The 230,686-nt window shown below is 37.2% G+C and carries 219 protein-coding genes, 3 rRNA genes, 1 other RNA gene, 3 riboswitches and 2 other annotated features (2 of these 228 cut by a window edge); of the genes, 151 read left to right on the plus strand and 72 right to left on the minus strand.

Going from position 1 to position 230,686, the window contains the following annotated elements; translation table 11 throughout:
- Nucleotides 1-338 carry the 3' portion of a GGDEF domain-containing protein gene (locus MKY88_RS01420; RefSeq protein ID WP_340812861.1) on the plus strand. It extends 613 nt beyond the left edge of the window, so only the last 338 of its 951 coding nucleotides appear in the window; its start codon lies beyond the left edge, outside the window; it ends in the stop codon at nt 336-338.
- A gap of 291 nt (nt 339-629) precedes the next feature.
- On the plus strand, nt 630-2,024 hold the full coding sequence (locus MKY88_RS01425; RefSeq protein WP_054612744.1) for an L-cystine transporter: 1,395 nt from the start codon (nt 630-632) through the stop codon (nt 2,022-2,024).
- Nucleotides 2,025-2,073: 49 nt separating this feature from the next.
- Here MKY88_RS01425 and MKY88_RS01430 read toward each other — a convergent pair whose 3' ends face one another.
- The 3 genes from MKY88_RS01430 to MKY88_RS01440 all read right to left on the minus strand — a co-directional run bounded on the left by MKY88_RS01430 (nt 2,074) and on the right by MKY88_RS01440 (nt 4,396).
- Nucleotides 2,074-2,388, minus strand: coding sequence for a hypothetical protein (locus tag MKY88_RS01430; RefSeq protein ID WP_069479799.1), 315 nt, complete (start codon nt 2,386-2,388; stop codon nt 2,074-2,076).
- A gap of 100 nt (nt 2,389-2,488) precedes the next feature.
- Nucleotides 2,489-3,028 carry a DUF1273 domain-containing protein gene (locus tag MKY88_RS01435; RefSeq protein WP_170844185.1) on the minus strand — a complete coding sequence of 180 codons (540 nt, stop codon included), beginning with the start codon at nt 3,026-3,028 and terminating at the stop codon, nt 2,489-2,491.
- 228 nt (nt 3,029-3,256) lie between these two features.
- The gene (locus tag MKY88_RS01440) at nt 3,257-4,396 is read right to left on the minus strand and encodes a DUF418 domain-containing protein (RefSeq protein ID WP_328205323.1); all 1,140 of its coding nucleotides are present in this window, start codon (nt 4,394-4,396) and stop codon (nt 3,257-3,259) included.
- Between the two features lie 103 nt (nt 4,397-4,499).
- On the opposite strand from MKY88_RS01440, the gene MKY88_RS01445 reads away from it, so the two are divergent.
- Together MKY88_RS01445 and MKY88_RS01450 are read left to right on the plus strand one after the other, a co-directional pair.
- The gene (locus MKY88_RS01445; RefSeq protein WP_328205321.1) at nt 4,500-5,201 is read left to right on the plus strand and encodes a response regulator transcription factor; all 702 of its coding nucleotides are present in this window, start codon (nt 4,500-4,502) and stop codon (nt 5,199-5,201) included.
- Complete coding sequence (locus MKY88_RS01450) at nt 5,198-6,841, plus strand: sensor histidine kinase (RefSeq protein ID WP_328205320.1); 1,644 nt, start codon at nt 5,198-5,200, stop codon at nt 6,839-6,841. The genes MKY88_RS01445 and MKY88_RS01450 overlap by 4 nt, the downstream gene beginning before the upstream one ends.
- A gap of 373 nt (nt 6,842-7,214) precedes the next feature.
- Here MKY88_RS01450 and MKY88_RS01455 read toward each other — a convergent pair whose 3' ends face one another.
- A complete protein-coding gene (locus MKY88_RS01455) occupies nt 7,215-8,132 on the minus strand; it encodes a TetR/AcrR family transcriptional regulator (RefSeq protein WP_069479804.1) in 918 nt (305 codons plus the stop codon).
- Nucleotides 8,133-8,289: 157 nt separating this feature from the next.
- Here MKY88_RS01455 and MKY88_RS01460 point away from each other — a divergent pair, with 157 nt between their 5' ends.
- The 8 genes from MKY88_RS01460 (at nt 8,290) to MKY88_RS01495 (ending at nt 16,952) form a co-directional block, all read left to right on the plus strand.
- Entirely contained in the window at nt 8,290-9,804 is a 1,515-nt protein-coding gene (locus MKY88_RS01460) for a DHA2 family efflux MFS transporter permease subunit (RefSeq protein WP_008179562.1), read from the plus strand.
- Between the two features lie 154 nt (nt 9,805-9,958).
- Nucleotides 9,959-10,978 carry a serine hydrolase domain-containing protein gene (locus MKY88_RS01465; protein WP_328205319.1) on the plus strand — a complete coding sequence of 340 codons (1,020 nt, stop codon included), beginning with the start codon at nt 9,959-9,961 and terminating at the stop codon, nt 10,976-10,978.
- Nucleotides 10,975-12,288: an ABC transporter substrate-binding protein gene (locus MKY88_RS01470; RefSeq protein WP_328205317.1), complete on the plus strand. Its 1,314-nt coding sequence runs from the start codon at nt 10,975-10,977 to the stop codon at nt 12,286-12,288. Before MKY88_RS01465 ends, MKY88_RS01470 begins: the two co-directional genes overlap by 4 nt.
- 28 nt (nt 12,289-12,316) lie before the next feature.
- The gene (locus tag MKY88_RS01475; RefSeq protein ID WP_328205315.1) at nt 12,317-13,261 is read left to right on the plus strand and encodes a carbohydrate ABC transporter permease; all 945 of its coding nucleotides are present in this window, start codon (nt 12,317-12,319) and stop codon (nt 13,259-13,261) included.
- Nucleotides 13,262-13,272: 11 nt separating this feature from the next.
- Entirely contained in the window at nt 13,273-14,100 is an 828-nt protein-coding gene (locus tag MKY88_RS01480) for a carbohydrate ABC transporter permease (protein WP_258269847.1), read from the plus strand.
- Nucleotides 14,087-15,100, plus strand: a complete 1,014-nt coding sequence (locus tag MKY88_RS01485; RefSeq protein ID WP_069479808.1) for an N-acetylglucosamine kinase — start codon at nt 14,087-14,089, stop codon at nt 15,098-15,100. The genes MKY88_RS01480 and MKY88_RS01485 overlap by 14 nt, the downstream gene beginning before the upstream one ends.
- A 5-nt stretch (nt 15,101-15,105) precedes the next feature.
- Complete coding sequence (gene murQ / locus MKY88_RS01490) at nt 15,106-16,011, plus strand: N-acetylmuramic acid 6-phosphate etherase (protein ID WP_340812862.1); 906 nt, start codon at nt 15,106-15,108, stop codon at nt 16,009-16,011.
- 71 nt (nt 16,012-16,082) lie between these two features.
- Nucleotides 16,083-16,952, plus strand: a complete 870-nt coding sequence (locus MKY88_RS01495) for a MurR/RpiR family transcriptional regulator (RefSeq protein WP_340812863.1) — start codon at nt 16,083-16,085, stop codon at nt 16,950-16,952.
- A gap of 294 nt (nt 16,953-17,246) precedes the next feature.
- On the opposite strand, the gene MKY88_RS01500 is transcribed toward MKY88_RS01495, so the two are convergent.
- Entirely contained in the window at nt 17,247-19,433 is a 2,187-nt protein-coding gene (locus tag MKY88_RS01500) for an MMPL family transporter (RefSeq protein ID WP_193830742.1), read from the minus strand.
- Nucleotides 19,434-19,551: 118 nt separating this feature from the next.
- On the opposite strand from MKY88_RS01500, the gene MKY88_RS01505 reads away from it, so the two are divergent.
- The 4 genes from MKY88_RS01505 (at nt 19,552) to MKY88_RS01520 (ending at nt 23,373) form a co-directional block, all read left to right on the plus strand.
- Nucleotides 19,552-20,181 carry a TetR/AcrR family transcriptional regulator gene (locus tag MKY88_RS01505; RefSeq protein ID WP_230584765.1) on the plus strand — a complete coding sequence of 210 codons (630 nt, stop codon included), beginning with the start codon at nt 19,552-19,554 and terminating at the stop codon, nt 20,179-20,181.
- Nucleotides 20,182-20,632: 451 nt separating this feature from the next.
- Entirely contained in the window at nt 20,633-21,061 is a 429-nt protein-coding gene (locus tag MKY88_RS01510; RefSeq protein ID WP_004227758.1) for a DUF1641 domain-containing protein, read from the plus strand.
- A 45-nt stretch (nt 21,062-21,106) separates the two neighbouring features.
- A complete protein-coding gene (locus MKY88_RS01515) occupies nt 21,107-22,291 on the plus strand; it encodes an NAD(P)/FAD-dependent oxidoreductase (protein ID WP_069479813.1) in 1,185 nt (394 codons plus the stop codon).
- Nucleotides 22,292-22,419: 128 nt separating this feature from the next.
- Entirely contained in the window at nt 22,420-23,373 is a 954-nt protein-coding gene (locus MKY88_RS01520; RefSeq protein WP_193830744.1) for a methyl-accepting chemotaxis protein, read from the plus strand.
- Between the two features lie 67 nt (nt 23,374-23,440).
- Here MKY88_RS01520 and MKY88_RS01525 read toward each other — a convergent pair whose 3' ends face one another.
- Nucleotides 23,441-25,102, minus strand: a complete 1,662-nt coding sequence (locus MKY88_RS01525; RefSeq protein ID WP_258269841.1) for a M20/M25/M40 family metallo-hydrolase — start codon at nt 25,100-25,102, stop codon at nt 23,441-23,443.
- Between the two features lie 238 nt (nt 25,103-25,340).
- Between MKY88_RS01525 and MKY88_RS01530 the strand changes: the two genes are divergently transcribed.
- Nucleotides 25,341-26,069 carry an IclR family transcriptional regulator gene (locus MKY88_RS01530; protein ID WP_328205306.1) on the plus strand — a complete coding sequence of 243 codons (729 nt, stop codon included), beginning with the start codon at nt 25,341-25,343 and terminating at the stop codon, nt 26,067-26,069.
- Nucleotides 26,070-26,111: 42 nt separating this feature from the next.
- On the opposite strand, the gene MKY88_RS01535 is transcribed toward MKY88_RS01530, so the two are convergent.
- Together MKY88_RS01535 and MKY88_RS01540 are read right to left on the minus strand one after the other, a co-directional pair.
- Nucleotides 26,112-27,359: an MFS transporter gene (locus MKY88_RS01535; protein WP_328205304.1), complete on the minus strand. Its 1,248-nt coding sequence runs from the start codon at nt 27,357-27,359 to the stop codon at nt 26,112-26,114.
- Nucleotides 27,360-27,423: 64 nt separating this feature from the next.
- Nucleotides 27,424-27,682: a binding site (T-box leader), on the minus strand.
- 36 nt (nt 27,683-27,718) lie between these two features.
- The gene (locus MKY88_RS01540; RefSeq protein ID WP_340812864.1) at nt 27,719-27,883 is read right to left on the minus strand and encodes a hypothetical protein; all 165 of its coding nucleotides are present in this window, start codon (nt 27,881-27,883) and stop codon (nt 27,719-27,721) included.
- Between the two features lie 64 nt (nt 27,884-27,947).
- On the opposite strand from MKY88_RS01540, the gene MKY88_RS01545 reads away from it, so the two are divergent.
- Complete coding sequence (locus tag MKY88_RS01545) at nt 27,948-28,916, plus strand: quinone oxidoreductase family protein (RefSeq protein ID WP_340812865.1); 969 nt, start codon at nt 27,948-27,950, stop codon at nt 28,914-28,916.
- Between the two features lie 47 nt (nt 28,917-28,963).
- Here MKY88_RS01545 and MKY88_RS01550 read toward each other — a convergent pair whose 3' ends face one another.
- Nucleotides 28,964-29,770 (minus strand): EcsC family protein, encoded by an 807-nt coding sequence (locus MKY88_RS01550; protein ID WP_340812866.1) that lies wholly within the window; start codon nt 29,768-29,770, stop codon nt 28,964-28,966.
- A 150-nt stretch (nt 29,771-29,920) separates the two neighbouring features.
- Complete coding sequence (pdxR, locus tag MKY88_RS01555; RefSeq protein ID WP_340812867.1) at nt 29,921-31,279, minus strand: MocR-like pyridoxine biosynthesis transcription factor PdxR; 1,359 nt, start codon at nt 31,277-31,279, stop codon at nt 29,921-29,923.
- A 96-nt stretch (nt 31,280-31,375) separates the two neighbouring features.
- On the opposite strand from pdxR, the gene MKY88_RS01560 reads away from it, so the two are divergent.
- Together MKY88_RS01560 and ldmS are read left to right on the plus strand one after the other, a co-directional pair.
- Complete coding sequence (locus MKY88_RS01560) at nt 31,376-31,960, plus strand: GNAT family N-acetyltransferase (protein WP_036122450.1); 585 nt, start codon at nt 31,376-31,378, stop codon at nt 31,958-31,960.
- A gap of 113 nt (nt 31,961-32,073) precedes the next feature.
- Complete coding sequence (gene ldmS / locus MKY88_RS01565; protein WP_193830752.1) at nt 32,074-33,225, plus strand: L-aspartate--L-methionine ligase LdmS; 1,152 nt, start codon at nt 32,074-32,076, stop codon at nt 33,223-33,225.
- A 16-nt stretch (nt 33,226-33,241) separates the two neighbouring features.
- On the opposite strand, the gene MKY88_RS01570 is transcribed toward ldmS, so the two are convergent.
- The 5 genes from MKY88_RS01570 to MKY88_RS01590 form a co-directional block, all read right to left on the minus strand.
- Nucleotides 33,242-33,949 (minus strand): ABC transporter permease, encoded by a 708-nt coding sequence (locus MKY88_RS01570; RefSeq protein WP_340812868.1) that lies wholly within the window; start codon nt 33,947-33,949, stop codon nt 33,242-33,244.
- Nucleotides 33,946-34,794, minus strand: coding sequence for an ABC transporter ATP-binding protein (locus MKY88_RS01575; protein ID WP_328205293.1), 849 nt, complete (start codon nt 34,792-34,794; stop codon nt 33,946-33,948). The genes MKY88_RS01570 and MKY88_RS01575 overlap by 4 nt, the downstream gene beginning before the upstream one ends.
- 146 nt (nt 34,795-34,940) lie before the next feature.
- On the minus strand, nt 34,941-35,897 hold the full coding sequence (locus tag MKY88_RS01580; protein ID WP_340812869.1) for a LytTR family transcriptional regulator DNA-binding domain-containing protein: 957 nt from the start codon (nt 35,895-35,897) through the stop codon (nt 34,941-34,943).
- 12 nt (nt 35,898-35,909) lie between these two features.
- Complete coding sequence (locus tag MKY88_RS01585; protein WP_193830756.1) at nt 35,910-36,524, minus strand: dienelactone hydrolase family protein; 615 nt, start codon at nt 36,522-36,524, stop codon at nt 35,910-35,912.
- Nucleotides 36,525-36,928: 404 nt separating this feature from the next.
- The gene (locus MKY88_RS01590; protein ID WP_340812870.1) at nt 36,929-37,291 is read right to left on the minus strand and encodes a hypothetical protein; all 363 of its coding nucleotides are present in this window, start codon (nt 37,289-37,291) and stop codon (nt 36,929-36,931) included.
- Nucleotides 37,292-37,982: 691 nt separating this feature from the next.
- Between MKY88_RS01590 and MKY88_RS01595 the strand changes: the two genes are divergently transcribed.
- The 4 genes from MKY88_RS01595 to MKY88_RS01610 all read left to right on the plus strand — a co-directional run bounded on the left by MKY88_RS01595 (nt 37,983) and on the right by MKY88_RS01610 (nt 42,332).
- Nucleotides 37,983-39,032, plus strand: coding sequence for an NAD(P)/FAD-dependent oxidoreductase (locus MKY88_RS01595; protein WP_193830758.1), 1,050 nt, complete (start codon nt 37,983-37,985; stop codon nt 39,030-39,032).
- A gap of 114 nt (nt 39,033-39,146) precedes the next feature.
- The gene (locus MKY88_RS01600; protein ID WP_328205289.1) at nt 39,147-39,914 is read left to right on the plus strand and encodes a helix-turn-helix domain-containing protein; all 768 of its coding nucleotides are present in this window, start codon (nt 39,147-39,149) and stop codon (nt 39,912-39,914) included.
- Between the two features lie 107 nt (nt 39,915-40,021).
- On the plus strand, nt 40,022-41,536 hold the full coding sequence (locus MKY88_RS01605) for a DEAD/DEAH box helicase (protein WP_340812871.1): 1,515 nt from the start codon (nt 40,022-40,024) through the stop codon (nt 41,534-41,536).
- A 16-nt stretch (nt 41,537-41,552) separates the two neighbouring features.
- Nucleotides 41,553-42,332 (plus strand): YqhG family protein, encoded by a 780-nt coding sequence (locus MKY88_RS01610; protein ID WP_193830761.1) that lies wholly within the window; start codon nt 41,553-41,555, stop codon nt 42,330-42,332.
- A gap of 35 nt (nt 42,333-42,367) precedes the next feature.
- Here the strand turns inward: MKY88_RS01610 and MKY88_RS01615 are convergent, their stop codons facing one another.
- Together MKY88_RS01615 and MKY88_RS01620 are read right to left on the minus strand one after the other, a co-directional pair.
- On the minus strand, nt 42,368-42,688 hold the full coding sequence (locus MKY88_RS01615; protein WP_193830762.1) for an ArsR/SmtB family transcription factor: 321 nt from the start codon (nt 42,686-42,688) through the stop codon (nt 42,368-42,370).
- Nucleotides 42,688-43,110, minus strand: coding sequence for an SRPBCC family protein (locus MKY88_RS01620; RefSeq protein ID WP_193830763.1), 423 nt, complete (start codon nt 43,108-43,110; stop codon nt 42,688-42,690). Before MKY88_RS01620 ends, MKY88_RS01615 begins: the two co-directional genes overlap by 1 nt.
- A 167-nt stretch (nt 43,111-43,277) precedes the next feature.
- On the opposite strand from MKY88_RS01620, the gene MKY88_RS01625 reads away from it, so the two are divergent.
- The 6 genes from MKY88_RS01625 to ytxJ all read left to right on the plus strand — a co-directional run bounded on the left by MKY88_RS01625 (nt 43,278) and on the right by ytxJ (nt 47,393).
- Nucleotides 43,278-43,916 (plus strand): LysE family translocator, encoded by a 639-nt coding sequence (locus tag MKY88_RS01625; RefSeq protein ID WP_193830764.1) that lies wholly within the window; start codon nt 43,278-43,280, stop codon nt 43,914-43,916.
- A gap of 223 nt (nt 43,917-44,139) precedes the next feature.
- Nucleotides 44,140-45,012: a LysR family transcriptional regulator gene (locus tag MKY88_RS01630; protein WP_328205286.1), complete on the plus strand. Its 873-nt coding sequence runs from the start codon at nt 44,140-44,142 to the stop codon at nt 45,010-45,012.
- 119 nt (nt 45,013-45,131) lie between these two features.
- Nucleotides 45,132-45,839, plus strand: a complete 708-nt coding sequence (locus MKY88_RS01635; RefSeq protein WP_328205284.1) for a CoA transferase subunit A — start codon at nt 45,132-45,134, stop codon at nt 45,837-45,839.
- Nucleotides 45,839-46,480, plus strand: coding sequence for a 3-oxoacid CoA-transferase subunit B (locus MKY88_RS01640; RefSeq protein WP_340812872.1), 642 nt, complete (start codon nt 45,839-45,841; stop codon nt 46,478-46,480). Before MKY88_RS01635 ends, MKY88_RS01640 begins: the two co-directional genes overlap by 1 nt.
- 69 nt (nt 46,481-46,549) lie before the next feature.
- A complete protein-coding gene (locus MKY88_RS01645; RefSeq protein ID WP_193830768.1) occupies nt 46,550-46,963 on the plus strand; it encodes a VOC family protein in 414 nt (137 codons plus the stop codon).
- A 100-nt stretch (nt 46,964-47,063) separates the two neighbouring features.
- Entirely contained in the window at nt 47,064-47,393 is a 330-nt protein-coding gene (gene ytxJ, locus MKY88_RS01650; RefSeq protein ID WP_193830769.1) for a bacillithiol system redox-active protein YtxJ, read from the plus strand.
- A 52-nt stretch (nt 47,394-47,445) separates the two neighbouring features.
- On the opposite strand, the gene MKY88_RS01655 is transcribed toward ytxJ, so the two are convergent.
- Together MKY88_RS01655 and ssrS are read right to left on the minus strand one after the other, a co-directional pair.
- Nucleotides 47,446-47,907 (minus strand): hypothetical protein, encoded by a 462-nt coding sequence (locus MKY88_RS01655; RefSeq protein ID WP_029986952.1) that lies wholly within the window; start codon nt 47,905-47,907, stop codon nt 47,446-47,448.
- Between the two features lie 264 nt (nt 47,908-48,171).
- A non-coding RNA gene (gene ssrS, locus MKY88_RS01660) (6S RNA) lies at nt 48,172-48,364 on the minus strand.
- Nucleotides 48,365-48,444: 80 nt separating this feature from the next.
- Between ssrS and MKY88_RS01665 the strand changes: the two genes are divergently transcribed.
- Together MKY88_RS01665 and MKY88_RS01670 are read left to right on the plus strand one after the other, a co-directional pair.
- The gene (locus MKY88_RS01665) at nt 48,445-48,585 is read left to right on the plus strand and encodes a hypothetical protein (RefSeq protein ID WP_328205278.1); all 141 of its coding nucleotides are present in this window, start codon (nt 48,445-48,447) and stop codon (nt 48,583-48,585) included.
- 26 nt (nt 48,586-48,611) lie between these two features.
- The gene (locus MKY88_RS01670; protein ID WP_193830771.1) at nt 48,612-48,950 is read left to right on the plus strand and encodes a zinc ribbon domain-containing protein YjdM; all 339 of its coding nucleotides are present in this window, start codon (nt 48,612-48,614) and stop codon (nt 48,948-48,950) included.
- 23 nt (nt 48,951-48,973) lie between these two features.
- On the opposite strand, the gene MKY88_RS01675 is transcribed toward MKY88_RS01670, so the two are convergent.
- Together MKY88_RS01675 and MKY88_RS01680 are read right to left on the minus strand one after the other, a co-directional pair.
- A complete protein-coding gene (locus MKY88_RS01675; protein ID WP_258269817.1) occupies nt 48,974-49,522 on the minus strand; it encodes a zf-HC2 domain-containing protein in 549 nt (182 codons plus the stop codon).
- Nucleotides 49,523-49,625: 103 nt separating this feature from the next.
- A complete protein-coding gene (locus MKY88_RS01680; protein ID WP_175422971.1) occupies nt 49,626-50,264 on the minus strand; it encodes a YfbR-like 5'-deoxynucleotidase in 639 nt (212 codons plus the stop codon).
- 171 nt (nt 50,265-50,435) lie between these two features.
- On the opposite strand from MKY88_RS01680, the gene MKY88_RS01685 reads away from it, so the two are divergent.
- Nucleotides 50,436-50,876: a DUF2269 family protein gene (locus MKY88_RS01685; protein ID WP_025115556.1), complete on the plus strand. Its 441-nt coding sequence runs from the start codon at nt 50,436-50,438 to the stop codon at nt 50,874-50,876.
- A 47-nt stretch (nt 50,877-50,923) separates the two neighbouring features.
- Here MKY88_RS01685 and MKY88_RS01690 read toward each other — a convergent pair whose 3' ends face one another.
- The 4 genes from MKY88_RS01690 to MKY88_RS01705 form a co-directional block, all read right to left on the minus strand.
- Nucleotides 50,924-52,765 (minus strand): FtsX-like permease family protein, encoded by a 1,842-nt coding sequence (locus MKY88_RS01690; protein WP_340812873.1) that lies wholly within the window; start codon nt 52,763-52,765, stop codon nt 50,924-50,926.
- Nucleotides 52,755-53,516 carry an ABC transporter ATP-binding protein gene (locus MKY88_RS01695; protein WP_258269814.1) on the minus strand — a complete coding sequence of 254 codons (762 nt, stop codon included), beginning with the start codon at nt 53,514-53,516 and terminating at the stop codon, nt 52,755-52,757. Before MKY88_RS01695 ends, MKY88_RS01690 begins: the two co-directional genes overlap by 11 nt.
- 103 nt (nt 53,517-53,619) lie before the next feature.
- Nucleotides 53,620-54,606 carry a sensor histidine kinase gene (locus MKY88_RS01700; RefSeq protein WP_340812874.1) on the minus strand — a complete coding sequence of 329 codons (987 nt, stop codon included), beginning with the start codon at nt 54,604-54,606 and terminating at the stop codon, nt 53,620-53,622.
- Nucleotides 54,603-55,292: a response regulator transcription factor gene (locus tag MKY88_RS01705; protein WP_340812875.1), complete on the minus strand. Its 690-nt coding sequence runs from the start codon at nt 55,290-55,292 to the stop codon at nt 54,603-54,605. Before MKY88_RS01705 ends, MKY88_RS01700 begins: the two co-directional genes overlap by 4 nt.
- A gap of 365 nt (nt 55,293-55,657) precedes the next feature.
- On the opposite strand from MKY88_RS01705, the gene MKY88_RS01710 reads away from it, so the two are divergent.
- On the plus strand, nt 55,658-56,668 hold the full coding sequence (locus MKY88_RS01710) for a GGDEF domain-containing protein (protein WP_258269811.1): 1,011 nt from the start codon (nt 55,658-55,660) through the stop codon (nt 56,666-56,668).
- A 43-nt stretch (nt 56,669-56,711) separates the two neighbouring features.
- Here the strand turns inward: MKY88_RS01710 and MKY88_RS01715 are convergent, their stop codons facing one another.
- Nucleotides 56,712-57,842 (minus strand): response regulator, encoded by a 1,131-nt coding sequence (locus MKY88_RS01715; RefSeq protein WP_258269810.1) that lies wholly within the window; start codon nt 57,840-57,842, stop codon nt 56,712-56,714.
- Nucleotides 57,843-58,321: 479 nt separating this feature from the next.
- Here MKY88_RS01715 and MKY88_RS01720 point away from each other — a divergent pair, with 479 nt between their 5' ends.
- The 8 genes from MKY88_RS01720 to nhaC all read left to right on the plus strand — a co-directional run bounded on the left by MKY88_RS01720 (nt 58,322) and on the right by nhaC (nt 67,101).
- The gene (locus MKY88_RS01720) at nt 58,322-59,077 is read left to right on the plus strand and encodes a 3D domain-containing protein (RefSeq protein ID WP_193830778.1); all 756 of its coding nucleotides are present in this window, start codon (nt 58,322-58,324) and stop codon (nt 59,075-59,077) included.
- A gap of 122 nt (nt 59,078-59,199) precedes the next feature.
- Nucleotides 59,200-59,751: a superoxide dismutase family protein gene (locus MKY88_RS01725; RefSeq protein ID WP_069479848.1), complete on the plus strand. Its 552-nt coding sequence runs from the start codon at nt 59,200-59,202 to the stop codon at nt 59,749-59,751.
- Nucleotides 59,752-60,027: 276 nt separating this feature from the next.
- Complete coding sequence (locus MKY88_RS01730) at nt 60,028-61,020, plus strand: TAXI family TRAP transporter solute-binding subunit (protein WP_258269809.1); 993 nt, start codon at nt 60,028-60,030, stop codon at nt 61,018-61,020.
- A 114-nt stretch (nt 61,021-61,134) separates the two neighbouring features.
- A complete protein-coding gene (locus MKY88_RS01735; RefSeq protein ID WP_069479850.1) occupies nt 61,135-61,653 on the plus strand; it encodes a DUF1850 domain-containing protein in 519 nt (172 codons plus the stop codon).
- A complete protein-coding gene (locus tag MKY88_RS01740; RefSeq protein ID WP_069479851.1) occupies nt 61,650-63,689 on the plus strand; it encodes a TRAP transporter permease in 2,040 nt (679 codons plus the stop codon). Before MKY88_RS01735 ends, MKY88_RS01740 begins: the two co-directional genes overlap by 4 nt.
- Before the next feature lie 239 nt (nt 63,690-63,928).
- Entirely contained in the window at nt 63,929-64,072 is a 144-nt protein-coding gene (locus MKY88_RS01745; protein ID WP_175422972.1) for a hypothetical protein, read from the plus strand.
- A gap of 190 nt (nt 64,073-64,262) precedes the next feature.
- Nucleotides 64,263-65,372, plus strand: coding sequence for an amidohydrolase (locus tag MKY88_RS01750; protein WP_340812876.1), 1,110 nt, complete (start codon nt 64,263-64,265; stop codon nt 65,370-65,372).
- A 280-nt stretch (nt 65,373-65,652) separates the two neighbouring features.
- Complete coding sequence (gene nhaC, locus MKY88_RS01755; RefSeq protein WP_340812877.1) at nt 65,653-67,101, plus strand: Na+/H+ antiporter NhaC; 1,449 nt, start codon at nt 65,653-65,655, stop codon at nt 67,099-67,101.
- Between the two features lie 56 nt (nt 67,102-67,157).
- Here the strand turns inward: nhaC and MKY88_RS01760 are convergent, their stop codons facing one another.
- Nucleotides 67,158-68,399: a hypothetical protein gene (locus tag MKY88_RS01760; RefSeq protein WP_328205243.1), complete on the minus strand. Its 1,242-nt coding sequence runs from the start codon at nt 68,397-68,399 to the stop codon at nt 67,158-67,160.
- 80 nt (nt 68,400-68,479) lie between these two features.
- Between MKY88_RS01760 and MKY88_RS01765 the strand changes: the two genes are divergently transcribed.
- Together MKY88_RS01765 and MKY88_RS01770 are read left to right on the plus strand one after the other, a co-directional pair.
- Nucleotides 68,480-69,592 (plus strand): mandelate racemase/muconate lactonizing enzyme family protein, encoded by a 1,113-nt coding sequence (locus tag MKY88_RS01765; protein WP_340812878.1) that lies wholly within the window; start codon nt 68,480-68,482, stop codon nt 69,590-69,592.
- An 11-nt stretch (nt 69,593-69,603) separates the two neighbouring features.
- Nucleotides 69,604-70,284, plus strand: a complete 681-nt coding sequence (locus MKY88_RS01770; RefSeq protein ID WP_340812879.1) for a GNAT family N-acetyltransferase — start codon at nt 69,604-69,606, stop codon at nt 70,282-70,284.
- Between the two features lie 59 nt (nt 70,285-70,343).
- Here MKY88_RS01770 and MKY88_RS01775 read toward each other — a convergent pair whose 3' ends face one another.
- Nucleotides 70,344-71,054 (minus strand): Fe-S oxidoreductase, encoded by a 711-nt coding sequence (locus MKY88_RS01775; RefSeq protein ID WP_340812880.1) that lies wholly within the window; start codon nt 71,052-71,054, stop codon nt 70,344-70,346.
- Nucleotides 71,055-71,172: 118 nt separating this feature from the next.
- On the opposite strand from MKY88_RS01775, the gene MKY88_RS01780 reads away from it, so the two are divergent.
- Complete coding sequence (locus MKY88_RS01780; RefSeq protein WP_328205233.1) at nt 71,173-71,604, plus strand: DUF4395 domain-containing protein; 432 nt, start codon at nt 71,173-71,175, stop codon at nt 71,602-71,604.
- 291 nt (nt 71,605-71,895) lie between these two features.
- Here MKY88_RS01780 and MKY88_RS01785 read toward each other — a convergent pair whose 3' ends face one another.
- The 3 genes from MKY88_RS01785 to MKY88_RS01795 all read right to left on the minus strand — a co-directional run bounded on the left by MKY88_RS01785 (nt 71,896) and on the right by MKY88_RS01795 (nt 74,919).
- Entirely contained in the window at nt 71,896-72,858 is a 963-nt protein-coding gene (locus tag MKY88_RS01785; RefSeq protein WP_069479859.1) for a DMT family transporter, read from the minus strand.
- 153 nt (nt 72,859-73,011) lie between these two features.
- The gene (pepT, locus tag MKY88_RS01790; protein ID WP_069479860.1) at nt 73,012-74,238 is read right to left on the minus strand and encodes a peptidase T; all 1,227 of its coding nucleotides are present in this window, start codon (nt 74,236-74,238) and stop codon (nt 73,012-73,014) included.
- A 12-nt stretch (nt 74,239-74,250) separates the two neighbouring features.
- On the minus strand, nt 74,251-74,919 hold the full coding sequence (locus tag MKY88_RS01795; RefSeq protein WP_340812881.1) for a lysoplasmalogenase: 669 nt from the start codon (nt 74,917-74,919) through the stop codon (nt 74,251-74,253).
- Between the two features lie 208 nt (nt 74,920-75,127).
- Here MKY88_RS01795 and MKY88_RS01800 point away from each other — a divergent pair, with 208 nt between their 5' ends.
- The gene (locus MKY88_RS01800) at nt 75,128-76,807 is read left to right on the plus strand and encodes a hypothetical protein (RefSeq protein ID WP_193830791.1); all 1,680 of its coding nucleotides are present in this window, start codon (nt 75,128-75,130) and stop codon (nt 76,805-76,807) included.
- A gap of 42 nt (nt 76,808-76,849) precedes the next feature.
- Here the strand turns inward: MKY88_RS01800 and MKY88_RS01805 are convergent, their stop codons facing one another.
- Nucleotides 76,850-77,275, minus strand: a complete 426-nt coding sequence (locus MKY88_RS01805) for a hypothetical protein (protein ID WP_069479863.1) — start codon at nt 77,273-77,275, stop codon at nt 76,850-76,852.
- Between the two features lie 210 nt (nt 77,276-77,485).
- The gene (gene chrR, locus MKY88_RS01810) at nt 77,486-78,217 is read right to left on the minus strand and encodes a class II chromate reductase ChrR (protein ID WP_193830792.1); all 732 of its coding nucleotides are present in this window, start codon (nt 78,215-78,217) and stop codon (nt 77,486-77,488) included.
- Nucleotides 78,218-78,583: 366 nt separating this feature from the next.
- Here chrR and MKY88_RS01815 point away from each other — a divergent pair, with 366 nt between their 5' ends.
- Nucleotides 78,584-80,104, plus strand: coding sequence for a succinate CoA transferase (locus MKY88_RS01815; protein WP_258269802.1), 1,521 nt, complete (start codon nt 78,584-78,586; stop codon nt 80,102-80,104).
- An 81-nt stretch (nt 80,105-80,185) separates the two neighbouring features.
- On the opposite strand, the gene MKY88_RS01820 is transcribed toward MKY88_RS01815, so the two are convergent.
- Nucleotides 80,186-81,667 carry an SLC13 family permease gene (locus MKY88_RS01820; RefSeq protein WP_340812882.1) on the minus strand — a complete coding sequence of 494 codons (1,482 nt, stop codon included), beginning with the start codon at nt 81,665-81,667 and terminating at the stop codon, nt 80,186-80,188.
- A gap of 201 nt (nt 81,668-81,868) precedes the next feature.
- Nucleotides 81,869-82,501: a glycerol-3-phosphate acyltransferase gene (locus tag MKY88_RS01825; protein ID WP_193830795.1), complete on the minus strand. Its 633-nt coding sequence runs from the start codon at nt 82,499-82,501 to the stop codon at nt 81,869-81,871.
- 155 nt (nt 82,502-82,656) lie between these two features.
- A riboswitch (SAM riboswitch) is annotated at nt 82,657-82,770 on the plus strand.
- A gap of 116 nt (nt 82,771-82,886) precedes the next feature.
- Between MKY88_RS01825 and MKY88_RS01830 the strand changes: the two genes are divergently transcribed.
- The 3 genes from MKY88_RS01830 to MKY88_RS01840 all read left to right on the plus strand — a co-directional run bounded on the left by MKY88_RS01830 (nt 82,887) and on the right by MKY88_RS01840 (nt 86,363).
- Nucleotides 82,887-84,191: an O-acetylhomoserine aminocarboxypropyltransferase/cysteine synthase family protein gene (locus MKY88_RS01830; RefSeq protein ID WP_340812883.1), complete on the plus strand. Its 1,305-nt coding sequence runs from the start codon at nt 82,887-82,889 to the stop codon at nt 84,189-84,191.
- Between the two features lie 327 nt (nt 84,192-84,518).
- A complete protein-coding gene (locus MKY88_RS01835; protein ID WP_193830796.1) occupies nt 84,519-84,905 on the plus strand; it encodes a hypothetical protein in 387 nt (128 codons plus the stop codon).
- A gap of 471 nt (nt 84,906-85,376) precedes the next feature.
- The gene (locus MKY88_RS01840; protein WP_069479870.1) at nt 85,377-86,363 is read left to right on the plus strand and encodes a homoserine dehydrogenase; all 987 of its coding nucleotides are present in this window, start codon (nt 85,377-85,379) and stop codon (nt 86,361-86,363) included.
- A 65-nt stretch (nt 86,364-86,428) separates the two neighbouring features.
- Here MKY88_RS01840 and MKY88_RS01845 read toward each other — a convergent pair whose 3' ends face one another.
- Nucleotides 86,429-86,659: a DNA-binding protein gene (locus tag MKY88_RS01845; RefSeq protein ID WP_328205211.1), complete on the minus strand. Its 231-nt coding sequence runs from the start codon at nt 86,657-86,659 to the stop codon at nt 86,429-86,431.
- 145 nt (nt 86,660-86,804) lie between these two features.
- Here MKY88_RS01845 and MKY88_RS01850 point away from each other — a divergent pair, with 145 nt between their 5' ends.
- From MKY88_RS01850 to MKY88_RS01865, 4 genes are all read left to right on the plus strand, one after another.
- Nucleotides 86,805-87,683: a DMT family transporter gene (locus tag MKY88_RS01850; RefSeq protein ID WP_328205210.1), complete on the plus strand. Its 879-nt coding sequence runs from the start codon at nt 86,805-86,807 to the stop codon at nt 87,681-87,683.
- A gap of 76 nt (nt 87,684-87,759) precedes the next feature.
- Nucleotides 87,760-88,452 carry a response regulator transcription factor gene (locus MKY88_RS01855; RefSeq protein WP_012292612.1) on the plus strand — a complete coding sequence of 231 codons (693 nt, stop codon included), beginning with the start codon at nt 87,760-87,762 and terminating at the stop codon, nt 88,450-88,452.
- The gene (locus tag MKY88_RS01860; protein WP_008176206.1) at nt 88,430-88,585 is read left to right on the plus strand and encodes a hypothetical protein; all 156 of its coding nucleotides are present in this window, start codon (nt 88,430-88,432) and stop codon (nt 88,583-88,585) included. The genes MKY88_RS01855 and MKY88_RS01860 overlap by 23 nt, the downstream gene beginning before the upstream one ends.
- Nucleotides 88,586-88,600: 15 nt before the next feature.
- Nucleotides 88,601-90,805, plus strand: coding sequence for a histidine kinase dimerization/phospho-acceptor domain-containing protein (locus MKY88_RS01865; protein WP_340812884.1), 2,205 nt, complete (start codon nt 88,601-88,603; stop codon nt 90,803-90,805).
- 40 nt (nt 90,806-90,845) lie between these two features.
- On the opposite strand, the gene MKY88_RS01870 is transcribed toward MKY88_RS01865, so the two are convergent.
- Entirely contained in the window at nt 90,846-91,994 is a 1,149-nt protein-coding gene (locus tag MKY88_RS01870; RefSeq protein ID WP_340812885.1) for an acyl-CoA dehydrogenase family protein, read from the minus strand.
- A 306-nt stretch (nt 91,995-92,300) separates the two neighbouring features.
- Here MKY88_RS01870 and MKY88_RS01875 point away from each other — a divergent pair, with 306 nt between their 5' ends.
- The 4 genes from MKY88_RS01875 to MKY88_RS01890 all read left to right on the plus strand — a co-directional run bounded on the left by MKY88_RS01875 (nt 92,301) and on the right by MKY88_RS01890 (nt 97,084).
- Complete coding sequence (locus MKY88_RS01875) at nt 92,301-93,380, plus strand: metallophosphoesterase (RefSeq protein ID WP_340812886.1); 1,080 nt, start codon at nt 92,301-92,303, stop codon at nt 93,378-93,380.
- A gap of 103 nt (nt 93,381-93,483) precedes the next feature.
- Nucleotides 93,484-94,317, plus strand: a complete 834-nt coding sequence (locus MKY88_RS01880; protein ID WP_193830802.1) for an undecaprenyl-diphosphate phosphatase — start codon at nt 93,484-93,486, stop codon at nt 94,315-94,317.
- Between the two features lie 293 nt (nt 94,318-94,610).
- Nucleotides 94,611-95,903, plus strand: a complete 1,293-nt coding sequence (locus MKY88_RS01885) for a globin-coupled sensor protein (RefSeq protein ID WP_291756136.1) — start codon at nt 94,611-94,613, stop codon at nt 95,901-95,903.
- Between the two features lie 218 nt (nt 95,904-96,121).
- A complete protein-coding gene (locus tag MKY88_RS01890) occupies nt 96,122-97,084 on the plus strand; it encodes a 2-hydroxyacid dehydrogenase (RefSeq protein WP_291756138.1) in 963 nt (320 codons plus the stop codon).
- A 502-nt stretch (nt 97,085-97,586) separates the two neighbouring features.
- Here MKY88_RS01890 and MKY88_RS01895 read toward each other — a convergent pair.
- Nucleotides 97,587-97,862 carry a hypothetical protein gene (locus MKY88_RS01895; protein ID WP_193830805.1) on the minus strand — a complete coding sequence of 92 codons (276 nt, stop codon included), beginning with the start codon at nt 97,860-97,862 and terminating at the stop codon, nt 97,587-97,589.
- Nucleotides 97,863-98,033: 171 nt separating this feature from the next.
- Here MKY88_RS01895 and MKY88_RS01900 point away from each other — a divergent pair, with 171 nt between their 5' ends.
- Nucleotides 98,034-98,264: a hypothetical protein gene (locus MKY88_RS01900; RefSeq protein ID WP_328205190.1), complete on the plus strand. Its 231-nt coding sequence runs from the start codon at nt 98,034-98,036 to the stop codon at nt 98,262-98,264.
- Nucleotides 98,265-98,798: 534 nt separating this feature from the next.
- Here the strand turns inward: MKY88_RS01900 and MKY88_RS01905 are convergent.
- Nucleotides 98,799-99,599, minus strand: a complete 801-nt coding sequence (locus MKY88_RS01905) for a TIGR00266 family protein (protein WP_012292620.1) — start codon at nt 99,597-99,599, stop codon at nt 98,799-98,801.
- Between the two features lie 413 nt (nt 99,600-100,012).
- Between MKY88_RS01905 and MKY88_RS01910 the strand changes: the two genes are divergently transcribed.
- The 4 genes from MKY88_RS01910 (at nt 100,013) to MKY88_RS01925 (ending at nt 106,123) form a co-directional block, all read left to right on the plus strand.
- Complete coding sequence (locus MKY88_RS01910) at nt 100,013-101,491, plus strand: aldehyde dehydrogenase family protein (RefSeq protein ID WP_069479879.1); 1,479 nt, start codon at nt 100,013-100,015, stop codon at nt 101,489-101,491.
- Between the two features lie 26 nt (nt 101,492-101,517).
- Nucleotides 101,518-102,690, plus strand: coding sequence for a saccharopine dehydrogenase family protein (locus tag MKY88_RS01915; protein WP_193830807.1), 1,173 nt, complete (start codon nt 101,518-101,520; stop codon nt 102,688-102,690).
- Between the two features lie 9 nt (nt 102,691-102,699).
- Nucleotides 102,700-103,893: an acyl-CoA dehydrogenase family protein gene (locus MKY88_RS01920; protein ID WP_328205185.1), complete on the plus strand. Its 1,194-nt coding sequence runs from the start codon at nt 102,700-102,702 to the stop codon at nt 103,891-103,893.
- Nucleotides 103,894-104,026: 133 nt separating this feature from the next.
- Nucleotides 104,027-106,123, plus strand: a complete 2,097-nt coding sequence (locus MKY88_RS01925; RefSeq protein WP_340812887.1) for a beta-propeller domain-containing protein — start codon at nt 104,027-104,029, stop codon at nt 106,121-106,123.
- Between the two features lie 57 nt (nt 106,124-106,180).
- Here the strand turns inward: MKY88_RS01925 and MKY88_RS01930 are convergent, their stop codons facing one another.
- Entirely contained in the window at nt 106,181-107,587 is a 1,407-nt protein-coding gene (locus tag MKY88_RS01930; RefSeq protein ID WP_328205180.1) for a polysaccharide deacetylase family protein, read from the minus strand.
- Between the two features lie 326 nt (nt 107,588-107,913).
- On the opposite strand from MKY88_RS01930, the gene MKY88_RS01935 reads away from it, so the two are divergent.
- A complete protein-coding gene (locus MKY88_RS01935) occupies nt 107,914-108,666 on the plus strand; it encodes a threonine/serine exporter family protein (RefSeq protein WP_090002438.1) in 753 nt (250 codons plus the stop codon).
- Between the two features lie 12 nt (nt 108,667-108,678).
- The gene (locus tag MKY88_RS01940; protein ID WP_036122739.1) at nt 108,679-109,155 is read left to right on the plus strand and encodes a threonine/serine exporter family protein; all 477 of its coding nucleotides are present in this window, start codon (nt 108,679-108,681) and stop codon (nt 109,153-109,155) included.
- 53 nt (nt 109,156-109,208) lie between these two features.
- On the opposite strand, the gene MKY88_RS01945 is transcribed toward MKY88_RS01940, so the two are convergent.
- Nucleotides 109,209-111,233 (minus strand): EAL domain-containing protein, encoded by a 2,025-nt coding sequence (locus MKY88_RS01945; RefSeq protein ID WP_328205176.1) that lies wholly within the window; start codon nt 111,231-111,233, stop codon nt 109,209-109,211.
- Between the two features lie 186 nt (nt 111,234-111,419).
- On the opposite strand from MKY88_RS01945, the gene MKY88_RS01950 reads away from it, so the two are divergent.
- The 4 genes from MKY88_RS01950 (at nt 111,420) to MKY88_RS01965 (ending at nt 117,167) form a co-directional block, all read left to right on the plus strand.
- Nucleotides 111,420-112,313 (plus strand): DMT family transporter, encoded by an 894-nt coding sequence (locus tag MKY88_RS01950; RefSeq protein ID WP_328205173.1) that lies wholly within the window; start codon nt 111,420-111,422, stop codon nt 112,311-112,313.
- A 66-nt stretch (nt 112,314-112,379) separates the two neighbouring features.
- Nucleotides 112,380-114,101 carry an ABC transporter ATP-binding protein gene (locus MKY88_RS01955; RefSeq protein WP_258269783.1) on the plus strand — a complete coding sequence of 574 codons (1,722 nt, stop codon included), beginning with the start codon at nt 112,380-112,382 and terminating at the stop codon, nt 114,099-114,101.
- A complete protein-coding gene (locus MKY88_RS01960) occupies nt 114,101-115,933 on the plus strand; it encodes an ABC transporter ATP-binding protein (RefSeq protein WP_328205170.1) in 1,833 nt (610 codons plus the stop codon). The genes MKY88_RS01955 and MKY88_RS01960 overlap by 1 nt, the downstream gene beginning before the upstream one ends.
- Before the next feature lie 367 nt (nt 115,934-116,300).
- Nucleotides 116,301-117,167 carry a GNAT family N-acetyltransferase gene (locus MKY88_RS01965; protein ID WP_036122751.1) on the plus strand — a complete coding sequence of 289 codons (867 nt, stop codon included), beginning with the start codon at nt 116,301-116,303 and terminating at the stop codon, nt 117,165-117,167.
- Nucleotides 117,168-117,424: 257 nt separating this feature from the next.
- On the opposite strand, the gene helD is transcribed toward MKY88_RS01965, so the two are convergent.
- Nucleotides 117,425-119,653 (minus strand): RNA polymerase recycling motor HelD, encoded by a 2,229-nt coding sequence (gene helD / locus MKY88_RS01970; RefSeq protein ID WP_328205167.1) that lies wholly within the window; start codon nt 119,651-119,653, stop codon nt 117,425-117,427.
- Between the two features lie 152 nt (nt 119,654-119,805).
- Between helD and MKY88_RS01975 the strand changes: the two genes are divergently transcribed.
- A complete protein-coding gene (locus MKY88_RS01975) occupies nt 119,806-120,522 on the plus strand; it encodes a glycerophosphodiester phosphodiesterase (RefSeq protein ID WP_340812888.1) in 717 nt (238 codons plus the stop codon).
- Nucleotides 120,523-120,607: 85 nt separating this feature from the next.
- Here MKY88_RS01975 and MKY88_RS01980 read toward each other — a convergent pair whose 3' ends face one another.
- Nucleotides 120,608-121,630, minus strand: coding sequence for a DUF2804 domain-containing protein (locus tag MKY88_RS01980; protein WP_069483229.1), 1,023 nt, complete (start codon nt 121,628-121,630; stop codon nt 120,608-120,610).
- Nucleotides 121,631-121,812: 182 nt separating this feature from the next.
- Here MKY88_RS01980 and MKY88_RS01985 point away from each other — a divergent pair, with 182 nt between their 5' ends.
- A complete protein-coding gene (locus MKY88_RS01985) occupies nt 121,813-122,307 on the plus strand; it encodes an amidase domain-containing protein (RefSeq protein WP_193830817.1) in 495 nt (164 codons plus the stop codon).
- Nucleotides 122,308-122,402: 95 nt separating this feature from the next.
- Complete coding sequence (locus MKY88_RS01990; protein ID WP_069479892.1) at nt 122,403-122,975, plus strand: nitroreductase family protein; 573 nt, start codon at nt 122,403-122,405, stop codon at nt 122,973-122,975.
- A 67-nt stretch (nt 122,976-123,042) separates the two neighbouring features.
- Here the strand turns inward: MKY88_RS01990 and MKY88_RS01995 are convergent, their stop codons facing one another.
- The 4 genes from MKY88_RS01995 to MKY88_RS02010 form a co-directional block, all read right to left on the minus strand.
- Nucleotides 123,043-124,425, minus strand: coding sequence for a dipeptidase (locus MKY88_RS01995; protein ID WP_340812889.1), 1,383 nt, complete (start codon nt 124,423-124,425; stop codon nt 123,043-123,045).
- A 282-nt stretch (nt 124,426-124,707) separates the two neighbouring features.
- Nucleotides 124,708-125,634, minus strand: a complete 927-nt coding sequence (epsC, locus tag MKY88_RS02000; protein WP_025115502.1) for a serine O-acetyltransferase EpsC — start codon at nt 125,632-125,634, stop codon at nt 124,708-124,710.
- A 292-nt stretch (nt 125,635-125,926) separates the two neighbouring features.
- Nucleotides 125,927-126,670, minus strand: a complete 744-nt coding sequence (locus MKY88_RS02005; protein ID WP_025115501.1) for an SDR family NAD(P)-dependent oxidoreductase — start codon at nt 126,668-126,670, stop codon at nt 125,927-125,929.
- 21 nt (nt 126,671-126,691) lie between these two features.
- Nucleotides 126,692-127,447 carry an SDR family NAD(P)-dependent oxidoreductase gene (locus MKY88_RS02010; RefSeq protein ID WP_340812890.1) on the minus strand — a complete coding sequence of 252 codons (756 nt, stop codon included), beginning with the start codon at nt 127,445-127,447 and terminating at the stop codon, nt 126,692-126,694.
- A gap of 193 nt (nt 127,448-127,640) precedes the next feature.
- Here MKY88_RS02010 and MKY88_RS02015 point away from each other — a divergent pair, with 193 nt between their 5' ends.
- Nucleotides 127,641-128,774, plus strand: coding sequence for a LuxR C-terminal-related transcriptional regulator (locus MKY88_RS02015; RefSeq protein WP_340812891.1), 1,134 nt, complete (start codon nt 127,641-127,643; stop codon nt 128,772-128,774).
- A gap of 318 nt (nt 128,775-129,092) precedes the next feature.
- Nucleotides 129,093-129,641 (plus strand): RNA polymerase sigma factor, encoded by a 549-nt coding sequence (locus MKY88_RS02020; RefSeq protein WP_008176154.1) that lies wholly within the window; start codon nt 129,093-129,095, stop codon nt 129,639-129,641.
- A 113-nt stretch (nt 129,642-129,754) separates the two neighbouring features.
- Here the strand turns inward: MKY88_RS02020 and MKY88_RS02025 are convergent, their stop codons facing one another.
- The 5 genes from MKY88_RS02025 to MKY88_RS02045 all read right to left on the minus strand — a co-directional run bounded on the left by MKY88_RS02025 (nt 129,755) and on the right by MKY88_RS02045 (nt 134,075).
- Nucleotides 129,755-130,201, minus strand: a complete 447-nt coding sequence (locus MKY88_RS02025; RefSeq protein WP_008176151.1) for a MarR family winged helix-turn-helix transcriptional regulator — start codon at nt 130,199-130,201, stop codon at nt 129,755-129,757.
- Between the two features lie 23 nt (nt 130,202-130,224).
- Nucleotides 130,225-130,629, minus strand: coding sequence for a transcriptional regulator Spx (gene spx, locus MKY88_RS02030; RefSeq protein WP_008176149.1), 405 nt, complete (start codon nt 130,627-130,629; stop codon nt 130,225-130,227).
- 409 nt (nt 130,630-131,038) lie between these two features.
- The gene (locus tag MKY88_RS02035) at nt 131,039-132,604 is read right to left on the minus strand and encodes an ABC-F family ATP-binding cassette domain-containing protein (RefSeq protein WP_025115498.1); all 1,566 of its coding nucleotides are present in this window, start codon (nt 132,602-132,604) and stop codon (nt 131,039-131,041) included.
- 34 nt (nt 132,605-132,638) lie between these two features.
- Nucleotides 132,639-132,824 (minus strand): SE1832 family protein, encoded by a 186-nt coding sequence (locus tag MKY88_RS02040; RefSeq protein WP_008176146.1) that lies wholly within the window; start codon nt 132,822-132,824, stop codon nt 132,639-132,641.
- A gap of 204 nt (nt 132,825-133,028) precedes the next feature.
- Entirely contained in the window at nt 133,029-134,075 is a 1,047-nt protein-coding gene (locus MKY88_RS02045) for a PseG/SpsG family protein (RefSeq protein ID WP_340812892.1), read from the minus strand.
- 221 nt (nt 134,076-134,296) lie between these two features.
- Here MKY88_RS02045 and MKY88_RS02050 point away from each other — a divergent pair, with 221 nt between their 5' ends.
- The 23 genes from MKY88_RS02050 (at nt 134,297) to MKY88_RS02160 (ending at nt 165,482) form a co-directional block, all read left to right on the plus strand.
- Nucleotides 134,297-135,142: an oxidoreductase gene (locus MKY88_RS02050; protein WP_340812893.1), complete on the plus strand. Its 846-nt coding sequence runs from the start codon at nt 134,297-134,299 to the stop codon at nt 135,140-135,142.
- Nucleotides 135,143-135,262: 120 nt separating this feature from the next.
- The gene (locus MKY88_RS02055; protein WP_069479900.1) at nt 135,263-135,817 is read left to right on the plus strand and encodes an NADPH-dependent FMN reductase; all 555 of its coding nucleotides are present in this window, start codon (nt 135,263-135,265) and stop codon (nt 135,815-135,817) included.
- Nucleotides 135,818-135,929: 112 nt separating this feature from the next.
- The gene (locus MKY88_RS02060; protein WP_340812894.1) at nt 135,930-139,712 is read left to right on the plus strand and encodes a DEAD/DEAH box helicase; all 3,783 of its coding nucleotides are present in this window, start codon (nt 135,930-135,932) and stop codon (nt 139,710-139,712) included.
- 1 nt (nt 139,713) lies between these two features.
- Complete coding sequence (locus MKY88_RS02065; protein ID WP_340812895.1) at nt 139,714-140,463, plus strand: hypothetical protein; 750 nt, start codon at nt 139,714-139,716, stop codon at nt 140,461-140,463.
- Nucleotides 140,464-140,595: 132 nt separating this feature from the next.
- Nucleotides 140,596-141,666: a glycosyltransferase family 2 protein gene (locus MKY88_RS02070; protein WP_340812896.1), complete on the plus strand. Its 1,071-nt coding sequence runs from the start codon at nt 140,596-140,598 to the stop codon at nt 141,664-141,666.
- 388 nt (nt 141,667-142,054) lie between these two features.
- Complete coding sequence (locus MKY88_RS02075) at nt 142,055-144,244, plus strand: DNA topoisomerase III (RefSeq protein WP_340812897.1); 2,190 nt, start codon at nt 142,055-142,057, stop codon at nt 144,242-144,244.
- 777 nt (nt 144,245-145,021) lie between these two features.
- A 16S ribosomal RNA gene (locus tag MKY88_RS02080) occupies nt 145,022-146,573 on the plus strand.
- Nucleotides 146,574-146,881: 308 nt separating this feature from the next.
- Nucleotides 146,882-149,809 (plus strand): 23S ribosomal RNA (locus tag MKY88_RS02085).
- Between the two features lie 188 nt (nt 149,810-149,997).
- Nucleotides 149,998-150,113 (plus strand): 5S ribosomal RNA (gene rrf / locus MKY88_RS02090).
- The 16S, 23S and 5S rRNA genes sit together here, the layout of an rRNA operon.
- 1,188 nt (nt 150,114-151,301) lie before the next feature.
- Nucleotides 151,302-151,919, plus strand: a complete 618-nt coding sequence (locus MKY88_RS02095) for a TetR/AcrR family transcriptional regulator (RefSeq protein WP_025115490.1) — start codon at nt 151,302-151,304, stop codon at nt 151,917-151,919.
- Between the two features lie 120 nt (nt 151,920-152,039).
- The gene (locus tag MKY88_RS02100) at nt 152,040-153,182 is read left to right on the plus strand and encodes an acyl-CoA dehydrogenase (RefSeq protein ID WP_328205549.1); all 1,143 of its coding nucleotides are present in this window, start codon (nt 152,040-152,042) and stop codon (nt 153,180-153,182) included.
- A gap of 147 nt (nt 153,183-153,329) precedes the next feature.
- The gene (locus MKY88_RS02105; protein ID WP_328205550.1) at nt 153,330-154,964 is read left to right on the plus strand and encodes an AMP-binding protein; all 1,635 of its coding nucleotides are present in this window, start codon (nt 153,330-153,332) and stop codon (nt 154,962-154,964) included.
- Between the two features lie 15 nt (nt 154,965-154,979).
- Nucleotides 154,980-156,338 (plus strand): acetyl-CoA carboxylase biotin carboxylase subunit, encoded by a 1,359-nt coding sequence (locus tag MKY88_RS02110; RefSeq protein ID WP_340812898.1) that lies wholly within the window; start codon nt 154,980-154,982, stop codon nt 156,336-156,338.
- Nucleotides 156,339-156,409: 71 nt separating this feature from the next.
- A complete protein-coding gene (locus tag MKY88_RS02115; RefSeq protein WP_031418413.1) occupies nt 156,410-156,622 on the plus strand; it encodes an acetyl-CoA carboxylase biotin carboxyl carrier protein subunit in 213 nt (70 codons plus the stop codon).
- Between the two features lie 14 nt (nt 156,623-156,636).
- On the plus strand, nt 156,637-157,554 hold the full coding sequence (locus MKY88_RS02120) for a hydroxymethylglutaryl-CoA lyase (protein WP_328205554.1): 918 nt from the start codon (nt 156,637-156,639) through the stop codon (nt 157,552-157,554).
- Nucleotides 157,551-158,333 carry an enoyl-CoA hydratase gene (locus MKY88_RS02125; RefSeq protein ID WP_340812899.1) on the plus strand — a complete coding sequence of 261 codons (783 nt, stop codon included), beginning with the start codon at nt 157,551-157,553 and terminating at the stop codon, nt 158,331-158,333. The genes MKY88_RS02120 and MKY88_RS02125 overlap by 4 nt, the downstream gene beginning before the upstream one ends.
- 141 nt (nt 158,334-158,474) lie before the next feature.
- Nucleotides 158,475-160,013 (plus strand): acyl-CoA carboxylase subunit beta, encoded by a 1,539-nt coding sequence (locus MKY88_RS02130; RefSeq protein ID WP_193830830.1) that lies wholly within the window; start codon nt 158,475-158,477, stop codon nt 160,011-160,013.
- Nucleotides 160,014-160,143: 130 nt separating this feature from the next.
- Nucleotides 160,144-160,710 carry a VanZ family protein gene (locus MKY88_RS02135; protein WP_232540435.1) on the plus strand — a complete coding sequence of 189 codons (567 nt, stop codon included), beginning with the start codon at nt 160,144-160,146 and terminating at the stop codon, nt 160,708-160,710.
- Between the two features lie 326 nt (nt 160,711-161,036).
- Nucleotides 161,037-161,762: a hypothetical protein gene (locus MKY88_RS02140; protein ID WP_340812900.1), complete on the plus strand. Its 726-nt coding sequence runs from the start codon at nt 161,037-161,039 to the stop codon at nt 161,760-161,762.
- A gap of 24 nt (nt 161,763-161,786) precedes the next feature.
- Nucleotides 161,787-162,278 carry a Cys-tRNA(Pro) deacylase gene (ybaK, locus tag MKY88_RS02145; protein WP_031418419.1) on the plus strand — a complete coding sequence of 164 codons (492 nt, stop codon included), beginning with the start codon at nt 161,787-161,789 and terminating at the stop codon, nt 162,276-162,278.
- 132 nt (nt 162,279-162,410) lie between these two features.
- Nucleotides 162,411-163,046, plus strand: a complete 636-nt coding sequence (locus MKY88_RS02150; protein WP_340812901.1) for a YczE/YyaS/YitT family protein — start codon at nt 162,411-162,413, stop codon at nt 163,044-163,046.
- A 101-nt stretch (nt 163,047-163,147) separates the two neighbouring features.
- Entirely contained in the window at nt 163,148-164,224 is a 1,077-nt protein-coding gene (locus tag MKY88_RS02155; protein WP_258269883.1) for a nucleotide kinase, read from the plus strand.
- Between the two features lie 58 nt (nt 164,225-164,282).
- The gene (locus tag MKY88_RS02160; RefSeq protein ID WP_012292670.1) at nt 164,283-165,482 is read left to right on the plus strand and encodes a glycine C-acetyltransferase; all 1,200 of its coding nucleotides are present in this window, start codon (nt 164,283-164,285) and stop codon (nt 165,480-165,482) included.
- 52 nt (nt 165,483-165,534) lie between these two features.
- Here MKY88_RS02160 and MKY88_RS02165 read toward each other — a convergent pair whose 3' ends face one another.
- From MKY88_RS02165 to MKY88_RS02200, 9 genes are all read right to left on the minus strand, one after another.
- A complete protein-coding gene (locus tag MKY88_RS02165; RefSeq protein WP_328205647.1) occupies nt 165,535-166,476 on the minus strand; it encodes an IS3 family transposase in 942 nt (313 codons plus the stop codon).
- Nucleotides 166,362-166,706, minus strand: a complete 345-nt coding sequence (locus tag MKY88_RS02170) for a hypothetical protein (protein ID WP_340812902.1) — start codon at nt 166,704-166,706, stop codon at nt 166,362-166,364. The genes MKY88_RS02165 and MKY88_RS02170 overlap by 115 nt, the downstream gene beginning before the upstream one ends.
- On the minus strand, nt 166,666-166,920 hold the full coding sequence (locus MKY88_RS24540; protein ID WP_445669163.1) for a transposase: 255 nt from the start codon (nt 166,918-166,920) through the stop codon (nt 166,666-166,668). Before MKY88_RS24540 ends, MKY88_RS02170 begins: the two co-directional genes overlap by 41 nt.
- 212 nt (nt 166,921-167,132) lie before the next feature.
- On the minus strand, nt 167,133-168,329 hold the full coding sequence (locus tag MKY88_RS02175) for a CaiB/BaiF CoA transferase family protein (RefSeq protein ID WP_340812903.1): 1,197 nt from the start codon (nt 168,327-168,329) through the stop codon (nt 167,133-167,135).
- Nucleotides 168,326-169,486, minus strand: a complete 1,161-nt coding sequence (locus MKY88_RS02180) for an alpha-hydroxy acid oxidase (RefSeq protein ID WP_340812904.1) — start codon at nt 169,484-169,486, stop codon at nt 168,326-168,328. The genes MKY88_RS02175 and MKY88_RS02180 overlap by 4 nt, the downstream gene beginning before the upstream one ends.
- Before the next feature lie 14 nt (nt 169,487-169,500).
- Nucleotides 169,501-170,280, minus strand: coding sequence for an enoyl-CoA hydratase/isomerase family protein (locus tag MKY88_RS02185; protein WP_328204793.1), 780 nt, complete (start codon nt 170,278-170,280; stop codon nt 169,501-169,503).
- Nucleotides 170,281-170,293: 13 nt separating this feature from the next.
- Nucleotides 170,294-170,956, minus strand: coding sequence for a methionine ABC transporter permease (locus MKY88_RS02190; RefSeq protein WP_008176095.1), 663 nt, complete (start codon nt 170,954-170,956; stop codon nt 170,294-170,296).
- On the minus strand, nt 170,949-171,974 hold the full coding sequence (locus tag MKY88_RS02195; RefSeq protein ID WP_340812905.1) for a methionine ABC transporter ATP-binding protein: 1,026 nt from the start codon (nt 171,972-171,974) through the stop codon (nt 170,949-170,951). The genes MKY88_RS02190 and MKY88_RS02195 overlap by 8 nt, the downstream gene beginning before the upstream one ends.
- Before the next feature lie 94 nt (nt 171,975-172,068).
- Nucleotides 172,069-172,899, minus strand: a complete 831-nt coding sequence (locus MKY88_RS02200) for a MetQ/NlpA family ABC transporter substrate-binding protein (protein ID WP_069479919.1) — start codon at nt 172,897-172,899, stop codon at nt 172,069-172,071.
- Nucleotides 172,900-172,987: 88 nt separating this feature from the next.
- Nucleotides 172,988-173,093: riboswitch (SAM riboswitch) on the minus strand.
- Nucleotides 173,094-173,215: 122 nt separating this feature from the next.
- On the opposite strand from MKY88_RS02200, the gene MKY88_RS02205 reads away from it, so the two are divergent.
- Entirely contained in the window at nt 173,216-173,734 is a 519-nt protein-coding gene (locus MKY88_RS02205; protein ID WP_193830837.1) for a PPC domain-containing DNA-binding protein, read from the plus strand.
- Nucleotides 173,735-173,765: 31 nt separating this feature from the next.
- Here the strand turns inward: MKY88_RS02205 and MKY88_RS02210 are convergent, their stop codons facing one another.
- Nucleotides 173,766-174,929 carry a pyridoxal phosphate-dependent aminotransferase gene (locus MKY88_RS02210; protein WP_340812906.1) on the minus strand — a complete coding sequence of 388 codons (1,164 nt, stop codon included), beginning with the start codon at nt 174,927-174,929 and terminating at the stop codon, nt 173,766-173,768.
- Nucleotides 174,930-175,025: 96 nt separating this feature from the next.
- Between MKY88_RS02210 and MKY88_RS02215 the strand changes: the two genes are divergently transcribed.
- Nucleotides 175,026-175,817, plus strand: coding sequence for a carbon-nitrogen family hydrolase (locus tag MKY88_RS02215; RefSeq protein WP_193830839.1), 792 nt, complete (start codon nt 175,026-175,028; stop codon nt 175,815-175,817).
- Between the two features lie 47 nt (nt 175,818-175,864).
- Here the strand turns inward: MKY88_RS02215 and MKY88_RS02220 are convergent, their stop codons facing one another.
- Entirely contained in the window at nt 175,865-177,433 is a 1,569-nt protein-coding gene (locus MKY88_RS02220) for a PucR family transcriptional regulator (protein WP_193830840.1), read from the minus strand.
- 234 nt (nt 177,434-177,667) lie between these two features.
- Between MKY88_RS02220 and MKY88_RS02225 the strand changes: the two genes are divergently transcribed.
- The 14 genes from MKY88_RS02225 to MKY88_RS02290 all read left to right on the plus strand — a co-directional run bounded on the left by MKY88_RS02225 (nt 177,668) and on the right by MKY88_RS02290 (nt 193,958).
- Nucleotides 177,668-179,080, plus strand: coding sequence for an amino acid permease (locus MKY88_RS02225; RefSeq protein ID WP_193830841.1), 1,413 nt, complete (start codon nt 177,668-177,670; stop codon nt 179,078-179,080).
- A gap of 23 nt (nt 179,081-179,103) precedes the next feature.
- Nucleotides 179,104-180,633 carry a CoA-acylating methylmalonate-semialdehyde dehydrogenase gene (locus MKY88_RS02230; RefSeq protein WP_193830842.1) on the plus strand — a complete coding sequence of 510 codons (1,530 nt, stop codon included), beginning with the start codon at nt 179,104-179,106 and terminating at the stop codon, nt 180,631-180,633.
- A gap of 34 nt (nt 180,634-180,667) precedes the next feature.
- Entirely contained in the window at nt 180,668-182,020 is a 1,353-nt protein-coding gene (locus tag MKY88_RS02235) for an aspartate aminotransferase family protein (protein ID WP_193830843.1), read from the plus strand.
- 463 nt (nt 182,021-182,483) lie between these two features.
- Nucleotides 182,484-184,067: a glutathione ABC transporter substrate-binding protein gene (locus tag MKY88_RS02240; protein WP_340812907.1), complete on the plus strand. Its 1,584-nt coding sequence runs from the start codon at nt 182,484-182,486 to the stop codon at nt 184,065-184,067.
- Nucleotides 184,068-184,135: 68 nt separating this feature from the next.
- Nucleotides 184,136-185,059: a nickel ABC transporter permease gene (gene nikB, locus MKY88_RS02245; protein ID WP_036145195.1), complete on the plus strand. Its 924-nt coding sequence runs from the start codon at nt 184,136-184,138 to the stop codon at nt 185,057-185,059.
- A gap of 13 nt (nt 185,060-185,072) precedes the next feature.
- The gene (locus tag MKY88_RS02250; RefSeq protein WP_069479928.1) at nt 185,073-185,969 is read left to right on the plus strand and encodes an ABC transporter permease; all 897 of its coding nucleotides are present in this window, start codon (nt 185,073-185,075) and stop codon (nt 185,967-185,969) included.
- Between the two features lie 11 nt (nt 185,970-185,980).
- On the plus strand, nt 185,981-186,973 hold the full coding sequence (locus MKY88_RS02255) for an ABC transporter ATP-binding protein (protein WP_193830845.1): 993 nt from the start codon (nt 185,981-185,983) through the stop codon (nt 186,971-186,973).
- Nucleotides 186,966-187,931, plus strand: coding sequence for an ABC transporter ATP-binding protein (locus tag MKY88_RS02260; RefSeq protein WP_193830846.1), 966 nt, complete (start codon nt 186,966-186,968; stop codon nt 187,929-187,931). Before MKY88_RS02255 ends, MKY88_RS02260 begins: the two co-directional genes overlap by 8 nt.
- A gap of 18 nt (nt 187,932-187,949) precedes the next feature.
- Nucleotides 187,950-188,828, plus strand: a complete 879-nt coding sequence (locus MKY88_RS02265) for a sugar phosphate isomerase/epimerase family protein (RefSeq protein WP_193830847.1) — start codon at nt 187,950-187,952, stop codon at nt 188,826-188,828.
- Between the two features lie 12 nt (nt 188,829-188,840).
- Nucleotides 188,841-189,899: a Gfo/Idh/MocA family protein gene (locus MKY88_RS02270; RefSeq protein ID WP_193830848.1), complete on the plus strand. Its 1,059-nt coding sequence runs from the start codon at nt 188,841-188,843 to the stop codon at nt 189,897-189,899.
- Nucleotide 189,900: 1 nt separating this feature from the next.
- On the plus strand, nt 189,901-190,782 hold the full coding sequence (locus MKY88_RS02275) for a sugar phosphate isomerase/epimerase family protein (RefSeq protein WP_340812908.1): 882 nt from the start codon (nt 189,901-189,903) through the stop codon (nt 190,780-190,782).
- Between the two features lie 14 nt (nt 190,783-190,796).
- Nucleotides 190,797-191,948, plus strand: coding sequence for an ROK family transcriptional regulator (locus MKY88_RS02280; protein ID WP_069479934.1), 1,152 nt, complete (start codon nt 190,797-190,799; stop codon nt 191,946-191,948).
- A gap of 18 nt (nt 191,949-191,966) precedes the next feature.
- Entirely contained in the window at nt 191,967-192,968 is a 1,002-nt protein-coding gene (locus MKY88_RS02285) for an asparaginase (protein WP_069479935.1), read from the plus strand.
- A 12-nt stretch (nt 192,969-192,980) separates the two neighbouring features.
- Nucleotides 192,981-193,958: an N-acetylglucosamine kinase gene (locus MKY88_RS02290; RefSeq protein WP_340812909.1), complete on the plus strand. Its 978-nt coding sequence runs from the start codon at nt 192,981-192,983 to the stop codon at nt 193,956-193,958.
- Between the two features lie 57 nt (nt 193,959-194,015).
- On the opposite strand, the gene MKY88_RS02295 is transcribed toward MKY88_RS02290, so the two are convergent.
- Entirely contained in the window at nt 194,016-195,182 is a 1,167-nt protein-coding gene (locus MKY88_RS02295) for an FtsW/RodA/SpoVE family cell cycle protein (RefSeq protein ID WP_069479937.1), read from the minus strand.
- Between the two features lie 244 nt (nt 195,183-195,426).
- Here MKY88_RS02295 and MKY88_RS02300 point away from each other — a divergent pair, with 244 nt between their 5' ends.
- A complete protein-coding gene (locus MKY88_RS02300; RefSeq protein ID WP_193830851.1) occupies nt 195,427-197,097 on the plus strand; it encodes a methyl-accepting chemotaxis protein in 1,671 nt (556 codons plus the stop codon).
- Between the two features lie 347 nt (nt 197,098-197,444).
- Nucleotides 197,445-198,398: an L-threonine 3-dehydrogenase gene (locus MKY88_RS02305; protein WP_193830852.1), complete on the plus strand. Its 954-nt coding sequence runs from the start codon at nt 197,445-197,447 to the stop codon at nt 198,396-198,398.
- Between the two features lie 201 nt (nt 198,399-198,599).
- On the opposite strand, the gene trpB is transcribed toward MKY88_RS02305, so the two are convergent.
- The 4 genes from trpB to MKY88_RS02325 all read right to left on the minus strand — a co-directional run bounded on the left by trpB (nt 198,600) and on the right by MKY88_RS02325 (nt 202,572).
- Nucleotides 198,600-199,763 (minus strand): tryptophan synthase subunit beta, encoded by a 1,164-nt coding sequence (trpB, locus tag MKY88_RS02310; protein ID WP_193830853.1) that lies wholly within the window; start codon nt 199,761-199,763, stop codon nt 198,600-198,602.
- 59 nt (nt 199,764-199,822) lie between these two features.
- Nucleotides 199,823-200,023: a binding site (T-box leader), on the minus strand.
- A gap of 66 nt (nt 200,024-200,089) precedes the next feature.
- Entirely contained in the window at nt 200,090-200,575 is a 486-nt protein-coding gene (locus MKY88_RS02315) for a QueT transporter family protein (protein WP_025115449.1), read from the minus strand.
- Between the two features lie 6 nt (nt 200,576-200,581).
- Nucleotides 200,582-200,626: riboswitch (PreQ1 riboswitch) on the minus strand.
- 64 nt (nt 200,627-200,690) lie between these two features.
- On the minus strand, nt 200,691-201,797 hold the full coding sequence (locus MKY88_RS02320) for a site-specific integrase (RefSeq protein WP_340812910.1): 1,107 nt from the start codon (nt 201,795-201,797) through the stop codon (nt 200,691-200,693).
- Nucleotides 201,798-201,876: 79 nt separating this feature from the next.
- Nucleotides 201,877-202,572, minus strand: a complete 696-nt coding sequence (locus tag MKY88_RS02325) for a LexA family transcriptional regulator (protein ID WP_340812911.1) — start codon at nt 202,570-202,572, stop codon at nt 201,877-201,879.
- 144 nt (nt 202,573-202,716) lie between these two features.
- Here MKY88_RS02325 and MKY88_RS02330 point away from each other — a divergent pair, with 144 nt between their 5' ends.
- The 14 genes from MKY88_RS02330 to MKY88_RS02395 all read left to right on the plus strand — a co-directional run bounded on the left by MKY88_RS02330 (nt 202,717) and on the right by MKY88_RS02395 (nt 209,151).
- On the plus strand, nt 202,717-202,953 hold the full coding sequence (locus MKY88_RS02330) for a helix-turn-helix transcriptional regulator (protein ID WP_340812912.1): 237 nt from the start codon (nt 202,717-202,719) through the stop codon (nt 202,951-202,953).
- Between the two features lie 90 nt (nt 202,954-203,043).
- On the plus strand, nt 203,044-203,373 hold the full coding sequence (locus MKY88_RS02335; RefSeq protein WP_340812913.1) for a DUF771 domain-containing protein: 330 nt from the start codon (nt 203,044-203,046) through the stop codon (nt 203,371-203,373).
- Nucleotides 203,374-203,397: 24 nt separating this feature from the next.
- Entirely contained in the window at nt 203,398-203,667 is a 270-nt protein-coding gene (locus MKY88_RS02340) for a hypothetical protein (RefSeq protein ID WP_340812914.1), read from the plus strand.
- Nucleotides 203,668-203,692: 25 nt separating this feature from the next.
- Entirely contained in the window at nt 203,693-204,073 is a 381-nt protein-coding gene (locus MKY88_RS02345; RefSeq protein ID WP_340812915.1) for a hypothetical protein, read from the plus strand.
- Between the two features lie 81 nt (nt 204,074-204,154).
- Nucleotides 204,155-204,310, plus strand: a complete 156-nt coding sequence (locus MKY88_RS02350) for a DUF6906 family protein (RefSeq protein WP_340812916.1) — start codon at nt 204,155-204,157, stop codon at nt 204,308-204,310.
- Nucleotides 204,311-204,544: 234 nt separating this feature from the next.
- On the plus strand, nt 204,545-205,474 hold the full coding sequence (locus MKY88_RS02355; protein ID WP_340812917.1) for a rolling circle replication-associated protein: 930 nt from the start codon (nt 204,545-204,547) through the stop codon (nt 205,472-205,474).
- Nucleotides 205,446-206,210: a ParA family protein gene (locus tag MKY88_RS02360; protein WP_340812918.1), complete on the plus strand. Its 765-nt coding sequence runs from the start codon at nt 205,446-205,448 to the stop codon at nt 206,208-206,210. Before MKY88_RS02355 ends, MKY88_RS02360 begins: the two co-directional genes overlap by 29 nt.
- 28 nt (nt 206,211-206,238) lie before the next feature.
- Nucleotides 206,239-207,216 (plus strand): ParB/RepB/Spo0J family partition protein, encoded by a 978-nt coding sequence (locus MKY88_RS02365; RefSeq protein ID WP_340812919.1) that lies wholly within the window; start codon nt 206,239-206,241, stop codon nt 207,214-207,216.
- A gap of 27 nt (nt 207,217-207,243) precedes the next feature.
- Nucleotides 207,244-207,501: a hypothetical protein gene (locus MKY88_RS02370; protein WP_340812920.1), complete on the plus strand. Its 258-nt coding sequence runs from the start codon at nt 207,244-207,246 to the stop codon at nt 207,499-207,501.
- 22 nt (nt 207,502-207,523) lie between these two features.
- Nucleotides 207,524-208,063, plus strand: a complete 540-nt coding sequence (locus tag MKY88_RS02375; RefSeq protein WP_340812921.1) for a Holliday junction resolvase RecU — start codon at nt 207,524-207,526, stop codon at nt 208,061-208,063.
- Entirely contained in the window at nt 208,063-208,281 is a 219-nt protein-coding gene (locus MKY88_RS02380; RefSeq protein WP_340812922.1) for a hypothetical protein, read from the plus strand. The genes MKY88_RS02375 and MKY88_RS02380 overlap by 1 nt, the downstream gene beginning before the upstream one ends.
- Complete coding sequence (locus MKY88_RS02385) at nt 208,278-208,595, plus strand: hypothetical protein (RefSeq protein WP_340812923.1); 318 nt, start codon at nt 208,278-208,280, stop codon at nt 208,593-208,595. The genes MKY88_RS02380 and MKY88_RS02385 overlap by 4 nt, the downstream gene beginning before the upstream one ends.
- Before the next feature lie 95 nt (nt 208,596-208,690).
- On the plus strand, nt 208,691-208,942 hold the full coding sequence (locus MKY88_RS02390) for a hypothetical protein (RefSeq protein ID WP_340812924.1): 252 nt from the start codon (nt 208,691-208,693) through the stop codon (nt 208,940-208,942).
- Entirely contained in the window at nt 208,939-209,151 is a 213-nt protein-coding gene (locus MKY88_RS02395) for a hypothetical protein (RefSeq protein WP_340812925.1), read from the plus strand. The genes MKY88_RS02390 and MKY88_RS02395 overlap by 4 nt, the downstream gene beginning before the upstream one ends.
- A 187-nt stretch (nt 209,152-209,338) precedes the next feature.
- On the opposite strand, the gene MKY88_RS02400 is transcribed toward MKY88_RS02395, so the two are convergent.
- The 4 genes from MKY88_RS02400 to MKY88_RS02415 form a co-directional block, all read right to left on the minus strand.
- Complete coding sequence (locus tag MKY88_RS02400; RefSeq protein WP_340812926.1) at nt 209,339-209,605, minus strand: hypothetical protein; 267 nt, start codon at nt 209,603-209,605, stop codon at nt 209,339-209,341.
- Nucleotides 209,606-209,674: 69 nt separating this feature from the next.
- A complete protein-coding gene (locus tag MKY88_RS02405) occupies nt 209,675-210,067 on the minus strand; it encodes a DUF1259 domain-containing protein (protein WP_340812927.1) in 393 nt (130 codons plus the stop codon).
- 16 nt (nt 210,068-210,083) lie between these two features.
- Entirely contained in the window at nt 210,084-210,335 is a 252-nt protein-coding gene (locus MKY88_RS02410) for a hypothetical protein (RefSeq protein WP_340812928.1), read from the minus strand.
- Between the two features lie 466 nt (nt 210,336-210,801).
- Nucleotides 210,802-211,347 carry a collagen-like protein gene (locus MKY88_RS02415; protein WP_340812929.1) on the minus strand — a complete coding sequence of 182 codons (546 nt, stop codon included), beginning with the start codon at nt 211,345-211,347 and terminating at the stop codon, nt 210,802-210,804.
- A gap of 147 nt (nt 211,348-211,494) precedes the next feature.
- Between MKY88_RS02415 and MKY88_RS02420 the strand changes: the two genes are divergently transcribed.
- The 22 genes from MKY88_RS02420 to MKY88_RS02525 form a co-directional block, all read left to right on the plus strand.
- Complete coding sequence (locus tag MKY88_RS02420) at nt 211,495-212,499, plus strand: DNA cytosine methyltransferase (RefSeq protein ID WP_340812930.1); 1,005 nt, start codon at nt 211,495-211,497, stop codon at nt 212,497-212,499.
- Nucleotides 212,500-212,789: 290 nt separating this feature from the next.
- A complete protein-coding gene (locus tag MKY88_RS02425) occupies nt 212,790-213,125 on the plus strand; it encodes a hypothetical protein (RefSeq protein WP_340812931.1) in 336 nt (111 codons plus the stop codon).
- 32 nt (nt 213,126-213,157) lie between these two features.
- Nucleotides 213,158-213,676 carry a hypothetical protein gene (locus MKY88_RS02430; protein ID WP_340812932.1) on the plus strand — a complete coding sequence of 173 codons (519 nt, stop codon included), beginning with the start codon at nt 213,158-213,160 and terminating at the stop codon, nt 213,674-213,676.
- Nucleotides 213,677-213,997: 321 nt separating this feature from the next.
- Nucleotides 213,998-214,861, plus strand: coding sequence for a hypothetical protein (locus tag MKY88_RS02435; protein WP_340812933.1), 864 nt, complete (start codon nt 213,998-214,000; stop codon nt 214,859-214,861).
- 99 nt (nt 214,862-214,960) lie between these two features.
- Nucleotides 214,961-215,299 carry an HNH endonuclease gene (locus MKY88_RS02440; RefSeq protein ID WP_340812934.1) on the plus strand — a complete coding sequence of 113 codons (339 nt, stop codon included), beginning with the start codon at nt 214,961-214,963 and terminating at the stop codon, nt 215,297-215,299.
- A 40-nt stretch (nt 215,300-215,339) separates the two neighbouring features.
- A complete protein-coding gene (locus MKY88_RS02445; RefSeq protein WP_340812935.1) occupies nt 215,340-215,693 on the plus strand; it encodes a P27 family phage terminase small subunit in 354 nt (117 codons plus the stop codon).
- Between the two features lie 22 nt (nt 215,694-215,715).
- Nucleotides 215,716-217,404, plus strand: coding sequence for a terminase large subunit (locus MKY88_RS02450; RefSeq protein ID WP_340814794.1), 1,689 nt, complete (start codon nt 215,716-215,718; stop codon nt 217,402-217,404).
- A 4-nt stretch (nt 217,405-217,408) separates the two neighbouring features.
- The gene (locus MKY88_RS02455) at nt 217,409-217,579 is read left to right on the plus strand and encodes a hypothetical protein (protein WP_340812936.1); all 171 of its coding nucleotides are present in this window, start codon (nt 217,409-217,411) and stop codon (nt 217,577-217,579) included.
- A complete protein-coding gene (locus MKY88_RS02460) occupies nt 217,580-218,776 on the plus strand; it encodes a phage portal protein (RefSeq protein ID WP_340812937.1) in 1,197 nt (398 codons plus the stop codon).
- The gene (locus MKY88_RS02465; RefSeq protein WP_340812938.1) at nt 218,769-219,350 is read left to right on the plus strand and encodes an HK97 family phage prohead protease; all 582 of its coding nucleotides are present in this window, start codon (nt 218,769-218,771) and stop codon (nt 219,348-219,350) included. Before MKY88_RS02460 ends, MKY88_RS02465 begins: the two co-directional genes overlap by 8 nt.
- On the plus strand, nt 219,347-220,633 hold the full coding sequence (locus tag MKY88_RS02470) for a phage major capsid protein (RefSeq protein WP_340812939.1): 1,287 nt from the start codon (nt 219,347-219,349) through the stop codon (nt 220,631-220,633). The genes MKY88_RS02465 and MKY88_RS02470 overlap by 4 nt, the downstream gene beginning before the upstream one ends.
- A gap of 20 nt (nt 220,634-220,653) precedes the next feature.
- Nucleotides 220,654-220,839, plus strand: a complete 186-nt coding sequence (locus tag MKY88_RS02475; protein WP_340812940.1) for a hypothetical protein — start codon at nt 220,654-220,656, stop codon at nt 220,837-220,839.
- Complete coding sequence (locus MKY88_RS02480; protein WP_340812941.1) at nt 220,839-221,135, plus strand: hypothetical protein; 297 nt, start codon at nt 220,839-220,841, stop codon at nt 221,133-221,135. The genes MKY88_RS02475 and MKY88_RS02480 overlap by 1 nt, the downstream gene beginning before the upstream one ends.
- Nucleotides 221,122-221,466, plus strand: a complete 345-nt coding sequence (locus MKY88_RS02485) for a hypothetical protein (RefSeq protein WP_340812942.1) — start codon at nt 221,122-221,124, stop codon at nt 221,464-221,466. The genes MKY88_RS02480 and MKY88_RS02485 overlap by 14 nt, the downstream gene beginning before the upstream one ends.
- Nucleotides 221,456-221,821 (plus strand): HK97 gp10 family phage protein, encoded by a 366-nt coding sequence (locus MKY88_RS02490; RefSeq protein ID WP_340812943.1) that lies wholly within the window; start codon nt 221,456-221,458, stop codon nt 221,819-221,821. Before MKY88_RS02485 ends, MKY88_RS02490 begins: the two co-directional genes overlap by 11 nt.
- On the plus strand, nt 221,818-222,132 hold the full coding sequence (locus MKY88_RS02495; RefSeq protein ID WP_340812944.1) for a hypothetical protein: 315 nt from the start codon (nt 221,818-221,820) through the stop codon (nt 222,130-222,132). Before MKY88_RS02490 ends, MKY88_RS02495 begins: the two co-directional genes overlap by 4 nt.
- 104 nt (nt 222,133-222,236) lie before the next feature.
- A complete protein-coding gene (locus MKY88_RS02500; RefSeq protein WP_340814795.1) occupies nt 222,237-222,842 on the plus strand; it encodes a major tail protein in 606 nt (201 codons plus the stop codon).
- A 14-nt stretch (nt 222,843-222,856) separates the two neighbouring features.
- Nucleotides 222,857-223,210 (plus strand): hypothetical protein, encoded by a 354-nt coding sequence (locus MKY88_RS02505; protein WP_340812945.1) that lies wholly within the window; start codon nt 222,857-222,859, stop codon nt 223,208-223,210.
- 271 nt (nt 223,211-223,481) lie between these two features.
- On the plus strand, nt 223,482-227,807 hold the full coding sequence (locus MKY88_RS02510) for a hypothetical protein (RefSeq protein WP_340812946.1): 4,326 nt from the start codon (nt 223,482-223,484) through the stop codon (nt 227,805-227,807).
- Between the two features lie 14 nt (nt 227,808-227,821).
- On the plus strand, nt 227,822-228,697 hold the full coding sequence (locus MKY88_RS02515; RefSeq protein ID WP_340812947.1) for a phage tail domain-containing protein: 876 nt from the start codon (nt 227,822-227,824) through the stop codon (nt 228,695-228,697).
- Nucleotides 228,698-228,699: 2 nt separating this feature from the next.
- Entirely contained in the window at nt 228,700-229,797 is a 1,098-nt protein-coding gene (locus MKY88_RS02520; RefSeq protein ID WP_340812948.1) for a siphovirus ReqiPepy6 Gp37-like family protein, read from the plus strand.
- Nucleotides 229,798-230,686, plus strand: partial view of a hypothetical protein gene (locus MKY88_RS02525; RefSeq protein ID WP_340812949.1) — the 5' portion only. 1,331 nt of this gene lie beyond the right edge of the window; 889 of the gene's 2,220 nt are visible here — the first part of the coding sequence; it begins with the start codon at nt 229,798-229,800; the stop codon falls past the right edge of the window.

A 230,686-nucleotide genomic window follows, 5' to 3' on the forward strand; every position in this document is an offset into this window, starting at 1 on the left:
ATTTTTTAGGGCACATTGGTGGCGATGACTTTGTAGCGATTTTGCCCGATTATGACGCTGCTTCGATTTGCCAAAGAATTATTGATGATTTTGATGCAAATATTTTGAGCTTTTATGAATTAGAGGATCTCGAATATGTGCAGGTAGCAAACCGAGTTGGAAAACTGGAGCCATTAACATGTACTACTTTATCCGTTGCAGTTATCACAAATGAATTTCACTATTTTGACTCCGTAGAACAATTATCTAATGCGGTGACACACGTGAAAAAACAGTGTAAAAAAATTACTGGAAGCTGTTATTTGATTAATAAACAAGAAACCTACTTCGTTCATTGAACGATGTAGGTTTTTGTTAATGTTGGTGGCTTTTTGGGTATTAATTTTGTAACCACTGGGATCATGACCAATTAAAGTGATAATGTTGTCACCAATTAAAGCAAGGGAGACTAAAATATTTTAAAGAAGTCTCTTTAAAATAATTATTTTACGTTTCGAGGGAATAATGAATGGCAGCAAATCGTTTTTATTTTATGAAATTATTAATCTTAATAAAACATACTTGAATTATAGGGATTATAGGTATATAATTCGATTACATTATTATAAAACACCTTAGGAGGCATTCCATTGTCGAATTTACAAATCATTCTTAACGTAGCAGTTCTGCTTGTGTTCGTTGGAATTTTATATGTGATGAATAAAAAACACGTGAAGTTTTCGAATCGTGTTTTTGCAGGTCTAGGTTTAGGGATTTTGCTTGGTCTTGGACTTCATTTTATCTACGGTATTGATTCTGAAGTTTTAGCTAAAACAACATCTTGGTACAATATTATAGGTACTGGGTATGTTAAATTATTACAAATGGTAGCAATGCCATTAGTATTCATATCTATTCTTATTGCCTTTACAAAAATGAAAATTGGCAAAAATTTTGGGAAAATGGCTGCTCTTATTTTAGCTATTTTAATTGGTACGACAGCTGTTTCGGCAGCGGTAGGTATTCTTTCTGCCACAGTATTTGATTTAGATGCAACACACATTTTACAAGGTGAAGCGGAGACAGCTCGTGGGCAATACCTTGAGGAAAAAACGACTGGCTTAGCAGCACCTGATTTACCAACGCAAATTGTTGAGTTATTCCCAGCTAATCCATTCCTTGATTTAACAGGAGCTCGTTCAACTTCAACAATTGCTGTCGTAATTTTCTCAGCATTCCTTGGCTTTGCTTATTTACGTGTAGCACGTAAAGATGAAGGAACAGCAGCAACTATTAAAAAAGGATTAGATGCTATTTATGCCCTTGTCATGGGTGTTGTAACAATTATTTTACGTTTAACACCATACGGGATTTTAGCTATTATGGCTCGTACTGTAGCAACATCTGATTTCGGTGCCATCTATAATTTAGGTAAGTTTGTGATTGCCTCTTATGCAGCTTTAATAATTGTATTCTTAGTACACTTATTAATCTTGACATTAAGTGGATTAAACCCAATTACGTATGTGAAAAAATCTGCGGAAACATTATTATTCGCCTTTACTTCACGTTCAAGTGCTGGTACTTTACCGATGAATATTAAAACGCAAACAGGTCGTCTTGGGGTATCTGAAGGTATCGCCAACTTCTCAGGTTCATTTGGTTTATCCATTGGTCAAAATGGCTGTGCTGGTGTATATCCTGCCATGCTAGCGATTATGATTGCACCTACAGTAGGCATTAATCCTCTTGATCCTGTGTTCATTATTACGGTTATTGCAGTAGTAGCAGTTAGCTCATTTGGTGTAGCAGGTGTTGGTGGTGGTGCAACATTTGCAGCGATCCTTGTACTATCAGCTCTTGATTTACCAGTTGCCCTTGCAGGTGTATTAATCTCAGTTGAGCCTTTAATTGATATGGGACGTACAGCTTTAAATGTAAGTGGTTCAATGACAGCTGGTGTTACAACAGCGCGTATTACGAAAGAATTGGATACAGAAATGTATAATAATAAAGAATTAGGTGCTCAAGTATCAGACCTATAAGATAGAAGAAAGAACCCCCTTTAAAGGTGAAACTTTAAAGGGGGTTGTTTTATATGATCTTTACATAAAAATCTTTACCATTGATTATTTCAGTAATCTCAATATTAAAGTTTTCTTTATAATACTCAAAAATATTGTAGGCTAAACCGGAGTGTCCATTTAAATATGTTCCTTTTTTAATCTCCTTACGAGGGTTATGAAAATCAAAATATAAGCGGGAATCCCTACTCATTGTACTTAAAATGGCTAGAAATTCTTGTTCTTCAATATGAATGCCACGCGTATAGCTACACTCTCTGCGATACGTATCATGAGTAATATTTATCGGAGAAGCTTCAAAAATTACTTCGATTTGTTTCTTCAAATGTGACAGCTCCTTTCGAATTGTGATCAAAAAGTTAGCTACAGACAACCTATTTCATAATACTAGTATATAATTGTCGGAAAATTATAGCAATTAATTTCTACCAATCTTGTTGCTGTATTTCCTCCGCTATAATTTGTAAATCATAGGCATTGATTGTCAAAAGTGAATAGTCATGAGACTCCATAAATTTTTCTGCCAGGCGTTTGATATATTTTGGAGAGCCTTCATTTTCTTCATCATAAATTAATAATAGTCCATCTGTATTTTGAATAATAAATTTATCCTTCTCAATAAATTGCCAAGGAGCTTCGTACGGTTTTTTCGTAATGCTTGTGACGAAATCTGCTCGGGCAATTATGGTTTGGTATTTTTCTTTTTTATGGTCCTGCCAATTTTTCTCTTGTTCTAAAAAGGGTGTGATAACTGCATATTTTAAATGAGGAAATTCCTTTTTTAGCGTCCATACAACTTCAGCACTCCAAGATTCTACACCTTGTTGGCCGCTAATAATAACCCATTCGAGCCCTTCATCAAGTAGAAGACGTAGACGGTTTTCCAATGCCTTTTTAATGATACTAATCCCAGGATGTTTATCATTAAAAATACCAAGTTCATGTGGCTTATAGCCTGTAATCATTATACGCGTTAACAAGAAAATGCCCCCTAAGCTGTATGGTTGTAGTAATAGTATACAGTAGGGGGCAAGGAAAACGAATGCCGATATTAACGATTAAAATGCAATAGTGTTAAAATTACTGCTACAGCCGCACAAATACCTAAAAACCACCACGAGTCTGTAAAGTCTTCTTTAGAGTCACTATTCATATGAAATAATTCCTTTCTTATATAGTAGTTTGTAGGAGTCTTACTTCACCTGACCAGTCCACGACCAATTCGTCCATACGCGTAAGACTGTTTCAAATGGGCCGCGTTTAAATTTCTTTAAATAGGCAAGGCTGAGGACACATTGTAGGCTGTAAACAACGATACCGAATAAAATACCGCCAAAGACACCTAACTTGCCATATAATCCGAGACCATAACCGTAAAAAACAGTTGTACAAATAATAGTTTGTAGTAAATAATTGGTTAAAGATAATTTTCCCACGCTCTCGAATGCAGGAGCAAGGAGTTGTACAGGGCGTGTTTGATAGATTAAAGCTGCAAGGCTGACATAGCCGAGTGCTAATAGTTGAGATCCGCCCATCAATAAGATGGAAGAAAAATTACTTTCTATAAAACTTACACTTTTACATGCGAGACCTATAGGAACTAGGAGTGCCCCTAGCTTATACCACTTTACTTCCTCGTCCATTTTCACAAAGGCTTGCTTTTTAGCGAGTGCCATACCGAAGAGGAATAGGGGAGCATAAAACATTGGCGCAAAAATTAATACAATAAAGATGAAGGAAGGGTCCTCCATTCCAGGTACTTCTGCATTTGCTCGGAAATCAAAAATTTCTAAGTAGCTTCCATTAGCATAGACATCATCTGCTTGTTCAATGTAAGTATCTAATTCCTTTTGTTCCTTTTTAGTTGCCTCCATAGAACCGTATGTTAAAGCTGTCGTAAGGACAAATAGAATACCCGCCCATATAAACAAAGTTTTAGGTTTACGATTAATAAAGGGAATTAAAAATAAAGTCATACAACCATAAGAAAAAAGAATATCGCCTTCCCATAATAAAATGGAATGTAGTAAACCAAGGGCAATTAAACCAGTTGCCCGACGTAATACTGACCAGCGGCTTTTATTTTTTTTTCTTCGAATGGATTCAATTAATTTAATAAGCGAGAAGCCGAATAAAATAGTGAAGATTGGCATAAAGGAGCCTTCAATCACAATCTTTACAAAATATAAAGCTCCATTATCTAAGGTAGAAAGATCTTTTAATTCATCTTTGCCATACATCCCAAATTGGAATATCAACAAATTCGCCATTAAGATGCCAAATAAACTAAACCCACGCATTGTATCAATGAAAGTAACACGATTAGTTGTCATTGCGTTTTATCTCCTTAATTGGTTATCTTATACATAGAATAGTTGAGAAAGCTTATGGTGAAATAATGACTACCTTAAAGTAATCTTAAAAGTAGGTGAGGATATGCAGAATGCATCCATATTAGTATTAGAGGATGAACGTGCGATTGCTGAAATGATTGATATCATTTTAAGAAAAGAAGGAATGACAAGTATTACATTATGTAACACGATAGAAGCAGCGAAATCCGAAATTTATGCTAAAACATTTGATTTTTATCTTTTAGATATTATGCTGCCAGATGGTAGTGGATTAGAAGTGGCCAATATTATTCGGGAAAAAAGCGATGCTCCTATTTTTTATTTAACAGCTAAAAGCAGTGACGCCGATAAACTTCGTGGTTTTATGAATGGTGCAGATGATTATATTACAAAACCATTTAACCCACTGGAACTTGTTGCAAGGGTGAAGGTACAGTTAGCACGTTACATGAAGAAAAAGCAAGTCACAGAAAATCATCTTTTTACATGTAGCCGTTTTACATTCGATATTGATGCAGCAGAAATCACTGTTGATGGGGTAAGGGAAATCATTAGTGGTCGTTTGTTTCATTTATTGAAATATTTATGTGATAATGCCGGGCAAGTTTTATCTAAGGAACAAATTTACGAGCGTGTATGGGGAGATTGTTTGTTTGATGATAATACAGTAATGGTACATATACGAAAACTTCGAGAAAAAATTGAAAAGAATCCTGGAAAGCCTACCTGTATTATAACGGTCAGAGGTATTGGTTATAAGCTTGTTGGGGATGTTTCTTCATGAAGCCAGCAGGGAAATTAACGCTTCGTTTTGTATCTTATTTCATCATATTTTATTTATTAATTATTTCAGGCTTTATTATGAGCTTAGTGTTTTTTGCGATCTTTATTAATGATCGTGTAGGAGACAATATTCATGTCATGAGCTCCTTCGAAATTGAGGACGATGCTGTCGTCGAAAAAGGAGAATCCATTAAAATTGCCGATTATTTAGTAAAGCGTGCTGAGGAAAATGCAGGTCAACTTTACTTATTTGATCAGTCCATGACCATTGTAGATTATACAGGGGAAAGTTGTGAATTATGTGGAATGCCTGATAGCGAAATTTTTGCATTAAAACAGCCTGGTATGCACACATGGGAACTTCCAAAGTATTATTTGTTATTTCTACCGATTTCTCCTGTTCAACCACTATTTGAGGAGGCTCTTGATAATTGGTTAGCCACAGGAGCAATTTCAGACGTGACACTACAGCGTTTAAAAGAACATAAAGCTAGTGTTGAACTTTATGATACGGAATGGAACCGGACGGACATCGTAGGAAAGCGTTACGAAGAGCTGAAGAAGCCCCAACTGGTCGAGGAGAAATATGACATTTTCGAGCATGAGGAACTTAAGCAAAGCTCAACCTTAGCGGATGGTTCCACATTTGTTGTTCGCATGCCAAATCCATCCTATAAACCATTTGAAGAGCCCTTCAATAAGGCAATGATTTTATTTGTTTCCGTTTTCTTTGGTGGGCATATTATTTTATTATTGGGTGTTATCTTTTTATCGATTAGTATTTCGCGACAATTTGTACGACCACTTGTTTATGTCATATCACGCATTGAGCGACTAACCCAATTCGATTACAGTGAAATAAGTGATAAGAAAATCCATCATAAGAAAACAGGGAAATTGAAACGGAAATTTAGATTATTTCAGCCTGTAGAGGAGTCCTTAAACCATTTATCTGAGCGACTTGATTCAAATGAAAGGCAAATTAAGCAATCGGAGCAGTTACGTGAAGAGTGGATTACAGGTTTATCGCATGATTTAAAGACGCCTTTAAGCTCTATTTATGGCTATTCCACAATGCTTGCCTCGGAGGATTATGAGTGGACAAAGGATGAGATGCGTATTTTTGCACAAACTATGCAGGAAAAGGCAACATATATGGATGCGCTTATACAAGATTTAACGTATACGTATCAGTTAAAAAATAAAGCCATACAGCTTGATAAGGTATTACTGCCGTTGACAACATGGTTAACACAATTTGCAGATGAACAGGTAAGCGTAAAGGTTTATGGTGATGTGATGCTGCAAGCAGATGAACTTTTGCTCAAGCGGATTATGGATAATTTAATAACCAATGCGAAGAAATATACACCTGTAGGCACGAAGGTAATGGTGGAAGCGCAACATACTGGTAAAGACGTGATGCTAACAATCGCTGATCATGGTCCTGGCATTCCTCAGGAAGAGCTCGATAACCTATTCGAACGCTATTATCGTGGAACTAACACTACAGATGATACAGCAGGGACAGGATTAGGACTAGCCATTACAAAACAGCTCATAGATCTCCACAATGGCACCATAAGTGTGCGTTCAGATCGTGACGGTACGGTATTTATTTTAAAATTTCAATGTCATTGAAAAGAGGTATCAAAATCCACTTTGATACCTCTCAGACTGGAGACAACTCGATGAATTTTGAGTTTGCCTACAGTCCTTTTTCAATAAACAATGAAATAAAGTAAATCCATTGTTTTCCACTATGGGCAGGGTCGAGCTGTTTCCCCAACTCCGTTCAGTCCAGGATCTCGCCTACTATCGATTTTTCATTTACCTATCCTTGAGTAGAAAATTTCTATTCTGCATAGGGACGTCCTAGTATTGAATCTATCGTTCTCTTCATCGGTAATTTACCCAATATTGAAAATGACAAAATCCACCGAGAGTGAACTTCTCGATGGATTTTGTCTACAATCTGAAAGAGGTATCAAAATTAACTTTGATACCTCTTTTATTATTGTCTATTTTTATTGCAGCGCTCAGCTGGTCGCTCAACTTTTACATAACGCCATAGACTATTAGCGATATCACGGGCTTCTGCGACATGTTCTGTTCCAACGAATGCCTTACGAAAAGGTGTAAGAAGTGATTCGATGATAAAGAGCTTTGGATTTTCGCGTTGAAGCTCTTCTAATAAGAATTCCGCATACTCCAAGCCTTCCACTGTTTCATTGTTCGTTAATCCTTTGGCAAAGCCATGTAATTGATCAATGACCATATCTTTTGTAACGGTTTTATAATTCACTACATTTTGAATAGTATTGATCATTTCAACGCTAACGATGATTTCTTTCGATTCAAGCATAGTAGGTATAATAACGCTAATATTGCGCAATGCTACACGTACAATGGCTTCTCGATTGATATATTTATTATAGTCAGCAATAAAAACTGCGCGCAATGTGAGGTTAATCATTCCAAGTGTTTGCACAGCACATTCATAGCTTATTGGGCTAATCTCTTCACCAAAGACTTGAACAAGTCGATTAGCTAACCATTCTAATTCCTGTAGGTGGTAGTTAATAATAATTTTTTTCAGTTCTTTATCTCTTGAATGGAAGATCGATTCAAAAATTTGAATTAAATTATGTTCACGATTGACGTACATGAGAACAGCGACTTGCTGTGTTAATACTTCTAAATCTGTAGGATCTTTCCCATAAATAAGTTCATGTCGACGATTACTTGCTTCCTCACGTCCTTCATCTAAAATTGCGATTAAGCATTCGTTCTTCGAAGAAAAATGATTGTAAAACGTCCCCTTTGAGATTTTAGCATCATGGATGATGTCGTTAATCGATGTATCTAGAAATCCTTTTTCAATAAAAAGTGCACGCGCAGCTGTAATAATCTGTCTTTTTCTTTTGTTCATGACCTCACCTTTTTTAAAATATTATACTCTTATTCTACAACATAAACGCTGATATATCAACGTTTATAAAAAATATAAACTTATTTGTTGAAAAAAGTAGACTACGAGTATAAAATAAGTTTTATCGAAAAACACAAGAAAGAATTGAGGGATATAAATGAATAGTGAGCAGACAATGAAGAAGCCCCCTTATGGCATGATTGCTATATTATTTGTGGGTGCTTTTGTTGCTTTTCTTAACAACACATTGTTGAATGTGGCATTACCAACAATCATGAAAGATTTTGGGATCACATATTCAAAAGTACAATGGCTCGCAACAGGTTATATGCTAGTAAGCGGTATTTTAGTTCCTGCTTCAGCATTTTTTGTGACACGCTTTAAAAATAGACATTTATTTATTGCGGCGATGTCCATCTTTACTATTGGTACAATTATGGCAGGCTTCGCTCCTAACTTTGACATGCTATTAGCAGGTCGTATGGTGCAAGCAGCCGGAGCATCTAGTATGTCACCACTGTTAATGAATGTTATGCTAACTAGCTTCCCGAAAGAGAAGCGTGGGGCAGCAATGGGGATCTTCGGTTTAGTTATGATCATGGCACCAGCAATTGGACCGACATTATCAGGTTATATTGTTGAGCACCATGATTGGCGTATGCTTTTCCAAATGATTATTCCATTTGCGATTATTAGTTTATTATTTGGTGTTTGGAAATTAAGAAACGTGATGGAGACACGTGAAGTTCACTTAGATTTCCTATCAGTACTTTTATCAACAGTTGCATTCGGCGGTATTTTATACGGTTTCAGTACAGCAGGAGATAAAGGCTGGTCAAGTCCTTGGGTATATGGCACAATTTCAATTGGCTTTATTGCCTTAATTATTTTCATCATTAAACAATTAAAAATGGATCAACCATTACTGGAATTACGTATTTATAAATACCCAATGTTTGCATTAGGGTCTGTTATCTCTGTTATTGTTTCGATGGCAATGTTCTCAGGGATGATTTTAACACCAGCTTACGTACAATCTATTCGCGGTATTGAACCTTTTGAAGCTGGCTTAATGATGCTTCCAGGAGCGCTTGTAATGGGGATTATGTCACCAATTACTGGTAAGCTTTTCGATAAGTTTGGTCCACGTATATTGGCCATTATCGGATTAACGATTACAACAATCGCTACATTCGGTTTAACAAAATTAGAAATTGATTCAAGCTATACATTTATCGTATCGATGTATACAATTCGTATGTTCGGTATGTCGATGGTAATGATGCCTATTATGACAAACGGTTTAAACCAATTACCACAAATTATGAATCCACATGGTACGGCTATTAACAACACATTACAGCAAGTATCAGGAGCAATTGGTAGTGCGATTTTAGTTACATTCATGAATAATCGTACAAAAGCCAAAGCTGAAGAATTAATTGTCGAGGCGAAAGCAAATGCGGCACAAGCAGGTGCAGCACCTACCGCAGAGCAAATGCAACAAATGCAAGATCAAATTATGCAAACTGCTTTATTAGATGGTATTACACACTCATTCTTAATTGCAGCTGGTATAACAGTGATTGCAGTCGTGCTTGCATTCTTCTTAAAACGCGTAAAGGTTGAAAGCGCAGCAGCTTCAATGGATTTGAAAAAACCAACTAAATAGTGAAGAACTCTCTATTAAGTAAGCAATTACTTGGTGGGGAGTTTTTTTATGTAAAAAAAAATTTTAAGATTGAAGTAATTTTTTATCATTTTATTTTATATGATAATACTAATTTACAGAAAATTTAGATAGTTTAAAATTGTGGGGTGTTCATTTGGTAGATGCCTATATAAATGAATTAGTGCGAAAAAAGGAAATTCCAGGTGCAGTATTGATTGTTCAACAACATCATAAAAGAATTTTGTCTCGTAGTTACGGGGCTTTTACAGCGCAGGATGGAAGCAAACAACCCATTTTGAGCCATACATTATTCGATGTAGCATCATTAACAAAAGTAGTGGCAACGCTACCAGCTACTTTACTGCTCTTGAGTCGACAACAAATGACTGTGGACGATAAAGTTCAAACATACTTACCGAATTTTAAGTATGCCAATATAACCATTCAACATTTATTACAGCACAATTCAGGTCTACCAGCAGACTTAATGCCAGTAGTGAAGAGGCATCATCAACGCGACATAATGACAGAGATATTTTCCAGTAAAGTAGTGTTTCAGCCAGGCGAGCAAGTACTCTACAGTGATCTAGGTATGATTTTATTAGGGAAAGTAATTGAAAAAGTATCAGGAAGGTTACTTAGCCAATTCGTTGAACAGGAAATACTGAAGCCTTGGGGGATGAAGCATACTCGCTTTCAATTACCGGACCATCAACAGGAACTAGCGGCATCCACAGAAATGGTGGGTGGTAAATTTGTTCAAGGAATTGTCCATGATGAAAAGTCCCTGCTGTTGGAAGGTGTGGCTGGTAGTGCTGGTCTATTTTCATGTGCGGAAGATTTAGCGAAGTATGCAGAAATATGGTTAGGTCTTACACAACAAGATGTTCTTCCATATAGGTGGCTAGAACTTGCTCATACGAAGACATTCCGGAATAGGGGACTTGGTTTTGAAGTGTGGAATGGCAACTACTCATCGTCTTGTTTTGCTAGGAGGTGGAGTAAGGGGTCATTTGGTCATACAGGCTTTACAGGCACAAGTATTTGGATGGATCCTGTTGAAAAGGCCTTTGTTATTTTCCTGACGAATGCAGTTCATTATGGAAGGAATACAAATATGAGAAGTATTCGGGAAAAGCTTCATACGTTGATCTATGAAAAATTACTTATATGAAGGGTGGATTAGTTGATATGAAACAAAAGAGTAAATGGTTATGGCTATTTCCATTATTATTCGTTGTAGCTTTAGTGGGGTGTACCTCAAAAGAGAAAACAACGGTCTCAACAACACCTGATAAAGAAGAAGGGGAGAAAACGGAAGAGATTTCTCTCACGATAGGAAGTTGGCGTACTGAAGATGTGGCAAAATATGAAAAAGTGATTGCTTTATTTAATGAACAACATCCCGAAATACACATTTCCTTTAATCCGACTAAAAATACAGAGTATAACACTGTTCTCAATACAGCACTACAGGCTGGGGAAGGCCCAGATATTTTCCACTTACGACCTTATGCGGCTGGATTAAAGCTTGCTGAAGCAGGATATGTAGAGAAAATAAATGGTTTAAACGGTTTAACTTCGTTTCCTGAAGAGGCTTTACTAGCATCACGTGATGAAGGTGGAAATCAATATGGGATACCGATCAATTTGAGCTCAACGCAATTTTTCTATAATAAAAAAATCTTCAAGGATAATAACCTCGAGATACCGACTACTTGGGAGGAGTTTATTGCATTAAATGATCAATTGCTTGAAAAGGGCATTACACCAATAGCAATGGGTACTAAGGAAGGGTGGTTATTATCATTACTGCATGGGATTGTTGGACCAGCGATTTACGAAGGGAATGATTTCTACAAAGCAGTGCTTGCTGGAGAAAAGGATTTTACAGATGCTCAGTTTATAGAATCAATACAAGTAATGAACGACTTAAAGAAGTATTTTCCTGCTAATTCAGAAGGCTTAGGAATGGATGATATACGTACTTTGTTTGCATTAGAGGACGCTGCTATGTTCCCGTTAGGTAGCTGGGAAATTCCTGTTGTATTAGAAATGAATCCTGATTTAGATTTAGGGTATTTTCCTATTCCATCTAAAGGAGGTCAAAAAACAGTGACGACTTGGGTGGATGGCTCATTTGCTATTAATGCAAATTCGAAAAATATAGAGGCTGCCAAAGTATTTTTAGAGTTTTTAACAACAAAGGAATTTGGTGAGTTGTTTGTGAAGGAGTTTTCCATGATCAGTGCCATACCTGATATTACCTCTGACGATGCCCTATTAAATGAGATTAGTAAATCCACTGCAAATGAAGCTACACCATACATGTGGGTGACTAATTTTACGGGTGGGGATCCAACAACAAAAAGTTTACTTGAAAGTGAATTACAAGGTATGTATTTAGGTCAGGTAACGCCTGAAGAGGTCGCTACAAAAGTACAAGAAAACGCTAAAACTTGGTATACGCCATTTCAAAAATAAATAATGCTCCTAAAGGAGGCTGTTCACCATGAGGGAATCTACAGCTTCACCGTTATCAAAAAGAAAATCATGGGCAAGGTGGTCTATCCACCTTTTCCCTATCCCTGCAATTATCATTTATGGGATGTTTGTGCTTTATCCAATTCTGGCGGCTTTATCCTATAGTTTTTTTGAATGGAAGGGGATGGCGCGTGGGGACTTTATTGGCTTCCAAAACTTCGTGACGCTTTTCACGGCAGAACCTTATGGCTCCATGTTTTGGAATGCCTTCAAACATAATGTTCTATATTTTATTGTGCAAATGATGGTCATGAATGGTGTAGCTTTCTTTTTAGCATTTATTATCTACCAAAAAATTAAAGGTGCTGAATTTTTCAAGGCAGCCTTTTTTCTCCCGCGAGTATTATCCGTAATTGTCGTGGGTTTTTTATGGAAGCTGATTTTAAACCCTAATTTCGGAACCTTAAATGTCCTTTTAGAGAAATTAGGTTTAGAGACGTTGCAAAAGGCTTGGCTCGGTGATCCTGGAACAGCTTTGATTGCAATTATTTTAGTCAATTGTTGGTTTGGGCTAGGATTTGGCGTTTTAATATTTTTAGCTGGGTTCCAAGGTATTCCCAATGAATTGATTGAGGCTGCGAGACTAGACGGTGCAAAGGGCTTCACCTTATTACGTACGATTTATTTGCCTTTAATGGTGCCATCGATAATGATCATGGGCATTTTAACATTTATTCAATCCTTTGAGGCATTTGAACTTGTTTACGCGATGCAAGGCTCTATGGGAGAGCCTTATTATTCTACAGATACTTTAGCAGTGTTTTTCTATCGCTTAGCATTTGGTAGTTCTACAGCTTCCGGTGCGACAGCTATTGGCTTGGGGTCTGCGCTAGCGACAGTACTGTTCCTATTTATATTAATTTGTACAACGCTATTTTTACGCTTGGCCAATAAAAAAGACGTCCAAATGTAAGGGGGAAGTATATGAAGCAAGGGGCCATTTGGGTTCGACCATTCTATTATCTTGTTGTGTTTACAGTGGCGACAATCAGCTTATATCCTATATTGTTAATGATCTTGTCCTCCTTTAAGAAAAGTGTGGATATTTATAAGGATCCATTAGGCTTGCCATCTAGCTTTAGCTTAGATACTTACCGCACATTATTGTCTAAAATTCCATTCACCACATATTTTATGAATAGCCTATTTGTCAGTATTGTATCTGTTGTACTGATTGTTGTTGTTTGTTCATTGGCATCTTTTTATATTGCACGCTTTAAATTTTCTTGGAATCATGCTTTATTCTTTATTTTCTTATTAGGCATGATGATCCCAATAAAATTAGGGATCGTCCCTCTTTTCATTTTAATGCGTGATTTAGGACTAATTAATTCTTTGTGGTCTTTAATTTTAATGAATACAGCGACAGGTATACCTTTATCTATACTCATACTAACAGGCTTTTTTAAAACGATGCCGTCTGAATTGGAGGAGGCTGCCCGTATGGATGGGGCAGGAAATCTAAGGGTCCTTTGGTATGTTGTTTTGCCATTAATGCGACCTGCACTAGGAACAGTCGTAATTATCAATTTTATCGCAGCATGGAATGATTTTTTCTTCCCGCTTATTTTTATTACCGAAAAGTTGAAACGGACAATCCCGGTCGGAATGATGTCGCTGTTTGGGGAACATTCAGCTGATTGGGGCTCACTATTTGCTGGACTGACATTAGCATCATTGCCAATGATTCTATTATTCTTTATTGCTTCAAAGCAATTTATGGAGGGGCTGACGGCAGGTGCCATTAAATAAGCAATACATTATTGGAGTCGATGGTGGGGGAACGAAAACCCGTGTGGTAATCGGCACAAAAAAAGGAAATATTCTCGCCTTTATGGATGGAGGCGGCACGAATATAAAGTCAACTCCATTCCATGAGGTAAGGCAACAAATTCAACAGTTACTAGATAGCCTAATACTAAAGATAGGTGCTACAAAAAGTGATATTTCAACGATTTTCTTATGCGTAGCAGGAGGGGATCGTCAGGAGGATATAAAACGCTGGAAGGCGTGGATAGCTCCTATGTTCCCTTCAGCTTCCTGTAAGGTTACTGTTACTGTCACTAATGATGCAGTGGCGGCACTTACTAGTGGGACGTTTACGCGGGAAGGGTTAGTAGTTATAGCGGGAACAGGCTCAATTGTTTATGCCGTTCAACAAAATTCCATTAGTCGTATGGGGGGATGGGGTTATCTATTGGGAGATGAGGGAAGTGGCTACTATATTGGACAAGAGGCATTGCGTACCATTACTCGTCAATATGATGCTTGTGGTTTATATGAGGATGCCTTTTCTAAAGCTGTTTTAGAGCGTCTAGCACTAACAAATCCTACGGAGATTATTACACTAATTTATGAGCAATCGCAGCCACGCATATGTATTTCCTCTATTGCTAGGACCGTATTACTTTTAGCTACCCAAAATAATGAGATAGCGAAGAGGATTGTTGACCGTGCAGTTACCCATTTAGTTCAACTTCTCCAAATGATGTTTAGAAAAGAACCACAGGTGAAAAAATTCCCAATTGTTACTTGTGGGGGATTATTCGAAAATCAATACTTTGCTCAATGCTTTCAAGCAAAATTGCAACAATCTACTATTGATAATCAAATCATTCAGCCTGAAGTACCACCTGCTATTGGTGCTTTTATAAATGGGCTCTTTAGTGAAGGAATTCCAATGACAAAGGCTTTACAACAAACAGTAAAGGAAACTTGGATGAGTGTAAAAAAATCGAATGGAGGGATTTGATTTCGATGGAGCGAATGACAAAACTGACGACTGAGGAGTATCATCCAGACACAACCAATTTAGATTTAATGTCCATTACTGAAATTGTAAGGCTAATGCATGAAGAGGATCAAAAAATTCCACAGGCTATTGCCAAAGTATTACCTGAAATAGAACAGACTATTATGGCTGTTGTACATGCGCTAAAAAATGGCGGTAGATTGTTTTATGTAGGGGCAGGGACAAGTGGGAGAATCGGGCTGTTAGATGCCGTTGAATGTCCACCAACATTTAGTACTTCGCCTAAGCTAGTGCAAGCCATATTAGCGGGTGGGTCGGAGGCAGTAATGATCGCCATAGAAGGGGCAGAAGATGATTTATCTTTAGGTCGGCAAGAATTGGAGAAACAATGCTTAACAAATCTAGATATAGTCATTGGTATTGCGGCAAGTGGTAGAACTCCTTTTGTCAAGGGAGCTTTAAATTATGCTCAGCAAATAGGAGCAAAAACGATTAGCTTGGTCAGCAACGCTCGTTCTACCATTAGCGAAAATGTAGATATAGCTATTGAGGTTATTACTGGTCCAGAAATTCTAACCGGTTCCACTAGACTAAAGGCTGCAACAGCCCATAAACAAATTCTCAATATGATTACGACCTCAACTATGGTCAAGCTTGGTAAAGTTTATAAAAATTTAATGGTGGATGTTCATGCTAGTAATTTTAAATTGCGAGAACGTGCCAAGCAAATTGTTTGTGAAGTGACAGGAGTATCGTATATTCAAGCTGAGCAAGTTTTAGAGCAAACCAATTATCAAGTAAAACTGGCTATTGTCATGTTATTAACAAATACAGTGTTAGAAGAAGCGACAGCATTACTCGCCCAATCCGAAGGGCATGTCCGTAGAGCAGTAGAATTACGTAAGCTTTGAAGAAAGAGGTGGATGGAACTGCTCCATTCACTTTTCCGTGAAGGCTACATACTAGAGGTGGGGATGGACGTATGGAAAAAATAAATGCGGGTTTAATTATGCTATCAGAAATGCGTGAGAAGCTGCCCCCTTCCGAAAAAAAGGTGGCGAGCTTTATTTTAGAGCATCCCACTCAGGCGATTAAAATGACCGCTGTAGAGTTGGGGGAGGCAAGTCAGACAAGTAGTGCAGCTGTTATACGACTATGCAAATCTCTGCATGTCAGCGGCGTTCAGGAATTAAAATTGCGTATTGCTGGTGATTTACAGCGTAAGAACACCGTCGACAGAGATATAGAGGCAAATGAGCCGTTACAATCAATTGTAGAGAAGGTGACCTTGCAAAGTAGTGAAATTTTGACACAAACGGCTAATTTAATAGATAAGGCTGAATTAGAACGTGCTGTATCAGCTTTAGCAAATGCTAGAAGAATTATTTTTTTTGGCGTAGGTGCTTCTGGCATTACTGCAATGGACGCAGATCAAAAGTTTTTAAGGATTAATAAGCATAGTAAAGTATTCATGGATTTACATTTAGGAGCTACAGCGGTCGTCAATGCGCAGGAGGGGGATGTGGTAATCGGGATATCCTTCTCTGGGGAAACACACGAAGTGGCCAAAATCCTTGAAATAGCGGGCCAAACTCCTGCTACTACCATAAGTTTAACGCGTTACGGTAATTCATTAGTATCGAGTTTAGCCGATATTTGTTTATATGTGTCACCGAATGTCGAAGCGACCTTTAGAAGCGGTGCCACTTCCTCTCGTCTTGCCCAGCTTCTTGTCATTGATATTTTATTTATGGGAGTAGTGACCAGTGCCTATAATCAGACAATTGATTATTTAGATGAGACACGAACAGTAATTCAAGGACTGCATAAAAAAGTTGCTAAAAGAAAATAAAGTAGAACGAAGACGAGTTCTTAGCATCGTCTTCTTTTTTGTTGCTCTGTCACAAATGGAGTGTTGGTACAGAAAAAGTCTACCCGTTATAGAAGTTCTTACGTTTCAGGGACAAAAAACTAAACATTGGAGAAAGATTACTAGGTCCAAGTAATTCAGCTACACCGACTGGTAGCCAAAGGAAAAGCAATAGGTCCAGAAAAGATTTGTAGCAGCTCTTTTCTAGTATTCATACAAAAAATAACACGGATATTAGCAAGTAGAGTTGCTAATGACCGTGTTATTTATAATAGGCTAGACTTCTTTTTTGAATAGTTTTCCTGGCCAAAAGGCGTATTTGCCTAGAACCGTTGTAATGGCTGGTACAAGCAATGGTCGAACAATGAATGTATCCAGAAGGACACCGATTGCAGTGACCACACCAAATTGAACAAGTACTTGAATTGGTAATGTTGCCAGAACAGCGAAAGTCCCTGCTAAAATGAGACCAGCGGATGTTATGACACTTCCCGTTCGGACAACCCCTTCTTCTACAGCTGTTAAATGATCGGTTGTTTTACGTTTTTTCCAAATCTCTGAAATCATAAAGATATTATAATCTTCGCCGAGCGCTACTAAGAACACGAATGCATACAATGGGATAGCTCCAGAAATGGCTTCTGCCCCCATGATATGATGTAAAATCAACCAACCTGCCCCTAATGCTCCAAAGTAAGAGATGATCACGGTTGCTAATAAATAAACAGTGGCCGTAATGGAACGTAAATAAACAAATAATAATAATGCGATTAAAGCAATCATGGTTGGCATAATAACCGTTTCATCACGCTTAGTTATTTGCTGGGTATCATACTGACTAGCAGTTTCTCCACCGATCCAAACGTGCTTATCGGCATTTTTAAGCCCACTTTGCTCCAGCATTTCGACAACTTCTGCCTTTAACTCAGGAATATGAGCCAATGATTCCTTCGCATAGGGGTTGGCATTTAAAGATAGCTCATATAACTGAATAGCGTTATTTTTTTCACCTATTTGCACATCTGCCACGCTATCAATATAAGAAATTGTTGAAAGCTGTTGCTGTAAATTAATTTCATTTCCCTCTGTATCAATCACTAATTGTACAGGTGCTAATTCTCCAGGCGAAAAATTCTCTTCTATTAAAGTGAAGCCTTCTCTTGACGGCATGTCTTTTGGGAAGGATGAAAGTAGATCAAACGTATATTGAATACGTGGAACGAATGCCGCTAATCCACCAAGTAAAATAACAGTTACAGTAATAACTATCCATGGCTTATGCGTAACGAAATGTCCGATTTTATGACTAATCTTATGTGACGGCTTATGTTGTTTCTTCCTTTTGTTAAGTGCCATCTCTTCTGTACGTGGAACAAATGGAAAGAAAGCTACACGACCAATGATAACAAGAATAGCAGGAAGGACAACGAGAGCTGCAATTCCCATTACAAGTACACCAAAGCTGAATGGCACGGCAAAGCGTTGGAATGCACCATAATGAGCCAGACTAAGGGTAGCTAGGCCAATGACCACCGTCAGGGCACTCATTAAAATAGCACCACCTGATTCTTTCACAGCGAGTTTCATTGCGACAGTTTTATCCTCAACATGAAAGAGAACTTCTCGGTATTTAGAAATCAGGAATAAACAATAATCCGTACCTGCGCCAAAAAGCAATACCGTCATAATAGAGACAGCCTGTGAATCTTTATCAATCCATCCTTGATCCGCAAAGAAGCCTAATGTTGGGCTGATCACTCCATAGGCAAGACCTACAACTAGTAAAGGAATAATAGCCAGTAATGGCGAACGATATATGATAATAAGTAGTACTAAAACAAGCAATACGGTTGCAATCAATAGCTTCACATCTGCTTGGGAGAATAAACTAACAGCATCAGTAGCGATTCCAACTGGCCCTGAATAGCGTACATGAAGCATGTCATTCGAAAGTTTCTTATCTAATTGAACTTCGTTACTCTCCATTATTTTAGTAAGTTTATCTAAACTATCTTGTAGGGCATCTGTAGCGACACCTTTTTCAAAAAACACAGGTGTAACAATGGTTGTGCCATTTTCTGAAGCGGCTGCTGATAGAGCCTGGGCTGGCATTTTATCAAATGGTGGGACCATCGTTTGATGAGCTAATGGTTTAGCTTGAAGCTCACTGTATATACTTTGTATAGCTGAATAGTCTTCAGTCGTTAGACCGCTGTCTCGATACCAAACTAATAATAATGGTGTACCTGCATCATTAGGGAATTGTTCGGCAATCATTGCTGCGGCCTGTTCAGACATTTCCGTGTCAGGTAGGTTTTTGCCTGACTCACTTTCGATGCTATTAATTTGTGGCCAAGCAAACGACAATACAATTACTAATAACACCCAAAAGGCTAGTGCTAATAAGCGCCCCTTTTTACTTGCAACCATTGAGCCCCATTGCTCAAGTGGATGTTTTTTCATGAGAAGACCTCCATTTCATGTAAGTGATTTAATTATATATACTAGAAGGTTAATTAATCAATCTAGAAATACTGATATGTTATAATATGAGTAAAAAGACTGCTTATTTATAAAGGAGGTGAACTTGTTGAAACAGTCACCGCGTGTGCTTGGAAGACCTCGCCATGATGAAAATGCGAAACCGACAAAAGATCTAGTCCTTGAGACGGCTACAAAACTTTTTATTAAAGAAGGCTACAAAAATATTTCGATGGATGATGTAGCGAAAGCTTGTAACGTAACAAAGGCGACTATCTACTACTACTACCCAACTAAAGGCGAATTGTATACATCGGCACTCATAGCTATGATGGATCGCATCAGGTTATCCATTCTACAAATTTTGGAGCAACAAAAACCATTTAAAGAACGCCTTGAACAGCTCGTTGAAGTTCATTTATCAGCAACTATTGATATTGATATGAATAATTTTATGCGGGAGGCCTCCATCAATTTATCGGAATCTCAGTTGAGACAAGTACAAGCATCCGAAAATGAAATGTATCAAACAATTGAGCGGGCTATGCAAATGGAGATGGAGAAGGGCACAATTCGAAAAGGAAATGCCAAGTTTTTTGCTCATAACTTTATGGCATTGATGACAGTAGGGTATTTTAAAGATGGCGATGGAAAAACTTTGTTAGGTTCAGTAGATGTAACGGCAAAAGAAGTAACAAATTTCTTTTGGCTGTCTGTTCAAAATAAATAAAGCTTTGAAAGGAGTTATCTCATTAGATTAGAGATAACTCCTTTCATTGTTATATTTAAAAAAGGGTTCTAAAAATGACAAGAAAGTGAATGATAATAAAAGAATTTGGTGTATTAGAAAATTTATGATAGTAAGGCAGTTAATAGTTGATAAAATCAATGAATTTTGAAAAGATTGTCGAAATTGTGATTTAGCGCATTGAAATAATGTACAAACAGTCTTATAATGAAGGTTGTAATGTCACCAAGACAGATAAGGATGGTATTATGATGCGCTTTTTGCGACTTAAAGTTAACATTGTAATAACAAGTCATACGAATCGCTATCCAGCCCTTGTGACTGGTGATTGTGTAGGATATACGCTGTAACGACTGTTAAGTTTTACCTTAATGGTCTTTTTTACATGTAAGCAATAAAAAATAGTACTAGTGATGGCAAAGGAGAGTTCAAAATGTCAGAAACGAATAACCAAACACAGGCTGAACAAGTAACTGTGAGTAAAGAGCAATTAGATGTACTAGATCAATTACTAAAACCTGAAGTTCAAGAATCACTTACAACTTTAGTTGAGCAATTACCAAAGTTAACTGAAATGATGACTTTATTAACGAAATCATACGAGTTTGCTCAAGCTGTTGCAACAGACGAAGTGCTTAAAAATGATACTGTTGGTGCAGTAACAGAAATCGCTGGACCTGTAGTAGGCTCTGCGAAAAACCTAGCAGCAACTGCAATTGAAGCGAAAGACCGAGCATCTGAAAGCCACGAAGTAATTGGTTTATTCGGTCTTGTGAAAATGTTAAAAGACCCTCAAGTTCAAAATGTATTCCGTTTTGTTAATGCTTTCTTACAAGTAAGCTCAGAACGCAAAGCTAAATAAGACTTAAGGTAAATTCAATTCGTAAGGACGGAGGATTAATTAATCATGTCAAAAGAAATCGTCATCTTAGGTGCAGGTTACGCTGGCGTTTTAACTGCATTAACTGCACGTAAGTATCTATCAGCTGATGAAGCTAAAATTACCGTAGTAAACCAATTCCCAACACACCAAATTATCACTGAACTTCACCGTTTAGCAGGTGGTACAATTGCAGAAGGTGCTGTTGCATTACCACTTAAAAAAATCTTTAAAGGTTTAGACATCGATCTACACATTGCAAAAGTAACGAAATTCAATGTAGATAATAAAAAAGTGGATTTAGATAATGGCTATACATTAACGTACGATACGCTTGTAGTATCTTTAGGAAGCCAAACTGGTTTCTTCGGTATCCCTGGATTAGAAGAAAACTCAATGGTTCTTAAATCAGTAAATGATGCCAATAAAATTAACAAACATATCGAAGATCGCATTAAAGCATATGCACAATCTAAAGATGAAGCAGATGCAACAATCGTTATCGGTGGTGGCGGTTTAACAGGTGTTGAACTTGTTGGTGAAATCGTGGACAACTTCCCGAAAATCGCTGCAAAACACGGTGTTAACTTTGCGGATCTTAAAATTAAACTTGTTGAAGCTGGTCCAAAAATCTTACCAGTACTTCCGGATACACTTATCCAACGCGCTACTGAAAGCTTAACAAAACGCGGTGTAGAATTTATTACAGGAACACCTGTAACTGGTGTTGACGGTAATGTTATTTCTCTAAAAGACCGCGAACCAATTGTTGCAAACACACTTGTATGGACAGGTGGGGTAGCACCACTTCCACTAGTAGGTGAATCAGGCCTTGCAGCTGATCGTGGTAAAGCAACAATTAATGAATTCCTACAATCTACATCACACGAAGATGTATTTGTTATTGGTGATGCATCTGTAGCATTACCAGCTGATGGTGGTCGTCCACTTTACGCGCCAACTGCGCAAGTTGCTTGGCAAATGGGTGAGCTTGCTGGTTATAACGTCTTTGCACAATATAAAAACCAAGAGATGAAATCATTCTCTGCGGTTAATTCTGGTACACTTGCAAGCCTTGGCCGTAAAGATGCTGTTGCTACAATCGGTGCAAGCAACACAGAGCTTAAAGGCCTTCCTGCAACATTAATGAAAGAAGCTTCAAATATTCGTTATTTAACACATATTAAAGCTCTATTCGGTTTAGCTTACTAAAAATTATTATCCCACTTCCATTAGGAGGTGGGATTTTTTTATGGAAAGCTTGCTTTTACGATATTTGTTTATTAATTACTTCAAAGAGAGTAAAATTAATACAAATCTAGTTACTGGAGTGATGACATGTGTTAACGATATTTCAATCAAAAAGAGAAGATATAGAGCAATTTAAGGATAAAATTGATGAGTTGAATGCAAAGCTAGATAAGAAGGATCATGAATTTCAAATTTTTCTCAATGAATTACATAAGGAATTAATTTCGACGATTGGACAGCATGATATAGTTAATCACCAACATGTCATTTTGGGTGAAATGGTTACTAATATTTTAAACGAGTTTAATCGTGTAGAAAGCAGCACCATTGAATCCAATACCATATCTGGCCATGCTCTAGAAAAAGGAAACTCTTTAATTCTTTCATCAGATGAAATGGTTTCTTTATCGATTGATAGTAAACAAGCTGTAAAAGAAGTTCAGCATGTTATTGATGAGCTTGGTGAGCAATCAAGAAAAACAACGAATAGTATGAACCATTTAAGTGAACGTTCAAAGCAAATAACAGATATCGTCAAAGTCATCAGTGAGATTTCTAATCAAACCAATTTACTGGCATTGAATGCATCGATTGAAGCAGCGAGAGCAGGGGAGCACGGCAAAGGGTTTTCAGTCGTTGCAGAAGAAGTACGAAAGCTTGCTGAAAATACAAAATCAAGTACAGAGGATATTGTGAATCTTACGAAAAAAATTGAGGATCAAATATCTGAGGCATATGATGATAATAAAAATAATATGCAACTGGTGACAGAAGGGCTTCAAAAGAGCACAGATACGTCTGAGCAAATTAACGCATTACTCCAAATCATTATGAATGTCCAAGGTGAAGTGAAGGAATTACTTCATTATATAGATAGCCAAAAAATTTCAACTGAAGATGTCATGAGTAAATTTAAAACAACGACAGCACTTTTTGATGAAACAAATAAAGTCTTAACTGACCATATTGATGAATCAGATATCGTCACAAAAAAATTACTAGAAGCAGTTGAAAAGGTGAAGGGTTTCCCTAATTCAATTTAACTATAGTTTTACTTGATACATAAAAAGGCACCGTTCTAAAAATGATTAGAATGGTGCTTTTTCGATATTAAAGATTGGAATTAAATATTTCTTTTGTAGCTTTCTGTATTAGCTTTGGTAGCACGCCGAAGGAATAAGGCTTATAAACTCTCTCAGTCCATTTGTGGCCATCTTTTCCGTATACACCCATTGTAACAGAAGGGATATTCAGCGCCTTTATTTTTTCAAATGGTAGGGGATAAAGGGTATCCCATTTTGGGAAGTTATTGAGCAACTCTTGGAGTTCCTCTTGTGTAGCATGAATAGATAAGAAGCTTCCATCCGCTAAGTAAGGAAAAAAGCGTTTCACCTGAAATACTTCTCCTGTTTCATTCGCTACCTCATGAACGACTTGTGATATGGTTTGCTTTAATAACTGATCTCTTACCACATTTCTCTTTAAATAATTATGGGGGAGGAATGGTGGTGCAAAGAATAGCACAACTCGAGGCTTATGCTCGGGATCTGCCTTTTGCAGGGCATCAACGATTGCAAACGACTGTTGGCGTAATTCCTTGCCTACATTTTTTTTCAAGACATCAGCAATTATAAGCTCGGTCTGAATACCCTTTCCGTTTAAATAAACAATAAGCTCATCATAAGTAACAACCTCTATATGCCATGATAATGAACGCTTAGGTACGTTGGAGCGTTCAATATATTTCTCATACTGAAGCTGTAAATATTGCTCTGCCTCAAGACATGCCTGTTGTGCGACAGACTTAAGTTTCTTAACAACATGATCTGGTGACTCTTCATATAAAAAATAGTTAAAATAAATTTGGCTAGTAGATGCCGTTTGAACCGTATAGGATTCTTTGGTGTCACGTTGGTATAAGCAAGTAGGTGGAAGGATGGTTTCTCCTGCAATTGCCTCCGTTAATGCTAAATTATTATGAATACGCTCCGTTATTTTAGCTGCCATATAATTAGGGTCGATACCGCTTAATGTATCTCCCACATGTACTTCCCGCCCATAAATGTGGAAAGAGGGTAGCAATTTTCCGGCAACACCCGTATAAATATAACGGTGAGGATCATCACCATATAAAGGAGTTGTAAAGTCCGTATTAATTGCCATTAAAAAATCTAGTGCTTGTTCCACTTTTAAACGGTTAAGCTCATCTAATGCATCAATAATTCCATTATGCTCTGCTTCTTCGCCACCATTTAAAATAAGTAATATATTTCCTTCTAATTCATTAAGATGATTGGTGAAATATTGAATATTGGCAATATGGACTGCAGCTCCGCTTTTCATATCTACAGCTCCACGCCCAAACATCCAGTCGCCACTTTGAGCATCCTTCTGTACATCCGTATTTCCTTCATAGGTTTTAAAGAAATCCTCAAGCTTGGTAGGAGAAAAAGCAAACTCTTTTAAATGACCATAATCCTCTATATCCACTGTATCTAAATGAGCGTGGTAGATTATTGTTTTTTTTGTTTCATTAGGACTTTTTACGAAGGCAAAAAGATTTTTCCGGCCAATGGGGTCCTGTTTTACGTTTAAAGTCCAAAGAAATGTAGGATTTTCTTGATAGTAAGGGAATTCCTTCATTTTCTCATAGATATACTCGATAATTTTTCCTTCACCTTGAGTACCATTAATACTATTAATATTTACTAATTCATTTGTAAGCTCTTCAATTTGCTGTGCGATGGGTAACTGTCTTAGTTGTGAATACATGTATATTGCTCCTTTTTTGTTCGATTAGATATCATTCAAAATAGCAACTATGTTTACTTTATTGTTTCGTTATGTGAAAATTAATCCGCATTATGGAATATAATTCATCATATAAGAAAAAACTATAAACGTCAATTTTCATTTTTATAAAATTCTGTTTCTTTTTATTAATTTATTCGGTTGCAAGTCTATATAAATGAGTAAAAATTCGTTAAAATGAATAAAAGGAGGATGAGCAATGATTCAATCCATTGAAAGAGCAATGATGATTATTCATGTACTAGCCAAGAATCCTAAACGATTCTTTTCTGTTCAAGATATATATAATGAAACAGACTTACCTAGCAGTACAATATATCGTTTATTGTATACATTAGAAAACTTTGATTTAGTAGAAAGAAATGAGGAAAAAAAGGAATTTCGTTTAGGGTATACATGGTTACAGCTCGGCATGAAAATGTACCACAATACAAACATCCGAGAAAAAGCCCATCCTTTATTAGAAGAACTTGCGATTAATGTCCGGGAAACAGCATATTTAAATATTCCAAAACTAAATAATTCTATTATTATTGATCGTGTAGATAGCCCTAAAAATGTACGTATCATTGATATGATAGGTGAAAAAATCCCCTATCCGATTGGAGCAGCGAATAAAGTATTACTTGCATTCTCAGAGAAGGAAATGCAAGCAGGCTTTCTAAAAAATATAAGTGATCTTGAAAAAATAGAGTTAATGGAACAATTAAATGTCATCAAAGATAAGGGATACTCTATTAGCTATGGAGAAAAAACAAAGGGAACAGTATCAGTGGCTGCACCCGTTTTTGATTTAAATAAAGAACCAATTGCAGCAATTAGCGCAGAGTGTTTTGAGTATGATACAGATACTGAAAAATTAGAAAGTATTGCAAAGGAAGTCACAAGAGCTGCTCACCTTCTTTCACAAGAGCTAGGTCATATGTAAATAGGTCTTTTCCACGTAAGGAAAAGACCTATTTTTGTTTACCTAATTATGAGACTCAGAAGTACTTTGATACAAAGTCGCTTTAGAAGAGCGTATCGTTAAAATAAATAAAATGATAGCTACCGTCACCATGACAAATGAGGCACTTACTATAACAAATCGTATAGAAATAGATTCAGCAGTCACTCCAAATGCAGCTGTTAAAATTATGATGAAAAGGGCTTCAAAAAAACCATAAATACTCCCTATACGTCCCATGCTTTCAGCAGGAATATTATTTTGATAAAAAGTATAGAAACCTGTATTCGCAAAAGCTGTTGCGAATGATAAGAGGAAGCAACCTAAAGCTGCCATAAAAAAGGTATAGGAAGAAGTAAACAGTAAATAACCGAAGGCCGTCGTTATAGACCCCATGCCGATTAACCAAGCAGTAGAGGTTTTTTCAACAAAGGCTGAATTGGTTAGAGAACCAATTAGTACACCGACACCTGCAATACTGACTAAAATCCCATATTCTCCCTCTGATAAAGCAAGCACTTGAGTGGCAAAAGCAGCCTCTAAAGAATCAGTCGCTGTCATCAATACAATGGTAGTACTAAACAACAAATAGACTGCCATCACATAGGCATTTTTTAAGCTAAAATGGATGACCATTTTCCAATCATGGAGCAATATTTTATAATATGTTGCATTTTCTGTACGATGAGTAAAGCCTAATTGTTCATGTATTTCAACATCCGGCATTTTTATAGTTATGCAGGCAGATAAAAATAAAGCAATAGCATTTAAGTATATAGCCATATTCGGTGTATCGAGCATAAATAGAAAGCCTGCAATAGCTGGACCTGTTAGGAAGGCCCCAGAATCAAGTAGACTACGTAATGAGTTAAAGCGTTTCCTTTGCTCTATCGGTATCAATTTAGTGATGTAAGTCATAGAGGTAGGATGATACATAGAACTAGTAGCTGTAATGAAAAAGACTAAAACATAAATCCATCCTAAGCTCGAAAAGCAAGGAAGTGCGACAATCAGTATGGACCGGCAAAGATTCAATAGGACCATCAGGTGTTTTTTATTAAAGCGGTCTATTAAACTACCAGACCAAAAATTAGTAAACAATGTGGAGAGAGCTCTGACAATATACAAGCCAGATACGGCAAGTGCGGATTCTGTCAGATTGAGTACAATAAGGTTTAAAGCAATAAAATAAATCCAATCACCGATACTAGAAATACCAATACTACTTAAAAGGATAATTGGATAGCGCCACGATTTTAAAGACTTTTTCATATAAATTCCTCCTTCAGCAAAAGTGATCTTGCAAAATAAAAAATCCCACCCCCAAGACAGTAGTCTTAGGGACGAGACGGAAGAATTTATGCTCACGTGGTGCCACCCTAGTTCACTATTATGTTGCCATAATAGCCTTTTCAGTACGACACGAATGTTTATACTGTAACTCTATAACGGGAGTTCCCGTCGCACTATCATTCCAATGGAAATCCAATGCGCTACTCTGAGACTTGTTTCAATAATTCGTTCCTGCTCGTTTTCAGCAACCGGAGCTCTCTGGGAAGAACAGCCTTATTTACTCTTCTCTTCACTGTATTTTGGATAGTGTAGCATATATATATAATTTTGGTAAAGCGTTACATTGAAATAGATGGTTCATTTTTTTGATTGTAAGCTTTTAGTCTGCTAACGCCCTTCAGTTTGAAAAATCCAGATAACATAAAGCATATGCTATTGCTGATTTGATCAAAAAAATCATAAGGTATTCCATTACAGTTCTCTTGCTTAGCTTTAATTTTCATAAAGATATCTCCATTATTTGGAAATTTAGTTTATAATTCGACTATAACAAGGAGGGAGAAAAAAATGAAGGCTATTGTAATAAATGAATTTGGTACGTCTGATGTATTAACATATACGGATTATCCAAAGCCTACAATCTCTACAGGAGAAATCCTAATACGTACAATCTATACGAGTGTGAACTATGCAGATATTAAAAACCGTACAGGTAATAAGGCTAAAGGGAATTTTCCAATGATTCTCGGGTTAGACGTTGCTGGTATTGTAGAAGAGGTTTTTAATGAAAACAGCAATTTTCAGAAGGGGGACCAGGTCATTGCATTTCCGACAAATGGTGCTTATGCAGAGTATGTCGTAGCAAAGGAACAATTGGTTTTTAAAGTCCCCTATGATGTACCACTAGAGAAGGTAGCAGCTGTGCCAACTGTATCGTTTTTATCGTACATCTTAACACATCAGATAGCACCTATTAGTCAAAATGATTTGGTATTAATTCATGCTGCATCTGGTGGGGTAGGAACAATGCTTATTCAAATGGCCAAAAAGCTAGGCGCTAAACAAATTATTGGAACTGTAAGTACTTTGGAGAAGGCATCGATAGCTTATCAGCTTGGGGCAGATCATGTTCTTACATACGATCAATTTAGTGAGCATGTACGAGGCTTTACTGGAGGCCTTGGTGTCGATATTATCTTTGATTCGATTGCGGGAGCTATAACGGAGGAAAGCTTAACTTGCTTAGCACCGTATGGCACACTTGTACAATTCGGCAATAGTGGAGGCAAGGCAGGAACTATTAAAACATCGGATTTACATAGTAGCTGTCGTAATGTAAAAGGATTTAGTCTTGGTACGACTAGGGACTTAAGACCGGAAATGTTACAACAGGTCGCTCAACATATTTTTACTTTATTGAAAGAGGATAGTTTTAAAGTGCCCATTGCTAAAATATTTTCATTAGAGGATATGCAGAAGGCTCATGAGCTGATGGAAAGTCGTCAGCATCAGGGAAAAATAGTAATTAAAATATAGAAAAAAGGGGAGAGTGACGCTCATAGGAAGAGCGCCATCTCTCTTCATCAACTGTCTAATTCATTTAGTTTTTCACAAATTCGTCTTTTTCGATATAGCATAATACCCGTTTCAGCAACATCTTGAATCATTCCTTTATTTGCATATGCGCCGAAGATCATACCAGCAATAGGTATCATCTGAAACAGTTTTTTCCAGCCCATCTGGTCCCGATACGTATAAAATACCTCCTGCCAGCCTTGTAGCTGGGAAATCATATTATCAGTAGCTTTATTAGTACTATTCATAGTGGAAAGCTCCTGTAGGATGGCTTCCTTACCGACAATATCTGCTGATGTGAATTGCAGGCATTTAACAATAAAAATACGCTCCATTTTATCGTTAGGGTCATAGCCGTGAATAATAGCAATTTCTTGCAATGTCTTCAGCGCGGTTCCTAAAATAACAGGTATATCGATAGCCAAGGTAAATATTCCGCCAAACCCAGTAGAAGCCCCTTGAACAGTTGCAAACTTTACACGCTCATTTTGCAATTTATCACTAAGAGTAATCATATCCTCTAACGGGATTTGACCAATATCTGAAATGCCCAAAATATGCTCTGTGGCAGAATGGTTACGGACTTTTTGAATCATAGCTTGTTCATTGATTAAATATTTTCCACCGGATTGTATGTAGTTCCCTAATTCATCGACTAATAATGCAATTTTATTTTGAATAAAAGTAGGCGTCATTTTATCTAACAACTTAAACGGTATTCTACCTAGTTTCTCCCAAAACCATAAATCCTTTTGACCCTTTTCCCAAACCTGAATTTCCTGCAAGTGCTGCTCTAATAGCTGACGGTTCTCCATTAATGTCTATCCCCTTATGTGTTCATTTACTTTACATACGAAAAAAAAAGTATAAGGTTTCGCCTTGCCTCGATTCATCTGTATATTTTTTGTGTCGAAAATAAAGTCATGTACAAATGGACTCGGATCATCTAATAAAATGACATGTTTTTACCAGACAGAAGCAAGGAGTGCAATACCTTCATCTATTTGCTGAAGTGTCAGTCCCCCGTAGCCTAAAATGATTAAAGTATCCTCTGTACCATGCTGATAGGAAGTAGAAGATGGATAGACAAGAATTCCGATCTTTTGAGCAAGTTGAATCGCATTTTTCTCAGAGAGTCTATTAGGTAACTTCATCACAATATGTAGCCCAGATTTTTCACCGATGATTTGAAATTCCTCCGAAAAATGAGTGGAGATAGCAGTTAGTAGAGCTTGTTGTTTTTTACGATAAACTGTTCGCATTTTCGCTAAATGCTTATCAAATTGACCTTCTGCAATAAAATCAGCTAAAACAAGTTGCTCTACTCTGGAGACAACTGATTTTTGTTCATGGTTAAAGGCATTAAACGATGCAATTAATGACTTTGGTAAAATCATATAACTGATTCGCAAAGAAGGCAGCAACGTTTTAGAAAATGTTCCAAAATAAATAACTCGCTGAAGCTGGTCCATTTTTGCTAAAGAGGGGATTGGCTGCCCTTTATAACGAAATTCTGAGTCATAGTCATCTTCAATAATGTATGCATCATTCAAATTTGCCCATTGCAACAAGGCGGCTCTTCTCTCTACGGTCATAATCATGCCTAAAGGAAATTGATGAGCTGGTGTTGTGTATAACATGTGAATTGTTTTTGAAGGAAGTGTTATACCGGCTTTATCCACAGGGATGGCCTCTGTAGACAATCCACATTGTCGTAAAGTAGTATGTACCCGTTTAAAACCTGGTTCTTCTACTCCGACCTTACTCTGGGGACCAAAAAAGAGACTAAGGGCTTGAAGTTGACTTTGTGTTCCACCATAAACAAACACTTGAGAGACATTACAAACAACGCCACGTGAACGTTGTACATAGCGCGCAATTTCAGATCGTAAAACGTCTTCTCCTGCCCAAGGACTTGTGGATAAATTATTCTTGTTTACATGTTTTTTCAGGAGCTTATGCCAAAGTGAATAGGGAAAAGCCTCGTTATCCACATGACCGTTATGAAAATCATACTGAATGTCATTGGATATAATTGTCCCTAGAGGAGTCTCATGCTGCTGTTCCTCTTGTACCCAGTCAAATTCAAAGGGAGCAATAAAATAACCCGACCGCTCTTTACTATAAACATAACCTTCTACCAGTAATTGTTCATAAGCCTCCTTTACAGTATGTACACTTACATCGAGAGTTCTCGCAAGAGCTCGCTTAGAGGGTAATTGCTCATGACCTAAAAGCCTTCTTGCTAAAATGGACTGCCTAATTTCTTCGTAAATCTGTATGTATTTGGCTGAATCTCCTGTCAATGAAATGGATAGCTCCATAAGATAACCTCCTCTGGTATGGTATGGTTTTTAATAATTGGTACTTTCTATCATATCAATTTTACCGTTAAATAATTAAAAAAGGAGTGATACATCATGGAGTTTATTGCATTGGAAAATGAAATAGTTAAACTGAAGCCTTTAGAGTTAAATGATTTATCGGGGATATTAGAGGCGGCGAGTTATCCAGAAATTTGGTCACATATGTCCACAACGATCGAAAAAATGGTGGATGTGAATAACTTTGTGGAAAATGCATTATTAATGCGGCGTAATAAAACAGAATTTCCTTTTGTTATTGTGGATAAAAAGACGGGAGAGATCATAGGGTCTACACGTTTTATGGATATAGATGATACACATCAGCGGGTTGAAATAGGAACTACATGGCTGACACCAGCCTACTGGCGTACTGCTATTAATACCAATTGTAAATACCTATTATTACAATACTGTTTCGAAACCCTTCATTTACAGCGAGTTCAAATCAAAACTGATCATGAAAATAGTCAGTCTCAGAAAGCTATTGAGCGAATAGGAGCGACAAAGGAAGGGGTATTACGGAATCATATGATTCGTAAAGATGGAACCACTCGCCATACAGTCATGTATAGTATTACGTTAGAGGAGTGGCCGCAGGTGAAAATTCACTTAAATCAATTATTAGGCGAATCTATTTAATATTTGGGTTTTAATGGATTTTTATTGACCGCTAAGACTTTTTTTTCTATTAAAAAGTGTCAAAAAATAAGGGAAAGGGTAGAGTACTTAAAAATTGAAAGAGGGTAATCTACTTGAAACCAAAATATACGCTAAGACAAATCTATGGTGAAAATGCAGTTTATACACCAAGAACGCCGTTTAGTGATAATCCATGGATGATGGACGATCCTCATAAACTGGATGCCCTAACTTCTAGAGAAGTAGCAATTGCTGATATTCCTGTATTAGTGCACCGAGCTACCCAAACTGAAAAAGCCCAAGAACTCCATCGATTAACAGGTTTACCATGGGTCGAACAGCCTTTTAGTTATGACACACAGGAGGAGTATTTAGCCCATATTCGATCTTGGTGTGAAGACGACAAAACGATTGTTTGTCAGTATATACATGACTTGGAACATATGGACCGTCAATGCTATTGGATGGATGCTGAGAAATTTAATGAATTGAATTCAAAAGCATATATTGATCATTTAATCGATAGCAAGTTTGTTCCGAGTCGCTTAAATGTTGAAACCTATAGGCTCTCCGATGCCATCAAAAATTGGCAACCGCCTGTTGTCCTTAAGCCGGGGGATGATTCCCCAACCTCTGGAGGATATGGAGTCATCATTTGCCATAATAAAGAGGAACTGACGGAAGGACTGCGGCAATTTAGAATGACCGGAACGGAGAGCATAATTATTGAGGAGCTTTTACAGACAAAGGACAATTATAGCTGTCAATTTGTCTACTCCGAGGAGCTAGGCATTCAATATTTAGGGGCCTCTCAACAAATTACCGATGACAATGGTATTTATCACGGTAATATTATAGTGGATGAAGTTCCTGAAAAGGTCATCGAGGTGGGAAGACATATTATGGAGCAAGGTGTTGCAGAAGGATTCGTTGGTGTCGCAGGATTTGATCTAATTGTCACAGAGGCGGGTGATGTTCAGGCTATTGATTTGAATTTCCGCCAAAATGGCTCCACCTCTATGCTAATGTTTCATGATACTTTAGGTAAGCCTATCAATAAATTTGCCTCCTATGTTGCACAAAGTCCACAGGAAAATGAAGTTTTCTTTCAGACCATTAAGAAGTTTGTTGAACAGAAAATTTTATTTCCGTTATCATTTTATGACGGGAATTATTTCGATGAACCTGTCCCCTCTAGATTCGTTGGAATATGGTATGCCGATCAACTTAGCGAGATTGAAAAACATGAGCAGGAACTATTATAGTAAAAAAGAATGGTCATTAATCGACCACTCTTTTTTTATAAATAACTGCAGCGAGAAACCAAGAAAGTAGAGACCATACAACTATCGTAATCATAGGAATGAAAACATCTATCATTGAATATTTACCTTCTAATGCTTCTGCTAACAGTAATAATTGTGAGCTTGGTAACCATTCTGTAATCTTTAGGATTGGATAAGTAGAAGCAAAATTTAGGGCAATTGAGCCAAAGGAGAAAATTATGATAACCGGTAAAACAATGATGGAACCTTCCATAATAGACTTAGAAAATAATCCACAAATCGTTCCAAGTGCAATATAAAATACAGTAGAAAGTATTAATGAAATCGCTAAAATAAGTAGGTTAGATGGTTTATATCCGACAATAAAAATAGACATAGCTACCACGATCATCGTTACGATAAGAACAAATAAGCTTTTACCAATTAATATATCTCCTAGTGAGGCAGGGGAGAGCATCAGGCTGCGTAATGTGTTTTTCTCCTTCTCCTCCGCAATTAAACAGCATTGTATATAAGCCGTAACCATTGAAAACGTCATATTAATAGGTAAGAGATAAGCGTTGATAGAGGATGCACCTGATTGGTTATATAAAAATGCCAAAATTATTGGCAAGAGTACCATCGAAGATACAGCATAATTACGTGAAAATTCCTTATAATCTTTCATTAATATAGCTTGAATTCTTGTCATTGAAATATTCATACTAAATCACTCCCTGTTATTTGCATAAAAATATCGCCTAATGTTGGTTCATTTGTATGGATTCGAGTAACGACGTTGGCTTGCATCCATTGATACAGCTTTTCGGCATCTTGAGCGCCGTTTTGAATAACTTCTTGTGTACCATCTGTAAGTTCAACAGTCATAGAATCGGTGCCAAATTCCTGCTTCAAGTCGCTTGGAGCACCAATTGCTCGAATTTCCCCTTTATGCAGAAAAGCAACTCGGTCACAAAGTATTTCGGCTTCGCTCATGTCATGTGTTGTTAAAAATATCGTTGTCCCCATGGCATTCAGTTTTCGTAAACCATTATATATATGTTCTGTATTTACAGGATCAAGGGCAGAAGTAGGCTCATCTAAAAATAATAATTCGGGCTTATGCATAATAGCTCTAGCCAGTGTAACCCGCTGAATCATTCCCTTTGATAGCTGACTAATCTTCTTTTTGCGATCAGCATATAAGTTCACAAAATCAAGAGCTTCTTTAACTGCAGTGACTGACAGCTCATATAACTTACTATAGAGTAATAAATTCTCTTCAATAGATAACCTAGTATACAAACCGCTATTATCTGTTAATATACCAAAACGTTTACGATTTTGACTTTGTTTCATGCCAGCTGCTGGCTGTCCAAATAAAAGAACATTTCCAGCAGTTTTTTCAGTTTGCGCAGTCAATATTTTAATAGTAGTTGTTTTTCCAGAGCCGCTCGGACCAAGGAAACCAAATATTTCTCCTTTTTGTATAGTAAAGGAAACATCTTGTAGTGCGGTTTCTTTATTAAAGGTTTTTTTTAAATTCTGTACATCAATTACTGCGTTCATGTGTAAGCCTCCTGTTTGTTGTTGATGTCTAAACTATAAACAACAAGTGAAAGGTTCACAGCAAAAATTAGATGAGAGGCGGAAAAAAGACCATCAACGAAACAATATAGAAGGTGACAAGAGTCGTTTATTTCCTGGGAAATCTACTAAATTCCGAGTATTTCCTTTAAATCTGCTAGTTTATTTTTCGACAAAGGCACAACAGTTTTATCAGTACTGTTGAGTGCAAGGCTATAGCTATTGCGTGTCCATGTAATGATTTCTCGAACCTTTTGTAGGTTAACAATGTATGAACGGTGGCTTCTGAAAAAACCGAATGGTGTCAGTTTTTGCTCTAGCTCATTCAGTGATAGTGTACATGGATAGGCTTCACCTGCAACATTAACAGAAACGATACCTTCCACACTTTCAATATAATCAATTTCTGGTGGATTGAATAAAATTATCTTTTCATTTTTCTTTGTTGGAATTTTATCAATGCGAATCGGTGAATTTTCAAGTTGGGGAGGTGTTTGCTCTAATTCTGCCTCTTTAACATCCAAGGTATGTAAGCCGGCCCCATCTAATCTATGTATAGCAGTACTTGCAATCATTAAGTCTTCTAGATTATTAGAAAGTAAAATGATGCTTTTTTGCCTTTCAGTGAGTGTTTTTAGTATTTGTTGGACATTTTGCTTAGAAAACTCATCGATATTTTGAAAGGGTTCTTCTAATACAAGAAGAGACACCTCCTGAAGATATGTACCCGATAACTTTAATCGCTGTTTTTCACTAGTAGAAAGCTTACTAATTCGAATGTTTCTTTGATCAGTTAAGCTAAATAGCTTTAATAAATCCTCAACCTCATTAGTTGGGCGTTTAAATAATTTTAAATAAAAACGTATATGCTCACGAACAGTAAGGCGTTCATAGAGTGCACTTTCGCGAAAATATGTAAATGTATGGTCTCGTTTCATAAACCATTGCGTTAAAGTATGTATTTTAGAAACATCCGTGTAGATGCCGATAATCATGCCGGGTTGTAAGGAAATAGGAAAACTCGGATAAATCACATTACCTCCCTCAATATATGGGTCAACCAAAATATCTAGATGTTGTTCCATTGTTTGTTCCTCCTAATGTTGTTCTACTCGTAAAAAGTTTAAGATGTTTGCGTGTGCTTGCAAGTAGCTAGCTGGACAAAAATTGGAATTATAAGTATCCATAAAACCGTGATGTCCTTGATATTGCTCTGTCTGAACATTGAATTTATGTCCGAGTTCCTGTTTTATTGCATTCACATCAAAGCTACTTTCATAGCTAGGTAAAATGATCAAAGTTGGACATGATGGTTGGACATCTAAGAATTGGCGTATTCGTGAGCCATAAACACAAATAACTCGATGTAAGGGGAGCGTTGATAATCTCCAGGCTAATGTGGCACCTACACTATATCCAATTAGCACTACCTCATCATACTTTTCACATGCCTCTAGTAGTTTTTTGGATAACATCTCAAGAGGTGCGTCAAAGCCGACTGTATGTAAGAAATAATCATAAGCTTGTTGTTCCTGTTTGTATGAAAAGGATTTTCCTTCTGGATAAAGCGAAACACAGCAAACGGAGGTATACTCGTCAAGGTAAGATTGGGCTTGTTCTTTGATAAATTGATTAATGCCATATATTTCATGTAAAATAAAAATTTTTCTTTTCATGACGACCCCTTTTGGCTTTTTCCAATAGTGTATCAAAAACTAACGTTTACGTATATTTTAGTAATTTATGGATTATGTTTTATGTGAGAATAATAAAAAGCTGTTCGATTAGTTTATAGAAAAGGACCACACAAATTTAGATATGTCTAATATGTGTGGTCCTTTATTTAATTTCTTATTCAACTAGCGCGCCTGATTGTTGAAGATCATTATTCAACTAAAGCCTCGTTACTTAATATCAGCATTTCATTTTATTCAGAATCAACTTAACAAATTTTAATCCATAATTTGATAATGAATTTTACGAATGAGTTTCTTTCTTTTACACATATAAAATAAAATCCATATTGAAAGATGTTACAAATAATAATGATGCAACATTGTCAATATAGATTAATTTTTAAAGTAATAAAGTACCTAAACTCTAACACAATGGTTATTTATTTGGATTTATTAGTTAAGGGTATAGTTTCTGATTGATTATCCCATTTAATTACCGCTTCAATCTTCGAATCTTCTGTAGCGTTTGTACATCCGTTCGGCAACGTGAAAGTTCCATTCTCCTCTATTGGCACATCTCCTGATGAATTACTAATGGCATACTCTACTTTTTCTGGAATAGGTTGATTTCCTATAAACTTAATATACCCACTTGTTGGTTGACAGTCAGCAGATTTCTCAACTTCATAATGTAAGGCCCAATTTTCACTTTCTCCATATAATATAAATGTCTCACCTTCACAACCAGTTAAAAGTAAGAGACTAAAGAAAATTACTATAAATTTAATTTTCTTGCTAAACATTGATAACACCCTTTCAAATACATGTTTTTATATAATTTTGTATTTCTATTATTTTCTTAACAAAAGTTAATCATATTTATCAATATTTTACAATCTATAATTTATTTAAAATAGAAAATATTTACAAAGAATGTATAATAAGAGATGAATATAATGCTATAAACATTTATAAATTTGCTGCAAAGGAGATGAAAGAATAAAGAAACGAAATGTATTTTCTATTATATGGAAAACTGAAAAATACGAAACCTTTAACTGATTCCTTTACTAGTAGATGTATATGGTCTCCAAAGCGTCGTTTGACAATCATTCATAAAAGAATGTTGTAGCATTTAGCTCTATCTCTTATTGGAGCAAATCACACCGTATAGCTAAGGAGCAGTCTGCTGCTAGGGTAGCTATTTTTTATAATTCATACATATCAAAATTCCTAATTAATGTTAGTTCGAGAGTGCATGGTCGATGGAATTACGATATAAAAGTAGTTTAAAGAATAGAAAGAATTGACAAAATAGCTTTGAAAAGGGGAAGTTTTACTTGATAATGATTATCATTATCGTATAATAGGGGAGGAAGGAAATAATAAGCATTTTTATAAGATAAAAAGTATACAGTAATGGTTGTAGTTCAGCTGATGCCGCAGCCCAATTGTTGAGATAGGAAATAAAATAAATGAAAGGTGTGTTAAGTATTGTTTGAACAAGAATTGTATGATGTAACGATCATTGGTGGAGGACCAGCAGGATTATATTCTAGCTTTTATTGTGGCTTACGTGAAATGAAGACGAAGCTAATTGAATCACAGCCGCAGCTAGGGGGAAAAATCCACGTTTACCCAGAGAAAATGATTTGGGACATTGGGGGCGTTACGCCGATTTCAGGTGGCCAACTCATTAAGCAGTTAGTAGAGCAAGCCTTAACATTTAATCCCTCTATTTATACAGATGAAAAGGTATTATCAATTGCTAAAAACGAAGAGGGCATTTTTGTTATTACAGCCGAGTCTGGGAATATTCATTATTCAAGAACGGTCATAGTTGCTATTGGTGGAGGCATCCTTAATCCTCAAAAAATAGAGATTGAGGGAGCTGAACGATTTGAGGTATCTAATTTAAATTATACTATCAAATCCTATGAAAAATTTAAAAATAAAGCGGTCATTATTTCTGGTGGCGGTAATACAGCTGTAGATTGGGCACTAGAGTTAATGGAAGTGGCGTCAAAGGTCTATTTAACGTATCGAAAAGATCAATTGTCTGCACATGAGGCTCAAATTACGGAGCTTACGAATAGTGCCATTGAATGCCATTATAATTCTGAAATTACAAAATTAATGGCAGATGATCAAGAAGGAATGATTAAAGCAATTGCTTTAACGAATCATGAAACTGGTACTGTAACGGAAATTCCTATCGATGAAGTTGTCATCAGTCATGGTTATGTACGTGATAAGGAACTATTAGATAATAGTCCATTAGCAATTGAACGTAAAAACGATTATTTCATTGCTGGTACTATAAATAGTGAATCATCTATTCCGGGACTTTATGCGGCAGGAGATATTTTGCACCATGATGGCAAAATCCATTTAATTGCAGCAGCTTTTCATGATGCATTGCATGCAGTTAATAGTGCGAAGAAGTATATTCAGCCAGATGCTTCTAATGGCGGTATTGTATCCTCCCATAATGATATTTTCAAACAACGTAATCGCAAGCTATTACAGGAAAGCTTAAAATAATCAATCTTAGGAGCACTCATGCATTTTAGGTGTTCCTTTCTTGTTGTTTTAAAACATGTTATAGGAAGGGAGCTATTCAGTATAAATACACAAGAAATTATAGAATTCTATACAATGGCACCTTTAACATTTACGTCTGTCACTACTGAACAAATTTCTTCAGAAATGGTTGCTGAAACTGACAGGTCAATGGAAAATGTAGCTAGACTAATCTTCCCAATCAATGGGATAGGTGACGTAAAAATAGAAGGCACTAATTATCGTATAAAAAAAGGACGGATCCTCCATGTTGGTCCGAATTTTCCGATTCAATTCATGGCTGCAAATGGAGCCAAATTAGAATATGTAGTGATTTACTTTCACCTTTCTGATGGAGAACAGCCTAAATTTCCACTTTTTAATAGTCATTTTCCTTTACAGGTAGTAGAGCATATGAAATTAATGAACCTAGTGCAGCAATTAATCGAAACAAATCAAAAGGGTAGTCATTTATCATTTCTTCAATCTAAAGTACTTTTTTTAAATATTTTAGAGGAAATAATTTTATTGATGAAGGTGAAAGACTATCAAAACATAGCTTCCATTTTGACGTATATACAAGAAAACTTTACAAAGAATATTACTGTGAATGATATAGCTAATGAATATAATTTGGACCGTAGAAAATTGTGCTATGTATTTGAAAAAAGAATGGGTGTCAGTCCTCTTGTTTATTTAACTGATTTACGTATACAAAAATCGAAAATGCTATTAAGGTCATCTGATTTTTCTATAAAGGAAATAGCTGATCGAGTAGGTTATACAGATTATTTTTATTTTAGTCGTGTATTTAAAAAGGTGACAGGTTTATCACCTAGTATTTTCCGCAAACAGATGAATTAACAAACACTCGATGAAAATATTACATTCATTGGGTGTTTTTTGTATAGAACGAACATAGCTTTCTCTTTTTTGGACAACCTAAGGAAAAATACTGACATGGTGGGGTGATGATCATGAAAATAGAGAGGTCGTCAGAATGGGAAGAAGGCTTTATCAATCGCGTCAATGATCTTGAACAATGGCATAGCTGGACATTATATAAGATGAATTATGATATTGTAAAAATGAAATTAATCCCTGACTTCACAGGTCTACAAGCTACAAAGTATTTACCAAATTTAAAACCTCTTGCACATCAGCTAGAAGCAGCTCAAACAGTCATTGAACGCATGAATGGAAAAGCCATTTTAGCAGATGAAGTAGGTCTTGGTAAAACAATTGAAGCGGGTTTGATTTTAAAGGAATACCTGTTAAGAGGCCTTGTGAAAAAAGCGTTAATATTGGCGCCAGCTTCTCTTATTAATCAATGGATTGAAGAGTTAAATTTAAAATTTCATATACCTGCTGTCGCTTATAAAAAAAATTGTCCAATAGAGCGCTATGACGTCATTATCATGAGTATGGATACGGCGAAGAAGAGCCCTCATAGGGAACGTATTTATGAGCAGGATTACGATATGATTATTATTGATGAGGCCCATAAATTAAAAAATAATAAAACACAAATTTATGAGTTCGTCCAAGGATTAAAGAAAAAGTTTTGCTTATTATTAACTGCCACTCCTATACAAAATGATGTTTTCGAATTATATTATTTAATTTCCTTATTAAAACCAGGACATCTGGGGAACTATGATACCTTCCAATCGGCCTTTTCAGCCAGTAAGCATCATCTAGAACATGATGATTATTTGAAGGAATTGGTCAATCAGGTGATGGTGAGAAATCGAAGAGAAGATACAGGTATTGAATGGACTAATCGTTGCGTTCAAATTGTGCCGATTACATTTACGGAAGAAGAAAGAGAAGTTTACGATCTCCTTGGCTCTCTCGAAAACAAAGGATCTTTTGCATTAATTACTTTGCAGAAGGAAATGTGTAGTAGCAAGGAAGCTACAGCATTAACATTAACAAATATGCTGAAGGAGCATGGACAATCGCAAGAAATGGAAGACATTTTAGCCAATCTAATGGCCTTAGAAGTGAATTCTAAAGCAGAAAAGACGATTGAGATTATTGAACAGGCGAAGGATAAGGTTATTATTTTTACAGAATATCGTGCAACTCAAATCTACTTACAATGGTATTTACATTCCAAAGGTATTACGAGTGTATTGTTTAACGGTAAATTTAATAAAAGTAAACGAGATTATATGAAGCATTTATTCAAAGAAAGAGCACAAGTACTCATTGCCACAGAGGCTGGTGGAGAGGGAATAAATCTTCAATTTTGTCATCATGTCATCAATTATGATTTACCATGGAATCCTATGAAGCTAGAGCAACGCATTGGTCGTGTCCACCGTTTAGGGCAGGAGCATGATGTTCACATATATAATCTTGCTATTGAAAATACCATTGAAGAAAAAATCTTAGAATTACTTCATACCAAAATCGATGTGTTTGAAAAAGTGGTAGGTGATTTAGATGCCATTTTAACAAACTTAAAAAAATCAGTATGAGGTAAGGAGGGAAACTATGTATCCGCAGCAAGTTCATGAGTATTTAAAGGGATTTTTCGCCGAAAATGAATGCCCTATTTTAGGGGAAGAGGATCATTCTTTGACTGTGCAGTTGACAGTAGATATTGATAAAAGAATTATGAATAGACCATTTTATTGGCAATATATAGAGGCTACTAATAGTGAACCAAACCCGGCTCAAGTGACCTTTATTACAGATCAGACAGCTATGGCCGGTAACTTGTTTGGTGAAGTTATTCATTATGGCTCACCACGGTTAAATCAGCTTTTTCATGCGACAGGAGAACTAGGTGCCTATGTCCAATTATTTGAAAAAGTGGATCATGCAATGGGGCAGGTTATCCTTACTCCATGGCTAGGTGTTAATTTTAAAGTTTCCTATTGCTGTGATCGGACAAAAGAAATGATGTATTCATTTGGTATTAATTTATTAACTGGTGTTATCAAGGAGGATTTTCATGAAACGATTTATGCCTCAGATTTTGACACCGAACCAGCAGAGAATGTTTTTCATGTTCAATATATAATTAAACCAGCACGTGCTCTTGAAAGATTAAATGCAGCAGTGGAATCCATTATTGAAAAGGATGATCATTCGTGGGCCATTGAAGCGCAAAAGAGATGGCAACGTGATCAACGAGTATTGGATTATTTTTATGAGGATGTAGAGGATAAACCGGAATGTTACGAAATTGAAAGAAAAGCATTAGAGGAGCAATACGAATCTAAAATTAAAATTGACATTATTAATGGAGGATTATTTTATCTCTTTTAAATGAGGAGCTGTCCCTAATAAGACAGCTCCATTTTTTAATTGTCTTCCACCAGGCTTTGTAGCTGCGCCAATTTATTGTCCCAAAATAAATGAAAGTATTGGAGCCAATCCTCAATTTCCTTTAAACGCTCACTATGCAAAGTGTATATCTTTTCGCGACCCTTTTTTTGAGCAGAGACAAGCTCTGCCTGTTCTAATATTTTCAAGTGCTTTACGACAGCTGTTCGACTAATCGCAAAATGCTCTGAAATATTAGAGATAGGTCTATTACTAGATGCAAGTAGCTTTAAAACATTTCTTCTTGTAGGATCTGCAATTGCCTGAAAAACGTCATATTTAATTGCTTCTTTGATCATTAGGCTTCTGCAATTTCTTTTAATTTATGGTGGATGATCATTGTCCAGCCGCCATCCATTTTTGTGCGAATGGCTTCAGTAGCAGCGTTAGCTTTAGGAATAATATGTGAAGCTTCCTTCCAGCCACCATGTGTTAAAGTAAATTCTGTTTGTTCTCCGACTTCTTTTAGCTCAAAAGTAACGAACCAACCATCCTCATCCCAAGAAAATCTTAGAAAATGTGGCGCATCTACACGCTCAACTTTACAGGGTGATGGACCAAACGGCGATTGAATCGTAAATTCAAGTCCCTCAATAGGTTGAAAATCATTGGGCATAAACCAAGAAGCAATTTTTTCTGCAGTTGCTACCGTATCCCACACCTTTTCTATAGGTGCATTAAGTGTAATTGTTTTAACAATATCGGGTAATTTTCCGCTCATGTGTCAATCTCCTTTATAGATAAAATGTAACCAATAGGTGTTATGAATATATAACACCTATTGGTTGTATGTCAATGTCAAAAGAAAAAAAATTAGTATCTTTCTGTAAGGAAGGACATATGCTACAATTATTTTTATAATTTTCTGACAGAAAGTAGGGGAGCAAAATGGTGAACATCTCTGTTTTCTTAGTTATGTGCATTTTACTCATAATTTTACCTGGTCCAGATACAGCTATCGCGACAAAAAATACCCTGACTGTAAGTAGAAAAGGAGGCTTGCAGACTATTTTAGGGTCTTGCGGTGGTTTATTGATTCATACGTGCGCAGCTGTCATTGGGCTTTCCGCTATCATTGTGAAATCAGCTTATGTGTTTGCTGCATTAAAGTATATTGGTGCAGTTTACTTATGTTATTTAGGTATTAAAACATTGTGGACCTTACGGACAATTCGCTCTCAATCACCCGAAGTGCAGAATGAAGCTAATATGGATCATAAGTATTCACATGAATCATGCTTTAAGCAAGGGTTCCTCACTAATGTGACGAATCCGAAGGTGGCTGTATTTTTCCTAACATTTCTTCCTCAATTTGTGGATGGAACGAGTGGAACATTCCTACCGTTTTTAATCATGGGATTAATATATACAGCTTTAACGATGTTATGGTTTGTATTGTATGTCTATCTATTAGATCGCATTAGTGCATTTATGAAAAGGCCAACTACTAAGGCAGTAATCGAAGGTTTGACGGGTGCGGTGTTAATTGGTTTCGGCATTAAATTAGCATTGGAAAAGGCCCACTAATATTCAATACACCACTATATTTAGATGTAAAAATCTAATGATAGGTGGTGTATTTTCTTGTTGAAGAGGTGTGTGAAAAATAAAGGAATATCTTCTGAATGACAGTTGTAGTTTTAGGGCACTTATTTTTTCTAGAAGGATTACCATAGATGAAGAAGAATTAATTATTATAAGAGAATTTTGCTGAGGCTTTCATCAAAAAGAAAAAATGGGGAAGATATTTATGGAATTACGAGATTTAAAAGCATTTATGTCTGTTGTCGAGCATGGAAGCTTTACGAAGGCTGCGAATGAATCATTTGTATCTCAGCCTACATTAAGTAAAAGCATAAAAAAATTAGAAGATACATTGCATGTAGAATTATTGAATAGATCTACACGCAATGTCGAGCTAACAGATGCAGGCAGTATTGTCTTTAAACAGGGGCAAAAAATCATGCGATCCGTTCAAGACCTGCACATTTTACTAGATGATTTATTAAATATAAAGACAGGCTCCATCAAGCTAGGGATTCCACCTTTAATTGGGACATTATTTTTTCCTAAAATGGCTAGGGAATTTCACCAACAATATCCTGACGTGCATTTGGAGCTTGTTGAACGAGGTGCAAAAACGGTTGGTACGTTAGTAGAAAACGGTGATGTTGATATGGGGATTGTCGTATTACCGACGGATGAAAGGAAGTTTTCGGTTCAGCCATTTGTAGAAGATCAATTTTATGTATTTATAAATGAATTACACCCATTAGCTAAGTTTAACGAAATACAATTGCAGGATTTAAAAAATGAAACCTTTATTATTTTTGCTGAGGAGTTCGCTTTACATGATTATGTGATTAAATCATGTGAAAGTGTTGGATTTTCACCAGATATAGGCTATAAAAGTTCACAGTGGGATTTGATAGTTGAACTGGTATCATCAAATTTAGGGATAACATTACTGCCATATTCTATTGCTGCTAAGCAAACAAATACTAATGTCAAAATGATTCCCTTAGCAAATTTTGACATGCCTTGGCGTTTGGGGATTATCACCAAAAAAAATACATATCAATCGTATGCCTTAAAACAGTTACTTAATACGATACGTAAGTGAGAAATATAGCGATTTATTCTATTTTGGAATAAGTGGTATTCTAATTAATTCCTTTACTTGTAAAATGTTAATAAGGTAGAATTTTTCTTAATAAACGAGCAATTTTAGGGGGTTTCGAGATGGAGGATGGGAAAGTGTGGGGTTCATTTGAAGAAGCGGTTGCTGATATTAAGGATGGAGATATGATAGCAGTAGGAGGCTTTGGTCTATGCGGTATACCAGAAAAGGCTATTGCAGCTTTAGTGCAAAAGGGCACCAAGGATTTAACAGTAGTCAGTAATAACTGCGGTGTAGATGATTGGGGCTTAGGCTTACTATTAGCGAATAAGCAAATAAAAAAAATGGTTGCCTCTTATGTCGGTGAGAATAAAATTTTTGAGCAACAATTTTTAAGTGGTGAGTTAGAGGTAGAGTTAACACCTCAAGGAACACTTGCTGAGCGCCTACGTGCAGGAGGAGCAGGGATTCCAGGGTTTTATACAGCTACTGGAGTTGGTACGCCCATTGCTGAAGGAAAAGAAGTAAAGGTTTTTGATGGGAAAGACTATATATTAGAAAATGGAATTACTGCTGATTTTGCTCTAGTTAAAGCATGGAAAGCAGATAAGCTAGGTAATTTAGTGTACAGAAAAACATCACGTAACTTTAATCCGCTAGCTGCGATGGCAGGTAAAATTACCATTGCTGAAGTTGAAGAAATTGTAGAAGTTGGCGAGTTAGACCCAGATCATATCCATACACCAGGAGTTTTCGTTCAACGTGTTTTATTGGGGGAAAATTATGAGAAACGTATTGAGCGTTTGACAGTGAAAAAGGGGGAAGCGTGATGGCTGATACAAGACAAAGAATCGTAAATAGAGCAGTAAAAGAAATTCAAAATGGCATGAATGTAAATTTAGGTATTGGCATTCCAACTTTAGTTGCCAATGCTATTCCAGCCGATTATGAAGTACTTTTACAATCAGAGAACGGATTGCTTGGCATCGGCCCCTATCCAGTTGTAGATGACGTAGATCCCGATTTAATTAATGCTGGGAAAGAAACTGTAACAGCTATGCCGGGTGCCTCATTTTTTGATAGTGCAGAATCATTTGCTATGATTCGCGGTGGTCATATTGACCTTGCTATTTTAGGCGGTATGGAAGTTTCAGAGAACGGAGATCTGGCAAATTGGATGATTCCAGGGAAAATGGTCAAAGGAATGGGGGGCGCCATGGACCTTGTAGTAGGAGCAAAAAGAGTCATCGTCGTTATGGAGCATGTTAATAAAAACGGTAAATCCAAAATTAAAAAACAATGTGAACTCCCATTAACAGGTAAAGGTGTTGTCCACCGGTTAATTACAGACTTAGCTGTATTTGATTTTACTAAAGATGGGATGCAGCTTATTGAATTAGCAGAAGGCGTTACTTTAGAGGAAGTAAAAGCAAAGACTGCGGCTTCGTTTCATGTAGCTTTAGCACAATAATTTCAGACTTAGGACTGTTTTCAACTTGGTTGTATCATCCTATACTCGTTTAAAAAGGGAGAATTTCGGATGGACCAACAATGGACAAATGAACTAGCAGTTGCACAGGTAAGAGTAGCAAGGCCAACAGATCAATTAGAAGAAATTGAACGATTTTATTGTGATGGCATAGGATTAAAGAAAATTGGTTCTTTTTCAGGGCATCGTGGCTATACAGGAATAATGATTGGTCTTCCAAATGCACACTATCATTTGGAATTTACAGAACATGTTGAAGGGAGCCCTTGTCCTGCTCCAAGTAAGGACAATCTGTTAGTGCTCTATATTCCAAATAAAGAAACCATTCATAGCATTGCTAAACGCTTATCACGAATGGGGTACCCGGAGGTAGAGCCTGAAAATCCATATTGGATGCAGAAGGGTATTACTATTGAGGACCCTGATGGCTGGCGCCTTGTATTAATGAATACAGAGGGCATTTAAAAAGAAAAAGGAATGCACGAGCTATAATGGTAGTCTCGTGTTTTTTTTGTCTGAATAAATACCCTGCATAGTATATAATTTATAAGGGGGGTATTTATATATGCAACGAATTAAAACTTTGGATAGTTGGAGAAAAGTGTTAGAACAATCTCACGAAATGCCATGTCTTGTCTTAAAATTTAGTCTGACATGTATAAGTAGCATTTCAGCTTTAAAAGAGTTCAAAGCATTAGCGACAGAATTACCTAAATATGTAGTCATTGTCCAAAAGGAACGTGATGTTTCCAACGCCATAGAATGTGATCTACAGGTAAAGCACGAATCACCGCAGTTTATAATTTTGCAGGGTGGTAAAGGAACTTGGCAAGCAACCCACTACAAAATAAAACAGTCTCTGTTAGCGGAGGGACTTAGCCTGTATATGAAATGAACAAAAAAGATACCCCTCCATACGTGTAGGGGTATCTTTTGTTTCGATAAAATTAATCCTCTAAAGCTTCACTTTCATGATAATTCGTTGCGGTTGACTCGATATCAACCTGTAAATAATTGGCCCAATCTACTTTATGATAATCCTCTTCACTAAAATAAATATTCAATACTTCGGTCATAGTTTTATCTCCATCTGGTTCAGTAAGTGGAGCATACCAAGTAACAGCAGGTGTCTTTACATCTTTCAGCTTCGACAAATCAGCAAAAATTTTAGTGGAGTCCTTCAGCATCTGACTTTTCGAACCTTCTGTCACATCCGTATCCTGTATTGATATTGTGACAACACCTTTGGATTCTTCAACCGTAAACTCATTTTTAACAATTGCTCCGACAATATCTTCAACGGAAGTGTTTTGATCTACTGCGACCTCTTTTGGATCGTCACTCTTTCCGCAAGCTGTTAGTAGCAGTGAAGCAAATACCATTACATACATTAACTTTTTCAATATCATTACCTCCCTTGTTACTCCATATATGCGCAAAATGGATGGGAATTATACAAAATATGAGAAGGTTGTATGTACTTTTTAAAACTAGGATTTAAAACGTTAGATGAACGTGGCTTTTTAAGGAATTTATTAGAAATAGGATATTTAAAATTGAAGATATAGGAGGTGAGTAGAGCAAATACGTATGGGGGATTTAGAATGCATTTTTCATAAATAAAAAAGCACCTTAACCATATTGGCTAAGGTGCTGTAAAAGTAAATGTAATATAAAAAGCCGCGTATGCCGTAGTTATTATAGAAAGTTTTAAACCACCACTCCTCAAAGTGGGTGTTCGCAGAAGTTTTCCTGCTTATCCTCATGCACCGTAGTGTGAGGCCCGTCATTCCAACTCCAATAATAAAACTCCCTTTTACAGCTTAAAGGTTAAAACTTAATATTATACGAACAATGCAGCCTTTATGGATATATTAAAGCATGATCGACAAACATGCAAGTAAGATGATTGCTTGAAATAAGTCAATGGGCAGGTGTTCCAAATTATGCAATACGTAGCGACAACTGCCTTTAGAAATGAACTGGAGCTTCATATTATTTTCACAAGTACGAACAAAAAATACGAACAACCTTTGCTTATTATGGACGACTATGTAAAGATAGGAACATATAGAGGATTTATCTAGTAAAAAAGTAAAGGGAGGAAGCAGAAATGTCAGCTTATCCAAATTGTCCAAAATGTAATTCTGAATACACATATGAGGATGGAACGAATTATGTATGTCCTGAATGTGCGCATGAGTGGAGCATGGACGCAACGGAATCAGAAACAGATGAACTTATTGTCAAAGATGCAAATGGTAATCTGTTAGCTGATGGTGATTCAGTTACGGTTATTAAGGACCTAAAGGTAAAGGGGAGTTCTTCCACTTTAAAAATAGGAACGAAGGTAAAAAGCATTCGCCTTGTAGAAGGGGATCATAATATTGACTGTAAAATTGATGGCTTTGGTGCTATGAAATTAAAGTCAGAATTTGTGAAAAAAGCATAGTACAGTGAAAAAGCGTCTAAACATTAGTTTATGTTTCGGCGCTTTTTTGTATTAGTATTTATTTTAAAAATTCTGCGTAATAAAATGGCAAAGGCCGCACCTACTAAGGCAAAAATCGTATGTAAGAGAGCGATATAGCCTGCTCCCATCAAAAGTGCCCCAAATTCTGTAAAGGAGTAGGTGGTAATATAGAGCTCATTAGTAAGGTTGTCGATAATCGCCCAAACAAATACAGGCACAGAGCTAATGATAAAAACAATCCAAATGTTTTTATAAAAAAGGTAAGACAGACAACCGAAAATAGCATACGAAATGACAAAGCCCATTTGATTGCCAAGTAACGATGAATTAATGGCAAACATGAAAGAAAGTACAATAAATATAAGATGAAAAAAAGATAACGTTTGTTTCATCGGTATGTATTCTTTTTGAATTGGTTTTGAGCTAAAGAGCTGCTGGCAGTGCGAACAACTTGCTAAATGCTGCTCTACATATATTAATGTTGGTACTTGAAGCATTTGTTTCTTATATAACGGTAATAAATCTTCTACAATTGGGCAATCTTCTGACAAAACTCTCCCTCCATTCAATCACCTTTCATTATACGATTTTTTTAGAGGAAATAAAAAAAGCCTTCCTGAACTTTTCATTCGGAAAACTTGTACATGCACCTGACTATTTGGCTGTTAGTACTTCATTTGTTAATGCTTGAATATCAATATGGGTTTTCTCCTGTACGGCGTCTTTTAATATTTCAGTGCGAAAATAATGGACAGTTGCTTCAAGTGGAATGGCTAAAAGCTTAGATAAGGCATTTTGATACATATAGACGAATTCTTTATCAGTATTGCCACGCTTTAATTCTGCAAAAGCTTCGTAAAATTGGTCCAGCTTATCTGCAAATTCAAGTAAACGTCCTTCTATCGTATTATCCTTGCCTTCTTTCATGCGTTCAAAGAAAATGGCCTGGAATTCTTCTGGGATTTCATTGCTAATAAACTTTTCCATCATCTTTTCTTCCACATGCGCTAGCATTTGCTTGAGCTCGGGACTAGCATGTTTTACTGGGGTTTTAATGTCACCAATAAAAACTTCAGCAAAGTCATGATTAATTGTTTTTTCATATAAAGACTTCCAATCAATCCTTTCGCCATTCATTTCTTCTAATGTCGCGAAGAACATCGCATATTGTGATACTTTCCAGGAATGGGCTGCCACATTATGTTCTTCAAATTTGAATCGCCCAGGGCAACGAATAATTCGTTCTAAATCATTGAGGCTTGTAAAAAATTGATGAATTCCTATAAAAATCACTCCTTTTGTTCTATAAGTGCATGTTACTATAAACAATACCCTCTTTGTGAGATTTTCAAACAATTTAACAATGATTCAATTTGTGTTTACAAAGGGTTCACAATTACCGAATAAGCAGAAGAAGGTTGAATGCTATAATGTAGGGGACTGATGAAAAGGGGAGTACACATCATGTTTTCCATTTATACGCTTCTTCTTTATATACATATTTTAAGTGCAGTTCTTTCGATTGGGCCATTGTTCGTTGTGTTAACGATTGTAAAAAAAATGCGTACAGCTTCAAATGGTGAAATGCCACCATATATAGAATCTTTTAAAGGGGCTATAGCCATTGTCAAACATTCAGGACATGTACTTGTAGTTTCAGGTATTTTACTAATGTGGCATGCCGGTTACCATTGGAGTACTTCGTGGATTGTTCTCACTTTCCTCGTGATGCTTGCATCCATTGTATTTTTAGCTAGAGCGTTTAAACCAACATTACGGACTTTTAATACACCAGCTTATAATCACCAACGATTTGTTGCTCTATTACAGCGCAAGACGTGGATGTACATTTTGCTATTGCTCATTATGTTATGGCTAATGGTGGCAAAGCCAATTGTTTGGTAACGAGTCTTTTATTATTGAAAAATCGCACCCCGAGGAGTGCGATTTTTTTAGTTCACTAAACGTTTGAAATAGCTTTTTCGTATCCATAAATAACTGATGAGGAACAGTACAAAGAAACAACAAGAACTGGCAATGGAAACTTGTAAAAATGCTGTAGAGACCATTGTACGCATAGCTAATAAAATAGTGAGTAATAGCAAAATTGCTATTGTGAAGGGTACAAATATAAGAATGGCCAATTCCTTAGCAATTACGGAGGATAATTCTTTTTTAGACAGTCCTAGCTTACGAATGCCCATATATTTTTCTTTTTCCTGTAACAATGTTGTTTGTAAATAGAAGTAAAGTATACTCATGGCTGCACTTAAGAAAATTAAACTTAACATAGAGCCAATGAAGAACATAACGCTTTTAACAAACATTTCTGTATCATATAAGTTGATTTTGGATGTAACGTAACGTTCACCAGGTAAGGATGGTATGTCTTCAGTAATGGTCTTTGCCAATTCGGTATGTGCTGTCCAATTGTCTAATTCATAAATATAGGTTTTATAAACAGGGTAGTCAATCGACTGATAAATAGAATCTGGCACAATAAAGTAAGTTTCCTGGAACCCTGTAGATAGTAGGTTCTTTTCGTTAATTTCAGCGAGTTTGAATGATTTTATATAACGGTCACTAGCATTGTTGGTTATCGGTGCTATACCATGATTCCCAGCAACGGCGATAAATTCATTTTCATTAAGGCTGTTTTCCTTTTGCTGTAGCAGGCTGTAATCAGATAATGACATATAGCCAAGGCGTAGATTCTCATCTGATTTAAATTCAATAAAATACTTGTTCGTTTTTACTGTTGCTAGCTTCGTTTCAAGATTGTCTAAATCCTCCTTTATTAAACTGTCTTCAGCTTTTGGGTCCGCAATATATTGAAAGCTATACGGATAATTTCCTTCACTATCTTTTTGAACATTGTAATAAGAGCTAAACAAAATGCTTGTACATAGAAATACGCCACTTAACAATATGGTAATTAGAAATAGCATATTTGCATGAGATTTCATTTTTGCATTTAAATTTGACGCTAGAAGCATATTTGTTTTGCGAAGGTAAGCAGGAGACTTCTCAAATATTTTCAGAAATAGACGTAAGCCTTGAGCAATGACTAAATAAATCGTACTAAGAATGCTAACGAAAAATAATAAATAATAAAGAACACTTAAAGACTCTACAATGGCATGTTCAATCTTTAGTAAACAAGCTAAAATGGCGGTCATCATAATGCTAGCAGCTAATAAAATATAATGTGGTCGAATTGATTTTTCGATAACAGTATCAGATTTTAAAAGCTGTATGGAGGCTTCTTTATTAATAAATTTAGTGACGACTTTGGAAATTACTATAAATAAGATTAAAAACAACCCTATCGTTAAACCAATTGCTTGTAGAGGTATATACATACTAAATGTTTCTGCTTTTAACACTACTTTAGCAGCCATTAAGAACAGGGGAGTCATGACAAGACCGAGAACGATTGCTGCAATAATCGCCATAATTCCAATGAATAGGTTTTCGCGGAATATTAGCTTTCGTACTTGTTTCATGGAAGCCCCTGTAATCATGAAAATGGCAAGAGTTTTGGTCTTTTTGCGTAAAAATGCCATGATCGAATAGGTGATATAAAGAAATGAAAATAAATAAACAAGCATACTGGCAAGCATTAATGAAATGCCAAGTGTTGAGTCAGGATCTAGGCTTTTTAAGCTGGGATGAAAGACGATTACAGAAAATAAAAAGAATATAATGATGGAAAACATACTGCTCAGAAAATAAGACACATATGTCCATTTATCTCGTAAAATATTTTGGATAACAATGTGGTTAAAGGTCATGTTGCCCACCACCTAGAAAAGCAAGAGTGTCCATAATTTCTTGATAAAATTGCTTACGATTGTTGCCCCGATGTATTTCATTATATAATTTGCCATCCTTGATGAATATAATACGATTGGCAAAGCTTGCTACGTAAGGATCATGTGTCACCATGAGAATGGCAGTTTGTAGTTCCTGATTGATGGAGGTGAATAAGTCCATCACATCATTGACGGCTTTTGAGTCCAGATTCCCTGTAGGCTCATCTGCTAATAACAAGCTTGGTTCATGGATAACAGCACGAGCAATAGCTACTCGTTGCTTTTGCCCACCTGAAATTTCATAAATGCGTTTCGGTAAAAGCTCCTCAATTCCAAGAAATTGCGCTACATGCTTTAAACGTTGACGCATTTTGGCGCTAGGTATGCTATCTAATGTTAGCGGCAATAAAATATTTTCCTTTACCGTTAAAGTATGAACAAGATTAAAATCCTGAAAAACAAAGCCTAATTCAGAACGTCTAAATTTTGCAAGTTCCTCATCATTTAAAACATAAGGATTTCTATTATTAATAACAATATCTCCAGCAGTGGGGCGATCAATGGTGGATACACTATTTAGAAATGTTGTTTTGCCACTTCCGGAGGGCCCCATGACCGCTACAAACTCCTGTTGCTGTAACTGGAAGTCAATGCCGTTTAATGCCTTGTAGGTAATCTCCCCGATATATTCTTTCTGCAAATTGGTCACTTGAAGAATGGTGTTTCCCAACTTGGAACAACTCCTTTAAATTGATTTGATAGCTTTAGTATAAAAAAGGAGCGATCAATAACCCATTTCGTTTGATGACGGGAATATGACAAAGTTGTCATATTCATTTTTTAAGACTGCTTGAGAAATTGATGGAAAACATAGTGTGATCATATGAGGATTGCAATGTGAAGGGATGGCCTAGTATAGTTAAAACCTTTTTCACTAAAAATAATCCTATGCCTGTTGCCTCTCCATTTGTTCGTCCTTTTTTGCCCGTATAAAACAAATCAAAGACACGAGAAATTTCGCTAGTAGGGATTGTCTCACCACGGTTATCTATGTGCAAAATGTCGTTGTCATAATAAATATGGATAGTGCTTGCTACTTCACTGTATTTGACAGCATTATTTAGTACTTGATAAAGGACAACCTTTAACCATTTACGATCGGAGTAAATCAGAGGATCTTCTGCCAGCGTTAATTTTGGGAAAACTTCTTTTGTAATAAAATAATCTTTCAAATCATTCACGACTTCTTTTACAAGCTCTTTTAAAACAATAGGCTCAATTTTTAAATCAGTTACTAAATTTGAACTACGCTCATACGTTAATAGTTGATTGAGTGTAAATGTCAGTTTATCACATTCTTTACTAATTGTTTGCCATTGCTGTAATTCATTAGAAGTTTTGATGGAAGCTGATTGAGTAAGTAATTGAATGACAGATAACGGCGTTTTCATTTGATGTGCAAAATGTGATAATACGAGATGCTTTTCCTCCGCTTGCTCCTCTAATTGTTGCTGTTGCGTTAAATGTAAATATTGCATTTGTCTTAGTTTTTCACTATAGGCTTGTTCAATTGAAGCTTGGGGCTCATACAGATGAAGGTCGTCCTTTGATAGATCATCTTTTTCTAAGTGTGTATATAGTTGTCTTCTTCGGTAATAACGGCCTACAAGCCAAAGGATAAACAGAAAGCTAACGAGAAAAATAAAATAAAAATAATGCGATGTTAAATCATCCAATGCTTGAATCATCCAGGGTAAAAGTAGGAAGCTTATACCATAAAGAATAATAATACTCATATGATCTTTAAAAAACAGCTTCATTTTCCTTCCTCCACAAGTTGATAACCTAGACCACGAATGGTTTTAATTTCAAGCTGAGAGTGGATAGCTTCGAATTTTCTACGTAGTCGACCAATGTTCACAGTTAATGTGTTTTCCTCCACAAAGGTTTCATCATCCCATATAGCACTTAATAGTTTTTGGCGAGCTACAACATTTGGGTAGGCTTCGAATAATAGTTTACTGAGTTGCATTTCTTTTAATGTTAGGAGGCTCTCATTGCTACCTGTTTGGAGACGGACTGTGTCTGGGTTTAATGTAGTATTGCCTATTGTAATGGTAGATGTATCAAAGGAAGCATACTCACCATATGTACGACGAAGTAAACCATTCACTTTTGCCATAAAGACATCTAGTGAAAATGGTTTAGTAATAAAGTCATCAGCGCCATTTTCGATACCATATACTTGATCGATATCATTGACTCTAGCTGAGACAATAATGATGGGACAAATGGAAAGCTGACGAATTTTACGTGACCAAAAATATCCATCAAAGGTTGGAAGATTAATATCCATAATGACTAAATGTGGTTGGATATCATTGAACTCTTCTATTATGTGCTGAAACTGTTGCACTGTATGGCATTCAAACTGATATTTCGATAAATGTTCGACAATCAGTGAAGCTATATTGCTATCGTCCTCTACTATGTATATCTTGTACATTTCTCTCGACTCCTTCCTTCGCTCTTTACTTTATAATGTACCCTTTTCCATAAATCTATAGAAGAATTGTACCTTGGAATATCAAAAAAGAGCTACCACAAACTTACTTAAAGCTTTTTTAGATAAATTTCCTGTTAGACCTTTAGAATTATAAAGAATACTTTAAGTGTGAATATAAAGAACTAAGTACCGTGTATGCATTCTTTGAATTCAAGCGCTTTTCTCAATGAAGTAAAAAATACCCAGCTGTTAAGTTTTCTTTAAGAAGTATGACGTATGATGGTTGAATAGATATATTAAAGTTTAAGTTAAAACATAGATAAGATTTAACGAAAAAATCATCTCAATGGGAGAAATGATCTATTGTGGGTAAATTCAAGTTAAAGTTATCATTTCTTATTGTTTGTATGACAATAATGGTTGTACTGGCGACATCTAGTGTTAGTATTTGGAGTAGCTATCAAAGTTTTAATGAAATTTTGATGGAAAATAATTATGTTATGAAAGATAAATACGTAAAGGGATCTTCGGCAATTGAAGGCGGCTATCTAGAGGACTCGGTCCATGAAGATATTACATTAGAACCATTTATGGAACAAGTTGCTGCAAATGAAAAGGCTATTCCTTTGAGCCTGTTTTTTAAAAAGGTTATTGTCCCTATCGTTTTAGTCATTGCTGTAATATTGGTGCTCGCTATATGGCTAGCATTAAAAATAGTACGCCCCCTAAATGAGCTTTCGACCATGATAGAAGTTGGCGAAAACGGGCAGGGGAACGAACATATTGCTGATTGGTATTATGAAGCAAAGTTGCTGAAAAAAAACGTACAAAATATGATGATTTGCGCAGAAAGTAAAATTATTGATTTAACGGATCAATTAAATTTAGACTCATTAACAGGTATTCCGAATCGCAGAATAATGGATCAAACTCTCCATGAATTAATTATTAATAAAGTTCCGCATGCAGTCATCTTAATTGATCTAGATGATTTTAAAAGTATAAACGATACGTATGGTCATACCGTAGGGGATGAAGTATTAAAAGCTTTCGCTCATCATATGCAGCTCAATATAGAGGAGCAAGGTATGTGCTTCAGATATGGTGGAGAAGAGTTTATGATTATTTTGCCTTCAAGGAGTATAGATGAAGCGGTAGAACTTGCAGAAAGGTTGCGGGTTAAACAGGCCTTACAGGAAACTGCGTGTGGTAGACCCGTTACAATGTCCGCCGGAATTACTGCTTTTACACCAAATGTTCAGAGCCCAAATCAATTGATAGAAATTGCAGATCATGCTCTGTATAAAGCAAAACAGTCGGGAAGAAATTGTTTATGTGTAGTACGGAATATGAGACAAATGATTATTAAATCATGAGTAAAAGCATGCTGGCTTTCTACACTAGCATGCTTTTTTGTCGTCACTCTTGTTCGGCAATGGTTTGAAAAAGAGTTGTTGTTTCCTGCATAGGCAAAACATTTAACTCAGACAATAGAGTACGTTTAAAAGAACGGTAAATTTTTATAGCCTCTGCTCGGTTCCCAATATTAGCATAGTGCTGGATTAATTGCTGGACAGCTTGATCAGAATATGGATTTAACTCTAAAGCTATAAGTAACGAACGTTCTAGATAATTGACATCCTGAACTTGTTCATAATAATGGGCTAGTTCATTCAGTAATTGAGTAAATAATTTATTCATCAAATTTGCTTTACTAGCTATCCATGGGTAGGCCATCGTAGCCATAAATTCTCCACGATAATCTTGAAGAAGTGCTTCAGCCCTTTCGATATCCAATTTTCCAGTTTGTTCTTTTTTATTCAAAATAATCTCTAAATCATTAGCGTCACTTTGAATATGGTCTAATGTTAAAATATAACATCCGTTCGTATATTCGATTACCTTTAAAAAGCCATATGCTGAAAGGGAGGAGCGAAGGTATGAGACAGTGGTATGCAGTTGAACCCTCGCTTTATTAAAATCCGTATAACTCCACAGATTATCAATAATAGTGTCACGAGGCACAGGGGTATTAAGATGTAAAAACAGTAATGCAAACAATTCTTTCGTTTTAATAGTCCGCCAATGAAGTGGTTTTCCTTCATAGGAAACAACAAATTCTCCGAAGCATTGTATTTTTAGCAATGGCTCTGAATGAGATAGTGTTGGCAATGACATTATTTTTGGCTGAAGAAGTTCTTCAATCCTATGAATAGTCGTCGCTAAGCGAGATGTTGAAACAGGCTTTAACAGGTAATCAATTGAATGTAGTTCAAAGGCTTGGACAGCATAGTCTCGATAGGCAGTAACAAAAACAATATAGATGCTCTCATTCCACGATTTTAATAATTCTGCAATGTCTAATCCATTCATACTTGGCATTTCAACATCTAGAAATGCTACTTGAAAGTCCAAAATCGGCCCCTCTATAAGGAGATCTTTTACAGATGTAAAAGTTTTAATAACCTCAATCCTATCAAATTTTTGCAAGTGTTTTTCCATACGAACAAGTGCTAAAGGCTCATCGTCCATCAATATCGCCCGAATCAAAATAAAAACACGACCTTTCATTTCAGTCTAGAGGTTATTAGATTGAGATATCTATCCTTTATATGGATGTGTTGGCCTTGCTGCTGAGGTAAATTGTTTAGTAATTGTATGCAGCAGACGTATTTAGTTTCCATGCTTGTTGCCCACGCGTATCTTCACGATTTGCAAAAGTTTTTGGATTAATTCTCAAATTTTCATGTTATCTTTTTCTTCTTTTATGGCCTTTAAATAGTAAATATCTAATATAAAAAATACTAGTCTAAACGATGGTTTTTTTCCATCTAATTGGACAATTTGCTAAAAAAATAATCGGAATTGTATAATTTTCCGTTTTTATAGTAATAATTCCTAATATCAGGCAGACAGTCCTGAGTTATTAATTTGCAAGCTTATTGTTGCTTACATACTAGATTATTTGACTCTAGCGTGCTATCAGCAGACTTGCAAAAAATAATAAAATATTGGAGGTATTACTAAACATGAAGAAGAAAGCTTTAGCTTTAGCAGTAACATTGACCGTTGGTTTGAGCCTATATGCCAGTCCTTCCTCTGCGAAAGACAATTCCGGCAATATTCTATGGGCACTCCCTCAAATTTATAATTTAACCGTTGGAGAGTTTCAACAATTGGCAGAAATGGATTCTTTTTGGTTTTATCCAGAGCAAGATTTAGTGAAGGACACATCCAATACAGAAAAAACATTGGAAGATGAATATGTCATTAAAGGCGGTGACACATTATTTTCAATCGCACGTAAAAACGATATAACAGTAGATGAATTAAAAGCATGGAATCACCTTGCTACAGATTTGATTTTTGCTGGTGAATCTTTAGCTATAAAAGCTTCCGCAGCTAAACCAAAACCTAAAACATCCGAAGCAGCTACAACAAGGGTTGCTTCAACAGCAAAAACGAAACCTGCGAGCGCTCCGTCAAGTGGATCTGGTAGAACGTTAACAATGCGTGCTACTGCCTATACAGCCTATTGTGAAGGATGCTCAGGAATTACTGCGAATGGAACGGATATTCGATCCAATCCAAACTTAAAGGTAATTGCGGTTGATCCTCGTGTCATCCCGCTTGGTTCAAAGGTATGGGTTGAAGGGTATGGTGAAGCGATTGCAGCTGACACAGGCGGAGCTATTAAGGGCAATAAAATTGATGTCTTTATACCTACCGAGGGACAAGCTCTTCAATGGGGCGTCAAAACAGTAACCGTTAAGATTTTAGACTAAATCATGAAGGGATTTCTCGTTGGAGAGGTCCCTTTTGTTCATGTAATAACCTCGGTAAAATTAATAAGAAGTGAATAAGTATTGATTAACTTGGAAACCATCAGAAATAGAGGAGGTATTTCATGAAAAAAATAAGCTTAATTAGCCTTTCTTTATTAGTTTTAGTTGGTGGTTGTAGTTTCTTTGATAAGAAAGAAGAAAAAGTACAAGTTAATGCGTCATCCCCCTTAACAGCTACTGCAAAAGTAATTGGTGCAAATAACGAAAGTTATGGGAATGCGTATTTTCAGGAAGAAGATAATGGTGTTATGATGACACTGGCATTATCAGGTCTACCACCAGGTACACATGGAATTCATATTCATGAAGTAGGGAAGTGTGAGCCCCCTAAGTTTGAATCGGCTGGTGCGCACTTTAATCCGACCAAAAAAGAGCATGGTAAGTTAAATCCAAATGGTTATCATTTAGGGGATTTACCAAATTTAGAGGTTGATGACGATGGCAATGTTGATTTGAATTTCTTAGCAGAAGGGCTAACATTACAAAAAGATCAACCAAATTCTTTGTTAGATAGTGACGGAAGTTCAATTGTTATTCATGAATCAGCAGATGACTATAAAACAGATCCAGCAGGTAATTCTGGTGCAAGAATTGCTTGTGGCGTTATTCAATAGAAGAGTAACTGTATCCAATCATCATTGGATGCAGTTTTTTTAGTTATCATAATTTATATGCACTTTTTATACGGTTTTGAATTTAGAAATTAAATGTTTTTTATAGATAAATAAAGGTTAATTAAATAATAAACTATTTTTGAAAATTAGTAGTAATCATCAACAGTTGTATAAATATAATATTCAGAATTTACTATAAACTAATTGACATAATAATACTAAATTTGATAATTTTAAGTAGAATGTCTTAAATATTATACAGAGGGGGAAAATACTATGAAAAAGAAGCAATTTAAATGGTTGCTATTTTTAAGTGCGTTTGCACTAATGATTTTAGCAGCATGTGGGTCAGATGGTGGAAGTGGCTCTAAGGATACGAACGAGAACGCTTCGGAGTCTTCTGAAAAGCCCAAATTTTTAAGCTTATTAACAGGTGGAACACAAGGTACTTACTATGCACTTGGCGGTACATTTGCTGATTTAATTACGACGGAAACAGATATTAAAACAACTGCTGAGGTGTCTCAGGCATCTGCTGCTAATATGACTGCTTTGCAAGAAGGTAAAGGAGAAATTGCATTTGTTCAAACGGATATTGCTTACTATGCTACGGAAGGAAAGTTAATGTTCGATGGAAAGAAAATTGATACAATTTCAGCTTTAGGTGCCCTTTATCCTGAAACAGTACAATTAGTTACTACTGAAGCAACAGGTATTAAGACTTATGCGGATTTAAAAGGGAAAAAAGTGTCTGTAGGGGCACCTGGTTCAGGTACTTATGCGAATGCCGAGCAATTACTGGAGATTCATGGCTTAACGATGGATGATATCAAGGCTCAAAATTTAGACTTTGGGGAGTCAACGGATGGTCTTCAATCAGGCCAAATTGATGCGGCATTTATTACTGCAGGTACGCCAACAGGTGCAGTTGAAGCGTTAAATGCTACAACGAAAGTAAATATTGTTGGTGTAGATGCAGGTAAAGCAGATGAATTAATTGCTAAATATCCATATTATGCAAAGGATACAGTAAAAGCAGGCACTTATGGAATTGCACAAGATACAGAAACAGTTTCAGTTCTTGCTATGCTAGCAGTGAAAAAGGAACTACCAGAGGATGTAGTCTATGCTATGACAAAAGCTATTTATGATAATACTGATAAAATCTCTCATGATAAAGGTAGATTTATAAAAGCTGAAACAGGTTTAGATGGAATTAGTATTGACATTCATCCAGGTGCTCAAAAATACTTTGATGAGAAAAAATAGTCAAAACTATTACTAAAATATGAAGGGGCTCGGATTGCGTAAAGCTTCGAGTCTTTTTCCTACTATACGGTGTGAGTATAGGCGAGTAGCTTTTAAGGTAGGGAGAAGGATGAAATGCAACAGGGGAAAGTTAGTATTGCAGTCGTTTTAGTAATCTTCTGCTTAATGATTGTAGTTATTCTTCCATTTCAAAAGGTATTCAGCTTTACAGAAACGCGCATGGCAAATCCAAGAGTGCACTACATACCAATTACTGAAAGTGAAAAATTTCAATTTAGATATACCCATTCCATACATAATTCAGATGTATACGAATCCTATCAATATGTAAAGGGAAATCACATTCAGATGTTAGAGATGGAATATGAGGATTTAGCAATAGGTATGCCAGGCTATGCCGAGGAGGGCCAAACATTTATAGAAAGAGACGGCAAATACGTTCTTCAATTTGATGATCATCGTGTCATTGACAATTTTACCATTTTAATTGGCGATTTGGATTTAGATCTGGTATTCAACTACGAAGATGTGGAATATGATTTAAAAAAAGATTTACAAAGGGGAAAATCCTATTTATTCGAAATAAGGAAATTATCGCTATATGAACAGTGGAAAGGAGTAAGGATGAAATGACAACACAGGAAAAGGCAAAAAAAGAAAGAGTAGAAGAATTCGAGCAAATTTCTGCTGAAGAGCAACAAGCTATACTAGAAAAATATGATATTGAATCTAACGTAAGAACTGTAACCGGAATTATGAGGCACATCATTTTCTATGGTCTGTTAGCATTCTCTTTGTTTCAACTTTATACAGCCATTTTTGGGCAATTCCCAGCACAAATCCAGCGTACCATCCATTTGGGCTTTGGCTTGACACTTATTTTTCTACTATTTCCCGCTCGTAAAAAAGCACCAAAGCACAAAATTGCATGGTTTGATTATTTATTGGCTTTGCTTTCGGTAGGGGTAGGATCGTACTGGTCTATGAACTATACTGAGCTCGTGAATCGCAATGGCTCCATAACACAAATGGATTTTATTGTAGGGCTTATTGCTGTTGTATTAGTACTTGAGGCTGCTCGTCGCGCTGTCGGGTTACCGATTACGATTATTGCAGCTTGTTTTTTAATCTATGCTTACTATGGTCCGTATTTTCCAGCATTTATGGCACATAGAGGGCAAGATTTAGAAAGTATTGTAAACCTTATGTATTTTACAACAGATGGGATATTCGGCACACCGATTAGCGTGTCAGCCACTTTTATATTTGTATTTTTACTCTTTGGAGCTTTTCTAGTAAAAACGGGGGTCGGTCAGTACTTTAATGACCTAGCCGTTTCATTGGCAGGTAAATTAATAGGTGGCCCAGCAAAAGTAGCAGTCTTTTCAAGTGCTCTACAAGGTACCATTTCGGGAAGCTCTGTAGCCAATGTCGTAACATCAGGCTCCTATACGATTCCGATGATGAAAAAACTAGGCTATCGTAAAGAATTTGCAGGTGCAGTTGAAGCGGCAGCGTCAACTGGTGGTCAGCTAATGCCACCAATTATGGGAGCAGCGGCTTTTCTAATGGTAGAGTTTATTGGTCGTGGCATTACCTATTGGGATATAGCGAAGGCGGCAGCTATTCCAGCACTTCTATACTTTACAGGTATTTGGATTATGACGCACTTTGAAGCAAAACGAGTTGGTTTAAAAGGTCTTAGAGACGATCAAATGCCTAATCGAAAGGAAGTATTTAAGAAAATCTATCTTTTATTACCTATTATTGCCATTATTGTACTAATGTTGACGGGGACACCTGTTATGCATGCAGCGTTGTACGGAATCATTATTTCGATTGCGGTTGCAATGTTTAATAAGGAGACACGCCTTAAACCGATAGACGTGATAGAGGCATTGGTGGAAGGTGCTCGCACTGCATTAGGTGTAGTGGCAGCAACAGCTTGTGCAGGGATTATTGTAGGGGTAGTTGTAAAAACAGGACTTGGTTTAAGTTTAGCCAATAGTTTAGTAGCTTTGGCTGGTGGTAGTATTATTTTGACATTGATTTTTGTGATGATTGCCTCTCTTATACTTGGTATGGGTGCACCAACTACCGCAAATTATGTGATTACATCGACGATCGCAGCTCCAGCGATTGTAGCATTATTATCGCCGAATACACCGCAGGAGTTAGTACCAGTAGTTGTATTACTATCGGCTCACTTCTTTGTGTTCTATTTTGGTATTATTGCAGACATTACACCACCTGTAGCGTTAGCCGCCTTTGCAGCATCAGGTATTTCAGGTGGCGATCCTATTAAAACAGGTGTGAATTCAGCAAAGCTTGCTATTGCGGCATTTATTATACCGTATATGATTGTCTTTTCACCGTCTTTACTAATGATTGATACGACAGTACCACAGATAATATGGGTTGTATTTACTGCTATTACAGGAATGGTTGCCATCGGTTCGGGTGTTATTGGTTATTGGTATCGTAAATTGTATTGGTTTGAAAGAATAATTGTTATAGCTGCTGGTTTATTACTTATTTATCCAGAGAAATTCTCGGATTGGGTAGGTTTAGGCATCTTTATTATCATGTTTGTGATTCAAGTATTATCACATAAAAAAGGTACTCACAATGATCATACAAATGACAAAACGAGTGTGACGGTATCGTAAATTTTTGATTTACTACAATAGTAGTCTGCTCTATTAATAGCTGGCCCAAGATTTCAGTCAGATGTTAATGGGCAGACTATTTGGAATTTAAAGGAAGAATTTGTATCTCGATTGTTCTAAAATTGAGATTAATTTTATATTTATAATGCATAATGAATATAATTTATTGCATTTCATCGAAATCCTATTGTATAATTCTTTTATCAGAAAATTCAATTAAATAAAAGAGGGGTGATACAATGGGTAAATTGTTAAATTCAAAATTTGAGACATACTTAATGGATCAAGAATTTGACCGTAAGGAAGAGGAAGAAAAAAATGAGGAATCATTAGCAATTGTGCAATATGAGGAATATCCAGAAGGATTTTTTACAAGTTTATAATGAATACTGGATGGGCTATGTTGAAAGAGATAATAACTTTTAACATAGTCCATTTTTTTGTGTCATTGCAATTTTAAGTGGCATATAAATTTATTAAGACACTTCATATTAATGGGTCTTACTGCGTATATACTTTTATAAAATAGATTCATGTATAATGAGAAACAAAAATGCGTATAGAGGTGTCGTTATGTCAAAAGCTATAACATTAGAAGAAACAATGTATCAATGGTTTGAACATTTTCACAAATACCCTGAAGTGAGCTGGAAGGAGTTCGAGACGACAAAAAAATTAGCGTCAATCTTAGACGAATTGAATGTTACTTATCGTTTGCTTGGGGATGTTCCTGGATTAATTGCAGAAATTGGAGCAGGTGAAGAAGTTGTTGCGGTACGTGCTGATATTGATGCTTTATGGCAAGAAGTGGATGGGAAATGGCAGGCGAATCATTCTTGTGGTCATGATGCTAATATGACTATGGTGCTTGGGGCATTATTACTACTTAAAGATCAACCATTGCAACATCGCGTCCGTTTTATTTTCCAGCCTGCCGAGGAATTAGGGAATGGTGCATGTGCTGCTTTTGATCGAGGAGCTGTTGAGGGGGTATCACATTTATTTGGTGTACATTTAAGACCTATTGAAGAGCTACCGCTTGGTAAAGTTTCACCAGCTATTCATCATGGTGCTGCCTATTTCCTAGATGGGACTATTCAGGGAATCGACGCTCATGGGGCGAGACCACACCAAGGGAAAAATGCTATTGATGTCATTATGGCTGTTCAACAAATGTTAAACAGTATTCATCTATCGCCTTTTGAGCCACATTCTGCAAAGTTAACAAAAATTATAGCGGATGGTGGTAGTACAAATATTATTCCAGGGAATGCTAGTTTCTCGATGGACATTCGAGCACAGCATAATCAACAACTTGAATTACTTCGTAACAAAATTGAGCATGGCTTAAAATCAATTCAGCAACAATTTGAAATTGATATGGATTGGAAGTGGCTTGATTTCACACCAGGTGCGGAGGTTTCAACAATTGCTGCAAAAATGGCGAAAGAGGCAATTGTTCAAGCATTGGGCGAGGAATATTTAGCGGATGAAATAACGACTCCAGGCAGTGATGATTTCCATTTTTATACGGTGAAGAAGCCAGAATTAAAAGCGGCAATGATTGGAATTGGGGCAAACTTAACACCAGGATTACACCATCCTAAAATGACATTTGATCGTAGCGCATTAATTAATGCTGCCAAAGTACTTGCCTGCGTATTAGAAAAAAAACCTGAATAAAAAAATATTTTTTTAGCTATATGAAAAATGCAATAATTTTTTCATATAGCTTTTTTTGCATGAACATTTCTTGAAATGTATGGATATTCAAGGGTTTGCGGAGCTTTTTATTGCTACTTGAAAGCGTTTTATTGCCCTAAAACAAAGGGATTTGCTAGAGAGGCATAATTTTTTTGCGTTGACTTTTAATTTTTTGAATATTAAGCTAAAAAACGTAAAAAATTATTTGCGTCTTTGAAAAACCGAAAAGGGATTTGGTGCAAAAAAAGGGGATGGAAAAATGAAAAAGGATATTAATGCGGGCTGGGCACTACTAACTTTTGCAGTTATGATTATTACAATGTTGATTACAGTAGTTGTTTTAGAGCAAAGTCCTCACGTACCTCTTCTTGTCGGCACAACTGTAGCAGCAATTGTTGCCAAAATGCATGGATACAAATGGTCTGAAATTGAAGAAATGATGTATAAGGGGATACGTTTGGCGTTACCTGCCATTGTCATTATTATTTTAGTAGGTTTGACAATTGGAGCATGGATTGGCGGCGGGGTTGTAGCAACGATGATTTTCTATGGCTTAAAACTAATATCTCCAGCATGGTTTTTAGTGACAATTATGTTATTGTGCTCGATCGTGTCATTAGCTATTGGTAGTTCGTGGTCAACGATGGCGACAATCGGTGTCGCAGGCATGGGTATTGGTTTAAGTATGGGTATTCCAGCGGCTATGATTGCCGGTGCGGTTATTTCAGGTTCTTACTTTGGAGATAAAATGTCACCATTATCAGATACAACGAATCTGGCAGCTGGTTTAACAGGTACAAATTTATTTGAACATATTAAGCATATGCTTTATACAACGATTCCAGCGCTAATTATTTCACTTGTTGTTTTCGGATTTTTGGGTAGAAAATTTGCAGATGTTTCGATGAAATCGGAAGAAATCTTAACAACGTTAAAAGTAATGGAAGAAAGCTTTGTTATCTCTCCTTTACTATTACTTGTACCAGTGGGTGTTATTGTTTTAGTAGCTAAGAAAGTACCAGCAATTCCAGCTTTAATTATTGGGATTGTATCAGGTTTCTTACTACAAATTTTTGTACAGGGCGGTTCGGCTGCAAGTGCTGTACAAGCATTACAAGCTGGATTTGAAATCTCGACAGGTAATAACATGGTAGATGATTTATTTAATCGTGGTGGTTTAGATTCTATGATGAATACGGTTTCAATGACCATTGTGGCAATGACTTTTGGTGGTATTTTAGAGTATTCAGGGATGTTGAAAGCTCTTATGAATGTAATTATGAAGTTTGCTAAATCTACGGGGAGTCTTATTGCTTCAACAATTGCAGCGTGTGTCACAACGAATGCAACGTGTTCAGAGCAATACATTTCAATTGTAGTCCCTTCACGTATGTTTGCAGGTGTCTATCAACAACGAGGTCTACATTCTAAAAATCTATCTCGTGCTTTAGAGGATGGGGGAACATTAACATCTGTTTTCTTCCCATGGAATACTTGTGGTGTGTTTATTTTAGCGACATTGGGTGTAGGCGCTATGGAGTATGCACCATATGCCATTCTTAATTTCATGGTACCTATTATTTCCATTATCTATGGATATATTGGATTTGCTATTGTTAAACTAACGCCAGAAGAAATGGCAGAAGCAGAGAAACGTAAAAAGGAACAAGAAATGGAAAATACTGATAATATGGTAATGGTTGATTAATCATATGAATTCTCGTAGATGCTTAGCATTTACGAGAATTCCTTTTATATAATTGGTTAATAGGTGGCGAAATTTAATTCATAAATGGTGCGAGGTCGACCCTGTTGATGTGTCATTTCTTCGCCAACGACCTTAGCATAACCTTGATCTACTAATTTTTTTATAATACGCTCAGTTGTACGTCTAGTAACCTGTAGGTATTCTGAAAGATTCTGCGATGTAAATTGTGCAGATTGCCTTTCATGACTAAAATTGATGATTTTAGAAATATTTAATGGACTTAAGCTTGTGAGTTTGGCCATTTGTAATACATAAGGATCATCTGTTTTTAAAGATAATTTACCTTCTGATTTTGGAAAGGGACCTAAAAGGTTTTTATGTTCATCTAGAATATAAATTTCAAATGGTTTCGAAAATGTTAAAGCATGCTGAGCATTTTGGGTGGCTTCTAACATGGAGTGACCATACCCGAAGGCTAGTTTAAATGGTATTTCAATTTGTTTAATAAGTTCTTCTAAAGTTTCCTTTTCAAGTGCATTTTGTAAATGGCCAGCAGTTGTATAAAGCTCAAAGGTTTGTGATGAAATTTGTTTATATGTTGAAAAGGTAGCCTTCGCAATTTGATTTAAAATAGTTGAATCAATGGAAGAATCAGTAGGGATTTCTAAAAATCCAACTACGGCCTTAAATGATTCGGATTTTGTTAAAAGTGATTTTGATTTGGTTTCTTCGAGACATTGAATAATAGAATTCGTGGCATCTATCATGCGCATTGCAGGTATTTGATGTGCTTGTAATGTATCAAAAACACTGTGGATACTTGTAATCACGAAATCTATGCTGTTGGTATTCCACAACGCAATGTGACGCTTTAGAATACTTTCTGTTGGTTCTGTAATAGAAATATGTTGAATATGTGGCTTCGGACCCCTATAGTCAATTTCTGTTAAAACATTATCTACAAATGCTGGATTCATTACATCAATTGAAATTCTATTGATCGGTATAGCATGTTTAGCTACTAGTGATAACAGAGTTGTAGAGATAGTTGTTTCATCTTGTTTAATATAATTCCAAGGTATTGGTATTTCCGGTAGGAGAGATTGAGCATGTAAAAAGGGTAATGTTCCTCCGAATAAAAGAGCATCACAAGGTTTAATTCGCTTCATTAAAGCTGGTGCCTCAGAGGGGTGGCTGTATAGATAAAATTCTAATTGAATATTGTCTATATTTTGTGCGATACTAATAATACGTTTCATAAATGCTTTAGAACAAATAATCGCTATTTTCGTAGACATGGGCATCGTTCCTTTTCTATTTTTTTAAATATTTAGCGACGTATTAGCGACGTATATAACGACAAAGGAGACTGATTATTATGAAAATCCAACAAGTAGAAATTTATGCTATACATTTACCGCTAATTGATCCATTTATCATTAGTTATGCTACATATGATACAATGCCTTCCATTATTTTAAAAGTAACAACTGATACTGGTATAGTAGGTTATGGAGAAGCGGTTCCTGATGAACATGTAACTGGTGAAACATGGGAAAGTACTTATGCTGTGCTTCAACACCATCTTGCACCTGCTGTTATCGGTGAAGATCCAATGGCCTTTGAAAAATTGCACGATAAAATGAATAAGGTTGTAAAAGATGTTCCGGCAGCAAAGGCAGCTATTGATATTGCTTGCTTTGATATTGCTGGGAAAGCATTGGGGGTTCCGGTATATCAGCTTTTAGGTGGGCGTTATCATGAAAAATTCCCTATTACACATGTGTTAAGTATTGGAACGCCCGAGGCAATGGCTGAAGAGGCTGCGAAGCGTGTAGAGATGGGGTACCGTTCATTTAAAATGAAGGTAGGTACAGAGGTAACCCGTGATGTTGCTCGTATTAAAGCAGTAAGACAGCAAGTAGGTGAAGATATCGCCATCCGAGTAGATGTCAACCAAGGGTGGGGGAATGCTGCAACTACATTACAGGGCTTACGTGCGATGAAGGATCTAAATATTGATTGGTTAGAGCAACCCGTTGATAGTGAAGATATCGATGGAATGGTAGAGATTAAGTCAAAATCTGATGTACCTCTAATGATTGATGAAGGAATTCGTGGAGTACGTGAAATGCGTGAAATCATCGCCAAGCGTGCTGCAGATAAAGTAAATATAAAATTAATGAAATGTGGAGGCATTTATCCTGCAATGAAGCTGGCAGTTATGGCAGAAATGGCAGGTATTGAATGTCAAGTTGGTTCCATGGTAGAGTCCTCTGTTGGCTCTGCGGCAGGTTTCCATGTAGCATTTTCTAAAAAAACTATGACAAGTGTTGAATTGACAGGGCCATTGAAGTTCTCAAAAGATGTGGGCAATCTTCATTATGATGTTCCTTTTATCTGTTTAAATGAACAACCGGGTCTCGGTGTTGATGTAGATGAAGCTGTTATGAAGGAATTATGTAAGTTTTCAACTGTTGTCACAGCCTAAGGAGGCGAAACATGGAAAAAATATATGAAGGTATGCTAGGGGAGACTCCATTTTTTGTTACTGAGTTAACAACTCAACATTTACAACAAATCGAGGACTTGCAGGTGGAGGTTTATGAAGCTTTAGCTGATAAAACCATCTTACAGCCATTGAGCACCGAGGAGTTCGAATATATTCTAAATGGACAAGGTATGATGATAGGCGCCTATGCAGGTGAGAAATTGATTGCCTTCCGTGCCCTATTAAATCCTCCTATTGATGAGGAACATCTTGGGTATGATTGTGGAATTCCTGAAATCGAATTTAATCGAGTTTTATATCAGGAGATTTCTAATGTTTCACCAAAGTACCGAGGCTATGGCTTACAAAAAACATTAGCGACAGTAGTGATGAGTAACATCGATGTGGAAAAATACGATTACGTGTGTTCAACAGTCAAGCCATTTAATATTCCGAGCTTAAAGGATAAGTTCTCCCAAGACCTCGTTATTAAAGGACTAAAAATTAAATATGTAGACAAACTACGTTATATATTCTTTAAGGATTTACGTCGAGAGCTCCCTTTATTGACAGAAAAACAAGTGATCAACATGGGAGATACAGCGGCGCAACAGCAGCTTTTGAAGCAAGGCTTTTTTGGTACATCTATGTATGAGGAAAATAATGATTGGTTTGTAGTATACGAAAAATAACATAAAAAGCCTTAGCTTTCACATGTATTTGTGGAAGGTAAGGCTTTTTTGTCTTGCTATTATTTCTTCATTGGACAAAATCCACAAGCCATTAATCCCGGTATATCTTTCGAAAAACAACAAGATTTACGGACAGGGACATTTACTAAATTTGTTGGACTTATACTACCCGTATATTGTGCCCACCAAGATTTATTAGAGAAGCGTGCCCATGTTTTAGGGTCCTCCAATATCTCTATATCGTCCATAGCTTGATCGGCTAAGCCGGGGTTCGACAGTAAAATATGATAATGCCATAGTAAATAGCCAAAGAAATTTTCCCATATAGTAAGAGGGGAGATTGAAGTCACTTTTCGAAGTTGTTGAACAATCACATGCCCATCGTATAGGATTTTTTCAATGACCGCCTGACGTTCATCCTCCTCAACATAGCGCCAATCATTTGGATTAACAAACATAGCGACTGTAAAGCTGTTGAATTCTTTGGCAGCATCGAAGCGTAATTCAATCGGCTTTCCATCCCACACCTCATCATAAGCGGCGAGCATATAAAGCTGCATAGCAAAAAACATTCCATATCGGCGTGCGAAGTGAGAAATCGCGGCAGTTTCCGTAGCGGCGTCCGTGATACCCATCATGAGATTTAAAAAATCAGGATGGTAAAAGTCTTTATGTATATCAGCTAAAGTAAATAACGTTCGCTTTGGTTCCGTTGTATAAATACTATAGGAGTTTAATTGTTGAACTTGATCCATCGTTAAAGCTGGCATGATGATCCCCTTTTCTTAAGAGCTTTCGTAATTCAATTATAAAGTAATCATTTTTGCTTCACAAATGGAATGTCATATAGTAAAATACATTAAACATATAAGAAAGGTGGGTTTTGTAGTGTCATTGCCTCATGCAATTCCAAGACCACTTGTACGACTTAACCAATGGACGATACTATTAAGTGTGATTGCCACATGGGTAACAGGAATCATATGGATTTTAGCCATACCATTGGTTGCAAATTTATTGGGTGTCTTCTTTAACTATAACCCCATTATTCGGTTTGGGAGGTTGTTTCTCAAAAAAGCTCCATCTACCTATATACCAGAGGATGTACAGCAACAAAAATTTAATGCGAGTATAGCTAGCTTTTGTTTAATGGGTGGCTTGTTAGGCTATCTATTAAATTGGCAGGTAGTGGGTCATATCTTTACGGCAATGGTAGCAATAGCTTCTTCCATTGCTATAGCAGGTTTCTGTGTAGGCTGTTTTTTACATTTTCAACTGAAGCAATGGCAGTACCGCCGTTCGTTAAAAAAATCTTTTTAAAAAATTATTAGATTATTGTTGACAATTTAATTGATAATGATTATCATTATCGTATAAAGATTATTCCTCCACTACAATACAGTGTAGAGAGGATGAACTTTAGCTACTTTTCTCCAGAAGTTTGCTAGTTCATGATTACGCTCCTAAAACCCCCCTCATTTTTTGGGAACGTGAAAATCTCAGACGACTCTTTCTATTATAGAATGGAGTCGTCTTTTTTTGAATCTATCTGTAGGGCAGACGTTTCAATTTTAATACACCCAAGAAAAAAACAGCCCATCAAACGGGCTGTTAGGAAGAAGGCGTTTGTTGGGCAGTACTTTTTCTCCCAAGAATCATTGTGTAATAACTGTGCAGTAGCATTCCGACAATAATGACGCCTAGACCTGCTAGGGCAATCGAGTTAGGGAATGGAATACCTAATAATATTACCTCACCAATAATGACAAAAAGAATTTCTGTTGACTGTGTAGCTTCAACCGCTGCTAGTTTGCCCTGATGGTCTCTTACACGATCTGTTGCAATGAAAAATAAAATAGTTGCAATAACACCTGAACTAATCCCAACAAGTAATGATTGGAATAACTGGCCTGTTGAAGGTAGACCGACCGTGAACAGGGCATAAATAGCCATGATAATCCATGCTGGCATTGAGGCGATTGTCATACCAAGAACACGTTGGAAGGTATCGATACGCCCTCCACAGACGTCCATCATTTTACGATTGCCGAGAGGATAAGCAAATGCAGCGACGATGACAGGCAAAATCCCCAGCATTAAACTTTTAAATGAAACCGATTGTGCCTGAGGTATTTGGATTAGTAAAATACCTACTAATATGACACAAGAGATTAGAAGAGAAATGAAGGGTATTTTTTGACGTACCTTTTTACCAGCGATAACTGTCATAAAGAGTGGAGCTAATAATACGCCAGCAACAATGGTAAATTGCCAAGTGCCAGAAACCAACCAGCCTGGGCCAAATGCAGCGGCATAGGTTAACGGTGCATAGAATAAGACAAATCCTACAAAGCTCCAAAGAAGCCAAGCTGTAGGCTGTGCTTTTATCTCATTAGATAATTGTGAAAAACCTCTGCGATAAAACACAACGATAAGTAAAAAAGGTAGCATGAAAAAATAGCGTAATGATGCGCTCCATAGCCAGCTACCACCTTGCATTTCCATGGCATGATTTAAAATAAATGTTACAGCAAAAAAAAGGGAAGCTACTATGCCTATAGCAATTTCTTTCATAATGATCACCTCAATTTGAGTTCATTACTCAAATTCTTTATGTAATTAGAATATTCAGTAATTAATGTAGAAAAAATGACGAAGAAAGGAAAAAACCTTTCTCCGTTATATTTCAAGTCCACTTAAAAAACTACTTTGGTACTAGGTAAACTATTATGCACGTTGTTCAAATAGCTGAACGATTTCAATGATGACTTGTGTTGCCTTTTCCATTGTTTCAGCAGATACATATTCAAATTTACCATGCATATTTTCGCCCCCAGCAAAAATATTTGGTGTTGGTAAGCCCATATAAGATAATTGTGAGCCGTCAGTACCACCACGTATAGGTAGGGTAATTGGTGTAATATCTAATTTTTCCATAGCCTCACGAGCGATGTCCACGATTTCTTTTACAGGTTCGATTTTTTCGCCCATATTATAGTATTGATCTTCAATAGTAATGCTTAAAGCATTCTCACCAAATTGCGCTTGAATTTTGGCTGCAGCATCTTGCATTAACTGTTTTTTCTCTTCGAATTTTTGACGATCATGGTCACGAACGATATATGATAGCTCTGCATGCTCGATAGCCCCTTTAAAGCCCATTAAATGAATGAAACCTTCATAACCTTCAGTCTTTTCAGGAACCGCCTCTCCCGGCATTTCATTTTGGAAGGCAATAGCCATTGTGATGGCGTTAACCATTTTATTTTTTGCAGATCCAGGATGGACGCTTGTTCCTTTTGTCACTACCTTTACGCCAGCAGCATTGAAGCTTTCGTATTGTAGCTCACCTAATGGTCCGCCATCCATAGTATAGGCATAGTCTGCTCCAAATGCAGCCACATCAAATTTATGTGGGCCACGTCCGATTTCCTCATCAGGTGTAAACGCTACGCGTAATTTACCATGCTTAATACTTGGGTTTTGGATAAGGTATTCCATAGCTGTTATAATTTCAGCAATACCAGCCTTATCATCTGCTCCTAACAATGTCGTGCCATCTGTCGTAATAAGTGTTTGACCAATGTAATTTTGAAGCTCAGGGAAATCAGTTGGTGACATCACTAAGTTTTCATTTAGCTGAATATCTCCACCATCATAATTATCTAAGCGCTGCGGGTTAACATTTGTTCCCGTAAAATCCGTAGTTGTGTCCACATGTGCTAAAAAGCCGATAGTTGGAATGTCTTTATCTGTATTTGCTTCTAGTGTCGCAAATAAATAGCCATTTTCATCTAATGTAATGTCTGTTAAGCCTATAGTAGCTAGTTCATCTTTCAAAACATGTAACAGATCAAATTGTTTTGGTGTAGAAGGAGTCGTTTCGCTTGTGAAGTCTGATTGTGTATCAATTTTTGCATAACGTATTAATCGCTCAATTACTTGTTCTTTCATAAGTATGGCCCCCTAATGTGTATGTGTACTTAATTGTAACACTTTACTTCGGATTTCGGAATATTGAAGAATACTTAAAGCTATGAGTAATTGGGCACTATAATAAGTCAGCATAATGACTTCATGTGAAAAAGCTAATGGCATTACAAATTTATTAATAGATAAATAGGAATCTGAAGCAATAAACAACAAAGCACCTATTGTTGCGAATTTAGAGCCAGTTTTAATTGCTGTCCATCCCATCGTTAATATGACTGCAATATAGGCGATCACTGCAATAGCTAGAATCGTTTCACCAGTTTTGAAAACCGATCCTGCTATCCAAATGGCCATTCCTGCTCCATACAGTAATAAGATTATTTTGGCCCATATTGGTACTGGTCGCTCATTTGCAGATGAGAAGGCAAAAATATAAAAGATATGGCCGATTAGAAAACTAGTTAGCCCAATTAAAAACCATTGCAATGTATAGTCACCAATCATACAAAATACTAGACCTATGATAATCAATAGTTGATATTTTTTTATATGTACTGGTTTCTGAATGGCCGCTAAAATAATCATCAACAACATCGGGATGACTTTAAAGATTAGTTGTAAGCTTTCTGGAATATGCGAAAAAAGAAAAATGTAATACAACCCAAATAAAATAATGAAAGCAATTAATAATTTTTTAAACACTATTTTCAGCTCCTTTTCTATTATGAAATTCTTTCTTTATGATAGAATTCCTTTATTTAACTATGCAGCAAACATTTTTTATCTGATAGTGAAGAGCAATCTGAACATAATGACGCCGACATGTAATTTAATATACTTTATGTATGAAACTTTTTTAGTATGTAACCGTAAATAAGAAGACAGAAAGCTTTAAGAGAGGATGAACCAAATGACTAAGCTACTAATAGCTTCTGCAGTCATTGCATTAATCGCGAGTGTGTTAGTAACACCGCTTATTACTAAGAAGCGAGAAGATGGAAAATCTAGAAAGGTGATTGGATACTTTTTTATTGGTGTCTTTGTGCTAGGTTTTTTAGCAACAGGAGTCACTTTGTATGTAACAAAAATTGACGTCAATTGGCTTGTTTTCTGGCCAGTTATTATTTTATTAACGTTAATTGGTGCAATGCTAGCAAGTGGCATTGAACGAAAAATAAAAGGTATTTTATTTTTAGCAAGCCTAGGTGTTGCAGTCTATGTTCTATCAGCACCATTATGGAACGCGAATGAGAAATTTAAGTCTTCAGAAATGAAGGAAGAAGTGGAGCTAAAGCCTTTTGATGAGACGCAGACACCTGCAAGTGTTCCACCAAAATTTGCTCGTAATAAAATGAAAAAGGCATTCGGGCAAGTACCGAATACAAGCTATTATGAATTAGGTCGTTTACAAATTCAAAAAGTAAAAGGTGAATATGTTTATATCGCTCCAGTTGAATTTTCGGGATTCTTTAAATGGATGAATGGTGATACGACACCTGGTTACTTTATTATGAGTGCTACAGATTCAGCAGATAATCCTAAATTTGTAAAAGAGGAAATGAAATATGTTCCCTCAGCCTATTTAAATACCAATTTAGAACGCCATATTCGTTTACAACATCCATTCCTTATATTCTACGGAGATGTACAACTTGAAGTAGATGATGAAGGGAAGCCTTATTACATTCGCTCATATGGTGAATTTATTTCTGGGCGTAATGGCTTTGATGTAAAAGGTATTGTCTTGGTCGATGCACTTACAGGGAAGTCAGAAGTGGTTAAGCTAGATGCTATACCTGAATTTATTGATGGTGCAGTTTCACCAGAGACTGTAAGCTTACAGAACAGTTATTTCGGTAATTATGTTCATGGTTTTTGGAACAGTATGTTTGGTAAAAAAGATGTAAAAATTCCTTCGGACGAAGGTACAGAATCGAATGTCAGTCCTATTTTTGATGAAAAAGGCGATATGTATTATTTCACCGATTTTACAAGTCCTAAAGAAGGCGTAGATTCCATGTTAGGCTATTCCTTAACGAATGCAAGAACAGGGGAAGCAACCTATTACACAGGTAATCTAGATTCAAGCTATATGGACTCACAGGGGAATTTGCAAATTATCGAAAAGAAATTTATTGAGAAAAAATGGGCTGGTGAAATGCCTGTATTATATAATTTTTATGGAGAAGCTAGCTGGCTGACAGCGGTGCTTGATTCAAATGGATTTTTACAAAACTATTTCATTGTTTCAGCAGCCAATCCTGAAATTTCTGTTTACGCTACCACTCCAAGAGAAGCACTGAAGCTATATAAAACTGCTTTAAGTCGTGGAGGAAATACGGTAGATGGTAGTTCAAATGCAGAAGAGAAACAGGCTAGCGGAAAAGTTGTCCGAGTTTACAAGGAACGACTTGGTGATTTTACGACGATTTCTTTCTTATTAAGCAATGGTGAAAATTACTTAGTAAGTGCCGAAACAGAACCTTTAGCTATTTATTTACAAGAAGGTGACGAGGTTATAATCAAATATGGTGAAACAGGGGAGCAATTCCTGCCAGTCCGTTCTTTAATTATTAAAGGCTTACAATAAAAAGTAAAAGACGATCTTGTTCGTATTTCAAGATCGTCTTTTTTATGTTCCTTCGTTTTGAATAAAGGTAAGCATTTTTTCTCTATGGTTTATAAAGAGTGTTTTGGCATGATCGTTTAATGTGAAAGTATCTTGTAAGTATCCTTTTAGCAATTTTTCCTCGTAGGCAAAAGACTGGTTGTCCTCATTTTCTAAAATATAGGATAGTAGAAGAGCATGTAATACTAACACTTCTAAATTTTGAGTATTAGTAATAAATTTTAAATTGAGGATAGAGGTATGGGCAACAAATTGATTGACATAATCTATCGCATATTTATAAACGGCTATATCTGTTTCAGGCTCAAGTCGTTTTCGTAGTTGAGTGCAAGCAGCATTTAGTTCTTCAATTTTTAAAAATAAACCTCTTACACTTCTCTTATGTTGTTGTTCTAAGGTACGAGCAAGATGTTTATTGATATAGGACATTGCTTGTATAACTCCTTTCGTAAATACGTAATCATTTATTAATATGAATGGAATTGTTTGAAAATGGAAGAGTCTTTTCGTTTAATTTATTATTGTACTTAATAGATATATCGAGACATAATGACTAGAGTTAATACAAACAGGTAACGGAATTATGAAAAAAATGGGGTTATTATCATCCGATAGTAACCCCATTTTAGAAGAAGTTATTTATTTCCAGTTAAATCCTTTAGTAGCTAAAAACTCTTTTATATGAGGACGACGTTGCTCAATTAAAAAATCAGCCATTTGCTTTGTCCAATTATCGATTTTTCTGTTAGATGATCGACTATTATAATACGCTTCCATTGTCTCATTATATGCTGGTAAAAGTTCATCATACTTTTCGGTATTGTATTCATTTTCATGTAATACAGCAGACACAGGCAATCGTGGTTTTACCTCATTACGACGAACAGGTACGCCAATTGTTAGACCGAACAACGGGAAAACGTGATCAGGTAAATTAAATAAATCACTTATTTCTGAAGGGTTATTGCGCACTCCTCCAATATAGCAAATGCCATATCCCATTGATTCTGCTGCAATAACAAAGTTTTGTGCAAATAATGATACATCAGCAACTCCAACAAGGACATTTTCGGCTGAATCGGCCACGATATCTACTCCCTCTAACTTACCTGCCATTTGTAGGCGTTTGAAATCAACGCAAAAAACAAAGGCACCACCAGAAGTTTCATACTGACGGGGATTCCCAGAGAGTAATCCTAATTTCTCCTTTTTGTCTGCATCTGTTACCCATATAACACTATAGGCTTGCACAAAATGTGACGTGGCAGCCATTTGGGCTGTTGCGATTAATTCTTCAATAATTTCTTTTGAAATCGGGTTTCCATCATAGATTCTTACTGAAGAATGGTTTCGTAATAATTCTTTAACCATTTGTTTACTCTCCTTTGTCACTTTTATATCAAGAGCATAGCACGCTTTTCAATCAAAATCGATTAAAGAGGGGTATATAATTATATTTAAATAGTTTGGAAATGTAGAAATTATCTCGGAAAGTTAAATATTTCATTTGATATAGATTAAATATTCTAAATAGTATAAAATTATATAATCGGCTGTTTATTTGGTTGTGCTACCAAAAATTAGATTATTCTTATGCGGAAGAGGAGTGGGTTTAGCTCTTTTAATTAAGGATAAAGCCTCCTGCATATTTGTTTGAAGCAGAGGTAATTTTGATGACTGAGATAATGGAACCAAATACTAGTTGAACAAAAATAAAGTGGGATGGAGGAATAAGGAATGGAAGAAAAGTTAGCGAAAAAGCTTCGTCATGAGCAATTACGGGGCAAGGTTGTAACAGCAGAAGAAGCAGCATCTTGGATTAAGGATGGCATGGTATTAGGGATGAGCGGTTTCACTCGTGCTGGGGATGTAAAAGTTGTACCTCTTGCGCTTGTAGAGAAAGCTAAAAAAGAGAGCTTCCAGGTAGATATATATACAGGAGCATCTCTTGGCCCTGAGGTAGACCAATACCTAGCGGAGGCTGGCGTTATTCGCAAGCGAGGACCTTTCCAGGCAGATGCTGGTATTCGTAATAAAATTAATAGTGGTGATATCACATTTGTGGATGCACATTTATCTCATAATGCGGAGTTAGTTCGCCAAGGCATTATAGGACCTATTGATTTTGCGATTATTGAAGCGGCTGCTATTACAGAAGATGGCTTATTAATTCCTACAACTTCAGTTGGTAACTCTCCGATTTTTGTGCAAGAGGCAGATCAAATCATCATTGAATTAAATGTAGCACAACTTGATGCATTAGAGGGTGTACATGATATTTTCGTTCCTGCACAACAAGGGAAACGTGACCCAATCCCTTTACAACATGTGTCTGATCGTCTTGGTACAATTGGTATTCCATTAGATTTAGATAAAGTAAAAGGTATCGTAGTTTCTGATATTTTAGATGCGCCATCAACGATCGTTCCTGCTGATGAGGAAACAGATATTATGGCTAATCACCTGTTAAATTTCCTGCGCGAAGAGATTAGAGTTGGCCGTTTAACAACAAGCTTGCGTCCAATTCAATCTGGGGTTGGATCAGTGGCGAACGCAGTATTACTTGGTTTTAAAGATTCTGAGTTTGAGAACCTAGAAGTATTCTCTGAAGTACTTCAAGATGCAGTATTTGAATTAATCGATGCAGGAAAAGTGAATTTTGCTTCTGCTACTTCCATTACCCTCTCTGAACAAGTAGGAAACCGTGTTTATGGAAATTTTGAAAAGTATGCGGATAAATTAGTACTGCGTCCACAAGAAATTTCTAACCAACCAGAAATTATTCGCCGACTCGGCTTGATTTCAGTGAATACGGCATTAGAAGTTGATATTTACGGAAATGTTAATTCTACACATGTTTCTGGCACTAAAATGATGAATGGTATCGGGGGATCGGGTGACTTTGCCCGCAATGCGCGCTTAGGTATTTTTGTGACTAAATCCTATGCTAAGGGTGGCAATATTTCGAGCATTGTCCCAATGGTATCGCATGTGGATCATACAGAGCATGATGTTGATGTTATTGTAACAGAGCAGGGAGTGGCTGATTTACGTGGGCTTGCTCCGAAAGAACGTGTAGGGCTAATTATTGATCATTGTGCACACCCTGATTATCGTGAGCAGCTATGGCAATACTTTAATGACGCTAATGAGGCAACTGGTGGACATCATACACCGCATGATCTTGAAAAAGCGCTGTCATGGCATGTTAATTACGCAAAAAGTGGAACAATGAAAGACCCAGCTTTATCAAAATAGAGTTTTAATAAAAAGGCCTTGAAGGACAGCTGCTCCCTCAAGGCCTTTTAGTGTATAAGTTTATCTAAAACGATTAATGCTTTATAGTAGGCCAATCCATTTCCAATAAGTTGCAGAGAACAGCAAAATTAGGAGGAAGCCGAGAATCGTTAATGGAATACCTGATTTCAGGAAATCCTTTGTTGTAAACGCTCCTGTACCGTAGGCAAGCATATTTTGCGGTGCACTAATTGGTAATAGGAAACCAAAGCTAATAACAAATTGTTGTACGATAACAAAACCAACCTGATCAACATTAGCTGTTAATGTGGAAGCTAACACGATAAACACTGGTATAAGTGCAGAGGCTAAGCTTGTTGCACTAGCGAAACCTAAATGAATAAGAATATTAAATAATGTTACGATAGCAATCGTAGCAAGAATTGGCATAGTATCTAGACCAAGTGAACCAAAAACTTTATCTGATAACCATGCTGCACCTTTTGTATTTAGTAAAATAGTTCCGAGCATAATACCAACTGCAAAGACAATGATTGTTCCCCAAGGAATATGAGGTTCAACTTCCTTCCAGGAATAAACGCCGATTTTAGGCATTAGTAGTACAGCAATGGCGGTAATTGTAACCGTTGTTGTATCAAATGGATGAAGCTTGCCTTCAGTTGCCCAGAAAAATAGTAAAACTAATGATGTAACGATCAATCGAATCTCAGGTGCTTTTAATGGTCCAAGCTCAGCCAACTGTTTCTTGATAACTTCTTTACCACCTTCAATATTGCTCGTCTCAGGCTTAATAAGCGTAATCATAATGAAAAATAAGGCTACTGACATAATAATCGAGAATGGGGCAGCATAAAGTAACCAAGCACCCCATGAAATATTCACATTAAATTGCTCTTGGATGAAATTTAAAGCAACCATATTTTGCGCTGCCGCAGTTTTAATACCGATATTCCAAATGGAGACGGCTTGTACAGAAGTAATAACGAGTAAAGCAGCAAGTCGACTATCACGTGGTAAACCGAATGCTGCGACCATCCCAAGAAGAATAGGGACTACTGCGCCAGCACGTGCAGTAGCCGAAGGAACAAAAAATGCAAGGGCAATTGAAACTAATATAGCACCGAAAACAATGGCTTTTGTTTTTGTTCCTACAAGTGAAAGAATCCAAAGAGCAAGTCGTTTATGCAAATTGGTAATTTGCATGGCTGCTGCTAGAAAAAGAGCCGCTGCTACTAGGGCCACGGCAGAATTACTAAAACCACTTAATGATAGTTTTAAGGCGCTAGCGGTACCTAGTTGTGTTGTTGGGTCATCCATGGATGGTGCAAGTCCTAGTAAAACAGTGACGAGTGCAATAATCATTGCAGAGCTAACAGGATATGAAACGGCCTCTGTTACCCACAGGATAACCGCGAAAGCTAAAATGGCTAAAGCGCGCTGCCCAGCTACAGGTAGCTCACCGTTATTAGGTAAAAAAATAATGATAATTAATAAAGCAAAAGCCAACCCAATCCATAAAGGCTTTAAATTACGCTTCATTGTTGCTTGTTTAGGTGAAGACATATTTTCTCATCCCTTCTACGTCTACATAAAAATGACAGTTATTATCCATAACATCGGTCAATATAATGTTTTCTTAAGATAAGAATTCATCCGTTTATTGTATAGAATGAAAGGAAGCGAAATATGTCTGTTTTACAGCTTTAATAGTAATTAAAGAGATAATTTGTGGTCATAAAAAATACAAATACCTCCTAAAAAATATTATTTCTTTTTCTTGAAGGCAGCAGTAACTTTAGGCTCGGTTCCATTGATTAAACGTTGAATATTTTCAATGTGCAAAATAATAGCAATACCAAAAAGTAGAATGGCAATAATGGTCGGGCCTAGCCCAGGAATCCATAAATAAGTAGCGGTACAAAAAACGAGGTAAAATTCTAATACCCCAACAATTAAATAGTTCGTTGCAAAAGATAAAATAACAAAAAGAATAAGTGCAAATAAACCAATCTTCCAATCAACCGCAAGTAAAATTCCAATGATAGAGGCAGTCCCTTTTCCACCATTGAAGCCCATATAAAAAGGGAAATTATGCCCCAAAATAACCCCTGCAGCTAACAAGTAGGTGAGGAGCCATGTTTGTTCTGCTGTTAAATGTGTTGCATCTGCTAAATAAAAATGTGCACCGACGATGGCTGCGACGCCTTTGCCAATATCGATAAGAGCTACTAAAACGCCATATTTCCAGCCGAGTGAAAGCGTAGCATTAGAGGCGCCAGCATTGCCATGACCAGCTTTTTTTAAATCAACCCCGGATAAAAATTGTGCCACCTTAGAGCCGTGAATACAGCCAATCAAATAGCCGACAACTAGAAAACAGATCACGGCTTTTACCATAAAAATACTCCTTTCAAATTTTTTTCTAAAATAGTGTATGCGTTCTTACTACGTAAAAGAGCAGACAGAAGTTTCGGAAAAAATAAAATTTAGATGTTGACAGAAAAAAACTCTATGCTTATACTTTGTAACAACGATGGAAATTGAATCTCATACTCTTATCAAGAGCGGCGGAGGGATAGGCCCTATGATGCCCGGCAACCAGTAGGTGATGAACTTACTAAGGTGCTAATTCCTACAGATTCTTACTTGGATCTGGCAGATAAGGGGAGGAAAACTTGCAACCGCAACCCTCTTCTTAGCTGAAGAGGGTTTTTGTTTTCTACAGAAAAATCCTCCTCATCTCCGGTACCATCGTAAAAAAATAACCAAATGGAGGTACACAATGACAAATTTTAAACCAGAAACATTACTGTTACATGGTGGTCAAGAGCCAGACCCTGTGACGGGTTCTAGAACAGTTCCTGTCTACCGTTCAACTGCTTTCGTTTTTAAAGACACTGCTCATGCGCAACGTCTTTTTGCTTTAGAGGAGGCGGGGAACATTTACACGCGAATTACGAATCCGACAGTGGATGTTTTTGAAAAGCGTGTGGCTTTATTAGAAGGTGGAACAGCAGCAGTAGCACTTTCATCTGGTGCAGCAGCTATTGCATTTTCTATTTTAAATCTAGCTGGAGCAGGAGATGAAATTGTAGCAGCTAGTTCTTTATATGGTGGTACGTATAATTTATTCGCTAATACATTACCAAACTATGGTATTAAAACGATTTTTGTAGATGAAACAAACCCAGAGAATTTTAAGGCTGCCATTACCGATAAAACAAAAGCTGTCTTCGCTGAAGTTTACGGTAATCCTAGCTTAAAGGTTTTAGATATTGAAGCTGTAGCTAAGATTGCACATGACAACAGCTTACCATTAATTATCGATAGTACATTTGCTTCTCCTTATGGTTCTACACCAATTGACTACGGTGCGGATGTGGTAGTTCATTCAGCAACGAAATGGATAGGTGGTCATGGGACAACTTTAGGTGGTGTTGTTGTAGACGCTGGTAGGTTTGATTGGACTAGTGGGCGATTCCCAGGCTTTACAGAGCCGGATGCTTCTTACCATGGTTTACGCTATGGAATCGATACAGCTTCTGCAGCTTTTGCTACAAAGCTGCGTGTACAGTTGTTACGTGATTTTGGACCAACATTAAGTGCAGATGCAGCTTTCAATCTATTACAAGGTTTAGAGACTCTTCATTTGCGTATCCCTAAACACAATGAAAATGCTTTAGCTGTGGCTGAATATTTACGTAACCACCCATCTGTGGAATATGTAAATTATAATGGCCTAGAAGATTTTCCAACACATGAGTTGGCGAAAAAGTATTTAAAAAATGGCTTCGGTTCAGTGCTTACATTTGGCATTAAAGGTGGACGTGAAGCAGGTCGAAAGCTTATTGATCATGTAAAGCTGTTTTCACATGTGGCAAATGTAGGGGATGCTAAGTCGCTAATTATCCATCCAGCATCTACTACACACCAACAATTATCAGCAGATGAACTAATACAAGCTGGCGTAACCGAATCGCTCATTCGCTTATCAATCGGTTTAGAGGCAGTGGAGGACATCATTGCAGATTTAGAGCAGGCTATAACTCAGGCAACATCAACAACTGAACAAACAGTAGAAGCTTAATATAGAATGACAGGCGAATGTGGTAGCGTTTACGTATTTTCTCATTCGAATAGCCTCATTTGGTATACGTCAAACGTTGCTACATTAACCAACTGCCTCATCCGGTAATTATCAGAACCTTTTTAAAAAAATACCAAGTAATTTTATATGTATTATTGACTTTAATAAAACCTTGTTATATACTTGGAATTAAGTTAAGTGTACGGAAAAACCTTGTTGAAAAGGTAAATGTTTTCATAAGTGCTCCCCCACTTTTGAATAGATAGGAGAGTAGTTACATAGCCAGTGGCTACTCTTCAAAAAACTAATGATAAAGGAGTGTTTAAAATGGGTAATCTCTATAGTGCGCAAAACATTGCATCTTATCTAATTTATGAACTAAATGAAGGTCATGTATTTGTTAACAATCAATCCATTCAACACATCCTTACATTAGTGGAACATAAATGGCAGCAAATTTTCGGTCATTCAGCGTATCAGGAACAGGTTTGCGCAAATGATAATGGCTATATGGTTAAGGAAGTTTATGAGACATATGAGAAGTATGGTGTGAGCCACATCCAGCTTCCAGCAACAGAATTTTATTTGAAATATGGTACATTTCAATTAGTAGAACGTACGTATGCAATACCAAATTTTACAGAAGAAGAAATTAGTATTGTTCAACAAGCTTTAACACAATATCGTTTTCAATTGCTTTCAAAAGCGAGCTAAATAATCCCTCATATATTTAGGCTCATTCTCTGCTGCTACAGGGAATGAGCCTTTTTTATAGTAGTTTATTTATTTAGCTGGTTTATGGGTGTCTGAACATACATATATAATAGAAGAAAGACATCATAGTTTGAGAGTAAAGAGTCAATATTTGTTCAAATCTTATGGATAAACTAAAAAAACGTATAGTAAAAGGAATGAAACCGATTTCTTTTGCACGTCTAGGGAAAACAAATGTCCTTCCTAGAAAGATTTTTCTTGTGTAAAGTATATATATGCGTTACAATTTTCTTTAAGTTAAATTTCGAATTATTTGAATTTGTATATGATCTAACATGTACTAAATATCAAAATTTATCCAAAATTAAGGGTTGGCTAAGACCTGCGGTTGGTGTCAAATGATTTGGCACAACCCCACGGAGAGTTTGGCTTGATGAAACTGCGGAATGTAAGTTGGAGGGAATAATAAGAATGGCAACTATAAAGGCAGCGATTTTAGGATTTGGAACGGTAGGTCAAGGGATCTATCATATATTAAATGAAAAGCGAGAAGATCTTAAAAATAAATTAGGTATTGAGTTGGAAGTAGCGAAGATTCTTGTAACAGATGCTAGCCGTGAACGTGTGCCAGGCACAGCACATTTGATGACTACAAGCATGGATGATGTATTGGCTGAACCAGGCATGCAAGTAATATTTGAAGCAATTGTGAATGAAGAGCCTGCATATAGCTATTTAAAGAGAGCGGTAGAGCATAAATGTCATGTTATTACTGCCAATAAAGTAATGTTTGCAAAGCGTGGATTAGAGTTACAAGAACTTGCAAAAGCAAATGGTGTTTTTGTAGGCTTCGAGGCTACAACTGCTGGAGGAGTACCTGTTATTAAAACGATGAAAAATATATTACTTGTTAATGACGTTAGCCGTATACAAGGTGTTTTAAATGGTACTTGTAATTATATTTTAACTAAAATGCGAGCAGAGGGCTGGTCATTTGATACGGCTTTAAAAGAAGCGCAAAGTTTAGGCTACGCTGAGGCAGATCCGTATAATGATGTTTCTGGTCAGGATGCCTTTAAAAAGTTAATGATTTTAAGTGCCTTAGCATTTGGAGAACAACCTGATTGGGCGGATGTAGAAGTTATTGGCATAGATAGTATTTCAGCTTCGCAGGTCCATGAGGCATGTGAAAAAGGTTTACGTTACCGTCATGTAGCTGAGGTGGAAAAACTAGCTAATGGGAAAATTGTAGCAAAGGTTGGACCACAACTGGTTGATAAAGAACATCCACTTTATCCAGTCGATGATGTGTTCAATGCAGTTGCATTAGAAACAAATTATATTGGCACTTTAACCTTAGTAGGTCCTGGTGCTGGAATGTACCCAACAGCAAGTGTGATGGTAGAAGATTATGCTGAAATTATCGGGAAAAGGGCAGGATTTGTTGTAACGATTTAATCATTATTATTTTATAAAGTTAACCCGCCATTCAACAATGTTCTATTGTTCGAATGGGGGGCTTTTTAATCCTCGTCTTTTACGTCAATATCCTCTGGTATAGGGGTAGATCTCCATATTTCAATCTCCTCTTTAATACGTTCTAATTGATTAAAATACGTATTAAATTGTCCACTATTTATGAGTATCATATTTCCATCGAAAACGGAACGGATGCGTCCCTCATAGACTAGGCGTAATATTTGTTCTTCATGCATACCTAGTTCAATTGCTGTCTCTTCAATTGTTTTGTACATACAACTCGCTCCTTTAGCTGTATTCATTATAACGTCCATTTAACCGAATGCATACTGGAGTGAAAGAAAAAGTAAAAATGATAATTGTTTGATTTTGGATAAATATGTATGATTAGTATTGAAAGGAATAAGGTTGGGGGTCTATATGTTAAATCCATTATTTGTATTGTTAGCAGCTATTTTATGGGGGATGACAGGAACTGCCCAAACATTTTTAGATAATAATGTATCTCCAATTGCAGTCGCCACTATTCGTTCTGCCATTGGTGGTGGGCTTCTCTTAGCTATTACAATTTTTTTGAGAAAAATTAATTTTCTACATTGGTCATGGAAATGGACGATTTTAGCTGCCGCTAGTATTGCCCTTTTCCAAGGTCTTTTCTTTTCATCAATACGTCTAACAGGTGTAGCAATTGGAACTGTCGCGACCATTGGAAGTGCACCGGTATTTTCAGGCATTATGGAGTGGCTTATATGGAAAAAACGGCCGTCTGCTATTTGGGGAGTAGCTACAATGATAGCGATCATGGGCTGTCTTTTATTGTTTATCAATAATGGAGAAGAAGCTGTACAAATGGGTGGCTTTGGTTTAGCGCTTTGTGCAGGGTTATCTTTTGCCCTTTATACAAATATTAGTAAGAAATTAATGGCGCAAGAAGATGCTTTACCAGCAGTTGCTATGACATTTTCGCTTTGTACTTTATTTTTACTACCGTTTTCACTGTCTACTGGTTTTGCTTGGTTAGAAAATGTGCAAAATTTATGGACGATCCTATTTATGGGAATTATGTGTACAAGCGTAGCTTATTTACTGTTCTTAAACGGTTTGCAAAAAATAAATTCATCAACAGCTGTAACTCTATCTTTAGCTGAGCCATTAACAGCCGCAATACTGGGCGTTTTTCTAGTTGGAGAACAATTAAGTGGAGTGTCCTGGCTAGGTGTAGCAATGCTATTAGGCAGCATTGTTGTGTTAACGATAGGTGGGAGACAAAGAAGGCTTCATAATAAGCTGAAACCTTAAGAAATTCTTCATTTTTTTACTAGCTGGTTTTTAAGATTTGAAAGATACACTTATATTTGAGAGCGAGGTGTCTATCATGACGAAACTAACAGTTCTTGTTACAGACGACGATCAAGATATTCGTGATGGTATTGAAATTTATTTGAAAAATGAAGGCTACAATGTTATTAAAGCAGCAGATGGCTTAGAAGCATTAGACAAGCTAGAAAATAATGAAGTACATTTAATAATCTTAGATATAATGATGCCAAATATGGATGGGATTACTGCGACATTTAAAATTAGAGCAGAGCGCAATATTCCTATTATTATGCTTAGTGCAAAGGCAGAGGATGGCGATAAAATTCATGGACTATCGGTAGGCGCAGATGATTATGTAACAAAGCCCTTCCATCCATTAGAGCTATTAGCACGAGTAAAATCACAGCTTAGACGCTATGTACAACTAGGAACGTATAGTGAAGGTGCAACAAAAGTAGAAATTGACGGACTTATTCTTGATGAAGATGCTAAAGAGATTATATTAGAAGGAGAACCAGTTCGACTAACACCAATAGAATATAAAATTACAGAATTATTAATGAAAAATGCAGGGCGTGTTTTTTCGATTCGTGAAATTTATGAACGAGTTTGGAATGAGGAAGCCTACAATGCTGAAAATATTGTAGCCGTACACATTCGAAAAATTCGTGAAAAAATTGAAGCGGACCCAAAAAACCCACGCTATCTAAAGGTGGTATGGGGCGTTGGCTATAAAATGGAAAAATAAAATAGAGAAGTATATGACTATTGCAGGATTCATTGCAGGTGTTGTTGGACTTATTTATTTTGGCGTTTATGCTTATCAAATCGTCGATTCTCGCTCCTCAGAGGTTTTACAGTTACTAGAAAGAATTTTTTAGAGGAGTGTTAGAGGTATGATAAAAAAATGGAAATCCCTACTGGTGTTAATGAGTCTCATTTGGACTATTTTCGGCATCTTTACTTTTTGGCATGTAGGTTATCAGTATATTGGTAAGTCCTATTTCGATTCAGAAAATTTCCAACATGAAATCGATAATTTTACTTCAGAACTCGGGCCGTTAGTAATAAATTTACCGAAGGCCGAAGACTTGAAAGGGAAAATAGAGATTACGCAGTCGGAAATAGAAGAGCATCGTAATTATTATGGTACATTAGGACAGCAAATCGATAATATTAAACAACAATACGAACAGCGAATTCAGGAAGCAATAGATGCCAATGCGGGAGAATTACAAATAAAGTTAGAGACTGAACGAGATAATAAAATTAAGGACATTACGTCAAATTTCGAAAACGATGAACATGTTCGAAAGAAGATTCTTGCTGGAGAAGAAGCACTTATCGATAAATATATAAAAGCAGCACAGAGTGAAGCTAAAAACTTTAAAAAGTCTTATGATTACTGGTCTTATGAGTTGACGAATACGGAAACAGGAGAAACGTACCGTGCAGGTGATGTTTCAGAAAGTAGTGCCTATAAAATAAAGTATTCTGAGCGAAATCCATTGTATGTAGGAAATATTAGTAATAATGTAAGGGATATTTTTTACCGTACAGAAACTTATGTGGATGTCGATAATCTTTATGAAACGACTGAATATACAGGTGTCTTAACCATCTCTAAAAAAGCAGTTCAATCATTAGGTGTTATGCAGGATTATAATCGTTTTCATCGTAATCAATATACCTATTTCTTTATATGGCTCACTAGTATAATAACGGCAATTTTTGCTTGGAGAGGTCGTAAAGATGTACTGCAAACTGTCAGAGGTATGAAGGAAAAAGATATTTTAAATAAGGTTAAATTCGATTTTCAAGTTGTTTTAGTGTTGATCACAGGGTTTATGTATTTTATTTCATCTCAAATTGTTTTTGAATCGATTGAATACACTTACGATTACAATTTTCAATATAATTATGTACGCTCTATACTTGATCTCGCCTTTAAATTAGGTGTGTTAATTGTTATAGGAATTGCTTTTTTTATTCAACTAATTTGGCTTTATACAAGAATAGATACAATGAAAAAGTTAGAGCAAAATGTGAAATCCAGTTATTTATGGTCACTCGGGGATTCAATTACGGATTTATTTATTAATCGCTCTATAGCGTTGCACGCACTATTCATGTTAGCGGCAGCCTTCTTTGGAGGAGGTAGCCTTGTCGCTTCTATGTTAAGAGGAGGAGCTTTCCCAGTCCTTGTTCTAGGTATGTGCATGTTCGTAGGGTTTCCAACCTTGATTGTATTCTTATCAAGAATGGGTTACTTAAACCGTATTATGAAGGATACGAAAGATATGGCCAATGGGCGACTGAATCGTGACGTGAAAGTGAAAGGGAAGTCCCCGCTCGCAAGTCATGCTGAAAATCTTAATCATTTACGAGAAGGCGTTCGAACATCCATGCATGAGCAGGCTAAAAGTGAACGTTTAAAAACAGAGCTTATTACCAATGTGAGTCATGATTTACGAACTCCGTTAACTTCAATTATTACGTATACGGATCTTTTGAAAAAATCTAATCTTACAGAGGAAGAACGTCAACAATACATTCATATTCTCGATAAAAAATCTGAACGTTTAAAAATATTGATTGAAGATCTCTTTGAAGTGTCGAAAATGGCAAGTGGTAATATTGAGCTTCAACGAAGTCGTGTAGATTTGACCCAACTTATTCAGCAGGCAGTTGGGGAGCATAAGGAAGATTTATTACAGTCACGTTTAGATTTACGAATGACGATGCCTCATGAGCCTATTTATGCCTATGTGGATGGTCAAAAATGGTGGAGACTCATTGACAATTTAATTGTTAATGTATTGAAATATGCATTAGAGGGTACCCGCGTCTATGTGACGTTAAAACGAACAGCAGATGGTGATGCTGAATTAACGGTAAAAAATGTAGCGAAGTATGAAATTAATGAAGATGCTGAGGAGCTATTTGAACGTTTTAAACGTGCAGATGCTTCACGTCATACAGAGGGATCTGGACTTGGATTAGCCATTGCCCAATCCATTGTTGATTTGCATGGTGCTCGAATGACAATTGATGTGGATGGCGATTTATTTAAAGTGACTGTTCGAATTTCAGCAGTATAAGGAGAAGATGGTGGCAGAGGATTGCCACCATCTTTTTTCATTATAAGCCTAAGTTCTTGGCGATGATTACTTTCATGACTTCATTCGTGCCTGCATAGATGGACATAACAGGAATGTCTCTGTACCTTCGTGCAATCTTATATTCCTCCATATAGCCATAGCCACCATGAAGTTGCATGCATTGCGTGGCTATCTCACGGGCACTTTCAGTTATCCAGTATTTTGCCATGGATACTTTCGTTACCACATCTTTTCCTGCAAGATGTTCTTCAATCAACGATTCCAAAAATGATTTACCAAGCTCCATTTTAGTAGCCATTTCAGCTATTTTAAATTGTGTATTTTGAAAGTCTCCAATGGACTTGCCAAACGCTTGGCGTGATTTTACATAGTCTAGTGTTAAGGCAAGCATATCCTCAGTTGCTGTTTGTGCAGCAATTGCCACAGCTAAGCGCTCTTGTTGAAGTTTTTCCATCATATAAACAAAGCCCTTACCTTCTTCACCAAGTAGGTTTTGTGTTGGCACACGGCAATCTTCAAAAAATAGCTCAGCTGTATCTTGAGCATGCATACCGACCTTTTCCAGCTTCCGCCCTTTTGTAAAGCCTGGTGTACCTTCTTCAATGACAAGTAGACTAATACCTTGGTGTTTTTTTTCAGCGGACGGATTTGTTTTCACGGCGACAACCGCTAAGTTGGTATGAATTCCGTTTGTAATAAAGGTCTTTTGGCCATTTACAATATAATGGTCTCCATCACGAATAGCTGTTGTTTGAATATTTGCTAAGTCTGAACCTGTACCTGGCTCAGTCATGGCGATCGCTGTAATATAGTCGCCTGAAATACATTTTGGCAGCCACCGTGATTTTTGTTCATGTGTACCGAAGGATTCAATATAAGGTACGACAATATCATTATGCAGACCGATCCCAATAAGACTTGAACCTATACGCTCAAGCTCTTCTTGAATAATAACACCGAAACTAAAATCAAGACCTAGTCCACCATATTGCTCTTCTACTTGAGGGCAAAGATAGCCCATATCACCAAGTCTTCGCCAAAATGTAAGCGGGATAAGATGATCTTTTTCCCATTGCGCATAATGTGGCTCGGCTTCTTCTGCTAAAAACTTACGAAAAGTTTTACGAAATAACTCATGCTCTGTTGTTTCAAATTTATAACGTGTCATTTGAATTAGCACCCCTTTTTGCTCGTAAATACGTAAATTTTCTCTATCATCTATTATGTTACTGGAATATTTGTGAAAATAATAGTAGCTTTTTATACTAAAATGACGAAATTGTCATTTATGTCCAGTGAAATGTCATGTAAAACAAAAGAATGATACGAAATAATAAGCTATGCTTACAATGTAGTGGTTAAAGCAGTTAGTCCTTATTTTCTTTAGAAGATTATTCAAGTACTTCATCCAATATGACTGTTACATATAAATGATATAATCAACTAAATATATAGGAAAGTAGAGGACGAAGTTATGCCAAAAGTAATCGGTGGTATACTTTTAATTAGTATTTATAGTGCGTTGACTTTCTATTTGGGGTGGGGAGTAAAGCAGTGGCTAGGGGCTATGGGATGGTTCCGTTACCCACTCTTATATTGGTTAGTATTGTACCTTGTCGCTTTCAGTATTGTTATAGGCAGATTACATGAGTCCTTACGATTCTTTTCAGTTATTGGTGATTACTGGATGTTTGTTTTTGAATACGGTTTATTGCTATGCTTAGCTGCACAATTGATTATTTGGCTAACACCCTTTAAAAATGTACAAATAATTGGTAGTATAGCAGTTGCTGTATTATTTATGCTAAGTATTATCGGCTCTTATTTAGCCTATTCTCCAGTCATTCGTCATTTAGAACTAACTGTTGATAAGAAGGATAGTGAACTGAAGTCATTGAGAGTTGTTATGGCATCTGATTTTCATTTAGGTGTTTTATCGCATAAAAGGCATTTACAACGTTTTGTTAACTTATCGAATGAAGCGCAGCCGGATATTGTGTTGCTAGCCGGAGATATTGTCGATGATGATCCAAAATGGTTTGTTCAAGGGGAAATGGCAGATGTCATGAAACAATTAACATCTACATATGGAACTTATGGTATATTGGGTAATCACGAATATTATGGTAAAAAGATTCCTGAGTTTATAAAAGAAATGAAAAATGCCAATGTAAATATACTACTTGATGAAACAATTGGTATAGATGATGCGTTTATATTAACAGGGCAAGAGGACAGGACGAATAATGATAGAAAGTCACTAGAAGAGTTAAAGTCTTCCGAAAGCTTACCATGGCTCGTAATGAATCATACGCCTGACGATTTGTTAACCCCTTCAAAACTAGGGGTGGATTTACATATGTCAGGTCATACGCATAAAGGTCAACTGTGGCCAAATCAGTATATTACCGCTCGAGTGTTTGAACTGGATTATGGTTATAAGTTGAAAGACCAAATGCATACACTTGTTTCATCAGGCTATGGCTTCTGGGGTCCGCCTATGAGGATCGGTAGTAGGTCAGAGCTTTGGATAGTGGATTTGAAATTTCGTTAATGGCTAGAGCTGTGGGTGACTTATAGGTGAAATAGCAGTAGTATATGAAAATGGAGTAATTTATAATAAGTGAGTATTTGATTAATAAAGGTAAGGTGACAAGGTGGAAATTATAGAGTTATTAAAAGCACTGATTTTAGGCTTTGTTGAAGGTATGACAGAATTTGCCCCGGTATCTTCAACTGGCCATATGATTATTGTTGACGATATGTGGTTAAAAACAGAGGAGTTTTTAGGTAAATATCCTGCCAACACATTTAAAATTGTTGTACAATTGGGCTCCATTTTAGCTGTTATCGTGGTGATGTGGAAGCGAATGTTAAGCCTAGTTGGCTTATACAAAATTGACGGTCAGTCTCAGTCCATGAATAGACGTTTTAACTTATTGCATGTTATTGTCGGTATGCTACCAGCAGTTGTCTTAGGGTTTGCATTTAAGGATTTTATTGACGATCATCTGTTTAAAGTAGAGCATGTTGTTTATGCACTAGTAGCAGGGGCAATCCTAATGATTGCAGCGGATAAATTAGCACCAAGAAAACCAAAAGTAGATTCTTTAGATAAGATTTCATATGGTTTAGCCTTTAAAGTTGGGCTAGTTCAATGTTTATCTTTATGGCCAGGATTTTCACGATCAGGTGCGACCATTTCTGGTGGGGTATTATTTGGTATGAGTCACCGTGTTGCAGCCGATTTTACATTCATCATGGCGGTACCTATCATGGCAGGAGCTAGTTTAGTATCTGTTTTGAAAAACTGGGATACATTATCGATGGATTATTTCGGATTCTACGCTGTCGGATTTATTAGTTCATTTATCTTTGCATTACTATCAATCAAGTTTTTCTTAGCACTTATTTCAAAAGTGAAATTAATGCCTTTCGCAATTTATCGTTTAGTTTTAGCAGCAGTTCTTTGCGTAATTATTTTCATGTAAACAAAAAGTCACTCTTCTTTCACAAGAAGCGGTGGCTTTTTTGTCTTAAATTTATTGGTTTTTCAATCCATCTTTCAATTAAAATGAATATAAATAGGTATATAGTATTGTTTTTTTAGGGTAAGTGTAATATTGTATTTAATAAATACAGACAAAATTTACCCATATATTGTTCATTTGGTAGGTTTGAGATTATAATTGATACATAAAGTATCTACTTATTTGTTGTTTTTTAATAGCATTTAGGATAATAGACTTAGTTCGGTATATGATTATAATATGAGGTGGATAAAATGTTTCAAATTGTAAGTAGATCTAAGATAAATACAATTGAAATAAGTAATGAAGCTAATATAGGCATTTTTATTAAAGATCCTGATCGTTTATTGCAATTGAATCTTGTGGAATTAAGCGTATATGATCTTCAATTAATTAATAGTTTAAAGCCATATGTGGAAAGAAACGTTGTGGGAGTTGTAGCGGCATTTTATCATGCAATTGAAAGTGTGCCAGCATTACGTGAAGTTATTCAAAGGCATAGTTCCAGTGAGCGCCTACGTCAAACATTACGCCATCATATTATTGAAATGTTCGAGGGGAGAATAGATGAAGCTTTCCTTGAAAAGCGTAGACGCGTGGCAAAAATGCATGTGAAGATCAACTTATATCCGAAATGGTATTTAGCAGCCTTTCAAATTCTAGAAAAATCTTTACGTAAGATAATTTTTGAACTTCGTTTATCTAAAGGGGAGGAAGAAAAATTTTGCGATGCAATCAGTAAAATATGTAATTTTGAACAACAAATTGTTTTAGAGGAATACGATAACTATGCAAATACATTGATTGAGGAACAACGCAATAACGTTCGAGAGCATGTAAAGGATGTAATAGGTGGGATTTCTACTGACATAGAGGCTCAATCACAAAATACATCGGATACAGTAACAGAGCTCGTTAATAGTGCCCAAAAGGTGAACGATTCATTGAAGGATAGCATTCATGAGGCAGAATCGATGCAAAAGGTTTCAAGTGAAGGCTATGCCAAGATTGTTTCTATTAATGAACAAACAGGGAAAATTCATCATAAGACATTTGAAATGGCTAATATGGTGGAGCAGCTGGACGAATCCTCTTCAAAAATCAATGCTGTGGTTGAAATGGTTAAAAGTATTTCGGGTCAAACAAACTTATTGGCATTAAACTCGGCAATTGAGGCGGCGCGTGCTGGGGAGCATGGCAAAGGTTTTGCGGTTGTTGCCAATGAAGTACGTAAGCTAGCGGATCAGACGAAAAGCTCAGTTGAGCAGATCGCTGATTTAATTCAGATGTCGAATGGTATTACAACACAAGTAGTTCAAGCTATACAGGATATACAAGAGCTCGTAAATAATAGTATTGAACGGAATGCCGAGTCCTTAAAGGCATTTGATGCAATATCTACCTCCGTGGAGGATTCCATTTCAAATTTCCAAAACGTAGGAAAGCAAATATCAGATTTAGCAAATATTATTGAGACAATTGGTGAATCCTCTGAGGAATTAGAGAGAGTTGCCAATCGTTTAAATACGACCATTAGAGAATTTTAAATGAGATGTAACTATGCATACAGCTTATGCATAGTTTTTTTATGCTTGTAAAGTGGATAAAATGATTGATTTCACGGATAAACAAAGTTTTTAGGCGGATGAAAAGGGAAATTACCGATTAATATAGAAGGTTGCAAACTAGAAACCTCTAGAAAATGCTTCCCTTAAGTGTTACGCTATAGGCGAATTAGGGAAATGAGTAGAGAGGTGTTTGGAACATGAAAAAGAAATTATTTATTACACGTAAGTTTCCTGCACATATTGTTGAGCCATTAAAAGAGTTTTATGAAGTTTCTCAGTGGGAAGAGGAGGAGATTGTCATCCCCCGCGATAAACTACTTGCATCTGTTGCTGATTGCGAAGTGTTATGGGTAACAATTGCAGATCAAGTGGATGAGGAATTACTTTCGCAAGCACCAAACCTAAAACTAGTAACAAATTTAGCAGTTGGTTTTAACAATATTGATGTGAAGGCTTTACGAAAAAGAGGTATTATGGCGACAAATACGCCTGGTGTCTTAACGAATACAACGGCTGATTTAGTATTTGGCTTACTGCTTGCAACTGCTCGTAGAATTCCAGAAAGTGAGAGATATTTACGAGAGGGGAAATGGAAAAGCTGGTACCCGATGCAGCTGGTTGGTAAAGACGTATCAGGGGCGACGATTGGAATAATAGGGATGGGCCGAATTGGTCAGGCTGTTGCTAGACGAGCAAAAGGTTTTGAAATGAAAATTTTATATAATAATCGAAGACGTCGACATGAGGCGGAAGAAATGTATGGCTTTCGGTATGTGTCATTAGAAGACCTCTTACAACAATCTGATTTTGTTGTAATTATGACACCTTACAATAGTGATACTGAGGGTCTCATTGGCGTACATGAATTAGCGTTAATGAAAGAGGATGCTGTCTTAATAAATGCTTCACGTGGTGGAATTATTGATGAGGCAGCTCTATACGATGTCTTGAAAAGTGGCAAGTTATGGGCAGCAGGGCTAGATGTCTTTGAACAGGAGCCTGTTGCTATGAATCATCCATTGTTGACACTCCCGAATGTAGTGGCACTGCCGCATATCGGTAGTGCGTCCTTAGAAACAAGAACAGCTATGCTCATGTTAAATGTGAAAGCATTGGCTGCTTATGGACAGGGCAAGGCTATTTCAAATCGAATTGATTAAAAAATGGAGCATATTGTAGATTTAAAATAAAGTTGTACCGTTTATAAAAAAGATGTATCGTTTAAAATAAAGTTCTACTGTTTTTAAAAAAGTTGCACCATTTTGTCCCTTTTTGATGTAAGAATTCTAAGTGAGTTTTAATCAAACTTTTTTATAAAAAATAACTCCTTCACAAAATTAAATCCATCCATTGTGATTAATCTTTTTTCAAAATGGATGGGTTTCTTCTATTGTAAAATCAGCATTTGTAGCACGGTTTTAATTAAACTTTATTTTAAACCAACACAAAATGGATTCTTCTTATTTACCGTAAAATACGGGTTTGTAAGGTGTTTTTAATTAAACTTTATTTCAAAGTAACAAAAAGCTTTTATAATTGCCAACAAAAAAACCGATCTATCCACCGAAAAGCTCGGAATAGTTCGGTTTTTCTATTTATTGTGTTTTGGTAATTTAGAGATTATTCGGCTTTATGAAGGAACTAATTAGTTATGTCCCAGCCTCACTTCTTTTTCTTACATTCAAATTTATATCCACCTGCTTTAGTTGCAGCTCCACCATCAGTGGTTCCTTTAGCACCTGCTTTGTCCTTTGAATCAATTTCTGGATAACCACCGTTAGCGTAACACTTATCAATTAGGGTCATTTTTTCTTTATGAGAAAAGTAAAGGGCAGAAAAGATAATACCACCAGCAACAATAATTGCACCAACTACTATTGGAACAAACCAAACGATGTTTGCGTTTATCACCGTTTTCTTTAGAGTAGTTTTCAACATTCTGAATGTTTAAATTCCAACTATCCTTGTTTTCATTGTTAGTACAAGCATTTAAGAAAAATAAACTAATAAAACACATGAGAAATAATCTTGATTTTATAGAAATTCCTTCCTTTAATACAATATTTTGGATAAAATCTAATTAATTATAGCTTAAAGGGGGAGATTTATGTGAAGAATGTTAATGGGGATTATAATTATATTCAAATTGCCATAATAATTGTTTTTACTTTGTTATTGGTATTTGCAATATTAATTGCTGTAAAAAGTTATTTTAATAACAAAGAAATAGGCTTGCTTTCTTCAGGATGTTTAAAAAAAGGTGGAGAGTACGAATTAGTAATTACTAATAAGTTAACTCAGAGTTATGAGTTTTCTTGTAATGAGAAAGAGGAACAGTAAAGATTCTAAGAGTAGCGTTAACCATTCTTTTTCATTTTTTGTCGGAGTTGTGTGAGGGGGAAATACAGGGGAAGTGACAACTATAAATGGCAAATAATTTATTGGTGAAGCAGACCATAAGAACCTTGCTAAAGGGTGAGAGCAAGATTTGTTAAATTATTGATGTTGCATTAATTTACGTGAATGATGTGCCTGTGATGTACTATGAGAAATCTCCATGTCCTAACAGTCCGTAGAAAAAGGGCAAAATCTACTCAATTAAAGATTAGCCCTTTGTTTTATTTAAATTTTTAGCGATCAAATAATAAAATAGGTCATCTTTTTTTATGCCTTGTTTAATTGAATAGTCGCATCCTGAAATAGTCAAACTTTTTTATAAAAACTAAACTAGTTAAATAAAGAACCAACTGATTTGATCAAAATTTGTTTCAAAACAGTTGGTTTTTTTCTGTATAAAATCAGCGTTTGCAACTTACTTTTAATCGAACTTTATTAAAAAGCTACACATATCACTGATAGATATGCTCCTTCTTTTTATCTATTGAATAAATCGAATAAACCACCAATACCGCCTTCACCTTTTGACTGGCCACCACCGCCTTGTGAAATGGGTGCTGCTGCAAAGACACGACTTGCTAAACGGCTGAATGGTAATGATTGTACCCAAACAGTTCCTGGTCCACGTAATGTAGCGAAGAAAATCCCTTCACCGCCAAACAATGCAGTTTTTACGCCTCCAACAAGTTCAATATCGTAATCTACATTTGAAGTCATCGCAACTAAACATCCTGTATCTACACGTAAAACTTCCCCAGGCTGTAATGTTTTTTCATGAATGGCTCCTCCTGCATGTACAAATGCCATACCATCGCCTTCAAGCTTTTGCATAATGAAGCCTTCACCACCGAAGAAGCCTACACCGATTTTTTTCTGGAATTCTACGCCCACAGAAACACCTTTAGCTGCAGCTAAGAACGCATCTTTTTGACAAATAATTTTCCCGTTTAATTGACTTAAATCCATCGGAATAATCTTACCTGGGTACGGGGAAGCGAAATAAACATGCTTCTTACCTGAGCCAACATTTGTGAATGTCGTCATGAATAAGCTTTCACCTGTTACTAAACGTTTACCAGCACCTAATAATTTGCCCATTAGACCACTTTGTGAGCCGCCTTTTGAACCATCGCCAAAAATAGTTTCCATATGGATGGAGTCATCCATCATCATTAAAGCGCCTGCTTCCGCCACAACTGTTTCTTGTGGATCAAGCTCAACTTGCACATATTGCATGTCGTCACCAAATAACTTGTAGTCAATTTCATGATTATTCATAAAGGGATTCCTCCAAAAGTAAATTTATTGATATTCTATACGATTATAAAACACTTTGGTTTCAATAAGAAATTAAATAATTTAGAAAAAAAGGGAATTAAATAGAAAATGGCGAATATAAAAAACTAGAATGTGTATTATTTATTTTCATATAACTAAGGGTGTTATGAATATACATAACCTTAAGCGATTCCTCCTTTTGGAATATTCTCTAATAGAGGGGAAGCAGTTAAGTGAAAATAAAGCCTCTGGCAATTGTCACTGATAATCATAGTATGACAGGGTATATCACATCTTGAAAATTCGGAATATTGAAGTATTTTATTCTATTAAGATTCATAGATTTTGTACCTGAGGAATACAACTGGTAACAAAAGCTGAGGCATCATAGAGTATTTCAGGGGGTGTATGGAGTGGAGATTAAAAACTATATTGGTGGTAAATGGAGCACACATTCACATTTACAAAGTATAGCAGTGACGAACCCTGCAAATGGTGAGCAACTTGCTACCATACCATTATCTACTTCTAATGAGGTAGATGAGGCTGTAGTAGCAGCCAAACAAGCACAAAAGAGCTGGGCACTTGTGCCTGCGCCAAAGCGTGCAGAATTTTTATATGCCATCGGTCAAAAAATGAAAGAAAAAAAGGAATATTTGGCGACCGTTTTAACAAAAGAGATGGGTAAGGTAATTGAAGAAGCAAGAGGAGAAGTACAAGAAGGAATTGACATGGCCTATTATATGGCAGGAGAGGGTCGTAGGTTGTTTGGCGAAACTACTCCGTCTGAATTGGCCAATAAGTTTGCAATGAGTGTAAGGGCACCAATTGGAGTCGTAGCACTTATTACGCCGTGGAACTTCCCTGTTGCAATCGCCACATGGAAATCATTCCCGGCAATTGTGGCGGGTAATACATTCATTTGGAAACCATCAAATGAGACACCTATGATGGCTTATGAAATGGGTAAAATTTTTGAAGAAGTAGGTTTACCTGATGGAGTAGCAAATATTGTGTTTGGTACAGGACCGACAGTAGGGACTGCGCTCATTGAACACCCTGATGTTAAGGTCATTTCCTTTACTGGGTCGACGACAACAGGCAGTAAAGTAGCGGAGCTTGGCGGTAAGCATTTGAAAAAGATTTCCTTGGAGATGGGTGGAAAAAATGCTGTCATTGTTATGGATGACGCAGATCTTCAACTGGCTACAGAGGGTATACTTTGGAGTGCCTTTGGTACCGCTGGTCAAAGATGTACAGCATGTAGCCGAGTAATTGTGCATAAAGATGTTAAAGAGCAATTAGAAAATCGTCTCCTAGATGAAATGCAAAAACTCACAATTGGGAATGGTCTAGACGAAGGAGTTAAAATTGGGCCGGTGATTAATAAAGCTGCATTGGAAAAAATTAATCACTATGTACAAATAGGCAAGCAGGAAGGTGCCGCGTTACTAGCTGGGGGTAGAATTTTAAATGAGCCACCATATGACAATGGGTTTTATTACGAGCCTACATTGTTTACGAACGTGAAGCCGGACATGATTATTGCCCAAGAAGAGATTTTTGGTCCTGTCGTTTCTCTAATTGAGGTAGCAAGCTTAGAGGAAGCAATTGAAGTAAATAATGGCGTGAAATTTGGCTTATCAAGCTCAATTTTCTCACAAAATGTTAATACTATTTTCCGCGCACAGCGTGAATTAGACACGGGTATTGTTTATATAAATGCCGGCACAACAGGTGCTGAAATCCATTTACCATTTGGCGGTACAAAAGGAACTGGCAATGGACATCGAGATTCAGGTGTTGCAGCCCTAGATGTATATACGGAGTGGAAGAGCATTTACGTAGACTACAGTGGTAAATTACAAAGAGCACAAATCGATACAGAGTAACAGATCAACGAAAGGGGATGTTCTTGATGAAAGTTGTTGTATTAGGTGCAGGTTTAATGGGTAAAGAGGTAGCTCGTGATTTAATAAAAAATGATAAAGTCGATCGTGTATTTTTAGGTGATATCGATGTAAAAGTGGCACAGGACTTTGTGGATACTTTAAATACAGATAGGGTTGAAGTTGTAGAGCTTCATGCAGAGCACGATGATTCGTTAATGAAGGTCATCTCAAAAGGTGATGTTGTCATCAATGCATTATTTTATTCCTTCAACGAGCGAGTTGCGAGAGCGGCCATTGAAGCGGGTGTACATTCTGTAGATTTAGGTGGCCATATAGGTGGTGTTACCGAAAATATATTAGATCTTCATGAGGAAGCAAAAGCAAAAGGGGTCACAATTATCCCTGACTTAGGTGTTGCTCCAGGTATGATCAATATTCTAGCGGGCTATGGTGCCTCAAAATTAGATGATGTTGAGTCTATTAAACTATTTGTGGGCGGCATTCCAACTGAACCAAAGCCTCCGCTTTATTATACACGTGTATTTTCATTAGATGGTGTTTTTGATCATTATACTGAGCCTTCAAAAACGATTCAAAAGGGCAAATTACAAGAAGTCCCTTCCCTTTCAGGTGTTGAGCCTATTTATTTTGATGATTTCGGTGTGCTTGAGGCATTTTATACATCTGGAGGCATTTCCACATTGTATAAAACATTCCCAAATGTCCGCACATTAGAGTATAAAACTATTCGTTATAAGGGACATGCAGAGAAGTTTAAGCTATTAGCAGATTTAGGCTTCCTTGATTCAGCGAATAAGGTAGAGGTTGATAATCAAGAGGTGCCTGTTCGTTCTGTAGTCCGTGAGGCGCTTAAAAAGAAACTGGAGTTGGGAACAAAACCAGATGCGGTTCTATTACGTGTCATTGTTGCTGGTGAAAAAGCACAACAACAAGTGACATATGAATATGAAATGGTTGTGCGTAAGGATATGACTATCAATGAAACAGCGATGGCTCGTGCTACAGCTAATACTATTTCGGTTGTAGCTCAGATGATAGGTGCGGGTGTTATTAAAGAGCACGGTGTTTTCCCGCCTGAATCAGTAGTCCCTGGCGATACGTATATTGAAGAAATGGCCAAACGTGGTGTAGTAATAAAAGAGACGTCTCATAAGTCTGCTATGATTGTGAAATGGTAGGTGCTGACCATGAATTTTGACATGTCCACTGAGCATGAAATGCTACGAAAAACGGTAAGGCAATTTGTTGATGAAGAAATTATTCCCTATATTGCAAAGTGGGATGCCGAAGGGGGCTTTGATGCTAAAATTTGGTCGAGGCTCGCGGAGCTTGGGCTAATGGGCGTTTGTGTGCCAGAGCAGTATGGTGGGAGTGGAATGGATTATAATTCCCTTGCTATTGTGTGCGAGGAGCTGGAGCGTGGAGATACAGCATTCCGAACAGCGGTATCCGTTCACGTTGGTCTGAATAGTATGACATTAATGCAATGGGGCACGGAAGACCAAAAGCAGCGCCATCTTATTCCACAGGCAAAAGGAGTACGAATCGGTGCATTTGGTCTTACTGAGCCGGGTGCTGGCTCTGATGTAGCAGCTATGTCTACTACAGCTGTCCGTGATGGGGATCATTATGTCATCAATGGACAGAAAACATGGATTTCCTTATGTGATATAGCTGATCACTTTATCGTTTTTGCCTATACAGATAAGTCCAAGAGACATCATGGTATTAGTGCATTTATTGTTGAACGTTCAATGGCAGGTTTTACATCAAAGGCTATTAAAGGGAAATACGGGATTCGTGCAGGCAATACAGGTGAGCTCTTCTTTGAAGATTTACGTGTACCAGTAGAAAACCGTCTCGGTGCAGAGGGAGAAGGATTTAAAATCGCCATGTCTGCCCTAGATAATGGACGTTTCACTGTAGCTGCGGGGGCTGTTGGTTTGATCCAAGCGTGTCTAGAGGCAAGCGTGAAATATTGTCATGAACGTGAAACCTTTGGTAAGCCTATAGGAGAGCATCAGCTTGTCGGACAAATGATTGCTAATATGGAGGCTGGTTACCAGATGAGCCGTCTATTGGTCTATCGTGTAGGTGAATTGAAAAATAAAGGTATTCGTAATACTAGAGAAACATCTTTAGCGAAATGGCAGGCGTGCGATTTTGCCAATAAGGCTGCTGATGATGCGGTACAAATTCATGGTGCATATGGCTATTCAGATGAATATCCAGTTGCGCGCTATCTGCGGAATTCGAAAGCACCTGTTATTTATGAAGGGACGCGAGAAATTCATACCATTATGCAGGCAGATTATGTATTAGGCAGACGCCAAGATAAGCCATTAGCTAATAAGCTACCGAAATGGCCGTTTGAAGAATAAACGAGGGGGAAATTATTCCCTTTCGTTTTTTTGTGTAGGGGTAACCACTCCTTAAAAAATTTCAGAATAATGTAACTTTCCGTCTTTTTCTTAGTCTAATGGATAAACAAGTATATGAAGGAGAGGTAAAATAATGAAAAGTAAATGGCTGGCATTCATGTTGATAGCTGTTATAGCGATCGTACCTGGTATTTTCACATGGGCAATGAATACAGAGGTCACTGCCAAGGCTGCTAGTGTGGGTATGGCTACCCAAAGTTGGCAGGCATCATTCTCTGTAAGCTTAAAGAAAAGTAAAATTACTGAAGACAATGTGTATGTAACGACAAAAAAAGGAGAAAAAGTACCTGCAACGATTGCATTGTTAGAAGATCAAAAAACACTAGTTGTAAAGGAACTTGTACCAGGCAGTTATCAATTACATGTAAAAAAAGAAGCCTTTGCACAGGGAGGACTTAATGTAGCTTCGCAAGTTATTCCATTTACAATTATTGAAACGTTAACAGCCGTTCAATCAGAAAAAGAATTAGAACAATATTTTAAGAATTTGTTAAAGGCTCCAAGAGGTGGAATTGGAGAAGAAGAGATGTCTCTAAGTGCGAAAAGTGAAGATAAAGCAACAGCTAATAACGAGTCTACAACTAATAATCAAGTGGAAGGTGTAGAAGAAGGCGATATTGTTGTTGTCAAAGACGGCTTTATTTTTACTGCAAAAGATCAAAGCATTACAGTTTTAAATGCTAAAGACCCTCAGCATTTAAAACTGGCTGCAAATATTAAGCTGAAAGAGTCGCAATATATTTCAAAGCTTGCGCTATATGATAATTTATTAATAGCGATTGGGGATCAATATATTGAAAAAGCAGGCACGGGAATGGTCACAGCTTCATTTTATGACATTTCTAATCCAAATAATCCAAAACATATACGCGATGTGGGGCAAGAAGGATATCTAAAGGATATTCGGATTGCAAAAGACACACTCTATTTAATTGGTAATATGTATCCGAACTATTGGGTATTACAACAAGAGCAAAAAGCAGATTTAAAACCAAAAACATATGATAGTTTGACAGGAGAAAAGTTCAAAAGCCTACCTTTAGAAAAAATTTCGATTTTGCCTAATACAATGGATGGTACCTATAGTTTAATTACAGCTATCGATTTAAAAAATGGTGCCAAAACAACGGCTAATACAAAAGGATACTTGGGCGGCAGTAGTGGACTTTATATGTCAGAGAATGCACTATATTTAACAACGCCAATTTATGAAGGTACTAACGCTATACCATTAGAGAAACGCGCTATGGATATGATATGGATGCCGAGAGCAGCTGACACGCAAATTTTCAAATGGAATATAGATGGAACAACATTGAATTTCACTGGTAGTACTGAAGTAAAGGGGACTGTATTAAATCAATATTCTATGGATGAATATAAGGGCAACTTACGAATCTTTACAACAGAAGGTAATACGTGGGATGAGAAGAGTACCTCCTATAACCATCTCTTTATTTTAGATGAACATTTAAAAGCACTAGGTACAGTGAAAGATATGGCACCTGGGGAAAAGATTTATTCTGCTCGTTTTATGGGAGATAAGGCATATGTGGTGACATTTAAGGAAGTCGATCCACTGTTTGTCATTGATGTAGCAAATCCGAAAAAACCAGCAATCCTTGGGGAGTTAAAAATTCCGGGCTTTAGTAATTACTTGCATCCATTAGATGACACACATTTAATTGGAATTGGCTATGATACAGAACAACGCTATGATTCGTATACGAAGCGTAATTTTACAGTAACGACTAATATGAAAATGTCATTATTTGATGTATCAGACTTCAAAAATCCAAAAGAACAATCCACCGTGAAAATTGGCGGAAAGGGTTCCTATTCTGAAGTTCAATACAATCCAAAAGCGCTATTCCGAAATAAGGAATACAATTACTTTGGTTTCCCAGTTGTCCAATACGAAGCGGGTAAAGGAGACAATATTGTTTATAAAGGTCAGGGTGCTCAAATTTATGAAATTACTGCAGATAAAGGAATTGCTCTAAAAGGGAATATTATGAATGCTACGAACGGTGAGCCATATGAAAATTGGGAGCAGGTCGTACAAAGGGTTGTTTATATAGAGGACGCTCTTTATACAGTAGCGCGTAATGAAGTGAAGAGCTATCAGTTAAAAGACTTTAAACCTCTAGATACATTAATCATTAAATGACAAAAAAAGTCCGATGAATTCAATTAGAATTCATTGGACTTTTCTTTATGGTAGATCTTACTTTTGACGGTAGGGCAAAATCTCAGAAACTGTTACAAATTCATAGCCTTGACCTTGTAAATAAGCAAGAACAGCATCGAGCCCATCTGCAGTAGATTGATGGATATCATGCATTAGTACTATTGCATTATTGTGTAGATTATTTTTTACATTTGGCAATAATTGCTGTGCATTGCGATGCTTCCAATCTAATGTATCAATTGTCCAAAGCACGACTGGAACAGGAATCTCAGCGTCAATCGTGTCATTAGTTGCTCCATAAGGTGGTCTGAAAACAGTGGCACCGTGATTAATAGCCTTCTCTATTTCAGAGGCTGTTGTATTATACTCTTTCATTACTTGTTCTTGCGTAAGTTTCGTTAAAACCGGGTGATTCCATGAGTGATTTCCGATTTCATGCCCACGTGCAAGTACATCTCTTGCAATATCAGGATAATATTGTACACGACTACCAAGCATAAAGAAGGTTGCTTTTGCGTGATATTTATCGAGAATGTTTAATATCTGCTCCGTCACTTTTGGGTGTGGACCATCATCAAAAGTCAGCGCAATTCGTTTTTTATTTGGATCACCAGTAGGTGGTGGTGTAATTGGTTTTACATTTTCCATAGCAATTTGAAAATCAGAGGCTAACAATGGGTTAATGAGCGAAAGTGGCAGTTTCACTATTGGGGCACCTGCTGACCCGCTAGCAATCTCATATTCATCGAAATAGAATTGTAACGAATCGTCTGCAATTGCAAAGCGAGTGAAGTTGGACCATTTTGGTTCAGTAGCTTTTAATAATTCATCCTTTAAAAGCTCATCCTTTATTTGGAGATTCTTCTGCAAATCTTTTCGCACATTTGCGGCTAACGTCGATAAATTATTCTCGTCATTTTGTAATAATGTTTGAATAGTTATTTGCTCGCCAGTTTCGTTATTAATAAAGAATGTTTTCGTTGTGACCTCATGGTTAGCTCCACCTACGTAAAGCATCTTTGTTAGCACAAATGAATAGTAATGCTCTCGGTACGGAAATGTTTCAAGACTAATATTTAATTCACCCATAACTTCTTTATCTTTTTTCATAGAGGCTAGATAGTTTTCTTTTGAATCCGTTATGTATTGTAATACGGTATCATTAAAAACTTCGTTATCTGTTTGTGGGTAATGAATGGCAAAAGGTGTACGTTTATCATTAGAAACATCTGTTACAATTCGTATCCCTGGAAACGCAGAACTTTCCGTTGATATATTACTATTAACCGATTCTGTATCGGTTTCTTTTGAAGCACTAATTTTTTGAAACTTAAATTCATCCTTTGATAGGATAATAACGAGTATAATAGTTGTTAAAGCTACAATGAGGCCAAGTAATAAAAAATCTATTATTGGGCCGCGTTTTTTTCTGCGTTCCTGCATGGTGTTGGATACGCTCCCCTCATTTTTATTTTCTATACAATCAGACGTGTCAATCATGAAAAAAGTTATACAAATCTATAAACTTTTATTGTTAATTTATAGAAATTAATGCTAGCCATTTTTCCTTCTTGAAGTAGTATATCGAACGTGGTTATACTACTGTATTAGTGGATAAAAAATCCTTACTAAAAATAGAACAACCAAAGATCAATTATGTAAAATTAAATTGAAAAAAACCCAATCTTTTGCTGAAATTTTCAGTTGTGTTTTTAATGGCAGTTCGATACTATTGGCAAGGAACATTTTGAAGGAGGCAGATAGCTGCAATGGTCTTACAAGAAGCGGATAATGAACTTACGATTGACTGTTTGTTGCTTGCAGGGCGTATTATGATTGAAAGTGGTGCAGAAACATACCGTGTGGAGGATACGATGCTGAGGATGGCACATTCTCAAAATATGCCGAATGCTCAATGTTATGCCACACCGACTGGAATCATTTTTTCGTTAGGCAAGACACAGCCAACGAGAATTTCATCAATTTCCAGCAGGGTTACAGATTTACAAAAAATAGCCTTGGTAAATTCAGTATCTCGGAGACTCACATCTCACATGATAACATTAGAAGAAGCTTATGACGAGCTAAAGTCGATACAAAAAACAAATTATTTTTTACCAACCTATTTACAAGTTATTGCGGCTGCTTTTGCAAGTGGTTGCTTCCTTATTATGTTTAAGGGTGGGTGGTCCGATTTTCCTATCGCTGTTTTAGCAGGGGGGTCAGGTTTCCTCATGCTTGTAATAACGAATCATTTAACAAAAGTTAAATTTTTCTCTGAATTTACAGCATCACTTGTTCTCGGCTTTGTTGCCTTCTTTGCAGTAAAGTATGGGTACGGGACAGAGCTAGATAAAATCATAATTAGTTCTGTTATGCCGCTCGTACCTGGAATTTTGATTACGAATGCAGTTCGTGATTTAATGGCAGGTCATTTTATGTCAGGGATGGCAAAAGGAGCAGAAGCCTTTTTAACTGCCTTTGCCATAGGGGCAGCTATTGCCGTCACCCTAGGATTTTAGGAGGCGACTAGCATGCACATAATGGACATTATCATACAATTAGTTGTTAGTTTTTTCGCTACAGCTGGAATTGCCATCATTTTTAATGTACCTAGAAAGACGCTACTTCATTGCGGGCTTGTTGGGGTAATTGGCTGGATTATTTATTATATTTTAACAGAGCAAGGAATGGATGTTGTTAAAGCCTCTTTCTTCGGTTCGTTTGTCATTGCCATCGTGGCTCATTTATATGCGCGGCGCTTTAAAATACCGATGATAATTTTTATTGTTGGTGGAATCATTCCGTTAGTGCCAGGAGGCATGGCCTATAATGCCATGAGAAATGTTGTAGAGGATGATTACTTACAAGGCTTACAATATGGTTTAAAGGCATTTCTAATAACAGGGGCTATTGTTATTGGACTGGTTTTTGCAGAAGTAATTATTCAACTCATTTTCCGTTCAGTCCGTTCAAGTAAAGTGAAATTCCAAAAGGTCTATAAAAAATGAAAATAAAAGGAGGGTGCGTGTATTCTATGATACGCAGCCTCCTTTATATCGTATTATTTTTTTACAAGCAATGCTTCGATTTCATCCGATGTTACAGGCTTACTAATATAGTAGCCTTGAATAGCATCGCAACCATAAGTAATTAACAAATCAGCCTGTTCTGCCGTTTCGACACCTTCAGCTACAACTTTAAGTTCCATAGATTTACCTAACTGTACCATACCGTTCATAAGCTTTTGGCTCTTTTCGGATTTTAACAGAGAATTCGTAAACGTTTTATCGATTTTCACTGTATCGATTGGCAAAATTTGCATATATCTAAATGAGCCATAGCCCGTACCGAAATCATCTAATATAAAGGAAATGCCTTCGTTTTCTAATTTGCGCATTTGCTGAGCAATAGATGTTGCAGCTTCTGCCTCTAACGCAAATTTTTCAGTGATTTCAATTTGTAGAAGGTTTGCTGGACAGCCTGTTTTAGCAATCATTTCTAGAATGGACTTAGCCATGTTTTTATCTCGGAACTCTCGTACAGAAGAGTTGATAGATACTTTTAAATCATGGCCAGCTTTTTTCCAAATTAACGCCTGTTCACAAGCTCTCTCTAGCATAAAGGAACCGATATTATTAATTAGTCCTGTTTCTTCCGCGATTGGAATTAATTCATCAGGTGAAACCACACCAATCACTTCATCTTCCCAACGTACAAGTGCCTCAACAGCTGTAATTTTTCCAGAATAAACATCGATTTGAGGCTGATATAAGACCTTTAAATTCTTTTGATCAAGTGCTTGTAGTAATCGCTTTTCAATTAATGCTTTACGATTTAAAGCTTTATGTGTCGCTGTTGATAGTGACACAATTTTATCTCCGCCAGCTTCACGCACAGTTGAAATAGTAGCAATAGAAGCTTTCATAAGCTGAGAAAATGTTGTTTGATCTTCAGGATATCTAGTGATACCACCACTAATAGAGATTGGTACAGCAATATTGCCACTATAAATAGGGTGCTGTTGTAAGTATGATAAAAAGCCTTGAATAAACCATTCACTTAAAGGTGTGATAACTACAAAATCATTTTCATTGATACGCGCCATCGTGCTATCTTGGAAATACATCTTAATGCGATTTGTAAATTCAATAATTAGGCTTTGATCGATTTGTTGATCGTGTAGTTCTTTTAAAGTATAAAATTTATCTATACTTAAATAAACAAATGAAAAGTGTCTGTCATCCTCAATCATATTGCTTATGACCTTTTCAAGTCGGTGGGCATTCATCAGCCCAGTTTCCGTGTCGATATAAGCTATTTTCTCAAGTTGGTGTTGGATAGTTTTTGATTTAGTAATATCCTTTTCAATTAAGAAAAATTGTTGTTCACCTGTTTCCAGATTAAAGGTTGGGATAGCCGTTAGTAATACCCAATAGGATTGTCCCGTTTTGGTGATTTTTTCAACTTCACCTTGCCATGTGTGCCCGTTGTTTAAATTACGCCAGATAATATTTGTCACTTTTTCACTACTGTCATTATCTGGGAACAACTGCCAAAATGTTTTGCCGATAACACGCTTTGGCGTCCATTGGCTTGTTTTTAGAAATTCATTATTACATTCTAAGATGAAACCATCGTGGTCAAGTGTTACAGTCATAAATGTAGCATCTAATCCTTGTTTAAGGTCTACAAATGTACTGCAGTGAGAGACGGCATTAGTCATTAATTCTGGCAGCATAAAAATCATGAGAATCAAACGTTCTCCTTGCTCTGTATAAGGTTTTGCAAGCAGTGCTGTCGACATTTCTGTTTTTAAAGAGGTGTGAATTTGAATTTTTTCTATATACGTACTTTCCTCGCTTCGTAGGATAGCTTGAAAAGTTTCTACTGGAAGCTGACGTAGTAGATTTTCGTGTATAGATGGAGTAGTATTTCCTGTAATATCATTAGTTGATAAACCAATCAGATGTTCAGCACTCTTTCCCCAGATAGTGGCTTGTCCATCTTGATTTAAGATAATTGCAGGAAAAGGAAGTGAATTTAAATAATGTTCATCAATCGTAAATGATTTATGCATATGACTCATGAGTTTTCGATCTCCTTGGGTAATCAATATATACTAATATTATAGATAATTATATGGAATTAGTCATTATGAATATATTTGTAAATATTTGATAATGAAAAGAATTAGGACTTTTCTAACGATGTTCAAGAAAAGATTTGAAGAAAAGTAACATTTTTTAGTATGTATATAGGAAGCAGGATTGGTATGCAACGTTTAAAAGGAATAATATTTATCGTCTCGGGTGCTATATTATGGGGAGCGACTGGCCCCTTGATGGAGTGGTTACTGAACCATACATCATTGACTGTTTCCTTTATGTTAACAATCCGTTTATCGGTTGCAGGTATGATACTACTTACATATTTATTGTTAACGGGAAAAAATATTTTTGGTATTTGGCAGCACAAACTATGGGGTAGACAGCTCATTGTCTTTGGTATTGTAGGTATGCTAGGTGTTCAATTTGCATTTGTAGCAGCGATTCATGAAAGTAATGCAGTGCTAGCGACCTTACTACAGTTTCTAGCGCCAATATTTGTTGTGGCATATGTCTCTCTTAGTTTAAAGAAATGGCCACCAAAATATCAAGTAATAGGAATTATTGGTACCCTTATGGGGTTATTTCTACTACTAACGAACGCTTCATTTGATAGTTTGCTTATTAGTCCAAAAGCATTGCTATGGGGTGTAGCAGTAGGTTTAACCTTTGCCTTTTACACATTATATCCTGCGAGTTTAATGAGAGAGTGGAATGTGTTGTTAGTAGTTGGCTGGGGGATGCTAATAGGTGGGCTCACATTAGGTATAGTGAGTCGAGTATGGCTGTCCAACCAATGGGTCGTTTTCAATGATTTTAAGACACTACTTTTAATGATTGCTTTAATATTTTTTGGAACAGTCGCTTTCATATTGTTTTTAAGTAGTATGAAATATATAACAGCTGTAGAGACGAGTATCCTCTCCAGCATTGAACCATTAACGGCTATGATTATTTCAGTTATTGTCTTTGGTACTTCTTTAGGATTCTGGCAATTAGTAGGGGTATTCGTTATGCTTGTGTGTGTAACATGGCTTTCAATCGCGGGTGAGAAAGCATAAATATACTATTGTGGTAGTAATTTTTAACTAGCTATAAATTTCATCTTAGGACAAGGGGGAAAGAATGTGAAAGAAATTTTTTCCTATGTAAGACCTTATAAATGGACAGCTATTTTTGCTTTATGTTTAATGTTGTTAGAGTTGTTTGTAGAGCTTGTACAGCCGCTTATTATGGCCAAAATCATTGATGACGGGGTAAGAGCTCAAAATCACGAAATGATTATGCAATGGGGTGCTGTTTTACTCGTACTTTCATTTGTTGCCTTTATGGCGGGAATCATTAATTCTTATTTTTCATCCCATACTGCTCAAAGCTTTTCTTATGATCTACGAAATGCCATGTTTGATAAAATCCAATCCTTTACACTAGCTACCTATCAAAAATTTTCTACGGCATCACTCATTACGAGATTAACTAATGATGTCACACAGGTACAAACGGTGCTGTTTATGAGTTTACGTATTATGCTTCGGGCTCCTCTTGCCGTGATAGGTAGTATAGTAATGGCTTTTATTGTGAATGCAAAATTAGCCTTATTTTTAGTCATAGGTGCACCTATCATTTTAATTTTTCTTATTTTTATGGTCGCAAAGGGCGTATCTTATTTTGGACGGGTGCAGAAAAGAGTAGACCGTTTAAATAGGGTTTTGCAGGAGAATTTACAGGCCATACGTTTAGTGAAAGCATACTTACGGGGGACATATGAGGCTTCACGCTTTGATGAAGTTGCATCTCGTTTGAAATTCGATACTGTCAAGGCTTTACGCATAATGGAATACATTATGCCAGCTCTTTTATTCATTATGAATATGAGTCTGCTCGCCGTCCTATGGTTTGGTACAAAACAAGTTGCGGCAGGGACAACACCACTTGGAGATATTGTAGCGATTGTTAACTATGCGATGCGTATGACAGGCTCGTTTTCAATGTTCGCATTTATTATTATTTTTTATGCGCGTGCAAAGGCCTCAGCTGAGCGTATGGCTGAAGTTCTTTCTATGGAAAATGAGGTTGAGGATGTTTCGTTTTCAGAGGAAATCAGCCATGGTAAACACTATGGTGAATTAACGTTTGAACATGTTAGTTTTACGTATCCAGGCGGAGAGGTGCCAGTCCTATCAGACATCAATTTCCAAGTTAAATCGGGTGAAAAATTAGCGATTATGGGGGCAACCGGTGCTGGTAAATCCACTTTGTTACAGCTTATTCCGCGTTTTTATGAAGTAACAGAAGGAAGAATATTAGTAGAAGGACAGGATGTTCAACAGTGGGACTTACAAGAATTACGTGAAGTCATTGGGTATGTCCCTCAGCAGTCCTTGTTATTTACAGGCAGTATTGCCGATAATGTGCGTTGGGGAGATACGCATGCTGAAATGGACGCTGTATTACAGGCTACAATGCAGGCTCAAATCCATGCATCTGTTGAGGATTTTCCAAATGGTTATGATACAAAGGTTGGGCAAAAAGGTGTCAACTTATCAGGAGGGCAAAAACAAAGGCTATCCATTGCGAGAGCACTCTTGAGAAAGGGACATATATTAATGCTCGATGATAGTACAAGTGCATTGGATGTTAAAACAGAACAGGCACTTTGGGAGGCACTAAGCGAAGAACATGCTACGATGCTTGTGGTCACGCAAAAAATTCGTACAGCTAAAGGTGCAGACCGTATTTTACTTATTGATGCTGGAAAAGTAGTTGCCTATGGAACCCATGAAGAGCTTTTACACTCTTCGACACTTTATAAAAGAATTGCAGTCTCTCAACAGGAGGTGGAGGAATAATGGGATTTTTCCAAAAACCTTTTGGCTATGAGCCGATTTTGACTAAAGATGATCTTCAGCAGGCTGTAAAGAAAAAGAAAGGGCCACGAGCAAGTGATTGGAAAAGTACATTGCTACGGTTATGGAAAATTGTCGATGAGCAACGAGCACTTCTTATCGTAGTCCTTTTACTAGTGATGACTAGTTCGATTTTGGCTTTAATAGGCCCATATGTAATTGGCCAAATGATTGATCACTATGTTATGCATGGAAAGCTAGTTGGCTTAGGTAAGGGGATTGTCTTATTGATCGGCATTTATTTGTTGCTAGCCGTCTCCCTGTTCCTACAAAATTATTGGATGATTGGTATTGCTCAGCAAACAATTTATAGGCTAAGAACAAATGTATTTGATCATTTTCAACGACTGCCGATTGCCTTCTTTGATCGTCGTCAGCATGGCGAATTAATGAGCCGTATGACGAATGATATAGAAGCTGTCAGCTCAACGCTGAATAGTTCCTTTATTCAGGTGTTTTCAAGTGTATTAACGCTTGGAGGAACCATTATTATTATGCTGAGCTTAAGTCCATTGCTAACCATTTTAACTATGACCATTATTCCCATTATGTTTTGGGCGATGCGTTGGATTACACGTCGAACTGCTCCTTTATTTAAGGAGCAACAAGCAGCTATTGGGGCCCTGAACGGCATGATAGAAGAAACCATATCTGGACAGCGCATTGTGAAAGCTTTTTCCCAAGAGGAACGAATGAAGGCTGAGTTTCAGGAAAAAAGCTTGCGGTTAAGAAGAACAGGATTTTGGGCACAGACATATTCTGGTTATATTCCAAAGGTCATGAACTTTTTAAATAATATGAGCTTTACTATTGTCGCGGGTATAGGGGGCATACTTGCTTTATATGGGCATGTGTCAATAGGGGTTATCGTTATATTTACAGAATATGCTCGGCAATTTACACGGCCATTAAATGATTTAGCAAACCAATTTAATACAGTGCTATCAGCTATTGCTGGTGCAGAGAGAGTATTTGCGTTACTAGACGAACAACCGGAAGTAGAATCTACCTCAGCGAAAAATCATCAACTATTGGGACATGTAGCTTTTAAGCAAGTGTATTTTAAATATGAACAAGACCAGGAATCTTACACATTAAAAAATGTTGATTTTAAAGTAGAGTCTGGGCAGACGGTAGCGCTTGTAGGAGCTACAGGAGCAGGGAAAACGACAATTCTTCAACTTATTGCAAGATTCTATGAAGTGACAAAGGGCGAAGTGTTATTTGATGGCATTAATGTTCAGGACATTGATCGTCCATCCTTGCGTTCCCAGATGGCTTTTGTATTGCAGGATCCATTTTTATTTGAGGCAACTGTTCGTGAAAATATCCGATATGGTCAATTAGATGCAAGTGATGCTGATATTGAGGAAGCAGCTAAGCGTGCTAATGCACATGATTTTATCATGAAGCTTAAGGATGGATACAATACAATTCTTGCTGCAGATGGACGAGAAATTTCACAAGGCCAAAAACAATTACTATCAATAGCACGTGCACTTATTGCGGATCCGAAAATTTTATTGTTAGATGAAGCGACAAGTAGTATCGACACAGTAACAGAAATGGCGATTCAAGAGGCACTTGATACATTAATGAAAGGCCGCACAAGCTTTGTTATTGCACACCGATTAAATACAGTGCATAATGCCGACATGGTATTAGTTATGCATAAAGGTGAGCTAGTGGAAGCTGGTCCTCAGCAAAAACTAATTGAATCGGGAGGTCTATATTCTCAAATGCTCCATTCATCCTCCCATCATTTAGAAGAATAGCAATTGACAACTATCAAAAGAGTAATTTCATTTGAAATTGCTCTTTTTTAGTCATATTAATAAATGTAATTAATTTGAATAAATAGTATAATTAATATAAATGAGTAGGGAATAGTATATAGTTTGAAAGTAACTAGATGAAAAGAGTTAATAGTGACAGTTTTATGAGTTTGTTTGGTTATTATATATCTAGAATTCATAGTAAATTTTAGTTGTTTTCGTGAACTTTTATAGTAAAAATCCTTTTATTATTGGATTATTTGAAGTAAAATTCTGATTAATAGAGGGTGATAATATATTTAGTTGCCAGCTTATTTTCATTCTTGCTACAATAGGGCAATAGTCTGATACAGGAACGGAGTAAACAATGAATATTTCAGTGATGACAGTGTCTTTCCCATTGGATGGAGAAACATTGAAGGAAGTAAAATTATTATGTGAAGAAGCGACAATTCATGATTATCGAGTATACGAAACTATTTTGAATGTGCCAATGGCTAGCTCTTTTGAATCGAAGGGCTTTATGGTATTAGCATATGAGGATGATCAAGATTTGTTAGTTGGTGTTGCAAGTGCCATTGATTTGATGGGACTCCATACGTATGAGTGGTCACTAGTGGTGACACCTGCATATCGCCAAAAGGGGATTGGGACCGCATTAGTTGAAGGTATACAAGTTGGGCTAAAAGAGCGAGGGGCAGAGGGTCAGTTAGCTGTTGTTATTGACGGTTCCCCACATGGACACACATTTATTGAAAATAAAGATTATGTTTACAGCTTCTCAGAAGCAACCTTAGAAACAAAGGCGGAACCTGTAGCATTACGAAGTGATATTACTATTCTTCCCTATAATGGCGAACAGGCTGAGCTAATTGCTATTTATAGTGAAGCATTTGGTGATTTACCAGAAGAATCAACAGAGCTCATCGCCTTTAATACGTCCACTAATGGAAGAAAGCTATGGATTGCTTATCGAGATGGAGGAGTTGTTGGCACGGTGACGACAGCTCAGGAAAATGAAATTCAGTGGGTGACAGCCCTTGCAGTCCACCCAAATTGTGAAGGACAAGGTATTGGGACGGCTTTATTGTCCTTTTCAAAGGATTATGCGAGTAAAACGGGTGCCACTTTCGTCATGTTAGATGTTGAAATAGACAATAAAAAAGCAATATCTGTCTATGAAAAGGCTGGTTTTATGAAGGCGCAACAAATTGATTATTATGTAAAACAATAGCAAAAAGGGCGAGGAGTGATATTGACTCATCGTCCTTTTTAGCATAATTGCGTACTATCTTCATATAGTACTAATAAGCCTTATGAAAGGAGTCATAATTATGCGCATGCCAGCACTGCCTAAAAAGAAGTCTCCTCCGAAGGAAGCACCTAGTTCGTGGTGGAAAGTGGTTAAGGCCTATCTATCGAAAGGAAAGTTCTATCGATTACCACCGAGAAATTGATGAGGAATAAAAAAAGTCGCCTTATAGCGACTTTTTAATTTTCTAATAAAAATACACTTTTAGAGGGACCTATTAAGTAAAGTTCATGCATTGCCCGTGTGAGTGCTACATAGAGTAGCTTTCGATCAATGGGCGTGTCGTGAAAGGGCGTATCAAACGCAGCTACTATAACGGCATCAAATTCAAGACCTTTTGCTAGATGGCTTGGAACAACGAGCAACATTTCCTGATTAATAGAATCATTTTCAGTTAGTAGCTGTGCAGGTAGTTGATGAGCTTTTAAATCTTTTTGCATCATCATTGCTTCAGCAGTTGTTTTGCATATTAAAGCAATGGATCGATGTCCATGCTGACGAATCATTTCAAAAATTTCTTTAATTTGTAAGGCGTCGAATTGATCCGCTTGAATAAAGCTTGGCTCGTTGCCATGACGAACAACTGGCTCCACTAACGGAAGTTGTTCATCCATTTGCGCTAAAATTTCATTAGCGACTTTCATAATTTCAATGGTTGTACGATAGCTTTTTTGCAAAGTTCGAAAGCTTGCTCGTGGGAATAAACTTTGGACAGGCTCCCAAGCAGTTAATGAACGATAGCTATGAATTCCTTGAGCTAAGTCACCAACCATTGTAAACATATCAGTATCCAAACCTGTTTTTAAAGCGGCAAGCTGAAATAGACTATAGTCTTGAACCTCATCGATAAAGACAACGCGCATTTTCCATTCATCAGGGATGCCTTTTAAGCGCGCCTGTAAATAATAAAGTGCAGCTAAATCTTCAAGTGCCCATTGTTCCTTGCGATGTGATTGTAAAAATTGCTGTTGTTCGAGATAATGCCATTCAGGAGCCAGTTCTGCTAACAGTTTTGCATTGGTGAGAAGTGAACGATAAAGAGTTTTAATATTGTGTTTGGTAAAGCGGCGCATATAAGCAGCTGCTGTTGATTTGGCTTCTTTTTCAATGGCAGGAATTCGCTCATCGCGTTCATCGATAAATTTTGTTACGACACGTCGCCGTTTTTCATCATCTCGAATACCATTTAATGCCTTTCCAAGTGCTTCATCATATTTTTTATGGAGTGTAGCTAAAACAGACTGCTTCTTCTGACGAACATGGCTAGCTAACACCTTTTTAATATGTGCCAGTCGTTTTTCGATTGGCATATAAGAAAATTCATATAAAAATAGCTTCTTAAGGTGAGAAGCCCGCATGATACAGTATCTTTCAATATAAACATCTTCAAATTGCTCTGCAATATCTTGCTCCAGTTTTTGAATATAGCGTTCGATAACATCACGATAATAAAGAGAGCCTTTCATTTCAGCAATCCAAGCAGATGGCTGAGAATTTCCTCCGGCCACAAGCGATTCTAATTGCTCATTTGGATTTTGAAGCTTTAATTTTAATTTAGTGGCGGATAGTACGTAATCGGTAAAAGTAGTTTGGCATATTTTATCGACGCCTAGTTCTGGTAAGACATCACCAATATAATCAATAAATAACTTATTCGGTGCTAAAATCATGAGCTGCTCAGGATTAAAATGTTCACCCATTGTGTAGAGGAAATAGGATATTCGGTGTAGGGCGATGGTGGTTTTTCCACTGCCTGCTGCTCCTTGGACAATTATTGGTTGACGAAGATGTGCGCGAATAATTTCATTCTGCTCTTTTTGGATTGTCGAGACAATTTCGGTTAGACGAACATCAGCTTTACCAGCCAATGCTTCTTGTAACAGTTCATCGTTCGTAGTTAAGTCAATATCCCGTATGTCGAGCAAATCGCCATTTTCGATTTTATATTGTCGCTTAGCAAATAGATGCCCTTTATGAATTTCTCCGCGGACATCGTACTCCATATCACCAAGACGGCCATCATAATAGACATTCGCTACTGGTGAGCGCCAATCGACAATAATTGGCTCATGTGTTTCACGATGAAATAACGAGGTTTTTCCAATGTAAAGAAGTTCTTCAGGGTCACCTGTCTTTTGAAAATGGATTCTGGCAAAATAAGGCTTCTTTTGAACGGCTTCTAGCCCTTCCTTTTGATTACGGGCCATTTCAAAGAATCGGGCATTGGTTAAGATGTTTAAATAACTCAAACTCGAATCTAAGTAATCAAGATCTGCCATCGACTTCCGAATATTTTCTTGAGCGGATTTTAAATCTCTTTGTGACTCATTTAAAATTTGCTGCATATAACTTTGGGTATACGCTAATCGCTCTACTTCAGTCTGAAAATCTGGATGTTTTACAGTCATTTTTTAGCACCTCCTAGGTACTTACAATTTCAAAGTAGATTATCATACTACTATATATAATATTTACCATCAAGTGAAAGCTTAAAAGCTGAATATGTTACTATTACGTAGAGGTTTTGAATGAATGTTACTAAAAGAGGAGGTTCATTATTTTGGATATTTTTGCACACAGAGGTGTTTCTGCAAGCTACCCGGAAAATACAATTGCTGCATTCCAAGCAGCATCTAAGCTTCCTATCACTGGAATTGAGCTAGATGTTCATTTAACAGCAGATAAAGAGGTAGTTGTTATTCATGATGAAACCATTAACCGTACCTCCAATGGTTCAGGCTATGTAAAGGATTTTACATTACAGCAATTACGTACATTTGATTTTGGCTCATGGTACTCATTGGATTATAGTGGAGAAGTGATTCCGACATTAGGGGAAGTTTTAGAACTATTTGCAGGTACAAACCATCGCATTAACATTGAGCTAAAAACAGATGTGTTTGCCTATGAAGGGATCGAGGCATTAGTTCTAAAGGAAGTAGCAGCCCAACAAATGACAGAGAGAGTTATTATCTCTTCTTTTAATCATGAATCTTTGCAAACAGTCGCACAAATCGCACCTTATATTGAAAGTGCTGCATTGTTTGCCGAAGTTTTAGTAGACTTTCCGACTTACGTTGCGCTTATTCCTGCTAAAGGTTTGCATGTTAGTTTGCCTACAGCGTATCGCAAATCAGTAAAACTAGCGCTCGCTGAAGGGGCAACTGTACGTGTTTATACAGTCAACGAGGAGCGGGATGCTCGATATTTACAGCAGCTTGGAATACAAGCAATATTTACTGATGACCCAGAGAAAATATTAAAAGCCCTTATTTAGAGCAATGTGAGGGGGTGGCGCTCGAATTCCGTGGAATGATTAATAAAGTAATGCCCACGGAACGCGGCGTCTTTTATAAGATTCGTTACCACTTTGCCTGATGCTCCTCAATGCATCCAAGCATTTGTCGAATAACTAATGTTTCACCATTGTCGAGCAAAATGGAACCGTCATAATAACCAAATAATTGATGTACTTCTGATTTTACTAGTTTTGCATTTGTATAGGCTACACGTTCAAAAAACGGAGAGAAGGTTAGTGACACTTGATGAGAGAATTTTGATTTTACTTTCCAACGTTGCATATAATCTTCGGAATCATAATCAAATAATAAATCCTCATGTATTTTTGTCATTTTGCCATCAACGAAAACAGCATTTTCGGTCATACCTGTGCCATCTGTCCATTTTCCTCCTAAATTAAGTCCAATTCTTCTTCCACGGACCCGTTGAGACGCCATTCCCCAATTCCATACTGCTTCACGCGGCCATACACCTCGACCGTAATCTAAGACAGCAAAATTTTCTTCTGCCGAGAAATTATAACGACGAGTACCAATTGTGACCACACCTGAAGTAGGGAGTGTATGATGCTTACCTGTAAATTGAAATGTTTTACGATTCCAAGGGATGACAACATTTAAGGTTTCGTCTGTAGCGGGATGCTGAATGATGAGCTTTGCACGTAAAATATCACCATCAAAATTGGGTATAGAAACGGATAGATGTGTTTCATTTTGTACATATAGTATATCAACCATCATTTCACTATTTTTAAACGATACGGACTCTAAAACCTGTGTAGGCATTTTCAGTTTGCCACCGAAGGGAATGGTAATCGTTTTTTCGAAATAGCGCTGCGTTTCATATTCCAGGAAATAGACGAAGCAGACTGCTGCATAATCTAGATGACTAATCGTAGCGGAAAATAAGATTTCATCACCGTAGACACACCAATAGTTCCATTTCTTTTTGCGCATGAGATGGCCGCTTAAATTGCTGTTGATAAGTGGTTTACGTGCAAATCCGATGGCTGCTGGATTTAAATTTCCCTTTTTATCGCATAAAAGAGTAGGCTGTAAAATTTCTTTCTCAGCATGCTGCTTCACATTTAACATCCCTTCTGGTCATAAAATAAAATCATACATTTCTTTTAATCTTATTGTAGCAAAAATGATCTTAAAAATGGAAAGGAACATACTGATTATACCTATTTTCGACAATAATATGAGTAAGGACCTAACTAATAGAAATACTTGAAGAGACATATGATGGCATGAGGAGGGGATGTATGGCAAAGATGTATAATAGGCAAGCTGCTGTACAGTATGCCAATTTATGGTGGAATAGACGCAATCCAGCTTTTCCTAACTTTGATGTAGACTGTACAAACTATATATCTCAATGTTTATTAGCTGGAGGGGCACCAATGCGAGGGGCACCAAGTAGAGATAAGGGCTGGTGGATTCAACAAGGAAATTGGAGCTTTAGCTGGTCTGTTGCACATTCTTTAAGATGGTATTTAGAGGGCTCAACGACAGGGTTGAAGGGTACACGTGTGCAAACCGCCGAAGAGTTAGAGCTGGGTGACGTTATTTTTTATGATTTTCAAGGAAATGGGAGAATCGATCACTCTGTTATTGTTACAAGTATTCAAAACGGCATTCCTTATGTAAATGCTCATACATCGGATAGTATTAATCGATCGTATTTCTATGAGGACTCCACTGCTTATACGCCGAGCATGACTTACTTTTTCTATCATATAGAGGATAGCTTTGCTTAAGATGAGGTAGTTTTAATGCATATCATTTTATGATAATGTGAAGGTAGAAGAGATAAACTTAAAAGGTTGTCTTGTGGTAGAAGGAGAATGGATATATGAGCGAACAATTTTTATCGGTTAGAGATGCAATTATTCAACGTCGTTCCATTAAAAAATTTAATGGTCAGCCTGTAGATCGTGATGATTTATTGGCCATTATCGACGATGCAGTTTGGGCACCCAACCACGGTAACCGTGAGCCTTGGCGTTTAGTAGTAGCCTGTGGTAAGGAATTAGAAAATCTACATCATTTATTACGCGACCTGACGATTCCAAAATGGCAAGAGCTTTTAAGTGAAGACTTGGCAAAGCAGATGTTGAAATTTACATTACCTGGCGGCTATGCCTTTGTTATCGTACCGGAGGATGCACGTCAAAAAGAACGTTTAGAGGATTATGGAGCAGCGAGTATCTTTATTCAGAATATGCAACTGTTAGCATGGGATAGAGGGATAGGCTCTTGCTGGAAAACACCGGGATTTTTAGATAATCCAAAGTTCCGCGAAGCCTTAAAGGTACAGCCTGGTGAACGTGTTATTGCGATGCTACAAGTCGGTTATTTTGATGAAGTGCCAAAAGGAAAAGAACGAAAAAAATCAGCTGAAATTGTGACAGTTTTTGGTGAGTAATTGCATAAAGAAGCAATGAAAATCCCCTCACTGAAGTAGGTGAGGGGGTTTGTTATGGAATAGGAAATTATTTTTGTAATTCCGAAACTTCATATAAGTAATCACTTAAAACGCGTAGACCTTTATCAAAGTTTTCTAAATGGAAATGCTCATTTGGTGCATGGAAGTTTTCACTAGATAAACCGAAGCCCATTAATACTACAGGGATTTCTAAAATTTCATCAAATGCAGCGACGATAGGGATAGATCCGCCACCACGTGTGTAGGCAGTAGGTACATTATAAACCTTTTCATAAGAACGTCCAGCTGCCTGAATGAATGGATGTTCAAATGGTGTTAAGAATGCAGGGCCTTTATCGAACTCCGAAATGTTAATTTCCACTCCAGCAGGCTTATGCTTTTCAACGTGGGCTTTTAATAGGGCTACGATTTCGTCCGGCTCTTGATTTGGAACGAGACGACATGTGATTTTAGCGCCTGCTTCAGCAGGTAATACCGTTTTGATGCCTTCTCCAGAGAAACCACCAAAGACCCCATTAACCTCTAATGTTGGACGAGCCCAAGTACGTTCTAGGTAGGTAAACCCTTGCTCACCAAATAGTTCTTTTACACCGACCTCTTGTTTAACTGACTCCTCATCAAAATCAAGCGCACGATAAGCTTCACGTTCTTCCTCTGTTAAAGGTAATACATTGTCATAGAAACCTTCCACTTGAATTGTGCCATGCTCGTCACGGAAGGATGCTAATATTTCAGCTAATGCGTGGATGGCATTTTGCACGCCTCCACCATAGAGACCCGAGTGTAAATCTCCTTTAGCTCCTCGCACATCAATTTGAATACCTGCCAATCCACGTAAGCCATAGCATACTGCAGGTTTACCAGGACCATAAAGTCCAGTATCAGAAATTAAAATTAAATCCGAAGCTAATTTTTCCTTATATTCTTCAACAAAGGAAGGTAGGTGTGGACTACCAATTTCTTCTTCACCTTCATAAATAAATTTAACGTTCACGGGTAAAGTTCCTGTTGTTGCAAATAAGGCTTCAATCATTTTTAAGTGCATAAATACTTGCCCTTTATCATCACTAGCACCACGAGCGAATAATTTATTGTCGCGAATGGTAGGAATGAACGGTTCGCTCTCCCATAAATTTAACGGATCAACAGGTTGTACATCGTAGTGACCATAAAACAATATTGTTGGTTTGCCTTCTGCATGTAACCAATCAGCATAGACAACTGGGTGACCTGCAGTTTGTGTAATTGAGATATTCTCAAGATTTAATTTTTTAAATGCATTGGCAAGCCATTGTGCAGCATGCTGGATATCTTCCTTATGCTCAGATAAAGAACTAATACTTGGAATTCGTAAAAATTCTTTTAATTCGTTTAAATGAGCCTCACGATGTTCCGCAAAATAAGCATCGATTTGCTGTAAATTTGTCATCTAGCATCCCTCTTTCTAATATATTTCGATAATAGAAATAGTATAGCATATCAAAACTAGAAAGTATTAACATGGGTTCATAAATAAATAAGCTCTAATAGGGGAAACGTCAACCATTTTTATAACAAGGCCAATGGTTGTATTTGAATGTCTTTAGTTATGTAACAGACGAATATATGTAGGGAAAATGAAAGACACTGTATAAAAAATCCTTTACAGTATCTTTCGGTAGGTGTCTATAAGTGAAGGTCAATTTTGCTATTTTATTAAAGAGTGTGAGTATTAAACATTTTTCGATTTACTACTACTGATGTTAGGTGTTGGTGGTGAGTTGTAAACACGAGAATATGGTGGGATTGAATTCATTAGCCAAATGTTACTGCCCAGCACTGAATCGTGACCAATTGTCGTTTCGCCACCTAAAATGGTTGCACCTGCATAAATAACAACATTATCTTCAATATTAGGGTGACGTTTAATCCCTTTAATTGGATTACCATTTTCATCAAGAGGGAAGCTTAATGCCCCTAACGTTACACTTTGATATATTTTAACATTATTGCCGATTATACAGGTCTCACCGATTACGACACCTGTACCGTGATCGATAAAGAAGGATTCACCAATTGTCGCTCCTGGGTGAATATCGATTCCTGTTAAACTATGTGCATACTCAGACATAATACGTGGGACAATTGGTACCCCGACTTCATATAATTCATGTGCAATACGGTGAATGTATACCGCAACAATTGATGGATAACTTAGTAAAATTTCTTCTGTAGAAAGGGCTGCAGGATCTCCGTTGTACGCTGCCTGAATATCTGTTTGCAAGGTTTTACGAATTTTTGGGAATTGTGAAATTAAATCCATCACAATACGATCTGCATCCGCTTGACAAGTACAGTTTTCAAGATTGCTGTTGTACTCCAAATTGTAAATTAAAACTTTTTCGATAATATCACGTAAATCCAATGCCGTTTCACGCAGTTTATTACTACTTACAATATTGACGCGTGTAGTATCGATCGGCGGAGCAGTATGGATACCTGGGAACAGTACTTCATGAAAATTATCTAAGATTTTATAAATTTGATTGCGCCCAACAAAGCCAATTGAATTTTCAATATCAACATACTGTCGGTTAATATCACTTAATGAACTTGTAATTTCTGGGACCTTTTCATTTAGCCAATCATTTAAACTCATTGTAAAACACCCCTCAATTTCATAATAACTGATGTAATAAAAGTACAAAGCATTGCATCCAATAGCAACTCTTTTAGCTTTAAAATATATTAATATTTATATTATCGAAAAAATACCTGCATGTGGAGTTGCAATTAAATAATCTTATATTGTTTTACCATAAAATACGACTGCTTTTAAAGCTTACTGCTTCAGGCTATGATCTAGACCGATCTGTGCGTGGAGAATTTTTAGCAAATAAAAAGAGTCTGACTTCGGAGCGATACCGAATTCAGACCCGTAAATTTTTATATTAGTGAGCAGTATAGCCACCATCAACAAGGAGTGTTGTACCATTAACAAAGCTTGCATCATCGCTTGCTAAGAATAAAACTGCTTTAGCAATTTCTTCTGGTTTACCAAGTCGGCCTTGTGGATGAAGGGAAGCTAAATATTCTTTCTTTTGAGCGTCTACTTCAGCCAACAAAGGTGTGTCGATATAGCCAGGACATACAGCATTTACGCGAATGCCTTGTTTTGCATAAGCTGTGCAAAGGTTTTGTGTTAATAGTTTTACACCACCTTTTGCAGATGAATAGGCTGTTGGATTTGGTAAGGCAACAAAACTATGGATAGAGCCAGCATTAACAATGACGCCACCTGTTCCTTGCGCAAGAAATTGTTCGATGGCATATTTATCAGAAAGAAATACACCAGATAAATTAATATCGATTGTTCTTTTCCATTTTTCAAAAGATAACTCGTGAGCGGGTGCATCGTCAGCTACACCTGCATTGGCATACATAATATCAAGTTTTCCGTATTTATTAATAGTTTCTTTTATCATGTTTTTAATATCTTCTTCGCTTGTTACATCTGTTTTTACGAAGAGCGTATCATAACCATCGTTATTTAATTGCTCAGAGATGTTTTGTCCGCGCTCTGAAAAATCGGCAATGACTACTTGTGCACCTTCTTGGGCGAAGAGGCGAACTGTTGCTTCACCGATACCACTAGCGCCACCTGTGACGATTGCTACTTTATCTTTTAATTTCATTTCTAATGACCACCTTAATATTTATTTTGCTGTTGCTCCACCATCAATAACAAATTCTGCACCTGTTGAGAAGGAAGATTCATCAGAAGCTAAGAAAAGTACGGTTTGAGCCACTTCTTTTACAGAACCTAAACGTCCTAATGGGAATAAGTTTTTTCCTAATTCATCTTTAGAGCTTCCAGTTGTTGCAGATGCATAATCGGCCATTCCTGTATCGATATAGCCGGGGTGAATAGAGTTTACGCGTACGCCATATGGGGCATATTCCATTGCTGCATCTTTTGTCATAATGCGCACGGCGCCTTTACTAGCGCCATATAATACATGTCCAGCAGCACCTGTTAAGCCTGCAATGGAAGAAGCATTAATGACAGAGCCTTTACTTTGTTTAGCCATCAGCGGCATGATATGTTTCATACCAAGGAAAACACCAGTTACATTGATGGACATTAAGCGATTCCAGTCTGAAAGTTCAATTTCGGCAAGTGGTTTAATTATATAAATACCTGCATTGTTGAAAAGAATATCGACTTTATTAAATGTATGAATCGTTTCATCTGCAACTTTTCTCCAATCGTCTTCATTGCTAACATCATGACGGACAAATAATGCTTCGCCTCCAATTGCTTGGATGTGGCTAACTGTTTCATTTCCAGATTGTTCATTTATATCAGTAATGACTATTTTTGCTCCTTCTTTCGCAAATAATAGTGCAGTTTCTTTCCCGATGCCTGTACCTCCGCCTGTAATAATGGCTACTTTATTTGCTAATCTCATTTCAAGCACGCACCTTCCATTATTTCTGGTTATATGGTTACCTTAGGATTCAAAAGTATTCGCTTTATTTTAGCGATACCTTCATCTTACTCCTTTCAATTTGAAATACTATCCTATAAGATGCTGTATAATATAGTGAGTGAGTATCCTCCATTTATAGGGGTATTTTTAGTATGAAGGAGAGGAATTTCCTATGACGCACTCATTTCAATCCATTGAAGAAATGACACTTCAAGAATTTGTGTTATTCATCAAAATTCATAGTAAACAAATTGAAGAGAATACGAATATTTACCTTAATCTAGAACCATCTATTGCTGAAGCCGATCGAGAAAGAGTGGCTATGCTACTGGATTCGTTTCTACGTTTAATGACGCATACGAATATCGAAGAGCTTAATGATGATTTTAGAAGTTTTTTTAAGACATGGCTTCAATCACAGTTATCCATTATCGATACGAGAAGCTTTCATCTATTCCAATTGATTTTAGAGAAATCGTTGATCACTTTTATGGTTCAGCAGAAAATTAGTCGAATGAATGCCATACTAATGTATGTATTATCGATTTTTACATTTTTAGTACAGCTTTACTGTGATGCCGAAGTAGATCATAAAAATAGTCGTAGAACTACCCCTGAAAATGTGGAGTTTAGGCGGCTGCAATTGTTGGATAAACTTGATAAATTGCTCATTAGTTCCTCTGGTTATCAGGATTTAGCCTATATTTTAAAGAAATGTGAAGAGTATTTTAGTTATAAAAGATGTGTATTTTATGCCTATGTGCCATGGTCCAATCAATTTTACGGGGTTATTGGTGCAGAGCTTCCAAAGGTTCAAAGCATGAAAGGGGAGTTGAGTGGTGAAAATACAGTTCTGGGCTCAAGAAAACCTATCTATTTAAAAAACCCTAAAAATTATGTGAAAGAAGAACATATACAATTATTTAATTTATCGTCGATTATATTTATCCCGATTATTCAACAGGATCAATTATTTGGCTGGCTGACATTTGATCAGCTAGGTGAAGAATTTGATTGTACAAAGGACGAATTATTGTTACTTGAAGAAGTAGGGAAGCGGTTGGGATTATTTTTATCACGTAAGGGTGAAAAGGTTGAAAAGAATACAGAACTTCACTTAACAGAAAGGGAGTCCATGATTTTGGGTCTGCTTGCAGAGGGATATGACAATAAAAAAATTGGGGGATTACTATTTCTAAGTGAGCATACAGTAAGAGATTATGTAAGTAGTTTAATGACAAAGCTCAAAGCTAAAAATCGAACACAGGTCGTTGCTTCCGCTTTTCGTTTAGGGCTATTAAGTTAGCCAATGGAAACAATTGTGTAATACATTATATGAAATACATCTGCTTACTTTACAAGTCATTGATAAAGTGGCAGATTTTTAATTTTCTGATAAAAATTATTATTTAAAATATAGTAATCAAAATAAGGGTTTAATGTTATAGAGCCGTATTTTACAGGCTGAGTAATATAGTAGTAAAACATTTTTTACGAATATTACAAGCAAAAGCGTTTAAGCTTACACGATTGTAATGAAATTGAAAGCCAATACGATAGAGTGTAATACATTATTTTGCGAGAATGTGTATAGAAGCAAGAACAAGAAGCGGAGGCATACACAATGAATGAAAAATTAGAAGGCGTATACGAGGAATACAATCGTTATATATATCACTTATGTTTAAAACTAACTCGCAATAATGTAGAGGCTGAAGATTTAATGCAAGAAGTTTGGGTAAAGGTTGTGCGCTATGAAGACAGCGTAGCTGAAGTAGAGCATATTAAGGCTTGGCTTACAACTATTACAATGAATACTTTCAGAGATCGCTATCGTAAAAAGGTTCGTCGCAGTAAATATATGATGAACCAACCTGAAACATTAGACGTACCGATATTAGATTTGGTTCCCAATAATGAAATTTCGACAGAAGAAAAGGTTGAAAAGGATATTGTCACAAAACTAGTACAAGATAAAATGGAGCAATTAGATGGCATTTATAGAAAGACTTTATGGTATTTCTACATAGACCAATATTCACTTGCAGAAATTTCTACAATTATGAAAGTTTCCATTGGTACTGTGAAATCTCGTTTATTCCGTGCAAAGGCTCGATTAAAAGAAATGCTTATGTCTGATACGGCCATTGTGGAATCTGTGCTACCAGCGTAATGAAAGCTGATTGGTCGCACATCATACGTACTTAGACGGAAGTATTCAGTCGACTAATCTAAAAAAAGATGCATTCGCATATAATTGCGATGCATCTTTTTGTTTTTAAGACATTATTCTGGCCGATTGGATTCAACATCCAATAGACATTTTGAAAAAATAGTGCGCAATGTTTGCAGTTCTTCAGCAGTGAGCATTCCAAACATATTGTTGATAATTTCACTAACTTGTTGGCGAGACTCTTTTAAGATGCTCTCTCCCTCAGAAGTAATAACGAGCTGTGACGCTCGACGATCTGTAGCGTGCTGTGTTTTTTCAATAAAGCCAGCATTGATAAGCTTCGTTGTTAAAACGGTGACGCCACCTGTCGTTACCTTTAACCGCTCAGCAATAGCAGAAGGGCGTTTCGGGCCCTCCTGCGATAAGTAGTCTAAAATTAAAATATGGGATTTTGAAAAGCCGAGCGCATTATGATTATTCCACTCGTTCGCCCACTTACGCTCAATAGATGAAACAACTTCAAACAACGAGGTAATGGCTTTTTGTTTTTCTTGATCCATAGAAGGTCAACTCCAAAACTGTTTTAACTTTCTTGTGCCAATCTTGTCATCGCATTTAATTCGTAAGCACGTACTTTGCGCGGGATAAAACGGCGGATGTCCATCTCATTGTAACCAACTTGAATACGTTTTTCATCTATTAAAATAGGGCTACGTAACATTCTTGGATGTGCTTGAATAATAGCAAATAGCTCCTGAATAGAAAGTTGGTCGATATCGATATTTAAGTTTTTAAAATCATTCGAATTTGTTGCAATAATTTCATCTGTTCCATCTTCAGTCATGCTTAAAATTTCTTTAAACTCTGCAAGTGTAAGTGGATGAGAAGTGATACGTTTTTCTTTATATTCAATATTGTGATCTTTTAACCATTTAAGTGCTTTTCTGGATGAAGAACAGCTCGCTTGTGAGTAAATTGTAACTGTCATTCTTCATTCCTCGCTTTCTTTTTTAGATTATATTTTATAAATATCTTATTAGTAAGGTAAATTGTTTATATATATATCTTACTAGTAAGCTATATATAAATCAATAGCTATTTTAAAAAATATCTATAACACCATGATTTTTTTTAGGTATATTAACATATACGAAGATCATTATAAAAAGTTTCATGTTCACAGCTTACAATGATGTAAGTTTAGGGAAATTGAATAGGGACTACATGAAGCAAGGCTTGTCCACCAGAGGAGAATGGCAAGCTGAAAAATATCAGTCCACTGATAATAGTATGTTTAAATGAAGAGAATTATACATAGAAACTAAAAATTATTTGTGGAATTTCACAAATAGAAAAAAGGGTAGTCCCAAATTATTTTTGAGACTACCCTTTTAGATTTAGCCTTGTTGTCCAGAAGTGAACCAATCTTGGACATCCCAGACCTTCGTAGCGAGACCATCATAGAAATCAGGTTCGTGACTTACGAGTACAATAGTGCCTTTAAATTCTTTCATCGCACGTTTTAATTCATTTTTTGCATCCACATCTAAATGGTTCGTTGGTTCGTCAAAAAGAAGCCAGTTTGCCTCTTCCATCATTAATTTACATAACCGAACTTTCGCTTGCTCTCCACCGGATAATGAATTCAGTGGACGTGTAATGTGATCTGTCTTTAAGCCAGCTTTCGCTAAGGCAGCACGTACTTGTGCTTGCTCCATTGAAGGGAAGGCATTCCATACATCATCAATGGGTGTGATTTTTTCCGCTTTTACTTCTTGTTCGAAGTAAGATGGGTAAAGGTAATCTCCTCGAATCACTTTGCCATTTAGAGGATTAATTTTACCAAGCATTGTTTTTAATAAAGTTGATTTACCTACACCATTCATGCCGACTAAAGCGATCTTCTCTCCTCGTTCAATAGCAAAAGTGAGTGGGGGAAGTAATGGCTTGTCTTTATCATAACCAATCACCAAATTTTCAGCCTCTACAACATAGCGACTGGATGAACGTGCTTCTTTAAAACCGAACTCAGGCTTTACAGCAGTCTCTGGGCGATCAATTCGCTCTAAACGGTCTAGCTGTTTGGCACGAGATTTGGCACGGCCAGTAGTGGAGTATCGCGCTTTATTTTTGGCAATAAAATCTTCTTGCTTCTTGATGAATTCTTGTTGTTTTTCATATGCGTCAATATGCTGACGCTTATTAATTTCAGCAAGCTCTAAGAATTTTTCGTATGTTGCTGTATAACGAGTTAGCTTTGAAAATTCAAGTTGGAAGATGACATCCACCGTCTCGTTCATAAATTCTGTATCATGCGAAATTAATAAGAAGGCATATGGATAGTTCTTTAAATAGTTTTTTAACCATGTAATATGTTCTTCATCAAGATAGTTTGTAGGCTCGTCTAATAATAGAACTTTTGGTTTTTCTAATAACAGCTTAGCTAGTAAAACCTTTGTACGTTGACCACCAGAAAGAGCAGCCACATCTCGCTCCAAGCCGATTGCATCGAGCCCAAGTCCGCGCGCAACTTCCTCAATTTTCATATCGAGTGAATAGAAGTCACCTGCATCTAACGCATCTTGAACTTCAGCCATTTGCTCTAATAGAACTTCTAATTCTTCAGGTGTAGCTTCAGCCATCTTACCTGTAATTTCATTGAGTTCCTCTTCTTTTTTATACAAGGGTAGAAAAGCGTCACGCAAAACATCGCGCATCGTTCTACCAGCTGTGAGTACTGTATGTTGATCTAAATAACCATAATGTGTACCAGGGAGCCATTCCACTTTTCCCTCATCATGAATTGTTTGACCAGTGATAATGCCCATTAAAGTTGATTTACCTACACCATTTGCTCCAACGAGTCCAATATGATCACCTTCTACTAAACGAAACGATACATCTTTAAAAAGTGTACGATCTCCGAATGAATGACCTAAATTTTCTACTGTTAAAATTGCCATATATGTTCCTCCAACTGTCTTTCAAGTTTACATTTTATAGTTCTGCAAGTTGCTTATTCAGCTCTGCAAGCTTCGATTCCATATTTGCAAGACGTTGCTCTGCCTGTGCTACTTGATCGTTGTGTCCTGTAGACTCAAGTTTTTCAATATCGCCTTGTAAATTGATATAGTCCATTTTTAATTCTTTAATTTGATATTCTAAATCATTTTTGGTTGGCATGATGGTTGCTCCTTTTTTAAGAATATTTGTATAGCGAATGCGTGTAAAAAGCGATGGGGGTTTTATTGATCCCCCACCGCTTAGTCATTAAAATCAATCGGGAACTGAAAAACTTTGAACTTACATAAGCCCCAGCTTTTATAAGATGAGATGCTAAAGTGAAAATTTCTTATATATTGTATCATAATCGTCTTTGAAGTAGCACTAAGTAGAAGCGATATTATGACGATCATAAGCAAAGTCTAAAAGTAGTTCTAAGAGTGTTTCATTATTACTAACGAGATTGAGCTGGCGTTGTTTTTTTACGGCACGTTCACTGCGTGCTTCATGTAAAAGAAACTCCATAACAGCATTTTGTATTTGTGATTGTTTCATTTTACGACCTAGCCCTAGATGAATAAAACCGTTCTGTTCTCTTGGGAAAGCATGTAATAGCTCTGCTTCTGATTGTGCAAGGGTAATGCATGGCACACCGTAAGAGGCGATTTTATAAGGCGTATAATTGGCATTACAAATAATAACATCTGCTTTTGGTAAAAGTTTGAGAAGCGCGTTTTTATCACGAAGGATAGCTGTGTTGCGACGACTTAAAACCATCATTTGCAAGTCGTCGATAGCATGGCGGTAGCTGTCGTCAATCATAACTGTAATTTGTAGTGGAATTTGGAGCTGTGTTAAGTGTCGAAGTGTACGATAGGTTAAATTATGCTCGTCCCCATCTTCAAAAGCTACAACGATATGGGGAGGATTTTCAGGTGTTTTGCTTTCAGGTCTATCGCTAAAGTTTTGATAGTCTTCGGGTAGTGCAAAAACAAAGCTCCCGCTAATATAATGAGACGGTAAATAATCTTTTACCTCGTGATAGAGTGCTAGTAGTACACAGTCACAGGCTTGACCACCTTCACCAAAATCATCAAAGTGAATAATCGTTTTGCAGAAAGGTCGTAAATCCTGTACTTGCAAAGCCTCAGAATTGCGGCCATCTCTGACAATTAAATCTGGCTGAATGGATTTAATTTGCTTAGGAAGTTCATTAAAATGATCAAATAAAACGGGGGTTAGACCCTCATTCATTAAAATTTGAACCCCGTCATTTGAAGGAGTTTTTACAAATATAAAAACTTTCTCATTCGTCAGTAGTTTAGCTAATGTTGAAACCCGTTCAAAAGGATACAGCCCTTTATCAATACAGCTTTCAATAATGAAAACAATCGTTTTTTTCGGTACTATTGCTTGCGTTTCGTTTTGCAAATGTATCCCACCCTTTCTCTGTCTCTTTAAATTATGGCGAAGAAAGAGCAAGTATGTGTAAAATTTAGGATTTGATAAATGATCTTTTTAAATAAATCTTTCAAATAGCTATCTTATAGGTACGATAAATAACTTTTAATCCTTAAAAAAGTGGTCGATATATATAGTGAGTTTATTAAGATACTTAACAAAGATGGTGATGATGAAAGGAGGGAAGAAGTATGGGTATGCGTGCTGCAATCGTGGTTGGAGCAACAGGATTGACGGGCTCCTCTCTAGTAGAGCAATTATGTGAAAATGATGAATATGTATCCGTGACAGTAATCGCGAGAAGAAAACCAACTTTTACGCATACTAAGCTAGAAGTGAAAATTCGCGATTTTGATAGGTTAGAGGAACAAGATATAGAATTTGCGCATGAACTATATTGCTGTTTAGGCACAACTATAAAAAAAGCAGGTTCTCGAAAGGTGTTCGAAAAGGTAGATTTTGAATATCCTTTAGCGATTGCTTCATTGGCGAAAAAGCGTGGGATTCCCCATTTTCTTGTCATTACTGCAATGGGTGCTAATGAGAGTTCTCCTTTTTACTATAACCGGGTTAAAGGAAGGCTAGAACATGATTTAATGGAGTTGGGCTTACAGCAGCTTTCTATTATTCGACCTTCACTCTTAGTAGGAGAACGGAATGAATTTCGTTTAGGGGAAAAGATAGGAGAAAAGGTATTAAAACTAGCCAAGCCTTTTTTAATGGGACCACTAAAGCGCTCTAGAGCCATTGAAGCCACTCAAGTAGCAAAGGCAATGATGATTATTGCGCTTCACGGTAAGCAACAACCAGTGACAATTTATCCTTCTCATGAATTAGCGATATTGGCATTTCCGGAAACGGCAGAAAAAGATGTTTCGAGGGAGACATTATTTAATTGGGATAAAATTAAAAAAGCAGATTCTCTTCATGAAGAAGACAAGGTTAATCGCGATGTAGTGATTGATCGTGAGAAATATAATATCCACGATAAGGTTGTCGATAAGGAAGTTCATTTCCGACCATATGATAAAGAGTAATTTTTCTTGCTTTCCGCCTAAAGACTGAATTTCTTGCTTTCCTCATTCCTATTCTTTCCGAGCCACTTTTCATTTGTTACAATATTATTGTAGAAGATGAATGGTGGAGGCAAAGTGAAGATGAAAATTTTACTCGTTGATGGCACAATGTTTGGTCGAAAAACTGGTGCTATTTTAGAGCAAGTGGAACAATATATTAAAGAATTAGATGCTAGTTTCGATTTAGAAATGATGCATTTTAGTGAATATAAACATCAAATTGTTGATGGCTCACCATTAAATGATGATATGAAGAAAATGATCCAACAATTTGAGGAAGCGGATGCTTATATTATTGCAACGCCAATTTTCCAAGCATCAATTCCTGGCGTTTTGAAGAATGCATTTGACTTCTTGCACCCTAAAACAATGCGCTATAAACCTGTATCTATAGTTGCAAATGGCGGGACGTATCAACACCACCTTGTAGTAGAAAATCAATTAAAACCTATTTTAGACTACTTCCGTGCTCTTGTTACACCAAACTATGTGTATACACATACATCTCATTTTGATGCAGATAATCATATTGTGGATGAGGATGTTCATAGCCGTTTACGTGAATTAGCGCGTGTATTTGTTCAATACTGTGAGATGAGCAAGAACTTGCCGAAGGAAACGATCGATCAACATTAATAGTACCCTTGCACGGTGGTAAGAAATCACTGTGCAGGGGATTTTTCTTTGTAAGTATTCTTTTAGTATGTGATAAAATAAAACTTTAGTGACACTGGAAGGAGGGCTGCTCATGCAGGACATCGCTTTACTAGAAAAACAACGCTGTTGTCTTATTTTGACTAATAAGGCAAAGGAAGCGGTAGAGGAATGCTCAGCAAACGAGCATGCCTTTTTTGCGTTACAAAGATCTTTTACGGTCTACATTGAAAAACGCAAAGCAAAAACAGTGGGTGAAATATTTTTATCTATCTATTTTAATGCTGAAGACAATGAAAAATTAAGTGATATTATTTCCGAGAAAACTGTGATTATGGACTGTGTATTAAAGCTAGAAGGGTTACTAGCGACAAATATTCGTTTTGTGCATATGCGAGGGCCGATTAATACAAATCGTCGTTTAGCAGCAGCACTGCAGTTTGTTACAAAGCCTAACAACGGAGCAGGCGTTCCAATTGAGCTTCATACGAAGATTAGACAGTTACCGATTGCGGAAGAACGGACTGAATATGTAAAAAAACGTATTGCTAGCTGGGAAGGTTATTTAAAAATACAAGAGCGCGATGCGACTATTGACGATATTCATAGTGAATTTAAGCAAAGCTATTTCAATGAAGACTTTACACGCTTAACGCTTGTATGTCCCTACATAAAGAATAAGGAATGGAAGCAATTAGAAGGCTTGAGTGTTAGTATTCAAGGTGTCCGTGGTGAAATAGGACAAGTGTTGAAGACTCATGCTGGAAAGCAAACAGTTGAAATTGATTTAAAACCTTTTACACAAGAATTGGCTCGTAAGGATCAGCTTAATCTTCGTTCAAAACAAGCGAGCTTCAGTAACTTTGCAACATTAAGTCAAATTAGAAGATTACGTAATGGCTTTACCAAGTTAGAAAAGGGTGAGGCTGTTAATCCTAATTTAGAGACGATCCTATTTGAAAAACGTCCTTCTGTACGAGCATCGAAGCTTCAAGAGGATATTGAATTTCATAATAATTTAAATGAATATCAAAGACGAGCGGTTTTAGGCGCTTTATCTGTTGAAGATTTATTTGTCATACAAGGTCCACCTGGTACAGGGAAAACAACTGTCATTTCAGAGATTTGTCAGCAAAATGTGAAAGCTGGTTTAAAAACACTTGTTGCATCTCAGTCAAATCTAGCGGTAGATAATGCATTAGGACGGCTTCTTTCTAATCAGGAAATTCGGATTTTACGCTATGGTAGAACGGAAAGTATTGAGGAAGAGGGAAAAAAATTTATTGAAGAAAATGTAGCTCAGCAGTGGCGTGAGCAAACATTGGCAGCAATTGAAGAGGCAATCTTGGTCTTTCCTGAACGTGAGCAGACGTTCAAGGACAATTTGACCAAAGCAAAAGCTGAGCTTGAAAAATTAGAGTTATGGCTGGAGGAATTGACGCAGGAAATGGCCGCTAAAGAGCAAGCGGCTATTGAAGAACCAATTTTACAGCAGGAAATTCAAGCGTTAAAAAAAGACTTAAAAGCTGCGAAAACAGAGCAACAGACATATGAATCTCAAAAAGAACATTATGAGAAGCAGCTCGCACAAATAGAGCCGATTATACAGCAACTTGAACAGACACTTGCGGACCATCCTTCCATTGAAAATCTACAGCTTACCATTCAGGAGACTTCACAAAAAGTGGAGCAATTAGAGGCAGCTGCTCAATATAAAGAATTGCTGGAGCAAAAACAGCAATTAACAGTTCAATTCCAGGATGTTCAAGAAAAATATGAAACAGAAAATAATCGTCTCATCATCATGAAGGAAGCACAAAAGTATGTCCATACATTGACTTCCTATGAGCGGATCCAACGATATTTACAGCATTATCAAATTCGTCCTTCTCATGTCCTTTCGCAGCAAATGAATCGAATACAACATCTAGAAGATGCAAAAGATTTAGAGGCGTGGTCTACCATTAATAGTCGTCTCCAAAAGGCCATTGCAAAGCTAGAGGCGTTAGTGACGGATGAGGTGAAGGAGCAAGCGCAAGCAAAAAGTAGATTACAGCCTGTGCAATCATTTTCTTTACAAAACCTTACGGGTGTTTTTGCTCAGTTAAACAAGGTATTTCAAGACGATCAAACGCCAGCCACTCATGAAATTGAAAGCTATTTACTGGGACTCTATATGCGTCGTGATTTTGTATGGCAAAAAGGGATGGCACTTAAGCATCAACAAGAGCATAAAGACGAAGAATACGAGTCATTTCGAAAAAATCTTGTTAGTTTACTGCATCAAGAGTGTGCAATTACAAGCTTTGATGTACAAAGCATACAGCGGCAATTGCAGCCATTTATACAGCATACAGAGCGATTACAACAGCTAGCAAGCAACTTCCTATTAGAAGAAGTGCCAGAGGAATCCGTTGAATATTTAAAAATTCTTACGGGACAATTACGAGAATCTCTTCAGGAAGCCAATCAGCAACTAGAACAAGTCGAAAAGGCTATAGTTCAATTAGTACCAAAACAAGCTTCACTTCAAACCGTACAAACTAGCTTGCAGGAAGTAGATCTACTGCTATTACAAATGGAAGAACGGTTAAAGGAGATAAATGTTGCGGGATTGAAAAAGGAAAAGCAACTGGCCACATACACGAAGCTATTACAGTCGACGCCAGAGCGGACAGCAGAAGAGGTAAGGGAAGCTATTCAAACTTCAAAGCAAGCTATTGAAGATTTACAACGTCAGGAAAGACAACTACCGCTTCGAAAAAAATTGCAAGAGCAATGGCGAGAAAAACTACAAAACGCTACCGAATATGATCTTGATGAAATTAGAAAATTGTATGTACGACATGCAAATGTTATTGGGACTACATGTGTAGCTTCGGCAAGTAAAGAGTTTATGGAAAATTACCCAACCTTTGATGTTGTCATTATTGATGAAGTTTCAAAGGCAACACCCCCAGAATTATTATTACCAATGCTGAAGGGGAAAAAGGTTATTTTGGTAGGGGATCATCACCAGCTACCACCCCTACTTGGTGACGATACATTGGAGGAAACATTGAAGGCGATGTTAGAAGAAAATCCGAATTTTGAAGGCGCACAGGAATTGAAAAATTTACTACGTGAATCATTATTTGAACGCTTATTCAATAATCTGCCTCAAACGCATAAACAAATGCTAGCTCTTCAATACCGCATGCATGAAAAAATTATGCAAAGTATTACGCCATTTTACGCGCAAGAAGAAAATGGCTTGCAATGTGGCTTGCCAGACTCAGATTCGGCGAGAGACCATGGCTTAGACGGGCAATTTGTAAAACGTGATGACCATTTATTATGGATCGACATTCCAACCGAAAAACCTTATTTAGAGGAGCAGGTAAAGGGTGGCACAAGCCGTTATAATGAAGGGGAATTACAAACAATTCGTCATATTTTACTAGACCTAAATGATGCAGTGAAAGCAGCAAAAGAAGCAGGGCGTATGCCGCAGGATGCCTTGAAAAGCGTTGGAGTCATTAGCTTCTACGGTGAGCAGGTGAAGAAAATAAATCGTCTTCTTCAGCAGGAGCTAAAGTTACCACATTTACAATTTAGAACAGGGACAGTTGATAAATTCCAAGGTATGGAGATGGACGTGATTCTTGTCAGTATGGTTCGTAATACACCAAAGGGAGGAGACATTGGCTTTGCAAGAGATTATCGTCGCTTAAATGTCGCTCTATCCCGTGCTCGGGAGTTACTACTACTTGTAGGAAGTGCAGACATGTTTGCGAAACGTGCAAAACATCAAGATACAAGAGATATGTATACCAATTTATTAAATACAGTAAAATCCTACGAAGGCTTGCGTAATCATGAAGGATTGGTGATTTAGAGTGTCAAAATTACAGCAACGATTAATGCGGGAACTGCAACAAAATCGCAATATTAAAATTGTCAAAACTGCAGAATGGTGTATTCCAATTCGTACAGTGGATGTAACTTACGAGCCAGTTCGGCGTTCCACGATGGATGTCTTAATGACAATGCTGCTACTGAGCATTCAAGAGGCGGATTTCGGAAATGTGGAAGAATTGAGTGAATTATTGCTTGTTGATCCGTTATTTATCGAAGACCTGATTTCTTTAATGATACGCGTAGGTCTTATGAAAAATGAGGAAGGCTTCTTTAAGCTAACAGAAAAGGGGCAGCAACAGCTTGAACAAGGTATCTTTGAAGAAGAGCTTGAGGTAGAAGCATCCACTCTTTACTTTAGTCCTTGCCATCAATCATTTCTGACTAGTGATGTAAATAATGATGAATACGATGAGTTACCAGAGCTTTATCGTTATGTAGATAAGGAAGCCGAACAACAGGAGCAATTTGATGAATCGCTGATTATAGCTGCCTTACAAGAAATGGATAAAGAAGACACAGGCAACTCACAAAGAATGATCGAAAGAGTGGTTGAAGTAGAAGCTCAACAAATTAATGATAGTCCATGCTTAGAATTTGTCCTTTACGATAAGGAGCAAGATATACTATTTATTCGGGTGTGGAATATGTTATTAAATCAATGGGATCACCATCTAGAACAACAACTTACTGATAAAGAACAATTGATGTGGCGTGAGCAATATTTATAGAACGAAAGACGAGCGTGTATAGCGTTCGTTTTTTTTACGATGTCAGCCCTAAAAGTGAGATGATATCGAAAAATTGTTTCGATAAATGGATGAACTAGCATAGTATATTACTACATGATAAGGAGGGGACAGATGGTATCGATTAGTTTATGTATGATTGTTAAAAATGCACAATGTACGATTGAAAGATGCTTAGATTCGGTTCAGCGTATAGTGGATGAGATGAATATTATTGATATAGGCTCAACTGATCGTACAAAGGATATTGTCCAAAATTATACCTCTCGCATTTTTGATTTTCCATGGTGCGATCATTTTGCAAATGCACGCAATTTTTCCTTTCAGCAGGCAACAAAAGATTATATTTTATGGCTAGATGCAGACGATATTATGACAAAGGAAAACCAACATAAATTATTGCTACTAAAGCAATCATTGTATCCAACTGTTGATACCGTCACTATGGATCATTACCTAGTACTAGATGACGATGGGGTAGTGGAGTGCAGTGAGCGAAAGTATCGTCTAGTAAAAAGAGGAAATCACTTTCAATGGCAGGGCGCTGTCCATGAATATTTAAAGGTATCTGGTCAGCACCTTCACAGTGATATAGCTGTCACACATTTACCGTTAACAAAGGATATTCATCGCAACTTATGTATCTATGAAGGTTTAATTCAAAAGGGACATACTCTTTCAGCGAGGGATTCATTTCATTATGCAAATGAATTAAAGCTGCATAAACGTTATTTAGAAGCCATAAATCAATACAATACATTTCTAGATAGCGAATTAGGCGCTACAGATGATCGCATTGAAGCATGTTTGCATATAGGGGAATGCTATCGATTGTTACAGGATGATAATCACGCTCAACAAGCTATTTTACAATCTTTTTTGTATGATCGACCAAAGCCAGAAGCATGTTGCCGAATGGGCCAATTTTTTATGGAGCAATCAAAACATAAAGAGGCTATCTATTGGTACTCCCAAGCTTTGCAACAAGCTTCCGTCGATTCAATGACTATTCAAAAACGAGCTTACTCAACATGGATACCTCATTTACAACTAAGTCTGTTATATAGGGAGTTACGGTTATTTGAAAATGCCTATCAACATAACCTAGAGGCACGAAAATGGAAACCGAATCATTTGGAAATCAAAGAAAATGAAAAATATCTACTCAGTCGCTTAAAGATATAAATCTCTATTAAGGGAATGGTACATCAATAAACAAGACATAAATAGCTTGACCAATTAACACAGATACACCAACAACAATTGTCATAAAAATCACATTACGAGGCCTAAAATTTTTTGCTTCCATTAAAAACCTCCTTTTATATATAGAATATTCAGTTAATTAAAGATATGTTTAGAGGATTTGAGTATGCATAATAAAAGAGCAAATTCACATTCGGTGTGAATTTGCTCTTTATCGTTAATCTAACTTTAAGCTCTAATAATCGTTGTATAGCATCTAAAAGAGAACTCCTGTTAATTTCCAGTTGATTTCTGTTTTGCTTAAAAGAAGTTTAAGTATAAAGCATGTGCTATATTAAACATTAGGAAGTACGAAAGGATGTTATATATGGCTAAAAGTTTAGTGTTAGCAGAAAAACCTTCAGTTGCACGTGATATAGCAAACGTGCTGAAGTGTCATAAAAAAGGAAATGGTTATATTGAAGGAGATAAATATATTGTTACATGGGCTTTAGGCCACTTAGTCACTTTAGCCGACCCAGAGAGCTATGATGAAAAATATAAAAAGTGGAACTTAGAAGATTTACCAATGCTACCAGAGCGTCTGAAATTAACAACAATTAAACAAACAAGTAAGCAATATAATGCAGTTAAATCTCAACTTACACGTAATGATGTGAATGAAATTATCATCGCAACAGATGCCGGACGTGAAGGGGAATTAGTGGCTCGTTGGATTATTGATCGTGCGAAAGTGAATAAACCAATCAAGCGTCTATGGATTTCATCTGTTACTGATAAGGCAATTAAAGATGGTTTTGCAAACTTAAAACCTGGAAAGAATTACGACAATCTCTATCAAGCTGCAGTAGCTCGTAGTGAAGCAGACTGGTATTTGGGATTGAACTCAAGTAGAGCGCTATCTACTAAATTTAATGCTCAGTTAAATACAGGGCGAGTGCAGACTCCTGTAGTAGCAATGGTTGCTGCTCGTGAAGATGAAATCAAGAACTTCAAGGCACAAACGTTTTATGGAATTGAGGCACAAACAAAAGAATTAAAATTAACATGGCAAGATGCGAATGGTAATTCACGCAGCTTTAGTAAAGAAAAAGTGGATGCTGTTGTTAATTCATTAGATAAACAAGATGCAAAAGTAATCGAGATTGAACGTAGGCCGAAAAAATCTTTCTCTCCAGGGTTATATGATTTAACAGAGCTACAGCGTGATGCAAACAAAATATTTGGATACTCAGCCAAAGAAACATTAAATATCATGCAAAAACTATATGAATCTCATAAAGTGCTTACTTATCCTCGTACTGATTCGAGATATTTATCTTCAGACATCGTTAGCACCCTTCCAGAACGATTAAAAGCATGCGGTATAGGAGAATATCGAACGCTAGCAAACAAAGTGCTTTCAAAACCCATTAAAGCAAATAAATCGTTTGTGGATGACAGCAAAGTATCTGATCACCATGCAATTATTCCTACAGAAGAATACGTGAACTTTACAAACTTTACCGATAAAGAACGTAAAATTTATGATTTAGTTGTAAAACGTTTCTTAGCTGTGCTTTTTCCAGCTTATGAATATGAACAGTTAACAGTGCAAGCTCAAATTGGCAACGAAAAATTCATTGCTCGTGGTAAAACAGTAATTTCTGCCGGATGGAAAGAAGTTTACTCAAATCGTTTTGATGATGAGGAATCAAACGAAGATGTGAAGGAACAATTATTGCCTCGTCTCGAAAAAGGCCAAGTATTAAAAGTAAATTTAATTACTCAAACATCAGGGCAAACGAAGCCTCCAGCACGTTTCACTGAGGCTACACTTTTATCGGCAATGGAAAATCCTACAAGGTATATGAACACGCAAAATAAGCAGCTTGCTGATACGTTAAAATCGACAGGTGGATTAGGAACGGTGGCAACACGAGCCGATATTATTGATAAGTTATTCAATTCATTCCTAATTGAAAAGCGTGGTAAAGATATTCATATCACTTCTAAAGGTCGTCAGTTACTTGATTTAGTTCCTAATGAGTTAAAATCTCCTGAAACAACAGCCGAATGGGAGCAAAAGTTAGAATTAATCGCTAAAGGCAAACTGAAAAAAGAAACCTTCATTAATGAAATGAAGCAACATACAAAAGAAATTGTAGCTGATATTAAAAATAGCGATAAGAGATTTAAGCATGATAATATTTCAACAAAAACTTGCCCTGAATGCGGTAAGCCAATGCTTGAAGTGAACGGGAAAAAAGGTAAAATCCTTGTTTGCCAAGATCGTGAATGTGGTCACCGTAAGAATGTGTCGCGTGTGACGAATGCACGTTGTCCTCAGTGTAAGAAAAAGCTTGAATTACGTGGCGAAGGTGATGGTCAAATATTCGTATGTAAGTGTGGCTATCGTGAGAAGTTATCTGCTTTTGAAGCTCGCCGTAAAAAAGAAGGTGGAGGTAAAGTGGATAAACGTAGTGTACAAAAGTACATGAAGCAGCAAGAGAAAGAAGCAGAGCCTTTGAATAATGCTTTTGCAGATTTATTAAAAGGTTTTAATGTAGAAAAATAAATATTAATTTTAAAGAAACCAGAACGTTCAAAAAACGTGTCTGGTTTCTTTAAATATTATTTAAGTCTGAGTTTGGGATTCCGATTCAATGATTTTAGCGATTTTAAATAAGGTATTTTTCAGTTGTAAATAAGCTAAACGTACTTCTGATATTTTCCTAGTAGTTACACTTTTATCATGCTCCTATCAAAATTTGAATTACTTCAATGGGTGGCCATTGTTTCATAGATGTGTAGCGTAACTGTGTTTTTATTGATGGGGCTGCAAATTTTCCGTAATTCCAGCGCGGCTGGAGATTCATTTAATTAATGATATATCTCATTTGCACAATACTCATACGATGTGGATGTCTTTCAGTAACAAAAGTTGCCGATTCTCTATCTTGACGACTTACAATGTATCTTTAAAACTAAATATAACAGCGGACATTAATGTACATCGCTCTTTCTCTTCACCTTTACCGCCTAACGAAACCGGAGCAGCGATTCGTAGTGTTAAATATTTGAAGGAAAGTGTTGACAGATAAAATGTTATTATGTTATAGTTTAGAACATGTCACTTCGACTACGAAAAAATATTAAAATAGTTGTTGACTATTGTGTTACATTCTGATAATATTAATTCTTGTCGCAGGACGATGAATCAAATGAACCTTGAAAACTGAACAAGCAAAACGTAATCAATAAATTTTTTAGTAACTAGCTTGCTAGTGAACAAAACAAAATTTTGGACATCAAAATTGATGCCAGCAAAACAATTTGAGCTAATCAAATTTCTTTTATGGAGAGTTTGATCCTGGCTCAGGACGAACGCTGGCGGCGTGCCTAATACATGCAAGTCGAGCGAACAGAGAAGGAGCTTGCTCCTTTGACGTTAGCGGCGGACGGGTGAGTAACACGTGGGCAACCTACCTTATAGTTTGGGATAACTCCGGGAAACCGGGGCTAATACCGAATAATCTGTTTCACCTCATGGTGAAACACTGAAAGACGGTTTCGGCTGTCGCTATAGGATGGGCCCGCGGCGCATTAGCTAGTTGGTGAGGTAACGGCTCACCAAGGCGACGATGCGTAGCCGACCTGAGAGGGTGATCGGCCACACTGGGACTGAGACACGGCCCAGACTCCTACGGGAGGCAGCAGTAGGGAATCTTCCACAATGGGCGAAAGCCTGATGGAGCAACGCCGCGTGAGTGAAGAAGGATTTCGGTTCGTAAAACTCTGTTGTAAGGGAAGAACAAGTACAGTAGTAACTGGCTGTACCTTGACGGTACCTTATTAGAAAGCCACGGCTAACTACGTGCCAGCAGCCGCGGTAATACGTAGGTGGCAAGCGTTGTCCGGAATTATTGGGCGTAAAGCGCGCGCAGGTGGTTTCTTAAGTCTGATGTGAAAGCCCACGGCTCAACCGTGGAGGGTCATTGGAAACTGGGAGACTTGAGTGCAGAAGAGGATAGTGGAATTCCAAGTGTAGCGGTGAAATGCGTAGAGATTTGGAGGAACACCAGTGGCGAAGGCGACTATCTGGTCTGTAACTGACACTGAGGCGCGAAAGCGTGGGGAGCAAACAGGATTAGATACCCTGGTAGTCCACGCCGTAAACGATGAGTGCTAAGTGTTAGGGGGTTTCCGCCCCTTAGTGCTGCAGCTAACGCATTAAGCACTCCGCCTGGGGAGTACGGTCGCAAGACTGAAACTCAAAGGAATTGACGGGGGCCCGCACAAGCGGTGGAGCATGTGGTTTAATTCGAAGCAACGCGAAGAACCTTACCAGGTCTTGACATCCCGTTGACCACTGTAGAGATATGGTTTCCCCTTCGGGGGCAACGGTGACAGGTGGTGCATGGTTGTCGTCAGCTCGTGTCGTGAGATGTTGGGTTAAGTCCCGCAACGAGCGCAACCCTTGATCTTAGTTGCCATCATTTAGTTGGGCACTCTAAGGTGACTGCCGGTGACAAACCGGAGGAAGGTGGGGATGACGTCAAATCATCATGCCCCTTATGACCTGGGCTACACACGTGCTACAATGGACGATACAAACGGTTGCCAACTCGCGAGAGGGAGCTAATCCGATAAAGTCGTTCTCAGTTCGGATTGTAGGCTGCAACTCGCCTACATGAAGCCGGAATCGCTAGTAATCGCGGATCAGCATGCCGCGGTGAATACGTTCCCGGGCCTTGTACACACCGCCCGTCACACCACGAGAGTTTGTAACACCCGAAGTCGGTGAGGTAACCTTTTGGAGCCAGCCGCCGAAGGTGGGATAGATGATTGGGGTGAAGTCGTAACAAGGTAGCCGTATCGGAAGGTGCGGCTGGATCACCTCCTTTCTAAGGATATTTTCGGAATACAAACCTTGGGTTTGTAAGATTACGTTTTGCGTTCAGTTTTGAAGGTTCATTCTTTCTGAATGAAATACTTCAAAACTTGTTCTTTGAAAACTGGATAAAACGACATTGAAATAGTAACAAACACATTTATTTTTTTAAGTTTTTTTATAGGCTTAATAACATTAAAAGGTTTCAAGACACGAGCAGTTCTAGGAAGCAATCGAGTAAATGAAGGAGCGTACTTCAGTACGTGACTGAATGAACGAGTGAAGCTGACAACGAAATGTGATGTGTATTGAAAGCTGATAGGTTAAGTTATTAAGGGCGCACGGCGAATGCCTTGGCACTAGGAGCCGAAGAAGGACGGCACTAACACCGATATGCTTCGGGGAGCTGTAAGTGAGCTTTGATCCGGAGATTTCCGAATGGGGGAACCCACTACGTTTAATCGCGTAGTATCTTGACGTGAATACATAGCGTCTTGAAGGCAGACCCAGGGAACTGAAACATCTAAGTACCTGGAGGAAGAGAAAGAAAAATCGATTCCCTGAGTAGCGGCGAGCGAAACGGGAAGAGCCCAAACCAAGAGGCTTGCCTCTTGGGGTTGTAGGACACTCAATACGGAGTTACAAAAGAGCGAGTTAGATGAAGCGACTTGGAAAGGTCCGCCAGAGCAGGTAAAAGCCCTGTAGTCGAAAGTTCGTTCTCTCCTGAGTGGATCCTGAGTACGGCGGAACACGTGAAATTCCGTCGGAATCCGGGAGGACCATCTCCCAAGGCTAAATACTACCTAGTGACCGATAGTGAACCAGTACCGTGAGGGAAAGGTGAAAAGCACCCCGGAAGGGGAGTGAAAGAGATCCTGAAACCGTGTGCCTACAAGTAGTTAGAGCCCGTTAATGGGTGATAGCGTGCCTTTTGTAGAATGAACCGGCGAGTTACGATTACGTGCGAGGTTAAGCTTTAGAAGGCGGAGCCGCAGCGAAAGCGAGTCTGAATAGGGCGAAATAGTACGTGGTCGTAGACCCGAAACCAGGTGATCTACCCATGTCCAGGGTGAAGGTAAGGTAACACTTACTGGAGGCCCGAACCCACGCACGTTGAAAAGTGCGGGGATGAGGTGTGGGTAGCGGAGAAATTCCAATCGAACTTGGAGATAGCTGGTTCTCTCCGAAATAGCTTTAGGGCTAGCCTCGTGATGAGAATACTGGAGGTAGAGCACTGTTTGGACTAGGGGGCCATCCCGGTTTACCGAATTCAGACAAACTCCGAATGCCAGATATTTATACACGGGAGTCAGACTGCGAGTGATAAGATCCGTAGTCAAAAGGGAAACAGCCCAGACCACCAGCTAAGGTCCCAAAGTAATCGTTAAGTGGAAAAGGATGTGGCGTTGCACAGACAACCAGGATGTTGGCTTAGAAGCAGCCATCATTTAAAGAGTGCGTAATAGCTCACTGGTCGAGTGACGCTGCGCCGAAAATGTATCGGGGCTAAACGATTCACCGAAGCTGTGGATTGACATCTACGATGTCAGTGGTAGGAGAGCGTTCTAAGTGCGTTGAAGTCAGACCGGAAGGACTGGTGGAGCGCTTAGAAGTGAGAATGCCGGTATGAGTAGCGAAAGACGGGTGAGAATCCCGTCCACCGTATGACTAAGGTTTCCTGAGGAAGGCTCGTCCGCTCAGGGTTAGTCGGGACCTAAGCCGAGGCCGATAGGCGTAGGCGATGGACAACAGGTTGATATTCCTGTACCACCTCCTCACCGTTTGAGAAATGGGGGGACGCAGTAGGATAGGGTAAGCGCGCTGTTGGTTATGCGCGTCCAAGCAGTAAGGCGTGTGTGTAGGCAAATCCGCACACTGTAACGTTGAGCTGTGATGGCGAGTCCGTATGGACGAAGTTCCTGATTTCACACTGCCAAGAAAAGCCTCTATCGAGGTGAGAGGTGCCCGTACCGCAAACCGACACAGGTAGTCGAGGAGAGAATCCTAAGGTGTGCGAGAGAACTCTCGTTAAGGAACTCGGCAAAATGACCCCGTAACTTCGGGAGAAGGGGTGCTCTTGAGCGTGCAAGCGCATGAGAGCCGCAGTGAATAGGCCCAGGCGACTGTTTAGCAAAAACACAGGTCTCTGCAAAACCGTAAGGTGACGTATAGGGGCTGACGCCTGCCCGGTGCTGGAAGGTTAAGAGGAGTGGTTAGCGCAAGCGAAGCTGCGAATTGAAGCCCCAGTAAACGGCGGCCGTAACTATAACGGTCCTAAGGTAGCGAAATTCCTTGTCGGGTAAGTTCCGACCCGCACGAAAGGCGTAACGATCTGGGCACTGTCTCAACGAGAGACTCGGTGAAATTATAGTACCTGTGAAGATGCAGGTTACCCGCGACAGGACGGAAAGACCCCGTGGAGCTTTACTGTAGCCTGATATTGAATTTTGGTACAACTTGTACAGGATAGGTAGGAGCCAGAGATCTCGGAGCGCCAGCTTCGAAGGAGGCGTCGGTGGGATACTACCCTGGTTGTATTGAAATTCTAACCCATGCCCCTTAGCGGGGCAGGAGACAGTGTCAGGCGGACAGTTTGACTGGGGCGGTCGCCTCCTAAAAGGTAACGGAGGCGCCCAAAGGTTCCCTCAGAATGGTTGGAAATCATTCGTAGAGTGTAAAGGCACAAGGGAGCTTGACTGCGAGACCTACAAGTCGAGCAGGGTCGAAAGACGGGCTTAGTGATCCGGTGGTTCCGCATGGAAGGGCCATCGCTCAACGGATAAAAGCTACCCCGGGGATAACAGGCTTATCTCCCCCAAGAGTCCACATCGACGGGGAGGTTTGGCACCTCGATGTCGGCTCATCGCATCCTGGGGCTGTAGTCGGTCCCAAGGGTTGGGCTGTTCGCCCATTAAAGCGGTACGCGAGCTGGGTTCAGAACGTCGTGAGACAGTTCGGTCCCTATCCGTCGTGGGCGTAGGAAATTTGAGAGGAGCTGTCCTTAGTACGAGAGGACCGGGATGGACACACCGCTGGTGTACCAGTTGTCTTGCCAAAGGCATCGCTGGGTAGCTATGTGTGGACGGGATAAGTGCTGAAAGCATCTAAGCATGAAGCCCCCCTCAAGATGAGATTTCCCATTACGCAAGTAAGTAAGATCCCTCAAAGACGATGAGGTAGATAGGTTCGAGGTGGAAGTGTGGTGACACATGGAGCTGACGAATACTAATCGATCGAGGACTTAACCAAAAAAAGTTTGAAACATTCAATGAACCGTTTATCCAGTTTTGAAAGAACAATTTCTTTTATGAAGGGTTTCAAGATACGAGTAGTTCGAGGAAGCAATGGAGAGAGGGAAGGAGCGTACTCAAGTACGTGACTGACTGAACGACAGAAGCTGACGAAGAAATGCGATGTATATTGAAAGCCGACTATAGTCTAGTGATGATGGCAAAGAGGTCACACCCGTTCCCATACCGAACACGGAAGTTAAGCTCTTTAGCGCCGATGGTAGTTGGGGGCTTCCCCCTGTGAGAGTAGGACGTCGCTAGGCAACAAAAACAGTCAGCTGTGTGCTGGCTGTTTTTTTATTTGCAACTATTGGTAAGGAACCACCCAAACATGAAAACTCTTTCTATATATAGGTCCCATCATTCAGATTCTTTTTAAACTAAAGTTGCAGGCTAGTCCAAAAAATTTCAAAAGATAAATTTATTCAGGAAGTAGTCAGGTTAGCACAATTAAGGAGGCGGAGACTAGTTATATGATGACCTCTCACGCTAGTTTACGACTTGTGAATAGACTTCCACCACCTAACTGTGGAACATGTCAGATGCACAATAGAAAGTACCACAATCATAAAAATTGCGGTAATCCAAAATGTTATCCTTAGCAGGGTTCTTTACAAGCATGTACCGAATCAGTAAAGTTTGATTTACCTATTGAATAACTGAAAGATATTGTGCAAAGAAAAATCAGGTATTTCACCAGATTTATAATGCTAGACATATAGTTTTGACAAACATGAAATAGGAGCCATCCCAAATTCCCCATTATCTATTTTACAGAAAGTCCAATCGTTTAAGCGCTTTATCCCCATTAATAGTTCACCTTAATTAATTGTTAGCTCATGGGCTGAATAATCTTGATGTAGTATCAGGGTTATTTCGGGTAGTTAAAATTTGCTTCTGAATCCATCCTTCTTTATTTGTAACAATGAATTTATAAAAAATTCAATTGAGTGATTGAGTGTATTCTTTTCCTTACAATATTTCTTGTCCTTTTTTAAAACGATAGGGTTAAGGTAATTAGAAATGTGTTCGTTAATTACAGTGTATCTTTGCAAATTTAAATCTCTCCTTTTGTATAATTTAAAAATAAACAGTAAGTCAGGGTTATTGCCATTTAATTTGAGATTATAAATGGTTTCTTGAATAGCAGTGAAAAATGATTTGATGGTGTAAAGAGAAAAGCAAATTTAAAAAATGTCATGAAGACGAGTGGTATAACATAAGGTATGTATGTGTTTGTGCTCTTTGAATTCTGTTTAATGTTATTTTTATGCTCGTATTAAAAGAAAAAATCTATTTGATGCTAGACACCAAATTTTGAGAATGCTATATTTATATTGTCATAGTATTTTTATAATTAGGAAAAAATAGAATACTTTCATGAAAGTTGTTGTTTTTCCTGATTATAAGGAGTGATGGAGTATAGAGCTAGATGAAGGATGATAGGGCCTATGGTAAAGAAAACATTAAAGCAAAGAATTGTAGACGCTTCAGTTGAGCTGTTTCAGCAGGATGGTTATCACAATGTAACTGTTGATCGTATCGTTGAATATATAGGGGCATCAAAGGGTGGATTTTATCATAATTTTAAATCAAAAGATGAATTGTTGTATGAAATTCATGATGTCTTTATTTCATATGTTATTCAACAATCACAGGATGCATATGACAAATACGACACGCCCATTACACGGTTATGTGCGATGCTACAAACGCTGACACAAGTATTTGATATGTATCAAGCACATATTACAATTTTTTATGAAGAAAGTCGTTCGCTCTCAGAGGAGTATAGTGAGATCATTCATAAAAAAAGAGATCATTATCGGGACATCTTGCAAAAAGTGATAGCAGAAGGCCAAGAAACGAAGGTTTTTCGTACAGAATTGCCTTGTACCATTGTTACGATGGCGATTGTGGGAATGATTAACTGGACATATAAATGGTTTAAGCAATCTGGGCCATTAACAATGGAGCAAATTACAGATGTTTTTACCGACATGGTATTGCGTGCGATTGTGACAGAACAAGCAATGGAAGAAGCAAAGCAATTTATGATAAAGGGGTAACCAGTAGAAAACACTGGTTTTATTATTTGCTTTTACAAACCGACTAGTCGGTATTTACTTGAAGTAAATTATCTTTGAGCTAAATCTACTATGGCAAATTTGACATTAGGGGGATTAGGGATGAATTTTGAATTAACAAAAGAGCAAGTGATGATTCGAGACATGGTACGTGATTTTGCTGAGAAAGAGATTAAACCGTATGCTCGTGAGGTTGATGAGACATCAACGATGAGAATAGAAAGCTTTAAAAAGATGGCAGAACTAGGCTTGTTGGGTATCCCATTTCCTGAAGAATATGGTGGCTCAGGTGGTGATACGGTGTCCTATGCTTTAGCTGTAGAGGAAATTGGTCGTGCATGTGGGGGCACAGGCTTAAGTTATGCAGCTGCTGTTAGCTTAGGAGCTTCGCCAATTTACAACTTTGGTACGGAGGAGCAAAAGCAGGAATTTCTTGTTCCATTGGCAAAGGGTGAGACATTAGGATCATTCGGTTTAACAGAGCCTAATGCAGGTTCAGATGCAGGCGGTACACGCACTACGGCGGTTATTGATGGAGATGATTATGTTATTAATGGAGAAAAATGCTGGATTACCAATGCAGGATACGCTCGACAAATTATTGTAACTGCGGTGACTGGTAAACGCGAGGATGGCAAAAAGATTATTTCTTCTATTATTGTGCCAACGAATACTCCAGGTGTAACGATTAATTGTAACTATGACAAAATGGGTGTCCGAGGTTCTAATACATGTGAGATTGTTTTACAAAATGTTCGCGTTCCTCAATCCAATCTATTAGGCGATGAAAAGCGAGGCTTTAGCCAGTTTTTAAACACTTTAGATGGTGGCCGTATTTCAATAGCAGCTCTTTCTGTTGGAATTGCACAGGCCGCTTATGAGAAGGCACTGAAGTTTGCAAAAGAACGCGAGCAATTTGGTGCACCTATTTCGAAGCTACAGGCAATTCAATTTAAATTAGCAGATATGGCGATGGAAATAGAGCTTGCTCGTACGCTTGTACATAAAGCGGCATGGCTAAAAGATCAAAAGAAACCATTTGGTAAAGAAGCAGCAATGGCTAAATTATTTGCTTCTGAAATGGGCTTCCGTACGTGTAATCAAGCCATTCAAATTCATGGCGGTTCTGGATATATGAAAGAATACGATGTAGAACGTCATTTACGTGATATTAAATTAATGGAAATCGGTGAAGGAACATCTGAAATTCAACGTCTTGTTATTTCTCGTTTAATTGGCTGTTAATTATATTCAACTCATTGTGTCCGGGATTAGCTTTGTGCTGCATAGAGCACTTCTTTCTGATACCGAGACACCTGCTGAAAAGTAGCTTAATTCCGCATTCATCTCATTGCTGAAAGAAGTTTAATAGCATAAACAAGGGGGATCTTCATGGCAGAACTTGTGTATCAAACAATTGGTCAATTGCTAGATGAACAATCTAAAAAGTACCCACAGAACGAGGCTTTGGTCTATGCTGATAGGAATTTACGAATGACTTATGAGCAGCTAAATCGACAAGCGCGATTGGTAGCAAGGGGTTTAATGGCTTTAGGAATTGAAAAAGGAGACCATATTGCTGTATGGACGACCAATGTTCCTGAGTGGGTACAGCTTCAATTTGGCACAGGAAAGATGGGAGCTCCAATCGTTACAGTAAACACTAATTATCGTGCTAGTGAATTGGAGTATCTATTAAAGCAGTCTGATGCCAAAACGATATTTTTAATTGAAAATTATCGAGACCATTCTTTTATCCATACACTTCAAGAGTTATGTCCGGAGCTTGAACATTGTGAACCAGGTAATTTGCAATCAAAGCGACTACCTTTATTAAAAAATGTTATTTTAATCGGCGAAACTAAGTATCCTGGTGTATTAAATTGGTCCGATGTAGTAGCGGCGGCCGATCATGTAACCGAGGAACAATTAGAACAAAGAGAGCAATCTCTTCATTATGATGATGTGATTAATATTCAATATACGTCTGGTACGACAGGTTTTCCTAAAGGTGTGATGCTTACACATTTTAACTTAGTGAACAATGCGGTCAACATTGCAGAGTGTATGCGGTTAACAGCAGAGGATCGCCTATGTATACCTGTTCCATTTTTCCATTGCTTTGGCTGTGTTATCGGAACATTAGCAATTACAACTAGTGGTGGAACGATGGTGCCAGTACAAGAATTTTCACCTGAAGAGGTGCTAAGGACGGTTCAACAAGAAAAGTGCACAGCATTACATGGCGTACCAACGATGTTTATTAGTGAGCTTAATTTACCGAATTTTGAGTCTTTCAACCTTTCAACTCTACGGACAGGAGTCATGGCGGGCTCTAATTGTCCGATAGAGGTAATGAAAGCGGTCATTGAGAAAATGGGCATGACAGATATTACGATTTGCTATGGTCAAACAGAATCATCCCCAGTTATTACGCAAACAAGAACAGATGACCCGTTAACGTTAAAAGTGGAGACGGTTGGCCGTGCCTTACCAAACTTAGAGGCGAAAATTGTAGTTCCTGGAACAAACGAGGAAGCACTTACAAATGAACAAGGCGAGCTATGTACAAGAGGCTACCATGTAATGAAAGGCTACTATAAAAACCAAGAAGAAACCGATCTTGCCATTGATCAAGATGGCTGGCTGCATACGGGTGATTTGGCAACGATGGATGAAGCGGGCTATGTCCGTGTAACAGGTCGTTTAAAAGATATGATTATTCGCGGTGGTGAAAATTTATATCCCCGTGAAATTGAGGAGTTTCTTTATACACATCCGAAAATATCAGATGTTCAGGTTGCTGGTGTTCCTGATCCTGTGTATGGGGAGGAAGCGGCAGCTTGGATTATTTTAAGAGAAGGTGAGCAGGCATCAGAAGAGGAGATTCGAGAATATTGTCGAGAGAAAATCTCTAGACATAAAATCCCAAAACATATTTTCTTTATTGATCATTATCCGATGACTGCTTCAGGAAAGGTTCAAAAATATAAATTACGAGAAGATTTTGTCATGACCGTCAGATAAGGAGGGGCAGTGAATATGTTCAAAAAAGTATTAATTGCAAATCGTGGGGAGATTGCTAGACGTGTTATCAGAACATGCAAACGCCTAAATATTCAAACGGTTGCTATTTATTCTGAGGCAGATGCTGAAAGTTTACATGTGAAGGATGCGGATGAGGCGTACTGTGTAGGGAAACCACCTGTAGCACAAAGCTATTTAAATATAGAACGTATTCTAGAAATTGCACTAGAAAATAGCGTCGAGGCTGTTCATCCTGGCTATGGTCTACTGTCAGAAAATGCAGAGTTTGCAAAGCGCTGTGAAGAGGAAGGTTTAATTTTTATTGGACCAAGTGCTGATGTTATTGCTTCAATGGGAAGTAAATTAGAGGCACGTAAAACAATGAAAGCTGCAGGTGTTCCCATTGTAGAGGGTGTAGAGACACCTGTAAAGGATGCAGAAGAAGCTACTGAAATCGCTGAACGTTTAGGCTATCCAATTATGTTAAAGGCATCGGCAGGCGGTGGCGGTATCGGTATGCAACTTGTTGAAAATGCAGAGGAACTAGCAAAAGCATTTGAGGGAAATCAAAAACGTGCACAGTCATTTTTCGGTGATGGCACGATGTACATGGAGAGATTTATTGCTAACCCTCACCATGTTGAAGTACAAATTATTGCCGATCATCAAGGCAATGTGGTTCCGTTATTTGAACGTGAATGTTCGATCCAACGAAGAAATCAAAAAGTAGTAGAAGAAGCACCATCACCATTCATTTCACAGGAGACAAGAGATAAGATGCTAGAAGCGTCAGTGAAAGCGGCGAAGCATATTGGCTATATCAACGCTGGAACGATTGAGTATTTGGTAGATGAGGATCAAAACTTTTATTTCTTAGAAATGAATACAAGATTACAAGTAGAGCATCCTGTGACAGAGGAAATTACGAAACTTGATTTAGTAGAGGAGCAATTAAAAATCGCTGCACAGCAACCCCTTTCATTTACGAAAGAAGGTATTACGAAACAGGGTCATGCGATTGAAGTGCGTATATACGCTGAAAATCCTTCTACATTTTTCCCGTCTCCTGGTACGATAACAGCTCTAGAATTACCAACAAGCGAAGGAGTTCGACATGAGTGTGGTGTAGAGACAGGTTCAGCAGTTACACCATTTTATGATCCAATGATCAGTAAATTGGTAGTGTGGGGAGAAACAAGGGACATTGCCTGTGAAAGATTAATCCAAGCACTGAAAGCATATAAAGTGGAGGGTATTCAAACGAATATTCCGATGCTGCTAAAAACTGTTACACATGAACAGTTTTTAAAAGGCTATACGACTACAAAATTTGTCGAACAATTTTATTTACCACAATTAGCAGAGTCAAAGTAAGTATTGAAGAGCATTCGTGCTTCATAGAGAGGGCGAATGCATAATTAATTTAAAAGTAGGAGTGAATGATTATGGCAACAGTAAAAGCAAGCATGGCAGGTACAGTATGGAAAATCGTCGTAGCAGAAGGTGAGAAAGTAACGGCAGGTCAAGATGTAGCTATTTTAGAATCAATGAAAATGGAAATTCCGATTGCAGCAGAAGAAGATGGCGTGGTAACAAAAATTATCGCCAATGAAGGAGATTTCATTAACGTTGATGATGATATTTTAGAAATTGAATAAGAGGAGGCCTCTTAATGCAGCTACCTAAGCATGTCGTAATGAAAGAAGTCGGTCCCCGTGATGGTTTACAAAATGAAAAAACACATATTACAACAGCAGATAAAATACAATTAGTGAATTTGTTAAGCCAAACTGGATTAAATTACATCGAGGTGACTTCATTTGTACATCCGAAATGGATTCCACAGTTGGCGGATGCGGTCGAGGTTCTTCAAGCCATTAAAAGGAACAAGGATATTACTTATGCAGCACTTGTACCTAATATGCGAGGCCTAGAAAGGGCGTTACAGGCTGAAGTAGATGAAGTAAGTATATTTATGTCTGCTAGTGAAAGTCATAACCAAAGTAATATTAACAAAACCATTGACGAAACATTTCCTATTTTAGAGGAAGTAGTATTAGGAGCTAAAGCGTCAAAGAAAAAGGTTCGAGGCTATATCTCCACAGTTCTTGGCTGTCCCTATGAAGGATATATACATCCTGATAAAGTACTGCGTGTTACAGATAAATTATTGGAAATGGGTGTAACAGAGATCTCACTTGGTGACACGATTGGCGTGGGTGTACCAACTCAAGTTGAACTTCTTTTAGAGGAACTATTAAAAAGATATTCCGCAAATAATTTTGCAATGCATTTTCATGATACACGTGGCACAGCGCTGGCTAACATTATGAAATCTTTAGAGATGGGTGTAACCAAATTTGATAGTGCGCTTGGTGGTCTAGGGGGCTGTCCATATGCTAAGGGGGCTTCAGGTAATGTAGCTACCGAAGATTTATTATATTTATTTGATGAAATGGGCATTCAAACTGGTGTAGATCGACAAAAAGTATTAGAGGCTGCACTCTTTATTGAACAGAAATTAGGCAAAGCTGTAGCTTCAAAGCAAATGGCGATTGTCCGTAATGAAAGGAGTGCGAATCCATTATGACTCAACTTGTTCGCTTTGAATTACTAGAGGGAAGTATTGGACTTATTACCCTTTTAAGACCAGAGGCTGCGAACGCGATGTCTGTACAGTTACTGCGAGAGTTATCTGATACGCTTGATCAAATCAACGGAGATCCGACAGTGCGAGTAGTCTTACTAACAGGTGCTGGAGAAAAAGCATTCTGTGCTGGGGCTGATTTAAAAGAACGCAAAGGTATGTCCGATCGACAAGTGAAGCAAATCGTGCAGTTGATTGGTGCCACAGTGGCGAAAGTGGAGACACTCGCTCAACCTGTCATTGCGGTGCTAAATGGAGTAGCCTTTGGTGGTGGTCTAGAATTAGCTTTAGCTTGCGATTTACGTGTCGCAGCAGCACATGTTAAGTTAGGTCTCACTGAAACCTCTCTCGGTATAATTCCAGGGGCAGGAGGAACGCAACGACTTCCTCGACTAATTGGTCTTGGGAAGGCAAAGGAATTAATTTATACAGCGCGTCGCTTAAATGCTGAGGAAGCTAAAAATTATGGCATCGTTGAATATGTTCATGAGACACATGAGGTAATGGAAAGGGCACAGCAGCTTGCTCTAGAAATGGCAAAAAATGCACCATTATCGCTAGTACAGGCTAAAGTGGCTATGAATCAGGGTGTTGAGGTAGATTTAGCTACCGGTTTAAAAATTGAATCACTTGCATATAGTGCACTGATCCCTACAGAGGACCGATTAGAGGGGCTACTAGCCTTCCAAGAGAAGAGAGCACCACAATATTCAGGAAAATAAAGAAGAGAATCCAATCAGATTAATCACACTGACGGAAATCTAAGCGCATTCTCATTGATTTTTTGGCGCATTGACAAAGGGGAATAGGGGCGCTAAAAAAATAACTTGGCGTAATTGAATGGGCAAAGGGAGGAATTAAACATGAGCAATATTTCAACAGAAAACACGCCACCTACAATGAAAGATAAAATTCTTTCTGGTGGTTTACCAAAATATCATGACAAAAATGCACAGCAAGGGAAGCTATTTGTACGTGAACGTCTAGAATTATTATTAGATGATGGTCTTCAATCAGAGGATGGCCTTTATGCAAACTGCTTGGCAGGCGATTTACCTGCTGATGGTGTTGTCACAGGGATTGGTAAAATTCATGGTCGTACCGTTTGTGTTTTAGCGAATGACTCAACGATTAAAGCAGGATCATGGGGAAAACGTACGGTTGAAAAGATGATTCGTATTCAAGAAACTGCAGAAAAACTTAACTGTCCGTTACTATATTTAGTTGATTCAGCAGGTGCACGTATTACAGATCAGCTAGAAATGTTCCCAGGTAGAAGAGGTGCGGGTCGCATTTTCTACAACCAAGTCAAGTTATCAGGTAAAGTACCACAAATTTGTCTACTATTCGGACCGTCTGCGGCAGGCGGTGCCTACATCCCTGCATTTTGTGATATCGTTGTCATGGTTGAAGGGAACGCATCTATGTATTTAGGATCTCCTCGTATGGCTGAAATGGTTATTGGAGAGAAAGTAGATTTAGAAACAATGGGTGGTGCAAAAATGCACTGTTCAGTTTCCGGCTGTGGAGATGTGCTAGCCAAAACAGAACAAGAGGCCATTGCCTATGCTCGTAAATATTTAGGCTATTTCCCTAATAACTATGCAGAACGTAGCAAAGTAGAGGCCCCTAAACCACCAGCTACATTCGATAAATCGATTGAGGAATTGATACCACAAAACCAAAACGTTCCTTTTGATATGTATAAGTTAATTGACCGTATTATTGATGAAGATTCGTTTTGTGAAGTGAAGAAATTATTTGCACCGGAATTAATTACTGGTCTTGCACGTATTAAGGGGCAATCCGTAGGGATAATCGCGAATCAACCTCGTGTTAAGGGAGGCGTATTATTCCACGATTCTGCAGATAAAGCGGCCAAGTTCATCTCTCTTTGTGATGCTTTCAATATACCGCTTCTATTCTTGGCGGACGTCCCAGGCTTTATGATTGGCACACAGGTCGAAAAAGCTGGTATTATCCGTCATGGCGCAAAAATGATCTTTGCGATGAGTGAAGCAACTGTTCCAAAGCTAACGGTTATTGTTCGTAAAGCATATGGTGCTGGCTTATATGCCATGGCTGGTCCTGCCTTTGAGCCAGACTGCTGTATCGCATTATCAAATGCTCAAATTGCAGTAATGGGTCCAGAAGCTGCAGTCAATGCAGTTTATGCAAATAAAATTGCCGAGCTTCCGAAAGAGGAGCAAGCAAGCTTTATAGCTGAAAAACGAAAAGAGTACCAAGAAGAGATTGATGTGTATCGATTAGCATCAGAATTAATTATTGATGATGTAATTGAGCCAAATGATTTACGGAAGGTGCTTGAAAGTCGTTTAGAGCTTTACATGTCAAAATACTTACTTTTCTCACAACGTAAGCATGGGGTAAATCCAGTATAAATACTTATGGGAAGGCTGTCTCTCTGTCAGGAGGCAGTCTTTTTAGTCGATAAATAGTTAACAGCTACTTGCATGGTCTTAAGGAGCATATTAAAATATGGGAAGGAATAAAGGGAAGCGGGTGTTTAGCATGTCAAAAAACAACATAACGGATGTTCAAGGTAATGCCAAGCTCCCATTACCATATCGAGATGTTATTGATACATATTATTTACCAATAAAAATAGTAGGTTGGATGTTATTTAGCATCTATTCTTTTTTAGCTTTTTATAAATTGGTCATCGATCGTTTAGTTAATGTAGTCGTTGTGTTATGGGAAGGTGATTATTCCGTCGGTGACTTAGGGCTGTTTGATTACAGTAGTTGGCGATTAACTACTAATTTTATGCCCTTTGAAACGATTTTCCGTTATATAAACTACTCTCAATATTTTAATTGGGATACGATAATTATTAACTTACTTGGTAATTTATTAATTTTCACCCCTATGGGCTTTTTACTGCCATTACTATCGAAGAAATTCCGCAAAGCAGGAGTTATACTTTGCTTAGGCTTTTTTGCTAGCCTTAGTGTGGAAACGATCCAATTTATTTTTACAGTGGGATCTGCGGATATTGATGATTTAATTTTAAATACTATTGGTGCATGGCTCGGTTATTTAGCTTATAAGTGCCTATTGATTACACCGAAAAAATAAGAAAGCAGCCGGTTTATATATAGAGGCTGTTTTTTTATATATTAACACTATTTATTTTGTGCGAATGGTAGTAACTTTTATTGAAATCGAAATGAAAGTACTAAAGGACTGAGGCATATATTCTTTGGGATTAGGTATTTATATCTAAAAATGATTTTAATTTGTACCCCTTTAGGTGGTTAGTAGTCATTTATGCTTGAATTTAATAATGAAAATTCCGATAATAAGAGTACAGAAGCTGTTTCGAAGTAATAGATATAGTGATAAAAAATGTTCATATCTAGTAACAAAATAGCATATGAAGATAGAAGGATGAGGTGAAAACTATGAAAATATATAATTCAATGGAGCAAGAGAGATTATCGTCCCCATTTAATCGTAAAAAGTTTATGCAGCGCAAAGAAGCGGGAGATGCATATCGAAAGAATGCCATGTATTTTCAGCCAAAGAAAAATCCATTATTGCTTGAGCTTGAAAACCTACTATTAGGGCGTACAGATCAAGATTTATACGAGCAGCAACAAGAAGATACAGAAGTAGTAACACCCCAACAGCAGGCCATTATGGAAGATTTGCAGCAAACTTCAAAGGATGTCCATGCACATGAGCAAGCTTATAAATGGGCAAGTGGTAATCATGACGGAGCACCTGTTGTAAATAATCCGGATTTGAATGATACATTACAGGCTTTAGAGCAAATGCGAAATGCAGCATTATCATCGTCAAAGCCATCTGCTCAAGATGTAAGGTTAGCAGAAAACGTGAATGCTCAAATTCAGCATATTCTACATGAAGTTAACTCAACAGTTGACGCAATAGATGAACAGGACCAACCCTTTGTCAATGAGGTGACTACAGTTAAGGTTCCTGAACGTTTCTCGAAGGAATTGAAATTGGACCCATTTGCAGATACAATTTTCGGTAAGAGCCATGATGCTACTTTAAAATCGAGAGCCTTCAAACAGGCATCTGAAAAGTATGCAGCACATGTTCAAATGACGAAGAATGGCTATCGTCCAGGAAATGATTCGATGTTCTCTTTGATAGCCTAATGTTGTAGATAGGAGATTACGGTTATGGCGAAGGCAAAGCATGCCAAAACAAATGCGATAAGATTATTAGAGCAGCAAAAAATCCAATTTGATGTGATGGAATATGAAATTGGAGACGGTCAAGTAGACGGTGTGTCTGTTGCCGAAAAAATTGGTCAGCCAGTTACCCGTGTTTTTAAAACATTAGTAGCAAAGGCAAGTGCACAAAAGCTATTTGTATTTGTTATTCCAGTGGCTGAGGAACTGGATTTAAAGGCTGCCGCAAAGGTAGTTGGAGAAAAGAAAATTGATATGCTACCTGTAAAAGATTTACTTAACTATACAGGGTATGTCCGTGGCGGATGCTCGCCAGTAGGCATGAAAAAATTGTATCCTACGGTAATTGATAAAACTGCTCAACAACAAGGCAGTATTATTGTAAGTGCAGGGAAAATAGGTATGCAAATCCATGTTCAACTTAATGATTTGAAGAATATTACAAAGGCCCAGCTTGCGCCAATTACAACTATCCATTAGTGAAAAATGGATAGTTTTTTATTTTAATAGAATAGGGTTATCCATCCTTCCATTTACAAGCACGATTTCACGATATTTGAAGAAAACATGATACAGTTAGAGCATTATCAAATATAAAGAGAGGGATAGGGAATGCGCAAAATAATGGGGTGGCGCTGGACATTTTTTATTGGCGGCTTGATTGTGATGTCACTGGGGATTACGATGTCTATTAAAGGGAAGATAATTGGAACGAGCCCTTGGGATGTCTTGCATGTAGGGTTATTTCAAAACTTTGGATTAACGATTGGTACATGGTCTATATTAACAGGTCTTTTTATTGTCGCATCTACATCAATTGTATTGCGTGAGTGGCCTAAAATTGGTACATGGCTGAATATGCTACTAATCGGTTCATTCATCGATGTATTTAACTGGCTATTGCCTTCAACAGATGTGTATAGTCTACAAATTACATATTTTATCATTGGTTTATTTGTCTTAAGCTTTGGCTGTGGTATGTATATTGCTCCAAATATGGGTGCAGGCCCTCGAGATACATTAATGATGATACTTGTCGAAAAATTTGGCGGAACTATTAAAACTGCGAGAATGGGGATCGAAGTTCTAGTAACTATTGTAGGAGGGCTACTAGGTGGCCCAGTTGGAGTGGGAACAGTATTAATTGCTTTAACTTCCGGATATATTGTGCAATATTCATTACCTTATTGTCGCAAAGTATTAATGAAATGTATTGGTCATATTGAAGACATGAAGCCTTTTTATTAAACTGTAAAGCTACTTTTATCTGTTAAGGATAGGAGTAGCTTTTCATCTTTTTTAGTGTTCCTTCATATAATGCAAGGCAGAAACAAAAGGAGGAACGACATTTGAACGGAAATGTGACGTATTATTTTGGACACGCATTGACTGGGCAAGGTGTGAAACATTTATATAAAGAAATGATGGAGGAAGCGGAGCTAGTTTATTTTTTACAAGGTGCCTCTACATCTAAAGGATCAGAGCTATTGAAAGAGCTAGGTTATTTTTATGTTAAACAAGGCTTTGCTGTCGAATGGTTTAAGCATGCGTTGTTAGAGGAAGTAGTCGAGGCTGTTTATGTAAAGGGTTGTAATAGACTGTATGTCTGGGCATCAGAATGGGATATTGGGCCGACATTACTTGGTACGAAGCATCGTGTTATGTCTTTTTATGATTGCCTGGAAGATATCCAGCTTGAGAAAATAGGAGAGCAACTTGCTGAAGCAGTACAGGAACGTATGGCTTGGCGTGATAAATGTATTGCCAAGCTAAATCATGCTATCAAACTCCACGATGATTGGGAGGTTGTGACGCAAAGCTGCATGAATTGGCAGGCATTAAATGAACAGGTGGAAAATTTAAAATCGGAAGTTTTCCAATCTATTATTTTAAATAAAACGGGTGAGCGAACACACCGTTTACTTGGAACGCTAACTCCAAGAGGGGCAGAAAACACAGTTGAAAGCATTACGAAAAATATATCGACAAGATTAATGATTAAAGGCAAACCGGGTACAGGCAAATCCTCCTTGATGAAAGGCCTTGCAGATGAGGCGAATGCAAGAGGACTTGATGCTCAAATTGTATGGTGTGGCTTAGATGCAGGATCTGTCGATATGGTCATTATCCCAGAACTAAATTTCTGTATTTTTGATAGTACGGAACCTCATATTTTTGATCCACAGGATGGCCGATTAGGCGATAAGATATTTGATATAGGGCAACATTGTGAGCTTACGGAAGAGGCAGAATTAGCAATTGAGGACGTCCGAGCGCGCTATAAAGAAGCCATGCAAGATGCGATGGGCTACTCAAAGCGTTATGCAGAAGCAGAATATACGGTGCGGCGTTTATTGGATAATTGCCTATCCGCCTCTTTATGGCGAGAAAAAACAGCGTCATTATTCGAAAGATTAACAAAATAATTTAGCTATAGGCTTGCTTATGCTAAACTAGGAGCTAGAACTGTTTTCCTAGGAAAGGATGATACGCTTGTCAAAAGTATTGAATGCATTTTTAGACGAAAACCTACAAGCCCTACATGAACAAGGCTTATACAATGAAATTGATCCAGTAGAGGGTGCAAATGGCCCGATAATACAGGTACGTGGCAAAAATCTTGTTAACTTATCTTCTAACAATTATCTAGGCTTAGCAACGAATGAAGAATTAAAGCGTATTGCCAAAGAAACGATTGAAAAATATGGTGTTGGAGCAGGTGCTGTTCGTACTATTAACGGGACACTGGACTTACACGTTAAATTAGAAGAAAAGCTTGCTGAATTTAAAGGAACTGAAGCAGCTATTTCTTATCAATCTGGCTTTAATTGTAACATGGCAGCTATTTCAGCTGTTATGGATAAAAACGATGCAATACTTTCTGATCAATTAAACCATGCCTCTATTATAGATGGTTGTCGTTTATCTAAGGCGAAAATCATTGCGTTTAATCACTCAGATATGGATGATTTACGTGCCAAGGCAAAAGCGGCAAAAGAATCTGGTTTATACAATAAAGTGATGGTTATTACGGATGGTGTATTCTCAATGGATGGCGACATTGCTAAATTGCCGGAGATTGTGGAAATTGCCAAAGAATTTGATTTAATTACTTATGTTGATGATGCACATGGTTCAGGTGTAACTGGTAAAGGCAAAGGAACTGTGAAGCACTTTGGACTTGAAAAAGAGATTGACTTCCAAATTGGTACATTATCAAAAGCAATTGGTGTCGTAGGTGGCTATGTAGCTGGTAAGAAGAATTTAATTGATTGGTTAAAAGTTCGCTCTCGTCCATTCTTGTTCTCAACAGCTTTACCACCAGGTGATGTGGCAGCCATTACAGCTGCTGTACAAATGCTAATTGATTCTACAGAGCTTCACGATAAGCTGTGGGATAATGGTAACTATTTAAAAGCGGGACTAGAGAAGCTTGGCTTTAATATTGGTGAATCTGAAACACCAATTACTCCTTGTATTATTGGGGATGAAAAGCTGACACAAGAGTTTTCAAAACGCTTATTTGAAGAAGGCGTTTATGCGAAATCAATCGTATTCCCAACTGTTCCTAAAGGTACAGGTCGTGTTCGTAATATGCCAACTGCAGCTCATACAAAAGAAATGCTTGATAATGCGTTAGCCATTTACGAGAAAGTTGGTCGTGAACTAGGTGTAATTCAATAATACGAAAAGGCTACCTTTGTTGGGTAGTGACCCCTTAAAGTTAGAGTTTTTATTATGCAGCTAATTGGCTGGCTTGAGTTCGGTATTTTACTGGACTCATGCCAGCCAGTTTTTGTTTAATACGTTCATTGTTATAGTAGTCGATATATCGTTTGATTTTCTTCTTCAATTCTTCATATGAGAATAATATCTCACCGTAATACATCTCTTGTTTGAGTATGCCAAAGAAGTTTTCCATCGCCGCATTGTCTGCACACGTCGCTTTGCGAGACATGCTTTGGAAAATTTTATTTTGCCGTAATGTTTTCACCCATGAATTATGTTGATAATGCCAGCCTTGATCCGAATGAATCGTTGTACGATATGTAGCTTGGTTCTGAATGATTGGAAGAACTTGGTATAGCGATTCTAATACGAAATCCAATGTTGGGCGTTTAGACATACTAAACCCAATAATTTCGCCATTATAGAGATCCATAATTGGACTTAAATAAAGTTTTTCATCTTCTGTACACTTGAATTCTGTTACGTCTGTCACCAGTTTTTGTAAAGTGTTTGGCGTATTGAAACGGCGGTTTAATCGATTATTTGCGACTTTGCCCACCTTGCCCTTGTACGATTTATAACGAGATTTACGAACGAATTTCACACACTTTAAGTCCAATTCCTTCATGATTCGCTGTACTTTTTTGTGATTGATGACGTATCCTTGCGCTTTTAATTCTGCATGGATTCGGCGATAACCATATCTACCTTCATGCTTCTCAAATAGCGCTAAAATCAACGTTTTCCATTCTTGATTGGGATCTTCATTTTTTAACTGTTGAATATGGTAATGATACGTTGCTTCTGGGATCTCAACGATTTTCAATACATCTTTCAATCGGAACCCTTCTTCTTTGAGTTCGAATGCCAACGCTGCTTGTGCTTTTCGAGGAAGGCATCCGGATTCGCCTCGAAAGCGTTTAACTTTTTTAAGTATGCAATCTCTAATCGGAGAAGCTCATTTTCACGTTCTAGCTGTTCTTCACGAGACAATGTGTTTGGTTGTTTGACAGGTTTATTTTTAGGATTATTAGACATAGGTGGCCGTCCCTTCGCTTTTTCTTGCAAGCCTTCTATACCTTCCTTCAAAAATTTACTGTTCCAGTTCGCTATTAACCCTGGATTATTCATGTTAAATTCAATCGCTGTATCTTGATAAGAAGCACCTGTTTGTTTCATAAAGTGTAATACATCGAGCTTGAATTGAACAGAGCTGTTTTGTTACTTTTCTATGTAATCCAACTTCTCCAAATTCTTTGAAGGCATGTACCCACCGCTTTATTTGCGAATGATTTGGTATGTCATATTTTTTCGCTAATAATTTATAACCTAAAGGGCCTTTCATATATTCATTAACCACATGTATTTTGAATTCTTCGCTGTATTTCGCCATATAAAAACACCCCTAAAGTTTAGATTTTTGACTCTAACTTTAGGGGTGCAGGACTTTGTGGAGGTAGCCTTTTTGATTACAATGAAAAAGGGCGCATCTTCCAATCAAATTCTATGAAGAATGGATAGACCGGGCAGAGTAACGGATAGTCGGCCAAAAGTCATCTATAGCACGCCTAAAGTGATCGATAGCTCGTCAAAATTAAGGGCTTCTTATTTTGAGCTAATTACATTCGCTTTTGTTAGCTGCTGAACTTCATAATCAGTGATGTTTAATGCCTGCAAAATTTCTTCATTATGCTGTCCTAAAGTTGGCGCTGCACTTGTTAATTGACCCGGCGTGCGTGAGAATTTTGCTGGGAAACCTAATGTTCTCATGGGACCAGCAGTTGGATGGTCATAGGACAAGACCATACCACGCTCTAAAATATGGGGATCATTTAAGGTTTGGTCATAGGAATAGATAGGGCTGGATGGTACGCCGTGTTCATCTAAAAGCTTCAGCCAGTAAGTTGCTGGATGTTTCGCTAATTCACTTTCAATTTCTGCCTCTAACGCCTTTACATGCTGAGCACGTGAATAGTTAGTAATAAAGAGGGGATTGTCTAACCAATCAGGTCGTTTGACAACCTTTGTCGCAAAAATTTCCCATAGCTTTTGATTGCCAGCACCTATTAAAATATAGTCATCCTGTGTTTTAAAGCCTTGATATGGTGCGGATACTCGATGGGCAGTCCCTGTTCGCTCGGGTAATTCTCCTTGACCAAAGTAGGCAGCAGCCTCCCAAACAGTCCAAGCAAGCCCTGACTCTACTAAAGATACATCGATATATTGCCCCTCACCACTGCGCAGCTTATAAATATAGGCCATTAAAATAGATTGTAAAGCAGTTTGGGCAGCGGCAATATCATTGACAGCAAAGCCAACTTTTACAGGTCGGCCCTGTGGTTCACCAGTCATATGCATTAAGCCACTTAGACCCTGTGCCATAATATCATAGCCGCCTTTCTGGCTATAAGGACCGGTTTGTCCATAGCCAGAAATAGAGCAGTAAATGAGTCCAGGATTAAGGGCTTTTAAAGTATCATAATCAATCCCTAGCTTTTTCGTAACACCTGGTCGATAGTTTTCCACAAGCACATCAACAGATTGGATAAGCTCTTTGAATAAAGCCAAGCCCTCTGGCGTTTTTAAATTGATACAAGCACCTTTTTTATTGCGATTAACCATCATATACATATGACTTTCTTCATGAACGAACGGGCCCATTGCTCGGGTGTCGTCTCCATTTGGATATTTCTCGATTTTAATGACTTCTGCGCCCATATCTGCTAAGACCATTGTGCAATAAGGACCAGCTAAAACTTGAGATAAATCAACAACTTTTAATCCCTCTAATGCTTGTTTCATTTAACCTCAGTCCCATCATTTTTGACTAATGTAATAGTACGTAACCCTTCGATGGAGGTTGTACCTGCTAATGCAATGGAAACCTTTAATTCATCATAGATATTTGTCATTACTTTTTCGGCGCCTTGTTGTCCTTCAAGGGCTAGGCCATAGATGAAGGGACGCCCAATTGCTACGGCATCAGCTCCTAAAGCAAGTGCTTTTAAGGCATCCATCCCGCGATATACACCACTATCTAAAATAATAGGGATTTGTCCATTGACAACACTCACGATGGCGGGAAGGGCATCAAGTGAACCAATAACACCATCTAATTGTCGGCCGCCATGGTTCGATACGATAATACCATCAATCCCATTTTCAAGGGCTAGCTTTGCGTCTTCAGGATGTAAAATTCCCTTTAATAATATAGGGAGATTTGTTCGTCGTTTTAATTCACGAACATGCTCCCAATTGAGTGTAGGGTGGAAGACATTTTGCAAGACACCTTGTACATACGATTCAAATGAATCATTAGGCAAAGAAGCCATAAAGACAGGATCATTCATGTAATTTCCTTTTGCGTAGCCTAGCTTTAATGGTGAAAATTGATTGCGCACATCTTCTTCTCGCCATCCAAGCATTACTGTATCGACTGTTAAAACAATAGCTTCAAAGCCAGCTGACTCTGCTCGTGCGGCCATACTAAATGCAATTTCTTCATTTGTAGACCAATACAATTGGAACCATTTTGTTGCTGAAGGGGCAGCTTCGGCAACATCTTCGAGTGCATAGGTGGAGACTGTGCTTTGAATATATGGCATATTTAATTGCTGGGCAGCGCGCACAGCGGCAAGTTCACCTTCCTCGTGAACCATTCCGTTCATACCGACAGGGGCAAAGAGCAATGGCGTTGGGTATGTTTTCCCGAACAAATTAATGGATGTATGAACGTTTGAAACATCATTTAAGAAGCGGGGAACAATGGAGTATTTTTCAAAAGCTGAACGATTATTACGTAATGTTTGTTCACCGCCAGCACCTGAGCGAATGTAGCCGAATGGCCCAGCTGGAATTTTTTCCGCTACTGCTTTTTCTAAATCGGCAAAGCAAATGGGGAAGGGGGCTTGGGCAGTGATATTTTTTAAGAGTAGGTCACCATCAGTTGTATTTGTCATCGTTACTACCTCACTTATTTATTGAAAATAGGCTTTCTTTTATTTAAAAAAGCTTGAATACCTTCGTTATAATCATCAGAGCTAAATGAATCGAGAATCAATTGAGCCAGCTCATCACTCTCTTCATTTTCTCCATCTACGATAGCTTGAATTATTTTTTTACTACCTGCATTGGCAATAGATGATTTATTTAAAAGATGCTCAGCAAATTGCATAGTGGCATTTTCAATTTCCTGTGGCTCATGAAGGGCAGTAATCAAACCAATGCTTTTGGCTTCCTCTGCTGTAAAAATGTTTGCTGTGTATAAAATCTCTTTAGCCTTCGCGACACCAACAATATTAATAAGACGTTTAGTGCTTTCAAGATTATAGACAATCCCAATGTTCGCAGCGGTAATGCCAAGCTTACTCTTTGGTGTCGCCAATCTAAAGTCACAAGCATTGGCTAACTCTAAGCCGCCCCCAATCGCTAAGCCCTGAATCAGGGCAATCGTAGGATGCGGGAATTTATAGAGGGCATCAATGGCCTTTAAAGCTAGATCATTATAGGCTTTAGCATTATCCGCAGCATAACGAATATCTAAAAACTCACTAATATCAGCACCCGAGGAAAAGGCGACTTCATTGACACCGCGCACAATTAATAGCTTGATAGATGTCTCTGTACGTAACTGTTCTAGTTCGTCTATGATCGCTTGGAACATTGCTCTCGATAAAGAATTTCGTTTGTCAGGACGGTTTAACACTAGCGTTGCGATATAGCCGTTTTTCTCTACATAAATCTCAGTTGACATGGATAGCCTCCTCCTAGTCTTTCTTCAATTTGGCTGAAATGCGGTTACCTATGGATTGTATGCTTTGTACAAGGATGATTAAAATAAACACAGTTGCATACATGACATCTACCTCATAGCGTAAATGACCATAACGGTAGGCTAGGTCGCCTAAACCGCCAGCACCAACCATTCCCGCCATTGCTGTTGCGCCAATCAATCCAATTGTAGCGATTGTTAAGCCTAAAATAATGGATGGGCGTGCTTCGCGTAATAATACATGCCAAATGATATGGCGACGTTTAATACCCATAGCTGTGTAGGCTTCGACAACGCCCGAATCAACCTCTAAAAGCGCTGACTCCATCAGTCGTGCAATATAAGGAGCCGTATAAACTACAAGCGGAACAATAACGCCTTTAACGCCAATTGTTGTACCAACAATAACCTTTGTAAATGGTAAAATGAAGAATAGTAAGATGATGAATGGCACTGAACGGATAATATTAATGACTAAATTAAAAAATTGATAGAAAAATTTATTTTCGAAGGATTGACCAGGTCGTGTTAAAACAATTAAAAGCCCTAAAGGTATACCAATTAGAATCGAAAAGAATAATGAAATTCCGACCATTTGAAATGTTTCGATAATTGCTTTGCCAATAACCTCTGACCAATCATTAAAGAAATTATTCATGGATCTCTCCTCCTAACTCTTCCACAGTAACGCCATTCTCTGCAAAATAGGTTAGCGCCTTTTGAACAATGTTGGGCTCTCCGTTTAAATGCACCACAATATTACCAACAATGCCGTTTTTTAATTCAATAATATTGGCTGTTAAAATGTTTGGTTGTACATCATATACTTTGCTGACTTCAGCCAATAATGGCTTACCAGTACTTTCTCCAAGAAATGTTAAACGAATGACGCTACCTGAAACATTTAACTGCTCAATAAGAGAAGGAGTTAAGTTACGTTGTGAAATGGTACTTAAGAACTTTCTTGTAGTAGGGTGTTGTGGTTTTGCAAAGAGCTCGATAGCCGTACCAAATTCAACTACTTTCCCTGCTTCTAGAACAGATACCTCATCACAAACTTTCTGAATGACATTCATTTCATGTGTAATCAGTAGGATTGTAATTCCTAATTCACGATTAATTTTTAATAATAGTTCAAGAATAGCCTCTGTAGTCTCAGGATCAAGCGCACTTGTTGCTTCATCACTGAGTAAAATTTCAGGCTCTTGCGCTAGAGCGCGTGCAATTGCGACACGTTGCTTTTGTCCACCTGAAAGCTGATTAGGGTAGCTATCTAGCTTTTCTGTTAAACCTACAATTTCGGCATATTTAGCCACACGATTTTTGACGTCTGTTTCGTTATAACCAAGTAGCTTTAAGGGAACAGCAATATTGTTATAAACCGTTGCTGTCTTTAAGAGATTAAAATGTTGAAAAATCATACCGATCTTTTGTCGTGTTTGACGTAAGTCATGAAGTGAAAGGGTAGTAATATCCACATTGTCAATCAAGACTTTGCCTGCTGAAGGACGCTCTAGTAAATTAACACAACGAATCAGCGTACTTTTACCAGCACCGCTATACCCAATTACACCATGAATTTGCCCTTTTTTTACATGAAGATTGATGCCATCTACAGCCTTTATACTGCCTTTTTTCGTCTTATATTCTTTTGAAATATTTTGTAATTGAATCATCAGATTGGTTGCTCCTTTCTTAACTTCTAAAAAGCAAGAATCTGCGCGGTTTCCATAGTGGAAATTTGGCAGATTCTTTAGCTTATCGCACGTATTACCAGCTAGGGATTACAGAACCTTTGAATTCCTCTTCAATGAATTGGCGCACTTCATCAGATTGATAAGCCTCAATGAACTTTTTAATCGTTGGGTCGTTTTCATTTTCTGCACGAACGACAATGTAGTTCACATATGGAGAGTCAGTAGATTCTAAAAGAATAGAGTCCTCTTGCGGATTAATGCCAGCTTCCAGCGCAAAGTTAGTATTAATAGCAGCTACATCTACTTCACTAAGCTGTTTTGGAATTTGTGCAGCTTCTAATTCTATGAATTTTAAATTCTTTTTGTTTTCTTCCACGTCACGAACGGATGCTGTTAAGTCCGCTCCATCTTTTAATTTAATATAGCCTGCCTCTTGTAAAACAAAGAGAGCACGCGCTCCATTTGTTGGGTCATTCGGTAAGCCAAATGTTGCGCCTTCAGGAACGTCATCCAATGATTTATATTTTTCAGAGTAAATACCCATTGGATTTAAAATAGTTTTGCCAACCGGTACTAAATCTGTATCGTGATCTTTATTAAATGTATCGAGGAAAGGCTTATGCTGATAGCTGTTTGCATCAAGATCACCTTCAGCTAAGGATGTATTTGGTAAAACATAATCAGAAAATGATTTTAGTTCTACTTCTAGACCTTTTTCCTTTGCGACTTTAGCAGCTACCTCTGCAATTTGCTCATGAGGTCCTGAAGTGACACCCACGACAATTTTATTTTCATCGATAGCTTCGCTTTTTCCTTTACTATCTTCTTTAGAGCCACAGCCCGCTAGTGCTGCTACTAATGTAAGACTTGCTAAACCTACTAAAAATTTATTTTTCTTCTTCATGAAAACGACCTCCAAAAATTGTTTTATCGGTTTTTGAAAATAAAAAAAACTCTCTTACAAATTAAGAGAGGCTCATGAAAAAAGTCCTCTCTTATCTATCAAACGAATTTCGTTTGCAGGATTTAGCACCTTCCTTCATAAAAGGAGGTTGCCGAGCTTCATAGGGCCAGTCCCTCAGCTACTCTTGATAAGAGATTCATATTATATTTTTGTATTTCCGATAGAACTAATATAATTTATAGGGTATAGTAAGTCAATAAATATTTTTAAAATTTTTTATATTGTTATAATATTTTGTCGCGAAGGAGGGTGAAGAATGTCCGTAAGAGTTAATTATGGCATAGGTTCATTTGGTAAGGTGATTAGTGCTCGTCTTCTCATGGGAACAGACATTATTGAAGGAATTGAGGCACTTTGTGAAGAGAATAAAATTGAATCGGCAACCATAATTAGTTGTATTGGTAGTTTTCAAAAAAGTAGCTTTGTTTATTTAGTGCCAGATGAAACTTCCCACATTAAAGTTCGATTTAGTGATGTGGTCGAGAAAGAGGGGCCACTCGAGTTTATCCAAGGTTCAGGAGTTGTTTGTAAGCGTGATGCACAATATGAAACGCATTTCCATGGTTCCATGAGCGATCAATGGGGAGTGGTTTCAGGCGGTCATTTTTTAAAGGGTGGGAATATTGTCATTACAGCAGATGTAGTGCTGGCAGAAGTTCAGGGCATTCAGCATATCCGTCAGTTGGACGATGAAACAGGTCACATACAATTTTATCCATTAGAACATGGATTAGATCTTCCAAGGAAAATTGAAAATAGTAAGTCCAGTAGCTAGTGAAAGCTACTGGACTCCATTTTGTTCCATGCTAAAATAAGTTCAATTGCTCAATTCTATGCATGGCTTCTCGTAAACGTTCCTCGCTTACAAGCAAGCCAATACGCACATAGCCTTCCCCATATTGACCAAAGCCATTACCTGCGGCTACCGCAATATCAGCTTTGTCGAGCAATATATCAGCAAATTGTTCGCTAGTAAAACCTAATGGGACAGGGAGCCAGGCAAAGAAGGAGCCCTTTGGTGCCGTTACTTGCCAGCCGATTCTATGAGCTTCTTCGAATAGTACATTTCGACGACGCTCATAGGTAGCTCTTAGCTCATCTGCACATTCCTGTGAAGATGTAAGTGCAACAGCTGCTGCTTGTTGAATAGCAGGAAATTGACTACAAAACAAATGATCTTGAATAAGATTAATCGCGGCAATCAAATCTGCATTACCAACAGCAAAGCCTATACGCCAACCTGCCATATTATAAGTCTTTGATAATGTGTACATTTCGATTCCAACCTCTTTTGCGCCATTGGCCTGTAAGAAACTAATGGGTTTATTGCCATCAAATCCAATCGCACCATAAGCAAAATCATGTGATACGATGATATTATGCTCCTTAGCAAAACGAATGGTTTCTTCAAAAAATTCAAGTGTTGCTGTACCACCCGTAGGATTATTTGGGTAATTTAAGTAAAGTAACTTGGCTTTTTCCTTAACTTCTTTAGGGAGGGCATCATAATCAGGTAAGAAATTATTCTCAGCAAAAAGAGGCATTACTTCAAAATTTACATCACCTAATACAACTCCAGATAAGTAGTCTGGATAGCCTGGGTCTGGTAATAGCATCGTATCACCAGGATTTAACACAGCCAAAGGTAGCTCAACAAGACCAATTTTTGTGCCACCAAGAATGGCTACTTCAGTGTCGGGATCAATCTCCACATCATATTCCCGTTTATAAAAGTCAGCAGCGGCTTGACGTAATTCGCCGATACCACGGAATGGCGAATATTTGTGGTTTTGAGGATTTTCAGCTGCTTCCTGTAATGCTTGAATGATATGAGTAGGCGTAGGTTGGTCGGGATTTCCTTGCCCAAGATTAATCACATCACGTCCTTCTTCCAGGGCATTGTTTACTTTTTGGACGAGCGCCGCAAAAAATTGAGTGGGTAATTGCTGTAGTTTTTTAGAGAATTCCATGCATGATCACCTTTTTCAGAATATAATAATTATTATTGAAGAATATGAAGCAAATAGTAGTACTTTTTTTGTTAATTGTCTATAGGAGGAATTAATATGAAAATCGGTTGTATTCAGTTAAACATTGGCTTCGGCAAAGTAGAAGAAAATTTTACACGGGCAGAGGACAAGATTCGTGAAGCCGCAAAACTAGGGGCAGAAATTATTGTGCTACCGGAAATGTGGAATACGGGCTACGCACTGGAGAAGCTTCCAGAATTGGCGGACGTTAACGGTGAGCGTACAAAAGCATTTTTAGCACACTTAGCGAAGGAACTTAGTGTACATATTGTCGGTGGCTCTGTTTCCATAAAAAAGGGCGACAAGTTTTACAATACGATGTATACATTTGATAACAATGGAGTACTTGTTGGGGAATATAGCAAGGCCCATCTTTTCCGATTAATGGACGAGCATCTTTACTTAGAAGCTGGAGATGAAATGAATCGATTCGCGCTAGGACCTATTGAGGCGGCTGGTGTCATTTGCTATGATATTCGTTTCCCTGAATGGTTACGTGCGCATGCCCTTCAAGGAGCTAAGGTGCTGTTTGTACCAGCACAATGGCCGACACCAAGAATTGATCATTGGAAAACATTGCTGCAAGCCCGAGCGATTGAAAACCAATGCTTTGTTATAGCAGTTAACCGTATTTCGAGAAAAGTAGAAAACTTTAATGGGCAATCGATGATTATTCAGCCATGGGGTGAAGTGCTTTGGGTTGGTGCTGAAGACGAGGAAGTAGCAGTAATTGATGTAGATTTCTCCATCGTTGATGAAGTACGTGGAAGAATTCCTGTATACGATGATCGTCGACCAGGACTTTATCAAGATGTTGTGAAAGGATAATGAGATGGCACGTTTAAGGGGGAGAGCCTCTTGAACGTGCCTATTTTTTAACTCTTGTCATCAATTAAGGAGTTTGCAAGGAGCATAAATTCCAATGTGATGCGATTATGACCCTTCATGAAATTTTCCCCGAGTAAACTTTCAAGCTTTTTTAAGCGGTGATAGAGTGTTTGACGAACGATAAACAATTGGTTAGCAGTTTGCTGCTTAGAGCCATTTGATTGTAAATAGACTTGTAATGTTTCAAGAAGCTTGCTGTTATATTTTTCATCGTACTCAATAACTGGCTGTAAATAGTCGTTTATAACTTCCTTTAAATTCACCTGCATTTGTAATTTGTAGATTAAATGATATAAATGCAAATCATCATAAAAGAACGAGGAAGTTTGGACTTTGCGGCAAATATATAATGTTTCTAATGCAGTTTGATAGCTTTTAGAGATTTCTTGTACATCAGCTACAACTTTACCAACCGCTATTTGAAACCCTTGAGTTTGCTGTTTTTTATAAAATTCAGTTTTGGGAAGTGAGGTAAAGATGCTATTTAGTATTTCACGAATTGCTCGACAATCTTTTGTATGAAGTAAAATAAAAATGACATAGCTTTTCCTTTCGAATAAAAATGGGATAAAGCCATGCTGTTCAAAGAGATTACGATAATAAAGTTTACTATAGACAATGTCCTCCTGCGCTTTCATTACTGTATTGGGAGTGGCCAAAACAAAGACAGCTCCACTAGAGTGTGAATAGTTGGTATAGTAAGAAACGATAAATTTATAGATTTCTTCCTTGGACAGCTTTTGGTCAATCCAATCAGCTAAAATCGAAGCGTCTTCAATATTCTTTTTCTCCTCAATATAGAACTCTCGCATTAATAATTGCGCTAATGCTGTGGCTGTACGGTCTAAAATTAATAATTCAAACTCTGAGAATAAACCATCTTCACGAAAAATCGTTAAATCTGCATAATGTTGATCAAAAATAAAGATGGGCTCATGTTTAAATTGCTGAGCATATTTATTCAATGCTAATAATTGCTGACGCTTACTTTTTGTCATATTGGGAAACAAGACGGGTTCTCGTCCCTTAATGGAAAACATAATTTGTGTTTTTAATTCATTATACATATTTTGTAAAATGTCGTCCGTATTTTGTCCTAAGACCGTATTTTTATTTAAAGTTTGTGAGTAGGATTCTAGTGTCGAAACCATTAAATATTGTTGATTAATAATTTGACTATGTAAATCCTGTGTAATGCGAACAAAAGGAACCTCTTCATGAAAAACAATAATCGGGAACTGCTGACGATTTGCAATGGCAAGTATTGCTTCTGGGACGGCTTGAATAGAAGAGCCATACTCAATACAAAGAGCAGCACAATTTTTATCTATTAAAGATTCAATAAACGTAATAAAATCTTCGATGCCATGTTGAAGACTGATCCCCGTCGTTAACACCAGCTCTTCTCCAACTAAAAAATTATCTACATGGACTATTTCAAGAACATGTGCCCATTTAACGATTCTTAACAGCCCCTCATGACCTGCAACTACCTCTGCATTCTGAAAGTATTTATTTTCTAAAACATGAAGTACTTTAAGTTGGAATTGGCTCAATATAGCTCCTCCTTTTGAAACATCTTCTACGTTTTATATATCTATTATTTCTCTTTTGTGTCATTAAATAGCTGTAAATTTAGGCGAATTAATATTTTAAGAATATTTAGTCTATTTTACATTATGTTTAAAACAATTGTATATAAATTTACAGTGTGTCTATTACTTCAATGATATGAAACATGTAAGATTTTTGTAAGCGATAATCCCAATCTAATAAAAGAGGTGACAGATATGGAGCAACAAACGCATTTACAACGAGGATTAAAGAAACGGCATATGACGATGATCGCGATAGCGGGTGTAATCGGGGCTGGCTTATTTATGGGCAGTGGCTCAGTCATTAACCTGGCGGGTCCAGGAGCAATATTATCGTATATATTTGCAGGAATTATTGTCATTTTAGTGATGCGTATGTTAGGTGAGATGGCGGCTGTCAATCCAACGAGTGGGTCGTTTGCACATTATGCCCATGAAGCAATTGGTCCATGGGCAGGCTTTATGATTGGCTGGCTGTATTGGTTTTTCTGGGTCATAGCTATTGCATTAGAGGCGACGGCAGCAGCGGCCATTATTCAATATTGGTATGACGGAATTCCTTTATGGCTCTTAAGTTTACTTTTAACCGTAGCACTTACTTTAACAAATGTCCTTTCTGTAAAAGCCTTTGGCGAATTTGAATATTGGTTCTCTCTTATTAAGGTTGCAAGTATAGTAGTTTTTTTAGGTTTAGGCGCATTCATTATTTTTGGTATAGCACCAAACTTTAACGCTGTCGGTCTGACAAATTTAGTTGATCAGGGTGGGTTTTTACCAAACGGCTTTGGCGCTGTACTAATGGGTGTTGTCATTGTTATTTTTTCCTTTATGGGGACAGAGATTGTGGCTATCGCTGCTGGTGAGTCAGACGAACCGTTAGCAGCTGTAACAAAAGCTACCAATTCAATTACTTGGCGCATTTTAATTTTCTATGTGGGCTCTATAACAGTTGTTGTGACGTTATTGCCTTGGCACTCCTCTGATATTTTAACAAGTCCTTATGTAGCAGTGCTAGATTATATTGGTATTCCTGCCGCCGCACAAATCATGAATTTTGTTGTTTTAACAGCTGTGTTATCGTGTTTAAATTCTGCACTTTATGCAACATCACGAATGGTGTTTTCTTTAGCAGAGAAGGGGGAGGCACCAAAAGCCTTTTTGAAACTAAATAAAAATGGTGCACCTGTGAATGCTATTTTAGCCGCAACATTTTTCTCGTATATTGCCGTTATTATGAACTATGTTTCACCAGATAAAGTATTTATGTTTTTACTAAGCTCTTGTAGTGCTATTACTTTAATTCTTTATTTAATTATCGCCTTTTCACAATTGAGAATGCGTAGAAAGATTGAACGCGAAAATCCTGAGCTATTAAAGGTGAAGATGTGGCTATTCCCGTATCTAACGTATTTCACAATAGTAGCTACAACTGCCTTATTAATAGCCATGTTCTTTATTGAGTCTATGCGCTCACAAATTCTATTTACATGTGTTGTCGTTGCCGTTGTAATGATTTTTTATTTACTTACGCAAAGGAACAAGGTGATAAAACAAGTCGATGAATCAAGCTCTATTTTTAACAATGAAAAGTTTGATTTTGAACAATAATCCCATGTAAGGAGAGGTTAAATATGACAGTACAACAAAAAATGAAAACGCTAACGCATTTTATCAAAGGGGAAGAGGTAGCTGGTACAAGTGGAAGATTCTCAGAGGTGTATAATCCAACAACAGGTGAAACGATAGCGAGAGTCCCACTTGCATCAAAAGACGAAGTACAACAGGCCATTCAACATGCGAAAGAAGCCTTTCCTGCATGGAAAAAGGTGTCCATTGGGAAGAGGGTTGAGGTTTTACATCGATTCCGTCAATTATTAGTAACAAAACAGGAAGAACTTATTGAAGTGATTTGTCAGGAAAGCGGGAAAACTAAAGAGGATGCGAAGGGCGAAATTATTCGAGGGATTGAATCGGTAGATATGGCGATTAGTGCCCCACAATTGCTAAAAGGGGAGTATTCAGTCAATGTAGGTGGCAATATTAATGCTTTTTCTGCCAAATCACCACTAGGTGTAGTGGCAACGATTGCCCCTTTTAATTTCCCTGTTATGGTCCCTTTAGCTATTACAAGTATGGCTGTGGCAGTAGGGAATGCTGTTATTTTAAAGCCATCTGAACGTGTTCCTCATTCTGCATTATTTTTAAGTCAATTATGGAAAGAGGCGGGACTTCCTGATGGTATTTGGACAGTAGTGAATGGCGATAAAGAAGCGGTCAATGAGCTTCTAGAAAACAAAGAGATTCAAGCCATTTCCTTTGTAGGCTCTACGCCAGTAGCTGAATATATTTATCAAACGGGAACAAAGCATAATAAACGTGTGGCTGCTTTTGGTGGTGGTAAGAACTTTATGATTGTTATGCCAGATGCCAACTTGGAACAAACTGCGAACGCCTTTTTAGGTGCGGCATACGGGGCAGCATCACAGCGCTGTATGGCGATTTCTGGAGCGCTTGTTGTTGGTCAAGATACGGAGCAACGTTTTACAGACATATTGAAGCAGAAGATTTCACAGCTAAAGGTAGGTCCTTATACAGAAGAAGACGTCGATTTCGGCCCAGTTATTACCCAACAATCAAAGGAAACGATTATCAGCTATATTGATGGGGCTGTTTCTGAAGGGGCAAATCTTGTCATTGACGGACGAAATCCTAAAGTATGCGAAACATCTAATGGTTTTTATGTTGGGCCAACACTCCTCAATAATATTACGCCTGATATGACCATCTTCAAAGAGGAGGTCTTTGGTCCAGCACGCATAGTAGTTGGTGTAGAGACTTTACAAGAAGCAATTGATTTAATTAATGACCATGAACTTGGTAATGGTGTAACGATGTTTACAAGCAGTGGTGCGGCAGCTCGTAAATTCCAAGAAGAGATTGAAGTGGGCATGGTAGGGGTTAATGTACCAATACCAATTCCTGTCGGCTACCATAATTTCGGCGGATGGAAGCGCTCTAAGTTTGGTGAAGGGCATATGTTTGGTCCGGATCAAGCGAGATTCTTTACTAAGGCGAAAACAATCTCGGAGCGTTGGCCAGATGAAACGGAAGATACAACTAGCTCCTTTGCCTTCCCAAGTAATAACGATGCAAAAAGCTAATCTACTGAAAAAATAAATGAGAGGGTGTTCGGCAATGACACAGACCAATCTTAAAAGTGATGTTTTAACAAAGGATGAGCAATACGTATGGCATTCAATGAAACCCTACAATCCACAAGCAACATATGTAGTGGAAAAATCAGATGGTGCAAGAATAATAGATACCGATGGCGTCGAATATATTGATGCCATGGCTGGGCTATGGTGTGTAAATGTCGGTTATGGACGTAAGGAACTGGCAGATGCAGCACATGAGCAAATGATGAAGAATGCTTATGCACCATTATCGCAGGGACATTTACCAGCCGTACAGCTAGCTGAGAAACTAAATGACTTGCTTGGTGGGGAGTACGTTATTTTCTTCTCTAATAGCGGATCAGAAGCGAATGAAACAGCTTTTAAAATAGCGCGACAATATCACCAGCAAAAAGGGCAAAGCTCCCGCTATAAGATTGTCTCTCGCTACCGCGCCTACCATGGAAATTCCTTTGGGGCATTAGCAGCAACAGGGCAAGCGGAACGTAAATATAAATACGAGCCATTGTCTCCTGGCTTTATCCATGTCGCACCGCCCGATCAATACCGTGAACATGAAAATGATACTGTTGCACCATTAGATTTAGCGAGCGTAAGGGCTGTTGATAAAACGATGACATGGGAACTGAGTGATACAATTGCAGCCATGATTTTAGAGCCAATTATTACAGGTGGCGGTGTCATCATGCCTCCCGAAAACTATTTAAAAGGCATAGAGGAAGTGTGCAAAAAGCATGGAGCTTTAATGATAGTGGATGAAGTTATTTGTGGCTTTGGTCGAACAGGCAAGCCATTTGGATTTATGAATTATGGTGTGAAACCAGATATTATTACAATGGCTAAAGGGATTACGAGCGCATATTTACCATTATCAGCAACTGCCGTAAAACGTGAGATTTATGAGGCTTTCACTGGCACAGATGCCTATGACTATTTCCGCCATGTCAATACTTTTGGGGGTTCTCCAGTAGCATGTGCAGTTGCATTAAAAAATATTGAGATTCTAGAGCAAGAAGCGTTGTTCGATCGCTCCAAGGAAATGGGGAAGGCCACATTACAAACATTGCAAGAAAGTTTACAGGATCATCCGAATGTAGGAGATGTGCGGGGCAGAGGTTTATTAATTGGGATTGAATTAGTAGTAGATAAAGTCTTGAAAGAACCTTTACCAGTGGAGAAGGTAAATGCTGTTATTGCCGCATGCAAAGAACAAGGGGTGATCATTGGGAAAAATGGGGCAACAGTAGCGGGCTTTAATAATGTTCTGACACTATCACCACCACTTAATATTATTCAAGAGGATCTTCAGCGTATACTTGATGTGGTCGTAGAGAGTATAAGAAAGCTGTAATACTTGATGTTGGTTCTAAATGCCTTGAAATAAGGGCTTTTAGAACCTTTTTAAATAACTAGAAATGAATGTTCGGTAAAAATAATTATTAAATTTATAAAAATAATGCTGGAAAAAAAGTGAACTGTAGTTTATAGTTGTTAAAAAATAATAAATTTTCTGATAATTATGCATCGAAAGTGTCCTTGATCTTGGAAGGGGATATTTTTTTAATTACTTATTTTCAGCAGTGGAATAAATAAATCTTGTCGGTTGAACTATAGTTTCTGATGAAAAGCAATTGTGATAGTTGAGAAAGCAATGTCTTCCTCTAATTGAATTGTCTTATCGTAATGAAAGTATAGTTTATTTTTTTGCCTATTTATTTTCATCAGTGGAGAAAATAAATAATTTTAGTAATTATATTTCTTAATGAAGCCATTAGGAGGTATTATTATATATTTTTACAAAGGGAGTAGATGAGATGAATTATGTTAAAAAATGGGTTTTTATAATTCTATGTACGTTGCTTTTAGCAGCATGCGCAGAGAAAGACAATTCTAACGCATCAAACACTGGGGAAAAATCTACTACAGATTCAGGTAAAGCTAGTTCAAAAAATGAATTAGTCATCGCTGTAAATGAAAACTTTATTTCTATGGATCCACATAACACAGGAGATACCAATTCGGGGTCAGTGCAGGAGACGATGTTAGAGGGGTTACTGGGCTTCGATGCGGATGGACAAATAATTAAGGTGCTAGCAGAAGATTATACAATCAGTGAAGACGCACTGGAGTATACATTTAAGCTGCAAGAAGGGGTCACTTTCCATGACGGGGAGCAGTTTAATGCAGAAGCTGTAAAAGCCAATATTGAACGAATTATGAATGATGAAAGCTTACGCCTCTATTCACGTGGTTTTAGCTTAATCAGTCATGTTGAAATACTAGGAGACTATGACATTAAAGTGACTTTAAAAGAACCATATGGACCGATGATTACACGATTCGGAGTGGCCAAAATGATTAGTCCCAAAATGATTAAAGAAAATGTAGCGGATATTCCTAAGCAGCCTGTCGGAACAGGTCCTTATCAATTTGTTGAATGGGTACAAGGAGATCATTTAACCATTGAAAAATTTGATGGCTATTGGGGTGGCGGTGACCGTGTATCTAAAATTACGTATAAACCAGTCCCAGAAAATGGATCACGGGTGGCGATGCTAAAAGCTGGGGATGCGCAGGTTATCTATCCAGTACCTGCTCAAAATATCGATGAGCTTTCTAACCATAAAGATGTAGAAGTTAATAAAGTTCCTTCAACAATCGCTCATTATGTTTCCTTAAATACGTATAAAAAACCGTTGAATGATAGTAAGGTTCGACAAGCATTTAATTATGCGGTGGACAAAGAAGCGTATTTAAAGGTAGTTAATGCAGGTCTAGGCTTACCACTAGACTCCATTATTCCTTCCAAAACAGTTTATTATAAACAGCAAAAAATGTATGAGCACAATATAGAAAAAGCAAAGGCCTTGTTGGCTGAGGCTGGATATCCTGATGGCTTCGATATTGAAATCTGGGGAAATACGAACTCGGATACGATGAAGGGAATGCAGTTTATCCAACAGCAGTTAGGGCAAATTGGCGTCAAAGTTGCAATTAAATCTATGGAAGAGGGTACTTTGTCAGATGAGATCTACGGGGCTCAAACACCAGATGATGCAAAATTACAAATGTGGTATGTGAGCTGGTCAGCATATGCTTCTGATATAACAAATGCGACAAAACCACTTTTCCATAGTGTATCATTCCCACCAAATGGTGCAAACACAGCCTATTATCATAACACTGAGGCAGATCAAATAATGGATGAGGCTAACTCCATTTCAGATGTAGATCGCCAAGCTGAGCTCTATGAAAAATTACAGGAAATCGTTTACCAAGATACACCTTGGATTTTCTTAGGGGTAGATGAGGTTGTATATGGTGTACGTTCAAATGTTAGCGGTGTATTAGTAAATCCAACAGGCGGGCTCGATGTGAAGAATGCAAAAGTTGAGTAATGCTACGCAATAAAAGGAATTGATGTAGGTCAATTCCTTTTCTACAAAATAGAAAGGAGGAGCTCGTCATGTGGAAATATACAGCAAGAAGAATTGTTGAAATGATACCGATTTTAATTGTTATTTCAATACTAACGTTTTTATTTATTCATTTTATACCAGGAGATCCTGCGCGATTAGTAGCGGGTAAGGATGCCACAATCGAGGATGTTGAAAACGTACGTCATGAATTGGGTCTTGATAAGCCTATTTTAAAACAGTATGTAGACTATATGAAAAATCTAATGACGGGTGAACTTGGCACGTCCTTAACAACAGGTCTACCCGTGATTGATATGTTTAAAACAAGGTTTATGCCCTCTCTTCAGCTTACCTTTCTCTCGATGTTTTGGGCTACATTAATAGGTTTAATGATTGGCGTTTTTTCTGCCATCAATAAAAATAAATGGCCTGATTATTTTGGAATGGTAACAGCGGTTTCTGGCATTTCGATTCCTGGATTTTGGTTGGGACTATTATTAATTCAATTATTTTCAGTACAGCTAGGGCTATTCCCAACAGGAGGGTTAGATGGTTTTTCTAGTTATATTTTACCTTCCCTAACTTTAGGGGCAGGTATTATGTCAATGATTGCACGATTTACTCGATCTTCTATGCTCGAAACGCTACAGGCTGATTTTATAAGAACTGGGAGAGCAAAAGGTCTGAAGGAACACTCTGTCATAGTGACCCATGCTTTACGAAATTCCTTAATTTCTGTAGTGACGGTCGCCGGGCTACAATTTGGTTTTCTACTAGGGGGTTCAGTGGTAGTCGAGACAGTCTTTAGCTTTCCGGGGATGGGACGTCTTCTAATCGACTCGATTGCATTCCGAGACTATCCTGTTATTCAGTCAGCTCTATTATTATTTGCGTTTGAATTTATTTTAGTAAATTTAATCGTAGATGTGCTTTATACAGTGTTAAATCCTAAAATTCAATTAGATTCTTAAGGGAGGGAACAGGATGACTTCACCAACTACGGTGCAAAATAGCCAAGTGCAAAAAACACAAAGGAAATACTCTCCTCTTAAGGAATTTTGGAAGTCTTTTAAAAAGCAAAAGGCTGCATTGTTAGCAAGCATCTTTATAGGGTTGCTAATTGTAATTGCTATCATTGGTCCTTATATTGCACCCTATGATCCGTTTGAACCAAACTATGATGCCTTATTAGAAGGGCCGAGTGCCAGTCATTTAGGGGGAACAGACGAATATGGTCGGGATATTTTTAGTCGTTTAATTGTAGGGGCAAAAATCTCCTTAATGGTAAGCTTTAGCGCGGTATTTTTAGGCTTAATACTAGGGACTATTTTAGGTTTAATTAGCGGTTACTTTGGTGGTTGGATAGACAAAGTTATTATGCGTAGCTGTGATGTATTGTTTTCATTTCCTGATTTATTGCTAGCTATTGCCATTGTCGCATTACTTGGTCCTGGGATTAATAATGTGATCATCGCTGTCATGATTTTTAGTGTGCCATCCTTTGCACGCTTAGTTCGTGGCGCTACATTGAATGCGAAAGAAAATGTATATGTAGAAGCCGCACAATCAATGGGAGCCTCCCATGTAAGAGTGCTGTGGAAGCATATTTTCCCTGAAACGATTAGTGAACTAATTATTTTTGTCACAATGCGTATAGGAACAGCTATTTTAGCAGCTTCTGGCTTAAGTTTTTTAGGCTTAGGTGCGAGTCCTGAAATGCCCGAGTGGGGAGTAATGTTAAGTAGTGGACGCGACTACTTAGGAACATCTTCTCATGTAGTCATCATGCCAGGAATAGCTATATTTTTAACCGTACTAGCATTTAACTTAATAGGCGATGGATTACGAGATGTATTAGATCCGAAAATTAAAAATAATTAAGGAGAATGCCTATGACAGAACATGTATTACGAGTAACAGATTTAGAAACGTCCTTTATGCGTGATAAAACAGAGATCAAGATATTAAGAGGTGTCAATTTTTCAATTCGTAAAGGCGAGATATTGGGCTTAGTTGGAGAATCAGGCAGTGGGAAAAGCTTAACGTCTTTATCTATTATGCAACTATTTCATGGAACTACAGGCAAAATTGTCAATGGCTCTATTCATTTTAATGGGGAAGATTTGACCAAAATGTCTGAATCCGATATTCGGAAAATTCGTGGAAAACAAATGGCGATGATCTTTCAAGAGCCTATGACCTCTTTAAATCCCGTTTTAAAAATTGGTAAGCAGTTAATGGAAGCAATTGAGATGCATTTGAAGCTGCCAAAAGGTGAAAGTAAGCATCATGCCATTCAAATGTTAAAGAGTGTAGGAATAGGAAGAGCCGAAGAAATCATTCATGAATATCCACATCAACTATCAGGGGGAATGCGGCAGAGAGTGATGATTGCTATGGCGATGGCCTGCCACCCCAATCTACTTATAGCTGACGAACCAACTACTGCACTAGATGTTACGATACAAGCGCAAATTTTAGAGTTAATGAAAAAGTTAAAGGAAGAAAATGAAACAGCTATTTTATTAATCACACATGATTTAGGCGTTGTGGCCGAAATGTGCGATAAAGTGGTCGTGATGTACGCAGGGCAGGTTGTAGAGGAAGCAGATGTCTTTGAATTATTTGCAAGCCCTAAGCATCCTTATACGAAAGGCTTAATTGCATCTGTGCCAAAAATTGGTGAGAAAAAGGAAGTGTTAGATTCTATCAGTGGTCATGTACCATCTCCGCAACATATGCCGATAGGTTGTAAATTTGCTCCGCGCTGTCATCAAGTGATGTCTATATGTCATCAGGAATGTCCACCGACAGTGGAAATTTCAGCTACTCGCCAATGTAGCTGCTGGCTATATGCGAAAAAGGATGTGGAAATCAATGCCTAACAGTATTTTAAAAGTGGAGAAGTTAAAAAAGAGCTTTCAAATTGCGGGTGGGTTATTTCAAAAAAGACAACAAGTTAATGCTGTAATAGATGTTTCCTTTGAAATAGAAGAAGGGACAACATTTAGTTTAGTTGGAGAGAGTGGTTGTGGAAAATCAACAACTGGCAGGCTAATCACTAGATTAATAGAGCCGTCAAGCGGAAGTATCGTTGTCGATGGGAAAGAAGTGGCTACTGCCAAGCAATCTGAGTTAAAGCACCTAAGACAAACTGTCCAAATGATTTTTCAAGATCCATATGCCTCCTTAAATCCAAGAATGAAAGTAAAAGAATTAGTTGGTGAACCACTAGAAATTCATACAAAACTATCAAAAGCCGAGCGTGAAAAGCTAGTACTCGAAATGCTTGAAGTAGTTGGCTTGAATGCTGATCATGCTGATCGTTATGCACATGAGTTTAGTGGTGGACAAAGACAGCGTTTAGGGATTGCACGTGCTTTAATTACAAAACCTAAAATCATTATTGCTGATGAGCCTGTGTCTGCATTGGATGTATCCATACAATCACAAATTTTGAATCTATTAAAGCGATTGCAGCAAGAATATAAAATATCTTATCTTTTTATTTCTCATGATTTAAGTGTTGTAGAGCATATTAGTCATAATATTGGTGTCATGTATTTAGGAACGATCGTAGAAGTCGGAAAAAAAGAAACGATATTTAATGATCCTAAGCACCCGTATACGCAAGCGCTCATTGCCTCTGTACCGATTGCAGATCCAACGTTAAGAAAGAAAAAGAGAGTATTGATAGGTGATATTCCAAATCCTAAAAATCCGCCAAGTGGTTGTACCTTCCATACAAGGTGTCCCTTTGCAGCAGATATATGTAAGCAAGCGATTCCGGAAATGAAAAAAATTAATGAAGAGCAAAGTGTTGCATGTCACTTTGTCAATTGAAAAGGAGAGATGTTTTAAATGAAAGTAGGCTTAAGCACATACAGTATGGTCAAAAAAATGAAGCAGGGGGAAATGAGTGTTCTAGATGTTTTACAATGGGTAGCGGACAATGGTGGTCAGCATGTAGAGTTAGTGCCCTATGAATTCACAGTGGTAGATAATGATGAGCTCGCCACTCAAATAAAAGATAAAGCTGCGGAGCTAGGATTGGAGTTATCTGCCTACTCATTACCAGCAAACTTTATTCATGAGACTGAGGAAGCCTTTTTTGAAGAGGTGGAGCGCTTAAAGAAACACGTAGATGTTGTACATCGTATGGGTATCAAAATTATGCGCCATGACGTTACACTTTTTACTTTACCAAAGGAGCAAACAACCATTCATTATTACAATGAACATTTTGATGAAATGGTAAGGGGATGTCAATTGATTGCAGATTATGCGAAGCAATTCAATATCACCACAACTATTGAAAACCATGGCTTTAATGTTCAAACAAGTGATCGTGTACAACAATTAATTCAAGCCGTTAACAGAGACAACTTTAAAACTACATTAGATATCGGGAATTTTTTATGTATAGATGAAGAGCCTCTTATCGGTGTTATGAAAAATATATCCTATGCTGCTACCGTGCATTTTAAAGATTTTTATATTCGTCCTTATTTTGAAAATCCTGGTGATGGCGAATGGTTCCGTACAGTTCATAACAATTACATCCGAGGAGCAATTGTCGGACATGGTGATATTAATATTCGAGAAATTATAAAGCTTGTCAAAGGCTATGGATACGATGGTTATATTACGGTGGAGTTTGAAGGTATGGAGGATTGTCAGGTTGGTTCAAAAATAGGGATGGATAATGTTCGTCGTTTATGGGATGAATGTAAGCTTTAAGGAGGGAAGAACATGGACAAATTAAAAGTTTGTGTAATTGGAACAGGCTCTATTTCGGATTATCATTTAGGCTCTTATATGAAAAATCCATTGGTTGAGTTATATGGCGTGTATGATACTTCAATTGAGCGGGGGAAAGCAAAAGCTGCACAATTTGGAGCCACTCATGTTTTCTCTTCTAAAGAAGCATTATTTGCAGATAAAAATGTAGAGGCTGTCAGTATTTGTACATGGAATAATACACATGCAGAGCTCGCCATTCTCGCTTTAGAAAATGATTTACATGTGCTTATCGAAAAACCCTTATCTATGACTTATGCGGAGGCTTTAAACATTCAAAAGGTTGCCGAAAAGCATCGTAAAGTATTTCAGGTTGGCTATGTAAGACGTTTTGCAACGAATACAAAGGTGCTGAAACAGTTCATAGATGATAATAAATTAGGCGATATTTATTATGCGAAAGCTTCTTGCTTAAGAAGATTAGGTAATCCAGGAGGTTGGTTTGCAGAAATCGAGAAATCTGGAGGTGGCCCATTAATAGATTTAGGTGTCCATGTTATTGATATATGCTGGTACTTAATGGGAAGACCGAAAGTGAAGCGTGTAACAGGTCACACCTATAATCAATTAGGAAATAGAAATCATATTGAACATTTATCTTTTTATAAAGCGGCAGACTATGATGCTACTAAAAATACAGTTGAGGACTTAGCGAACGCCCTTATAACATTTGAGAACGGGGCTTCATTAATGGTGGATGTTTCCTATACGCTACATGCTATAAAAGATGAAATGAGCATTAAATTATATGGCACAAATGGGGGAGCAGAGCTAGAGCCTGAGCTGAAAATTGTAAGCGAGGAGCATAACACCATTTTAAATATTCATCCTCAAATTAATGATCTATCCTTTGATTTTGTAACAGCCTTTCAGAATGAAATCAATACGTTTGTTGATTGCTGTCTTCATCAATATGATTCAGTGGCACCTGTGGAGGATGGGGTAGAAATTATGAAGATTTTAGAGGGGATTTATATTTCTGCAAGACAAGGAAAGGAAGTCGTATATTAAAATGGTGAAATTGAACAATAGAATTGGTGTGATTGTAGACAGCTTTAGATTGCCTATTCGTGAGGGATTGCTAAAGGCGAAGGAGGTCGGTGCACATGGTGTCCAAATGTATGCAGTTTCAGGTGAGCTAGATCCGAATCATTTAAATGCTGCACAAAGAACGGAATTGAAACAATATATTTTAGATTTAGGGCTCGAAATTTCAGCATTATGTGGAGATTTGGGAGGACATGGGTTTCAAGATAAACATGAAAATGAATGGAAAATAAAAAAATCGAAGGATATTATGCAATTAGCAAAAGATCTTGGTACATCGATCGTTACGACCCATATTGGGGTCATTCCTGAAGATGAGAATGATCCCATCTATCAAACTATGCTAGAGGCATGTGAAGAATTAGGGCAATTTGCTACATCACTAGATGCTTATTTTGCAATTGAAACAGGACCCGAGACGAGTCAAACATTAAAGAGATTTTTAGATAAACTATCAACAGATGGTGTATCAGTTAATTTTGATCCTGCCAATATGGTAATGGTAACCAAAGATGATCCTGTGGCGGGAGTGAAGCTTTTAAGAAATTATATTGTACATACACATGTGAAGGATGGCATTCAATTACAGCAAACGAATCCAAAAGACGTGTATGGGTACTTAGGATACGATTCTGGAACATCTCATGATAAGATAGAAGAAATGGTGGAAAATGGGGATTTCTTTAGAGAGCTTCCACTAGGTCAGGGAGATGTCAATTTCGAGCTTTATTTTTCAGCTTTACATGAAATCGGATACAATGGCTATTTAACTATTGAACGAGAAGTGAGATCAAATCCCGAAAAAGACATCAGAGAGGCTGTACAATTCATAGAAATGTTTAAATAGGGGATGAATCTAATTTGAAAAAGCAAGATCAAGTACAAATGAGAAGACAAAATAAGTATATTGTGCTTGACGCAATCAGGCAGATGGCACCAATTTCAAGAATTCAATTATCAAAATATACAAAAATGAGTCCTACGACTATTACTCGTATTGTGCAGGAGCTAGAAGCGGAAGGCTTTATACTTGAAGGGGTTTCAGAGGAAACTGCCATTGGTAGACGGCCTACATTAATTCATATGCGTGAAGATGCTTTATATACTATAGGGATCGAGATAGATTGTTTTACAATTCGACTTGGTATATTAGATTTTTTAGGAAAACTGATCGCCTTTCAGGAAATCAAATGCAGCATCAAGCATCGTTATGAGGAAGCTATCCATCTACTAAAACGATCCATAGTTACTATTATGTCAGAATATCAGATTGCTCAGGGAAAATTATTAGGCATTGGAATAGGGGTACCAGGTGTCATTAATAACGAAGAAGGTATTATAGTTTCTTCTGAGCAATTAAAATGGGAAAACTGTCGTATAAGAGAGGACTTAAATGGTGTTTTTGATTGTGAAGTTATCGTAGATAATGAATTGAAAATGCAAATCATTGCTGAAATTGGTGATATCTATACGCCTCTTTATTCAAATTGTATTTTAGTAGGCATGGGAACGGGCGTCGGAGCATCCATATTACTAAATGGAGAAGTGTATCGTGGCATTCAAAATAAAGCGGGAGAAATAAGTCATATAACGATTAATCCCTTTGGTGAAATGTGTCACTGTGGTAAACGAGGGTGCTTGTCGATGTATATTTCAGAAGTGAGCTTACTAAATAGAACGCCTAAAAATCTAAATATTCAATCAATAGAAGAGATTCTACAGTGTGTTGATCAAGGCGAACAATGGGCAGTGGACATTCAACAAGATGTAGCTACATACCTAGCTATTGCTATCAATAATTTGGTGTGTTTATATGAACCGGAAGCCGTTATTGTTAGCGGTGAAATTATTGAGCACAATGTAACATTTCAAAAACTCTTTAGTGAAAAATGCAAACAATATATATGGAAAGAACTACAACCTCATTTTGTTTTACAGTTTTCAAACCAATTAAAAGAGGGCGTGGTCAAAGGAGCAGCATTACAGGCACAAAAGCAGCTGCTGTCTGTTTAAAGAAAGGTTGGTTGATTCGTGGCTTACTCAGAATTTTTGAAAGAGTATCGTTCAGGATTAATGGAAAATGTGCATTATGGACAAATGAGTGCTGTGAATCTAGCGAAGGAAGAATTCGTTTCAGTTGGTCAAGATTATGAGCCTGTGTATTTTCGTTCTGCAGCAAAACCATTTCAAGCCATTCCAATTTTCATGACTGATTTTATAGAAAAGTATGAGATAACTTCAACAGAAAGTGCATTGTTTTTGGCATCGCAAAGAGGCGAAATATACCATCAAGAGGCATTGACCTCTTTGCTGGAGAAAATTCCTGTTGGTGAAAATGATCTAATTTGTGCAGCGTCATATCCACTTAACGAAGAACCAAAAACGCTATATATTCAACAGGGATTCCAAAAAAGGAAGCTACTTCATAATTGCGCAGGTAAGCATTTAGGATTTTTAACTGCTTGTCTGGCGAATGGCTATAATTTTCAACAGTATTGTCATCCAGATCATCCATTACAGCAAATGATAAAAAAATACATTGCTTATTTAAGTGAATATGATGAGGGGAAAATTCGCACAGGAATAGATGGTTGTGGTGCGCCTGTATTTGCGATTCCACTAAAAAATATGGCTATAGCCTATTTAAAGCTAGCACGACCAGAATTGATTGATGATGATCAAGTTCGTGAGGCGGTAAAAAAGCTTACGACAGTTATGAATCAAGAAAATCAAATTATCGCAGCTCAAAATTTTATTTGTACAGCATTATTAAAAGACCCTAATATTGTAGCAAAGGGTGGAGCGCAGGGCGTATATTGTTTTGCTCTACGAAACGAAGGGGTAAGCTTTGCCCTGAAAATTATGAATGGCTCAGAAAGTCCATGGCCAAATGTAATTGCTTCTGTGTTAGAGCAAATTCAGTATTCAAATGTTGAAACAATTGAGCGAATAAAAGCATTATCGCCTTCCTTTGTGCGAAATGACGCAGGGCATGAGGTAGGCGAAATCGTTTCCACAATTAAAATCGTATAGAGGTGAAGGCACTTGTATGTTTTGGCAATTGACGGTGGTGGAACGAAGACAATTGCTACCATCTCTACATTCAGTGGGCAAGTAATAGCCCTCGCAAAAACGGGTAAAAGTAACCCTACATCCATGAACATCGAGCAATTTACGCAGACGATAACAGATCTTATCAATCAATTGAAGAATCAACTGCCTCATCATTTTCATCAACTAACAAAATGCCATGCGGGACTTTCTGGTGTGACAGAAAATAATAATGAGGACATTACACAGACATTATTAACATCGCTTTTACCAGAAGGCTGTCAATTAACTTTATCAAATGATGGATTGAACGCACTGTATGCAGGAACATTAGGTCAACCTGGCGTTGTTCAAATATCGGGTACAGGGGCGATTACATTAAGCATAGATTCAGCTGGAAGAATTGAGCGGACAGCTGGATGGGGTTATATATTTGATGATGAGGGCAGTGGCTATGATATAGGTATTCGCACATTAAAGGCGGTTTTTAAAGAATTTGATAAAAGAGGTCCTGAAACGATATTAACTGGCGCCGTATTAGACTATTTTCAAGTGCAATCTGTGCCACAAATTATTGAAATTGTTTATGGTGAAGGGCATCCACGAGATATAATTGCTCCTTTAAGTAAAGTAGCGATAGAGTGCACAAAACGTGGAGATATAGAAGCTAATACTATTATAGATGAAGTGTGCCATATTTTTTATCAAAGCATCGATGCTTGTTACAAAAAAAATCCATTCTTAGCTGAACGTGTCAAAGTCGTGTTATCGGGTGGGGTTTTTAAGGAATTGCCATTATTTATTGAAAAACTAGCTGTGCTGGATAAAAAGTATAGAAATCAGTATGACTTTATGGGTGCCTCCAGCTTACCGGTAGGTGGCGCCGCGTTAGCCGCATTAAAATTACCAAGTAAGGAAGCTGAAATATTTATAGATCACTATAATGAAAGTATCCATGAGTTTTTAAATTAAGATGAATCCCCCCTTTTATCTAGCAAGTAGAGAATATCCTTCTCTACTTGCATTTTGTTAATCTTCTCTTTTAAACATATACCCCTTATAGGATTTATGAATAATCATGACAATTCCCATTAGCATGAAATTTGACAATAGTGAACTACCCCCGTAGCTTAAGAAAGGTAAAGTAACTCCAGTGACCGGTAAAAGTCCAAGTGTCATGCCAATATTTTGAGTAATTTGGAAGGCTAATAAGCTTGATATCCCTGCGCCCATTAATGTCATAAAAGGGTCTTTTGCTTCAACAGTAATAAGAACAATCCTGTAGATGGCAAAAAACAGTAAAGCAATGACAAATGCCCCGCCAGCAAACCCTAATTCCTCGGCAATTGCAGAAAAAATAAAATCAGTATGCTTCTCTGGTACATAAACATTATTATTCAGATAGCCCTTCCCAAAAAATTCACCCGACCCAATGGCTAAAAAGCCTTGGCGAACCTGAAACGAAGAATCTATGTAATCATAAGGTTGTAGCCAGCCATAAATACGAGATACTTGATGTCCTGATAGGGCACCTAAAATTTTTTCTGTAAAAAAATCATTAAATCTGACATAAAGTACTACTACTGTACTGATTAGAACTAGAGGTATGGCCGTAAATACAATCAGTAATTTCCTATGTATGCCTGAGAAAAATAACATGGGTAGAATCATTGCCATGTATAACATAACCATGCCTGTGTCGGGTTGTTTATAAACAAGGAGCGAAGGAGGAAGGACAATGAGTCCAATTTTCACAAATAGCCATAAATCAGCTAGATAAGAAGGACGTACATTTTTCTCTTGATGAGAGATAATGATTTTGCTCACAACAATTAAAAAGGCGAATTTTAAAAACTCAGATGGCTGAAGAGAACCTAGAAAGGGTATTTGATACCAAGATTTAGCTTCGTTTATTGTCCGCGCAATACTCTCTGGTGCTACTATGAGTCCAGCAGTTAATGCTACGGCTAATCCATAAATCGGCCATCCAATCTTTTTTAATTGTTCAATATCAAGTAAGGAAATCCCAAACATGACCATAAATCCAATAAGATAAAAGATAAATTGCTTCACAATGAAGGAACTGGCATATTGTCCGAAATTGACACTGCTAGAATGGACAAAAAGACAGCTAAAACCTCCAAGTAAAAAGAGGCTCACAACTAAACTTCCATCCAATTTCTTAAGCTGCGACAAATGTAACACCTTCTTTCTGTAGTTAATACTATAAACGCTGGTAATGTGTGGAAGGTTGCAACTATTTACATGATGTAAATAAGGGATAATGGCATGAATCGATTTGTGCGGTAAATTACCTATTTGGGGATAGTGAATGGGCATAATTTCTTAATTCTTCGTCTAATCTTTACAAAAACATAACACTGGCTTTATATCTTCATACTATCATTATTGGTAAGAGTTGGAGGAGGAGCCAGAGATCATGCATTTTTTTCGTTTCATCAAGGTGAAGGACAAGTTGCTTGTACTTATGATTGTTTGTGTATTATCGAATGTATTGCTAGGTGTATTTAGTGTGGATTATTTAAGGAAAATGTCGTGGCATGCAAGTGAGAGTTACAAACAGGGGCTTGTTCCAATTGGGTGGCTAAATGAGCTGGAAGAATCGCAACGTCAATTAGATTTTATCGTCGATTCTGATGGCGATTATACAGGAATGTCAGCCATTTTAAAAGACGTGGATAAGCCGTTAGACCATTTAAAAAGCCAAGAAATTGATAAAAAAATGAGTCATCAAATTAATAAGTATAAGTCCTTGCTAGGGAAGCAGAGAGAATTGATTGAGGGCTACCAGCAATTGACCCAAAGTGAACAAGAGAAATTTTATTCGCAGACGTTTCTATCAATAAGTCAGGAAATTCATTCATTATTAGAAGAAACACAAAACTATCTTGTTCAACGAGCAAAAGACCAACAACAGTCCTATCAAGAAGATGTACAATTTGGTTATTGGTTGCTTGGTGGTGTGTGTTTAACAGTTGTGATTCTAGTTATTATTATAGGGTTTATAGCAACAAAGGCGGTCAATGTCCCCACACGGCAATTGAAATCATTATTAAAACAGGCTGAACAGGGTGATTTCACTGCCAATGCAAGTTATGTGGCCCATGATGAGCTTGGTGAGGTAGTGCTGTCTTACAATCAAATGGTCACAGAAGTGAAACGTTTGCTCCATACAGTTACGGACAGTGCCTACGAAGTGGAGGAAATGACCGGGAAATTACAGGAGTCCTCAGAGGAATCTTCAACAACGACATTGAAAATAGCAAAAGATGTACAGTCTATTTCAGATTCAACGGCAGCGTCTACTAATAAATTGGCTTCCAATACATCATCTTTAGAAGAAGTTTTAAATGATGTACAAGTCATATTAGAGAAAATTCAAATTGTGGAAAATTTCGCTCATAAAACTGCTCGAGATGCGGAAAGCGGAACTGAAATTGTACAAGCCAATTTAGCACAAATGCAGACAATTAAGCAAGCTGTCGAGAAATCCAATACAGCCATCTTTAATTTAGTCGAACGAGCATCATCTATCGATCAAATGATTGAGGTTATTGAAAAAATAACAGCACAAACAAATCTATTAGCGTTAAATGCATCGATTGAAGCGGCAAGAGCGGGCGAGCATGGCAAGGGATTTGCGGTAGTAGCGAATGAGGTACGTAAGCTTGCGGAGCAAACCGTCCATTCAACGCAAACCATTACGTCCATTGTACAAAACATTCATCTAGATTCAAGCTATGCAGTACAAATGATGGAAGGCGTGCTAGTGGCAACCGAAAAAGGCGTTGCTGTAACAGGACAAACGGCGTCTAGTTTTGATCAGATTTTAGAAAAAGTACATACAATCAAGCCTTATATTATGGAAGTATCTTCTACAGTTCAAGAAATTGCCAATCATACAAAAACTGTTAGTGATGATGCGGTTATGTTGACATCGTTATCTGATACGAATACTGTATCGACGAAGCATGTCGCTGCTTTAACTGCCGATCAATTAACAGCACAGCAACAATTCCACAATTATATTAAAGAATTACGAAAGGTATCGAAAGTGCTACAAATAGCCGTTAAACGTTTTTCAATATAATTTAGTCATTCATATCTTAATGGGCTATGGAATCTTCTTTGCGAAGTTAGCAAAGAGGATTCTTTTTATTTGTTCTAATAATTTGTTGGAGGAGAGTTTTGAAACTGTTCTTTCTGAGTGTACAAATGTATTTAATATATTTTTGTAGCACAATAATTTAAAATGTTCATATACTGAGAAGTAAGGGATAGTATGTTTCTTTTATGTATATTTTTAATATAATTGTTGTATTTTCAAAACGAACACATTATAATGAATTTCATTGAAAGTGTTATTAAATCAATGTTTATTAATATATTATTGTACTTTCTAGAAGTACAATTGTTCACATGTGGAGGTTTTGAGAAATGAAAAAAATTATGGTTACCGGAGCACTTGGTCAAATTGGTTCTGAGCTTGTAGAAAAACTTCGTAGTATTTATGGGGAGGACAATATACTTGCTACTGACATTAGAAAGCTTGACCATACTGAGGGCCCGTTTGAGATATTGGACGTTACAGATGGACAAAGAATGCACGATTTAGCAAAGGACTTTGGTGCCGATACAATGATGCATTTAGCAGCACTATTATCAGCTACAGCTGAAAGAAATCCTTTGTTGGCTTGGAATTTAAATATGGGTGGATTAATGAATTCTTTGGAAGTTTCACGTGAGTTAAATATGCAATTCTTCACACCAAGTTCAATAGGGGCATTCGGGCCATCTACACCGAAGGAAGATACACCTCAGGATACATTGCAACGCCCGACAACTATGTATGGTGTTAATAAAGTGGCGGGCGAATTATTATGTGATTATTATTTCAGTCGTTTTGGAGTAGATACACGTGGTGTCCGTTTCCCAGGTTTAATTTCTTATGTAACTCCCCCAGGTGGTGGTACGACTGATTATGCAGTAGAGATTTTCTACGAAGCGATTGAACAAGGAAAGTATACATCATATATTCAAGAAGGTACGTATATGGATATGATGTACATGCCAGATGCTTTACAGGCAATTGTCGATTTAATGGAAGCCGATGGTAGTAAGCTTGTTCACCGTAATGCTTTTAATATAACAGCAATGAGTTTTGAACCATCGCAAATTGCAGCTGAAATTAAGAAACATTTACCGAACTTTACAATGAACTATCAAGTTGACCCAGTTCGTCAGGCAATAGCGGATAGCTGGCCAAATTCAATAAATATTGAAGCAGCACAAAAAGAGTGGGGCTTTAACGTAGAGTACGATTTATCAAAAATGACGGTAGATATGTTAGAGAAATTAAAAATTAAACTGCATAAAAAGGCAATTTCCTAATAGCTACTGAACGGATGAAGAGATAGACTTCATCCGTTTTTTTCTTTTATGAAATAAAAGGGGATATATATTTTATTACGACCTCTAGGCTTATGGGAATGGGTTCGTTTATACTTGTATTCCAAGATCAGCAGACAATACATCATTAGTGTAAGTTTAAGAGCGATTTCCAGATTAGGAAATCGCTCTTTCATGTTTGAATTATTTATTTAACATATGAAAAACTTGCTCAACGTCCTTATCGCCACGACCTGAGATATTAATAATTATAATGTCATCAGCTGTAAGAGTGGGCGCTAGTTTTAGTGCATGGGCAACTGCATGAGAGCTTTCAAGTGCAGGAATAATACCTTCTACCTTCGAGAGCACCTGAAATGCCTCTAGGACTTCTTCATTTGTCACAGTAACATACTCTGCACGACCAATTGTTTTTAAGTGACTGTGTTCAGGTCCTGCACCTGGGTAATCTAAACCTGCCGCAATTGAGTATGTTGGTAGAGGATTTCCCTCTGCATCCTGTAGCACTAAGCATTTGAAGCCGTGTAGCTTCCCAGGAGTTCCTTCGTTAAGTGTAGCAGCTTGATCTGGCTCTATTCCGATAAGACGAACATTTTCATCAGCAATATACTCTGCGAATGCCCCTATAGCATTACTTCCACCGCCGACACAAGCTAAGACAGCAGTTGGTAGTTTTCCTTCTTTCTCCAAAATTTGTTCACGGCTTTCGCGGCTAATAACAGATTGGAAATGTTTAACCATTGAGGGGAATGGGTGTGGCCCAACAGCAGAGCCCAATAAATAAAATGTCGTTTCATAGTTTTTGACCAAATCCGCAAATGCTTCATCAACGGCATCCTTTAAACGTCCTTGCCCTTTATCAACAGCTACAACCTTTGCTCCAAGAAGCTCCATTCGAAATACATTTAATGCCTGACGTTTAGTATCCTCTAACCCCATATAAATAGTACAATCTATTCCGAACATGGCACAGGCAGTTGCGGTTGCCACACCGTGTTGTCCTGCACCGGTTTCAGCAATAACGCGATTTGCTCCCATACGTTTTGCCAATAAAATTTGACCCAATACATTATTGATTTTATGTGAGCCCGTATGGTTAAGATCCTCACGCTTTAAATAAATTTTTGCGCCAGCCAATTGCTTTGTTAAATTTTCTGCAAAATAAAGAGGGGATTTGCGACCGACATATTCATTGAAATAATAATTCAATTCTGTATTAAAGTCTGCATCCTCTTTGAATTTTTGGAAATTTTCATCCAAAATAGTTAATACATGTTGAAGCTCCTCTGGAACGAAGCTTCCACCAAATTCTCCGAAATATCCTTTATTCTCTGCTACTGTACTCATCTTTCCTCGACTCCTCTACGCTCATTTTTTCATAAAAAAAAGCCACTCCAATCCTTCATGAAAAGGACGAGTAACCGTGGTGCCACCTTTATTCGCAATAGATGCGCGCTTTCTAACTCCGATAACGGGGAGCAAATCGGCCTGACATTGGATTAAGGCTGCTCTGAAGTCCATTCACAAGTACGTACTACTGGTTTACACCGACCACCAGCTCTCTTTAAGTAACGATGCTTGCTACTACTCTTCTTCTTCGCATTTATTAGAAAGAATTGTAGAATGTTTTCAGAATATTGTCAAGAAAAAAAGACGAATCTTGTAAGACTCGTCTATTCAATCATTTCTTTAAAGTGAAGGCGTTTATTGAGTATATACATAATAGGTGCACCCACCGCTAAAACAACGAATTCACCTGCTGCCACCGTTAGCCAAGTCCAAAAGAATGGTAGCTCTAAGGCTAAATTCAATTCAAAGGCGATAATAAACATTGTGCATGTAAATAAGAATGTATTGATGATTAAACGTGCCCAAATATTTTTAACAAATTTACAGATCAAAATGAACAATCCCAATGTAATCATAGAATGGCCAACACCAAATACTAAGTCGTAGATACCAAGTGGTGAAAAGATATTAGAAATAAATACCCCTATTATGATACCAACGGCAAAGCGTGGATTAAAGGCCACTAAATGGTTGAAAATTTCAGATACACGGAACTGCACCTCTGTAAAACCAAATGGTGCAACAAGCATCGTTACAGCAATGTATAGAGCCGCAATAATACCACTTGCTGCTAAAAATTTTATCTTCATATTCATTTCTCCTTAGTTTTTTTTCGTGGGATGGTTACGAACCACGTAGAGCAAGTGCAATCATATCAGTATTCATGCGGACTTGTAAATAGCTATGTGTAAAATATGTGTAAAATCATAATGCAGCTAGAATGTTAACTGTTTTATTTTCATCTTCTTCACGAAGCTCTTTGATAAGATGCGTGTAAATCCGAATTGTTGTATCTGCATCCGCATGTCCAAGTCTTTCAGAAATATACTGAACAGAAATTCCTTTGTAGAATAAAATACTAGCATGAGAATGGCGCAAACCATGAATTGAAATTTCTTCTATCTTTAATTCATGAAGTATTTTTTTCAATGCTTTATTAACACCAGTATTGCTGAAAACTTTGTATTTAGAAGCAGGATTATAAAACACCAATTTATGAATATTTTCAGGTGTAACTTCAAAAAAATGATTTAACAGACTCATCGTTACCTTGTCCATTTTAATTATACGGTTTGAACTTTCCGTCTTGGTTTTTTTCGTACCTTCATCATACGAATTTGTATATCCCCAAGTCTTATTAATGTTAATAGTATTATCTTTGAAATTAAAATCTTTTCTAGTGAGTGCGATTATTTCAGCGAAGCGCATCCCTGATTTTAAAGCTAATAATAGAATGTAGTATACAGGTCTGTTATCTTCTTTTAACGATTCAATAAGATACTTGGACAACATCTTACTTTCTGTATAATTGATATGCTTTTCTTCGCTTTTTTTAGAGTCTTGTCCTGAAATTGTAGCATTTCGGGTAAAATCTGAGGGGATTATACCTTCATCGACAGCTTCACGGACACAGGCTCTAATGTGAGCATTGATCTTCTTTACGGTTTCTTTAGATTTCGTTTTCCCATACACATTAAGAAAGGATTGGTAATCACTCTTTTTTATATGTTGTATAGGAGTGTTAGAAAAATGTCTTCGGATTACCTTCAAAGTATTTTTGTAATGTACTTTAGTGGGTGGTGCGGTATTGGATTTGTAAATAGATACCCATTGCTCAAAATATTCATCTATAGGCACTAATTTTATTACAGGATTAAGTCCTTTATTTATTTTAGACTCTATTTCAGCAGCAGCAACCTGCGCTTCTTTCTTCGTCTTGAAACCGCCTTTGCGTATAGGTTTGGATTCACCTTGAACTATACGACTAATAGTATACTGCCAAGTCTTTCCACGTTTCGTGAAACTCGCCATGGTATTCTCCTCTCAACGATTTAAGAAAAGAGCTAGGCGAATGAGCCTGCTCTTTCTTTTTAATGCTTAACGTTAAGTATCAATGTAAATTTACAATATAAGTTACTACTTTACCGTGTATTCTCAAATCATCGTTTTCAATAGTTGTTATATTGTCTGTAAATAAATTATCAAAAGACTCTGGTCTAAATATCAACTTATTACCATCTTGATAAAATCTTTTTACTGAATAATCAAAGCTCTCACTGTAAACAACAATATCCTCATTTTTTAATTCTTTTATCTTTACAGGTTTAACGCCTATAAGTGATTTGTGAGGAATTATCTTATTCATCGAATCTCCGTTGACCCTCATGAAGAATATCTCTTGATCCCCAGCATATTTTCCAAGCAATTCATCAGGTATTGAAATAGTTTCGAAATTGTCTAATCCATCAATATTAATTGGTAATCCAGCCGATACAGTGGTTGGGAGATAGGGATATTCATTTTTTCTGTGTAAAACATAAGAGTTATTATCTTCCGATGAAACAGTTTTATCTTCAGTAATATCAGATTTTAACACCCCGAAATAATCTGCTAACAGTTGAATCTTATCAATTCTAGGGTACTTTTTCCCGTTGAACCAACTATAAACAGTAGTCTCCGAAACTCCATGTTTTTCTAAATCCTTGTAAACATCAATTTTCTTCTTGTTGTTTTTATCCAATAGATTAGTTAAATTCCTTGCAACTATCTGTCTTTGTTCCGCAGCGGTTATTTCTCTCTTTGGCAATTTTATCACCTCCTTATATACTATTTTACTCTTAAAGTGCAGTTTCTGCAACATATAAACTGCTATTTCTGCACTTTAAGTGTTGACACCGCACTTTAAGGGCGTTATATTAAAAACAAGAAAATATTGGAGAGGGGTGATAGTATGGAAAAAACTTTATCTATCAAGGCTGCTAGAGTTGAAAGAGGTTTCTCTCAAGAAGCATTAGCGGAGAAATTGGGTATTGGTAAACGTACTTTAATCTCTTGGGAAAATGGCGAAGTCGATGTTAAACCTGTAAGCATGTTTGCTCTAGCGTATGTATTGAAGTATGACATTGACGAGTTAAGAGTGCCGACAAAAAAATTTACAAACAAACCGCACTTAAAGTACGGTTCTTGATGGTCTTAATAGATAGTTTATCTGATGCGCTGTGATACCGAGCCAATGACGGTATGTAAGTAAGTCAATATGAAAGTGGGGCGAGGATGGATGCAACAACTTCAAGTTAATTTAACAATTCCAGTTCCAGAGGGTTACGTGATGGTTAAGAAAGTGGAACTTGAAGAACTTAAACATGAGAGTTTAAGCGGTATTTGCTGGACAATGACGGAATTAGAACAACGTATTAAGAAAAAACGCAACTGGATTAAAGAATATGTGCTTTTCCCATCCAAGTTTAGAGAAATATTGGACACGGAAAATGGTGGATTTGTTTATTACCCTAAAGGAATAGGGGAACATTGGTCATTTCATGCAATACAGATGGCGAATTTTATTGACGAAAACTATAGTTTAATTTTTGGTTATGAATCCAAGTGAACTCAACTATAAAGGAGAATTTATATGAAATTACAACCAGCAAGCCAGATGAGCAAAATTGCAGAGGAGAATTATGAAAAATTTAAAGAAAGTGTTTTGGAAAGCGAAGAATTTGAATCATTAAAAATGGGCATCGAAGAGGCTGCTAATGAGGGAAAAAAAACACTCGAATACAAAGTTCATCCTGATTGTGATCCACGTACTATTGATTTTCTTAAATCGGTATTAACAGAAGCAGGATATGGAGTAAAGGGATTTTTCTTAAATTCACATGCCATGCAAATTACATGGTGAAAAAATAAAGATTGGAGGAAAGACAATGTTAGAACAACTGCAACATGCCTACAAACAAGCCTTGAATAATCTAGTGTTTGTGGATTTTGTGAATAAAAAAGTTATTGGCAATTTTGAGGTGCTAGAAATAGAACTCGATAAAGAAAATGCTTGCTATAAGGACTTAATAACAGCGATTAATTACCACTTTAAAGTAGGTGACTTTGATTTAGCGAGGGAGCGGATTGATGCGCTGACAAAAAGGGCTGACTACATCAAACGATTGGAGATTCAGGCTAAAGCACATCGGAGAAATAAATTGTGTGAGATTGCTAGTCAGTTTGAAAGTGAAAAAGTTTTAGTGATGAAATACGATGCAATGCAAGTTAAGAGCATAAAAAAACTGCTTAATCGCTCCAACGATTAAACAGCGTAACGAAATTTGACTTATTGAGATTATATCAAGATGCAGAATTATTGTCCATTAAAAGGAAGGGGGTGTTTTCCAATGAAACAAGGTCTTAATTTAACAAGAAAACAAAAAATCTATATTGCTAGTTTTAAGTTGAATCCCGACAACTGGTTGCTTAGTAAGAAGTTAGTTGATAGATGGCTAATTGTTCATCGGAAAACAGGAAATACACGTACCATTCCAGCGCCATAAAGAAAAGCCTTTGTGATATGTCGCAAAGGCTTTGATTTTAAACAATAAAAAATGCCGTACAAACTCTGACCAGTAAGCACGGCTCATTTGACTATTGCCAAATTCCTTAACGTCAGTATAGCAAGCTTCATGGCAAATAGTCAATTACGTCCTTGTAATAGATATTAGGTTTACGACGATGGTCTAAAAATACCAAGGATAATAGATTATTAATATCAATGGGAGAGAGTTGCCATGAAGAGAAGGAAGCACCAGTTTAAACATGTATTAGAGGCTTATGAAGAGTCGTTTGCGATAGAAAAAAAGAATAGTCAAGAAGAGCATATTGATAGATTGCGAGATAAAACGCTTGCTGGGTATCGTGTGAAAACAATTAAGAGTGGCGAAGTATTGGAAGTCGAAGCATACCCTTTTTGGAAAATTCCACAGGGATTACGTAAGAAAAAGGGCGAAGAGAGTAGTCAGGCGCAAAAGAATTTGAATGATAAAAATACTAAGAAGCATGTAACAAGGCTTATTAACACCAATTTCAGAAATTATGAGGATATTTGGCTAACGTACACATATCCACAGGGGAAAATGCCAGTGGATTTCGAGCAGGCAAAAAAAGATATGACAAATCTTATTAGACGATTGAAGAATTGGCTAAAAAAGCAAGATCAATACAAGGATTTCGACTTGAAATATATCTATGTTACAGAACATACACGAGACGGAAGTAAAGTGAGGGCGCACCATCACATGGTTACAAATTTCCCTAATCGTGATGTTGCAGAAGAGTTATGGAATTGTGGGGGACGTACTCAATCAAGACGACTGCAAAGTGATGATTTTGGCTTTGAAGGTATGGCTCGCTATATTACCAAAGAAAAAGGTAGCAAAACAATGAAGCGCTATACACCTTCTCGTAATTTGAAACAACCAACTGTTACAGTGGCAGATTCGAAATTAACACGTAGACGCGCGGAGAAAATCGCTATAGAAGAAATTTCAGCACAAGAATTATTTGAAAAGTTGCATAAGGAATATCAATTCAAAGACATGCAAGTAAAGTTTTCTGATTTTGTAAGTGGGGCTTACTTGTATGTACGAATGAAGCGGATAGAAGACTATACAAAAAAAGGGAGAACAACATATGACAATGAAGACGATCAGCATTATTAATTTAAAAGGTGGAGTGGCAAAGACTATTTCTGCTATCAATATTGCCTACACATTAGTGAAGGTACATGGAAAAAAGGTACTGCTCATTGATAACGATAAGCAAGGTAATACTTCTAAATTTTTTGGTTTGCATAATTACGAGGATAAGAGTTTAGCAGATTTATTAACAGATAAAAATTGCAATATCCACAGTGTTATTAAGAATACATCATACGAAGGTTTGGACATCGTTCCAGCAAATATGAATCTGCTACAAGCAAATAAAGAAATATTGCTAGACGTTGCACGACCACAGCAAACAAGACTTCGTAAAGCTTTATCACAGTTAAATGATGAATACGATTACTGCATTATCGACAATGCGCCTGACATCAATATGACGGTCATTAATGCGCTTGTAGCTACAAACGATGTGTTAGTGCCTATCAAAGTGGACAAGTTCGCATTTGATGGATTAGAGCAGTTATTGGATCAAATAGAGAATGTCCAAGAGTTCAACGAAAACATTGTATTTAAAGGCTGTTTTATCACGATGTATCAGCGAAATGGAGTGAATACACAAGGGAGCGAATATTTAGCTTCATCCACAGATTATCCACTTTTCCACACGATGATTCGTAAAACTGTGAAGGTAGATGAAACAACATTCGCTGGAAAACCGCTACTTGCTTACAAGAAATCAACTGCTGGACAAGACTATGAAAAATTGGTCAAAGAATACCTAGAAATGTGCTAGTTTCGGACACAAAAAAGGGGGCAAACACATGAAATTCAATCTAAGCCAGCTAATGAATGAGAAGTCAAAAGAAGCGGTGGAGAAAGATGGACTTGCTTTTAAAGTAGAGTCCATCCCAATCGAAAAGTTAAGTCCATCTGAAATGAATAAGTACAATGTCGAGAATGTTGCAGAGCTAAAAGCAAGTATTGAATTAATGGGTCTTCAACAAAACTTAGTGGTGCGAGAACACGAAAACGGTTTTGAGGTCATAAGTGGTCATCGTAGATTGAAAGCCATGTCAGAGCTATATGCAGAAGGTAATGAACAATTTAAGCGAATACCATGCAAAATCATGAAGTCACTAGATGATATTCAGGCAGAATTACAACTAATTTTAGCTAATTCAACCACTAGGGAGTTAACGGATGCTGAAAAAACTTATCAGGCAGCACGATTACAGGAGCTATTAAATGATTTGCAAAAAAGTGGATTACCAATAGCAGGGCGAAAAAGAGATATTGTTGCACAGCTCATGAAAGTATCGCCTACGCAAGTTGCTCGTATGGACAGCATTAATAAAAAGCTAACTCCTGAACTAAAAGAGGCATTTAGCAAGGAAGACATAAATATCACCACGGCTTATGAAGCGTCTAGGTTGCCTAAAGAACAGCAACAAGAAATTGTTCAAGAATACAAAGAAGGTAAATCAATAACGCCATCCGTTGCTGTGGAGAAGCGGATAGAAGTCATTGAGACGGAGCAAAAAGAAAAGCCAATGACGCATGAACTAGATAGCTATCCTGAACAGTTCGAAGCAATAGTAAAAGGGATAAAAACCTTCATGTGTGGCTTTAACAATCAAAGCTTTAGAGTTGGCGACAAGTTGAAAATAAATGAATTTGATCCTGAAACGATTTTGTACACTGGTAGGTTTTCTGAGGTCAGAATCATTTATCTGCAAGAAGGCGGAGAAAATGACATACCAAAAGATTACGTCATCATGAGCATTAAAAAAATTAGATAAAAGCAATTTATAAAGGAGTGGAAGCGGTTGGACAGTAGCTTACGCCAGTTAAGTTTGTTTGATGATTTTTCACAAACGTCTCGTGCATTTTTTAGAGTGCATGAGACGGTGAAAGTCATTGAAGTAAAGGATAATCCTGAAATCTATGAATATCGCAAATATTATTTTAGTCATGTGATTGGTAAAAAGGGAGTTGTGCAGAAAGTTGATGGTCAATCGGTGCTAGTGCGAATTGGTGACGAGTCCATAATCTTTGATGCACAGGAATTAGAATGGGTTGCCTAAAAACTAAAGGGGCTGAAAGAAAATGAGAACACCTAAACGAAATTATTCACGAAGTCATGCGAACAGAGGGAAACTTTTTGAAAATTTAATTGATGGGACAAACAATCAATATCGAAACAACAATTTTGCGGATGTTCGTAAAGTGCCTCCTCCGTTAACGATCTTGGAGGTAAACGGAAATCAGGTAGATGCAAAACTAGAAAAAGCTACATGGGTAGATTATAGCGGTATCTACAAGGGACAATCCATTATTTTTGATGCAAAGGAAACAAAGCAAGAAAGATTCCCTTTGAAAAATTTGACTGACGAGCAATATAAATTTCTCCATTCATGGCATTACAAAGGGGCAAAAGCATTTTTACTAGTTTGCTTTTGGATAAAAAACAAAAACGAGCCTGAAATTTATTATCTCAAATTTGAACAGTTAGAAGCTGCATGGGTAGGTCAAAGTATTGGTGGTGCTAAATCCATTCCACTCCAATTTTTCCGAGATCATTGCGTCAGAATTAAATCAGGTATATATACGGTGCATTACTTAGAAGCGGTTGGGGGTGCTTCGTGATGACTGAGTCATACTGGAATGCTAGATATGGGGCTTACATCAAATGCCCTGTGCCGAATTGTAATCATGTAGGTAGTGTCATTACAAAAGCTCACTGTCGCTTAGTGCATGGCATGGATCGTGCCGAAGTGAGGAAAAAATATGGTTTTCCCGAAAATGTATCAAAACTTAATCGAAAGCAAATCGAAACAATGAAGAAAAGAGGAAGCCGATTATGATAGTCATTCGAAATAAAAAGATGGTCATAACACGAAAGGCGCATAAATGTTTTGGGTGCTTAGAGGAAATCGAGAAAGGCAAAAGTGCTGTTTATGTTTCAGCCAAGGAAGATGAACAGCATAAATCATTCCATCTCCATGAAGAGTGCAACAAAACAATTTCAAGGGATAAATGGTTTTCAGGAAGCGGTCTTTATCGTGGTTGTATAAAAGATGCACTAAAGACCTCAGAGCAATTAAGATCAATCAATATTTCCTCAGTTGATGAATTGCCATTTGTTATGACGAAATTTAATAACAGTGTGGAGGTATAGACATTGAAATTTAAAAAATGGTGGTTGGCTCTACCTTTAGAAAAACGATTGGTGGTTATTAGTAACGCTATTAACTCTATTGGAGTATTTAAAAGATGAAATCAGGGGGAAACACCATGCTTTGTCCTGTTGTAAATATCAGAGGGAAACGAGTAGAAGTTAGAAAGATATTTAACTGTCTATTTGAACATGAAACTAGTGAAAGACTAATTCATGTATGGTACGAAGATTTGGACGGCTACATCATTTATGAGGATTGTACAGATGCTTTACAACTGAAAAGGAAAATGACTTATGTAGAGTTATTTAGGGACTATCAAAGGGTTTGGGGAGGAGAAGCGAAATGAAAAAGCATTGGGTAAAGAAGAAAGATTTAGACACTCCACTTTGCGAAGTTTTTTCTGACACAAAGACAAATGGAACTGCAAGACAATGGGTAGCCATTACTGAGTTTGTATTAGGTGTAAGTCCATGCGAATTAGACAAAATGAATTTTAACGAATTGAATGAATATATGGATTCGCTCGATAAGCAACTGATGAAAGTAGTTAATTGAAAGAAAATGTGCAGCAGGGAGTGTCAAATTAGAATTTATTAAATACATCAAGAGCATTAATTTTAGGATGAGCAAAGTCATATTTCATGATGATTGTTGAAATGATTTTTTAAAAGTTTTTCAAAGCAATTAAGTACATGGGTAACAAATGAGTGATGACAGCATTCAACGAGAGAAATAATTTACACTATTTTTTATACGGATACTGTTTATTCACTATATTTTTAAGTTTTTCTAACTCAGTGGTTAAATAGTCAATTTGTTTCTGCATGTATTTATTATTATTTTCGTTTTCGTCTTTTTCTTGTACTTCTGCTTCTAATGCAAGTATTGCTGAAAAAGTAGATATTGTATCACCAAGTGTGGATAATACTTCACCAACAACAGCTAGTTCAGCGGCCTGAAGTGCTAGATTACGATCACCTTGACCAGATCTTTTTTTATTTTCATTCAAACTAATTCACCTCAGTAATATGTCATATCCCATTTACTGTATGCTCTGTGTATTTTTTTATGACTAAACCTAATTTTTCAAAACACTGAATGCTTGTGCAAATTTTTGAGCAAAAGTCAATGGAGACTCTATCGACTGAAAATGAACATATAAAATAGTTGGATCCGTAAAAATCCAGTGATTATGAATAGCACTTACAATCAAATTATTTTTTATAAGTACGCTAACAAAAGGTTGTAATTCCTCTTGGAGTACAACAACTTCTCCAAGGTTGAGTGCATTTCCATGTATATCGAGAGACTCAAAAGTTATACCAGCTGGTAATGCACTACGACTCGGACGGCTTTGGATCATAAGATTAATATTACGCTCAAGTTCTACTGAACAAATTCCATTTTTCATTGTAGCTTTACCTTTTGCAATCTGAGCGAATCGTGTGCATATTTCTTGAAAGTTTATCATTAGGTCACTCCTTGGCTTAACTCAAAATTTTTTTAATTTCTTGTAATTCTGAAATTACATGATTTATCTGCATTTGCATGCTTTCTAATTTTTTAGGTTGTTCACTCAAACTTTCATTGTTGTCTGTATTTTCTAATGAAAATAAGGTCAGATCTACAACAAATGAAAATAATTCCTCTCCCAGTGTAGAGAGTGATGCACCAATACTTTCTAAGTTATTTTCAAGTGAATTAGAAGTTCGATTTAAATTGATTTTATCATTAGTCACATTTATCTTCTCCTTACTTAAATAACAAGTTTTTGTCTTAAATGCATCATATGCAACCTATGTTGAAAAGGAGAATAAAAGGCAAGTGTTTCAAACGTTAATTTTTTATGAATGAAAATTTAGAATACGAAAATTAAAACGCAGTAGAAATTGAGTTAGAAAAATAGGCTGAGGTAATAAGAAAATGGTTCACCACCTATTCAGTTGCAGATGTGTAACTGAATAGGTGGTGATGTTAGAGGGATAGCGCGTGCGATAACAGTCGGGGTAATGCAAGTGGCAGCTATCCCGAAGTAAGTATATGTAATTTTAGTTTGAAACATTAAAAAGGAATAATATTGTTCAGTAAAGGAAGCGTTCATAAATATGAAAAAAAAAAAGGAGTAATTCCTGCACAAAAGGTTAATCACTCCTAACAACGAAATCTATTTTTTATAGTTTTGAAACAAAGAGAGTCTTTATATCTCTAAATAATAGGACTTAACATTTTAAGGATAATAGAAGCATTTACGTTTGTTTGTGTGCCTCCTGCCAATGTTTGAAGGATTACTGCTGCTGCAGAAGAGTGGTTCCTAAGTGTAAGAAACCCGCCGGATGGTATAGAAATTATTACCTGACCCGTGTTTTGTTGAGTACCGGCTCCTGAACCATAGACTGCCTGCGTCACCGGTGCACCATTTAAAAATAGTGTGAATTGGTTAGGTTCAACACCTGATACGATGAAAGTAACCTCGTAGATTCCTGGTCTAGTAACAAAAATTTGAGAGGTTCCAGGAGCATGCGTAATTCCCGGTGTAACTATACCTGTTGAATCAAAAATAATATCTGCTTCTACAGCGACAGTTTCAGGACTTAGATTATATATATATCCGTATTCGCATAGACCACTACATGCTGTTGGTATTACAGGAGGAATACCGCCAGTAATTCCACAGAGGTCCACTGCTTTGAATGGTCCTATTTGGCTTCCGCACAAGCAGGAACGTTTATTACAGTTACTACAGCTATCCATTTTTTCACCTCCATTTGTAGTATTTTATTCGTGTGATAAATGGAGTGAAGGGCAGTAGGCTAACAATCGACTAAATTTAATCGTCATTATTGAAGGTTAAGTTACTGTACATTTTGAGGAAAATGTGTTTTTAAAGGAAGTGGTGCGGTGATTAAATTATTATCACTTTTTGGTGGTATTGGTGCTGATATTAAAGCATTAAAAAATATAGGTATAAAAGTTAATACAATTGATTATGTGGAGTGGAAGGATAATAGAGTAAAGGCATATAACGCTATGAATCCTTTCAGGTACACTCCGCAAGATGTGAGAGGATGGAACTTAAAGCCTGATATTTTAGTGCATGGATCGCCTTGCCAAGATAATAGCGCAGCAAACTTAAATGATGATAAAGGTCGTTCAAAATTAATGCTTGAAACAATTAGGATCATTCGTGAAATGGGGGAATGGCGACCGAAAGTTGTTATTTGGGAAAATGTGCGAGGGGCTTTGTTTAAGAAGAAACGACCAATATTCAATGAGTATTTGCGTGACATGGAATCATTGGGATATACAAATTCATATCAGGTATCAAATGCAATGGATAGAGGCATTCCTCAGACGAGAGAGCGAGTATTTTGTATAAGTATTTTAGGGAATGAAGCATTTGATTTTAATAAGGTTAAAAAGAAACCATTAAGACCAATGAGTGATTTCAAACAAAATGATAACGAAATTGAGAATATTGAAAAGTATGTTGTTAATGCTCCTTCAATGTTGAGAAGATTAGAAGATTTAGCAAGTTCTGAGGATATTGAGCTTAATAAAACAAAATTTAGATATGTTAAAACTATTACTGAGGTCTGCAATACCATTACTGAACGTCCAGATCGTTGTCCTAGTGCTGGTGTGTTTAAGATGGATGATGGTCGTTATAGATACCCAACAGAGCGAGAGTGGTGGAGATTGATGGGATTTGATGACGAGGATTTTGATTTAATGCTAAAAGAATTTCCGCAAAAAGAGAACTGTCGAAGTGCTACATTATATGCACTAGCAGGAAACAGCATTGTTGTGCAAGAGTTAGAGGCAATATTTGAAGTCATTCTTAGTGAGGATTATGTCACTGATTTAATTGCAGATTCAAGTGGTCAATTACAATTGATTTGCTGAACATTTAGAAGGAATTTAGGAGTGCTTACTATACCTAATTTTAGATTCCACAGAGGAACGTTGGAAGAAAGCCTAAAGACAGAGGTTGAAGTTGAGAATATTAAAACGCTTCATGAAATGGTCTGTAGTCAATTGCAAGATTACACAATTTCTGAAACGGCACTAATTATCGAATTTTATGGATATGACCATAGAATGGGGAAAGAACTGTATTCGGTAAGAATCTATGGTATTGGAATCGTTGGATTTTTAGATTCTGAATTTATTAGTTAGAAGCGGAGGGATAATCCATGAATGAACGGGATTTAGACGAGCTACTAGATAAACATATACAAAAGCATGAAGAAGAATTTAACCATGCTGCTCATCTCTGTATGAGTGTAGAACAACTAAAAGAGAATTTAAAAGCCATGGCAAGAGGGTTCGGTGTCATTGTAGATAATGCTATGAAATTATGGAACGAATTAAAAGAATGGGTGATAGGTCGCCATCTAGATTTTGAAAGAATAGAAAAGGAGAGTAGAAAAAAACGACTGCTATATAAATTGAACTTCGATAGACCGAAAATCGAAAGCCAAGTGATTGACAGGAAACCTCAACACCTCATTAAAAAAATCATTTATTGAGGAAAGAGATCATAATAATTGGAGGTGTGCTAATGAGTATCGCACAAGAACAAATAGCAGTAATAGCCGAAGTAGCCATTGCAAAATTTAATGAGCTACAACAAGAAGAAAAAACTAATCGGTTAGACAGACGACTTTTTAATACAAGAATATTGTTGAAAAATTATCGTCATTTAAAAGTGTACTGTAATGAAATGAAGGAGAGCATGAATTTAGAAGATGGGGAGCAAGAGGAAATAATCACTCCTGATAAAGAATACCTTACATTGGAATCCATAAAAAGAAGCGAAGCTCGTACACTTGCTATGATGCGATTCATTGATAACATGATTAAAGTTTACGAAATGGATTGTAAACACTTGGGTTCAGAAGCGGAGCGCAGATATGTGACGCTATTGCATTTTTATATAAATGATGAAAGAAAGTCTTATGCTGAAATTGCAAAGTTGCATAATGTGCATGAACGCACAGCGCAAAGGGATTTGAAAGAAGCAGTTCATGCGATGTCGGTTCTTTTTTTCGGCACAGATGGTTTGCGCTTGCAGTTGTAGCCGTGTCGTAAAGATGTCGTTTTAAATGTATTTTAAATATTGTATAGTGTAAATGTAGAATAATTGGATTTACTTTACATCAAGAGTCTTCCAATTGATACAAAAAGTCCTGTTACCCCTAACAGGAAATAAATTAAATAGACGTTTGCTGGAACGTCAACGCTACAAGAGTCACGCCTTACAAGGTGTGGCTTTTTATTATGTTGAATCAGGTGAATCCACTGAATCTTTTTTTAAAACCGATTTAATAAATAATTTGAAACTTTAAGTCTCCAGTTTCGTAGTATTAACAATACAGTAAAAAAAAGGGGAGACTTCATAATGAAAAAATTAGTGATTAAAAATGAGAGTGATGAATTACAATTTATAAGGGATTTATCTCTTGAAGAAATAAAACAATATAATATGCATATAGAAAAAATATATTCTTTAGAAGATGATTTTTCATTGTATTTCATTACTACTCTTAACTACAATGATTTACAACAAGCAATAAAAGAGCATTCAATTTCAATCATCAATACTGATGATAGGAGTATAGCCCGTGCCGTAATGATGGACTTGAACCGGAGATTGCTTAATTATATGACTTCGGCTAGATCTTTTGTACACCATATGGAAACCATTTTGAAACGCAAATTTGATGATACTAGTGAAGAATATAAAATATTAAAAAGCGCAACTTCAAAAGAATATGATGACCATTTTGCTTATAGGTTTTTTTATAAGCTAAGAAATTATTCCCAACATTGTGGAATGCCTATTGATCATATTAGTAGTCAAATTACTTTTGATACAGAAACAAATAGTATCTCTGATAAGAAAGTAATGATCCTTTTCTCAAGAGATAGATTGCTACAAAACTATTCAGAATGGGGACCGGTAAAAAAAGATTTGCTTAATATGGAAGAAGATATTTTTGAAATAAACCCATATCTAGAAGAGTTCAACCAATCTCTCGATCGTATAAATAGTGTATTAATGAGGAGTAAACTAGAGAAATTACAAGAATCCATTGCCTTTTTTGAGGCGTTTTTCTCAAAACTTAAGGATTGGAATCGTCAAATCTATATAGGAGATATTAAGGATGAAAAGGATAGACAATACTCGCTTGAAGAGATTCCTATGCCAACCATCAAAGTTATAATAGATTCTTTTAATAAAGATAAAACCATCCATACATAATGGATGGTTTTATTTTTGTCCTTCGTCTATAAATATCTTTTGGAAGAAAGGGCTATAACATTAACAAATACTATTAAATGTGATGGGACGTTATAAAGAATGAACTTTTATAAATTAAAAATATGGAAAAATAAGAGGGTTAAGGTGTTGAAGCGTGATAGCTATGAATGTCAAGAATGTAAACGGTACGGTAGGAATCGAACTGCTACAACAGTGCATCATTGCAATCCATTAGAAACACATCCTCAATGGAGATTGGAATCGTGGAATCTATTATCGTTATGTACTACTTGTCACGATAAAATGCATGATAGAAATAATAATGTTCTCACTACATTGGGGGAATATTGGCGCGAAAGGGTTACAAAGGTATCCCCCCTACCTAGAAATATTTCTACAAAGCAACAGAGGACCGAGGAGGAGGACCTTTTCCAATAGAGCGAAGTTTTGAAAATTTTTTTTTGAGGAGGTGAAAGGCATGTCGAAAGTGCCAAGCAAAGAAACAATTAAGCGAAGGACAATCAAAGATATGAAAGACCTTGGAGTGCATAAACCTCAGTATAATCGCCTGATTGACGCATATTCAGATATTGTTCATCAATACTTGCTTTTGACTGAAAAGTTTGAGGAAGAAGGATATGAATATGAAAGTTATACGGCTGCTGGAGGTGCAAAAAAGTCGCCAATTGTTGCAACCTTGGAATCACTTAGGAAAGATATTCTCGCATACTCTGATCGTCTATGCCTGAATCCGAAATCAAATGAACCAAGCAGTAATGCTCCTAAAAAGAAAACAGGATTAGCCGAGGTTTTAAGCAGTCTTGGCGGTTAAATATAAAAATTTTAATCTTGTAATGGAGTATGCGAAATCAATAGCAGAAGGGAGAAAGTTAGCAAACAAAGAGCAAATTCAGGGATGCGAAAGGTTTTTAAGGGATTTGGAAAATCCTGATTATGAATTTCGCCCAAAAGATGCTGAGTTTGTTATTGGTATTATTGAAAAGACTTTTGTACATGCACAAGGCGAAATGTTGGATGGTACACCGTTAAGAGGGAAATCTTTTCTATTAGAGCCTTTTCATAAATATCAAGTGTATAACTTGTTAGGTTTTTTTCATAAAGGTACAGAAATTAGGCGTTTCAAAGAAGCCTTTATTTACATTCCTCGAAAAAATATTAAAACTTCTTTTGCTGCTGCATTGGCATGGGCATTAGGTTTATTAAATAGGCGGTCAGGTTCAAAGGTGTATATTGTTGCTGCTGCTTTAAAGCAGGCTCTTGAAAGCTTTAATTTTATTAATTACAACCTTGGTCAAATGGGAGAAAAGGAAAACTTTCGAGTTATAGATAATAATCAGGAGCATTCTATTTCTGGTGATCTTGGAGATGGTTCTCTTTTTATTCAAGCTTTAGCAGCCAATCCAGATAAACAGGACTCTTTAAACTGTAATATTGGCATTGCAGATGAAATGCACGCCTATAAAACGCCTAAACAATATAACATCATTAAAGAAGCAATGAAGGCATATACCAATAAGCTGATGATTGGCATTACAACAGCAGGTGATAATATGTCTTCTTTTTGTTATCAGCGATTACAATATTGTAAGAAAATATTAGATGGAACGGTAGTAGACGAGCAATATTTTGTATTCATAGCAAAAGCGGATGAAGATGAAAAAGGCAATGTGGACTATACTAGCCCTATTGAACATGAAAAAGCTAATCCAGCTTATGGCGTGTCCATTCGACCTCAGGATATGTTAAGTGATGCGTTGCAGGCTCAAAATGATCCTCAACAACGAAAAGACTTCTTGGCAAAGTCCTTAAATATTTATACTTCTGCTATTAAAGCGTACTTCAATATTGATGAATTTAAGACATCTGATAAAAAATACAAATGGACTATCGAAGAATTAGCAAAGTTACCTATCACTTGGTATGGGGGCGCAGACTTATCTAAGATGCATGACCTTACAGCAGGAGCGTTATACGGAAATTATCAAGGTGTCGATATAACAATTACACATGCATGGTTTCCAATTGTAGCAGCAACAGAGAAAGCGGAGGAAGATGGGATTCCGTTGTTTGGATGGAAAGATGATGGTTGGCTAACTATGTGTAATACTGCAACGGTTAATCATTCTGATATTGTGAATTGGTTTATTAAGATGAAAAAGATGGGCTTTAAAATCAAAAAAGTTGGATTTGACCGTAAATTTAGTCGTGAATTCTTCTTAGCTATGAAGCAAGCAGGATTTAAAGTTATTGATCAACCACAATACTTTTACAAAAAATCAGAAGGTTTTAGACGTATTGAAAAGAAAGCGAAAGATGGTCATTTTTATTACTTGCATTCGCAAGCTTTTGAATATTGCACTCAAAATGTTGCTGCTATTGAAAAGACTGATGACATGATTCAATACGAAAAAGTAATGGAAACACAGCGTATCGACATATTTGATGCTACGGTTTTTGCTTCAATTCAGATGCTAGAAGATATGACGAAATCGGCAGATATATCGGCTTGGATAGGAGGGTGATTTATTGGATTTAATTCAAGACAATATTTTAGAAATTATGTTACTTATCGGAGTTTTGTTTCTTTCGATAGGTTTTTTTATGCTTTCTATTTCTTGTGGCTTTATCGTAACTGGTGCTTTGCTTTATGGTACGAGTATAATTTTGGTTCGACTAAGAAAGGAGAGGGTTGATTAAATGGGGTTTTTATTTACGAGAAGTGAAAGGAAAATCAGAGCAGAAACAAATGACAGTCCTATAGGATTATTTATGTCAGGGCAAGATTCATCTTTATTAGTCAATGGTTATACGAAGCTTTCCGAAAATCCCGAAGTGCAAACGGCGGTTCATAAAATTGCTAATTTAGTTTCTTCTATGACCATACAGCTAATGGAAAATACAGATGATGGGGATGTAAGGGTTAAGAATGCCTTGTCAAGAAAGCTTGATATAAATCCATACTCTTTAATGACTAGAAAAACATGGATGTACAACATTATTTATTCGATGTTGCTTGACGGAGGAGGCAATAGCGTTGTTTATCCTGTTATTGAAGATGGAAAGGTATCAGAGCTAATACCATTACAACCATCAAAAGTGAGTTTATTGGAGACGAATAACGGTTATTCAATTCGTTACGGCTCTCAAGTCTTTAATTATGATGAAGTACTTCATTTTGTTTTTAATCCTGATCCTGAATATCCATGGAAGGGGAAGGGTCTACAAGTAGTCTTGAAAGACTTAGTACACAATTTAAAACAAGCATCTCATACAAAGAAGAACTTTATGAGTGACAAGTGGAAACCTCCACTAATCATTGCTGTGGACGCTTTAACGGAGGAATTAACTTATGATGAAGGTAGAGAACAGATTCTTAAAAAATATGTGTCCGACACGGACACTGGGATGCCTTGGGTAATTCCTGCTGATTTAGTGAAAGTTGAACAAATTAAACCTTTGACTTTAAATGATTTAGCGATTAATGAAGCGGTGGAATTGGATAAAAAAACTGTTGCTGGACTCATTGGAGTGCCAGCTTTTTTCATGGGGATTGGACAATTTAATAAAGATGAATATAACAATTTTATTGATACTACAATCCTTCCAATTGCAAAAGGGATCGAACAAGTATTAACAAAAGGGCTTTTATATCAGCCGAGTTGGTATTTTAAACTTAATCCTCATAGCTTGTATGCATACTCTATTACAGAAATTACAGCAGTTTATAGTGATCTATATGTAAAAGGATTAGCTACAGGTAACGAAGTTCGAGACAAAATAGGACAATCACCATTGAAGGGCTTAAATGAACTGGTGATGCTTGAAAATTACATTCCAGCAGACACAATAGGACTTCAAAAGAAATTGGTACAAGGGGGTGATAAGAATGAATAAAGATCGAGGGAATGTAATTCAAATTAGAAGTGCGGTAAGTGAGTTGCAGACTCGTAATGAGCAAGAAAATGAGTTCATTATAGAGGGCTATTTTGCTGTCTTTGGAAAAGAAACGGAGCTTTGGAAAGGTGCTTTTGAAGTAATCGCACCAACAGCATTTGATGATACTTTAAGCAACGATATTAGGGCGTTAATTAATCATGACTCAGCTCTTGTACTTGGTCGAAATAAATCAGGAACACTGGAATTGAAAATAGATTCTAGGGGGCTATGGGGAAAAATACGCCTGAATCCTAAAGATACAGACGCAATGAATTTATATGAACGTGTAAAGCGTGGAGATGTAGATCAATGTTCATTTGGATTTAACATCATTGATGAATCTACAGAGTGGTCAGATGATGGAAAAGTTAAATGGACAATTAATAAGGCTGATTTACATGAAGTTTCTGTTGTAACGTTCCCAGCTTATGAAGAAACAAGTGTTCAAGCTAGACATGCTCAATTTGAACAAATGCAAGAGCGGAAATTTGAACAAAGAAAACAAGAATTGAAAGCGAGGCTACAAAGATGACTTTAAAACAATTAATGATTAGTAAGAAAATTGAACAACGAAAATCAACATTAGTGGATTTAATGTTACGTGAGGAAGAATTTCAGAATCGGAGTGCGGAACTAGTTACAGCGTTGGAAGAAGCAAAAACTGAGGAAGAAATTTCTACCGTGGAATCTCAAATTGACAAGTTGGACAGTGATAAAGAAGAAGTTACTAATAAAAAATCTGTTTTAGAAGATGAAATAAAAACGCTAGAAACAGAATTGGAGCAGTTGAATTCAAATGCTCCAAGCAATCAACAACGTTCGAAAAAGTTACCAAATCAAACAAGAGGTGAAGAGAGTATGAATCGTTTACAAGTACGAGAATTATTAAAAACAGGCGAATACTACGAACGTAGTGAGGTAAAGGAGTTCTATGAACAATTCAAGAACCTTCGTGCTGTAACAGGTGGGGAGTTGGCTATCCCAGAAGTAGTAGTAAATCGAATTATGGACATTATGGGTGATTTCACAACACTATATCCATTAGTGGATAAGGTTGCTATTAAAGGTACTACTCGTATTTTGGTGGATACGGATACAACAGCAGCTACTTGGATGGAACAAACTGCATCAATCCCTACAGGTGATGTAGGAACGATTACAAAGATTGATTTCGATGGTTTCAAAGTAGGTAAAGTAACATTTGTAGATAATTCGTTACTTAATGATTCTATTGTTAATCTGGATGATTATGTTACAAAGAAAATTGCAAGAGCAATTGCGAAAGCTTTAGACATTGCCATTGTAAGTGGTACTGGTGCAGCAAATAAACAACCTACAGGAATCGTGCCTTCTTTAAAAGCGGGACATAAAGTAGAAGCAGTTGCAGATGAAAAATTAATAAAAAATACTGTTAAACATATTGGGTTAATTGATACTGGTGAAGATACTGTAGGGGAAATTGCTGCTGTAATGAAACGCTCCACTTACTATAATCGTTTCCTTGAATTTTCAATACAGGTGAATGCGGAAGGTAATGTTGTAGGGAAATTACCTAACTTAAAGCAACCTGATTTATTAGGCTTACCAGTTGTATTTAACAATAGTTTGGCTGTGGATCAAGTCTTGTTTGGGGAATTCGATAAGTACACACTTATTGAGCGTGAATCAATTACTATTGATAATTCGGAACATGTAAAGTTTGTTGAAGATCAAACAGCTTTCCGTGGAAAAGGACGTTACGATGGTAAGCCAACTAATGTAGATGCATTTGTATTAGTTACTATAAAAGATAAAGGAGGGGTAGCAGGAGCATAACATTTGAAAGGATGATATGAGTGGCAAAATATAAAGTTATCTATATGTTTCGTGACTTACAAGACAATGACCATATTTATAGGATAGGTGATAAATATCCACGTAAAGGGCGTACTGCAAAGGCACGCATTGATGAATTGTCTTCAAACGATAATAAAATAGGCGTACCACTAATTGAAGTAGTTAATGAGGACGGTGGGGAATAATGGACGAAATCTTGCTTACTAACTGTTTGCAGTTATTGAAGTTGGATTTGAGTATTACACATAATTTACGTGATGCCTATTTTATTAATGCGTTGGAAACGGCTAAGAAGGAAATAGAAAAAATGGGCGTTGGTATGGCTGATGCTACTAGTGTAGAAGATACTAAACTTATTGTTGATTATGCTGTGTGGAACTACCGAAAACGCCAAGAAGATGTAGGGCTTCCTAGGAATTTGAAATTCCGTATTCATAACCGTGTAATTCAAAAGGCTGGTGCTAGTGATGCCAAGTCTTAAACAATTAAAAGCAAATGGTCAACACATATCAAAAGACGATGTGTGTTTTTTAATGTCCTCAACTAGTATTCTTGATGAATTATTGCAAGAAATAGAAATCACATCACCTGAGTTGGTGTACTGTGCGCCTGTAAGTATCAGCCAGCGTGAATTTTCGGTAACAATGCAATCAGGGTTAAAGGCACAATTAACCTTAATCATTGACCACGATGAATATGATGGCGAGAAAGAGGTTGAATATGACCGTGTGAGGTATTCAATATATCGGACATTTGTACGTGATGACGGTGATATTGAGTTGTATTGCGAGGTGCGTAAAGGTGTCAATTAATATTGAATCTTTGGCTGCCGAAATAAATCGCACCCTTGCTTCATACGCTCGTCAAACAGAAGAAACAGTTGATGATATTGCAGAAAAAGTAGCAAGTGATGGTGTCGAGTTATTGAAAGAGACTTCACCTAAATCACCTATGGGTGGTAAATACGCAGCTAGTTGGGATTATAAAAAGGTTGGTAAGAAATTTGTCCTCCACAATAAAAAACATTATAGATTAACCCATTTGCTAGAAAAAGGACATGCGAAGGTGAATGGTGGTAGGGTTGCTGCAAGAGTGCATATAGCACCAGTGGAGGATAAAGTGATTAGTGAATTCAAAGAAGAATTACGGAGGGGGCTTAGTGAATGACTCTATCAGAACTAGCTCATGAATTAAATTCTTTATATCCTACTCGTTATTCGCATTTTTCAAGCGCCCAAGAACCGCCATTCATTTGCTATTTAGATGATGGGTCAAATAATTTTTATGCTGATAATAAAGTTTTTATGGAAGGTGCGCTTGTAAATATTGAGCTATATACAAAAACAAAGGATTTTACAGCAGAGAAGAAAATAAAAGAAATGTTAAATGACAATGAAATACCATACGAACAATCCCCTACCGTTTTTATAGAATCGGAAGGGGTTTTTCAATGTATATTTTCAGTCACATTAATTTAAAAATGGGAGTGTGAACAAATATGTATAACGTATTAAATGATGAAAAAAACACTAAAAAAGAATTGACTGACAAAATTAAAATTCCGTTTCATTGGAAAGCGATCATGGATTTAGATATTCAGTTCTTTGCTGAAAACAAGGTTGAATTTGGATTAAGTAATGTCCACTATGCTCCGTATACAGAAGAAAACAATGTGATTATTTTTGAAACACCGATTCCGATACCGGGTGCAGTAAGTATGACTTCTGAGCCAATTGGTGAGGCAACAAAATTCTTCGCTGATAACATGGTCTACTATGTTGTTAATAGTAATCAAGGATATGAGGCTACATTGAGTATTGCGCTTATTCCACAACAATTTGCGATTGATGCATTAGGCGAGGAACTTGATTCTACGGATGGAGTATTAAATGAATTGGCAAATGCACAAGGTAAGCCGTTTGCGTTGTTATTCCAGTTTGAAGGAGATCAAAAGGCGACTCGTCATATTCTATACAATTGTACTGCTAATCGTCCGAGTATCAGTGGTAATACAAAAGAAGAAGGTACAGAAGTAGCGCCAAACGAATTAACACTTACTGCATCTCCTATAAAAATTGGTGACAAATTGATGGTAAAAACAAAAACAACATCAACAACAAAAGATGAAATCTACAATAATTGGTTCAAAAAGGTATACCAAAAAAGTACAACTGTTGAGGGTGCGTAAGAGGGGGATAACTAATGGAAATTACACTATCTATTGATGGAAAAGATGTACCGTTTAAATCTAATGGTGCAGTTGCAAAACGCTATATGATGCAATTTCAACGTGATTTGTTAAAAGATATTTTAAGTATGGGTGTTGCTGATAAGAGTTTTGATGAAATGGATCAAAGTGAAAAAATCCAATGGATACGTGAACACGTTGATTTCAACATGTTTTTCGATATTGCTTGGGTGTTCGCAAAAACAGCAAATAATGAAATTCCTGAACCTTTGAAATGGTTGGAGTCATTTGAGGAATTTCCGATTTTGGATATTATCGAACCATTACAGACGTTACTAGAAAAGACTATTGCTTCTAAAAAAAAGTAACGAATAGCAGTACTGCTGATTCGGGTCGTCAGATAAGTACCGAACAATTTTTAGTGTTGTGTAGAGAATGTAATCTTTCGCATGATGATTTAGAAACAATGACTTTTGGTATGTGTTTAGACTACATTGACGAGTATTTAGAAACGAAAAATCCAAATAAAAAAGAAACGAAATCTCGTAAAGCGACACAAGATGATTTTGATTCATTCTAACACTTGCCTTTTTGGGCAGGTGTTTTTATTTGTTCCAAGATAGGAGGTAGGTGAAATGAATGGCTAGTGGTCGAATACAAGGAATTACAATTGAAATTGGTGGCGATACAAGAGGTCTAACAGATGCTTTAAAAGATGTTAATAAAGAAAGCAATAAGGTTAGTAGTGAGTTAAAAGAAGTGGAGCGTGCTTTAAAATTAGATCCTAGCAATACCGAATTAATTGCACAAAAACAACAACTCTTGGCTGAACAAATTCAACGGACAAGCGAAAAGTTAGATGTTCTAAAAACGGCTCAATCACAGGTTGAAGCTCAATTTCAACGTGGTGAAATAGGGGCAGAGCAATACAGAGCTTTTCAGAGGGAGTTAGCAACAACAGAAGCTCAGTTAAGCAGATTCAACAGTCAAATGGCTGATACAGCAGCAGAACAAGATAGACTAGCACGAAACACTAATGAATTACAAACGTTCTTTGCAGCTACAAGTACTGATGTAAATCATTTTGCTGATGTATTAGGATCACGTTTAACTAGTGCGATTCGTGATGGTTCAGCAACAGCGGATCAAATGAATCGTGCATTACAAATGATGGGTCGCCATGCGCTAGGAGCAAGTGCAGATATAGACCAAATGCGTGAAGCGCTTCGAAATGCTGGTAATGGGGCAAATCTAAATCAAGTCAGACAAGATTTTGCAAGGATTACTGAGGAAGCAAATCAAGCTGGTGATGCAGTTAATGGATTTGGACAGGATTTGGCTGGTGTTGTAGCTGGATTGGCTGCTGGTGGTGGAATTGCAGGAGTTTTAGAAAAAGCGTTAGACGTATCGAGTTTCAATACTAAAATTGGTATTTCTTTTGATGTCCCTGAGGAAAGTGTAGCTTCTGTAAGAGAAGCAGTTAAAACATTAGAGGCATATGGGTTAGATGGCGAAGAAGCTCTTGAAGCAGTTAGAAGACAGTGGGCTTTAAATAAAGATGCATCGGACGAGGCTAATGCAGCTATAGCGAAAGGTGCAGGGGTAGTTGCGAATGCATACAATGGCGTTGATTTAATTGAATTAGTTCAGGAAGTTAATGAAATTGGTGCAGCATTATTTATAAGTAACGAAGAGGCTTTGGCACTAACGAATTCTCTGCTAAAAGCTGGATTCCCTCCTGAACAAATTGACACAATAGCCGAATACGGACAACAAATGGCGGATGCAGGATTTTCAGCTCAAGAGGTACAGGCGATATTTGAAGCAGGAATTGATACGAAAACTTGGAATATAGATAATCTTAATGATGGAGTAAAAGAAGCACGTATAAATATGGCATCATTTGGAGACGAAGTTCCAAAAGCCTTAGCAGATTTATTAGCTGGTACAGATGTATCTGTGAGTAAAATGCAAGAGTGGGGTAAAGCAGTTGCAGATGGAGGCAAAGAAGGTTCGAAAGCCATGTCCGAAATGGTCACTTGGTTAGATGGCGTTGAAGACAGTTCTTTGAGAAATGCTCTAGCTACAGAAATATTTAAAACAAAGTGGGAAGATCAAGGCGCTAATATGTTAGCTGTTTTTAATGGTGTGGATACAGCTCAAGATAAAACTATTGAAAATCAAAACTTGTTGAATGATGCCATTAATAAAACAAATGCTGATCCATTAGTGAAGATTAGTGATGCAGGAAATAAAATTCAGGAAGCATTAAGACCAGCTTTAGAGGTTGTTGCAAACTTCATTGCTAAAATAGCAGAATGGGTATCAAATAATGCTGCATTGAGTGCTGCAATAGTAGCAATTGTTTCGGTAATTGGCATTTTAGTAGGAGTATTTGTTGCATTAATGCCAGCAGTTGGAGGACTAGTCACCGCAATCCCTGCTTTAGCTGCAATAATTGGTGCTATTGCTTCTCCAATTGGTCTAGTGGTAGCAGCAATCGTAGGTTTAGGTGTCGCACTTGTGGCTGCATATCAAAATTCTGAGACATTCAGAGAAAATGTGAATAATGTCTTTCAGGCAATAAGGGATGTTGCAGTCACTGTATTTGAAACAGTGGCTTCTTTTATTGGAGAAAAAGTTGCTCAAATAAAGCAATTTTGGGATGAAAACGGTAGTCAAATTTTGCAGGCTGTGCAAAATGTCTTTAATGGAATAAAAGCTGTTATTGAGTTTGTGATGCCAGTCGTGAAGTTCATTATTGAAACAGTGTGGAATGCAATTAAACAGGTAATAGATGGTGCTTTAAACGTCATTATGGGGGCAATTAAAGTATTCACAGGTTTATTCACAGGTGACTTCTCAAAAATGTGGGAAGGCGTTAAACAGATATTTAGTGGAGCAATTGATTTAATTGTAGGCTGGATGACTCTATCATTTTTTGGTGGCATAAAAACAATCGTAACTAATCTTGCTAAAACAGGTGTAAACCTATTAAAAGGCATGTGGGACAATATTGTTAGCTTCTTTACTTCGATGGGAACTAAAGCTTCAACCACAGTATCGAATTTTTCTTCTGCTGTACTGAACTTCTTTAAAAACATGGTTACTAATTCAATTAATACTATCTCCAACATGGTAAGTTCGGTCATTAATTTTGTGAAGAATTTGGGAACGAACTTCGTTAACATCATTTCTAATATGAAAAATAATGTCCTAAATAAAATGAATGAAATTAAGGATGGACTTATTAATAAAGTTAAGTCATTACCAGAAGAATTCACTTCCATCGGTAAAGATATAATTAACGGTCTTATCAAAGGTATTTCTGCCATGACAGCCAATGCAATCGAATCAATAACTGGTGTTGTGGATGGTGTGGTCAATACAGCTAAAAAATTACTTGGCATTCATTCACCTTCAAGGGTATTCAAACAAATCGGATTGTGGACAGGCGAAGGTATGGTCATCGGTTTGGATGAATCGAGTCCTAAAGTTAATCAAGCTATGGAGAACATTGGTGACGGTATCCTTGCTGTATCAAAGGCTTATCAAGAGGAATACACGAATTTATTAGATGACTTCAACCAGAAAAATGAGGACAAGAATGATAAGGCGTTAGATAAAATTTACAAAATCCAAAATAACGCTGCTAAAAAGAAACGAAAATTAACTAAACAAGAACTTCAAGAAATAGCTTTACTAGAGGCTTCTTACAAAGATTCGAAAATGAAATCAGAAATTGAATTTCAGAAAAAATATAAAGCTTTAGTAGAGAAATCAGAAAAAGAATATTTAGAAGTAATTAAAAATTACATTGCTGATAAAAAGTCATTAGATGAATTATCATTAGTACAAGAAGCAGCAATTTGGGAGCAATCAATTGAACTCTTTGCAGAAGGTTCAAGAGAACGTATTACAGCTCAAAAGGAATATCAAAAAGCTGTTGAAGATATTAACAAACAAATTGTCTCAATTAATTCAGAGTATCAATCAAAAATGAAAACGATTAGCGAAAATCTTATTAAACAAGAAGAAGAGGAAACAAGAAAATATAATGATGCTTTGAAAAGTCGGGAACAGGCTTTGAAATCCTTTGCTGGTACGTTTGATGAATTTAAAATTGAATTGAATCGAACAGGGCTTGAATTAATGACTAATTTACAAGCACAGGTAGATGGATTCAAACAATGGCAGACTGAATTTGAAAAGCTTTCAAGCCGTGGTGTGGATAAAGAATTGATGGAGGAACTGTCATCTTTAGGTGTTAAAGCACTACCTGAACTTGTAGCATTAAATCAATTAACGGATGAACAGCTAACACAATATAGTACACTTTATCAAGAAAAATCTCAGCTTGCTAGAGAACAAGCCGAAAAAGAGTTATTGGGAATGAAAACTGATACTCAAACAAAAATTGATGAAATGAGAAAAGTAGCTAATGACGAACTTTCGAAATTAAATTTAGAATGGCAAACTAAAATAAAAGCTGTTACTCAAGGTACTAAGTCAGAGCTTTCTTCCTTAAAACAAATAGGTGTAGATGCAGGAAATGGGCTTTTAGAAGGTCTGTCATCTACAGCAGAAGCTTTATATGCAAAGGCAAGAGAAATCGCTGATAACATTGCTAAAACAATTGCTGCTGCATTAGAAATACATTCTCCTTCAAGGGTAACGATGGGCTTTGGTGTTAATATCAATGAAGGCTTGATAAAGGGTATGGAAAAATCAAGTGGTAGGTTACAACGTGCTATGAATAGTGTGTATGGATCATTAGCAAGTAGTGCTGAAAAGTCAGTTTCAAATAAAGCAGATTTGGAGCAAATAGCAGCACCTTCCACAACAACCACGACCACAACAGAAAATCATTACCACATGACCTTTACAAGTCCGAAACCACTTGATCCATACGAAACAGCTAGACTTGCTAAAAATGCTTTAAAAGAAATGGGATTGCAGTTTTAAAAGGAGGCTAGCACATGATTGAATCTTTTCAAAGAAGCGAGAAGTTAATATTCGATAATCATCGAGGGCAGACATTTGAAATTTCAGTGTCTAGCCCTTTTTATTTGGATGCTGCTGAGGGATTAGAGGCATTAGAAAATGAATTTTACAATGTAAAGAATTACAACGAAGATGGTACAAATGTAAAAGGTTCAAGTGTGAGGGAAAGAAATATTGTTATCGAGGGTCGTATTCGATTGGATAAAGAAATTAACAGACCAAAGATCATTCGTTTCTTTAATCCAAAACATCAATTTACGCTGAAATATACCAATGGAGATATTGTTCGTTATATTGATTGCAAAGTTGAGAAGACGCCTGTAGTCAGTAGGCACGACATTCCTGAATTCATGATTTCTTTTCTATGCCCAAATCCTTGGTGGTATACAGAAGAACAGAAGTATGAAATTGCAATGTGGGTAGCAGCATTTGAATTTGAGCTTGAAATAGATGCGGATGGAGACGGTATTGAAATGGGTTATCGTGAGCCGAATAATGTGGTCAATATCTTTAATGATAGTGACACTGCTTCTCCTTTGCGTATCCAGTTTAAAGCGATAGGAAGTGTAGTCGACCCTTACATCGAGGTAGTTGATACAGGTAGGATTGTCAAAATCGAAGGTACTTTACAAGGTGGAGATGTTGTAACAGTCAATACAAGAAAGGGTAATGAGTATGTCATTTTAGAACGGAATGGATTAGAGATAAATTATTTTAATTACCTTTCCTACGACTCCGATATTCAATTGAGTGTTGATGTTGGAGATAATTTGATTCGTTATGATGCAGCAGAATTTGTAACTAATTTAGAGGTGAATATCTACTTCGTACCTCAATTCGTGGGGGTGTAGTCATGCTATTTGTATACAACGAGAATTTCCAAAAGCTTGGGTACATTGGCAAGTTTTCTTATCTGTTGTGGAGGAAAAAATATGGTCCATTTGCCGAAGCTGAGTTACATGTTGATGTAACAATGAAAAACATTGAGATATTGAAAAAAGGGAATATCATTCATCGACAAGATGATAACGAAGCTATGTTTATTTATTATCGTCAATTCGATGATAGTAGTGGAGTGGATCAACTAGTAATCAAATGCTTTTCTCTGACACGTTGGACAGACAGACGTATCCTGTGGAAACAATACGATTTTAATGATACACCCGAGAAAATAATGAGGCAAAGTATTATTGAAAGCATGATAAGTCCAACTGATCCTGCTCGTAAAATTCCACAAGTACAATTAGCAGTAATAAAAAATATTGGTAAAGCTATTCAACAGCAAATTTCATATAAACAGGTGTATGAAGTATGTGAAAATCTATGTACTACTCATGAAATTGGAATGCGTTCTTTATTTGATGGTCGTAAGCTCGAATATGATTTCTATGAAGGGGTAGACAGGACAATAAATCAAAGTACAAATCCTCGAATTATCTTATCTAAAAATCGGAGTAACTTGCTTAAAAGAACGTATGAGGATGCTGACAATGATTTAAAAACAACAGCTTTAATTGGCGGTGCAGGAGATGGAACAGCACGTAAAATGGCTACAATAGGGAGTTCCTTTATAGGTCTTAATAGACGAGAAATTTTTATTGATGCAAGGGAAATTTCGGATACAAGGGATGCTGGTGGAGAGCAAGTGCCGATTCCTACAGGAGAGTATAATGCCCTTCTAGTGGCGAAGGGCGAAGAAAAAAAAGCAGAATATACGGAGTTCATTGGCTTTGATTGTGAGTTGGACGTGACCAAAGAGAACACAAAATTCAATGAGGATTTCTTCTTAGGTGATTTAATTACAATTAAAGATGATGAATTAGGAATTTTAATGAATAGTCGTGTGATGCAGGCAGACGAAGTTTTTCAGGAAGATGGAAAATCAATATATGTATCAGTAGGTAAGTCTGTTCCGACTCTACCGCAAGCAATAAAAAGGATGGTGAAATAAATGATTAGATTTGGGATGTTTAACTCTATTAATGGGGATAGACGATATAAAGCGGAGGATTTCGCACAGTATTTTGCAACGTTTATTGGCAACGGTATTTTTGTAAAGCCATCTGATTGCCTCCAAATTTATGCAAATGGAGACTCAATGAGTGTAACTGTTCGAGCAGGAAAAGCATGGGTTAATGGATATTATTTAATCAATGATGATAATTACACTTTGCCACTTTCTGTTGGGGACACAACACTCAATCGAATTGATCGCATTGTTATAAGATTAGATTTTGTCCAACGTAAAATGAGTGTAGAAGTAAAAAAAGGCGCTCTATCAGCTTCGCCTATAGCTCCTACACTAAAACGAGATGCAGACGCCTATGAATTAGCCCTAGCGGATGTATATATAGCTAAAGGAGCATTAACTATCAATCAAGCTGCTATTACAGATACTCGTTTAAATAACAACCTGTGTGGTCTTATGCATGGTGTTGTAAATCAAGTTGATACCACTACAATATTTAATCAATATCAGCAATGGTTTAATGATTATTCTGTTACAAAAGCACAAGAGTTTTTAACGTGGCAAACAGATGTTACTACAGCATTGGAAAATTGGATAGACGCACAGGAGAAAGGTTTTGAAGCGTGGCGACAAGCAGAAGAACAGCTTTATTATACGTGGCTAAATGGTCGTAAAAATGAATTTGACACTTGGTTCGCAACTATTAAAGATATTTTAGACTCAAACGCTGCTGGTAATTTACAACTGCAAATTGACAATCATTTAACAGCTTCTATGCCACATGAATACTTTGATACAGAGGCTAATAAAGTCTATAAATACGGTTTGCAACGGAATCCGGAATTAAAGGCAGCTGCTTTTGTATATTCGG

This window comes from Lysinibacillus sp. FSL R7-0073 (genome assembly GCF_038009065.1).
Taxonomy (GTDB): Bacteria; Bacillota; Bacilli; order Bacillales_A; family Planococcaceae; genus Lysinibacillus; species Lysinibacillus fusiformis.

Excerpts from the sequence above, each read along its gene's own strand:
- MKY88_RS02140 (WP_340812900.1), top strand. The coding sequence starts at position 161,037 with ATGAAAATATATAATTCAATGGAGCAAGAGAGATTATCGTCCCCATTT.
- MKY88_RS02015 (WP_340812891.1), top strand. The coding sequence starts at position 127,641 with ATGACGCACTCATTTCAATCCATTGAAGAAATGACACTTCAAGAATTT.
- MKY88_RS02460 (WP_340812937.1), top strand. The coding sequence starts at position 217,580 with ATGGGGTTTTTATTTACGAGAAGTGAAAGGAAAATCAGAGCAGAAACA.
- MKY88_RS01480 (WP_258269847.1), top strand. The coding sequence starts at position 13,273 with ATGAAGCAAGGGGCCATTTGGGTTCGACCATTCTATTATCTTGTTGTG.
- MKY88_RS01560 (WP_036122450.1), top strand. The coding sequence starts at position 31,376 with ATGGAGTTTATTGCATTGGAAAATGAAATAGTTAAACTGAAGCCTTTA.
- MKY88_RS02435 (WP_340812933.1), top strand. The coding sequence starts at position 213,998 with ATGAAAAAATTAGTGATTAAAAATGAGAGTGATGAATTACAATTTATA.
- MKY88_RS01740 (WP_069479851.1), top strand. The coding sequence starts at position 61,650 with ATGACAACACAGGAAAAGGCAAAAAAAGAAAGAGTAGAAGAATTCGAG.
- pepT (WP_069479860.1), bottom strand. The coding sequence starts at position 74,238 with ATGAAAGAACAAGTAATTGAGCGATTAATACGTTATGCAAAAATTGAT.
- MKY88_RS01985 (WP_193830817.1), top strand. The coding sequence starts at position 121,813 with ATGGCAAAGATGTATAATAGGCAAGCTGCTGTACAGTATGCCAATTTA.
- MKY88_RS02360 (WP_340812918.1), top strand. The coding sequence starts at position 205,446 with ATGACAATGAAGACGATCAGCATTATTAATTTAAAAGGTGGAGTGGCA.
- MKY88_RS02110 (WP_340812898.1), top strand. The coding sequence starts at position 154,980 with ATGTTCAAAAAAGTATTAATTGCAAATCGTGGGGAGATTGCTAGACGT.
- MKY88_RS01460 (WP_008179562.1), top strand. The coding sequence starts at position 8,290 with ATGAATAGTGAGCAGACAATGAAGAAGCCCCCTTATGGCATGATTGCT.
- MKY88_RS02170 (WP_340812902.1), bottom strand. The coding sequence starts at position 166,706 with ATGAAACAAACAGGTGCTTCTTATCAAGATACAGCGATTGAATTTAAC.
- MKY88_RS02480 (WP_340812941.1), top strand. The coding sequence starts at position 220,839 with ATGGACGAAATCTTGCTTACTAACTGTTTGCAGTTATTGAAGTTGGAT.
- MKY88_RS24540 (WP_445669163.1), bottom strand. The coding sequence starts at position 166,920 with ATGGCGAAATACAGCGAAGAATTCAAAATACATGTGGTTAATGAATAT.
- MKY88_RS02115 (WP_031418413.1), top strand. The coding sequence starts at position 156,410 with ATGGCAACAGTAAAAGCAAGCATGGCAGGTACAGTATGGAAAATCGTC.
- MKY88_RS01590 (WP_340812870.1), bottom strand. The coding sequence starts at position 37,291 with ATGTTTAGCAAGAAAATTAAATTTATAGTAATTTTCTTTAGTCTCTTA.
- MKY88_RS01990 (WP_069479892.1), top strand. The coding sequence starts at position 122,403 with ATGAGCGAACAATTTTTATCGGTTAGAGATGCAATTATTCAACGTCGT.
- MKY88_RS02305 (WP_193830852.1), top strand. The coding sequence starts at position 197,445 with ATGAAAAAAATTATGGTTACCGGAGCACTTGGTCAAATTGGTTCTGAG.
- MKY88_RS02040 (WP_008176146.1), bottom strand. The coding sequence starts at position 132,824 with ATGCCAACCAAAAATGATTTAGAATATCAAATTAAAGAATTAAAAATG.
- MKY88_RS01770 (WP_340812879.1), top strand. The coding sequence starts at position 69,604 with ATGGAAAAAATATATGAAGGTATGCTAGGGGAGACTCCATTTTTTGTT.
- MKY88_RS01805 (WP_069479863.1), bottom strand. The coding sequence starts at position 77,275 with ATGTCCTATATCAATAAACATCTTGCTCGTACCTTAGAACAACAACAT.
- chrR (WP_193830792.1), bottom strand. The coding sequence starts at position 78,217 with ATGGTTAAAGAATTATTACGAAACCATTCTTCAGTAAGAATCTATGAT.
- MKY88_RS01935 (WP_090002438.1), top strand. The coding sequence starts at position 107,914 with ATGGTCTTACAAGAAGCGGATAATGAACTTACGATTGACTGTTTGTTG.
- MKY88_RS02500 (WP_340814795.1), top strand. The coding sequence starts at position 222,237 with ATGGATTTAGATATTCAGTTCTTTGCTGAAAACAAGGTTGAATTTGGA.
- MKY88_RS01775 (WP_340812880.1), bottom strand. The coding sequence starts at position 71,054 with ATGCCAGCTTTAACGATGGATCAAGTTCAACAATTAAACTCCTATAGT.
- MKY88_RS01440 (WP_328205323.1), bottom strand. The coding sequence starts at position 4,396 with ATGACAACTAATCGTGTTACTTTCATTGATACAATGCGTGGGTTTAGT.
- MKY88_RS01530 (WP_328205306.1), top strand. The coding sequence starts at position 25,341 with ATGATTCAATCCATTGAAAGAGCAATGATGATTATTCATGTACTAGCC.
- MKY88_RS01750 (WP_340812876.1), top strand. The coding sequence starts at position 64,263 with ATGTCAAAAGCTATAACATTAGAAGAAACAATGTATCAATGGTTTGAA.
- MKY88_RS02230 (WP_193830842.1), top strand. The coding sequence starts at position 179,104 with ATGACAGTACAACAAAAAATGAAAACGCTAACGCATTTTATCAAAGGG.
- MKY88_RS01630 (WP_328205286.1), top strand. The coding sequence starts at position 44,140 with ATGGAATTACGAGATTTAAAAGCATTTATGTCTGTTGTCGAGCATGGA.
- MKY88_RS02515 (WP_340812947.1), top strand. The coding sequence starts at position 227,822 with ATGATTGAATCTTTTCAAAGAAGCGAGAAGTTAATATTCGATAATCAT.
- MKY88_RS02195 (WP_340812905.1), bottom strand. The coding sequence starts at position 171,974 with ATGATTCAATTACAAAATATTTCAAAAGAATATAAGACGAAAAAAGGC.
- MKY88_RS01745 (WP_175422972.1), top strand. The coding sequence starts at position 63,929 with ATGGGTAAATTGTTAAATTCAAAATTTGAGACATACTTAATGGATCAA.
- MKY88_RS02270 (WP_193830848.1), top strand. The coding sequence starts at position 188,841 with ATGGACAAATTAAAAGTTTGTGTAATTGGAACAGGCTCTATTTCGGAT.
- MKY88_RS02210 (WP_340812906.1), bottom strand. The coding sequence starts at position 174,929 with ATGGAATTCTCTAAAAAACTACAGCAATTACCCACTCAATTTTTTGCG.
- MKY88_RS01495 (WP_340812863.1), top strand. The coding sequence starts at position 16,083 with ATGGAAAAAATAAATGCGGGTTTAATTATGCTATCAGAAATGCGTGAG.
- MKY88_RS02070 (WP_340812896.1), top strand. The coding sequence starts at position 140,596 with ATGGTATCGATTAGTTTATGTATGATTGTTAAAAATGCACAATGTACG.
- MKY88_RS01870 (WP_340812885.1), bottom strand. The coding sequence starts at position 91,994 with ATGACACGTTATAAATTTGAAACAACAGAGCATGAGTTATTTCGTAAA.
- MKY88_RS02355 (WP_340812917.1), top strand. The coding sequence starts at position 204,545 with ATGAAGAGAAGGAAGCACCAGTTTAAACATGTATTAGAGGCTTATGAA.
- MKY88_RS02075 (WP_340812897.1), top strand. The coding sequence starts at position 142,055 with ATGGCTAAAAGTTTAGTGTTAGCAGAAAAACCTTCAGTTGCACGTGAT.
- MKY88_RS01620 (WP_193830763.1), bottom strand. The coding sequence starts at position 43,110 with ATGAGCGGAAAATTACCCGATATTGTTAAAACAATTACACTTAATGCA.
- MKY88_RS01665 (WP_328205278.1), top strand. The coding sequence starts at position 48,445 with ATGCAATACGTAGCGACAACTGCCTTTAGAAATGAACTGGAGCTTCAT.
- MKY88_RS01840 (WP_069479870.1), top strand. The coding sequence starts at position 85,377 with ATGGCAACTATAAAGGCAGCGATTTTAGGATTTGGAACGGTAGGTCAA.
- MKY88_RS01720 (WP_193830778.1), top strand. The coding sequence starts at position 58,322 with ATGAAGAAGAAAGCTTTAGCTTTAGCAGTAACATTGACCGTTGGTTTG.
- MKY88_RS02430 (WP_340812932.1), top strand. The coding sequence starts at position 213,158 with ATGAGTATCGCACAAGAACAAATAGCAGTAATAGCCGAAGTAGCCATT.
- MKY88_RS01730 (WP_258269809.1), top strand. The coding sequence starts at position 60,028 with ATGAAAAAGAAGCAATTTAAATGGTTGCTATTTTTAAGTGCGTTTGCA.
- MKY88_RS01800 (WP_193830791.1), top strand. The coding sequence starts at position 75,128 with ATGACTAAGCTACTAATAGCTTCTGCAGTCATTGCATTAATCGCGAGT.
- MKY88_RS02385 (WP_340812923.1), top strand. The coding sequence starts at position 208,278 with ATGATAGTCATTCGAAATAAAAAGATGGTCATAACACGAAAGGCGCAT.
- MKY88_RS01765 (WP_340812878.1), top strand. The coding sequence starts at position 68,480 with ATGAAAATCCAACAAGTAGAAATTTATGCTATACATTTACCGCTAATT.
- MKY88_RS01930 (WP_328205180.1), bottom strand. The coding sequence starts at position 107,587 with ATGCAGGAACGCAGAAAAAAACGCGGCCCAATAATAGATTTTTTATTA.
- MKY88_RS01500 (WP_193830742.1), bottom strand. The coding sequence starts at position 19,433 with ATGAAAAAACATCCACTTGAGCAATGGGGCTCAATGGTTGCAAGTAAA.
- MKY88_RS01625 (WP_193830764.1), top strand. The coding sequence starts at position 43,278 with ATGGTGAACATCTCTGTTTTCTTAGTTATGTGCATTTTACTCATAATT.
- MKY88_RS02350 (WP_340812916.1), top strand. The coding sequence starts at position 204,155 with ATGAAACAAGGTCTTAATTTAACAAGAAAACAAAAAATCTATATTGCT.
- MKY88_RS01645 (WP_193830768.1), top strand. The coding sequence starts at position 46,550 with ATGGACCAACAATGGACAAATGAACTAGCAGTTGCACAGGTAAGAGTA.
- MKY88_RS02055 (WP_069479900.1), top strand. The coding sequence starts at position 135,263 with ATGAAAATTTTACTCGTTGATGGCACAATGTTTGGTCGAAAAACTGGT.
- MKY88_RS02265 (WP_193830847.1), top strand. The coding sequence starts at position 187,950 with ATGAAAGTAGGCTTAAGCACATACAGTATGGTCAAAAAAATGAAGCAG.
- MKY88_RS01915 (WP_193830807.1), top strand. The coding sequence starts at position 101,518 with ATGAAAGTTGTTGTATTAGGTGCAGGTTTAATGGGTAAAGAGGTAGCT.
- MKY88_RS01965 (WP_036122751.1), top strand. The coding sequence starts at position 116,301 with ATGAATATTTCAGTGATGACAGTGTCTTTCCCATTGGATGGAGAAACA.
- MKY88_RS02125 (WP_340812899.1), top strand. The coding sequence starts at position 157,551 with ATGACTCAACTTGTTCGCTTTGAATTACTAGAGGGAAGTATTGGACTT.
- MKY88_RS02300 (WP_193830851.1), top strand. The coding sequence starts at position 195,427 with ATGCATTTTTTTCGTTTCATCAAGGTGAAGGACAAGTTGCTTGTACTT.
- MKY88_RS01835 (WP_193830796.1), top strand. The coding sequence starts at position 84,519 with ATGGGTAATCTCTATAGTGCGCAAAACATTGCATCTTATCTAATTTAT.
- MKY88_RS01760 (WP_328205243.1), bottom strand. The coding sequence starts at position 68,399 with ATGTCTACGAAAATAGCGATTATTTGTTCTAAAGCATTTATGAAACGT.
- MKY88_RS01885 (WP_291756136.1), top strand. The coding sequence starts at position 94,611 with ATGTTTCAAATTGTAAGTAGATCTAAGATAAATACAATTGAAATAAGT.
- MKY88_RS02330 (WP_340812912.1), top strand. The coding sequence starts at position 202,717 with ATGGAAAAAACTTTATCTATCAAGGCTGCTAGAGTTGAAAGAGGTTTC.
- MKY88_RS01830 (WP_340812883.1), top strand. The coding sequence starts at position 82,887 with ATGACAAATTTTAAACCAGAAACATTACTGTTACATGGTGGTCAAGAG.
- MKY88_RS01815 (WP_258269802.1), top strand. The coding sequence starts at position 78,584 with ATGGAAGAAAAGTTAGCGAAAAAGCTTCGTCATGAGCAATTACGGGGC.
- MKY88_RS01855 (WP_012292612.1), top strand. The coding sequence starts at position 87,760 with ATGACGAAACTAACAGTTCTTGTTACAGACGACGATCAAGATATTCGT.
- MKY88_RS01670 (WP_193830771.1), top strand. The coding sequence starts at position 48,612 with ATGTCAGCTTATCCAAATTGTCCAAAATGTAATTCTGAATACACATAT.
- MKY88_RS02315 (WP_025115449.1), bottom strand. The coding sequence starts at position 200,575 with ATGAAGATAAAATTTTTAGCAGCAAGTGGTATTATTGCGGCTCTATAC.
- helD (WP_328205167.1), bottom strand. The coding sequence starts at position 119,653 with ATGACTGTAAAACATCCAGATTTTCAGACTGAAGTAGAGCGATTAGCG.
- MKY88_RS01785 (WP_069479859.1), bottom strand. The coding sequence starts at position 72,858 with ATGAAAGAAATTGCTATAGGCATAGTAGCTTCCCTTTTTTTTGCTGTA.
- MKY88_RS01580 (WP_340812869.1), bottom strand. The coding sequence starts at position 35,897 with ATGGAACAACATCTAGATATTTTGGTTGACCCATATATTGAGGGAGGT.
- MKY88_RS01995 (WP_340812889.1), bottom strand. The coding sequence starts at position 124,425 with ATGACAAATTTACAGCAAATCGATGCTTATTTTGCGGAACATCGTGAG.
- MKY88_RS01600 (WP_328205289.1), top strand. The coding sequence starts at position 39,147 with ATGGCACCTTTAACATTTACGTCTGTCACTACTGAACAAATTTCTTCA.
- MKY88_RS01545 (WP_340812865.1), top strand. The coding sequence starts at position 27,948 with ATGAAGGCTATTGTAATAAATGAATTTGGTACGTCTGATGTATTAACA.
- MKY88_RS01575 (WP_328205293.1), bottom strand. The coding sequence starts at position 34,794 with ATGAACGCAGTAATTGATGTACAGAATTTAAAAAAAACCTTTAATAAA.
- MKY88_RS01895 (WP_193830805.1), bottom strand. The coding sequence starts at position 97,862 with ATGTTGAAAACTACTCTAAAGAAAACGGTGATAAACGCAAACATCGTT.
- MKY88_RS01685 (WP_025115556.1), top strand. The coding sequence starts at position 50,436 with ATGTTTTCCATTTATACGCTTCTTCTTTATATACATATTTTAAGTGCA.
- MKY88_RS02485 (WP_340812942.1), top strand. The coding sequence starts at position 221,122 with ATGCCAAGTCTTAAACAATTAAAAGCAAATGGTCAACACATATCAAAA.
- MKY88_RS02010 (WP_340812890.1), bottom strand. The coding sequence starts at position 127,447 with ATGAGATTAGCAAATAAAGTAGCCATTATTACAGGCGGAGGTACAGGC.
- MKY88_RS02020 (WP_008176154.1), top strand. The coding sequence starts at position 129,093 with ATGAATGAAAAATTAGAAGGCGTATACGAGGAATACAATCGTTATATA.
- MKY88_RS02235 (WP_193830843.1), top strand. The coding sequence starts at position 180,668 with ATGACACAGACCAATCTTAAAAGTGATGTTTTAACAAAGGATGAGCAA.
- MKY88_RS01655 (WP_029986952.1), bottom strand. The coding sequence starts at position 47,907 with ATGATATTGAAAAAGTTAATGTATGTAATGGTATTTGCTTCACTGCTA.
- MKY88_RS02505 (WP_340812945.1), top strand. The coding sequence starts at position 222,857 with ATGGAAATTACACTATCTATTGATGGAAAAGATGTACCGTTTAAATCT.
- MKY88_RS02255 (WP_193830845.1), top strand. The coding sequence starts at position 185,981 with ATGACAGAACATGTATTACGAGTAACAGATTTAGAAACGTCCTTTATG.
- MKY88_RS02160 (WP_012292670.1), top strand. The coding sequence starts at position 164,283 with ATGATACGCTTGTCAAAAGTATTGAATGCATTTTTAGACGAAAACCTA.
- MKY88_RS02120 (WP_328205554.1), top strand. The coding sequence starts at position 156,637 with ATGCAGCTACCTAAGCATGTCGTAATGAAAGAAGTCGGTCCCCGTGAT.
- MKY88_RS02095 (WP_025115490.1), top strand. The coding sequence starts at position 151,302 with ATGGTAAAGAAAACATTAAAGCAAAGAATTGTAGACGCTTCAGTTGAG.
- MKY88_RS02130 (WP_193830830.1), top strand. The coding sequence starts at position 158,475 with ATGAGCAATATTTCAACAGAAAACACGCCACCTACAATGAAAGATAAA.
- MKY88_RS02465 (WP_340812938.1), top strand. The coding sequence starts at position 218,769 with ATGAATAAAGATCGAGGGAATGTAATTCAAATTAGAAGTGCGGTAAGT.
- MKY88_RS02175 (WP_340812903.1), bottom strand. The coding sequence starts at position 168,329 with ATGAAACAAGCATTAGAGGGATTAAAAGTTGTTGATTTATCTCAAGTT.
- MKY88_RS02375 (WP_340812921.1), top strand. The coding sequence starts at position 207,524 with ATGAGAACACCTAAACGAAATTATTCACGAAGTCATGCGAACAGAGGG.
- MKY88_RS01725 (WP_069479848.1), top strand. The coding sequence starts at position 59,200 with ATGAAAAAAATAAGCTTAATTAGCCTTTCTTTATTAGTTTTAGTTGGT.
- MKY88_RS02135 (WP_232540435.1), top strand. The coding sequence starts at position 160,144 with ATGTCAAAAAACAACATAACGGATGTTCAAGGTAATGCCAAGCTCCCA.
- MKY88_RS02025 (WP_008176151.1), bottom strand. The coding sequence starts at position 130,201 with ATGGATCAAGAAAAACAAAAAGCCATTACCTCGTTGTTTGAAGTTGTT.
- MKY88_RS01690 (WP_340812873.1), bottom strand. The coding sequence starts at position 52,765 with ATGACCTTTAACCACATTGTTATCCAAAATATTTTACGAGATAAATGG.
- spx (WP_008176149.1), bottom strand. The coding sequence starts at position 130,629 with ATGACAGTTACAATTTACTCACAAGCGAGCTGTTCTTCATCCAGAAAA.
- MKY88_RS01535 (WP_328205304.1), bottom strand. The coding sequence starts at position 27,359 with ATGAAAAAGTCTTTAAAATCGTGGCGCTATCCAATTATCCTTTTAAGT.
- MKY88_RS01635 (WP_328205284.1), top strand. The coding sequence starts at position 45,132 with ATGGAGGATGGGAAAGTGTGGGGTTCATTTGAAGAAGCGGTTGCTGAT.
- nikB (WP_036145195.1), top strand. The coding sequence starts at position 184,136 with ATGTGGAAATATACAGCAAGAAGAATTGTTGAAATGATACCGATTTTA.
- MKY88_RS01435 (WP_170844185.1), bottom strand. The coding sequence starts at position 3,028 with ATGATTACAGGCTATAAGCCACATGAACTTGGTATTTTTAATGATAAA.
- MKY88_RS01470 (WP_328205317.1), top strand. The coding sequence starts at position 10,975 with ATGAAGGGTGGATTAGTTGATATGAAACAAAAGAGTAAATGGTTATGG.
- MKY88_RS02190 (WP_008176095.1), bottom strand. The coding sequence starts at position 170,956 with ATGAATAATTTCTTTAATGATTGGTCAGAGGTTATTGGCAAAGCAATT.
- MKY88_RS02185 (WP_328204793.1), bottom strand. The coding sequence starts at position 170,280 with ATGTCAACTGAGATTTATGTAGAGAAAAACGGCTATATCGCAACGCTA.
- MKY88_RS02035 (WP_025115498.1), bottom strand. The coding sequence starts at position 132,604 with ATGGCAATTTTAACAGTAGAAAATTTAGGTCATTCATTCGGAGATCGT.
- MKY88_RS01510 (WP_004227758.1), top strand. The coding sequence starts at position 20,633 with ATGTCAGAAACGAATAACCAAACACAGGCTGAACAAGTAACTGTGAGT.
- MKY88_RS02520 (WP_340812948.1), top strand. The coding sequence starts at position 228,700 with ATGCTATTTGTATACAACGAGAATTTCCAAAAGCTTGGGTACATTGGC.
- MKY88_RS02415 (WP_340812929.1), bottom strand. The coding sequence starts at position 211,347 with ATGGATAGCTGTAGTAACTGTAATAAACGTTCCTGCTTGTGCGGAAGC.
- MKY88_RS01925 (WP_340812887.1), top strand. The coding sequence starts at position 104,027 with ATGAAAAGTAAATGGCTGGCATTCATGTTGATAGCTGTTATAGCGATC.
- MKY88_RS02395 (WP_340812925.1), top strand. The coding sequence starts at position 208,939 with ATGAAAAAGCATTGGGTAAAGAAGAAAGATTTAGACACTCCACTTTGC.
- MKY88_RS02380 (WP_340812922.1), top strand. The coding sequence starts at position 208,063 with ATGACTGAGTCATACTGGAATGCTAGATATGGGGCTTACATCAAATGC.
- MKY88_RS02200 (WP_069479919.1), bottom strand. The coding sequence starts at position 172,899 with ATGAAGAAGAAAAATAAATTTTTAGTAGGTTTAGCAAGTCTTACATTA.
- MKY88_RS02060 (WP_340812894.1), top strand. The coding sequence starts at position 135,930 with ATGCAGGACATCGCTTTACTAGAAAAACAACGCTGTTGTCTTATTTTG.
- MKY88_RS01920 (WP_328205185.1), top strand. The coding sequence starts at position 102,700 with ATGAATTTTGACATGTCCACTGAGCATGAAATGCTACGAAAAACGGTA.
- MKY88_RS01640 (WP_340812872.1), top strand. The coding sequence starts at position 45,839 with ATGGCTGATACAAGACAAAGAATCGTAAATAGAGCAGTAAAAGAAATT.
- MKY88_RS02470 (WP_340812939.1), top strand. The coding sequence starts at position 219,347 with ATGACTTTAAAACAATTAATGATTAGTAAGAAAATTGAACAACGAAAA.
- MKY88_RS02205 (WP_193830837.1), top strand. The coding sequence starts at position 173,216 with ATGTCCGTAAGAGTTAATTATGGCATAGGTTCATTTGGTAAGGTGATT.
- MKY88_RS01445 (WP_328205321.1), top strand. The coding sequence starts at position 4,500 with ATGCAGAATGCATCCATATTAGTATTAGAGGATGAACGTGCGATTGCT.
- MKY88_RS01700 (WP_340812874.1), bottom strand. The coding sequence starts at position 54,606 with ATGAAGCTGTTTTTTAAAGATCATATGAGTATTATTATTCTTTATGGT.
- MKY88_RS02260 (WP_193830846.1), top strand. The coding sequence starts at position 186,966 with ATGCCTAACAGTATTTTAAAAGTGGAGAAGTTAAAAAAGAGCTTTCAA.
- MKY88_RS02215 (WP_193830839.1), top strand. The coding sequence starts at position 175,026 with ATGAAAATCGGTTGTATTCAGTTAAACATTGGCTTCGGCAAAGTAGAA.
- MKY88_RS01550 (WP_340812866.1), bottom strand. The coding sequence starts at position 29,770 with ATGGAGAACCGTCAGCTATTAGAGCAGCACTTGCAGGAAATTCAGGTT.
- MKY88_RS01845 (WP_328205211.1), bottom strand. The coding sequence starts at position 86,659 with ATGTACAAAACAATTGAAGAGACAGCAATTGAACTAGGTATGCATGAA.
- MKY88_RS01475 (WP_328205315.1), top strand. The coding sequence starts at position 12,317 with ATGAGGGAATCTACAGCTTCACCGTTATCAAAAAGAAAATCATGGGCA.
- MKY88_RS01945 (WP_328205176.1), bottom strand. The coding sequence starts at position 111,233 with ATGAGTCATATGCATAAATCATTTACGATTGATGAACATTATTTAAAT.
- MKY88_RS01615 (WP_193830762.1), bottom strand. The coding sequence starts at position 42,688 with ATGATCAAAGAAGCAATTAAATATGACGTTTTTCAGGCAATTGCAGAT.
- MKY88_RS01825 (WP_193830795.1), bottom strand. The coding sequence starts at position 82,501 with ATGGTAAAAGCCGTGATCTGTTTTCTAGTTGTCGGCTATTTGATTGGC.
- MKY88_RS01540 (WP_340812864.1), bottom strand. The coding sequence starts at position 27,883 with ATGAAAATTAAAGCTAAGCAAGAGAACTGTAATGGAATACCTTATGAT.
- MKY88_RS02180 (WP_340812904.1), bottom strand. The coding sequence starts at position 169,486 with ATGACAAATACAACTGATGGTGACCTACTCTTAAAAAATATCACTGCC.
- MKY88_RS02105 (WP_328205550.1), top strand. The coding sequence starts at position 153,330 with ATGGCAGAACTTGTGTATCAAACAATTGGTCAATTGCTAGATGAACAA.
- MKY88_RS02495 (WP_340812944.1), top strand. The coding sequence starts at position 221,818 with ATGACTCTATCAGAACTAGCTCATGAATTAAATTCTTTATATCCTACT.
- MKY88_RS01940 (WP_036122739.1), top strand. The coding sequence starts at position 108,679 with ATGCACATAATGGACATTATCATACAATTAGTTGTTAGTTTTTTCGCT.
- nhaC (WP_340812877.1), top strand. The coding sequence starts at position 65,653 with ATGAAAAAGGATATTAATGCGGGCTGGGCACTACTAACTTTTGCAGTT.
- MKY88_RS02050 (WP_340812893.1), top strand. The coding sequence starts at position 134,297 with ATGGGTATGCGTGCTGCAATCGTGGTTGGAGCAACAGGATTGACGGGC.
- ybaK (WP_031418419.1), top strand. The coding sequence starts at position 161,787 with ATGGCGAAGGCAAAGCATGCCAAAACAAATGCGATAAGATTATTAGAG.
- MKY88_RS01525 (WP_258269841.1), bottom strand. The coding sequence starts at position 25,102 with ATGTATTCACAACTAAGACAGTTACCCATCGCACAGCAAATTGAAGAG.
- MKY88_RS02345 (WP_340812915.1), top strand. The coding sequence starts at position 203,693 with ATGTTAGAACAACTGCAACATGCCTACAAACAAGCCTTGAATAATCTA.
- trpB (WP_193830853.1), bottom strand. The coding sequence starts at position 199,763 with ATGAGTACAGTAGCAGAGAATAAAGGATATTTCGGAGAATTTGGTGGA.
- MKY88_RS01890 (WP_291756138.1), top strand. The coding sequence starts at position 96,122 with ATGAAAAAGAAATTATTTATTACACGTAAGTTTCCTGCACATATTGTT.
- MKY88_RS01850 (WP_328205210.1), top strand. The coding sequence starts at position 86,805 with ATGTTAAATCCATTATTTGTATTGTTAGCAGCTATTTTATGGGGGATG.
- MKY88_RS01610 (WP_193830761.1), top strand. The coding sequence starts at position 41,553 with ATGTATCCGCAGCAAGTTCATGAGTATTTAAAGGGATTTTTCGCCGAA.
- MKY88_RS02240 (WP_340812907.1), top strand. The coding sequence starts at position 182,484 with ATGAATTATGTTAAAAAATGGGTTTTTATAATTCTATGTACGTTGCTT.
- MKY88_RS02390 (WP_340812924.1), top strand. The coding sequence starts at position 208,691 with ATGAAATCAGGGGGAAACACCATGCTTTGTCCTGTTGTAAATATCAGA.
- MKY88_RS02405 (WP_340812927.1), bottom strand. The coding sequence starts at position 210,067 with ATGATAAACTTTCAAGAAATATGCACACGATTCGCTCAGATTGCAAAA.
- MKY88_RS02005 (WP_025115501.1), bottom strand. The coding sequence starts at position 126,670 with ATGAAATTAAAAGATAAAGTAGCAATCGTCACAGGTGGCGCTAGTGGT.
- MKY88_RS01450 (WP_328205320.1), top strand. The coding sequence starts at position 5,198 with ATGAAGCCAGCAGGGAAATTAACGCTTCGTTTTGTATCTTATTTCATC.
- MKY88_RS02100 (WP_328205549.1), top strand. The coding sequence starts at position 152,040 with ATGAATTTTGAATTAACAAAAGAGCAAGTGATGATTCGAGACATGGTA.
- MKY88_RS01960 (WP_328205170.1), top strand. The coding sequence starts at position 114,101 with ATGGGATTTTTCCAAAAACCTTTTGGCTATGAGCCGATTTTGACTAAA.
- MKY88_RS02150 (WP_340812901.1), top strand. The coding sequence starts at position 162,411 with ATGCGCAAAATAATGGGGTGGCGCTGGACATTTTTTATTGGCGGCTTG.
- MKY88_RS02320 (WP_340812910.1), bottom strand. The coding sequence starts at position 201,797 with ATGGCGAGTTTCACGAAACGTGGAAAGACTTGGCAGTATACTATTAGT.
- MKY88_RS02340 (WP_340812914.1), top strand. The coding sequence starts at position 203,398 with ATGAAATTACAACCAGCAAGCCAGATGAGCAAAATTGCAGAGGAGAAT.
- MKY88_RS02275 (WP_340812908.1), top strand. The coding sequence starts at position 189,901 with ATGGTGAAATTGAACAATAGAATTGGTGTGATTGTAGACAGCTTTAGA.
- MKY88_RS01455 (WP_069479804.1), bottom strand. The coding sequence starts at position 8,132 with ATGAACAAAAGAAAAAGACAGATTATTACAGCTGCGCGTGCACTTTTT.
- MKY88_RS02445 (WP_340812935.1), top strand. The coding sequence starts at position 215,340 with ATGTCGAAAGTGCCAAGCAAAGAAACAATTAAGCGAAGGACAATCAAA.
- MKY88_RS02250 (WP_069479928.1), top strand. The coding sequence starts at position 185,073 with ATGACTTCACCAACTACGGTGCAAAATAGCCAAGTGCAAAAAACACAA.
- MKY88_RS02510 (WP_340812946.1), top strand. The coding sequence starts at position 223,482 with ATGGCTAGTGGTCGAATACAAGGAATTACAATTGAAATTGGTGGCGAT.
- MKY88_RS01735 (WP_069479850.1), top strand. The coding sequence starts at position 61,135 with ATGCAACAGGGGAAAGTTAGTATTGCAGTCGTTTTAGTAATCTTCTGC.
- MKY88_RS01875 (WP_340812886.1), top strand. The coding sequence starts at position 92,301 with ATGCCAAAAGTAATCGGTGGTATACTTTTAATTAGTATTTATAGTGCG.
- MKY88_RS02335 (WP_340812913.1), top strand. The coding sequence starts at position 203,044 with ATGCAACAACTTCAAGTTAATTTAACAATTCCAGTTCCAGAGGGTTAC.
- epsC (WP_025115502.1), bottom strand. The coding sequence starts at position 125,634 with ATGAGTTTAAATGATTGGCTAAATGAAAAGGTCCCAGAAATTACAAGT.
- MKY88_RS01905 (WP_012292620.1), bottom strand. The coding sequence starts at position 99,599 with ATGAATAATCATGAAATTGACTACAAGTTATTTGGTGACGACATGCAA.
- MKY88_RS01515 (WP_069479813.1), top strand. The coding sequence starts at position 21,107 with ATGTCAAAAGAAATCGTCATCTTAGGTGCAGGTTACGCTGGCGTTTTA.
- MKY88_RS01820 (WP_340812882.1), bottom strand. The coding sequence starts at position 81,667 with ATGTCTTCACCTAAACAAGCAACAATGAAGCGTAATTTAAAGCCTTTA.
- ytxJ (WP_193830769.1), top strand. The coding sequence starts at position 47,064 with ATGCAACGAATTAAAACTTTGGATAGTTGGAGAAAAGTGTTAGAACAA.
- MKY88_RS01705 (WP_340812875.1), bottom strand. The coding sequence starts at position 55,292 with ATGTACAAGATATACATAGTAGAGGACGATAGCAATATAGCTTCACTG.
- MKY88_RS01605 (WP_340812871.1), top strand. The coding sequence starts at position 40,022 with ATGATCATGAAAATAGAGAGGTCGTCAGAATGGGAAGAAGGCTTTATC.
- pdxR (WP_340812867.1), bottom strand. The coding sequence starts at position 31,279 with ATGGAGCTATCCATTTCATTGACAGGAGATTCAGCCAAATACATACAG.
- MKY88_RS02440 (WP_340812934.1), top strand. The coding sequence starts at position 214,961 with ATGAACTTTTATAAATTAAAAATATGGAAAAATAAGAGGGTTAAGGTG.
- murQ (WP_340812862.1), top strand. The coding sequence starts at position 15,106 with ATGGAGCGAATGACAAAACTGACGACTGAGGAGTATCATCCAGACACA.
- MKY88_RS02365 (WP_340812919.1), top strand. The coding sequence starts at position 206,239 with ATGAAATTCAATCTAAGCCAGCTAATGAATGAGAAGTCAAAAGAAGCG.
- MKY88_RS02425 (WP_340812931.1), top strand. The coding sequence starts at position 212,790 with ATGAATGAACGGGATTTAGACGAGCTACTAGATAAACATATACAAAAG.
- MKY88_RS01950 (WP_328205173.1), top strand. The coding sequence starts at position 111,420 with ATGCAACGTTTAAAAGGAATAATATTTATCGTCTCGGGTGCTATATTA.
- MKY88_RS02225 (WP_193830841.1), top strand. The coding sequence starts at position 177,668 with ATGGAGCAACAAACGCATTTACAACGAGGATTAAAGAAACGGCATATG.
- MKY88_RS01865 (WP_340812884.1), top strand. The coding sequence starts at position 88,601 with ATGATAAAAAAATGGAAATCCCTACTGGTGTTAATGAGTCTCATTTGG.
- MKY88_RS02450 (WP_340814794.1), top strand. The coding sequence starts at position 215,716 with ATGGAGTATGCGAAATCAATAGCAGAAGGGAGAAAGTTAGCAAACAAA.
- MKY88_RS01570 (WP_340812868.1), bottom strand. The coding sequence starts at position 33,949 with ATGAATATTTCAATGACAAGAATTCAAGCTATATTAATGAAAGATTAT.